Source organism: Williamsia sp. Y844 (genome assembly GCF_056786475.1).
The window spans coordinates 459,820-690,505 of the sequence record NZ_JBXCJB010000002.1 but is presented as its reverse complement, the minus strand read 5'-3'; the positions used below and the strand labels follow the sequence as shown (position 1 = coordinate 690,505).

General features: G+C 63.7%; 211 protein-coding genes, 2 tRNA genes and 4 pseudogenes (2 of these 217 running past the window's edge). 99 read left to right on the top strand and 118 right to left on the bottom strand.

Features of this window, described 5'->3' with window-relative positions; genetic code table 11:
* Positions 1–368: the end of a type VII secretion integral membrane protein EccD gene (gene eccD / locus AC1TQG_RS15520; protein WP_482138289.1), read on the top strand. 1,120 nt of this gene lie to the left of the window's left edge; the window shows 368 of its 1,488 coding nt (coding positions 1,121–1,488); its start codon lies beyond the left edge, outside the window; its stop codon occupies positions 366–368.
* Positions 365–1,810, top strand: a complete 1,446-nt coding sequence (gene mycP / locus AC1TQG_RS15515) for a type VII secretion-associated serine protease mycosin (protein ID WP_482138287.1) — start codon at positions 365–367, stop codon at positions 1,808–1,810. The genes eccD and mycP overlap by 4 nt, the downstream gene beginning before the upstream one ends.
* Positions 1,811–1,838: 28 nt before the next feature.
* Here the strand turns inward: mycP and AC1TQG_RS15510 are convergent, their stop codons facing one another.
* On the bottom strand, positions 1,839–2,255 hold the full coding sequence (locus tag AC1TQG_RS15510) for a TIGR03667 family PPOX class F420-dependent oxidoreductase (RefSeq protein WP_482138285.1): 417 nt from the start codon (positions 2,253–2,255) through the stop codon (positions 1,839–1,841).
* A gap of 64 nt (positions 2,256–2,319) precedes the next feature.
* Positions 2,320–3,288 carry a 4-hydroxy-3-methylbut-2-enyl diphosphate reductase gene (locus tag AC1TQG_RS15505; protein ID WP_482138283.1) on the bottom strand — a complete coding sequence of 323 codons (969 nt, stop codon included), beginning with the start codon at positions 3,286–3,288 and terminating at the stop codon, positions 2,320–2,322.
* A 69-nt stretch (positions 3,289–3,357) separates the two neighbouring features.
* On the opposite strand from AC1TQG_RS15505, the gene AC1TQG_RS15500 reads away from it, so the two are divergent.
* The 11 genes from AC1TQG_RS15500 (at position 3,358) to AC1TQG_RS15450 (ending at position 17,047) form a co-directional block, all read left to right on the top strand.
* Positions 3,358–3,987: a lipid droplet-associated protein gene (locus AC1TQG_RS15500; protein WP_482138281.1), complete on the top strand. Its 630-nt coding sequence runs from the start codon at positions 3,358–3,360 to the stop codon at positions 3,985–3,987.
* 10 nt (positions 3,988–3,997) lie between these two features.
* Positions 3,998–5,248: an exodeoxyribonuclease VII large subunit gene (gene xseA / locus AC1TQG_RS15495; RefSeq protein WP_482138280.1), complete on the top strand. Its 1,251-nt coding sequence runs from the start codon at positions 3,998–4,000 to the stop codon at positions 5,246–5,248.
* Positions 5,249–5,363: 115 nt separating this feature from the next.
* On the top strand, positions 5,364–5,642 hold the full coding sequence (locus AC1TQG_RS15490) for an exodeoxyribonuclease VII small subunit (protein WP_482138278.1): 279 nt from the start codon (positions 5,364–5,366) through the stop codon (positions 5,640–5,642).
* An 81-nt stretch (positions 5,643–5,723) separates the two neighbouring features.
* Positions 5,724–6,326: a DUF4245 domain-containing protein gene (locus AC1TQG_RS15485; protein WP_482138276.1), complete on the top strand. Its 603-nt coding sequence runs from the start codon at positions 5,724–5,726 to the stop codon at positions 6,324–6,326.
* Positions 6,327–6,418: 92 nt separating this feature from the next.
* Positions 6,419–8,662 carry an MMPL family transporter gene (locus AC1TQG_RS15480; protein ID WP_482138274.1) on the top strand — a complete coding sequence of 748 codons (2,244 nt, stop codon included), beginning with the start codon at positions 6,419–6,421 and terminating at the stop codon, positions 8,660–8,662.
* A gap of 201 nt (positions 8,663–8,863) precedes the next feature.
* Positions 8,864–10,048, top strand: coding sequence for a helix-turn-helix domain-containing protein (locus AC1TQG_RS15475; RefSeq protein ID WP_482138272.1), 1,185 nt, complete (start codon positions 8,864–8,866; stop codon positions 10,046–10,048).
* A gap of 112 nt (positions 10,049–10,160) precedes the next feature.
* Complete coding sequence (locus AC1TQG_RS15470) at positions 10,161–11,972, top strand: NAD(P)/FAD-dependent oxidoreductase (RefSeq protein ID WP_482138270.1); 1,812 nt, start codon at positions 10,161–10,163, stop codon at positions 11,970–11,972.
* A 56-nt stretch (positions 11,973–12,028) separates the two neighbouring features.
* The gene (glpX, locus tag AC1TQG_RS15465; RefSeq protein WP_482138269.1) at positions 12,029–13,036 is read left to right on the top strand and encodes a class II fructose-bisphosphatase; all 1,008 of its coding nucleotides are present in this window, start codon (positions 12,029–12,031) and stop codon (positions 13,034–13,036) included.
* Positions 13,037–13,176: 140 nt separating this feature from the next.
* Complete coding sequence (locus tag AC1TQG_RS15460; RefSeq protein WP_482138267.1) at positions 13,177–14,877, top strand: fumarate hydratase; 1,701 nt, start codon at positions 13,177–13,179, stop codon at positions 14,875–14,877.
* 3 nt (positions 14,878–14,880) lie between these two features.
* Positions 14,881–16,281, top strand: a complete 1,401-nt coding sequence (locus AC1TQG_RS15455) for a class II fumarate hydratase (RefSeq protein WP_482138265.1) — start codon at positions 14,881–14,883, stop codon at positions 16,279–16,281.
* An 85-nt stretch (positions 16,282–16,366) separates the two neighbouring features.
* Positions 16,367–17,047, top strand: a complete 681-nt coding sequence (locus AC1TQG_RS15450) for a PIG-L deacetylase family protein (protein WP_482138263.1) — start codon at positions 16,367–16,369, stop codon at positions 17,045–17,047.
* A 64-nt stretch (positions 17,048–17,111) separates the two neighbouring features.
* On the opposite strand, the gene AC1TQG_RS15445 is transcribed toward AC1TQG_RS15450, so the two are convergent.
* Complete coding sequence (locus AC1TQG_RS15445) at positions 17,112–17,792, bottom strand: L,D-transpeptidase family protein (protein ID WP_482138262.1); 681 nt, start codon at positions 17,790–17,792, stop codon at positions 17,112–17,114.
* 134 nt (positions 17,793–17,926) lie between these two features.
* On the opposite strand from AC1TQG_RS15445, the gene AC1TQG_RS15440 reads away from it, so the two are divergent.
* The gene (locus AC1TQG_RS15440) at positions 17,927–19,513 is read left to right on the top strand and encodes a serine/threonine-protein kinase (RefSeq protein WP_482138260.1); all 1,587 of its coding nucleotides are present in this window, start codon (positions 17,927–17,929) and stop codon (positions 19,511–19,513) included.
* Positions 19,514–19,601: 88 nt separating this feature from the next.
* Here AC1TQG_RS15440 and AC1TQG_RS15435 read toward each other — a convergent pair whose 3' ends face one another.
* From AC1TQG_RS15435 to AC1TQG_RS15420, 4 genes are all read right to left on the bottom strand, one after another.
* On the bottom strand, positions 19,602–20,909 hold the full coding sequence (locus AC1TQG_RS15435) for a PhoH family protein (RefSeq protein ID WP_482138258.1): 1,308 nt from the start codon (positions 20,907–20,909) through the stop codon (positions 19,602–19,604).
* Positions 20,910–21,292: 383 nt separating this feature from the next.
* Entirely contained in the window at positions 21,293–22,156 is an 864-nt protein-coding gene (locus AC1TQG_RS15430; protein ID WP_482138256.1) for an acyl-ACP desaturase, read from the bottom strand.
* Positions 22,157–22,282: 126 nt separating this feature from the next.
* Positions 22,283–23,581 (bottom strand): serine hydroxymethyltransferase, encoded by a 1,299-nt coding sequence (gene glyA / locus AC1TQG_RS15425; protein ID WP_482138254.1) that lies wholly within the window; start codon positions 23,579–23,581, stop codon positions 22,283–22,285.
* A gap of 122 nt (positions 23,582–23,703) precedes the next feature.
* A complete protein-coding gene (locus tag AC1TQG_RS15420) occupies positions 23,704–24,912 on the bottom strand; it encodes a DUF885 domain-containing protein (RefSeq protein ID WP_482138777.1) in 1,209 nt (402 codons plus the stop codon).
* Positions 24,913–25,010: 98 nt separating this feature from the next.
* On the opposite strand from AC1TQG_RS15420, the gene coaA reads away from it, so the two are divergent.
* Positions 25,011–25,943, top strand: a complete 933-nt coding sequence (coaA, locus tag AC1TQG_RS15415; protein ID WP_482138252.1) for a type I pantothenate kinase — start codon at positions 25,011–25,013, stop codon at positions 25,941–25,943.
* A 30-nt stretch (positions 25,944–25,973) separates the two neighbouring features.
* Here the strand turns inward: coaA and AC1TQG_RS15410 are convergent, their stop codons facing one another.
* Complete coding sequence (locus AC1TQG_RS15410; protein ID WP_482138251.1) at positions 25,974–26,756, bottom strand: isoprenyl transferase; 783 nt, start codon at positions 26,754–26,756, stop codon at positions 25,974–25,976.
* 103 nt (positions 26,757–26,859) lie between these two features.
* On the opposite strand from AC1TQG_RS15410, the gene trhA reads away from it, so the two are divergent.
* Positions 26,860–27,486, top strand: a complete 627-nt coding sequence (gene trhA / locus AC1TQG_RS15405) for a PAQR family membrane homeostasis protein TrhA (protein WP_482138776.1) — start codon at positions 26,860–26,862, stop codon at positions 27,484–27,486.
* On the opposite strand, the gene AC1TQG_RS15400 is transcribed toward trhA, so the two are convergent.
* Both AC1TQG_RS15400 and AC1TQG_RS15395 read right to left on the bottom strand, forming a co-directional pair.
* Positions 27,479–28,579 (bottom strand): 3-deoxy-7-phosphoheptulonate synthase, encoded by a 1,101-nt coding sequence (locus AC1TQG_RS15400; RefSeq protein ID WP_482138249.1) that lies wholly within the window; start codon positions 28,577–28,579, stop codon positions 27,479–27,481. The genes trhA and AC1TQG_RS15400 overlap by 8 nt on opposite strands.
* A 269-nt stretch (positions 28,580–28,848) precedes the next feature.
* Positions 28,849–29,295, bottom strand: a complete 447-nt coding sequence (locus AC1TQG_RS15395) for an Lrp/AsnC family transcriptional regulator (RefSeq protein ID WP_482138247.1) — start codon at positions 29,293–29,295, stop codon at positions 28,849–28,851.
* A gap of 124 nt (positions 29,296–29,419) precedes the next feature.
* Between AC1TQG_RS15395 and AC1TQG_RS15390 the strand changes: the two genes are divergently transcribed.
* A complete protein-coding gene (locus AC1TQG_RS15390; RefSeq protein WP_482138245.1) occupies positions 29,420–29,815 on the top strand; it encodes a hypothetical protein in 396 nt (131 codons plus the stop codon).
* Positions 29,812–31,047 carry an ornithine--oxo-acid transaminase gene (gene rocD / locus AC1TQG_RS15385; protein WP_482138243.1) on the top strand — a complete coding sequence of 412 codons (1,236 nt, stop codon included), beginning with the start codon at positions 29,812–29,814 and terminating at the stop codon, positions 31,045–31,047. The genes AC1TQG_RS15390 and rocD overlap by 4 nt, the downstream gene beginning before the upstream one ends.
* Positions 31,048–31,068: 21 nt before the next feature.
* Here the strand turns inward: rocD and AC1TQG_RS15380 are convergent, their stop codons facing one another.
* The 3 genes and pseudogenes from AC1TQG_RS15380 to mca all read right to left on the bottom strand — a co-directional run bounded on the left by AC1TQG_RS15380 (position 31,069) and on the right by mca (position 34,179).
* A complete protein-coding gene (locus AC1TQG_RS15380) occupies positions 31,069–33,108 on the bottom strand; it encodes a thioredoxin domain-containing protein (protein WP_482138241.1) in 2,040 nt (679 codons plus the stop codon).
* A pseudogene (locus AC1TQG_RS15375) lies at positions 33,095–33,316 on the bottom strand (hypothetical protein); the annotation flags it as partial. The gene AC1TQG_RS15380 and the pseudogene AC1TQG_RS15375, both read right to left, overlap by 14 nt.
* Positions 33,313–34,179: a mycothiol conjugate amidase Mca gene (mca, locus tag AC1TQG_RS15370; protein ID WP_482138775.1), complete on the bottom strand. Its 867-nt coding sequence runs from the start codon at positions 34,177–34,179 to the stop codon at positions 33,313–33,315. The pseudogene AC1TQG_RS15375 and the gene mca, both read right to left, overlap by 4 nt.
* Positions 34,180–34,308: 129 nt before the next feature.
* Between mca and AC1TQG_RS15365 the strand changes: the two genes are divergently transcribed.
* The 4 genes from AC1TQG_RS15365 (at position 34,309) to greA (ending at position 36,972) form a co-directional block, all read left to right on the top strand.
* Positions 34,309–34,737: a DUF4307 domain-containing protein gene (locus AC1TQG_RS15365; RefSeq protein WP_482138239.1), complete on the top strand. Its 429-nt coding sequence runs from the start codon at positions 34,309–34,311 to the stop codon at positions 34,735–34,737.
* 169 nt (positions 34,738–34,906) lie between these two features.
* On the top strand, positions 34,907–35,587 hold the full coding sequence (locus AC1TQG_RS15360) for an LppP/LprE family lipoprotein (RefSeq protein ID WP_482138237.1): 681 nt from the start codon (positions 34,907–34,909) through the stop codon (positions 35,585–35,587).
* A gap of 19 nt (positions 35,588–35,606) precedes the next feature.
* The gene (locus AC1TQG_RS15355; RefSeq protein WP_482138235.1) at positions 35,607–36,380 is read left to right on the top strand and encodes a queuosine precursor transporter; all 774 of its coding nucleotides are present in this window, start codon (positions 35,607–35,609) and stop codon (positions 36,378–36,380) included.
* 97 nt (positions 36,381–36,477) lie between these two features.
* The gene (greA, locus tag AC1TQG_RS15350) at positions 36,478–36,972 is read left to right on the top strand and encodes a transcription elongation factor GreA (RefSeq protein ID WP_482138233.1); all 495 of its coding nucleotides are present in this window, start codon (positions 36,478–36,480) and stop codon (positions 36,970–36,972) included.
* 66 nt (positions 36,973–37,038) lie between these two features.
* Here greA and AC1TQG_RS15345 read toward each other — a convergent pair whose 3' ends face one another.
* The 6 genes from AC1TQG_RS15345 to AC1TQG_RS15320 all read right to left on the bottom strand — a co-directional run bounded on the left by AC1TQG_RS15345 (position 37,039) and on the right by AC1TQG_RS15320 (position 44,409).
* Positions 37,039–38,574 (bottom strand): FAD-dependent oxidoreductase, encoded by a 1,536-nt coding sequence (locus AC1TQG_RS15345; RefSeq protein WP_482138231.1) that lies wholly within the window; start codon positions 38,572–38,574, stop codon positions 37,039–37,041.
* 4 nt (positions 38,575–38,578) lie between these two features.
* A complete protein-coding gene (locus AC1TQG_RS15340) occupies positions 38,579–39,580 on the bottom strand; it encodes an AurF N-oxygenase family protein (RefSeq protein ID WP_482138229.1) in 1,002 nt (333 codons plus the stop codon).
* 137 nt (positions 39,581–39,717) lie between these two features.
* On the bottom strand, positions 39,718–40,416 hold the full coding sequence (locus tag AC1TQG_RS15335) for a Tellurium resistance (RefSeq protein WP_482138227.1): 699 nt from the start codon (positions 40,414–40,416) through the stop codon (positions 39,718–39,720).
* Positions 40,417–40,466: 50 nt separating this feature from the next.
* Complete coding sequence (gene ilvA, locus AC1TQG_RS15330; protein ID WP_482138773.1) at positions 40,467–41,615, bottom strand: threonine ammonia-lyase; 1,149 nt, start codon at positions 41,613–41,615, stop codon at positions 40,467–40,469.
* A gap of 168 nt (positions 41,616–41,783) precedes the next feature.
* A complete protein-coding gene (locus tag AC1TQG_RS15325) occupies positions 41,784–42,956 on the bottom strand; it encodes a cystathionine gamma-synthase (protein WP_482138225.1) in 1,173 nt (390 codons plus the stop codon).
* A 49-nt stretch (positions 42,957–43,005) separates the two neighbouring features.
* Positions 43,006–44,409: a cystathionine beta-synthase gene (locus AC1TQG_RS15320; protein ID WP_482138223.1), complete on the bottom strand. Its 1,404-nt coding sequence runs from the start codon at positions 44,407–44,409 to the stop codon at positions 43,006–43,008.
* Between the two features lie 39 nt (positions 44,410–44,448).
* Here AC1TQG_RS15320 and AC1TQG_RS15315 point away from each other — a divergent pair, with 39 nt between their 5' ends.
* Both AC1TQG_RS15315 and AC1TQG_RS15310 read left to right on the top strand, forming a co-directional pair.
* Positions 44,449–45,387, top strand: a complete 939-nt coding sequence (locus AC1TQG_RS15315; RefSeq protein ID WP_482138221.1) for an SGNH/GDSL hydrolase family protein — start codon at positions 44,449–44,451, stop codon at positions 45,385–45,387.
* Positions 45,388–45,457: 70 nt separating this feature from the next.
* Positions 45,458–46,678 (top strand): acetyl-CoA C-acetyltransferase, encoded by a 1,221-nt coding sequence (locus AC1TQG_RS15310; RefSeq protein WP_482138219.1) that lies wholly within the window; start codon positions 45,458–45,460, stop codon positions 46,676–46,678.
* Positions 46,679–46,767: 89 nt separating this feature from the next.
* On the opposite strand, the gene AC1TQG_RS15305 is transcribed toward AC1TQG_RS15310, so the two are convergent.
* The 7 genes from AC1TQG_RS15305 to AC1TQG_RS15275 all read right to left on the bottom strand — a co-directional run bounded on the left by AC1TQG_RS15305 (position 46,768) and on the right by AC1TQG_RS15275 (position 54,887).
* On the bottom strand, positions 46,768–47,640 hold the full coding sequence (locus AC1TQG_RS15305) for a Bax inhibitor-1/YccA family protein (RefSeq protein WP_482138217.1): 873 nt from the start codon (positions 47,638–47,640) through the stop codon (positions 46,768–46,770).
* 150 nt (positions 47,641–47,790) lie between these two features.
* The gene (locus tag AC1TQG_RS15300) at positions 47,791–48,552 is read right to left on the bottom strand and encodes an SDR family NAD(P)-dependent oxidoreductase (protein WP_482138215.1); all 762 of its coding nucleotides are present in this window, start codon (positions 48,550–48,552) and stop codon (positions 47,791–47,793) included.
* 46 nt (positions 48,553–48,598) lie between these two features.
* Positions 48,599–49,849, bottom strand: coding sequence for an MFS transporter (locus AC1TQG_RS15295; RefSeq protein ID WP_482138213.1), 1,251 nt, complete (start codon positions 49,847–49,849; stop codon positions 48,599–48,601).
* 75 nt (positions 49,850–49,924) lie between these two features.
* Positions 49,925–50,620, bottom strand: coding sequence for a TetR/AcrR family transcriptional regulator (locus AC1TQG_RS15290; protein WP_482138211.1), 696 nt, complete (start codon positions 50,618–50,620; stop codon positions 49,925–49,927).
* Positions 50,535–52,859, bottom strand: coding sequence for an MMPL family transporter (locus tag AC1TQG_RS15285; RefSeq protein ID WP_482138210.1), 2,325 nt, complete (start codon positions 52,857–52,859; stop codon positions 50,535–50,537). The genes AC1TQG_RS15290 and AC1TQG_RS15285 overlap by 86 nt, the downstream gene beginning before the upstream one ends.
* Before the next feature lie 159 nt (positions 52,860–53,018).
* Positions 53,019–54,197, bottom strand: a complete 1,179-nt coding sequence (locus AC1TQG_RS15280) for an oxygenase MpaB family protein (RefSeq protein ID WP_482138208.1) — start codon at positions 54,195–54,197, stop codon at positions 53,019–53,021.
* Positions 54,198–54,230: 33 nt separating this feature from the next.
* Complete coding sequence (locus tag AC1TQG_RS15275) at positions 54,231–54,887, bottom strand: TetR/AcrR family transcriptional regulator (RefSeq protein ID WP_482138206.1); 657 nt, start codon at positions 54,885–54,887, stop codon at positions 54,231–54,233.
* A 150-nt stretch (positions 54,888–55,037) separates the two neighbouring features.
* Between AC1TQG_RS15275 and AC1TQG_RS15270 the strand changes: the two genes are divergently transcribed.
* Positions 55,038–55,114: transfer RNA gene (locus AC1TQG_RS15270), tRNA-Leu, on the top strand.
* 187 nt (positions 55,115–55,301) lie between these two features.
* Here AC1TQG_RS15270 and AC1TQG_RS15265 read toward each other — a convergent pair.
* Both AC1TQG_RS15265 and AC1TQG_RS15260 read right to left on the bottom strand, forming a co-directional pair.
* Complete coding sequence (locus AC1TQG_RS15265; protein ID WP_482138205.1) at positions 55,302–55,700, bottom strand: MmcQ/YjbR family DNA-binding protein; 399 nt, start codon at positions 55,698–55,700, stop codon at positions 55,302–55,304.
* Between the two features lie 200 nt (positions 55,701–55,900).
* Positions 55,901–56,962, bottom strand: coding sequence for a DUF2776 family protein (locus AC1TQG_RS15260; RefSeq protein ID WP_482138203.1), 1,062 nt, complete (start codon positions 56,960–56,962; stop codon positions 55,901–55,903).
* Positions 56,963–57,556: 594 nt separating this feature from the next.
* Here AC1TQG_RS15260 and AC1TQG_RS15255 point away from each other — a divergent pair.
* The 7 genes from AC1TQG_RS15255 (at position 57,557) to AC1TQG_RS15225 (ending at position 63,460) form a co-directional block, all read left to right on the top strand.
* On the top strand, positions 57,557–58,654 hold the full coding sequence (locus tag AC1TQG_RS15255) for an esterase/lipase family protein (protein WP_482138202.1): 1,098 nt from the start codon (positions 57,557–57,559) through the stop codon (positions 58,652–58,654).
* A 316-nt stretch (positions 58,655–58,970) separates the two neighbouring features.
* A complete protein-coding gene (locus AC1TQG_RS15250; RefSeq protein WP_482138200.1) occupies positions 58,971–59,483 on the top strand; it encodes a mycothiol transferase in 513 nt (170 codons plus the stop codon).
* An 82-nt stretch (positions 59,484–59,565) separates the two neighbouring features.
* Entirely contained in the window at positions 59,566–60,012 is a 447-nt protein-coding gene (locus AC1TQG_RS15245) for a MarR family winged helix-turn-helix transcriptional regulator (RefSeq protein WP_482138198.1), read from the top strand.
* A 25-nt stretch (positions 60,013–60,037) separates the two neighbouring features.
* Complete coding sequence (locus AC1TQG_RS15240; protein WP_482138196.1) at positions 60,038–60,460, top strand: organic hydroperoxide resistance protein; 423 nt, start codon at positions 60,038–60,040, stop codon at positions 60,458–60,460.
* Between the two features lie 141 nt (positions 60,461–60,601).
* Positions 60,602–61,171 (top strand): TetR/AcrR family transcriptional regulator, encoded by a 570-nt coding sequence (locus tag AC1TQG_RS15235; protein ID WP_482138195.1) that lies wholly within the window; start codon positions 60,602–60,604, stop codon positions 61,169–61,171.
* Positions 61,172–61,268: 97 nt separating this feature from the next.
* Positions 61,269–62,870 (top strand): GMC oxidoreductase, encoded by a 1,602-nt coding sequence (locus tag AC1TQG_RS15230; protein WP_482138771.1) that lies wholly within the window; start codon positions 61,269–61,271, stop codon positions 62,868–62,870.
* A gap of 386 nt (positions 62,871–63,256) precedes the next feature.
* Positions 63,257–63,460 (top strand): cold-shock protein, encoded by a 204-nt coding sequence (locus AC1TQG_RS15225; protein WP_020108824.1) that lies wholly within the window; start codon positions 63,257–63,259, stop codon positions 63,458–63,460.
* Between the two features lie 279 nt (positions 63,461–63,739).
* Here the strand turns inward: AC1TQG_RS15225 and AC1TQG_RS15220 are convergent, their stop codons facing one another.
* The gene (locus AC1TQG_RS15220) at positions 63,740–65,422 is read right to left on the bottom strand and encodes a DUF7800 domain-containing protein (RefSeq protein WP_482138193.1); all 1,683 of its coding nucleotides are present in this window, start codon (positions 65,420–65,422) and stop codon (positions 63,740–63,742) included.
* Between the two features lie 203 nt (positions 65,423–65,625).
* Here AC1TQG_RS15220 and AC1TQG_RS15215 point away from each other — a divergent pair, with 203 nt between their 5' ends.
* From AC1TQG_RS15215 to AC1TQG_RS15195, 5 genes are all read left to right on the top strand, one after another.
* Complete coding sequence (locus AC1TQG_RS15215) at positions 65,626–67,032, top strand: carotenoid oxygenase family protein (RefSeq protein ID WP_482138192.1); 1,407 nt, start codon at positions 65,626–65,628, stop codon at positions 67,030–67,032.
* A 461-nt stretch (positions 67,033–67,493) separates the two neighbouring features.
* Positions 67,494–68,054: an alternate-type signal peptide domain-containing protein gene (locus tag AC1TQG_RS15210; protein ID WP_482138190.1), complete on the top strand. Its 561-nt coding sequence runs from the start codon at positions 67,494–67,496 to the stop codon at positions 68,052–68,054.
* A 542-nt stretch (positions 68,055–68,596) separates the two neighbouring features.
* Positions 68,597–69,193, top strand: coding sequence for a signal peptidase I (locus AC1TQG_RS15205; RefSeq protein WP_482138188.1), 597 nt, complete (start codon positions 68,597–68,599; stop codon positions 69,191–69,193).
* Positions 69,177–69,827 (top strand): SipW-dependent-type signal peptide-containing protein, encoded by a 651-nt coding sequence (locus AC1TQG_RS15200; protein ID WP_482138186.1) that lies wholly within the window; start codon positions 69,177–69,179, stop codon positions 69,825–69,827. The genes AC1TQG_RS15205 and AC1TQG_RS15200 overlap by 17 nt, the downstream gene beginning before the upstream one ends.
* Positions 69,824–71,794, top strand: a complete 1,971-nt coding sequence (locus AC1TQG_RS15195; RefSeq protein ID WP_482138184.1) for a signal peptidase I — start codon at positions 69,824–69,826, stop codon at positions 71,792–71,794. The genes AC1TQG_RS15200 and AC1TQG_RS15195 overlap by 4 nt, the downstream gene beginning before the upstream one ends.
* Positions 71,795–71,822: 28 nt before the next feature.
* Here AC1TQG_RS15195 and AC1TQG_RS15190 read toward each other — a convergent pair whose 3' ends face one another.
* Together AC1TQG_RS15190 and AC1TQG_RS15185 are read right to left on the bottom strand one after the other, a co-directional pair.
* Complete coding sequence (locus AC1TQG_RS15190) at positions 71,823–72,596, bottom strand: SIMPL domain-containing protein (protein WP_482138182.1); 774 nt, start codon at positions 72,594–72,596, stop codon at positions 71,823–71,825.
* A gap of 165 nt (positions 72,597–72,761) precedes the next feature.
* Entirely contained in the window at positions 72,762–73,478 is a 717-nt protein-coding gene (locus AC1TQG_RS15185) for a TetR family transcriptional regulator (RefSeq protein ID WP_482138180.1), read from the bottom strand.
* Positions 73,479–73,627: 149 nt separating this feature from the next.
* On the opposite strand from AC1TQG_RS15185, the gene AC1TQG_RS15180 reads away from it, so the two are divergent.
* From AC1TQG_RS15180 to AC1TQG_RS15160, 5 genes are all read left to right on the top strand, one after another.
* A complete protein-coding gene (locus AC1TQG_RS15180) occupies positions 73,628–74,710 on the top strand; it encodes a ferredoxin reductase (RefSeq protein WP_482138179.1) in 1,083 nt (360 codons plus the stop codon).
* Between the two features lie 55 nt (positions 74,711–74,765).
* Complete coding sequence (locus tag AC1TQG_RS15175) at positions 74,766–75,881, top strand: fatty acid desaturase family protein (RefSeq protein ID WP_482138177.1); 1,116 nt, start codon at positions 74,766–74,768, stop codon at positions 75,879–75,881.
* A 54-nt stretch (positions 75,882–75,935) separates the two neighbouring features.
* Positions 75,936–76,151: a hypothetical protein gene (locus tag AC1TQG_RS15170; RefSeq protein WP_482138175.1), complete on the top strand. Its 216-nt coding sequence runs from the start codon at positions 75,936–75,938 to the stop codon at positions 76,149–76,151.
* Positions 76,152–77,612, top strand: a complete 1,461-nt coding sequence (locus tag AC1TQG_RS15165) for an MFS transporter (RefSeq protein WP_482138174.1) — start codon at positions 76,152–76,154, stop codon at positions 77,610–77,612.
* Positions 77,613–77,741: 129 nt separating this feature from the next.
* Positions 77,742–78,224, top strand: a complete 483-nt coding sequence (locus AC1TQG_RS15160; protein WP_482138172.1) for a DUF4395 domain-containing protein — start codon at positions 77,742–77,744, stop codon at positions 78,222–78,224.
* 5 nt (positions 78,225–78,229) lie between these two features.
* Here AC1TQG_RS15160 and AC1TQG_RS15155 read toward each other — a convergent pair whose 3' ends face one another.
* The gene (locus AC1TQG_RS15155; RefSeq protein WP_482138170.1) at positions 78,230–78,679 is read right to left on the bottom strand and encodes a MarR family winged helix-turn-helix transcriptional regulator; all 450 of its coding nucleotides are present in this window, start codon (positions 78,677–78,679) and stop codon (positions 78,230–78,232) included.
* Positions 78,680–78,740: 61 nt separating this feature from the next.
* On the opposite strand from AC1TQG_RS15155, the gene AC1TQG_RS15150 reads away from it, so the two are divergent.
* On the top strand, positions 78,741–79,340 hold the full coding sequence (locus AC1TQG_RS15150) for a TIGR03086 family metal-binding protein (RefSeq protein ID WP_482138169.1): 600 nt from the start codon (positions 78,741–78,743) through the stop codon (positions 79,338–79,340).
* Between the two features lie 63 nt (positions 79,341–79,403).
* Here the strand turns inward: AC1TQG_RS15150 and AC1TQG_RS15145 are convergent, their stop codons facing one another.
* The 5 genes from AC1TQG_RS15145 to AC1TQG_RS15125 form a co-directional block, all read right to left on the bottom strand.
* A complete protein-coding gene (locus tag AC1TQG_RS15145; protein ID WP_482138168.1) occupies positions 79,404–80,357 on the bottom strand; it encodes a Ppx/GppA phosphatase family protein in 954 nt (317 codons plus the stop codon).
* Positions 80,354–80,893 (bottom strand): DUF501 domain-containing protein, encoded by a 540-nt coding sequence (locus tag AC1TQG_RS15140; protein ID WP_482138166.1) that lies wholly within the window; start codon positions 80,891–80,893, stop codon positions 80,354–80,356. Before AC1TQG_RS15140 ends, AC1TQG_RS15145 begins: the two co-directional genes overlap by 4 nt.
* Positions 80,890–81,474 carry an FtsB family cell division protein gene (locus AC1TQG_RS15135; RefSeq protein WP_482138164.1) on the bottom strand — a complete coding sequence of 195 codons (585 nt, stop codon included), beginning with the start codon at positions 81,472–81,474 and terminating at the stop codon, positions 80,890–80,892. Before AC1TQG_RS15135 ends, AC1TQG_RS15140 begins: the two co-directional genes overlap by 4 nt.
* 31 nt (positions 81,475–81,505) lie before the next feature.
* Positions 81,506–82,792, bottom strand: a complete 1,287-nt coding sequence (eno, locus tag AC1TQG_RS15130; protein ID WP_482138162.1) for a phosphopyruvate hydratase — start codon at positions 82,790–82,792, stop codon at positions 81,506–81,508.
* A 169-nt stretch (positions 82,793–82,961) separates the two neighbouring features.
* Positions 82,962–83,672 carry a lytic transglycosylase domain-containing protein gene (locus tag AC1TQG_RS15125; protein WP_482138769.1) on the bottom strand — a complete coding sequence of 237 codons (711 nt, stop codon included), beginning with the start codon at positions 83,670–83,672 and terminating at the stop codon, positions 82,962–82,964.
* 354 nt (positions 83,673–84,026) lie between these two features.
* On the opposite strand from AC1TQG_RS15125, the gene efeU reads away from it, so the two are divergent.
* From efeU to efeB, 3 genes are read left to right on the top strand one after another with little or no spacing between them, the layout of a single operon-like run.
* A complete protein-coding gene (gene efeU, locus AC1TQG_RS15120) occupies positions 84,027–84,908 on the top strand; it encodes an iron uptake transporter permease EfeU (RefSeq protein ID WP_482138160.1) in 882 nt (293 codons plus the stop codon).
* A 31-nt stretch (positions 84,909–84,939) separates the two neighbouring features.
* Entirely contained in the window at positions 84,940–86,157 is a 1,218-nt protein-coding gene (gene efeO, locus AC1TQG_RS15115; RefSeq protein WP_482138158.1) for an iron uptake system protein EfeO, read from the top strand.
* Positions 86,157–87,482, top strand: a complete 1,326-nt coding sequence (efeB, locus tag AC1TQG_RS15110; protein ID WP_482138157.1) for an iron uptake transporter deferrochelatase/peroxidase subunit — start codon at positions 86,157–86,159, stop codon at positions 87,480–87,482. The genes efeO and efeB overlap by 1 nt, the downstream gene beginning before the upstream one ends.
* A 78-nt stretch (positions 87,483–87,560) precedes the next feature.
* Here efeB and AC1TQG_RS15105 read toward each other — a convergent pair.
* Positions 87,561–88,193 (bottom strand): annotated as a pseudogene (locus AC1TQG_RS15105) (nucleoside triphosphate pyrophosphohydrolase); the annotation flags it as partial.
* Positions 88,194–88,227: 34 nt separating this feature from the next.
* Positions 88,228–91,848 carry a transcription-repair coupling factor gene (gene mfd / locus AC1TQG_RS15100; protein ID WP_482138155.1) on the bottom strand — a complete coding sequence of 1,207 codons (3,621 nt, stop codon included), beginning with the start codon at positions 91,846–91,848 and terminating at the stop codon, positions 88,228–88,230.
* A 120-nt stretch (positions 91,849–91,968) separates the two neighbouring features.
* Here mfd and AC1TQG_RS15095 point away from each other — a divergent pair, with 120 nt between their 5' ends.
* From AC1TQG_RS15095 to AC1TQG_RS15080, 4 genes are all read left to right on the top strand, one after another.
* Positions 91,969–93,507, top strand: a complete 1,539-nt coding sequence (locus tag AC1TQG_RS15095; protein ID WP_482138153.1) for a phospholipase C — start codon at positions 91,969–91,971, stop codon at positions 93,505–93,507.
* A 57-nt stretch (positions 93,508–93,564) separates the two neighbouring features.
* Complete coding sequence (locus AC1TQG_RS15090; RefSeq protein WP_482138151.1) at positions 93,565–94,458, top strand: oxidoreductase; 894 nt, start codon at positions 93,565–93,567, stop codon at positions 94,456–94,458.
* A complete protein-coding gene (locus AC1TQG_RS15085) occupies positions 94,455–94,979 on the top strand; it encodes an N-acetyltransferase family protein (RefSeq protein WP_482138150.1) in 525 nt (174 codons plus the stop codon). The genes AC1TQG_RS15090 and AC1TQG_RS15085 overlap by 4 nt, the downstream gene beginning before the upstream one ends.
* Positions 94,980–95,048: 69 nt before the next feature.
* The gene (locus AC1TQG_RS15080; RefSeq protein ID WP_482138767.1) at positions 95,049–95,816 is read left to right on the top strand and encodes a dioxygenase family protein; all 768 of its coding nucleotides are present in this window, start codon (positions 95,049–95,051) and stop codon (positions 95,814–95,816) included.
* 11 nt (positions 95,817–95,827) lie between these two features.
* On the opposite strand, the gene AC1TQG_RS15075 is transcribed toward AC1TQG_RS15080, so the two are convergent.
* A complete protein-coding gene (locus AC1TQG_RS15075) occupies positions 95,828–96,499 on the bottom strand; it encodes a TetR/AcrR family transcriptional regulator (RefSeq protein WP_482138148.1) in 672 nt (223 codons plus the stop codon).
* A gap of 119 nt (positions 96,500–96,618) precedes the next feature.
* Between AC1TQG_RS15075 and AC1TQG_RS15070 the strand changes: the two genes are divergently transcribed.
* The gene (locus tag AC1TQG_RS15070) at positions 96,619–96,843 is read left to right on the top strand and encodes a hypothetical protein (protein ID WP_482138147.1); all 225 of its coding nucleotides are present in this window, start codon (positions 96,619–96,621) and stop codon (positions 96,841–96,843) included.
* A gap of 19 nt (positions 96,844–96,862) precedes the next feature.
* Here AC1TQG_RS15070 and AC1TQG_RS15065 read toward each other — a convergent pair.
* Both AC1TQG_RS15065 and fabG read right to left on the bottom strand, forming a co-directional pair.
* Positions 96,863–96,934, bottom strand: a tRNA-Gln gene (locus tag AC1TQG_RS15065).
* A gap of 156 nt (positions 96,935–97,090) precedes the next feature.
* Complete coding sequence (gene fabG / locus AC1TQG_RS15060; RefSeq protein ID WP_482138146.1) at positions 97,091–97,846, bottom strand: 3-oxoacyl-ACP reductase FabG; 756 nt, start codon at positions 97,844–97,846, stop codon at positions 97,091–97,093.
* A gap of 156 nt (positions 97,847–98,002) precedes the next feature.
* On the opposite strand from fabG, the gene glmU reads away from it, so the two are divergent.
* The 3 genes from glmU to arsC are packed head-to-tail and all read left to right on the top strand — an operon-like array spanning position 98,003 to position 100,837.
* The gene (glmU, locus tag AC1TQG_RS15055; RefSeq protein ID WP_482138144.1) at positions 98,003–99,505 is read left to right on the top strand and encodes a bifunctional UDP-N-acetylglucosamine diphosphorylase/glucosamine-1-phosphate N-acetyltransferase GlmU; all 1,503 of its coding nucleotides are present in this window, start codon (positions 98,003–98,005) and stop codon (positions 99,503–99,505) included.
* The gene (locus AC1TQG_RS15050; RefSeq protein WP_482138143.1) at positions 99,502–100,482 is read left to right on the top strand and encodes a ribose-phosphate diphosphokinase; all 981 of its coding nucleotides are present in this window, start codon (positions 99,502–99,504) and stop codon (positions 100,480–100,482) included. The genes glmU and AC1TQG_RS15050 overlap by 4 nt, the downstream gene beginning before the upstream one ends.
* Before the next feature lie 13 nt (positions 100,483–100,495).
* The gene (arsC, locus tag AC1TQG_RS15045; RefSeq protein ID WP_482138141.1) at positions 100,496–100,837 is read left to right on the top strand and encodes an arsenate reductase (glutaredoxin); all 342 of its coding nucleotides are present in this window, start codon (positions 100,496–100,498) and stop codon (positions 100,835–100,837) included.
* 83 nt (positions 100,838–100,920) lie between these two features.
* On the opposite strand, the gene AC1TQG_RS15040 is transcribed toward arsC, so the two are convergent.
* Positions 100,921–101,403, bottom strand: a complete 483-nt coding sequence (locus AC1TQG_RS15040) for a limonene-1,2-epoxide hydrolase family protein (RefSeq protein ID WP_482138140.1) — start codon at positions 101,401–101,403, stop codon at positions 100,921–100,923.
* Between the two features lie 228 nt (positions 101,404–101,631).
* On the opposite strand from AC1TQG_RS15040, the gene AC1TQG_RS15035 reads away from it, so the two are divergent.
* Positions 101,632–102,255, top strand: coding sequence for a 50S ribosomal protein L25/general stress protein Ctc (locus AC1TQG_RS15035; RefSeq protein ID WP_482138138.1), 624 nt, complete (start codon positions 101,632–101,634; stop codon positions 102,253–102,255).
* A gap of 3 nt (positions 102,256–102,258) precedes the next feature.
* On the opposite strand, the gene AC1TQG_RS15030 is transcribed toward AC1TQG_RS15035, so the two are convergent.
* A complete protein-coding gene (locus AC1TQG_RS15030; protein ID WP_482138137.1) occupies positions 102,259–103,356 on the bottom strand; it encodes a DMT family transporter in 1,098 nt (365 codons plus the stop codon).
* Between the two features lie 80 nt (positions 103,357–103,436).
* On the opposite strand from AC1TQG_RS15030, the gene AC1TQG_RS15025 reads away from it, so the two are divergent.
* The 5 genes from AC1TQG_RS15025 (at position 103,437) to AC1TQG_RS15005 (ending at position 108,124) form a co-directional block, all read left to right on the top strand.
* Entirely contained in the window at positions 103,437–104,042 is a 606-nt protein-coding gene (locus AC1TQG_RS15025) for a TetR/AcrR family transcriptional regulator (protein ID WP_482138135.1), read from the top strand.
* Positions 104,039–104,614 carry an aminoacyl-tRNA hydrolase gene (gene pth, locus AC1TQG_RS15020; protein WP_482138133.1) on the top strand — a complete coding sequence of 192 codons (576 nt, stop codon included), beginning with the start codon at positions 104,039–104,041 and terminating at the stop codon, positions 104,612–104,614. Before AC1TQG_RS15025 ends, pth begins: the two co-directional genes overlap by 4 nt.
* A 98-nt stretch (positions 104,615–104,712) precedes the next feature.
* On the top strand, positions 104,713–105,729 hold the full coding sequence (locus AC1TQG_RS15015; RefSeq protein WP_482138132.1) for a beta-ketoacyl-ACP synthase III: 1,017 nt from the start codon (positions 104,713–104,715) through the stop codon (positions 105,727–105,729).
* A gap of 161 nt (positions 105,730–105,890) precedes the next feature.
* A complete protein-coding gene (locus AC1TQG_RS15010) occupies positions 105,891–107,483 on the top strand; it encodes a peptide chain release factor 3 (protein WP_482138765.1) in 1,593 nt (530 codons plus the stop codon).
* Positions 107,483–108,124: a hypothetical protein gene (locus AC1TQG_RS15005; protein WP_482138130.1), complete on the top strand. Its 642-nt coding sequence runs from the start codon at positions 107,483–107,485 to the stop codon at positions 108,122–108,124. The genes AC1TQG_RS15010 and AC1TQG_RS15005 overlap by 1 nt, the downstream gene beginning before the upstream one ends.
* Positions 108,125–108,153: 29 nt before the next feature.
* On the opposite strand, the gene AC1TQG_RS15000 is transcribed toward AC1TQG_RS15005, so the two are convergent.
* The 12 genes from AC1TQG_RS15000 to AC1TQG_RS14945 all read right to left on the bottom strand — a co-directional run bounded on the left by AC1TQG_RS15000 (position 108,154) and on the right by AC1TQG_RS14945 (position 122,670).
* Positions 108,154–110,205 carry a neutral/alkaline ceramidase gene (locus tag AC1TQG_RS15000; RefSeq protein ID WP_482138129.1) on the bottom strand — a complete coding sequence of 684 codons (2,052 nt, stop codon included), beginning with the start codon at positions 110,203–110,205 and terminating at the stop codon, positions 108,154–108,156.
* Between the two features lie 10 nt (positions 110,206–110,215).
* Positions 110,216–111,538, bottom strand: a complete 1,323-nt coding sequence (locus tag AC1TQG_RS14995; protein ID WP_482138128.1) for a D-arabinono-1,4-lactone oxidase — start codon at positions 111,536–111,538, stop codon at positions 110,216–110,218.
* Entirely contained in the window at positions 111,535–112,779 is a 1,245-nt protein-coding gene (locus AC1TQG_RS14990) for an alanine racemase (RefSeq protein WP_482138763.1), read from the bottom strand. Before AC1TQG_RS14990 ends, AC1TQG_RS14995 begins: the two co-directional genes overlap by 4 nt.
* Positions 112,780–112,823: 44 nt before the next feature.
* On the bottom strand, positions 112,824–113,462 hold the full coding sequence (locus tag AC1TQG_RS14985) for a TetR/AcrR family transcriptional regulator (RefSeq protein ID WP_482138762.1): 639 nt from the start codon (positions 113,460–113,462) through the stop codon (positions 112,824–112,826).
* A 210-nt stretch (positions 113,463–113,672) separates the two neighbouring features.
* Complete coding sequence (locus AC1TQG_RS14980; RefSeq protein ID WP_482138127.1) at positions 113,673–114,311, bottom strand: transglycosylase SLT domain-containing protein; 639 nt, start codon at positions 114,309–114,311, stop codon at positions 113,673–113,675.
* A 730-nt stretch (positions 114,312–115,041) separates the two neighbouring features.
* Positions 115,042–116,043, bottom strand: coding sequence for an enoyl-CoA hydratase/isomerase family protein (locus tag AC1TQG_RS14975; RefSeq protein WP_482138125.1), 1,002 nt, complete (start codon positions 116,041–116,043; stop codon positions 115,042–115,044).
* 14 nt (positions 116,044–116,057) lie between these two features.
* Positions 116,058–117,875: an ABC-F family ATP-binding cassette domain-containing protein gene (locus AC1TQG_RS14970; RefSeq protein WP_482138123.1), complete on the bottom strand. Its 1,818-nt coding sequence runs from the start codon at positions 117,873–117,875 to the stop codon at positions 116,058–116,060.
* A complete protein-coding gene (locus tag AC1TQG_RS14965) occupies positions 117,872–118,810 on the bottom strand; it encodes a 4-(cytidine 5'-diphospho)-2-C-methyl-D-erythritol kinase (RefSeq protein WP_482138121.1) in 939 nt (312 codons plus the stop codon). Before AC1TQG_RS14965 ends, AC1TQG_RS14970 begins: the two co-directional genes overlap by 4 nt.
* A 24-nt stretch (positions 118,811–118,834) precedes the next feature.
* Positions 118,835–119,689, bottom strand: coding sequence for a 16S rRNA (adenine(1518)-N(6)/adenine(1519)-N(6))-dimethyltransferase RsmA (gene rsmA, locus AC1TQG_RS14960; RefSeq protein WP_482138119.1), 855 nt, complete (start codon positions 119,687–119,689; stop codon positions 118,835–118,837).
* 48 nt (positions 119,690–119,737) lie between these two features.
* The gene (locus tag AC1TQG_RS14955) at positions 119,738–120,859 is read right to left on the bottom strand and encodes a transglycosylase family protein (RefSeq protein WP_482138118.1); all 1,122 of its coding nucleotides are present in this window, start codon (positions 120,857–120,859) and stop codon (positions 119,738–119,740) included.
* A 46-nt stretch (positions 120,860–120,905) separates the two neighbouring features.
* Complete coding sequence (locus AC1TQG_RS14950; protein ID WP_482138116.1) at positions 120,906–121,823, bottom strand: TatD family hydrolase; 918 nt, start codon at positions 121,821–121,823, stop codon at positions 120,906–120,908.
* Position 121,824: 1 nt separating this feature from the next.
* Positions 121,825–122,670, bottom strand: a complete 846-nt coding sequence (locus AC1TQG_RS14945) for a PhzF family phenazine biosynthesis protein (protein WP_482138114.1) — start codon at positions 122,668–122,670, stop codon at positions 121,825–121,827.
* Positions 122,671–122,818: 148 nt separating this feature from the next.
* Between AC1TQG_RS14945 and AC1TQG_RS14940 the strand changes: the two genes are divergently transcribed.
* Positions 122,819–123,667, top strand: coding sequence for an alpha/beta fold hydrolase (locus AC1TQG_RS14940; RefSeq protein ID WP_482138760.1), 849 nt, complete (start codon positions 122,819–122,821; stop codon positions 123,665–123,667).
* Between the two features lie 60 nt (positions 123,668–123,727).
* On the opposite strand, the gene AC1TQG_RS14935 is transcribed toward AC1TQG_RS14940, so the two are convergent.
* The gene (locus tag AC1TQG_RS14935; RefSeq protein ID WP_482138112.1) at positions 123,728–124,159 is read right to left on the bottom strand and encodes a TIGR03668 family PPOX class F420-dependent oxidoreductase; all 432 of its coding nucleotides are present in this window, start codon (positions 124,157–124,159) and stop codon (positions 123,728–123,730) included.
* Between the two features lie 61 nt (positions 124,160–124,220).
* On the opposite strand from AC1TQG_RS14935, the gene metG reads away from it, so the two are divergent.
* From metG to AC1TQG_RS14920, 3 genes are read left to right on the top strand one after another with little or no spacing between them, the layout of a single operon-like run.
* A complete protein-coding gene (gene metG, locus AC1TQG_RS14930; protein ID WP_482138110.1) occupies positions 124,221–125,774 on the top strand; it encodes a methionine--tRNA ligase in 1,554 nt (517 codons plus the stop codon).
* A gap of 13 nt (positions 125,775–125,787) precedes the next feature.
* Positions 125,788–126,360, top strand: coding sequence for a class I SAM-dependent methyltransferase (locus AC1TQG_RS14925; protein WP_482138108.1), 573 nt, complete (start codon positions 125,788–125,790; stop codon positions 126,358–126,360).
* Positions 126,347–127,549: an aminodeoxychorismate synthase component I gene (locus AC1TQG_RS14920; RefSeq protein WP_482138107.1), complete on the top strand. Its 1,203-nt coding sequence runs from the start codon at positions 126,347–126,349 to the stop codon at positions 127,547–127,549. Before AC1TQG_RS14925 ends, AC1TQG_RS14920 begins: the two co-directional genes overlap by 14 nt.
* 21 nt (positions 127,550–127,570) lie before the next feature.
* Here AC1TQG_RS14920 and rsmI read toward each other — a convergent pair whose 3' ends face one another.
* On the bottom strand, positions 127,571–128,422 hold the full coding sequence (gene rsmI, locus AC1TQG_RS14915) for a 16S rRNA (cytidine(1402)-2'-O)-methyltransferase (RefSeq protein ID WP_482138105.1): 852 nt from the start codon (positions 128,420–128,422) through the stop codon (positions 127,571–127,573).
* A gap of 70 nt (positions 128,423–128,492) precedes the next feature.
* Between rsmI and AC1TQG_RS14910 the strand changes: the two genes are divergently transcribed.
* Entirely contained in the window at positions 128,493–130,070 is a 1,578-nt protein-coding gene (locus tag AC1TQG_RS14910) for a dolichyl-phosphate-mannose--protein mannosyltransferase (RefSeq protein WP_482138758.1), read from the top strand.
* 55 nt (positions 130,071–130,125) lie between these two features.
* On the opposite strand, the gene AC1TQG_RS14905 is transcribed toward AC1TQG_RS14910, so the two are convergent.
* The 4 genes from AC1TQG_RS14905 to AC1TQG_RS14890 form a co-directional block, all read right to left on the bottom strand.
* Entirely contained in the window at positions 130,126–131,808 is a 1,683-nt protein-coding gene (locus AC1TQG_RS14905; RefSeq protein WP_482138104.1) for a BCCT family transporter, read from the bottom strand.
* 109 nt (positions 131,809–131,917) lie between these two features.
* Positions 131,918–132,292 (bottom strand): GntR family transcriptional regulator, encoded by a 375-nt coding sequence (locus tag AC1TQG_RS14900; RefSeq protein WP_482138102.1) that lies wholly within the window; start codon positions 132,290–132,292, stop codon positions 131,918–131,920.
* Positions 132,293–132,294: 2 nt separating this feature from the next.
* Positions 132,295–133,524 carry an arginine deiminase gene (arcA, locus tag AC1TQG_RS14895; protein ID WP_482138100.1) on the bottom strand — a complete coding sequence of 410 codons (1,230 nt, stop codon included), beginning with the start codon at positions 133,522–133,524 and terminating at the stop codon, positions 132,295–132,297.
* 19 nt (positions 133,525–133,543) lie between these two features.
* The gene (locus AC1TQG_RS14890; RefSeq protein ID WP_482138098.1) at positions 133,544–134,746 is read right to left on the bottom strand and encodes an MFS transporter; all 1,203 of its coding nucleotides are present in this window, start codon (positions 134,744–134,746) and stop codon (positions 133,544–133,546) included.
* Between the two features lie 147 nt (positions 134,747–134,893).
* On the opposite strand from AC1TQG_RS14890, the gene AC1TQG_RS14885 reads away from it, so the two are divergent.
* Entirely contained in the window at positions 134,894–135,727 is an 834-nt protein-coding gene (locus AC1TQG_RS14885; RefSeq protein ID WP_482138096.1) for an oxygenase MpaB family protein, read from the top strand.
* Positions 135,728–135,756: 29 nt separating this feature from the next.
* Positions 135,757–137,907 carry a molybdopterin-dependent oxidoreductase gene (locus tag AC1TQG_RS14880; protein WP_482138095.1) on the top strand — a complete coding sequence of 717 codons (2,151 nt, stop codon included), beginning with the start codon at positions 135,757–135,759 and terminating at the stop codon, positions 137,905–137,907.
* Positions 137,908–137,925: 18 nt separating this feature from the next.
* Here AC1TQG_RS14880 and AC1TQG_RS14875 read toward each other — a convergent pair whose 3' ends face one another.
* Entirely contained in the window at positions 137,926–138,927 is a 1,002-nt protein-coding gene (locus AC1TQG_RS14875; RefSeq protein ID WP_482138093.1) for a TauD/TfdA family dioxygenase, read from the bottom strand.
* 233 nt (positions 138,928–139,160) lie between these two features.
* On the opposite strand from AC1TQG_RS14875, the gene AC1TQG_RS14870 reads away from it, so the two are divergent.
* Positions 139,161–139,643 (top strand): VOC family protein, encoded by a 483-nt coding sequence (locus AC1TQG_RS14870; protein WP_482138091.1) that lies wholly within the window; start codon positions 139,161–139,163, stop codon positions 139,641–139,643.
* Positions 139,644–139,757: 114 nt separating this feature from the next.
* Here AC1TQG_RS14870 and soxR read toward each other — a convergent pair.
* Positions 139,758–140,201 (bottom strand): annotated as a pseudogene (gene soxR, locus AC1TQG_RS14865) (redox-sensitive transcriptional activator SoxR); the annotation flags it as partial.
* A gap of 51 nt (positions 140,202–140,252) precedes the next feature.
* Between soxR and AC1TQG_RS14860 the strand changes: the two are divergent.
* Together AC1TQG_RS14860 and AC1TQG_RS14855 are read left to right on the top strand one after the other, a co-directional pair.
* Positions 140,253–140,786 (top strand): NADPH-dependent FMN reductase, encoded by a 534-nt coding sequence (locus AC1TQG_RS14860; protein WP_482138090.1) that lies wholly within the window; start codon positions 140,253–140,255, stop codon positions 140,784–140,786.
* A gap of 2 nt (positions 140,787–140,788) precedes the next feature.
* A complete protein-coding gene (locus AC1TQG_RS14855; protein WP_482138088.1) occupies positions 140,789–142,321 on the top strand; it encodes a DHA2 family efflux MFS transporter permease subunit in 1,533 nt (510 codons plus the stop codon).
* 8 nt (positions 142,322–142,329) lie between these two features.
* On the opposite strand, the gene AC1TQG_RS14850 is transcribed toward AC1TQG_RS14855, so the two are convergent.
* The gene (locus AC1TQG_RS14850; protein WP_482138086.1) at positions 142,330–143,202 is read right to left on the bottom strand and encodes a universal stress protein; all 873 of its coding nucleotides are present in this window, start codon (positions 143,200–143,202) and stop codon (positions 142,330–142,332) included.
* Between the two features lie 411 nt (positions 143,203–143,613).
* Here AC1TQG_RS14850 and AC1TQG_RS14845 point away from each other — a divergent pair, with 411 nt between their 5' ends.
* Positions 143,614–143,769: a hypothetical protein gene (locus tag AC1TQG_RS14845; RefSeq protein ID WP_482138084.1), complete on the top strand. Its 156-nt coding sequence runs from the start codon at positions 143,614–143,616 to the stop codon at positions 143,767–143,769.
* A gap of 120 nt (positions 143,770–143,889) precedes the next feature.
* Here the strand turns inward: AC1TQG_RS14845 and AC1TQG_RS14840 are convergent, their stop codons facing one another.
* Entirely contained in the window at positions 143,890–145,521 is a 1,632-nt protein-coding gene (locus AC1TQG_RS14840) for an AMP-binding protein (protein ID WP_482138083.1), read from the bottom strand.
* Between the two features lie 99 nt (positions 145,522–145,620).
* Here AC1TQG_RS14840 and AC1TQG_RS14835 point away from each other — a divergent pair, with 99 nt between their 5' ends.
* Positions 145,621–146,484 carry a helix-turn-helix transcriptional regulator gene (locus AC1TQG_RS14835; RefSeq protein WP_482138081.1) on the top strand — a complete coding sequence of 288 codons (864 nt, stop codon included), beginning with the start codon at positions 145,621–145,623 and terminating at the stop codon, positions 146,482–146,484.
* 72 nt (positions 146,485–146,556) lie between these two features.
* On the opposite strand, the gene AC1TQG_RS14830 is transcribed toward AC1TQG_RS14835, so the two are convergent.
* A complete protein-coding gene (locus tag AC1TQG_RS14830) occupies positions 146,557–147,486 on the bottom strand; it encodes an NAD-dependent epimerase/dehydratase family protein (RefSeq protein WP_482138080.1) in 930 nt (309 codons plus the stop codon).
* A gap of 165 nt (positions 147,487–147,651) precedes the next feature.
* On the opposite strand from AC1TQG_RS14830, the gene AC1TQG_RS14825 reads away from it, so the two are divergent.
* Positions 147,652–148,854 (top strand): trans-sulfuration enzyme family protein, encoded by a 1,203-nt coding sequence (locus tag AC1TQG_RS14825; protein WP_482138079.1) that lies wholly within the window; start codon positions 147,652–147,654, stop codon positions 148,852–148,854.
* Here the strand turns inward: AC1TQG_RS14825 and AC1TQG_RS14820 are convergent.
* The 7 genes from AC1TQG_RS14820 to AC1TQG_RS14790 all read right to left on the bottom strand — a co-directional run bounded on the left by AC1TQG_RS14820 (position 148,847) and on the right by AC1TQG_RS14790 (position 156,283).
* Positions 148,847–150,070: an MFS transporter gene (locus tag AC1TQG_RS14820; RefSeq protein ID WP_482138077.1), complete on the bottom strand. Its 1,224-nt coding sequence runs from the start codon at positions 150,068–150,070 to the stop codon at positions 148,847–148,849. The two genes, AC1TQG_RS14825 and AC1TQG_RS14820, sit on opposite strands and share 8 nt — an antisense overlap.
* A gap of 141 nt (positions 150,071–150,211) precedes the next feature.
* Positions 150,212–151,450, bottom strand: a complete 1,239-nt coding sequence (locus tag AC1TQG_RS14815) for an MFS transporter (protein ID WP_482138076.1) — start codon at positions 151,448–151,450, stop codon at positions 150,212–150,214.
* Positions 151,451–151,517: 67 nt separating this feature from the next.
* The gene (locus tag AC1TQG_RS14810; protein WP_482138074.1) at positions 151,518–152,810 is read right to left on the bottom strand and encodes an amidohydrolase family protein; all 1,293 of its coding nucleotides are present in this window, start codon (positions 152,808–152,810) and stop codon (positions 151,518–151,520) included.
* A 45-nt stretch (positions 152,811–152,855) separates the two neighbouring features.
* Positions 152,856–153,500 (bottom strand): GntR family transcriptional regulator, encoded by a 645-nt coding sequence (locus AC1TQG_RS14805; protein WP_482138073.1) that lies wholly within the window; start codon positions 153,498–153,500, stop codon positions 152,856–152,858.
* On the bottom strand, positions 153,497–154,570 hold the full coding sequence (locus AC1TQG_RS14800) for an isopenicillin N synthase family dioxygenase (protein ID WP_482138071.1): 1,074 nt from the start codon (positions 154,568–154,570) through the stop codon (positions 153,497–153,499). The genes AC1TQG_RS14805 and AC1TQG_RS14800 overlap by 4 nt, the downstream gene beginning before the upstream one ends.
* 49 nt (positions 154,571–154,619) lie before the next feature.
* Positions 154,620–155,504 (bottom strand): ABC transporter permease, encoded by an 885-nt coding sequence (locus AC1TQG_RS14795; RefSeq protein ID WP_482138069.1) that lies wholly within the window; start codon positions 155,502–155,504, stop codon positions 154,620–154,622.
* A complete protein-coding gene (locus AC1TQG_RS14790) occupies positions 155,501–156,283 on the bottom strand; it encodes an ABC transporter ATP-binding protein (RefSeq protein WP_482138067.1) in 783 nt (260 codons plus the stop codon). The genes AC1TQG_RS14795 and AC1TQG_RS14790 overlap by 4 nt, the downstream gene beginning before the upstream one ends.
* A gap of 355 nt (positions 156,284–156,638) precedes the next feature.
* Between AC1TQG_RS14790 and AC1TQG_RS14785 the strand changes: the two genes are divergently transcribed.
* Both AC1TQG_RS14785 and AC1TQG_RS14780 read left to right on the top strand, forming a co-directional pair.
* Complete coding sequence (locus tag AC1TQG_RS14785; RefSeq protein WP_482138065.1) at positions 156,639–157,808, top strand: nitrate ABC transporter substrate-binding protein; 1,170 nt, start codon at positions 156,639–156,641, stop codon at positions 157,806–157,808.
* 30 nt (positions 157,809–157,838) lie between these two features.
* The gene (locus AC1TQG_RS14780) at positions 157,839–158,807 is read left to right on the top strand and encodes an isopenicillin N synthase family dioxygenase (protein ID WP_482138064.1); all 969 of its coding nucleotides are present in this window, start codon (positions 157,839–157,841) and stop codon (positions 158,805–158,807) included.
* A 76-nt stretch (positions 158,808–158,883) separates the two neighbouring features.
* Here AC1TQG_RS14780 and AC1TQG_RS14775 read toward each other — a convergent pair whose 3' ends face one another.
* Genes AC1TQG_RS14775 through AC1TQG_RS14765 form a run of 3 tightly spaced genes read right to left on the bottom strand, consistent with a single transcriptional unit; the run spans position 158,884 to position 160,756 of the window.
* The gene (locus AC1TQG_RS14775) at positions 158,884–159,207 is read right to left on the bottom strand and encodes a DMT family transporter (protein ID WP_482138062.1); all 324 of its coding nucleotides are present in this window, start codon (positions 159,205–159,207) and stop codon (positions 158,884–158,886) included.
* Positions 159,208–159,212: 5 nt separating this feature from the next.
* Positions 159,213–159,563 carry a DMT family transporter gene (locus AC1TQG_RS14770; protein WP_482138756.1) on the bottom strand — a complete coding sequence of 117 codons (351 nt, stop codon included), beginning with the start codon at positions 159,561–159,563 and terminating at the stop codon, positions 159,213–159,215.
* Positions 159,564–159,574: 11 nt separating this feature from the next.
* Positions 159,575–160,756: a lipase family protein gene (locus AC1TQG_RS14765; protein ID WP_482138061.1), complete on the bottom strand. Its 1,182-nt coding sequence runs from the start codon at positions 160,754–160,756 to the stop codon at positions 159,575–159,577.
* A 153-nt stretch (positions 160,757–160,909) separates the two neighbouring features.
* Between AC1TQG_RS14765 and AC1TQG_RS14760 the strand changes: the two genes are divergently transcribed.
* The 6 genes from AC1TQG_RS14760 (at position 160,910) to AC1TQG_RS14735 (ending at position 166,479) form a co-directional block, all read left to right on the top strand.
* Positions 160,910–161,920 carry an EamA family transporter gene (locus AC1TQG_RS14760; protein WP_482138059.1) on the top strand — a complete coding sequence of 337 codons (1,011 nt, stop codon included), beginning with the start codon at positions 160,910–160,912 and terminating at the stop codon, positions 161,918–161,920.
* 38 nt (positions 161,921–161,958) lie between these two features.
* Positions 161,959–162,654: a type 1 glutamine amidotransferase domain-containing protein gene (locus AC1TQG_RS14755; RefSeq protein WP_482138057.1), complete on the top strand. Its 696-nt coding sequence runs from the start codon at positions 161,959–161,961 to the stop codon at positions 162,652–162,654.
* Positions 162,655–162,752: 98 nt separating this feature from the next.
* Positions 162,753–163,724 (top strand): TIGR00341 family protein, encoded by a 972-nt coding sequence (locus AC1TQG_RS14750; protein WP_482138056.1) that lies wholly within the window; start codon positions 162,753–162,755, stop codon positions 163,722–163,724.
* Between the two features lie 58 nt (positions 163,725–163,782).
* Complete coding sequence (locus AC1TQG_RS14745) at positions 163,783–164,184, top strand: nuclear transport factor 2 family protein (protein WP_482138054.1); 402 nt, start codon at positions 163,783–163,785, stop codon at positions 164,182–164,184.
* Positions 164,185–164,350: 166 nt separating this feature from the next.
* On the top strand, positions 164,351–165,568 hold the full coding sequence (locus AC1TQG_RS14740; protein WP_482138053.1) for an acetyl-CoA C-acetyltransferase: 1,218 nt from the start codon (positions 164,351–164,353) through the stop codon (positions 165,566–165,568).
* Positions 165,569–165,606: 38 nt separating this feature from the next.
* Complete coding sequence (locus AC1TQG_RS14735) at positions 165,607–166,479, top strand: LLM class F420-dependent oxidoreductase (protein ID WP_482138052.1); 873 nt, start codon at positions 165,607–165,609, stop codon at positions 166,477–166,479.
* Between the two features lie 45 nt (positions 166,480–166,524).
* Here the strand turns inward: AC1TQG_RS14735 and AC1TQG_RS14730 are convergent, their stop codons facing one another.
* A complete protein-coding gene (locus AC1TQG_RS14730; protein WP_482138050.1) occupies positions 166,525–167,643 on the bottom strand; it encodes an NDMA-dependent alcohol dehydrogenase in 1,119 nt (372 codons plus the stop codon).
* Positions 167,644–167,715: 72 nt separating this feature from the next.
* The gene (locus AC1TQG_RS14725; RefSeq protein ID WP_482138049.1) at positions 167,716–169,146 is read right to left on the bottom strand and encodes an aldehyde dehydrogenase family protein; all 1,431 of its coding nucleotides are present in this window, start codon (positions 169,144–169,146) and stop codon (positions 167,716–167,718) included.
* A 296-nt stretch (positions 169,147–169,442) separates the two neighbouring features.
* On the opposite strand from AC1TQG_RS14725, the gene AC1TQG_RS14720 reads away from it, so the two are divergent.
* The 3 genes from AC1TQG_RS14720 (at position 169,443) to AC1TQG_RS14710 (ending at position 172,854) form a co-directional block, all read left to right on the top strand.
* On the top strand, positions 169,443–170,186 hold the full coding sequence (locus tag AC1TQG_RS14720) for an SDR family NAD(P)-dependent oxidoreductase (protein WP_482138047.1): 744 nt from the start codon (positions 169,443–169,445) through the stop codon (positions 170,184–170,186).
* Positions 170,187–170,213: 27 nt separating this feature from the next.
* Positions 170,214–171,053: a mycofactocin-coupled SDR family oxidoreductase gene (locus tag AC1TQG_RS14715; RefSeq protein WP_482138045.1), complete on the top strand. Its 840-nt coding sequence runs from the start codon at positions 170,214–170,216 to the stop codon at positions 171,051–171,053.
* 349 nt (positions 171,054–171,402) lie between these two features.
* A complete protein-coding gene (locus tag AC1TQG_RS14710; protein WP_482138043.1) occupies positions 171,403–172,854 on the top strand; it encodes an MFS transporter in 1,452 nt (483 codons plus the stop codon).
* Positions 172,855–172,947: 93 nt separating this feature from the next.
* Here the strand turns inward: AC1TQG_RS14710 and AC1TQG_RS14705 are convergent, their stop codons facing one another.
* The 9 genes from AC1TQG_RS14705 to AC1TQG_RS14665 all read right to left on the bottom strand — a co-directional run bounded on the left by AC1TQG_RS14705 (position 172,948) and on the right by AC1TQG_RS14665 (position 181,504).
* Complete coding sequence (locus tag AC1TQG_RS14705) at positions 172,948–173,709, bottom strand: SDR family NAD(P)-dependent oxidoreductase (protein WP_482138041.1); 762 nt, start codon at positions 173,707–173,709, stop codon at positions 172,948–172,950.
* 85 nt (positions 173,710–173,794) lie between these two features.
* Complete coding sequence (locus tag AC1TQG_RS14700) at positions 173,795–174,610, bottom strand: mycofactocin-coupled SDR family oxidoreductase (protein ID WP_482138040.1); 816 nt, start codon at positions 174,608–174,610, stop codon at positions 173,795–173,797.
* A gap of 67 nt (positions 174,611–174,677) precedes the next feature.
* On the bottom strand, positions 174,678–175,733 hold the full coding sequence (locus tag AC1TQG_RS14695; RefSeq protein WP_482138038.1) for a 2Fe-2S iron-sulfur cluster-binding protein: 1,056 nt from the start codon (positions 175,731–175,733) through the stop codon (positions 174,678–174,680).
* A 109-nt stretch (positions 175,734–175,842) separates the two neighbouring features.
* The gene (locus tag AC1TQG_RS14690) at positions 175,843–176,673 is read right to left on the bottom strand and encodes a MaoC/PaaZ C-terminal domain-containing protein (protein WP_482138036.1); all 831 of its coding nucleotides are present in this window, start codon (positions 176,671–176,673) and stop codon (positions 175,843–175,845) included.
* Between the two features lie 16 nt (positions 176,674–176,689).
* Complete coding sequence (locus tag AC1TQG_RS14685; RefSeq protein WP_482138034.1) at positions 176,690–177,868, bottom strand: lipid-transfer protein; 1,179 nt, start codon at positions 177,866–177,868, stop codon at positions 176,690–176,692.
* Positions 177,869–178,303, bottom strand: coding sequence for a MaoC family dehydratase (locus AC1TQG_RS14680; protein ID WP_482138032.1), 435 nt, complete (start codon positions 178,301–178,303; stop codon positions 177,869–177,871).
* Complete coding sequence (locus AC1TQG_RS14675; protein WP_482138031.1) at positions 178,300–179,403, bottom strand: acyl-CoA dehydrogenase family protein; 1,104 nt, start codon at positions 179,401–179,403, stop codon at positions 178,300–178,302. The genes AC1TQG_RS14680 and AC1TQG_RS14675 overlap by 4 nt, the downstream gene beginning before the upstream one ends.
* Positions 179,403–180,341, bottom strand: a complete 939-nt coding sequence (locus tag AC1TQG_RS14670) for a bifunctional MaoC family dehydratase N-terminal/OB-fold nucleic acid binding domain-containing protein (protein WP_482138030.1) — start codon at positions 180,339–180,341, stop codon at positions 179,403–179,405. The genes AC1TQG_RS14675 and AC1TQG_RS14670 overlap by 1 nt, the downstream gene beginning before the upstream one ends.
* The gene (locus AC1TQG_RS14665) at positions 180,338–181,504 is read right to left on the bottom strand and encodes an acyl-CoA dehydrogenase family protein (RefSeq protein ID WP_482138028.1); all 1,167 of its coding nucleotides are present in this window, start codon (positions 181,502–181,504) and stop codon (positions 180,338–180,340) included. Before AC1TQG_RS14665 ends, AC1TQG_RS14670 begins: the two co-directional genes overlap by 4 nt.
* Positions 181,505–181,640: 136 nt before the next feature.
* Between AC1TQG_RS14665 and AC1TQG_RS14660 the strand changes: the two genes are divergently transcribed.
* Genes AC1TQG_RS14660 through AC1TQG_RS14645 form a run of 4 tightly spaced genes read left to right on the top strand, consistent with a single transcriptional unit; the run spans position 181,641 to position 184,340 of the window.
* Positions 181,641–182,096: a nuclear transport factor 2 family protein gene (locus tag AC1TQG_RS14660; RefSeq protein ID WP_482138027.1), complete on the top strand. Its 456-nt coding sequence runs from the start codon at positions 181,641–181,643 to the stop codon at positions 182,094–182,096.
* A 7-nt stretch (positions 182,097–182,103) separates the two neighbouring features.
* The gene (locus AC1TQG_RS14655; protein WP_482138754.1) at positions 182,104–183,003 is read left to right on the top strand and encodes a TIGR03619 family F420-dependent LLM class oxidoreductase; all 900 of its coding nucleotides are present in this window, start codon (positions 182,104–182,106) and stop codon (positions 183,001–183,003) included.
* 16 nt (positions 183,004–183,019) lie between these two features.
* The gene (locus AC1TQG_RS14650; RefSeq protein WP_482138025.1) at positions 183,020–183,529 is read left to right on the top strand and encodes a nuclear transport factor 2 family protein; all 510 of its coding nucleotides are present in this window, start codon (positions 183,020–183,022) and stop codon (positions 183,527–183,529) included.
* 43 nt (positions 183,530–183,572) lie between these two features.
* Positions 183,573–184,340, top strand: a complete 768-nt coding sequence (locus AC1TQG_RS14645) for an SDR family NAD(P)-dependent oxidoreductase (RefSeq protein ID WP_482138752.1) — start codon at positions 183,573–183,575, stop codon at positions 184,338–184,340.
* A 13-nt stretch (positions 184,341–184,353) separates the two neighbouring features.
* Here the strand turns inward: AC1TQG_RS14645 and AC1TQG_RS14640 are convergent.
* From AC1TQG_RS14640 to AC1TQG_RS14610, 7 genes and pseudogenes are all read right to left on the bottom strand, one after another.
* A pseudogene (locus AC1TQG_RS14640) lies at positions 184,354–185,052 on the bottom strand (IclR family transcriptional regulator); the annotation flags it as partial.
* Positions 185,053–185,090: 38 nt separating this feature from the next.
* Positions 185,091–185,897 (bottom strand): ATP-binding cassette domain-containing protein, encoded by an 807-nt coding sequence (locus AC1TQG_RS14635; RefSeq protein ID WP_482138023.1) that lies wholly within the window; start codon positions 185,895–185,897, stop codon positions 185,091–185,093.
* Positions 185,894–186,943: an ABC transporter ATP-binding protein gene (locus AC1TQG_RS14630; protein ID WP_482138021.1), complete on the bottom strand. Its 1,050-nt coding sequence runs from the start codon at positions 186,941–186,943 to the stop codon at positions 185,894–185,896. Before AC1TQG_RS14630 ends, AC1TQG_RS14635 begins: the two co-directional genes overlap by 4 nt.
* Positions 186,933–187,826, bottom strand: a complete 894-nt coding sequence (locus AC1TQG_RS14625; RefSeq protein WP_482138019.1) for an ABC transporter permease — start codon at positions 187,824–187,826, stop codon at positions 186,933–186,935. The genes AC1TQG_RS14630 and AC1TQG_RS14625 overlap by 11 nt, the downstream gene beginning before the upstream one ends.
* Positions 187,823–188,764 (bottom strand): ABC transporter permease, encoded by a 942-nt coding sequence (locus tag AC1TQG_RS14620; RefSeq protein ID WP_482138017.1) that lies wholly within the window; start codon positions 188,762–188,764, stop codon positions 187,823–187,825. The genes AC1TQG_RS14625 and AC1TQG_RS14620 overlap by 4 nt, the downstream gene beginning before the upstream one ends.
* Positions 188,765–188,788: 24 nt before the next feature.
* The gene (locus AC1TQG_RS14615) at positions 188,789–190,318 is read right to left on the bottom strand and encodes an ABC transporter substrate-binding protein (protein WP_482138015.1); all 1,530 of its coding nucleotides are present in this window, start codon (positions 190,316–190,318) and stop codon (positions 188,789–188,791) included.
* Positions 190,319–190,454: 136 nt separating this feature from the next.
* A complete protein-coding gene (locus AC1TQG_RS14610) occupies positions 190,455–191,372 on the bottom strand; it encodes an NAD-dependent epimerase/dehydratase family protein (RefSeq protein ID WP_482138014.1) in 918 nt (305 codons plus the stop codon).
* A 335-nt stretch (positions 191,373–191,707) separates the two neighbouring features.
* Between AC1TQG_RS14610 and AC1TQG_RS14605 the strand changes: the two genes are divergently transcribed.
* Both AC1TQG_RS14605 and AC1TQG_RS14600 read left to right on the top strand, forming a co-directional pair.
* Positions 191,708–192,532: an SDR family NAD(P)-dependent oxidoreductase gene (locus AC1TQG_RS14605; protein WP_482138012.1), complete on the top strand. Its 825-nt coding sequence runs from the start codon at positions 191,708–191,710 to the stop codon at positions 192,530–192,532.
* A 132-nt stretch (positions 192,533–192,664) separates the two neighbouring features.
* On the top strand, positions 192,665–193,405 hold the full coding sequence (locus AC1TQG_RS14600) for a TetR/AcrR family transcriptional regulator (RefSeq protein WP_482138011.1): 741 nt from the start codon (positions 192,665–192,667) through the stop codon (positions 193,403–193,405).
* Positions 193,406–193,535: 130 nt separating this feature from the next.
* Here AC1TQG_RS14600 and casI read toward each other — a convergent pair whose 3' ends face one another.
* A complete protein-coding gene (casI, locus tag AC1TQG_RS14595) occupies positions 193,536–195,188 on the bottom strand; it encodes a steroid-22-oyl-CoA synthetase (RefSeq protein WP_482138751.1) in 1,653 nt (550 codons plus the stop codon).
* A gap of 294 nt (positions 195,189–195,482) precedes the next feature.
* On the opposite strand from casI, the gene casG reads away from it, so the two are divergent.
* Positions 195,483–197,144, top strand: coding sequence for a steroid-24-oyl-CoA synthetase (gene casG / locus AC1TQG_RS14590; protein WP_482138010.1), 1,662 nt, complete (start codon positions 195,483–195,485; stop codon positions 197,142–197,144).
* Between the two features lie 156 nt (positions 197,145–197,300).
* Here the strand turns inward: casG and AC1TQG_RS14585 are convergent, their stop codons facing one another.
* From AC1TQG_RS14585 to AC1TQG_RS14555, 7 genes are all read right to left on the bottom strand, one after another.
* Positions 197,301–198,311 carry an HNH endonuclease gene (locus AC1TQG_RS14585; RefSeq protein WP_482138008.1) on the bottom strand — a complete coding sequence of 337 codons (1,011 nt, stop codon included), beginning with the start codon at positions 198,309–198,311 and terminating at the stop codon, positions 197,301–197,303.
* A gap of 749 nt (positions 198,312–199,060) precedes the next feature.
* Positions 199,061–199,849 (bottom strand): SDR family NAD(P)-dependent oxidoreductase, encoded by a 789-nt coding sequence (locus AC1TQG_RS14580; RefSeq protein WP_482138006.1) that lies wholly within the window; start codon positions 199,847–199,849, stop codon positions 199,061–199,063.
* A 24-nt stretch (positions 199,850–199,873) separates the two neighbouring features.
* Entirely contained in the window at positions 199,874–200,530 is a 657-nt protein-coding gene (locus AC1TQG_RS14575) for a PaaI family thioesterase (protein ID WP_482138004.1), read from the bottom strand.
* Positions 200,527–201,396 (bottom strand): MaoC/PaaZ C-terminal domain-containing protein, encoded by an 870-nt coding sequence (locus AC1TQG_RS14570; protein WP_482138002.1) that lies wholly within the window; start codon positions 201,394–201,396, stop codon positions 200,527–200,529. Before AC1TQG_RS14570 ends, AC1TQG_RS14575 begins: the two co-directional genes overlap by 4 nt.
* Positions 201,397–201,418: 22 nt before the next feature.
* Positions 201,419–203,620, bottom strand: coding sequence for an acyl-CoA dehydrogenase family protein (locus tag AC1TQG_RS14565; RefSeq protein WP_482138000.1), 2,202 nt, complete (start codon positions 203,618–203,620; stop codon positions 201,419–201,421).
* A gap of 83 nt (positions 203,621–203,703) precedes the next feature.
* Positions 203,704–204,867 (bottom strand): steroid 3-ketoacyl-CoA thiolase, encoded by a 1,164-nt coding sequence (locus tag AC1TQG_RS14560; RefSeq protein ID WP_482137998.1) that lies wholly within the window; start codon positions 204,865–204,867, stop codon positions 203,704–203,706.
* Between the two features lie 273 nt (positions 204,868–205,140).
* Complete coding sequence (locus tag AC1TQG_RS14555) at positions 205,141–205,782, bottom strand: TetR/AcrR family transcriptional regulator (RefSeq protein ID WP_482137996.1); 642 nt, start codon at positions 205,780–205,782, stop codon at positions 205,141–205,143.
* A 162-nt stretch (positions 205,783–205,944) separates the two neighbouring features.
* Between AC1TQG_RS14555 and AC1TQG_RS14550 the strand changes: the two genes are divergently transcribed.
* On the top strand, positions 205,945–207,483 hold the full coding sequence (locus AC1TQG_RS14550) for an FAD-dependent oxidoreductase (RefSeq protein WP_482137994.1): 1,539 nt from the start codon (positions 205,945–205,947) through the stop codon (positions 207,481–207,483).
* A gap of 9 nt (positions 207,484–207,492) precedes the next feature.
* On the opposite strand, the gene hsaA is transcribed toward AC1TQG_RS14550, so the two are convergent.
* The gene (gene hsaA, locus AC1TQG_RS14545; protein WP_482137992.1) at positions 207,493–208,659 is read right to left on the bottom strand and encodes a 3-hydroxy-9,10-secoandrosta-1,3,5(10)-triene-9,17-dione monooxygenase oxygenase subunit; all 1,167 of its coding nucleotides are present in this window, start codon (positions 208,657–208,659) and stop codon (positions 207,493–207,495) included.
* Between the two features lie 185 nt (positions 208,660–208,844).
* On the opposite strand from hsaA, the gene AC1TQG_RS14540 reads away from it, so the two are divergent.
* From AC1TQG_RS14540 to AC1TQG_RS14530, 3 genes are read left to right on the top strand one after another with little or no spacing between them, the layout of a single operon-like run.
* Entirely contained in the window at positions 208,845–210,008 is a 1,164-nt protein-coding gene (locus AC1TQG_RS14540; protein ID WP_482137990.1) for a 3-ketosteroid-9-alpha-monooxygenase, oxygenase component, read from the top strand.
* A complete protein-coding gene (locus AC1TQG_RS14535; RefSeq protein ID WP_482137988.1) occupies positions 209,986–210,249 on the top strand; it encodes a hypothetical protein in 264 nt (87 codons plus the stop codon). Before AC1TQG_RS14540 ends, AC1TQG_RS14535 begins: the two co-directional genes overlap by 23 nt.
* A gap of 56 nt (positions 210,250–210,305) precedes the next feature.
* On the top strand, positions 210,306–211,094 hold the full coding sequence (locus AC1TQG_RS14530; protein WP_482137986.1) for an SDR family NAD(P)-dependent oxidoreductase: 789 nt from the start codon (positions 210,306–210,308) through the stop codon (positions 211,092–211,094).
* Between the two features lie 194 nt (positions 211,095–211,288).
* On the opposite strand, the gene bphC is transcribed toward AC1TQG_RS14530, so the two are convergent.
* The 4 genes from bphC to AC1TQG_RS14510 all read right to left on the bottom strand — a co-directional run bounded on the left by bphC (position 211,289) and on the right by AC1TQG_RS14510 (position 216,112).
* The gene (gene bphC / locus AC1TQG_RS14525; protein ID WP_482137984.1) at positions 211,289–212,215 is read right to left on the bottom strand and encodes a biphenyl-2,3-diol 1,2-dioxygenase; all 927 of its coding nucleotides are present in this window, start codon (positions 212,213–212,215) and stop codon (positions 211,289–211,291) included.
* Positions 212,216–212,240: 25 nt separating this feature from the next.
* Positions 212,241–213,419 (bottom strand): acyl-CoA dehydrogenase family protein, encoded by a 1,179-nt coding sequence (locus AC1TQG_RS14520; protein ID WP_482137982.1) that lies wholly within the window; start codon positions 213,417–213,419, stop codon positions 212,241–212,243.
* Between the two features lie 90 nt (positions 213,420–213,509).
* A complete protein-coding gene (locus AC1TQG_RS14515; protein WP_482137981.1) occupies positions 213,510–215,225 on the bottom strand; it encodes an FAD-binding protein in 1,716 nt (571 codons plus the stop codon).
* A gap of 11 nt (positions 215,226–215,236) precedes the next feature.
* Positions 215,237–216,112 (bottom strand): alpha/beta fold hydrolase, encoded by an 876-nt coding sequence (locus AC1TQG_RS14510; RefSeq protein ID WP_482137979.1) that lies wholly within the window; start codon positions 216,110–216,112, stop codon positions 215,237–215,239.
* A gap of 202 nt (positions 216,113–216,314) precedes the next feature.
* Between AC1TQG_RS14510 and AC1TQG_RS14505 the strand changes: the two genes are divergently transcribed.
* Positions 216,315–216,818 carry a flavin reductase family protein gene (locus tag AC1TQG_RS14505; RefSeq protein ID WP_482137978.1) on the top strand — a complete coding sequence of 168 codons (504 nt, stop codon included), beginning with the start codon at positions 216,315–216,317 and terminating at the stop codon, positions 216,816–216,818.
* 61 nt (positions 216,819–216,879) lie between these two features.
* Here AC1TQG_RS14505 and AC1TQG_RS14500 read toward each other — a convergent pair whose 3' ends face one another.
* Both AC1TQG_RS14500 and AC1TQG_RS14495 read right to left on the bottom strand, forming a co-directional pair.
* The gene (locus AC1TQG_RS14500; RefSeq protein WP_482137976.1) at positions 216,880–217,770 is read right to left on the bottom strand and encodes an IclR family transcriptional regulator; all 891 of its coding nucleotides are present in this window, start codon (positions 217,768–217,770) and stop codon (positions 216,880–216,882) included.
* Positions 217,771–217,994: 224 nt separating this feature from the next.
* A complete protein-coding gene (locus AC1TQG_RS14495; RefSeq protein WP_482137974.1) occupies positions 217,995–219,464 on the bottom strand; it encodes an MFS transporter in 1,470 nt (489 codons plus the stop codon).
* Positions 219,465–219,820: 356 nt separating this feature from the next.
* Between AC1TQG_RS14495 and AC1TQG_RS14490 the strand changes: the two genes are divergently transcribed.
* The 3 genes from AC1TQG_RS14490 (at position 219,821) to AC1TQG_RS14480 (ending at position 222,524) form a co-directional block, all read left to right on the top strand.
* Positions 219,821–220,753: a 3-oxoacyl-ACP reductase gene (locus tag AC1TQG_RS14490; protein ID WP_482137972.1), complete on the top strand. Its 933-nt coding sequence runs from the start codon at positions 219,821–219,823 to the stop codon at positions 220,751–220,753.
* A gap of 96 nt (positions 220,754–220,849) precedes the next feature.
* Positions 220,850–221,377: a nuclear transport factor 2 family protein gene (locus tag AC1TQG_RS14485; RefSeq protein WP_482137970.1), complete on the top strand. Its 528-nt coding sequence runs from the start codon at positions 220,850–220,852 to the stop codon at positions 221,375–221,377.
* 4 nt (positions 221,378–221,381) lie between these two features.
* Complete coding sequence (locus AC1TQG_RS14480) at positions 221,382–222,524, top strand: NADH:flavin oxidoreductase (RefSeq protein ID WP_482137968.1); 1,143 nt, start codon at positions 221,382–221,384, stop codon at positions 222,522–222,524.
* A 57-nt stretch (positions 222,525–222,581) separates the two neighbouring features.
* Here AC1TQG_RS14480 and AC1TQG_RS14475 read toward each other — a convergent pair whose 3' ends face one another.
* From AC1TQG_RS14475 to cysD, 8 genes are all read right to left on the bottom strand, one after another.
* Positions 222,582–224,057, bottom strand: a complete 1,476-nt coding sequence (locus AC1TQG_RS14475) for an FAD-dependent oxidoreductase (protein WP_482137967.1) — start codon at positions 224,055–224,057, stop codon at positions 222,582–222,584.
* A 147-nt stretch (positions 224,058–224,204) separates the two neighbouring features.
* Positions 224,205–225,098, bottom strand: coding sequence for a TIGR03619 family F420-dependent LLM class oxidoreductase (locus tag AC1TQG_RS14470; RefSeq protein ID WP_482137965.1), 894 nt, complete (start codon positions 225,096–225,098; stop codon positions 224,205–224,207).
* A gap of 10 nt (positions 225,099–225,108) precedes the next feature.
* On the bottom strand, positions 225,109–226,170 hold the full coding sequence (locus AC1TQG_RS14465; protein WP_482137963.1) for a DUF1214 domain-containing protein: 1,062 nt from the start codon (positions 226,168–226,170) through the stop codon (positions 225,109–225,111).
* A gap of 39 nt (positions 226,171–226,209) precedes the next feature.
* On the bottom strand, positions 226,210–227,358 hold the full coding sequence (locus tag AC1TQG_RS14460) for a sulfotransferase family protein (protein ID WP_482137961.1): 1,149 nt from the start codon (positions 227,356–227,358) through the stop codon (positions 226,210–226,212).
* A gap of 23 nt (positions 227,359–227,381) precedes the next feature.
* Positions 227,382–228,191: an SDR family oxidoreductase gene (locus AC1TQG_RS14455; RefSeq protein WP_482137959.1), complete on the bottom strand. Its 810-nt coding sequence runs from the start codon at positions 228,189–228,191 to the stop codon at positions 227,382–227,384.
* Positions 228,188–228,565, bottom strand: a complete 378-nt coding sequence (locus tag AC1TQG_RS14450; RefSeq protein WP_482137957.1) for a nuclear transport factor 2 family protein — start codon at positions 228,563–228,565, stop codon at positions 228,188–228,190. The genes AC1TQG_RS14455 and AC1TQG_RS14450 overlap by 4 nt, the downstream gene beginning before the upstream one ends.
* A gap of 44 nt (positions 228,566–228,609) precedes the next feature.
* Positions 228,610–230,511, bottom strand: coding sequence for a sulfate adenylyltransferase subunit CysN (gene cysN, locus AC1TQG_RS14445; RefSeq protein ID WP_482137956.1), 1,902 nt, complete (start codon positions 230,509–230,511; stop codon positions 228,610–228,612).
* Positions 230,511–230,686: the 3' portion of a sulfate adenylyltransferase subunit CysD gene (gene cysD, locus AC1TQG_RS14440; protein ID WP_482137954.1), read on the bottom strand. The gene runs 742 nt beyond the window's last position; 176 of the gene's 918 nt are visible here — the last part of the coding sequence; its start codon lies beyond the right edge, outside the window; it ends in the stop codon at positions 230,511–230,513. Before cysD ends, cysN begins: the two co-directional genes overlap by 1 nt.

Below are 230,686 nucleotides of genomic sequence, written 5' to 3'. Positions count from 1 at the left end.
ACCCCGTCGATGACTTCAGTTGGCGTTGCACGGTGTACGCGTTGATCATCGCCACACTGCTGTGCCTGCGTGGACGTTCCTACGCCGACCTCGCGCAGGCGTCGATCCTCATCGCCGCCGGTGCCATCGGATTCGGCGTGACCGCGGTCCTGGTGGTCCTCGGCCCGGACGATCACGCCGCGGTGGCGATGGCCGCCATCGCCGCGGTCGCGGCTGCGGCCCTGCTCTGTGGGGTCGTGGCGCCTGCGTCGTCGTTCTCTCCGGTGATGCGCCGGATGGTCGAGATCGCCGAATACCTGTTGATCGCCATGATCGTGCCACTGATGTTCTGGATCATGAACCTCTATGCCGCGGTGCGCGACCTGTGATCGATCCGGTCCACACCCGGAATACGCACCCATCGAAGCCACGCGGCCGAACCGTTCGAGTTGCCGCAGTGGTGGGCGTCCTGGCAGTCCTGTCAGCGTTTCCGGCTCCCACCGCCTTGGCGATATCCCCGCCGGTCATCGAGCCCGGTGCGCTGGTACGGGGCGCCCCGGTGGCGCCTCCGGAAGCCACCGAACAGAAGATGTTGTGCGCCAAGCCCGTTCTGTCGCCCGGCACGGACACCGCCGTCCCATCGGCCGCGCAGACGATGATGCGACTGCCCGAGGCCTGGCGATTCAGCCGGGGTTCTGGACAGCGGGTGGCAGTGATCGACACCGGGGTCACCCGCCATCCGCGGTTGCCCCGAGTCCAGGCAGGCGGCGACTATGTCTCGCGCACCGACGGTACTGACGACTGCGACGGGCATGGCACCCTCGTCGCCGGAATCATTGCCGCACAACCCTCCTCGACCGACGCGTTCGCCGGGGTCGCACCCGAGGCCTCCATCATCGCGATCCGGCAGTCGAGTGGCGCCTTCGAGGCCAAGGAGCGGCGCCAGAACACATCCCCCGATCCGACGGTGGGGTCCGGATTCGGCACCGTGCAGACGTTGGCCAACGCAGTTGTCCGGGCCGTCGACCTCGGTGCCACGGTCATCAACATCTCCGAGGTGGCCTGTGGTTCGGCAGGCACCGACCTCCACGACAAACAACTGGGCGCGGCGGTGAAGTACGCCTTCGATCGCAACGTGGTCGTGGTGGCCGCCGCAGGCAATCTCACCCAGGGCTCGGCGTGCTCGACCCAGAATCCACCACCGAACCCCGCCAACCCCGAACTCGACGGCTGGGACACGGTCACCACCATCGCCAGTCCGGCCTGGTACGCGCCATATGTGCTCAGTGTGGCCGCCGTCGATTCGGCGTCCGGGTCACCGGCCGGATTCAGCCTGTCGGGCCCTTGGGTGGGTGTCGCCGCGCCGGGCACCGGCATTCTGAGCCTGGACAACGTCCGCGGCTCGAACAAACTGGTCAACGCCCACGACGGCGACAAAGGGCTCACCAGTATCGACGGCACCAGCTTCGCCGCACCGTATGTTGCAGGTGTGGTGGCGCTCGTCCGTGCCAGGTTTCCCGAACTCGAGGCCGCCGAAGTGATGGAGCGGATCACCCGGACCGCTCATGCGCCGGGAACCGGTCGCGACAACACCGTCGGCCATGGTGTGATCGACCCGGTTGCCGCCCTGACCTTCGAGATCCCGGATGTCGAGACGGATTGGGCTGTCCCGCAGGCGATCTCAACGCCGATTCAGGATCCCCCTGCCGATACCGCGGCTCGCACGGCAGCACTCATCGGAATCGGCGTGTGCGCGGTGATCCTGATCGCCGGCTGGGCGGTCTCGATGCCTGCGCGGCGATTGCGCAAACTGGAACCCGACGAGTACTGAAATACCCGCCGAATCGGTCCGACACCGATCACCAACCGCGGACCCGCTGCGGTCTGACGCGGATGAGTACCGAATAGTCGGCCCGGAACGAGTCCGGGGTCATCTCCAGGCCCTGGATCGCCGCGCCGTATTTGGCGACGTACGCATCCCATTCGGCGGCGGTCGGTCCGGTGTCATCCACGGATGCCTGCGCGGTGAACACCGCAACATCACCGCCCTCGGCGGAGCTGTTGAAGTTCAGTGCCACCGAGGAGTTCGTGGAGATGTTCGCCAGCTTGGGCTTGTCCGGTTCGCTGAATATCAAGAACTCGTCCGACGACCACAAGAACCACACCGGAGTCGGCACCGGCGTTCCGGAGGGTTTCACAGTGGTCAACCAGATGACGTGCTCGGCGTTCAAACGGTCACGTTGGCGCTCTGTCAGTTGCAATGTCGTAGCTGTCATGAACATCACAACAATGCCCGGGGCGCCGGTTCTTCCCGAACCGAGCGCACCGGGCGTTATGTCGCTATTTGGCGCGGGCGGGACGGAGCTCGCGCGGCAACGCGAAGGTCAAGGTCTCCTGCGCGGTCGTCACCGATTCCACATCGCCGAAGCCGTGCTCTTTGAGGAGATCCATGACGCCGGTGACCAGGATCTCGGGGACCGAAGCACCGGAGGTGATGCCCACGGTCTGCACACCTTCGAGCCATGCCGGATCGATGTCGCGGGCGTAGTCGACCAGGTACGACGCGCTCGCGCCGGCCTGCAGGGCCACCTCGACGAGGCGAACCGAGTTCGACGAGTTCTGCGAACCGACGACGATCACCAGCTCACAGCGCGGGGCCATGGCCTTGACTGCAACCTGCCGGTTCTGGGTGGCGTAACAGATGTCGTCGCTCGGCGGATCGTTCAGAAGTGGGAACTTCTCCCGCAGCCGCGACACGGTCTGCATGGTCTCGTCGACCGACAACGTGGTCTGTGACAGCCAGATCACCTTGGACTCGTCGCGGACGGTGACGCGGTCGACGCTGTCGGGCCCGTCGACGAGCTGCACATGATCGGGGGCCTCACCGGCCGTGCCCTCGACCTCTTCGTGACCTTCGTGACCGATCAGCAGGATGTCGTAGTCGTCGCGGGCGAAGCGCTTGGCTTCCTGGTGGACCTTGGTGACCAGCGGGCATGTGGCATCGATGGTGCGCAAGTTGCGGTCGGCAGCCGAGTCGTGGACGGCCGGGGAGACCCCGTGCGCCGAGAACACCACGAGCGCACCCTCGGGTACCTCATCGGTCTCGTCGACGAAGACCGCGCCGCGGTCTGTGAGTGTCTCCACCACATGCCGGTTGTGGACGATCTCCTTACGCACATACACCGGGGCGCCGTGCTTCTCGAGCGCTTTTTCCACTGTCTCGACAGCGCGATCGACGCCCGCGCAGTAGCCACGCGGCTCAGCGAGCAGGATTTTCTTGCCTGACGGGGTGTTTTCGGCCGAACTCATGACGTTCAGCGTACGGGCAATCCGACCCTACTAGTGGTCACGGCCTGCAGCATGAGGCAGAGTATGGACATGATCCGACCACCTTATGCCGCAAGGGTCGCTGCCGGGGTTGTTGTCACCGTGCTCGAAGAGACACGCAAATTGCCGACCACAGCGATCACTCTTCCGATGACCGCTATCAGCGAGACATTGCAGGCGGTGATGCGCCTTCAGCAGGGCATCGCCGAAATGGCAATCAAGGGCGACGAGGTCTTCGAGTCCTTGCTCGGTCACGCCGAAGAGGAGCCGGAATGGGCCGTCTTCGATGAAGACGAGGACGACTTCGTCCTGCCAACCACAACTCGTCCGGTGACTCCGGCCACAACCACCGAATCCGGCGATCCGACCCCGAGCGAAGCCGACAAAGACGACACGGAGTCCGCGGTGGCGCCGTCAGGGTCGGGCCGGTTCGCGCTCTACAGCTCGGCTCCCGACCTCGACGCCGAGGATCCGGCGCCGGCGACGAGCGCGAACGGTGACGCGCCCGAAATCGTCGAGGCACTCGACTACGACACGCTGACGCTGGCACAGCTGCGGGCAAAACTCCGCACCGTCGGCATCGACGAACTCAAGGAACTGGCCGCGTACGAGAAGTCCACGCGGGCCCGGGCACCGTTCATCACCATGCTCGACAACCGTGTGACCGCAGCGAGCAAGTAGCCTTCCCAACGTGAGCAATACGCCCGAATCGGCGTGGCCGGTACGGACGATCAACACCAAGATCGCCGACTGGCTACACAAACTGGGACAGGTCTGGGTCGAAGGTCAGCTGACCCAGATCAACCGCCGTCCCGGTACCCGCACCGCTTTCTTGACGCTGCGTGATCCCGCAGCGGACATCTCCATCCAGGTCACCTGTAGTCCCGATCTGCTGACCCGTGCGCCGGTCCCACTGACCGAGGGGGCCCGCGTTGTGGTCCTCGGCAAGCCAGTGTTCTACACCGGGCGGGGCACGGTGTCATTGCGGGTCACCGAGATCCGGCCGATCGGCATCGGCGAACTCCTCGCGCGAATCGAACGACTTCGCCGGCTGCTGGCCGCCGAAGGACTGTTCGACGACGCGCGCAAACGTCCATTGCCGTTTCTGCCCGGCACGATCGGACTCATCACCGGACGTGCGAGCGCCGCAGAACGCGACATCATCTCGGTCGCACAAAAACGTTGGCCTGCAGTACGTTTCGAGATCCGCAACGCCCCCGTGCAGGGTCCGACGGCAGTCCCTGCGATTCTGCGCCATCTGGCCGAACTGGACGCCGATCCCGAAGTCGACGTCATCATCCTGGCCCGCGGCGGCGGCAGCGTCGAGGATCTGCTGCCCTTCTCCGACGAGGCCCTGTGCCGCGCCGTCGCCCAGGTCACGACCGCGGTGGTCAGTGCGATCGGGCACGAGCCCGACTCCCCCGTTCTCGACCTGGTGGCAGACCTACGGGCGGCAACGCCCACCGACGCCGCAAAGCGCGTGGTCCCCGACGTCGCGGTCGAACTCGCGATCGTCCGCGATCTACGCGCGAGAAGTGCCGGGGCACTGCGAAATTGGGTTACCACCCAGGTTCGCGGACTCGACTCGTTGCGCGGCCGCCCGGTGCTGGCCCAGCCCTACCGCATCGTCGACGACCGCATCGACGAGATCGAACGCGCAGCCCGCGACATCCGCCGCGACGTCGCCAGGCTCGTGGCCCACGAGGAACAGCGCATCGAACATCTCACTGCGCGCCTGTCCACCCTCGGCCCCGCGCAGACGCTGGCCCGCGGATATGCCGTTGTGCAACGCGTACCCGGGGCCGCCAGCAGTTCGGACGAAGATCCCCACGTGGTCACATCGGTGGACGACATGCCGATCGGTACCCAACTCCGGGTGCGGGTCGCCGACGGCGCCACCCGCGCCGCAGTGATGGGCGTCGAAAAGCCACGACGGGGCTGAAAACCAACAACGGGCCGGACCGGACGCGAGTTCACCAGACCAACCCAACACCGGACGCACCAGCAATCGCCGGATACCCGACACCGGCGTCCCGGCACGGACAAGAAGGAAGACAGTGGAAGCGAAGAAAGACGCCGACAGCAATGAGCGGCCGATCAGCGAACTGGGCTACGAACAGGCCCGGGACGAGCTGATCGTGGTGGTCCGCACCCTGGAACAGGGCGGCCTCGACCTCGACGCATCGCTGGAGCTATGGGAACGCGGCGAGGCCTTGTCCCGGCGATGTGAGGAACATCTCGAAGGCGCCCGAAAGCGCATCGAAGCGGTTCTCGGGACCGACGACGACAGTGAATTCGAGGACGATACCGACGACGACCTCGACGACGAGGCCTGAGATCTGAATTCGAGGCACAGGCATCCGCCGGCGGCCCTCGCCCGTTTATGACCATCGCGGGCGCCCTGCAATACTCGGGTGGTGGCTGCAAAACCCCGGATTCTGACCAACAACAAAGACATGATCTGGTCTTTGATCCCTTTGTTGTTGCTCTGCATGTTCGTCGCGGCGGTCTCCGGGAATTGTTCCGTCGGTCTGACCGGCGGCGCGGGTGACGACAAGGTCCCCGCCTACGACGTGGACAGCGGATTGAAGGCAGACGCCCGCACTTCGACGTTCCCGATCCGGCTGCCGCAGACACCCGCGGACTGGAAACCCAACAGCGGCAGCACAGTCGCCCTCGAGAACACCACCGTCTCCAACGCCGGATACATCACGTCCAACGGCGTCTACATCCAGTTGAGCCAGACCGGCGCCACCAAAGACGCCCTGGTCGGGCAGCTGTCCGGCGACGAAACACTGCTCGGCGCGGGCACCCGCGACATCGGTGGATCGCAGTGGGCGGTCTACAGCCAGCCTGAGGGCGGACGTTCGGTATGGGTGACCGACCTCGGTGACGTGCGGATCGGTTTGATGGCGAACAAGGCCAAGGAACCCGATTTCACCACCCTCGCCGAAGCAGTTCTCGCGGTCTCACCACTGCAGGCCTCGAGCCCCGGCGCACAGGTTCTGCCCACGAAATAAAGCGGAAACCATTGTCGGATAACGTATGTTAGGGATCTTACATTCTTCTTACCGCTGAGAGCGATGTCACCCGCAGACTATAAGCTCTGCGCATGGCAATGTTCCTGTATCGACTCGGGCGGTTCTCTTTTCGGCACAAATGGTGGGTGATCGTCAGCTGGATCGTGCTCGCCGCGTTGGTTGTCACGCTGGTCAGCGCATTGAATCCGAAGTTCTCCAAAGATTTTGAGCTACCAGGCACCGACTCGGACAAAGCGATGTCGTTGATGGAAAAGAACTTCCCCGCGATCAACGCAGCGCAATCCGAGTCGTCGACCAGTGTGCTCGTCGCCGCGAACGACGGCCTGGCGCCACACACAGCCACCATCGATCAGCTGGTCGCCAAGCTCAAGACGCTGCCAGACATCACCACGCCCGATGAGGTGGCGAACCCGCTGACCGTCGCGGAACTGGAACCGGCGCTGGCGGCGTCCGTGCTGGGCGACAACAACACCATCGGTCTGATCCAGGTTGCCCAGACCATCAACCCGCAAGACCTGACTGCCGACAACATGAAGCAGTTCGAGGACATCCTCTCCGAATTCCGCGTCGGCGGCCTCGACGTCCAGGGCACCGGGTCTCTGATGCAGGTCCAGGAAGCGGGCGGCGCAGCCGAGATGCTCGGTTTTGTCATCGCCTTCTTTGTGATGATCGTGGCTTTCGGCGCGGTGGTTGCCGCGTTCATCCCCCTCATCACCGGCATCGTCAGCGTGATCATCACCATCATGTTGGTCACGCTGGGTGCCGAGTTCCTCAGCATCAACCAGAGCGCAACCGCCATCATCACGATGCTCGGAATCGCGGTGTCCATCGACTACGCGCTGTTCATCGTCTCCAGATATCGCAGTGAACTCAATCTCGGTGGTACGCGTGAGGCGGCGGTGGGCCGAGCGGTCGGGACGGCCGGATCTGCGGTTGTGTTCGCCGGCCTGACAGTTGTGATCGCGGTGGCGGCGCTCTCGGTGGTCGGAATCCCGTTCATCTCGCAGATGGGTCTGGCTGCGGCGTTGGCCGTGATCGTCGCGGTCCTCGGTGCCATCACACTGATTCCCGGCTTGTTGGGCGCCTTCGGCCGCTTTGCGTTCTCGCCACCCATTCCGAAACTGCGCCATGGCGACGAGCCCGAATCGCAGGAGACCAACGGGCTCCGTTTTGCCAAGTTCGTGACCAAGTACCCGTGGCCGATCGCGGTCATCTCGCTGCTGGCACTGGTTGTGGTGGCATTGCCGATGACCAAGCTGGAACTGGGTCTGTCGACCACCACCGACTCTGAGGTCGCGGCGACCACGTTGCTGCAACAAGGCTTCGGTGAGGGCATCAACGGCCCCCTCCTGGTGGTGCTGAATGACACCAAGGGCGGCGACGTCAGCCCTGCCGCCGAGCAGACGGTCGCGTACATCAAAACGTTGTCCAATGTCGCCACGCCCGACCAGCTCACCTGGCGCGGCAACGGTCCGGACACGACCAACGCCCAGACCGGCGCGACATCAGCGCTGATCTTCGTGACCCCACAACAGTCGCCCAGTGGCCCGCAGACGCACGAACTGATGGAACAGATTCGCGGCTATTCGAAAACCACTGACGCCGAAGGGGTCACGCTCAACGTCGGCGGCCAGACGGCGATCATGTCGGACATCTCGGCCAAGTTGGACTCAGCGTTGATCCCGTATCTGCTCCTGGTTGTCGGTTTGGCGTTCATCATCCTGATGATCGTGTTCCGGTCGATCCTGGTCCCACTGACCGCCACCATCGGATTCCTGTTCTCGGTGTGTGCCACGTTCGGCGCCACGGTGGCGATCTTCCAGCTCGGCCATTTCGGCATCATCACCCACACCCAACCGATCATCTCGTTCCTGCCGATCTTCATGATCGGCGTGGTCTTCGGTCTGGCCATGGACTATCAGGTGTTCCTCGTGACACGAATGCGCGAGGAATACGTGCACGGGCTGCCTGCCAAGGAGGCGGTGATCATCGGCTACAAGCACGGCGCGCGCGTGGTGTCGTCGGCCGCGGTGATCATGATCTCGGTGTTCGCGGCGTTCATGCTCGCACCCGACACCACCGCAAAGATGATGGGCTTCTCTCTGGCCGCCGCCGTGTTCTTCGACGCGTTTGTGGTGCGGATGCTGATCGTTCCGGCACTCATCACGATCATGGGCGACAAGGCCTGGTGGATGCCGGCATGGCTCGAGAAGATCCTTCCGAATGTCGATATCGAGGGCACCGCCATCCGCGAGATCCCGATCGAGGATGCGAATGCGAAGGCAGTGAGGCCGACCGTCGGCGCAGCCGAGTAGTGATTGCCCTCGGCGCAGCCGAATAGCTGTCCTTGCGCGGCTGGCTGATCGTCGAGACTCCACACCACCCCCGTCGACCATGGTTGACGGGGGTGACTGCGTCTGCTGGCGTGGGCAGCTCCGCCCTGTGACGCGGCTCACGTAGACTCATCGGCGACGCAGGATCCTCGCCGTACCAGGTTCTGCAAGCCGGAGGTCTGTGTGCCACAACCCGCGATACGAACACCGCGTCCGTCGAGCGCGCTGCGTATAGGTCAGGATCCGCGTGCCCACCTTCGGCATCTCGACTCCCTGTTCGAGCAGTGGTCTGCCACGGGTTCGGTACCCAGTGGTGTGCGCGAGCAGGTGGCCCGGTCGTGGCAGCGTCAGCCCGCCGAGTTCCGCGGTCCGCACTACCGGCCGACGGACGAGGTCGCCAACCGCCGCAACTCCGACCCCCTGCTCAACCACGCGGCAACCTCACTGCGCGAACGCTTGCTGGTCAGTTGCACCGACACCGCCACCGAATTGGTTCTCTGCGACCGGGACGGCGTTGTCCTGTGGGTGGCCGGACCACCGGAAGTCCGGCGCCGGTCGGAGAGCCTCGGCTTTGTCGAGGGCGCCTCCTGGACCGAGAAATCGGTGGGCACCAACGCCTTGGGCACGGCGATGGCCGATCGCGCGCCGGTCCAAATCTTCGGCTCCGAGCACTCCCATCCGAGCCACCACGGTTGGGTGTGCACGGGCGCGCCGATCATCGACCCCCGGGACGACTCCGTTCTCGGCGCCATCACACTGTCCGGCGGGCTCCGTACCGCGCACCCGCACACCCTGTCGCTGGTCTGTTCCACCCTCGACGCCGTCAACGCCGAACTGCGGATGCTGCATCGCGACGATCTGCGGACGCGCAGTGACGCCGCGGCCGGATTACTCGGGCCGACAGGAACCGAGTCCCTGGTTGTCGACCGCAACGGCTGGGTCATCGCCACGCGCGGGATCGCGGTCAGCGACCGCCTCTTCATCCCCGGCGGGCTTGATGCCGGCACAGTCTGGGTTCCCAGTCTGGGCCACTTCGAGGCCCGGCCGGTGGGCGACCTCTGGCAGCTGCAGCGATCGCACAATCGTGCCGTCGTGCTGGTTCTCTCCGCCGAACCACCCTGTGCACAAATCACTTTCGACGGTTCCGAGCCGGCAACACATCCATTGACAAAGAGGCAGTTCGACGTGCTGCGCATCTTGGTGCAGAACCCGGCCGGATTGAGCGCCCGCGAGTTGTCCACGGCGCTCTATGGCGACGGCGACCACACGGTGACCGTCCGGGCCGAGGTGTCGCGGATCCGCCGCACCCTCGGGTCCCTGCTGCTTCCGCGGCCGTACCGGCTGACGGTCACCGCGACCATCGCCTGAATCAGCCGCGCGGACCACATCCGCAGCTCACTGCAACCCCCTGCAACCCTCCCGAAAGTCGCCCACCACTCCTACAGTCAGGTGTGATCCACCTCACGCTAAGGAGTTGTACATGACGACCACTGTCTCCCCCACTCAGACGGCGCAGGCATTTCTCACCGATCTCGAACGGGCGATCGGCGAGGCCCAGCAGACCGGCGACGTCAGCGCCGTCACCGACCTCTTTGTCGATGACTGCTACTGGCGTGACCTGGTGGCCCTGAGCTGGAACCTGACCACCGCCGAGGGCAAAGACGATCTGGCGGCAATGTTGCGCGCGACCCTGCCGCATTCGGCGCCGGGTTCTTTCCAGCTCGATGGTGAAGCGAGCGAGGCTGACGGCATCACCGAGGCCTGGTACACCTTCACGACGCCGGTGTTGCGTGGCAAAGGTCTGATGCGCCTGCGCGACGGCAAGTGCTGGACCTTCCTCACCTCCGCGCAGGAACTGCTCGAGTTCCCCGAGAACAAGGGCAACCGACGCATCAAGGGCGCCGAGCACGGGGTTGTCCCCGGCCGCAAGAACTGGCTCGACCGCCGGACCGAGGCGCAGGACACCTTGGGCATCACCACCTCGCCCTACGCGCTGATCATCGGCGGTGGCCAGGGCGGAATCGGGCTGGCCGCACGGATGCGCCGCTTGGGTGTGTCGGCACTGGTCATCGACAAGCACCCGAAGCCCGGCGACCAGTGGCGGGGACGCTACTACTCACTGTCGCTCCACGATCCGGTCTGGTACGACCACATGCCGTACCTGCCGTTCCCCGACGACTGGCCGGTGTTCACCCCCAAGGACAAGATGGGTGACTGGCTCGAGAGCTACGTCAAGATCATGGAGCTCAACTACTGGTCGAACACCCTGTGCCACAGCGCCTCATTCGACGAAGCCGCCGGCACGTGGACGGTTGAGGTCGAGCGCGAAGGAAAAATGTTGACCCTGCACCCCACCCAACTGGTGATGGCCACCGGGATGTCGGGCGTCCCGAACATCCCCGAGATACCCGGCGCGGACACCTTCGACGGTGACCTGGTCCATTCGTCGCAGCACTCCGGAGGTGGCAAGTACGCGGGTCAGAAGGCGGTTGTGCTCGGCGCCAACAATTCCGCGCACGACATCTGCGCCGACCTCTGGGAGAACGGTGCCGACGTCACGATGATCCAGCGTTCGACCACACATATCGTGCGATCCGAATCGTTGATGCGAGAAGTGCTCGGCCCGCTGTATTCCGAAGAGGCCCTGGCCAATGGCATCGATCACGAAAAGGCCGACCTGATCTTCGGGTCGATCCCCTACGGCCTGCTCGCCGATTTCCAACTCCCCACCTGGGACACCATCCGCGAACAGGACAAGGAGTTCTACGACCGCCTCGAGGCCGCCGGATTCATGTTGGACTTCGGCGACGACGGCTCCGGGCTGTTCCTCAAGTACCTGCGCCGCGGATCCGGCTACTACATCGACGTCGGCGCGTCCGAGCTCATCGCCGACGGCAAGGTGAAGTTGAAGGCTCCCGCGCACATCACCGAGATCAAGCCCCGATCGGTTGTCCTGTCGGACGGCACCGAACTCGAGGCCGACCTCATCGTGCTGGCCACCGGCTTCGGTTCGATGAACGGCTGGGCTGCGCAGCTGATCTCTCAGGAGGTCGCCGACAAGGTGGGCAAATGCTGGGGGCTCGGCTCGGACACCATCAAGGATCCCGGCCCATGGGAGGGCGAGCTCCGCAATATGTGGAAACCCACCGCGCAGGAGAACCTCTGGTTCCACGGCGGCAACCTCCACCAGTCCCGTCACTATTCGCGATACCTCGCGCTGCAACTCAAGGCACGTGAGGCTGGGATGAATGTCACCGTCTACGGGCAGGCACCGGTGCACCACCTGCAGTAACGGGCATGAAAGGATGGCTTTCAACACCAATCGCCGCGATTCAGGAGGCCATCACCATGTCAGCCGCTACCCCCAATTTTGAGGCTCCCGACCGGAACCTGGCGATGGAACTCGTGCGCGTGACCGAGGCCGCCGCACTGGCGGCCGGACGCTGGGTTGGCAAGGGCGACAAGAACGGTGGCGACAAGGCTGCGGTCGACGCGATGCGTCAGCTGCTGTCCACCGTCTCGATGCGCGGCGTGGTTGTCATCGGCGAGGGCGAAAAAGACGAAGCACCGATGCTCTACAACGGCGAAGAGGTCGGCAACGGTGAAGGCCCCGAGGTCGACGTCGCAGTCGATCCCATCGACGGCACCACCCTGATGGCCGAGGGCAGGCCCAACTCGATCGCCGTGCTCGCGGTGTCCGAGCGCGGCACCATGTACGACCCGTCGGCCGTCTTCTACATGGAGAAGATCGCTGTCGGCCCGGAAGCTGCCGGTGTCATCGACATCACCGCATCGGTGGAGTTCAACGTGCAGGCCGTGGCCAAGGCCAAGGGCATCGAGATCGCCGACCTCACCGTCGTCGTGCTCGATCGTGAACGCCACGAAGGACTGATTGGTGAGATCCGCGCGGCAGGCGCCAAGGTGCGGCTGATCTCCGACGGCGACGTTGCCGGTGCCATCTCGGCCGCGCAGGCCGAGAGTTCTGTCGACATGCTCATGGGCATCGGCGGCACCCCCGAGGGCATCATCACCGCGGTTGCGATGAAGTGCATGGGCGGCGAGATCCAGGGCAAGCTGTGGCCGCGCAACGCCGCCGAGCGTCAGAAGGCACTCGATGCCGGGCACGACCTCGACCGGGTACTCAAGACAGAAGACCTCGTCAGCGGCGAGAACATGTTCTTCTGTGCCACCGGCGTCACCAACGGCGACATGCTCCGTGGCGTGAGCTACCGCGCCAACGGTGCCACCACCCGCTCGCTGGTGATGCGTTCGAAGTCGGGCACCATCCGCACCATCGAAGGCCGCCACACCCGCGCCAAGGTCGGCGAGATCTCCACCAACACCTCCAGGGCCTGACGCCTTCCGCTCCAATCGTGTCTGTCCGGCGACCACACCCGCGGTGTGGTCGCCGGATTTTTTTGTTCGAACAACTTCGGATCCTCAATCCGCACAACCTCTGACGAGGCGCGGTAGGCCGCAGCTATACGATGCTGAGCGTGAGTAAACCAGCTTCCGCCCCAGAGTTTCTCTACTCCGATCTGCTCCCGATCGACGGCGACGACACCCCGTACCGACGGATCACGACGGAGGGGGTGTCGACGCTCGAGGTCGACGGTCAGACCTTCCTCAAGGTCGACCCGGAAGCCATCCGGAAACTGACCGCAGAGGCAATGCATGACATCAGCCACTACCTGCGTCCGGCTCATCTTGCGCAGCTACGCAAGATCATCGACGACCCCGAGTCCTCGGGTAACGACCGCTTCGTCGCACTGGACCTGCTGAAAAACGTCAACATCTCCGCAGGCGGCGTGCTGCCGATGTGCCAGGACACCGGCACCGCGATCGTGATGGGCAAGAAGAGCGAAGGTGTGCTGACCGGCGCCGACGACGCCGCGTCCATCTCGCGCGGTGTGTACGACGCCTACACCCAGCTCAACCTGCGATATTCGCAGCTGGCACCGTTGACCACGTACGAAGAGAAGAACACCGGCTCGAATCTGCCTGCCCAGGTCGAGATCTACGCGACCGAGCAAGGCCCGAAGGGTCCCGAATACAAGTTCCTGTTCATGGCCAAAGGCGGTGGCAGCGCGAACAAGTCGTTCCTGTTCCAGGAAACCAAGGCCATCCTGAACCCCGAGGGAATGCTCAAGTTCCTCGACGAGAAGATCCGCTCGCTGGGCACCGCGGCCTGCCCGCCGTACCACTTGGCCGTCGTCATCGGCGGTACCTCGGGCGAGTTCGCGCTCAAGACCGCGAAATACGCCTCGGCCCACTACCTGGACAACCTCCCGACGTCGGGGTCGATGTCAGCGCACGGGTTCCGGGACCTCGAACTCGAGGAAGAGGTCTTCAAGCTGACCCAGTCCTTCGGGATCGGCGCACAGTTCGGTGGCAAGTACTTCTGCCACGACGTCCGCGTGGTCCGTCTCCCCCGGCACGGTGCGTCGTGTCCGGTCGCGATCGCGGTCTCATGCTCGGCCGACCGGCAGGCGCTCGGCAAGATCACCGCCGACGGCGTGTTCCTCGAGCAACTCGAGACCGACCCGGCGAAGTACATGCCGGCCGCCGGTGTCGCCGAAGACATCTCCAGCGGCGAGGTGGTCGAGGTCGACCTCAACCGCCCGATGGCCGAGATCCTCGCGCAGCTGTCGCAGTACCCGGTGAAGACCCGCCTGTCGCTGACCGGTCCGCTGGTCGTGGCCCGCGACATCGCCCACGCCAAGATCAAGGAACGCCTGGACGCCGGCGATCCGATGCCCGACTACCTGCGCAACCATCCGGTCTATTACGCCGGTCCGGCCAAAACCCCTGAGGGCATGGCGTCGGGCTCATTCGGACCGACCACGGCCGGCCGCATGGACAGCTACGTGGAGCAGTTCCAGGCTGCCGGAGGGTCAATGGTCATGCTGGCCAAGGGAAATCGTTCCAAACAGGTCACCAACGCGTGTGACACCCATGGTGGGTTCTACCTCGGTTCGATCGGCGGTCCGGCCGCACGTCTGGCACTCGACTGCATCAAGAGCCAGGAGGTCATCGAATACCCTGAACTCGGCATGGAAGCTGTATGGAAGATCGAGGTAGAGAACTTTCCGGCCTTCATCGTCGTCGACGACAAGGGCAACGACTTTTTCACCGATCCGGGCGGCGCGATCACCGTTCCACTGGGTGGCGTCAGGATCCGATCCAAGGAGCGCTGAACATTGAGTGAGCAGGCCTATCGCATCGAGCACGACACCATGGGTGAGGTCCGGGTTCCGGTCGACGCACTCTGGCGTGCGCAGACCCAGCGCGCGGTGGAGAACTTCCCGATCAGCCACCGTCCGTTGGAACGGACTCAGATCCGTGCGATGGGCCTGCTCAAGGCCGCCTGCGCACAGGTCAACAAAGATCTCGGTCTCCTCGACGCGGAGAAGGCCGACGCGATTGTGGCCGCCGCCAAGGAAATCGCCGATGGTGAGCACGACGACCAGTTCCCGATCGACGTGTTCCAGACCGGCTCGGGCACGAGCTCGAACATGAACGCCAACGAGGTCATCGCCTCGATCGCCAAGGCGGCCGGAGTCGATGTCCATCCGAACGACCACGTCAACATGTCGCAGTCGTCGAATGACACCTTCCCCACTGCGACACACGTCGCTGCCACCGAGGCTGCGGTCACCGACCTCATCCCGGCCCTGCAGCACTTGCAGAAGTCGTTGGCTGAGAAGGCAACCCAATGGCGCACCGTGGTCAAGTCCGGCCGCACCCATCTGATGGACGCGGTGCCGGTCACCCTCGGCCAGGAGTTCGGTGGCTATGCCCGCCAGATCGAGGCCGGTGTCGAGAGGGTCACCGCGACCCTGCCTCGCCTCGGTGAATTGCCCATCGGCGGTACCGCAGTGGGCACCGGCCTCAACGCGCCTGCCGGATTCGGGACCAAGGTCGTCGCCGAGCTGGTCAAACTCACCGGCGTGGACGAACTCGCCCTGGCCAAGGACAACTTCGAGGCGCAGGCCGCACGCGACGGACTCGTCGAACTGTCGGGCGCCTTGAAGACGGTGGCGGTCTCCCTGACCAAGATCGCCAACGATGTCCGGTGGATGGGTTCGGGCCCGCTGACCGGTCTCGGCGAACTCCGGCTCCCCGATCTGCAACCCGGCAGCTCGATCATGCCCGGCAAGGTCAATCCGGTGCTGCCCGAGGCAGTAACCCAGGTCGCCGCACAGGTCATCGGCAACGACGCCGCCGTCACCTGGGGCGGTGGTAACGGCGCGTTCGAGCTGAACGTCTACATCCCGATGATGGCTCGCAACGTCCTGGAGTCGCTCAAGCTGCTGGCCAACGTCTCGCGGCTGTTTGCCGATCGCTGCATCGCCGGACTGGTCGCCAACGAGGATCGTCTCAAGGAACTGGCCGAATCGTCCCCGTCGATCGTGACCCCGCTCAACAGCGCAATCGGTTACGAAGAGGCAGCCGCGGTTGCCAAGGCGGCACTCAAGGAGAAGAAGACGATCCGGCAGACCGTGATCGACCGCGGCCTGATCGGTGACAAACTCTCCGAGGCCGAGCTCGACAAACGTCTCGACGTCCTCAAGATGGCCAACCTGGATCGCGAACGCTGACCCCCACCCCGATAGTGTGCCCTTTTGGCGAGCCTGACCTGGGCTTTTACTCGCCAAAAGGGCACATCTTCGGTTACGGTCGGTTGTGCTGATTCCGTTTCCCACCGACTGGCTCACCGCGTTGGTACTGGTGCCGCATCCGGACGATCCCGAGTACGGGGTCGCGGCGGCGGTTGCCAAGTGGACCAGTGCGGGCAAGAGCGTTGTCTACGCCCTCGCTTCACGTGGCGAGGCCGGAATCGAGGGCATGCCACCGCAGCAGGCCGGCCCGGTCCGCGAGGCCGAGCAACGACAATCGGCCCAGATCGTCGGCGCCCAGGCGATCGAGTTCTGGGACTTCCCCGACTCCGCAATCACCAACGATCCCGATCTGCGCCTTCGGATCGCCGAAGTGATCACCCGCGTGAGGCCCGAGATAATCGTCTCGATATACGGCGGCCCGCAGTGGGGGCCGGGGATGCCCAACCAACGCGACCATCGGGAATTCGCTGCCGCTGTCGTGCAGACCTACGACAGTCTCGACGCCAAACCGCGTTGGCTGTTCGAGGCGAGCCCGGATGCCACCCACGCCGAAGAGGTCGACAGCGAGGCGATCGAGACCGCGGTGAGGTCACTGGCCGCACATGACGCCTACCTGGCGACCCTTGATCCGGTCACACCGGTGATCAACCAGGCGCGCGCCCAAACCGAAATGGTCACCGCCGCCCGCGAAGACTTCGACGAGCGCCACGCAGTCACCTTCGAACTCAAACGCAGAACCCGATGATGTGCCCTTTTGGCGGCGCCGACCTGCGGAAACGCTCGCCAGAACCCCACATCATCGGGGTGGGTCAGGCCAGGCCGATATCGATGATCGGCTGACGGGCCGGATCCAGCCACTGGACGATCTGCCTCATCACATCGCGATCGATCGCAACGCAGCCCCATGTGGGTTCTTCATTGGTGACGTGCAGGAAGATCCCTGACGCGAACCCGTCAACCCGCTGCGGATTGTGGGCGATGTTGACGACGTAGTCGTAGACCTCGCCGGTGGCGAGGATGTTCTCGCTGTCACCGCCGGGACTCTCGACCTGTCGAACGTGCGTGTTGTAGGTGGGTGACCCGGGAAGGGCGTCCCACCAATCCTGCTCATCCGCCTGGAAGTACGGCATCTTGGTGCCGGGACTGGGTTGGTTACCGAAGGCCTGGTCCAGGGCGAAAATACCCATCGGCGTCCGCCACACACTGTCACGAGGGATGCCGATGCCTTCGGCGCCGAGATCGGCCCTGGTCGGTTCGACGACCTGGATCCACGTACCGGCTTCGTCACGTTCCCAGGCGGTGAGCGTGGCGACGGTGTCGTAGATGGATTCCGAGGTCACCTTGATCATCTGGGTCGACAGCGGGAACGACTCCGGGGTGAGCACCTCCTCGGCCTGTGCCGACACGGGCACCACCATTGCAGAGACAACAACACACGCGGCGGCCAGTGACACCACTGGCCCCATCAACCTCTTTGACAACTTCAGCACCTGCTGATTATGCCAACTCGTAAGCCAAAGCACGTATCGGTGCGATCACGGGACTGCACTAATCTGGTCACTGCCGACCCGACGCGCACTCCGCTCCCGGGGCCGGCACCGATGAAGAGAGTTCGAGGGTTTTCATGCCGCTTGCCGTGGGCACCATTTTTGCCGGATACACAATCGAGCGTCTACTGGGCGCCGGTGGCATGGGTGAGGTGTATCTGGCCAAGCATCCCCGGCTGCCACGGTCGGATGCCCTCAAGATCCTGCCCGCCTCACTGCCCGGGTCCAGCGCCGCGTCCGACGAGAACTACCGGCGCAGGTTCGTGCGCGAGGCCGATCTGTCGGCAAAGCTCTGGCACCCGAACATCGTGGCAGTACACGACCGTGGCGAATACATGGGTCAACTCTGGATCAGCCAGGACTACGTTCCGGGCACCGACGGCGCCGAACTCCTGGCCATCTACCCGACCGGTGTCCGCCCGACGCTCTGCCTGCAGATCATCACCGAGGTGTCCGCGGCACTCGACTACGCCCACGGCCAGGGACTGCTGCACCGCGACGTCAAACCCGGCAACATCATGCTCACCGACGCAACACCGCACCGGGTCATGCTCACGGACTTCGGCATCGCCCGTCCACTCGCAGATGTCGGCGACCTGACCACCACGGGGGTGTCGGTCGGCACGGTCGCCTACTCCGCGCCCGAACAACTCCGTGGCCTACCGGTGGATGCACGCGCCGATGTCTACGCCCTCGGATGTACCGCGGTCGCGTTGCTCACCGGCGCTCCTCCCGGATCCGGCCGCGACCTCCCGGCCGGTGTCGCGCCGGTCATCGACCGGGCCCTGGCCCCTGCGCCCGCAGACCGCTATCCGACCTGCGGACAGTTCGCCCACGAACTGGCGGCCGCACTGAACCTGCCGGACGCGCCGCCCGCCGAGACGTCCGCACCCGACCCACACGCCGCACACCAGGCGCCTACGCTCCTCGGGTTGCCCTCGGTCGCACCGCGCACCCAGACCGGACCACCACAGGAACCCGAACAGCAGCCCTCCAGCGCTCTCACTCCCCCACCCACGCAGCAGTACACGGCCGCGCCGCCTGCCCCGCAACCACCGCACCATCCACCGCCGCCCAGTGGTCCCCGTTCCCGGACACCCTGGATCGTCGGCGGCATCGCGGCAGTCGTCGTGCTCGTCCTGGCAGCGATTGCCACAGCTGTGTTCTGGCCCGACGACAACACCGATGCGGCAGGCACCGCCGCAGTCACCGCGAACACCACAACCGAGACCGTCACGGCCACCGCGCAGGTCCCGCCGACACAGCAGACCCCGCCGACCGATGTCTCGGCGACCGCCGAGTCGGTGATCCCGACCACCAACTCCGCCGATCTCGGACTCTCGGTGCCGATCAGCACACCCGCCTGCGACGGCACCGCGATCATTGTGGTCGCCAACGCCACCAACCCCAGGACCTACCAAGACGAGATCACGCGAGCTCTCGAAAACCATCCCGGCGCGCAGTATCTGCGCACCGATCAGTCGTGCCCGTCCCTGCGCGCCAACGATGACAACGGCAAGCTCATCTATGCCGCCTATGTTGTTGTCGGACAAGGTAAATCGGCACTGTGCAACGCATTGCCCGACTACCCCGCCAACCGGTACGGCAAACTCCTCGACACAGTGAGCGACCCGGATACCAACATCAAACGAAACGATTGCTGAGCCACGCCGGCCTGTAAGGCCCTAGACCCCAACCGTTTTCGCCCGCTCGCTACGCTCCCGGCGCACAGTGCCCAACCTCGCCCGCTCGCTACGCTCCCGGCGCGAATTCCTCCAGCATTTCGGTAACCAGCGCCGCAATCGGCGACCGCTCGCTGCGGGTCAATGTGACGTGCGCGAAAAGCGGATGCCCCTTGAGCTTTTCGATCACCGCAGCTACACCGTCATGCCTGCCGACCCGGAGATTGTCGCGCTGTGCGACGTCGTGGGTCAGCACCACCCGCGAACCCGAGCCGAGGCGAGACAGCACAGTCAGCAACACATTGCGCTCCAGCGACTGCGCCTCGTCGACGATCACAAACGAATCATGGAGTGAACGACCCCGAATATGGGTCAGCGGAAGCACTTCGAGCATGCCGCGGCTGAGAACCTCTTCGATCACCTCGGTGGACGCCAGACCCTCGAGAGTGTCGAACACCGCCTGCGCCCAGGGCCCCATCTTCTCCGACTCACTGCCGGGCAGATAGCCGAGGTTTTGTCCGCCAACGGCATAGAGGGGCCGGAATACGACAACCTTGCGCTGGGTACGCCGTTCGAGCACCGCTTCGAGGCCGGCACACAAGGCCAACGCCGACTTACCGGTACCCGCCTTGCCGCCCATCGAGACGATGCCGACACTGTCGTCGAGGAGAAGATCCAGTGCCACCCGTTGTTCGGCGCTGCGCCCCCGCAACCCGAACACCTCGCGATCTCCGCGCACCAGCTGTACCTGCTTCTGCGGGTTCACCCGGCCCAGCGCACTGGAGTTGTTGCCCAGCAAGCGGATCCCGGTGTGGCACGGCAGATCCCGCGCAGTGTCGAGGTCGACCACACCGTCGGCGAACAACGTGTCGATCACTGTCGAGTCGACGTCGACCTCGGTCATCCCGTTCCAGCCAGAGGCCACCACGTCCTGAGCGTGGTATTCATCGGCGGCCAGGCCCACCGCACCCGCCTTCACACGCAGCGGAGTGTCCTTAGACACCAGGACAACGTCTTTACCTTCGGCTCGGAGGTTCAAGGCGCAGGCCAGGATTCGGGAATCGTTGCTGTCTGTGCGGAACCCGGCGGGCAGGACAGCCGGATCGGTGTGGTTGAGTTCGACCTGCATGGTGCCACCGACGGTTCCGATGGGGATCGGTTGATCGAGGCGCCCGAACTCCAGTCGCAGATCGTCGAGCATGCGCAATGCTTCGCGAGCGAACCAGCCCAGTTCGTGGTGGTGGCGTTTGCCTTCCAATTCACTGATGACAACCAGCGGAAGAATCACGTGGTTCTCAGCGAAACGTGTTGCCGCCCAAGGGTCGGACAACAGCACGGAAGTATCGATGACATACGTACGGGCGTCGCGTGCGGTCACGAAGGGCTCCTCGGTCTGGGTGGCACCACTCAGACGTGTGTTGCGGCCGGTCCGGTTCTGGTTTCAGCAGCTAGGTGCTGCTGTCACGAGGACCGGGGCCGGTCCCCTCGTACTCACGTAAGCAAGTCAACGATCGAACCTCCCGGACGAACCGCTTCCCCGCGGCCCGTCAAACGTCAAAGTACGCCCAACACGGCGTGTCGGCTCGGTGGAATCGGCTCGTGTCCGTGAATAATCGGTTAACTGTTCCGCTGGCGGATCAGTCGAGATTCTGCGCCTCGGCGACCCCGCGCACCACCGCCCGGGAACCCAAAAACCCCACTCCTCCGCAGCCGTGACTGCGTGTGGAGCGGGGTTGGGTGAAGCCAGATGAAACCGCGTACTTACCGGCCGGCGGCGGCCAGGACGCGCTGACGTGCCGCCTCGCTGGTCTCGTCGAGACCGTCGAGAGAGTGCAGCTTGAGGTCGTCCACCAGAGCGGTGGCGACGAACTTCACGACATCGGCGTTGAACGGTGAAATGACCTCGAGGTCACCGAAGTCGTTGATGTCGGCACCGATCGGTTCGAGCTCGGTCAGCGCACGGTCAACCGACTTGATCAGTTCGGTCACATTGGCATCGACGCCGGCGTTGAGGAAGTTGGTGAACGTCTTCGCCTGCACACGGTCGTCGTGCACGATCTTCTCGACGATCCCCTTCAGGACATCACTGTCTGACGCCTCGAGGAGCTTCTCGCCGAACGACACACACTGCAGCTCATGCACCGCGAGCAGCGCCAACACGTCGAGGATCTCGTAGTCGGTCACCGACTCGGGCGTCTGCAACTTGCCCTTGGTCATGTGGTGCAGCCGCAGTGTCTCGGCAGCTTCCGGATCCATCAGCCGCGACACCACGAGGTAGTCCCGCAGCGCGATCGCATGACGATTGTCTTCGGCGGTCCAGGTTCCGATGACCTGCTGCCACGCACCGAAGATGGACGCCTTCTGCGCCATCAGACGGTGGTAGGACGGCATGTTGTCCTTGGTGAGCAGCAACGCCAGCAACGCTTTGACCACATCGGCAGGCAGCGGGGACGGCTGGTTCGGATCGAAGTCCTCGCCACCCAAGAACGCGAAGTTCTTGCCCTCGGCCCACGGCACGAAATCGTGCGGGTTCCATGCCACTGCCGCGGCGTTGTGCTCTTCCATGATTTCCGGAATCGCCTTTTCCAAGGCGTAGAGCAGTTCGTCCTGGGTCAAATCATTCACCCAGACAGCCTAGAGGTCGACCCGCGATATGCGAAACCAATCGCCCGAATACCGAACCCACCTCTTTCGGTCGAAACCAACTGTGGTTCGACCGAAAGAGATGGGTTCGTCTGGTGTGCTCGGGGTTCAGCGCTGGGTGCTGAGCAGGCCCCAATCCTCGAGTCCCTCGTACAGCGGGAAGTCGAGGGCGAGCTGCGAGACGCGGGCCCGCAGCGCAGAGACATCCGCGCCCTGGCCGGCAGCCAGTGCGGTGCCGATGATGTCGGCAACCTCACGGAACTGCTCTTCACCGAAGCCGCGGGTGGCCAGCGCGGGTGTACCGATCCGGAGGCCGGAGGTCACCATCGGCGGACGCGGGTCGAACGGCACCGCGTTGCGGTTGACGGTGATACCGACCTGATGGAGCAGATCTTCGCCCTGCTGGCCGTCGAGGTTGCTGTTGCGCAGGTCGACCAACACCAGGTGCACGTCGGTGCCGCCGGTCAGGACCGACACACCGGCCTTGGCGACGTCCTCACCGTTCAGGCGCTCGGCCAGGATGCGAGAACCGTCGAGGGTGCGCTGCTGGCGCTCCTTGAACTCCTCGGTGCCTGCGATCTTGAGGGCCACGCCCTTGGCAGCGATGACGTGCATCAGCGGGCCACCCTGCTGGCCGGGGAACACTGCGGAGTTGAGCTTCTTGGCCCACTCCTTCTTGGCCAGGATGATGCCCGAACGCGGACCACCGAGGGTCTTGTGGACCGTCGACGACACGACATCGGCGTACGGGACCGGCGACGGATGCAGTCCGGCGGCGACGAGTCCGGCGAAGTGGGCCATATCGACCCACAGGTGCGCGCCGACCTCGTCGGCGATGGACCGGAAGGCCGCGAAATCCAGGATCCGCGGATAGGCCGACCAGCCGGCGACGATGACCTTCGGCTTGGTGTCGAGGGCGACCTTGCGCACCTCGTCCATGTCGATGCGGAAGTCTTCTTTGCTCACGCCGTAGAAGGCGTTCTCATAGAGCTTTCCGGAGAAGTTCAGGCGCATGCCGTGCGTGAGGTGGCCACCGTGGGCCAGGTCGAGGCCGAGCATGGTCTCGCCGGGCTCCATCAGCGCGGCCAGGACCGCAGCGTTGGCCTGCGCACCGGAATGGGGCTGCACGTTGGCGAATTCCGCGCCGAACAGCTCTTTCGCCCGGTTGCGGGCGATGTCCTCGACGACGTCGACGTATTCGCAGCCACCGTAGTAGCGGCGTCCGGGGTAGCCCTCGGCGTATTTGTTGGTCAGCACACTGCCCTGGGCCTGCAGCACCGCGCGCGGAACGAAGTTCTCCGACGCGATCATCTCCAGCGTGTCGCGCTGACGGGTCAGCTCGCCGTTCATCGCGGCCGCCATATCCGGGTCTAGCTCAGCCAGGGATGCGGTGTTGACGTCGGTCATTTGTCTCCTTCAGACGCTGCTGCGCGGGCGAATCCGCAGGTTCAGTGTAAGAGACCGGGCGAACACCGATTACATGCCCTATTATTCGTCGCCGCGATGCTGCTTTTCCGCGGCCAACCCGGCTACACACCGGCAGCCAACTCCGCCCGCAGGCGCCCCGGTGTCAGCGGCTCATCGAGCAGCCGGCCGAAGCGCACCAGCCGATCCGCCGCAGGCGCGACGTCCAACCACTCCTGCAGCAGGCGGAAGCCCTCGACGTAAGTGCTGATGTAGGCCCGCCACAACGGTGATGACAGGAACCGCAGCATCTGCCGGGCCCGCTCATCGGTGGCGAGCAGCCAGGTCTGCAGATAGGTCGCGACGGTGTCCTGGTCGGCGCCGCGGTCGTGCAGCAGCAGCGCCGCGTCCTGGCGCACGCCGAGCAAACCAGCGGTGGCCCTACCGATGGCATTGGCGCGCTCACCGTCGAATCGCAATCCGAGGTCCGCGTAGATGTCCTGCGCCCAGAGCCCCCACTCGGGCCCGATCGCGGCGTTCAGCGCATGGTCGGCGAGACCTTCCGCCATCAGGCATTGCGGGGTGTTCACCAGGAAAATCGACTGCTCGACCTGACCTGAACCAACCAGCAATTGCTCTTTTCGGCAGTGTTCGGTGTGGTGTCCCGGATAGGCCTCATGCGCGATGAGGTGCGGCAGCGACGACATGTGCTGGGTGAGATCACCGTTGATGGCCACCTTGGACCGGTAGTCGCCCAGGTAGTAGTTGAACCCGGACCATGGCTTGTCGCCGACCACCTCGAAGTCGACGATCTCCGACTCGGGCAGCGCGTAGGTGCCCCGCACCCGTTCCCGCAGTGCACCGCTGAACGCCGACACCACCTCGGCCACCCGGTCCTGCGGGATCTCCTCGGCACGTTTGTGCGCGGCGTAGCGCTGTGCGAGATCACCGGTGCCCGGCAGCAACTCATCGAGCTCGGTGTGGGCGCGGCGATAGGTGTCCGGATCACCCATCGTGATGTCGACGTCGAAATAGTTGCGGACTTCCTCGACGAACCCGATGTCATCGCCTGCGAACTTTCGCGCCGAACATTCGAGCGCCCGCAGCGCCGAATCGATGAACTCGGTGCGGATCTCACCCAATCCGGCGCCGGGGAGTTCGTCGCGCAACGAAGCCGCCTGATGGGCAAGGTCTCTCGGATCGGGCACCGGGGCGTTCTCGACCTCGCGTCGCAACGCCGGATCACCGGTGAACGCGTCGACGAAACCCTCTTCGAGACGGTCAAATGCCAGGCCCAGCCGCAGATACCGCGACGTGATCGCTTCGTTGTGCATGGGGTCAAACGCTACCGAAGTGACCCCGGAGTTGTTGCCCTCGGATGCGTTCGCAAGGATGATCTCCATGCCGCGGGTCCCACGGATCGAAAGTTGACATGTCACGGATAACCGAGCCGAGTCCGTATATCGAACTCGATCGCCGCCAGTGGCGGGATCTGCGCCAATCGATGCCGATGGTGCTGACCGAGAGTGAACTGCGCGAATTGCGCGGTCTCGGCGAACAGATCGACCTCACCGAAGTCGCGGATGTCTATCTACCGCTCTCCCGTCTGATCCACCTCCAGGTCGCTGCCCGGCAGCGCCTGTTCGCCGCGACGGCCACCTTCCTCGGCGAGCGCAAGCCTGAGCGACAGGTGCCGTTCATCATCGGTGTCGCAGGCAGCGTGGCGGTTGGCAAGTCGACCACCGCCCGCGTGTTGCAGGCGCTGCTCGCCCGCTGGGAATCTCACCCCACCGTCGACCTGATCACCACCGACGGATTCCTCTACCCCACCGCGGAGTTGGAACGTCGCGGAATCATGCACCGCAAGGGTTTCCCCGAGTCCTATGACCGTCGCGCGTTGCTGCGATTCGTGACCGAGGTGAAGTCGGGCGCCCGCGATGTGTCGGCTCCGGTGTATTCGCACGTGTCCTACGACATCGTCCGCGGGACCAAACACCATGTGCGGCAACCTGATATCCTCATCGTCGAGGGACTCAATGTGCTCCAGACCGGAGCCCGGCTGATGGTGTCGGACCTGTTCGATTTCTCAATCTATGTCGACGCCCGGATCGAGGACATCGAGGACTGGTACATCACCCGGTTCCTGGCCATGCGGACCACGGCCTTCGCCGATCCGAACTCGCACTTCCACCATTACTCGTCACTGACCGATGATCAGGCGACGCTGGCGGCCCGCGACATCTGGAACGGCATCAACCGGCCGAATCTGGTGGAGAACATCCTGCCGACCCGCCCCCGGGCGACGTTGGTGCTTCGCAAAGACGCCAATCACGCGATCAATCGGGTGCGTCTACGCAAGATCTGAGGACAACGGGTTCAGTCGGAACCCTGGCGCTCACTTACCGAATCGGCGGCTGCGGGCACCGTAGTCACGGAGCGCACGCAGGAAGTCGACGCGACGAAATGCCGGCCAGTAGGCGTCGGTGAACCAGATCTCGGAGTACGCGCTCTGCCAGAGTAGAAAGCCCGAAAGGCGTTGTTCGCCAGATGTTCTGATCACCAGGTCGGGATCGGGCTGGCCGCGGGTGTAGAGATTCTGGTCGATGGCGTCCACGGTGACCGCGTCAACCAACTCTTCAGGGGTATCGCCGGCCGCAATCCGGTCGGTGAGCAGCGAACGCACCGAGTCCACGATCTCCTGGCGACCCCCATAGCCCACCGCCACGTTCACGGTCGGGCCGACCCGGCTTGCGGTCTGCTGTTCGGCGGCCTTCAGCCGACTCGACACCTCGACCGGCAGTTGATCAAGCGCGCCAACCACTTTCACGCGCCACGGCTGTCCGGGCGCGGAGATCTCTTCTACGATGTCCGGGACGATCTGCATCAGCGCGCCGAGTTCTTCGGTGTCGCGGCTCAGGTTCTCGGTCGAGAGCAGATAGATGGTGACCGTCGAGATGTCGAGCTCACTGCACCAGGTGAGTACCTCGGCGATCTTCTGCGCACCGACCCGATGCCCATGATTGACGTTCTCGAACCCGGCCTCGCGGGCCCATCGACGATTGCCGTCACAGATGATCGCGATGTGACGAGGTATACGTTCTGGATCGAGGTAGTGGGTGAGCCGACGCTCGTAGACCCGGTACATGGGTCCACGCATGGCGTCGGGAATCAGCTTCACTGGGTACACCTTACGCGGCGTGGAGGTCGGTCGATGCTTACCTAAGCTACCGTGGATTGTGGTCTCCTCCGAACTCGCACGACTCGCCGAATTCCAGCCCCGCATGCGGGGTTGGATTCACCTATACGCCGGCTTCATCGCCATCGTCACCGGGATCGCGCTCGTCGCCGTCGCGTGGGCGATGGTCGGCCCGATGGCCGCCCTGGCCTGCGGTATCTACGCACTGACGGTCTGCGGCGTGTTCGGGGTCAGCGCCACTTACCACCGGGTGCACTGGACCACCGACGCCGCCAAGATGTGGATGAAGCGGGCCGATCATTCGATGATCTTCATCTTCATCGCGGGCAGCTACACACCGTTCTGCGTGATCGGGCTGGAGCCCCCCACTCAGACGGTGGTGCTGATCATCGTGTGGGCCGGCGCACTGGCCGGGGTCACCCTCAAAATGGTCTGGCCCACCTCACCGCGCTGGCTCGGCGTGATGCTCTACATCATCCTGGGCTGGACGATCGTCGCGGTCGCCCCGACACTCATCGACTCGGTGGGTGTCGCCGTGCTCGTACTGCTGGCCGTCGGCGGATTCTTCTACACCGTCGGTGGTGTGCTCTACGCGACGCAGTGGCCCAACCCGTGGCCGAACACATTCGGTCACCACGAGTTCTTCCACGCCTGCACCGTCATTGCGGCGCTGGTCCACTACGTCGCGGTGTGGCTGGTGCTGTTCAGATAGCGGCGGCCGGGGCCTTGGCTGCCGAAAGCGTCTGCACCACAGCAACCGTGGCATCCCAGTCCATGCACTTGTCGGTGACCGACTGGCCGTAGGTCAGCACCTGGGCGTCCGGCGACTGCGCACCCGCGACGAGGAAGCTCTCCAACATCACCCCGCTGATACCGTGCTGTCCGCCGACGATCATCTCTGCGATGTCAGTGGCGACCACGGCCTGCTGGATGTGGTCCTTGCCCGAGTTGGCGTGCGAGCAGTCGACCATGACCAGTTCCGGCAGTCCGGCCTTGGCCAGTGCAGCGAGCGTGGCATTGATCGAGTCAACGGCGAAGTTCGGTCCCGATGTGCCGCCTCGCAGGATGACGTGGCAGTCCTCGTTGCCGACGGTCTCGACGATCGCGCCCCGGCCGAAATCATCAACACCGAAGAAGACGTGCTGGGCTGCAGCAGCTTTCACACCATCAACCGCAACCTGGATGTTGCCGTCGGTTCCGTTCTTGAAGCCGATCGGCATCGACAGACCCGAGGCGAGCTGGCGGTGCACCTGCGATTCGGTGGTCCGGGCACCGATCGCGCCCCACGCGACAGCGTCGGCGATGTACTGCGGGCTCGTCGGTTCGAGGAACTCACAGCCCACGGGTAGACCGAGGTCGATGATGTCGAGGAGCAACGCGCGGGCGGTACGCAGGCCGCGCTCGACGTCGAACGAACCGTCCATACCCGGGTCGTTGATCAGGCCCTTCCATCCGACCGTGGTGCGAGGCTTTTCGAAGTACACCCGCATCACGATCTTGAGCCGGTCGGCATGCTCGACGGCAAGCAACGCCAGGCGTCGTGCGTAGTCCAGCGCGGCGACGGTGTCATGAACCGAACACGGTCCGACGATGACCAGCAGGCGGTCGTCGCGGCCGGCGAGGATGTCGGCGATCTCGTCGCGATCGCGCTGCACGACGGCGGCGCGGCGATCGGTCAACGGCAGTTCGGCGCGCACCGTGTTCGGTGACGGGATCTCGCGGAAGGCGCGGATGCGGCGGTCGGACGTCTCGGGTCCGACCAACGTCGCCTGCTCGGCCTGCGGGGTGGTGGTTTCGCTACTCATGATGCGTGCCTTCCTGATTTCGGCGAGCACCTGCACTCATGTAACCGGTGCCCTGACAAAGAAAAAAGCAGCGACCATGGTGGTCACTGCTCGGGGCTCCGGGTGTTGGCGCGCGTTAGTACAGCGCAGTATCGGCGGCTCCACCCGGAGCCTCGATAAAGCGCCAATAGGCACCAGCACAAATGTTCATGTCGGCCAAGGTAGCACGGCAGTCATCTGCCACCCAAAACAGATATCCACTGCAGGAATGCTCGGGCCCGACGACTCCCTCAGGGATGACCTCGATCGATCACCCTGGACAGCACGATGATGCTCTCGGAGTGGTCGACGGTCTCGGCGGCCCGGATCCGTTCGAGCGCCACCTCCAGATGCTGGACATCGCGCGCGACCACCCGCAGGATCGCATCGGCCGGACCGGTGACGGTGGCAGCGCTGACCACCTCGGAGATGTGCTCCCACGATTTGGCGAGGATGTCCGGGGCGATGGTGCCCCGGCAGAACACCTGGACGTATGCCTCCGTGGTCCATTGGAGCGCTGCCGGATCGGTGACGACGGTGAATCCGCGGATCACACCCGAGGACACCAGACGGTCGACCCGCCGCTTCACAGCCGGAGCCGAGAGCCGCACGCACTCCCCGATCTGCGCATAGGTTTGCCGTGCATCACGAGTCAGAGCGCCCAGAATCGCCTCGTCGATCTCGTCCAGCTCAGCCACCGGCCACCCTCTTTTCACCTCACGCAACAGATCGTTCCATTGTGCCAGATTGCACAATAGATAGCTGGCCTCAACACAAGGCACGTAGATTGATTGCGTCACAGGGGCTTCCTACGATCAATGAGTGACCATCACCGAGTTCGCGCATGCCACCAGGTCCGATCGAGTCTCCTCACCGCGGCGTTACGCGATGACCCCGCCTGCCCACTTTGCGGTCACCTACCAGATCAACCCGTGGATGGACCCGACCGTGGCCGTCGACACCGCACGCGCCTACCAGCAATGGAACACGCTCCGCGAGACGTATATCCAACTGGGACACTCGGTTTCAGAAATACCGCCGGTCCCGTTCTCCGACGGTCTCAATGTTGTGATGACCGACGCCGCACCACATCTGGCAGCACTTCTCACCGTCGCCGGGTTCAACCCGATCAGGGTGGATCTGTCCGAATTGCTCAAAGGTGGCGGCGGCGTCAAATGCTGCACACTCGAGCTACGAAAGGCCGGGGGCCCATCATGACCGTCGACATCACCCATTCCGTCGATCCGATCATCTCCTCGGCCGAACACATCGCGCTGGTCGACGACTTTGCCACCCACAACTATTCATCGCTCCCCGTTGTCGCGGCCACCGCCGAGGGCGCCTGGATCACCGACGTCGAAGGCCGCCGATACCTCGATTGCCTGGCCGGTTACTCGGCGATCAACTTCGGCCATCGCAATCGGGAGATCATCGCCGCCGCCATGGACCAACTCAGCCGGCTCACGTTGACCAGCAGGGCCTTTCACTCTGACCGCCTGGGCCCCTTCTGCCGGGATCTGGCCGCGCTCTGCGGCAAAGAGATGGTGCTGCCGATGAACACCGGCGCCGAAGCGGTGGAATCGGCCATCAAGGTGGCCCGCAAGTGGGGCACCGACGTCAAGGGTGTGCAGGCAGGTCGGGCGTCGATTGTGGTGGCGTCGGGCAATTTTCACGGCCGGACCACCACTATCGTGAGTTTCTCGGACGACGAGATCGCCCGCACCGGTTTCGGTCCGTTCACACCCGGATTCCGCATTGTTCCGTTCGGTGACGCCGCGGCGATGGCCGCCGCCGTCGACGACACCACCGTTGCGGTACTGATCGAACCGATCCAGGGTGAGGCCGGCATCATCGTCCCACCGGACGGCTACCTCGCCGATGTTCGTGAACTCTGCACCACCGCAAATATTTTGATGATCTGCGATGAGATCCAGTCCGGTCTCGGCAGAACCGGAACCACCTTCGCCTGTGACCATTGGGGCGTGGTGCCCGACCTCTACACGCTGGGCAAGGCCCTGGGCGGAGGTGTATTGCCGGTGTCGGCCGTGGTCGGTGACAGCAACATCCTCGGGGTACTTCATCCCGGCGAGCACGGTTCGACCTTCGGCGGCAATCCGCTTGCTGCCGCGGTCGGTTCGACGGTGGTGCACATGTTGGGTACCGGCTACTGGCAGGATCGCGCGGCCACGCTTGGCACACATCTCCACGACCGGCTGCGGGCGATGATCCCAGGCGGTGTCATCGCGGTTCGGGGGCTCGGACTGTGGGCGGGCGTCGATGTCGATCCAGCGCTGGGTACGGGCAAGGATCTCTGCAAAAAACTCGCCGAGCGCGGCGTGCTGGCGAAGGACACCCACGGCAGCACCCTGCGATTCGCCCCACCGATTGTCATCACGGTTGACGAAATCGATTGGGCGATGGATCAGTTCGCTGCGGCCTTACACGCCTGACCCCCGTCTGCCCGATTGAGGTCACGCCAGTTGCGCTGCGAGTCCTTCGGCAGTGGTGACCGGGAGCCCACACACCGATCCACGGCAGATATAGGCGGCTGATTCACCGTTCACCGGGGGCCGTCCGGCCAGTAGCGGCTGAGAATCGACGACACCACCGATCACGATGGCTCCGCCCGGCGCTCGCACTCGCGCCTGGGTGAGCAGTCCGGTGGAATCGATGTCGGGCTGCGACACCGCGATCTGAAGTGGTCCGGCCAGGCGAGCCGATGCGACCGCCAGCCAATGCCCCGCCGACCGCGGCAGCTTCTCCAGCAGCACGGACCCGCGGGCCAGGGTGTCGTCCGCTAGTGCCATGTAGGCGTCAGCACTGCGCGGGGCGCGATCGGTCGGTGCCAGCGGCGCAGCGGTCAGCAGCGCCTCGGCCACCAGTGAGGTACCCGCCGGTGTTGCCCCATCGATCGGATCCCGCGGTCGTGTCAGCAACGCGTCGGCGTCCGATCCGGCGTCGTACCACGACCCGGACACCTCGGGGTCGGCGAAAAGATCAATCGTGCGGTCGAGGAGATCGAGTCCGCGATCTCGCCAATGCTGTTCTCCGGTCACCTGATAGAGCGCCAACAGCGCGGTGACCAATGCGGCGTGATCGTCGAGCATCGCCAGTGGCGCACCGACCACACCATCGAGTGAGGACCGCCGCAGCCGTCCATCAGGCAGATGACGTGCGAGCAGCTCCCCGGCGCACCAGGTGGCCAGATCGATCCACTCCGGACGTTCTAGTCCGGCTCCGGCTTCGGCAAGTGCGGTGATGGCCATGGCGTTCCAGCCCGTCACCACCTTGCCGTCGATCCCCGGTTGCGGCCGCAGTGCCCGGGCGGCAGACAAGCGCGCCCGCACCGATTCGAACCGGCCGATGTTGTCGGGGTCCGCGCGCAGCTGCAGTGTCGACGCACCTTCTTCAAAGGTGCCCGCCGCGGTCACGGTGAACAGCTGCGCCGCCCACTCTCCGTCGTCGTCCCCGAGTACGTCGACCAATTCCTGTGGCGTCCACACATATGTCAGGCCCTCACGGCCGTCGGTGTCGGCATCGAGAGCCGAGGCGAACCCGCCGATCACCTTGAGGTCGCGTTCCAGAAACCCGATGGTTTCCTCGGTGACCTTCTGCGCCAACGGATCTGAGGTGATGCGCGCCAGGTGCGCATACACCCTCAGGAGTTGCGCGTTGTCGTAGAGCATCTTCTCGAAATGCGGGACCACCCAGTCCTTGTCGACCGCATACCGGGCGAAACCACCGGCGAGCTGATCGTAGATACCGCCTCGGGCCATCACCGACGCGGTCCGCCCAGCGGTCTCGAGACCTCTCGGGTCGCCGGTGCGCTCTGATTCGCGGATCAGTCCTTCGAGTAACGCCGACGGCGGAAACTTCGGGGCGCCACCGAATCCGCCGTAGTCGCGGTCCTCGTCCTCGAGGACCTGGGTCACCGCGTGCGCGAGGAGCGGGTCGTCGACGGCGAGTTCCGGATCCGGCAAGCCCGCAGCGTTTGCCGCGAGTTGCTCGGCGACCGCGGCGCCCACCCGGTGAACCTCATCGCGTTTGGAGTTCCACGTCTCGGTGATCGCATCGAGGAGTTGCACAAAAGACGGCAGACCGTGCCGCGGTACCGACGGAAAGTAGGTGCCGCAGTAGAAAGGTTCACCGTCCGGCGTCAGGAAACAGGTCATCGGCCAACCACCCTGGCCGGTCATCGCGACCGTGGCATTCATGTAGATGGCGTCGATGTCGGGCCGCTCTTCGCGGTCGACCTTGATGCACACGAAGTGGCGGTTCATCACCGTCGCGGTGATCGGGTCCTCGAACGACTCGTGCGCCATGACGTGGCACCAATGACAGGCCGCGTAGCCGACCGACAACAGGATCGGTACGTCCCGCTCGCGCGCCCAGTCCAGCGCGTCGGCGCCCCACTGCTGCCAGTGCACCGGATTGTCGGCGTGCTGGCGCAGATAGGGACTTGTCGCCTCAGCGAGACTGTTGCTGCCTCGGGTCACCATCGGTCCCGTCATCGGCGGCCTGATCGTCTTCAGGATGGTCCCAGTCGAACTTCTTCGGCAGCTTCTTGAGGTGCCGGTTCATCGACCAGATCAAGAAAACTGTTCCCACCAGCAGCAGTACGACGACCAGCAGTCCCAGCGGGGATGCCTTGCCGAACTCGGGGCCCTGGGGGGCGGCGAGCACGTCGGTCAACTGCGCTGCGGCGTAGGTCATGTTCATCGCACAACCTCCTCATCAGCGGTTATTCCAGCGAACAGATCGGTCTCGGGGATCGCGGTCTTGACGCGGGTCTTGGCCAGCTCGAATTCTTCGGTCGGCCAGAGTCGTTGCTGCCAGTCCATCGGGACCGCGAAGAAGATTCCGTTGGGATCGATCTGTGTGGCGTGCGCCAGCAGCGCCTCATCGCGCTTCGGGAAGTAGTCGCCACAGGTCACCTGTGTGGTGACCCGGCCCATCGTGTTCCCGCGCTCGGGATCCCAGTTCGACAACCACTCGGCGAAGGGGCTCTCTTTGCCGATCTTCTCGTACTCGTCGGAGAACAAGATCATCCGATCGCGGATGAATCCGTGGGTGTAATAGATCTTCGAGACCGCCCAGGGCTCTCCGGCATCGGGGAACTGCTCGGGATCGGCAGCGGCCTCGTAGGCGGCCATCGACACCTCATGGTCGCGGATGTGGTCGGGATGCGGATAGCCGCCGTGTTCGTCGTAGGTGATCATCACGTGCGGCTTGAACTCGCGGATCACCTTGACCAGTGCCTCGGTCGGGATCTCCAGCGGGATGGCCGCGAACGAACCCTCGGGAAGCGGCGGTTTCGGATCGCCCTCGGGCAGACCCGAATCGACAAAGCCCAACCACTGCTGGCGGACACCGAGCGCGGCCGCAGCCTTGGCCATCTCTTCTCGACGAACTTCCGGTAGGCGCTCGACGATGCCCGGCAGATCCATCGCCGGATTGAGGATGTCGCCGCGCTCACCGCCGGTCAGGGTGACCACCAGAACGTCGTGTCCTTCAGCGGCGTATTTGGCCATCGTGGCCGCGCCTTTACTGGACTCGTCGTCGGGGTGCGCATGCACCGCCATCAGTCGTAGTCCAACCACGCGATTTCCTCACCTTCACAACAGCCCGATATTCGGGTTCAATACTCCCACCGTCGGCACCGGCCATGGCGCACCGGGACCCGGTTCTGCCTCCATGGTAGGTATGAACACATGACAAGCCCTCGCACACTACCGCCGGGGCGCTACCCCACCGACCGCTCACCACGCTCTCGCCGCGTGTGGTCGATAGGCCTGACCACGCTGGTCATCGCCCTGGGCGTGCTCGTCGCGTGGGTCGGCTACAACAACTTTTCCGACCCCGACATCTCCGGAGAAGCCACCGGCTACGAGATCCTGAACGACACAAGTGTTGAGGTGAAGTTCACAGTTACCCGCAAGGATCCCGGCGTTCCGGCCACCTGCATCCTGCGTGCCCGATCCTTGGACGGCAGTGAGACCGGCCGCCGCGAGGTCTACATCCCGGCGTCGAACGAATCCCCCTACGCGATGTCCGAGATCGTCAACACCTCGGCCGCCCCGGTGGTCGGCGAGGTCTACGGATGCAGCAAGACGGTTCCGGAGTATCTGGTCGCACCGTGACCTGAACCACCCGCCACGGGTCGTTCAGTCGACCGACATCACCGATGGCCCCTCGGACCGGTTCACCTGCACACACTCTCGACGTCGGAATTTCGATGCCTTTCTGTGACTAACTTTCTCGCCGCCCGTTACGACGGAGCAAGTGGGTCGGCAACCAAAGGATCAATCGATGAAAAAGACTGTGGACAACCATTTTTCGGCAACCAGGTCGGCGGCCCGCACATGGATGGCCGTGTGTGCGGCGGCGGTATTGATTGCCGGCATCTCCGGGTGCTCGGACTCTGACAACTCGAACTCTGACAACAAGGCCGTCGACGGCAGCTCGGCGTCGTCGGCGTCACCGGCATCGACCGTCACGCAGGCGCCCAGAACGACGCAGCCGGCCGGTCAGAGCGCAACCATCACCGCGCCGCCTGCCGACACGAACGATCCGGGCGGCAACCCCGATCCGGACGACAACTCCTCGTGCGATCCCGCCGCAATCATCGACTCGGCGATCGGCCAGATCGACCCGCCGGTACCCGGTGGCCGCTGGGTGAGCGCGGAGTCCGACTTCAGCTGCTCGGGATTCACATACGTGGCCCTGGCCACCGAGGGTGGCACCGTATCGTCGCCCTACCAGCTGGCCTTCTTCCACGACGGCGTTTCCGTCGGCTCCGCCTGCAACCTCTCCTACCAAACCGTCACCGGCGCCGACGACAGCGAGGTGTACGTCACTTACCGCTACATAGTCGGCGACGAGCCCAACGCCGACCCCCAGGGACAGGTCGCCGTCAGCTACCGCTGGACCGGTTCCGGAGTGGAGAGGATCGGCGAACTCCCCGGGGCATTGCAACCGAATGGATGCTGATCGCCCATAATCGGCACCCATGACATCCACTGATAGGTCTGGGCAGCCGGACTCGCTCACCGCCAAGGGAACGAGTCCGGCGTTTGCCACCATTGCAAGTCCGTATTACCCGATGCTCGTCGCCCTCTTCGTCGGCGTGATGATGATCAGCAACATCACCGGCACCAAGGCTGTGGTGCTGTTCCCCGATCTCCACTTCGACCTCGGCCCGCTGTCCATGAACGGCCTGGTGACCGACGGTGCCTTCTACCTCTTTCCCCTCGCCTACGTCCTCGGCGACGTGATCAGCGAGGTCTACGGCTTCCGCGCGATGCGACGCACCATCCTGGCCGGATTCTTCGTCCTGCTGATCGCATCCTTCTGCTTCTGGCTGACCATCAAGCTGCCTGCCGCCGATTTCTACGACGGTCAGGAGTCCTTCGAGACGGTCGCCGGCGTGATCCCCCAGTTCCTGGCGGCCGGTCTGGCCGGTTATGTCGTCGGCGAGTTCCTCAACTCCTGGGTCCTGGTGAAGATGAAAGAGCGGTCCGGCGAGAAACACCTGTGGGCCCGGCTCCTCGGCTCCACCGTTGTGGGCGAGTTCTTCGACACGCTGGTTTTTTGTGCGATCGCGGCCAGCGCACTGGGCATCTCGACCTGGTCCGATTTCTTGAATTACGCACTCATCGGCTTCATTTGGAAGACCCTCGTCGAGATGGCGATCATGCCGCTGACGTACGCGGCCATCCGCTGGCTCAAAAACCGCGAACCAACCTACCGATCCAACCTCGCCCAAGGGGGCATAATTTCCTAGGAGTTCGAGATCCGTACATGTGACCTGCTACTCTTGGCTGATACACGGTTCCGAGAGGGGCCGTGTTGCTGCATTTAACGAGAGGGAGTGATCGAGCATGACCGACACCGAGGTGACCTGGCTTACCCAGGAGTCCCATGATCGGCTCAAAGAGGAGCTCGACGCGCTGATCGCGAACCGTCCGGTGATTGCCGCCGAGATCAACGAGCGTCGCGAAGAGGGAGACCTCAAAGAGAACGGTGGTTACCACGCTGCCCGTGACGAGCAGGGCCAGCAAGAAGCCCGCATCCGGCAGCTCCAGGAGCTACTCAACACCGCCAAGGTCGGCGAGACACCCACGCAGTCCGGTGTGGCTCTGCCGGGTTCTGTCGTGAAGGTGTACTACAACGGCGATGAGTCCGACACCGAGACCTTCCTGATCGCCACGCGCGAGCAGGGATCGTCTGAGGACAAGCTCGAGGTGTACTCACCGAAGTCCCCACTGGGTGGCTCGCTCATCGACGCCAAGGTCGGCGACACCCGCAAGTACACCGTGCCCAGCGGCGCCACCGTCTCGGTGACGCTTCTCAGCGCGGAGCCGTACCACAACTGAGCAACCAAAATGAGCCCTCACGGCGAGCTTCACGCTCGCCGTCGAGGGCTCATTTTTGTGTGCGTATCAGCGTGACAGAAGTCGCCGACGCTTCGGCGTGACCGGCACCGACAACAGTCCGGCCTCGAGATCGGCGCGAAGCTGCGCGACCGTCTGCGCCGAATCAGACTTGTTGGTGCCGATGAAGCCCGACGGGCCACGTTTGATCCATCCGGTGACGTAGACGCCGGTCATCGGCGTCCCGTTCTCGACCACTCGGCCCTGATCGTTGGGGATGACACCGCGTTCGCTGTCGAAGGGCAACCCGGGCACCTCGACGCCCTTGTAGCCGATAGAGGTCAGCACCAGCCCGGCCTCGACCGTCTCGCACTCCCCCGTCGACTCGATCCCACCCCTCAATGGATCAAGCCGATTGATCCCGAACCTGACGCCCGCGGCCGAACCGTCCGCGTCTACGACGATCTCCTGCGGCGACCGTAGGAAACCAAGCCTGATCACAGGTCCCGATCGTGGTGTGCGCTGCGATAATTCGGCCAGGACGTCGAGTTTAGCTGCGACGGCGTGATCATCGGGTGAACCGTAGGACGTCAGCAGTTCCGGATCGACCGTCACGTTGACTCCGCGGTCGGCCAGCCCGACCAATTCTGGCAACGTGAATGCGGCGTCGGCCGCGCCGCGGCGCGCGACGACAAGCACTTCTTCGACCTTCGAGTTCCGCAACGCGGACAATGCCGTCGACGAAATCGAGGTTGATGCAAGGGCTTCCGGATCAGTGGTCAGAATACGCGCGACATCGAGCGCGACGTTGCCGTTGCCGATGACGACCACCCGCCGATGCGAGAGATCGAAAACACGATCGGTGAAGTCCGGGTGCCCGTTGTACCAACCGACGAATTCGGTTGCGCTGGACACGTTCTCCAGATCGACGCCAGGAATGTCCAGTCGTCGGTCGGTTTTCGCACCACCCGCGTAGATCACGCCATGGAAATCGCGGCGCAGATCGTCGAGCGCGACGTCGCGGCCGACTTCACAGTTGAGCATGATGTCGAGACGATCGCTGCGCGCCATCTCGTCGAACAGCGCCATCACCTTGCGGGTCGAAAGATGATCGGGCGCAACGCCATAGCGGGCCAGACCGAAAGGCTTGTCGAGGCGTTCGTACATGGTGACGTGTACGCCCGGATAACGCAGCAGCTCGTCGGCCGCGTACATCGCCGACGGCCCGGACCCCACGATCGCCACGCGGATGTCACCGCCGCCCGGCACCTCGATCGGCTTGGGCTTGCTGATGGGCGCCAACGGCAGCCGCAGCTTTTCGTCGACCGGGAATCGAACCGGCAACGGTGACACGGCTTCGTAGTGTGCGGCGTTGATCTCGAGGTAACGCTCGTCCTGGGGTTCGATGCGATGGCCGGGGACGATCGCGCCGACCGGGCAGGCACTGACGCAGGCACCACAATCGACACAGGTCGCCGGGTCGATGTAGAGCATCTCCGAGGTCAGGAAGTCGGGCTCATCCGGTGTCGGATGGATGCAATTGACCGGACAGGCGTAGACGCAGGAGGCGTCGGCACAACACGCCTGGGTGACAACGTGCGGCACGGACTTATGCTGCCGCGTAGGCGGGTTCGCTGCGGAACCGCGAAGGACGTCCGCCGATGCCGAGGATCTTCCACAGGAACCGCGAGAACGGATTCATCAGACCACACTGCTGCCCCAACATGCGGACGTCGCCGAAGACGTTGTGCAGGAACTCCTTCGAGTTGTCCGACTTCCAGAACAGTTCCTTCATGACCTCATCGGGAACATCGAAGTCCTTCTGGAAAGACTTGGGCGGCACCACGATCGCGCCACAGAGGACACGCATGATGATCGGGAACATCAGCGACAGCAGGAACCGCTGGAAGAGACTCTTCTTCGGGACGGTCTCGCGCAGCAGGTGATGGGCAAAGGAGATGTGCCGCGCCTCTTCGGCCACATGCAGCTGCATCACGGCCATCATGGTCGGGTGCATCTCATCGCGGTTGCGCAGGAAGTCCTTCTGGATGTGGTCGATCGGCTCTTCGCCGCCGAGCACACCGAAGAAGAACAGGCTCGGGAAGATCGTCGACGCGAGCGGCACCAGCGGCGAGATCATCCGATAGCCGAGCTTTGCGCCGGGTACATCGACACCCGTGCGGTTCACGAACTCCTGAAACATCAGGGTGTGATTGCACTCTTCCTTCGACTCATGGGTGGTGTACCGGAATTCGCGTGCGCCATTCGGGAGTTTGAAGCTGTACTGCATCAGTCCGCGGATGAGGATCGACTCGAACTGCAGACCGACTTTGGCGACGTTGGCCTGCCGCCACATGCCGATCTTGATCTGCTTGTCGAGCGGGAGATTCTGGTACCAGGGATGCCGACCGATCGGGTCGACGTCCTTGGACAGGACCCACCGGGGATCGTTGTCGACGACCGCCATGTGCGGCGCGTCCCAGTCGATGTCGATGTACGGGTCGAAGTTGCGGTGCACCGAGGCGCTCGACAGATCGTCGAGAACCTGCTCGTAGTTGTCGCCGGTGGCGGCTTTGGCGTGCTCCGGGACATACTTCAACGCTTCAATCATCTGCGACTCCTCGCTGCAACATGTTCACATGACGCTAGAAGGCCGACGCGAACTTGTCAACGCACGTTGTTAAATCAATGAGCGTTGTCATGCCAGATACCGGCGGCGCAACGAGGAGATCAGGCTTCGACCGGGTGTTATTTGCTGCCGCGCCCCCAGTTGAGACCCCACCGAAAGTGCTTGTCCATCTTGTCGCCGCCGGAGAAATACTCGACCGCACGGGTCACACTCACACCACTGCTGCCGACCTCGATGAGAACGATGGATGCCGTCCGCAGACTATTCTTGGCCGAGTCCATGCGCACCTCGATCGGCGGACCGAACTGCGATTCGACCGTGACGACACCGTCGACCGCCGCCCAGTTCGGGCTGCCCTCGTAGATGTCGGCGAAGATCAGGATGCGCCGGAAGACCGACGGGTCGGCCAGGTTCACAAACATGTTCTCGCCGCCTGCAGAACTGCCGGAGCGGTCGTCCTGGTCGAGTTTGATGTACGGCGGCTTCTCCAGCGTGCCGAAGTTGCGGTCGAGCGCCCCGATGCCGCCGCGGGTCCCGTCGGCCAGCTCGTATAGACAGCGAAGGTCGAGGTCGACGGAGCTCTTGCGTTTGAAGAACCCGCCGGTGGGTGCCGACTGCGCCCAGTTCAGGTTCACGCGGATGGTACCGCCGGAAGCGCCTGACTTCGCGAGGTTCACGGTCGGCTGCGCCTTGGTCAAGGTGATCTTGCTCAGCTGGACCCCGGGGGCGGCGGGCGGTGGAACCGACGGCGCGGCCGGAGGTGGCGACGCCGGTGCGGGTTGCGTCGGTTTCGGGCGCTTGCTGTAGTCGATTCCCATACCGGGAAGCCTAGTGCGACGAGGGGAAGAATCGGACAGAGAGTGTTAGATCAAGCCACCGAATAGCCGGCTTCGGCGAGCGCGGCCCGCACCTTCGTCTGGTGATCGGGCCCCTTCGTCTCCAGACTGACCGTCACCGAGACCTCCCCGAGGCTGAGTTCACCGCTGACCCGCGAGTGGATCACGTCGACCACACTGACGTTCAGGTCGCGCAACAATTCGAGCAACGCCACCAGACCGCCCGGGCGGTCCGACACTGTCACGGTGATCGTCAGATACCGTCCTGCGGCGTGTAGGCCATGGGTGGTCACCTGGGTCAACAGCAACGGGTCGATGTTGCCGCCGGACAGCACCACGCAGACCTGTCCGTCGAGTTCGAGACCGGGCAGGCTCATCAAAGCCGCGACCGCCGTCGCACCGGCCGGTTCGACAACCAACTTGGCCCGCTCCAGCACCAGTAGCAAGGCCTGGGAGATCGATTCCTCGCTGACCGTGACAACCTCGTCCACCAGGTCCTTCACATGCGCGAATGGCACCGCACCCGGCATGGCCACCGAGATGCCGTCGGCCATGGTGTTCATCGACTGAGCCTTGACCGGTTTGCCTGCGGCAAGCGAATCGGGCCAGGCCGCCGCGGACGTCGCTTGGACACCGATCACGCGCACGTCTGGCCGATGCAGTTTGACCGCGGCGGCCACACCGGCGAGCAGTCCGCCGCCGCCGAGGGGCACCAACACGGTCCCCACGTCGGGCAACTGCTCGAGGATCTCGACCCCCACCGTCGCCTGCCCGGCCACGATGTCGGGATGGTCGAACGGGTGGATCATGATGGCGCCGGTCTCTGCGGCGTAGCGGGCCGCCGCCTCCAGACTCTCGTCGACGGTCTCGCCTTCGAGGATCACCTCGGCGCCGTAGGAACGGGTCGCGGCGATCTTGGGCAGAGACGCACTGGTGGGCATGTATACCCGCGACGCGATGCCCAGCGTCCCGGCCGACCAGGCCACACCCTGCGCGTGGTTGCCCGCACTGGCCGCGACCACACCGCGCGCTCGCTCCTCAGCACTCAGCCCGGCGATGCGCAGATACGCTCCCCGCGGTTTGAAAGACCCTGTGCGCTGCAGGTTTTCGCACTTGAGCCACACGTCGTGGCCACAGCGCTCCGACAACGCCCGCGACGCCACCACCGGCGTCCGGCGCATCACCGGTGGTGCCAGCAGCTGCACCGCTCGATCGATGGACGCCTGATCAATGCTCACAGGGTTACCTTGCCACCCACAACGCAAAATTCGCGCCGCTTACCTGCGTGTGCGCCGGTTGCAACCGGTGCGAACGCAGGTAAGCGGCGCGAATTCGAACGGTGATCGGTATCAGCCCAGGGCGTTTTCGATATCCCCGAGCAGGTCGCCGATGTCTTCGATGCCGACGGACAGCCGGACCAGGTCATCGGGGACCTCCAGCAGCGACCCTGCGGTCGACGCGTGGGTCATCGCGGCGGGATGTTCGATCAGCGATTCGATACCGCCGAGCGACTCGGCCAGGGTGAACACCTCGGTGCGGTCGCAGAACTGTTGAGCGGCTTCGAGTCCGCCGGACACACGCACAGAGATCATGCCGCCGAAGCGACTCATCTGCTTCGCCGCTGCGGCGTGGCCCGGGTGGTTCGCCAGTCCCGGGTAGAGCACCGAGTCGATCTTCGGGTGCGAGAGCAGGAAGTCGACGATCCGCTCGGCGTTGTCGCTGTGCCGGTCCATCCGGACGGCGAGCGTCTTGATGCCGCGCATGGTCAGGTAGGCGTCGAACGGTCCGGGCACTGCACCGGCACCGTTCTGCAGGAACGCCAGATCGGTGTCGAGCTGCTCATTGTCGGTGATCAGTGCGCCACCGACGACATCCGAGTGACCACCGAGGTACTTGGTGGTCGAATGCAGCACCACATCGGCACCGAGGGTCAGTGGGCGCTGCAGGTACGGCGAGGCAAAGGTGTTGTCCACCACAAGCTTTGTGCCGGCCTCGTGCGCAACACCGGCAAGTGCCTCGATGTCGCCGATGTTGAGCAACGGGTTGGTCGGGGTCTCGATCCAGACCAGCTTCGTGTTGGGGCGAATGGCCGCCCGCACCGCGTCGACGTCGGTGACAGGTGCCACCGAGTACTCGATCCCCCACTGCGAGAAGACCTTGTCGATCAACCGGAACGTTCCGCCGTAGGCGTCGTTGGGGATCACCAGGTGGTCGCCCGGCCGCAGGGTGGCCCGCAGCAGCGCATCGGTGGCAGCCATGCCGGATGCGAAAGCCCGACCGAAACTTCCGTCTTCGAGGGCCGCGAGGTTGGCCTCGAGCGCCTGACGGGTCGGGTTTCCGGTACGGGCGTACTCGAATCCGCCGCGCATTCCGCCGACGCCGTCCTGGGCGAAGGTGGAACTCGCGTAGATCGGCACGTTGACCGCACCGGTCAGCGGATCCGGTTCGTATCCGGCATGAATCGCCTTGGTGGCAAATCCCTGCCACTTGTGCGAGTCGGACTTACTGCGCTGCTCACTCATGGCAACCAGCCTAGTGCCCCGAAAATCGTCGCCCCGATCGCCCTGACGGTCAGCCGATGGCCGGTGCACCGACCGCGCTGACAAATGCCAGCAGATCGTGGCGGGTGATGACGCCGATCGGTTTGCCGTCCTCGACCACCATCAGCGCGTCGGTGTCGCCGAGTGCCTTGGTCGCCGTCGATACCGGCTCGCCGGAGCCGATCAACGGGAAGGGCTTTCCCATGTGCGCACTGACCGGGTCGGCCAGGCTGGCCCGGCCCTCGAACACCGCGCTGAGCAGTTCACGTTCGCTCACGGCACCGGCGACCTCACCGGCCATGATGGGCGGCTCGGCGCCGACCACGGGCATCTGCGACACCTCGTACTCACGCAGGATCTCGATCGCATCGCGCAGGGTTTCCTGCGGATGGGTGTGCACCAGATCGGGCAGCGCGCCCGACTTGCCGCGCAGTACGTCGCCGACCAGCGGCTCGGACTGGCCCTTGCCGTCGAGCGGGGTGCGCAGGAATCCGTAGCTGCTCATCCACTTGTCGTTGAAGATCTTGCCCATGTAGCCGCGGCCACCGTCGGGCAGCAGCACGACAACCAACGCGTCCGGGCCCTCACGCTCGGCCACTCTCAGTGCCGCCACGACGGCCATACCGCAAGAGCCACCGACCAGCAGACCCTCTTCTCGGGCCAGGCGGCGGGTCATCTCGAACGAATCGGCATCCGAGACCGCGATGATCTCGTCCGGGATGGACGGGTCGTACGCGCTGGGCCAGAAGTCTTCGCCCACACCTTCGACCAGGTAGGGGCGCCCGGTGCCGCCGGAGTACACCGAACCCTCTGGATCGGCGCCCACGACCTTCACCTTGCCGCCTGAGACCTCCTTGAGGTAGCGGCCGGTGCCGGTGATGGTGCCGCCGGTGCCGACACCCGCGACGAAGTGGGTGATCTTGCCGTCGGTGTCGTTCCAGATCTCGGGTCCGGTGGTCTCGTAGTGGGACTCGGGGCCGGCCGGGTTCGCGTACTGGTTGGGCTTCCAGGCGCCCTCGATCTCGCGGGTCAACCGATCAGAGACGTTGTAATAGCTGTCGGGATGCTCCGGTGCCACTGCCGTGGGGCACACCACAACCTCGGCGCCGTAGGCCTTCAGGACGTTCCGCTTGTCCTCGCCGACCTTGTCGGGGACCACAAAAACACACTTGTAACCGCGCTGCTGGGCGACCAGTGCCAGACCGATGCCGGTGTTACCCGATGTCGGTTCGACGATCGTGCCGCCGGGCTTGAGTTCGCCGGATGCCTCGGCCGCATCGATCATCTTGATGGCGATGCGGTCCTTGGAGCTACCGCCGGGATTGAGGTATTCCACCTTCGCCGCCACCAGGCCCGACCCTGCCGGGACAACCGAGTTGAGCTGGACTAGCGGGGTGTTGCCGATGAGGTCGGTGACGTGACTTGCGATGCGCATGTCTCTATCGTCCCAGACCGCTTCGATTATGTTGGAGCTGTGTCCGCATCCAGGCGCCGAGTGGCCCGTGATCTCGCTGCTGCCACCGTCGCCACCGCAGGTACAGCAGGTGCCGGATGGTGGGCAATCACCTTCCTCAACGGACAGGCCGCGCACGCCCGCACCGTCATCCCCCATCGCACCGACAACCCGCCCGACGGCGACGGGATCTACGGGCCGGACGACCTCGGGCCGGTCCGGTATCGCCGCGGCGACGACTTCGATCTGCATCTGATGGTGTTCGGTGACTCCACCGCTGCCGGTCTGGGCGCCGAGACCGCCGACGAAACACCCGGCGTGCAGCTCACCCGGAAACTGGCGAACGAGACCGGCCACCGAATCCGCTTGAGTACCAAGGCGATCGTCGGTGCGACGTCTCGAAGCCTGACCGGTCAGGTGGACGCGATGCTGATCGCCGGTCCCCCACCCGACGTCGCGATCATCTTCATCGGCGCCAACGACGTGACGAGTTCCAGCGGGATCCGCGCGTCGGCCAAGCGACTGGGCGCTGCCGTCCGGCGGTTGGAGGATTCCGGGGCTCGTGTGGTGGTCGGTACCTGCCCGGACCTCGGCGTTGTCGCCGCCATCCCGCAGCCGCTGCGGATGGTCATCCGGCAGTGGGGTCTGCGACTGGCGGCAGCTCAGGCGGCGGAGACCCGCTCCGCCGGTGGCACCGCAGTGCCGTTGGCAGACCTGTTGGTCCGTGAGTTCCTGGCGGCACCGGAACGAATGCTCTCGGCCGACAACTATCACCCGTCTGCGGCCGGCTACGAACTTGCCGCCAATATCCTGTTGCCTGAGGTCCTGGCCCGATTGGGCGAATGGGGCACCGGCCCGTTGCCCGATCCACCCGCTGTGTCGGCCGTCGCGGAAGACATCAAATGGTCGACCCGCGCCCGCGCTGTGATGCACCGGACCGCCCAGCGATGGTCTGGTTGACCACGCGTAACGTCAGCACTTGATCAGCATCACACTGACCTGCGAAACACATGCATCATAGGGAGTTCTCATGCCAGAAGCAGTTATCGTCGCCACCGCCCGTTCACCGATCGGCCGGGCCGTCAAAGGTTCACTCAAAGACGTCCGCCCCGACGAACTGGCCCGCCAGATGGTCGAAACCGTCCTGAACAAGGTCCCCGAACTCGACCGCGCCGACATCGACGACCTGCACCTGGGATCCGGACAACCTGCGGGCAAAGCCGGCTTCAACATGGCCCGCGTCGTGGCCGTCCTGGCCGGAATGGACCACGTCCCCGGCGTCACCGTCAACCGCTACTGCTCCTCGTCCTTGCAGACCACCCGCATGGCCCTGCACGCGATCCGTGCAGGCGAAGGCGATGTCTTCATCTCCGGCGGCGTCGAGAGCGTCTCGAGCTTCGGCACGGGCAACGCCGATGGCTGGCCTGACACCAAGAACCCCGAGTTCGCCGTGGCGATGGAGCGCACCGCCAAGGCAGCGCAGGGCGGTGGGCCGGCTTGGAGCGATCCTCGCTCCCAGGGCCTTCTCCCCGACATCTACATCCCCATGGGTGAGACCGCTGAAAATGTCGCCTCGTTCACCGGCATTTCTCGCGAGGATCAAGACCATTGGGGTGTGCGCAGCCAGAACCGCGCCGAAGAAGCCATCAACTCCGGGTTCTTCGCCCGCGAGATCGACCCGATCACCCTGGCCGACGGCACACTCGTCACCACCGACGACGGCCCTCGTGCGGGTACGACTTACGAGAAGATCAGCCAGCTCAAGCCGGTCTTCCGCCCTGACGGCACCGTCACCGCAGGCAACGCCTGCCCCCTCAACGACGGCGCCGCCGCACTGGTCATCATGAGTGACACCAAGGCCAAGGCTCTCGGACTGACGCCGTTGGCCCGGATCGTCGCGACCGCGGCCACCGGCCTGTCCCCCGAGATCATGGGCCTGGGCCCGATCGAAGCTGTCCGCAAGGCACTGCGCTTCGCCGGTATGGGCATCGGCGACATCGACCTGTTCGAGATCAATGAAGCCTTCGCGGTGCAGGTCCTGGGATCAGCCAAGGAACTCGGCATCGATCACGACAAGCTCAACGTCTCCGGCGGCGCGATCGCGCTGGGCCACCCGTTCGGTATGACCGGTGCCCGGATCACCACCACGCTGATCAACAACCTCAAGACCTACGACAAGAGCTTCGGCGTCGAGACCATGTGTGTCGGCGGCGGACAAGGCATGGCGATGGTGCTCGAGCGCCTCAGCTGAGCCGCTCCGACCACCCCTGAAGGCAAAGCAAAGCCCGCGACCGGATTCGGTCGCGGGCTTCGCTTGTTGGAACAGACTTGTTCGAAAAACTAATCCGAGTTGAAGTAACTCAGCAGTCGCAGGATCTCGACGTACAGCCAGACCAGGGTGACGGTCAGACCCAGTGCGATGCCCCAGGCGGCCTTCGATGGAGCACCCGAACGGATCAGCTGATCGGCGGCGTCGAAGTCGATCAGGAAGCTGAACGCTGCGAGCGCGATGCAGACGAGCGAGAAGATGATGGCGATCGGTCCGCCGTCACGCAGGCCCAGGCCCGAACCACCGTTGAAGAATCCGATGATCAGGTTGCCCAGGATCAGCACCAGCACACCGACGAGGCCGGCGAAGATCATGCGGGTGAAACGCGGGGTGACGCGGATGGCACCCGTCTTGTAGACGATGAGCATGCCGGCGAACACACCGAATGTACCGAGTACGGCTTGTCCGATCAGTGCGCCCGCGCTCACATCGTCAGCGACGACCCAATTGGCGAAGACGTACGAGATCGTGCCGACGAACAGGCCTTCGAGCACCGCATAGGCGAGCACGATGGCCGGGTTGTCCTGCTTGCGCCCAAAGGTCGCGACGAGCACCAGCGCCAGGCCACCCAGCGCGCCGACCAGCATCAGCGGTGTCGCGAGGGCTTCGTTCTGGCTGGTGAAGAAATACGAGAGGGCGGCCGACAGGATCAGCACGCCCAACGTGGCGGCCGTCTTGGTCACCACATCGTCGATGGTCAGGTTCCGGGCACCGACCTGCTGTCCCGGCCGCGCATACGGGTCGGCCGATGGCGCTCCCCCTTGCTGATTCCAAGTTGCGGCCTGGCCGGCGCCGGGCGCACCAGCGCCAAAGCCGGCATATCCGCCTGGGCCTTGGTTGCTGCGCACGACTCCGCGCATCACCGGATTGCTGCTTTCACGCACCGTTATGGTCCCTTCTCATTGCAAAGCTGATGTCCACTCAACGAGCAAAGTGACGTTCGAGTTCCGACTTTACCTTCTCTTGAACTTGCGCGCAGGCAGCTGTCTTCTCAAACGGGGTGCGTGTCTGACCGACCGGTAAATGTCAGGCGTTCAGCCCCAACGACTGTGTCCACCATCGGCCGGGATCGTGACCCCGCTGAGGTAACGCGCATCTTGACTGGCGAGGAACACCGCGATCCGGCCGATGTCGGCCTCGGCATCGCCGATCCGTCCAAGCGGAATGCTCTTCACAAACGCGTCGGCCTCTTCGGGATACGTTTCCGTCCACCACTGCAGCGACGGTGTCATCGCATGCGGCGCAATCGCATTGACGCGGATGTTGTCCTTGCCCCATTCACACCCGGCCGCACGGGTCAGCGACCGCGTCGCTTCCTTCACCGCGGCATACGGACCGTACGTCGCCATATCCCAGCGCACGGCCGCCGAGGTCACGAGATTGATCACCGATCCTCCGCCCCGCGCTGTCATCAGCGGATGGCATGCCTTCATCAGTCGCAGCACGGCCAGCGGGCCGGTCTGAAAGAAGCGGGTGAAGTCCTCATCTGTCACATCGAGCAATGGGATCGGCATCGCGTCGTTGGCGTTGTTGACCAGGATGTCGACACCGCCGAGCCGATCGGCACAGGCTTCGACGATCGCGGCGCAGTCGGCCGCTTCGCTGACATTCCCGACCAGGTACTCCGCGCGCACACCATTGCCTGCGAGCTTTTCGGTCGCCTCGGCCAACGGCCGCCGATGCCGCCCGCAGATGAAGATGTCGGCACCTTCCTTACTAAGAGCTGACGCGATACCCAGCCCCACGCCCTTGCCGCCACCGGTGATCAATGCCACTTTGCCGTCCAGAACTCCCATGCCGCGACACTAGCGAAACTAGAACACGTTCACCCGGGATTGATCGTCATTCGGCAACGCGGGTCCGGCGCGACCTGTCTTTCGGTTCGGAGCGCCGGTAGAGGAGAAGTCCGAAGGCAACCGCCACCACCAATGCTCCCGTCGAGAACACCAACAGGGAGTCATATCCGAGTGCGTTTGCCAAGAGCGATGGAATCAGTGCGCCGACGATCGCGCCGGCAGCGACACCGGCGTTGAACAGACCCATTGCCGATCCCTCGCTCTCGATCGTCAGGTCCGCGGCGAGGATGGTCGCCCCGATGTACTGAAGTGGGTACGCGCTGGCGATGATCACCAGGCCCACGCCGCCGACGATGGCACCGAACGAAGGCTTGGTCAGAGCCGCGACCGACATGACGACGAATACGATGAGGGTGACCGCGATTCCGATGGCCAAGACCATCCCCGGCCCCCACCAATCGGCGAGCTTTCCAGACACCGGATAGAGAACCGCCCCGATCGCCGAGCCGGCCATGAACACCGCTGACGTCGTGGACGGTTCGATCCCGAAGGCATCGCGCAGCACCAACGGGACGACGTTGTAGAACGTCATCAGGCCGATCATGGCGAAGAGCCAGCACCCGAGGAAGATCCCGAATCGGCTTCTGAGAATCGCTGCGACTTCGGCTACTTTTCCTTTCGCCCGGGCACCGTCGGCAGCGGCGGCAGCGGCGGTATCGGCGGTATCGGCGGTATCGGGTGGGTGCGGCGCAATATGCGGCAGGCGCAGGGCCCCGAGCGCGGTTCCGGCCAAGACGACCGCACCGGTCACGATCCAGCCGGTGTCGATGCGATGGGTGAACCAAGTGGCGACTCCGAGTCCGAGAACTTGACCCGAGCCGAAAGCCAGACGCATCCAACCGATTCGATCGTTCCACTCCGATCTCGGACGGCCTTCGACGATGAACACGCTTGCCATGGTCTGCGCAGCGCCGGCGGCACCCCCGGCGACCAGCATGCACACCGACCACACCGCGACGTTGTCGACGAGACCGAATGTGATGGCGCTGATCGCCATCAGCGGGAAGCTCGCGAGGAAAACCACGCGCTCGGTGTTCGTCCGGTCGGCGACGGACCCCGAGATCGGGGCGGTCAGCATTCCCAGATAGAACGAGGCGACGACGAGTCCGACCACAAAAGGCCCGTGGGGGTCGGCACTGAGCGGAAGCAGGATGGGGACGATACCGCTCACGACGACGCCGACCAGCGCATAACCGAGAAACCACGGCCGGAGCATCTCGAAGGCGCGCACGGTCACGGCGCGCAGACACTCGGTGCGGGACCGGCCGTGATCACGGCCGCCACGCTGACGTCCAGCAGCAGTATGTGGTTGTCATCTGTCGGTCCTCATCGCGCGTTGTTCGGTAACGAATTTTCGGATTGCCTCCGGTCCGACGTCGTCACCGATCAGGTCCTTGGTGACGCGCCCGAGGGACACCGCGGTCAGTACCCGCTCGGCCAGGTCGAAGTTGTCGTCGACGAACAGATACGGCTTGGCGATCATCAACGCGGCGACACCGTGTGCGGCGGTCCAGAATTCGAGCACCACCGGTGTCGGATCACCTTTGTCGATGATCCCTTCGTCCATCAACCGCTCGACGGTCTCGGAGAAGTGCACAAATGCCGAGTCGCCCAGCACGGTGTCCGTATCGGTTCCCTCGGGACACTGCTTCATCGTTGCGACGCGGTAGAGCTCGGCGTTCTCCACCGCAAAGCGCACGTACGCCAGCCCCTGCGCGTGCGCGGCCTGCCAGCTGTCCTCGTAGTGGGCACCGGCCAGGCGCATGACCTCGTCGAGCCTGGTGAAGTAGTGCGCCACCACCTCGCTGATCAACGCGTCTTTATCTGCGAAGTGGATGTAGATCGACGGCGGTGAGACCCCCACCCGATTGGACACCGCCCTGATGGATACCGCCGATTCATCACCGGTCTCCAACAGCAGGTCAGTTGCCGCTGCGAGAATCTCCGCTCGCAACTGTTCCCCCGAGCCGCGCGGAGACCTCTGCCTCCGAAGTCGCTCGGTTGTCATGGCCACCTTCCTCACTCAGACCGAATCGGTCATGGAACTTGCGTAGGGGTGCAGGCGCCCACCAGTTTGCCCGACCGGCGACCTTCATGAAGGCAGGAACCAAGAACATCCGGATCAACGTGGCATCCATCAGCACCGCCAAGGCCAGCCCGACACCGAACATCCGCATGAACGAGACCTGCGAGAACGCGATGCCGGCGAAGACCACGGCCATCAGCAATGCCGCGGCCGTCACCACGCGGCCGGTGCGGGCGATTCCGAGCGCAACTGCACGATCGCTGTCGGCCCGCGTTTTGCCCGACTTGAGCCATTCCTCCCGTATCCGCGACAGCAGGAAGACCTCGTAGTCCATCGACAACCCGAAGGCGATGCAGAACATCAACACCGGCATGTTGGCGATCAGGGTTCCGGTGGTGGTGGTTCCCAGGCCGCCGAGATTGCCCTCCTGGAAGATCCAGACCATGGCACCGAATGTGGCGGTCAGCGAGAACACGTTGAGCACCAACGCCTTCAGCGGGAGAAGCACTGATCCGGTCAGCATGAACAGCAGCACAAACGTGGTGACGACGATGACGGCGAACACTTCTGGCAGGTGATCGATGATGCTGTCGACGTTGTCGCGGTTCGACTGGGCCAGTCCGCTGAACAGCGGGTCAATCCCCTCGGGCGTCGGCACCGCTCTCAGTGCGTCGAGCTGATCGGCTCCCTGGGTCGAGAACGGATCGACCGTCGACGAGACGGTGACAAAAGCATCATCTCCGGCCGCCATATCCGTGTTCCCTGGACCCGCACGTTGCCCGTCGACAAACGTGCCGACCGGGGTGAGCACCGCGGTGACATCAGTAACCCGGGAGAGCTCTTGGCCGTAGTCGGCCACTTCTTCATCACCCATCTGGGCTGCATCCGGGATGACGATGTTCACCGCTGCAGATGCATTCTGCGAGTAGTCGTTTCGGAGTTCATCGCCCAGCATCCGGGACGATGCCGAGCTCGGCAGCACCCGATCGTCGGGGTATCCGAACTTGATACCGAGGAACGGTGCACCCAGGACCAACAGCAGCGCGACCACCGCCAGCCCCACCGGAATCGCATGGCGCAGCACGAATTGTGTACTGCGATACCACATCGATTCCTCGGGTTCGAGAACCCGGGGCTCGGGCCTGCGGAGCATTCGGCGGATCGGTTTACGCACATCGAGAGAGTCAATTCGGTCGCCAAGCAACGCAATCAGCGCCGGTGCCACGATGAGTGCGGCTGCAGCCGCAAGAGCGACAACGGCCAGACCCGCATAGGCGAACGATCTCAGGAAGTACATCGGGAAGATGCCCATCGCGGCCAATGACAGGGCAACGGTCACCGCTGAGAACAGCACGGTACGCCCGGCCGTCTTCACCGTGATCGCCAACGCCTCATCGCGTTCGCGGCCGGCATGCACTTCTTCGCGATACCGATTGATGATCAGCAAGGTGTAGTCGATGGCCAGCGCCAGTCCCAGCGCGGTGGTGAGGTTGAGCGCAAAGACCGACACATCGGCGAACAGCGTGAACCCGCGGAGTACCGAGGTCGTTCCGATGATCGCGAAAAGGCCGATGGCCAAGGGCAATACCGCCGCGACGAGTCCACCGAACACCCAGATGAGCAGGACGAAGCTGATCGGGATCGCCACGGCTTCAGCAATGAACAGGTCGCGACTGGTCTGCTCGTTGACCTGCGAATACACCAGCGCCTGACCACCGACGAGTACGTCGATACCCGGGAACTGTTCGGCGAACGCGGTGCCGGCGAATCGGTCGTCGATCTTCTGCCCGTTGGCCGCAGCATCGCGGTCGCCACCGGACACCGTGCTGACGATGAGTCCCGAGGTCCGGTCGGCTGAAATCAGTGCCGTGGCCGCCTCCGGGTTCGTCCAGGCCGAAATGATCGGGCGCTGAACGAAGTCCATTTCCTCCATCTCGGCGATGATCGCGGCGGCTGCTGCCCTCGCGTCCTCACTGTCCGCGATGTTCGTGGTGTCAGAGTCGTGTAGACGTACCACCATCTGCAGTCCGCCGCGGCCGAACTCCTCCTCCAGTACCGAAATCGCCTTGGCGGATTCCGAACTCGGATCCTGAAATCCACCGGCCGCGAGTTCCCCGGCAACGGACGATCCGAGGACCCCGCAGATGATCAAGATGAGCAGCGCGCCACCCAGGACACGTTTCGGGGCGCCAATAACGCCGCGAGCGAGTGACGACAACACCGGGACATCCTTTCGGGGATTCTCAAGTGATCGTCGTTAAGTTAACAGCCCTATCTTAAAGAGGTCAATGGTTTCTAGCCTTGCAAACCATCTGGCAGAACTCGCTGCCGCGTTGCATACCCATCACGTCGAGCCAGGTCTGCGATTCCAGCGGACGGCTCAGGCCGCTGATCCGATCATCCGAATCTCGTCGGCGCTCATACCCAGACTTCGCATGACAGTGCGCATCTCGCGATTCACCACCTGCTCTTCATTGCCCAGGAATCCGATCACCCGGATGACTTCGCGTAGGCGGACGGCAGGACGGACCAGCTCGACAAGATGATGTAGCGGCGTGCGCCGCAATCCCATCTTGCCGGCCACTGGCTTATCCACCCACCGAGTCGAGATGGACGAGAACGACATCGACAACATGGGCCGCAGCATCACGGTCATCATCGTAGTGACCATCCCAGGAACAAACGGGAGATCGAGGCGATATCCCTCGCGCAGCAAAGCCCGGGTCAAGGTCTTCGACCATTCGTCGGGTTCGAGATCAAACTCGGCACCGACCGCAAACATGTCTTGGGCTGCAGCGAAATTCGTGGGCAACAGCGCCTCGTCCACGCCGATGATGTGGCCGATCCACCGCCACAGGTGCGTTATCGCCTCATGCTCGGCGGCCGAATACTGGATACCGAAGTCGCCGGCGATCGTCATCGGCAGCGCGAGAAAGCCCGCACCGATCGTCAACGCGGTGTACGTCTGATTGATCGGCACGCCCCAACTGATCTCATCCCACTCCCCCGATGATGCGATGCGGTCCCGCACCATCGCGTGAATCAGACGGATGCGCAATGTCTTCGACCAGCCTTCGTTGCCCGGCACCATCTGCCCGGGCGCAGTCGCCAGCGCGACCCACCGACCGGTGCTGAGCACCCGGTCGTAGGTGTTCTCGGCCAGCTGCCCGGTGGCGACCAATGGGCGGACAAAGCCGGGAGCCTGATAGCCGTAAATCAGGGACTGGTAGAGCGTGCTCGACTGCAGGGTTCCGAACTTCCACCAGGCGCGCGCACCGGCGTGCGCGAGCGCCGGGTCGAACCACGGCGGCAGTTCCGAAGCCGTATCGAGCAAAGCACGCAAGTGCGGTGGGGCATCCGCCCGCCGGACGACGGGATCGTCGAGGATGGCCTGGATCTCCGCCCAGCCGTAGTCGGTCAGCTCGTGCATCTCACCGATGACCGCCTGCGCGAGTGGATCTCCTTCACGCAGGCCGTGGTCGAGTTGGTCAACCAGTTCGGGGTGGCGAGACCGGACAGAATCCCAGTTGGCCGCACCGGTGATCTCTGATGCCCTCATAAAGAACATCGTGATCTTTGTATGTGGAGGTCGTCAAGAACCCGCTTGGTCACGTTTCGGGGCATGTACGTCAGGCAGCGATACCGCCGCGCCGCCGATGCCCGAGAAGCCCTCCCAGATCAGGTCCGTCACGTGATCGACGAGTTCGGTGCGATCCATCGTGCGCGTTTCACTCCACCACTGCACTGCCGTCCAGATGGCGCCGATGACGGCGCGTGCCCACGGGGCGGCCGCTCGGCGGTTCCCGTCGATCTGGGTGAATCCGATGTCGAGGACATGCTCCAGGAATCCGGCGACCTGCGAATCCCCTACGCCGGCCTGCATCCTCGGGGCAAGTACGGCAGACAACTCCGGGTTGTCTTCCATCCAACGCGCGAGCACGTCGACCGTCGCCCGGGTCTGCACCCGCGGTTCCTTGACCTCGTTGAGCACCGCGGCCATGTCGGCGGTGATCCGACCTGCGTGACGGCGAGTGAGCGCAGTCAACAGGTCATCCCGATCGGCAAATGCCGCATACACCGCTGATCGGGTCAATCCCGCCCGCTTTGCCACACCGGCCAGTCCGAAGTCCGAGCCTTGCCCAGCAATCTCCAACTCGGCAGCGTCGAGCAGTTCTTCACGACGGGAGTCGAGGTCAACACCGGGTCCCGGTGGTCGCCCGCGGCTGCGGCGCGCGGAAAGTTCAGACATAGCTCGCATTTTGCCACCTGGGTACAAAGTCCCTAGGTCTCGGCATCGACCTTCTCAACTTGCGCCACTCCTACCGAACTCGCCCCAACGGGGAGCCCTTGTCACATGGGCCCCGGCCGTCCATGAGATTCTGATCAGGCTTCACAGCACGCCCCTATAGCCCAACTGGCAGAGGCAACGGACTTAAAATCCGTCAAGTGTGGGTTCGAATCCCACTGGGGGCACCACTGACCAGCACATTAGGGGTCAAGGTTGTCCACCGCAAAGCCCCGAGGGGCACGCCGTGGGACATGAGGGTGCACCCGATTTCAGGTGTGGAATCAGATCGCCGAGCTAACCCCGGCAGCTGAACTCCGGACCATGGATTCACTGCTGAAACCGAAACTGCTGCATCCCAAACAACTTGACAGTGCCTCATTGTCTGCCGTTGCCATTTCCGCGCAACCGGTCTCGCTGATGGGCGGGGAGGCGATCGACAACCAAGTCGTAGGAGTCTTCGACAAGGTCTTCGATCACAGGTGCTGTCAACGAGGGGCCTGGTCCGACCGAGATCCAGTGGCGTTTGTCGAAATAGCGGCCCTGCCGAATGCTCTCGTGCTCGCGGATCAAAGCGCTAGCACGCAGCGGCTCGACCTTGACGGTGACGATCTGCTCGCTCGGGTCTTTGGTGACAACAAGAAATACACGCCCACCCACCTTGAACACACGCAGGGTATCGGTGAACGGGTATCCGTCGGTAACTCCCGCCAACGAAAATGCCCTGTCCACCGCGAGCTTCTGGATCTCTCTGCCGCTGAGAGTCACTTGCGCCATCGGCAAGCCATGAGCTCGATCATTGTCTTCGTTCTCGTTCGACTGTTTCTCCCATGATCGGCATGCGCAAACAGTGTGTCCGGAATGTGTTCACCGATGACGGTTGATCTTGCGCCGAGGGTCAAGGATCTCTACCTCAATGGGATGGGGGTTCGAATCCCACTGGGGCACAGGTAGGGCGATCTCTGAGCAGTTCGGGGCTATTCGTCGTCGGACGAGGTGCCGCTCTCCAGGATGCTCACGATGGAGTAGAGCGAAAAGCAGATCGCACCCAATCCGGTAAGCACACGAGGGGCGATGAACAGGTTCGAGTTGCCCACCGCTCCTTGGAAGACGAAGGAGGCGAGGAACAAGCAGCACAGGGCGGTGAGGACGGGAATGAGGGGAACGCGGTTGGCGAGGCTGAACGTCCGTCGCCACACCAGGGCCAACAGGGCGACCTTGCTGAGGATGCTGAAGCAGACGAGTCCCAGCCCGATCAGCAAGAAACCGGGCGTCAGGTAGTACTCCTTGCTGTTCATGCCGAGGACAACAATTCCCCAGACAACACCCAGCGACCCCATGGCGATCACCAGCCACGGCCAGACGATCCGTTCCTTTGGCTGATAGGTGTTCTGTACCTGCCGAATGATGCTGAGTACCAAGCCGATCAGGCTCGTGCAGATCATCGCCAGGCCGGAGACGACGTGACCGACCGTGAACCGTCCCGGGGTGACGGTCTGCGACAGGGCGATGATCGCAAACACCCACGCGGTGATGGCCAACGCCACCGGGATCACCGACAACACCAGCACCGACCCCCCTCCAAACGCAGCGGCGGGCGGGTGCTTGTCATTCTCCGGTTGACTCGAATTCTGCGGGATGAGCGAGAATTTGGTGGATGCGGTCGCGACAGTCGCGACACATCCACTGATCAGCCCGAGGCCGAAGACGACGTGTCCGGCGATATACTCCTTGCCCTGCCCTTCCGCCCCGGCGAAGAGGATGATGCCGTAGACGGACGTCCCGATCGCCACAAGGAATCCGAGCGTCGGATAGAAGATCTTGTCGACGATGGTGAAACGGCCGATCAGCTGCCTGATGATCGTCCCGGCGGTACAAAAGAGGCAGATGCAGATCGCAGCGAGGAAAGTGACCACGCGGCCGGCGACGAAGTTCCCCGGCGCGTCCCCGTCCATCCAGATAAAGATGCCGTAGCCAATACACACCCCCGCCATGGCCAACGGGATCGCACGGAAGACGACACTCATCCAGTAATTCATGCCAATCACAACCTCTTAGCGTTGCCGGTCGATCACACCTGGGCAGTGATCGTCGATACTTCTGAGGTGGGCACCTGGGTGAAGCGGTGATCCAGGGTCCGTAATTGCAGTAAACCACGGCAGTACAGGGCTCCGAGTCGTTTAGCTCCAAACGGGTGCGAACGAGCCGACGCAGCGGCCGTGGGAGAAATACTCCCATCTGCCCAGTTCCTCCACGTCTTTGTCGTCTACGCGATCGAAACCTACTGCACCCCAACATATGTCATGAGATCCGCAATAGCAGACGACCGTTGCCACCCGACATCACCAACCCCGACCAGTTGGGGATCCAGATACCCGGATCCTCCCGGCTTTCACGACATAACGGACACGTAGTGCTGCCGCTGGGAGTTCAATAAGGTTGTCACCGTTGACTTCACGTGCTTGCAGTAACCGGACGCCGAAACGTCGAGCAAGGTGGCCATCGAGCCTTTTCACCTGACCGACCCCCCGCGACCAACGCTTGAATTTGGTTTTTTGTGGTGCGCGTTCGAAATTTCGTCCTAGCCTTGCATGTGATCGAAGCACTGTCGACGGCCAGTTGGGGGAACGAGCATGGAGACTTCATCGAACTCACGAATCGCCCGGATCGGAATGACCGCAGCCGCCCTTGCGGCGACCCTCACCATCGGAGTCTGTGGCGCCGGTACCTCAACGGCGGCAACGACTCAGGATCTTGCCAACGTCATCGAGTCCGGGCTCAAACAACCGGCGAGCGACGTCATCCTCAACGGGACCAGCACGTGGTCGACACCTGTTGGCAACGGTCCGAGCAGTAACTCTTTCTTGCCTGCGTTCGCGTACGGACTGTTCAATCCGGACGTGGCACCTCCCGGCGCGAACGACTGGAATTGCGCACCCAAGGACGGTCAAGAGCCCGTTGTCCTCGTCCACGGCACGTGGGAAAACGCCTATGACAATTGGGCTTTCATGTCCCCGGCACTGAAGGCGGCGGGATTGTGCGTGTACGCGTTGAACTACGGCAAGTTGCCGATTCAGGAGGGCGGTGGACTCGGGACCTTCGTTCCCGGCGCCAACGGCAACGGCGATATCAGCCAGTCGGCCGGTCAACTCGCCACCTTCGTCGATCGCGTGCTCACCTCGACCGGCGCGGAAAAGGTCAACATCGTCGGCCATTCACAGGGCGGCCTGATGGCGCGGCAGTACCTCAAGTTCAACGGTGGCGCGGACAAGGTCGATAGCCTTGTCACACTCGGTGCCACCCACCATGGGACCAGCCTGCTCGGTATCGGCACGTTGGGTCGGACCATCAACAACCTCGGGATCGACGTCCTCGGCCCGGTTGCGCTCGTGGTCGGTGTTGCCGGAATCCAGCAGGTCTACGACTCGGAATTCCTCAAGACCCTCAATGCCGACGGTGACACCGTCCCCGGCGTCAAATACACCGTGATCGGTACCAGGTATGACGAGGTCACCACACCGTATGAGTCGACATTCCTCACTCCCGGCCCGGGCGCGACCGTCGACAACATCACGCTGCAAGACGGCTGCGAGGTCGACACATCCGATCACCTATCGATGAACTATTCACCTCGTGCGGCGTCCATCGCTGCGCGGGCGGTTGGCGGGACGAACGATGACGGGCTGCCGGTACCGATCGTGTGCGAACCGAACGCCTGGCTCTTCGGCTAGGTGACTCGACCTGGCCAGGGTGACGGCACGCCGTCACACATAGGTGAGCGTGGTCGTTCCGAAGAGGTAATGGCAGGTTTGCACGGAGACGGCAGCACCGTGAACCGCGACGGCGGAACAGTGATCGCTCCGTCCGGACCTGCCGCCACTCGATACCGCATCCAAACCCTTTGGCACACAGACGATCCCCTGCCGACGTAGAACCGGACAGCCTTCGCCTGCCGCCGAAGTCGCGCGATCGCCCGCCGATGTCACCGCGCCGGAGTAGAGAGGTAGAGAGGATCGGCGTGTCCCCTGACAGCGAAAGGACTTGATCATGAATGAGGCCGAATTGATCCGCGACGCATTCAGCCGGGTTTCCGAGGAGGTCCACGCAACCGTCTCCGATCTTCCCGATGCCGCGCTCAACTACCGGATCGACCCTGACGCCAACACGATCGCATGGCTGATCTGGCATCTGACCCGTGTGCAGGACGACCACGTGGCGGGAGTCGCGAATTCCGAGCAGATCTGGACTGCACAGGATTGGTACGGGCGATTCGCACTGCCATTCAAAGTCGGCGAGATCGGCTTCGGACAGTCAAGTGACGAAGTCGGACAGGTTCAGACCACCATCGACCTCCTTCTCGGATACCACGACGCCGTCCAGGAAAGAACCGCCGCGTTTGTCGAAAACCTGACGTCAGAAGACCTCGACGCCGTGGTCGACCGGAACTGGGATCCGCCCGTCACCCTCGGCGTCCGCCTGGTCAGCGTCATCGCCGACGATCTCCAGCACGTCGGCCAAGCCGCGTTCATCGCCGGCGTATTCGCCCGCGCAGCATCCTGATCCTGATTGCAGAATCAGCAGGTCACTGAGAAGTCGCGAAGAATGGTTGTGCACAACTGAATTGTGCACTACGTTCAGACATGTGACCGCACTTCGTTTGGACAGCCAACTCTGCTTCGCCCTGTATTCGGCATCGCGGGCGACCACCGCCGCGTATCGGCCGATGCTCGACGAATTCGGGCTGACCTACCCGCAATACCTGGTCTTACTGGTGTTGTGGGAGGAGAAGTCGATCACCGTCCGCCGACTTGGGCAACGGCTACAACTGGATTCGGGCACGCTCTCGCCACTGCTGAAGCGGGTGGAGGCAGCCGGATACATCCGGCGTGATCGCTCCCCGACCGACGAGCGATCGGTCGAGGTCACGCTGACCGACGCCGGACGTGCGCTCGAATCGAAAGCCCAGTGCGTGCCCGAACAGCTCTTTGCTGCAACGGGTTTGGACGTAGACAAAGTCGAAGAGCTACGCGAAGCGGTCCAACGACTGACCGTCGCACTACGCGAATCCGGCAATCCAGTCGGTTCGTGAACACCCAACTCCGAAAGGCACCATCATGAAAGCTCTCTACACTGCAGAAGCACTCGCCACCGGTGACGGCCGGAACGGTCATGCCCGCACCACCGATGGCAAGGTCGACGTCGATCTGTCGATTCCAAAAGAGATGGGCGGCAATGGCATCGGAACCAATCCCGAGCAGCTCTTCGCCGCCGGGTACGCCGCCTGCTTCCATTCGGCACTGCGTTTGGTCGCCGGCCAGGAGAAGGCCGACGACACAGACTCCACCGTGGGCGCCCGCGTCTCGATCGGAAGCCTCGACAACGGCGGCTTCGGCCTGGCCGTCGAGTTGGAGGTAACGCTCCCGAACCTCGATCACAACACCGCGACCGCACTCGCCGAAAAGGCGCACCAGGTCTGCCCCTACTCCAACGCAACCCGCGGGAACATCGACGTCAAGCTCGTGGTGACCGACGACTGAGCGGGCTCACTCACTCAACCAAACAGACGACGGCAGCCGTCGGGTCATATGGCCCGCCTGCTGCCGTTTGTCCGTCAGCACCCCTCCTCGCAGCGGCGCCGGTAATGCAAAAGCACCGACCATGTGGTTGATAATGCCGGGATGAGATCGCGGAACAAGATCCTGGAAGCCACACTCGGGTTGATCGCAACCGACGGTTTCGACGGGGTCAACATCGCCGCTGTCGCCAGCGCTGCCGGCGTCTCCCGCCAGACCGTCTACTCGATCTTCGGCTCTCGAGAAGACCTCGTCTCTCAGGCCGTCGCAGGGCTGACCATCGATATCCTCGGAGACATCCGCAGCCACCTGGAAGCCGTCGAGACACCGGTCGGATACATCGTCGAACTCATCGTCGCCGGCCGGGCAACGGTCAGAAGCCACCCGGCGCTCGCGGCACTGCTCCATGCGGAAGTCGGCAATCCGATCTTCGATACCGACATGATCTCCCGCGCAAAACCGATTGCCCATGAACTGCTCGCGCCGCTCGCCGAACGACATGCCGAGGTCAAAGAACACATCGACGACATCGTCGCGATGGGCCTGCGGTTGGGGCTGTCGACCGTTCTCTTCGAAGACGTCGATGTCACCGAGGACGATGATCTACGAAACTTCCTGACCCGGTGGCTGGCACCAGCGATGCAGTCCTGGATCGAACCACCCAACATCTCTTGACACTTCTGAGTGCGACTGTCTAACTTTACCGGGCGACCAACCCGCGTCCGCGGCGCTTCTTCGGTCGACGATGAACAGCAAACCGGGGGGGGCAATGTTGTCTGAAATAAAACGCCGTGCATTTTTGGCCGGAGCAGCAGCAGTCGGAGTGGCCGCAGCGAGTTCGACGGTTGCACAAGCCAAATCGACACCGATCGCGCGCACTCCTGCCGCCCGGATACCGGTCACTCGCGAAGACCACCGGGCCATAGTGATCGGCTCCGGCTTCGGTGGTGGCGTGGCCGCCCTGCGTTTGACCGAAGCCGGCGTGCCGGTGACGATCCTCGAACGTGGCCGCCGGTGGGCGACCGGGCCGAACTCCAACACATTTCCCCTTGCCACGGCCCCGGACAAGCGGATCCTCTGGCACAAGGGCGCCCCACAGCTGTTCGGCAGGCCTGCAGTCTTCGAGCCGTACACCGGACTGATCGAAGCGATCATCGGCCAAAACATGACCGCCCTGTGCGCGGCCGGGGTCGGCGGCGGATCCCTTGTCTACCAAGGAATGACGTTGCAGCCCGATGAGGCTGTCTTCAATGCCAACTTCCCGGAGGCGCTCGACTGGAAGACCATGGACCGGGTGCATTACCCGCGCGTGGCTCAGATGCTGAAGCTCCAGGTCGCACCCGATGAGCTGATCGCAACCCCCAACTACCAAGCCCCCAGAATGTTCGCCGAGAGCGCCAAACGCGCCGGCTTCCCGGTGTCGAAGATCCCGATGCCCATCGACTGGAACTACGCACTCGACGAGCTGCGCGGCAAGATGAAGCCTTCGTACACCAACGGCGCCGGCGCCCTCGGTGTCAACAACGGTGGCAAGCACTCGGTCGACGTCACGTACGTCGCCGCTGCCGAGGCCACCGGCCTCGCCACCGTCCACACCCTGCACGAGGTCACCGATGTCGAAAGGACAGGCGACGGCCGGTGGCGGGTATACGTCGAGCGGACCGACACCAGCGGCACCGTCCTGGAGAACAAGATCCTCACCACCAACGCACTGGTGATGGCGGCGGGCAGCATGAACACCACCAACCTGCTGATGCGGGCGGCCGGTAAGGGTGCCATCGGAGACATGCCTGACGGACTGGGCGGCAACTGGGGTACCAACGCCGACCGCATCTACCTGTGGACCAACCCGGCGACCGGGTTCGGCACGCCACAGGGCGGTCCCGTGGTCTACGGCAGTCGCAACTGGAACGACCCGAAGTCCGCGTTCACGATCATCCAGGCGTCCATCCCGAGCCTGGGTGTCGACGCCCGCAGCACGATGATGGTCGGATTCGGGGTCAGCGCCGACCGCGGACGTTTCGGCTACGACTCGACAACCGACAACGCGACGCTGCACTGGCCCATCGACGGCGACTCCGACATCCAGAATGGCCACATCGGTCCCGCCGTCCAGAAGATCGCCGGATCCACGACCCTGACCACCGACACGAACCTGACGTTTCCGTCCACCTGGCATCCACTCGGTGGCGCGAGCATGGGTGCGGTCTGCGATCTCCAGGGACGCGTCCAGGGACAGAAGGGCCTCTACGTCCTCGACGGCGCGCTGATGCCGGGCAACTCGGCGGCCTGCAACCCGTCGATGACCATCGCCGCGATCGCCGAACGCGCGATGGACCACCTCGTCCGAGAGGACGTCGGAACCATCATCTGAGCCGTCCGCCAGACCGGGTGGACCGGCCTATCTCGACCAGATCCCAAGAACCGTTGCTGTGCAACAGAAATACCGCTACCGAAAGCAATGACGCCGGCCGCCACGGGCAGATTCCCGTGGCGGCCACCACAGGCCGGAACAGACCTGCAAGGGCGTGAATCTCGTAGATGAAACCCGCTCCCGTCGCCCCTTTGCAGCAGATCTGCACAGTCGTGCCAGTCTCCACTCATGGCGCGCCGCGACATAACCGCAGGTCAACGGCCTGCAGCAAATCCCTTCGCACCCAACTTGCTCGTAGCACTTCCGGTTTCGGGGAATCCATGCCACACTATGTACCAGGGACGTGTTAATGCGTTCTGCAGGAAAAAAGAGAGAAGTACTTTAATATGGCACAGGGAACTGTGAAATGGTTCAACGGCGAAAAAGGCTTCGGCTTCATCGCCCCCGACGGCGGTTCAGATGACGTCTTCGTTCATTACTCCGAGATCCAGGGCGGCGGCTTCCGCACCCTCGAGGAGAACCAGCGAGTCGAGTTCGAAATCGGCCAGGGTGCTAAAGGCCCCCAGGCTACCGGAGTGACCGCGATCTAAGATCGCTAGACTTCAAAAAAGTGGGTTGACCAGCGAGAAATCGCGGGTCGCCCACTTTTTTGCGTCCGGTCCGTTCGGTAGGAACACTACCGATCAACCGTGGTCAACTATCTTTTATTGACCACACCTGTTCACCACCCCGACTCACATGTCGTCGGTGTCGATTCCGTGTACGCTCCGGCTCGACCTGACTCTTCACAAGGGTTCACTCTGACCGGGTTGAACTTCTGCAGTGGAGCTCGACCCCATGCGCCGACCGTCGAATGTGTCGCCGGCCAGTCAGTGGGTGAGGACCATCTCGTGTGTCTGCACGAGATCTTGCGAACCGCCTGGGCCCGTCGTCGCATGCTCGATGAGCACCGACGCGGTCTCGCCCTTCAGCCTGAGCACCATCACCCCGTTGTCAAACCATGGTCCGGCGTCGACCTGCCAGGTGATCGCATGATCGCCGAGGCCCGCCCGGCGGGCGAGGAAGTGTAGGAACTTGACCACGGGCCGCCGGATCGCGAGCCGATTCACCACCCGGATCGGCAAGTCGAGCGGGTTGCGGAACGGGGACATGGTCAGCTGGTACAGCATCGTGTTGTTCGGCGGGGTATCGGTCAGTTCCGCCTGCGCAACGTAGGAACAGTGCACGTCGCCGGACAACCACAGAATGCTCGCAGGCGATTGCGGCCGGCTCACCAGTTCGCTGACGAGAGTCACCATCTGCTCGAAGGAATTGCCGAACGCAGCCCAATGCTCGAGATCGAGTGCCAGGCGCAGCTTCTCCCCTACCTTCGCCCACCGGCGACCCCAAGCACCTTGCGCGACAGCTTCATTCCATTGTTCGAGCTGGTGAAGCGCAGGCAGCATCAGATACGGCAGCGACGTACCGAACACGATATGCCGGGCGTCGGTGGTCAATGCCTGCTCGCAGAGCCATTTCCATTCGAGTTCGTCGAGCATTGCTCGCCCGTCCGGCGTGAGGTCGCGTGAGCACCGCGAGTCGATCATGATGATTCGGGTGTTGCCCAGATCCCGGACATAACTCCAGCGGGCCGACGCCGGATCGCTGTCGGCCCGAAGCGCGAAGTCCGACAGCAGCTTTTCTCGTTCCTCGGCACCACCCGCCGACCGCACCGCGAGGTAGAGCTCGTCCTTCGCCAATTCGTTCGGCGACAGGTTGCCCAGATGCTGGTAGATCCAGTACGAGGAGAACGCCCCCACCACCCGTCGGTGCCACCAGGGCTTCTGCTCCATTTCCTTCCGCCAGTCCGACGACGAGTTCCAGTCGTCGCGCAGGTCGTGGTCGTCGAGGATCATGCAGCTCGGAATGGTTGCCATCAACCCGGTCACCTGCGGCGCTCCCCAGGATTCCCGGTAGAGCCACGTGTACTCCTCGAAGTCACAGATCTCTTCGAAGACCTCGTCACCCAGTTCGGGATCGTTCCGCGTTTCGCGACGCTCACGGAGCAGTGCCTTGATCTCGGGCGACGGGTCATCGGCATACACCTGGTCTCCGAGCAACAGCAGCAGTTGCGGCCACAACTCGGCGTCCTGGTCTTTCACCTGAGCTGCCAACCCGGCAAGTCCATCGGCACCGATCGCCTTGAGCCGATCGTCGTCGTAGGTATCGCCTCGACGACACGAACCGAACGCGACGGTCAGTGCGTCGTCGTGCGCCGCCGTCCTCAACTGTCCTTCGGCACAGATCACCGGAGTCACCTCCGATCCCGGATCGCCCGACGGCGTCAGCGTCACCGTGTAGTCGATGACGCTGCCGGAGGGAAGACCGACCAGCTGCACGATCGCAAAGTGATGACCGTGCACGGACCACGTGTTCTCGGCGCCGATCTGGCCGGTGGACGTCCGGACCTCGGCGTTGCACTCGTCCTCGGTTTCCACCCAGACCGTGGCTCGCGTGGTGTCGACGTAGCGAAGGATCGGTCCGAGGACGAGTCCCGGCGTTCTCATGCTCATCCGTCCCACAGTTTCACCGATCCGCCGATTCCGCACGTTTCCTGGTCATCGCCGTTCGTGACCACGCGCGGCGCGCAGCCGATAGGTGGTCTGCTCTCGCAGCTGCGGGCGACCCGATCCGTGGGTACTATCCACGGGGACAGCGCTGCGGCGTTCAGTCACCGTAGGTCCAACGATTCCGTAGTGGGATAGGGGCGTTGACGATGACCACTCCGCATGTTCCACGACCAGCAGTGGTCGACATGGCCGGTCACCCGTACCTGTCCGGGGTCTTTGCGCCGCAGCGCAGCGAAGTCGATGTGCCCGCGCTGACCGTGGTCGGCGACCTGCCGACAGATCTTGTCGGCAGCTACCTACGCAACGGTCCCAACCCACGATTCGATCCGATCGGCAGCTACACATATCCGATCGATGGCGACGCCATGGTCCATCAGATCGACTTCGACGGGACATCGGTGTCGTACCGAAACCGTTTCGTCCGGACGCCGGCCGTCGTTTCGGAAGAGGAGGTCGGTCGCGCTCTGTGGTCCGGACTCTTTGATCCGTACTTCCCCAACGAAGACGATCTGGACGGGGACGAGAACACCGGACGCGATCTGCCCGACATCAACGTCGTCAAGCACGGCGGCCGACTGCTGGCAATGGCCGAGGCGGCACAGCCATATTCCCTTGATCCGGCCGACCTGTCGACCATCCGACGCGAATCGTGCGACGGCGCAATGCTCGGCGGCAGTACCGCGCACCCGAAGATCGACCCGGCAACCGGCGAGATGCTGCTCTTCAACTACGCGTTCGAGGCACCCTTTCTGACGTGGTCCGTTGTCGGCCCAGACGGAAACTGTACGCGCCCACCCACTCCCATCAACGGCGTCAATACACCGATGATGATTCACGACATGGCCCTGACCCAGCGTTACGCCGTGATCTTTGTCTGCCCACTGAAGTTCGACATCATCGCATCATTCACCACCGGCGCATCGCCCCTGGAATGGCTTCCCGAGCGGGGCACCCGCATCGCCCTGGTGCCCCGCGACGGCTCACCCGTGAAGTGGTTCGACACCGATCCGTTCTGGGTGTGGCACTTCGCCAATGCCTTCGACACCGAAAACGGTGAGGTGGCAGTCGATTACGTGCGGTGGAACGAGCCGACGAATCTGGGCGTGGCAACCGGGCCGGGAGTCGCCGACATCACCCGCACGCTGCTCGACCCCATCAGCGGCCGAGTCACCCACACAACGCTCAGCGACTCGATGGTCGAGTTCCCCCGTGTCGACGACCGGTCACTCACTCGGCCGCACACCGCCATCGCCTCAGCCGGGCAGCTACCCGGAGGCCGGCCCGGCATCGACACCCTGTTTTTCGACGATCTGACCACCGGCAGCCAAACCTTTTGGGATTCGGGCACAGTGGTCGTCGGCGAGCCCATATTCATGTCGGGTGCCACCAACGACTACTGGGGCACCATCGGCACCGACCGAGAGACCATGACGTCGTCGTTCTACGTCTTCCCCACCGACGATCCCGCCGCCGGACCTCTGTGCACGGTACAACTTCCGATCAGGGTCCCCGCCGGTCTGCACGGCGCATGGATGCCCGCGACGCCGCGGTAGACGCGGAGTTTCCCGCTGACATCTGCGGCCCATCGCAAAGAGGTCTCCACACTCAGTTCGTGTTCATCGCGCCTCACCCGTTATCGATCCTTCGCGAATCATCTACCAATAATCATTTACGATTCGCGATCAGAACCTATATAACGCAATATGCGCTAATTATTCCCACAAAGGTGCGTACCATCCACTGGGGGGAGTTTTTCGGACGAAAGTCCATCGCGATTCGATGATCCTGACCGATTCCACACAGGTCTCGAGAATGGAATTCGGCAACCTCACCGAGAGTCACTTTCATGTGAAAGTGAAACACCGTGTCACAGCTATCGCGAAATTCAGTCTTTCGCCGCAGAAAACCGGTCAATCGCAGATAATTTGGACGCAAATAATTTGGATCTGTAACGATCTGGTGGTATTTCGGGATACCAATCGTGAGTCCAACCATCAAAGCGAAATGAGTCAGAATGAAGAAACAGACCAAAGCAGCGATTGCAGCCGGAGCAGGGGCAATCATCCTCCTCGGCGGCGCCGGTAGCCTAGCCTACTGGAACGACTCCGGAAGCACTCCAGGCGGTATTGTCAGTTCGGGTGAGCTTTCGCTCGACGATTGCACAGGCGGCGGAACATGGACCGACGTGAACAAAGGCACCCAAATAACGAACATCACGGCGTTTCGAATTGTCCCGGGCGATGCAGTGTCGTACACCTGCAACACCAACGTGAACGCCAAGGGTGACAATCTGACAGCTACTCTCACTGCGAATATCGGCGCTGTGACCGGAGACGCCGAGTTGCTGGCCGCCCTGGGGACCCCCCAGGTGTCCGTGACCGCCAACGGCGCAGCGCTACCCACCGGACCCACCGGCGTGGAGATCTCACCCACACCAGGTAAACAGCCCATTGTTGTGACGGTGGCGTTTGAGTTCGACCCGACCACCACCGGCCAGGTCGGCCAGAATCAAGCCGTCAACCTCACCGCGACCACGCTGAACCTGGAGCAGAACACCAATCCAGCCACCCCTTGATCCGTGAAGAGGTATCGATGGTGGGCACTTGCCGCTGCAGCTGTTATTACGTTGGCGCTGTGGTCGACAAATCAGACGGGGGCATTTTGGCGGGACCAGACTGCCACGACTGGCAGCGGTATTCGTTCGGGTGAGCTGAAGATCCTTGCAGGCGGCGCAAACAACTATCCGTGGGCAGATTTCGGCGGCGAAAATCTGTCCTCTGGGTCGGTGGTACAACGACCACTGACGATTTCCGTCGGGGGTGATACGAATTCCGGAATTAAATCCGAATATCGCCTCCAATCGATGGTAGCGAATTCGATGGAGGTCCCACTGACGTTCACTGCATGGATCGTCAGCGGTGCGGCTGACTGCCCGGCATCGGGTAACCCCAATAGAATTGTCGGCGGTCCGTGGACGAGTTTCCCGGCCCCCACAGCCGCCCGTTCACTCGCTGTCGGCAAATCGGAGGTGTGGTGCCTGCGCGCTACTGTCGGAGCCGGCGCACAGCAAAACAAAAAGACGACGGTTACTCTCCGCTACCGGGTGGACCAAGCGATATGACGACCAGGATTCCTGAACGAAAAGACGACGGCCCGCTGTGGTGGGTCCGCACAATTGCGAGTTGGACCCTACTGTTGGCGATGTTTGCGATATTGACGGTGACCATCTTGATTCCGATGGTTGCGGGTGCCGAGAGGTTCACTGTGCTGACGGGATCAATGAATCCGACATATCCACCGGGGACATTGATCGTCGTCAAACCCGTCGACGCCGACGACCTCCAGATCGGCACACCCGTCACCTACCAGCTGGAAACCGGTAAGTCCGCGGTCGTGACCCACAGAATAGTTGCGTCCTCGCAGAACGCCCGCGGGGACCGTACGTTCACCACACAGGGCGATGCGAACGATGCTCCAGACGCGAAACCCGTTATCGCGGAACAGATCAGGGGTAAAGTTTGGTACTCCATCCCGTACCTGGGGTACGTCAACAACTGGCTCACGGGCCAGCACCGCGCGTGGATCGTCGGATCACTCGCGCTCGGACTGTTTACGTACGCGGGCGTCATGCTACTCGGGGGTGTGCGAGACGGCCGGAGGAGTCGGCGCGAGGAGTCGGTGACGGAGGAAGCAGACCATGCCACTCCACATTGACCCGGCTCTGATCGCAGAGAAACTCACCGGCCCGCTCGGTGTAAGAATACGTGCGCTACTGGCCCTGTGCATGGTTCTCGGTCTCGGCGCGGTCGGCACAATGGCCCTGTGGAGCAACTCGGCGAGTGCGACGTCGGGTGAGTTCAAAACCGGTGTGGTGGATCTGAGGGTCCTCGGAGTCAAGGCATACGTCTTCACCGGCTCACCAGGTTTCAGCATGGCAAATATGCTGCCCGGCGAAAGCAAGGCGGCAACGCTGAAAGTGCAGAACACGTTGTCATCGCTCCCGATCACCTACACGATGGCCGCGAGCACACCGGCGGGTGGTCCCGCGCTCGCCAACCACCTACGAATGACTGTTTTCGACGGCTCGTCACCCACGAATGGGACCTCGGGCGGTCTGGCAACCGGTAGTTGTAGCGGCACGCAGCTCGGCAGCTCGGTACTGAGCGCCAGTGGCTCAGTACCAGTGATGACCACTGCCCAACCGCTCGGTGCGGCCACCGGTACTGCGCAGGCCCCCAGCACACAAGACCTGTGCATCGTGGTTGCATTGGCTCCCGCCGCTCCGATGACCGTGCAGGCCCAATCGGTACCGTCGATCACCCTGAACTTCAACGCGACGTCCACATGAGTGAACCAACGGTCTTGCGCCCCGCGCGACCACGGCGGGTCCGTCTCATGCGGGAAATTGCGCTGACCTCCTCAGCCCTCGTCGGCCTGTGCTGCTTGATCGCAATGATCGCGGCGGTCTTCTTCGGTATCACGCCCCTGGTGTTTCAGTCGGGCTCGATGGAACCGACCATCCCCACTGGCGCCCTGGCATTCGCACAGAACGTATCCGCCACGGACATCAAACCCGGTGACGTCCTCAGCGTTGAGAACCAGCAGGGCATTCGCATCACGCACCGTGTCGTGTCAGTCGACTCATCCGCGGGTGGTGCCGTCGCGATGACACTTCGAGGCGATGCCAACGGTGCGTCCGATAACGAGAAATATGTGGTCGATGCGGCGAAACGCGTCATGTTCCACGTCGATGGGCTCGGTTATCTCGTGGCCTGGTTCAACACTCTCGCTGCCAAAATCCTCTGTGGGTTGATCGTCGTCGCCCTCGTCTGGCTCGTGATCTTCCCCAACGGTCGTCGATCGTCATCCGGCGCGGCAAAAAATTCGGTCATCACCGGGCGTGCCGCTGGGGGTGTTTCCCTGCTCGTTCTCGGGCTCGCAACAGTGGTCGTGATCGGTGCCGCCCACTTTCAAGGGACCGCCGCAGCATACTCCGATTCAGCCACTGCCACAACGGGTTCCTTCGCATCGAGAACCGCATTCGTCCCACGAATCAACGACCGAATCAATACTACCAACTATGTAACGTGCGAAAATGGTGGCAGCGCTTCGCAAGGTACGCCCACTCTGAAATGGCGACACATCGGCCCTCCCTACCAGTACCGAGTGATTACCCGCGAAACCAATGGCACCGTCCGGCGAACGGTCGACGTGGCTCCGCCGGTCACCGCAGCAGTTGGCTCGACAGTCTCCGTGACGTTGAACGCCATCGGATTCCCCGCGAGTTCTTCGATTACCTCGTACGACGCTGAAATCCACACAATGCTCCCGGGTGGAGCTGTCTCGTCCGAATGGCGTGGCTACCGGGTCTATACCGATGCCTCAGCCGCTCTGGCCGCGAACATGCATTGTGGTCTGAGTGAACAGGATTCGACCGCGGGGTACGTCCCACCGCCGGCATCGATCAACTGCGCCACAAACACTCCCGCCAAAACAGCAACAATCTCATGGCCTCATATCTCCGGATACACCTACCAGGTAACGGTTCGAGACCCTGGGACAGGCAACGTCGCTTATGTGGCGAGCATCAATACCCCAGCGGGTACTGCTGCGGGACAATCGATTCCCAGCACCATCGCCTTCGGCAACCTCACTACCGGTGCCCTCACCGGAACCGCGGCGAGAGCAGAGGTACGCACCCGGGCAACCAACGGAACCTACTCCACGGGGTACGTCTCGTATAACATCACGGCCAGCTCAGCGCCAGGTGTCGCCTGCGTTGCGGCCGGGCCGACCGCATCCCGAGTTGCTCCCACCCTGCCCGCCAGTACGACGCCCCGGGGTTCGACAACGACCCCGGCCACAACCGGCACCGAACCAATACCATCTGACACACCGCCCGGCGACACGAACACGACAGCGCCGCCGATCACAACCACGCCAACTGCTGAAGTCCCTGTGGAGCAGCCACTTTCACCGGTTTTGCGTTCACACTCCGGAAGCTATTCAGCCCAACTGATGCAGACCACTTCCGGGCCGGTCGTGGTCATCCGCGACGCGTCGAATGTGGAGGAATTTCGCACATCGGCGTCGGAACACACTGTCGCAGACTGGATGGATGGCTCAGACGAGTTGCGGGTTACCGATTCGGCCGGAGATCGGACCATCAGCCGCACATCTGGGATATGGACAATATCTCCATACGCACCGCCGCCGACTGAGGCACCTCCCACCGATGAGGGTCCGGCGGGATCGATACCGCCGCAGCCGCAGGAGCTCCCGCCGGCAACCGAGAATGTCCCCGCCGGGAGCTGATCACGCACCCGTAGCAGTTGTACCGGCGCTATTTCAGCTGCCACTTCACGGTGACCGAAAATCCGACGGTCTGCTGGCCCGGTTCCAGTGGCACCGAACTGTCGAGCATCGTGCGCTGTTGTTCAGACGCCGAAACAGCCTGCCCGGACGTGGTCTCGTCGATCGTCAACACGGCGCCGAGATCGTCGCCCGACAGATCTGCGTACTGCTGAGCGCGGCTTCGCGCGTCGTTGAAGGCTTCTTCCCGCGCATTGGCCACCAGCTCGGAATCGTCGTCGATGACAAACGACACGTTGCTGATCCGGACCGAGTTGCCGCCGGCTTCGGCTGCCGCCTTGAGCACGTCAGAACCCTTGGCAAGATCGCGGACGTTCACCCGGATCGAGTTGGTCGCCCGGTAGCCCGAGATCTGACTCGAACCGCCGGGGCCCGGATTGGTCATGTCAGGTGAGACCGTCACCTGCTGGGTCTGTACATCTTCGCGGGGCACACCGGCATTGACCACCGCATCGGTCACCGCGGTGATCTGTGCGTTGGCCGCATTGATCGCCGTCGACACGTCGTCGCCGGTTGTCTCGACACCGATATCGACCCGCAACGTGTCGGGCGCCCCCAGGACCTCACCGTTGCCGACCACCGTCACCGATCGTTGGTTCACCGGATCCGATGGGTTGTCGTCGCCACATGCCGCAAGGCCGAATACCAATACGGCGGAGCCGGCTATGGCGATGGCGGCCCGGCGCGGGCTCGGTGCATTCAGCACTCGCCTGCGGGCAATTGATCGAGGTTCTCTGTTATCCACGTGGCGACTGTATCGAGAATCGCTGTGCCATCACCGAAATCGCCGACACCGACACCGGCGGTGGCGCGGCAGCGGGGTTCACGGCGTCCGGACCACCGGCAGTGGCCACCAACCCCGCTTCACATTTATTACACCGTGACCGGGGCGCGCTGACCTGTGGCACCGTCAGTGCTCAGATGGCCGCCACGCGCCCATTCCCAGGAATGTGATGACGATCTGTTTTTCGGTCCGCCGGATCAACTCTTCTTCTTCACGGGTGTTCCGCGGATCCAGCTCGACCAGTTCGGCAACCGCATGGAGCATCACGGTGACGATCAGATCTCCGGCGACCTCGAGATCATCGGCGGGCCAGTGTGCCAATTCGGGTATGCGGGAGAGGTCGATGGCCAGCTCCCGCGACAGCAGTTTGAGCTCGGTGTCGATGGCCCGGCGGACCTCGGTACTCCCGCCGTACTGCTCTCGTACGAGAAACCGGAACTGCGATTCGTTGGCGCGGGCCTGCCGGACCACCACGGCCAGGGAGTCCTTTGCGGTGGGCATGGCCGTGCGGGCGGCGAGATCTCGACGACCATCCCGCAACATGCGACGCAGGGTCCGCATCGCATCCTCGACCAGGGTGACACCCACCTCTTCCATCGAGGCGAAGTGCCGGTAGAACGCGGTCGGCACGATTCCGGCCCGCTTGGTCACCTCACGCAGACTGATCGACGAGAAGCTGCGTTCCCCCACCAATTCGAGAGTCTCGTCGAGCAGAGCCTGGCGGGTACGGCTCTTCTGCTCGGCCCTGGTCCGCGACACCTCGGCAACACGCTCCGAGGACGCAGAATCACGCCGAGAACCACTGTGGGTGCTCGAGCTGTGATGTTTGGAACTCCGTGACACGCAGCTGAGTGTACGTCCGTACACCAGAGATTTCTGCAACCCCGTAGTCAAAACGTGGTGGCCGTTACACAAAGAACCCTTGACGGCAGGGGGTGCGGTGATGCGACACTGCTAGTGAACAGTCGTGCACTGAACGAAAGGACTCGACCATGTCGAGAACCATTTCCAGATTCCTCGGCCCAGTACTCGAAGCTGCCCTCACTCCCCATGCTGTCGACCGCTACCTGGAGCTGATCGATCCCCGCATCACCTGGACCGAGCTACGCGCCGAGATCGTCGACGTACAACGCCGCTCGGCGCGCTCGGTGACGTTGCTACTGCGTCCGACCCGCCAGTGGACCGGATTCGAAGCCGGTCAGTTTGTCCAGGTCAGCGCCGTTGTCAAAGGTGTGCGGCATACACGTTGCTACTCGCCGGCCAACAGCGCCACCACGCGTGACCACATCGAGCTGACACTGACCGCGCACGACGACGGAGTCGTCTCCCGGCACCTGCGCGACCATGCCGCACCTGGACAAGTCCTGGGACTCTCGCCCGCGGCCGGAACGTTCACGCTGCCCGCCGAGCGGCCCGACCGGATGATCTTCATCAGCGGTGGCAGCGGCGTTACACCTGTGCTCTCAATGTTGCGAACACTTGTAGCCGAGAACTACCGCGGACACGTCGACTTCATCCACTACGCGCGCAGCGCCGACGATCACCCGTACGCACGTGAACTCGGCGCCATCGCCGCCGACCACCCCGAGTGGAACATCGACACGCACTTCACCCGCCCGACCGGCGACAGATCGTTGGCGGAGCACTTTCGCCCCGAACACCTGCCCAGCGCCTACGCAGCCGACGCCCCGGTCTTTCTCTGCGGCCCGTCCGCGCTGCACAACAGCGTGCGTGACCACCTGACCGACATCGGCGCGATCGACAATCTGCACATCGAGCAATTTGTGCTCGTCGCACCGGCCGATGATGACGATGCCCCCGCACACGGGCAGCTCAGCTTCGCGGCCAGCGGCAAGAACGCACCCAACAACGGTGCGTCCATCCTCGAACAGGCCGAGAGCGCGGGCCTGCAACCAGAATTCGGCTGCCGGATGGGCATCTGCTTCTCGTGCAGCGCGATCAAGCGCTCCGGGCTGACCAAGAACATCCTCACCGGCGACACCGACACCGAATCCGATCAGCACATCCAACTCTGCATCAGCAAACCGGTCGGCGACTGCGTCATCGACATCTGACAGCCCCCCGCTAACCCCGACACCCCAATTTCCCGACAACTCTGTAGGAGTCACCATGACCACCAACGAACTTGTCCTCACCCACGAAAAGGTCGAAGAACTCGGCCGCGAACTCGATGCACTGCGCGCCCGGGTCGTCGCCGACCTCGGCGACGCCGATCGTGAGTACATCTACTCCATCATCAAGACGCAGCGCGCTCTTGAAGTTGCCGGACGCGCCCTGATGTATTTCCCGTTCATCCCACCGGCCTGGCTTGCCGGCGTCGGGGCATTGAGTGTCTCGAAGATCCTCGACAACATGGAGATCGGGCACAACGTCATGCACGGCCAGTACGACTGGATGCGTGAACCCGGCTTGAACTCACGCGAGTTCGAATGGGACACAGTCTGTCCGGCAGATCAGTGGCGACACAGCCACAACTACATGCACCACACCTTCACCAACATCGTGGGCCAGGACCGCGACATCGGCTACGGCATCCTCCGCATGGACCGCGACCAGAAGTGGAACCCCTACTACCTGGGCAACCTCGCCTGGGCGAGCGCACTGATGGTGCTGTTCCAATGGGGTGTGATGCTGCACGACCTCGAGACCGAGAACATCCTGGCCGGCAAACGTAAGTGGACCGATGTCAAGGGTCTGGTGAAGGGCATGTGGCGCAAGGCCAGCCGACAGGTCCTCAAGGACTACGTCATCTACCCCGCACTCACCGGACCGTTCTTCGTCAGCACGCTGGTGGGTAACGCCGGCGCCAACCTGGCGCGCAACGTGTGGACGTTCTCCATCATCTTCTGCGGCCACTTCCCTTCCGGTGTGCAGACTTTCAGTCAGGAAGAGACCAAAGACGAAACCCGTGGCCAGTGGTACCTGCGACAGATGCTCGGATCAGCCAACATCAGCGGCACACCGTTGTTCCACATCATGAGCGGCAACCTCTCGCACCAGATCGAGCACCACATCTTCCCCGACATCCCGGCCAACCGCTACCCGCAGATCGCAGGCGAGGTCCGCGAACTCTGCGAGCGCTACGGATTGCCTTACAACACCGGTAGTTTCAGTCATCAGATCGGATCGACCTGGCGGAAGATCGCCCGGTTGTCATTGCCCAACTCGTGGCTGGCCGATGATGCCCAGTTCAGTGTTAAGGTCGAGTCCAAAGTTGCTGCCTAACGCCGAATCCTCTGACGAAATGGGACGATTCCGGCATCGACACGGAAGGCCCTCATGGTCTCGCAATTCGAACGCAACAAGGACATCGCCCAGGAACTGATCGAACAGACCACTCACCGGGTCGGGCGGATCGCGTCGATCATCACCGGAGCGGTCGTCGACGTCACCAGGGAGATCGGTGATCTGGTCACCGACGGCATCGAGATGCGTGAGGCATCCAAACGTGCCCGCCTCGACGAGCCCGAACGCACAGACGGTCCGAGTATCTAGATGACCGCGCCGATCTACGAGCGGCGCAATCTCGCGATGGCGATCCTCGCCTTCGCAATGTTCATGGATCTCATGGACGTGACGATCGTCAACGTGGCGATCCCTTCCATCCGCGGCGATCTCGATGCCACACCGGCACAGATCGAATGGCTGGTCGGCGGCTATGTGTTGGCGTTCGCAGGCGTCCTCATCACGGCCGGACGTCTTGGTGACCGCTATGGCCGCCAAAAGGTCTTCCTCGTCGGCATTGTCGGGTTCACCCTCGCCTCGGTCCTGGCGTCCACCGCGCAGACCGGCGACATCCTGGTGGCCTCGCGGGTGCTGCAGGGCTTCTTTGCCGGGCTGATGGTTCCGCAGGTTCTGGCCAACGTGCAAGTCCTCTACCGCCCCAAGGAGCGCGCGCCGGTCTTTGCGATCCTCGGCACCATCACCGCGATGGCGGCGGTGATCGGTCCAGTACTCGGCGGCTGGCTGGTCACCGACAACCCGTTGGGCGGCGAGTGGCGGGCGATCTTCATCATCAACGTCCCGATCGGCATCATCATCGCGGTGGCCGGCTGGTTCCTGATCCCCAACACCAAGTCCGAGAAGGTCACCAACCTCGACCTCCTCGGCGTGGTGCTCGCCGTCGGCGGCGTGCTGTTGCTCGTTTATCCCCTGGTGGAGGGGCGGCAGCTGGGCTGGCCCACATGGTCGTTCGTGATGATGGCGCTGTCACCGGTGGCATTGACCGCATTCGTGTTCCAACAACGGCGACGCACGACCGAGGGCAGCGCGCTGATCCCACTGCGGCTGTTCAGCAATCGCGGGTTCGTCGGTGGTTCGGCCATCCAGTTCCTGTTCCAGGGTTCGATCACGTCGTTCTTCTTGATCCTGGCGCTCTATGTACAGGTCGGGCTCGGCTTCGAGGCCATCACTGCCGGCGCGATGACGCTGCCGTTCAGTATCGGTGCCACGATCGCCGCCGGTATCGGAGCCGCGTTGACCACCCGACTCGGACGCAATCTGCCCTTGATCGGCGGCCTCATGATGAGCGCGGGCACCGCCTGGACCATCGTCGTCATCCGAGACGCCGACGCGGCCTTCTCGAGCTGGGACACCGTCTTCCCGATGGCCCTGGCCGGCCTCGGCCTGACCATCATGTTGGTGCCACTGCTCGACATCGCACTATCCACGGTGGACGTGTCCGATTCCGGTGCGGCGTCGGGCACATTGAACACGTTTGCCCAGATCGGCGGCGCCGTCGGGGTGGCCGTCACCGGCGTGCTCTTCTTCGGCGAGGCCGGTCGCTACACCCAGCCAGAATTGCTTCACGCGTTCACGATCGCCGCCTGGGTGCCGATCTGCGGATACGCCCTGTGCGCCGCGGCAAGCTTCCTGTTGCCCGGGCTCAGTGCCGTCAAGAAACACGCCGAAGAACAAGAACGCCTCGCCGAACTCGAAGAACCCAGCCCCGCCTGACCCCGATGATGTGGTGTTTTGGCGAACAAAACCGCAGGTGAGCTGCGCCAAAACAGCACATCATCGGGGGTTGGGGGCAGGGTGGGCGCAATTGTTGGGACGGGCCAGATCGGCCGGTAGCCTGGGCCGGTGCTGACTTTTCCGAATCCCGTCAACGACTACGCCGCGCGATCGACCGCCGGGCTGGTGGTGTTGCTCGCCGTGGCGGCGATCGTGATCAACAATCCGATCGTGTACGCGGTGCTGGCGATCGGGTTTGCATTGCGGGTGGCATCGGGGCCCACGCTCTCACCGTTCGGACAATTCTCCGTCCGCGTCATCGTTCCGCACCTCATCAAGAAGACAAAGCTGGTTCCCGGTCCGCCGAAACGGTTTGCTCAGACGATCGGACTCGTCTTCAGTGGTTCTGCGCTGATCCTGTCGCTGCTCGGCCTCGGACTGGCCGCCCAGATCGTGACCGGACTGCTGGTGGTGGCCGCACTTTTGGAGTCGGTCCTCGGGTTTTGCCTGGGCTGCACCATCTTTGGCTTTTTACAGCGCGCCGGTGTGATCCCGGAGAGCGTCTGCGAGGCCTGCAACAACATCTCACTGCGCGCACCCGTCACACCCTGACCTGGTTACTTCGGGATCGGGTCCGCGGCGGCCAGAACGGAGTCGTGCAGAACGCGTACCAACCGGATGAAGTCGTGCTGTTCCGCCGGAGTCAGAGGCCCGAGTATTTTTCCTTCTGCGCGTTGAATCGCGTCCTGGGTCCGGTCGCGGATCTGCTGCCCCTCCGACGTCAACGCCACCAAACGGACGCGACGGTCGGACGGATCGGGTCGGCGCGTGATCATCCCCCGCCCTTGCAGGTTGTCCAGAATCGGGATCAGACGCGATTTGTCTGCACCGATTGCCGACGCCAACGCCTGTTGGGTCCGGACCGGCCCTTCTCCGAGTTCCAGCAGCACGGAATACGCCCACATGGTCAGGTCGTTCTCGGCCAAGATCGGCTCTTCGATCTCGATCAGGGCACGGGCCAGAGGCAACAACATCGCTGCCAGATCTGGTCGCGGTTGCTCACTCATGTCATCAAACTATCGCGTTCGGGCTATCCGTAAGCAAGGTGCATACGATATGCTTGCGCTTATGAATAATTCCTTGCAGACATCTCACACCCAAGCCGTACAACTCACCGTCGATGCAGTGCGGTTGATCTCGCCCGACCAGCTGACGAGGCAGACCCCGTGCGCCGAGTGGAATCTGGCCGAACTCCTGGACCACATGACCGTGCAGAACAACGGCTTCGCCGCAGCGGCCGCAGGCAACGGTAGCGACGACGCACTGTGGACCACCGGAACGCAGCGCGACGATCCGGTCAGCGACTACTTGGAATCAGCCACCGCGGTGAGCGCGGCATTCGCGCAGCCCGGCGTCGCCGATCGGCACTTCGCACTGCCGGAACTGTCCCGCGATCAGACATTCATCGGCTCCCAAGCGATCGCCATGCACCTGGTCGACTCCCTCGTCCACGCCTGGGACGTCGCGCGTGCCATCGGTCGTCACATCGACCCCGACCAGAAGCTGACGGATCTGGCGCTACAAATCGCCCAGCAGGTTCCCGATGGCGAAACCCGCCGCCTGCCCGGTTCCCCTTTCGGGCCACGGACCGAACATCCAGCCAACTCGACCGGACTGGACCGGACGCTCGCGCTGCTCGGGCGCTCACCGCATTGGCCATCGATCTGAGCCCGCTTCTCACCTGCAGGCAGAGCCGCCACCGGCCGAAGGCACCGGTCCAAAAACCCCGGTTCAGTCCGCTTTGATCAGCGAAAGCGCGATTCCGTCAAGGATGTCGTGTTCGGAGACAACAAGATCGGTGATACCGGTCCGCTCCCCGATCATCTCTGCGAGTTCCAGGGTCACCAGCGATCCGCCACCGATGACGTCGACGCGGCCCGGATGCATCGGCCCGAGTGCAGCCCGCTCCGTCCGCGGCATCCGAACCAGGTCCCAGCACACCTGCGACAGCCTCTCGAAGCCGATGCGCGAGAGATGAATCCGCTCGGAGTCGTATTCCGGTAGGTCTGCGGCCAGGGCCGCGAGGGTGGTCATCGTTCCGGCCACGCCCACAAATGTCTTTGCCCCGTCGATGTCGACGTGCGAAAAAGCCTCACCCAGAAGCGCTTTGATCACCGAGATGGCATCGCCGATCTCGGCGTCGGTGGGAGGATCGCTGTGCAGGCAGCGTTCGGTCAGCCGGACACAGCCGATGTTGGCCGAATACGCGGCATGGACGCCGTCGCCGTCGCCCATCACCACCTCGGTGGACCCGCCACCGAGATCGACAACCACAAACGGCCCCTGCGCAGGATCGAGGTCGCCCACCGCACCGGCAAAGCTCAACCGCGCTTCCTCGTCGCCGGAGATCACCTCGGCGACCGCGCCCGGTGACACCGCACCAAGCAGTTCCCGGGTCATCGCAAAGAACTCGTCACGATTGGCTGCGTCCCGGGTGGCCGAAGTGGCCACCATCCGGACCTCGCTGACACCGTGGGACTTCATGGTCGTCACGTAGTCGGCCAGTGCGACACGGGTGCGTTCGATCGCCTCATCGGCAAACGCACCGGTGGCATCAACACCCTGCCCGAGCCGGACAACTCGCATCTCGCGATGCAGGTCGATCAGTCCGTCGTCCCCAGCGACGGCCACCAGCAGTCGGATCGAATTGGTGCCACAGTCAACCGCCGCGACGATGTCGCTCATGAATCCTCTTCGCGCGCAGGCAGTTCCGGCCAATCGGCGGGTATCGCGCTGCCGCGCAGTCCGGCTGCGGCGGCCAACGACACGGCCTCGTCACCAAATGGATTCAGGCCGGGACCCTTTGCCAGGGAATGCGCGATCAAGACGTGCAGGCACTTGACCCGGTCCGGCATCCCGCCGCCGGTGAAGTCGGTCCCCAACGATTCGATGGCGTCGCGTTCGGCCAGATACGACTCGTGGGCCCGACGATACTGCGCGGCCAGCTCTGGATCTTCGGCCAGGCGGGCCGTCATCTCCCGCATCACCCCTGCCGATTCCTGTCGACTCGCCTCGGCGGTCAGACGCGGATCGGTCAGGTAGTAAAGCGTGGGGAACGGTGTGCCGTCGGGTAGCCGCGGTGCGGTCTTGACGACCGCAGGTCGACCGTCGGGCGTGCGGTAGCTGACCTCGAGAACTCCGCGGGGCAAGCGTCCCAGCTGCTTTGCGATGAGGTCGAGATCATCTTGGGAGACTGATTGATTGGATTCTGAATTACTCATTTTTTCTCGGGCACAGATACCGATTCCCACAGGTTGGTGTACCAGGGGTTCTGGGCCTGCTTCTCCGCCTCACGCTCTTCGTCCGTCTTGCCCGGCGGTTCCGGGTACTGCATCACCAGGGGCTTCTCCCCCGGCATCACAAACTGCAATCTTTCGCGCGCCTGCGCCTCGATATAGGCCGGGTCGCCCTGCTCGGCGACCTTCTCTTCGTAGTCGCGAACCTCTTGCTCGAGTTGCGAATTGCCGGCTCGCAGTTCGTCGAACTCGGTCTGCTGCGAGAAGTACGTCCGCATCGGCACCGCCAGCGACAACGCCAGCAGACTGAGCACCGCGGCGAGCACCACGGCCCGCTTCGGATTGATCGCCTCCCATCGCGACGACAACGCCGCCGCGGTCCGCGGCAACGTCATCGTCGGCGAGAGGGCGGTCCGCGATGTCGCCCGGGCCCGGGTAGGGCCGGGGCCGCCGCGACTGCGCGACCCCGACCGTGCCGGCCGGGCTCCGCCGTCAGCCTGCCCACGGCCCCGCTCACGCCGGGATGCGTCTTGCGATCCCGTTCGGCGACTTCGTCTTTCGGCCATGGCCTACGCGTCCATCAACTTTCGGTGCTTCTCAGCCCTCGAAGGAAAACCGCGGGAAGGCAAGATCGCCTGCGTACCGGGCTGCGTCGCCCAGACCCTCTTCGATGCGGAGCAGCTGGTTGTATTTGGCAACGCGCTCGCTACGAGCCGGTGCACCGGTCTTGATCTGTCCACAACCACATGCCACTGCCAGGTCGGCGATGGTGGTGTCTTCGGTTTCACCCGAACGGTGGCTCATCATCGTCTTGTAGCCGCTGTTGTGTGCCAGCGCCACGGCGTCGAGGGTTTCGGTGAGGGTGCCGATCTGGTTGACCTTCACCAGGAGTGCATTGGCCGCGCCGCGGTTGATGCCGTCTTCGAGACGCTCGGGGTTGGTGACGAACAGGTCGTCGCCGACGATTTGGACCTTGTCGCCGATGGCCTCGGTGAGCGCGATCCAGCCGTCCCAGTCATCCTCGGACAGTGGATCCTCGATCGAGACCAGCGGGAACTCGGTGAGCAGCTCGGCGTAGAACTCGGCCATCTGCGCAGCGGTGCGGATGCTGCCCTCGAAGGCGTAACCCTTGCCCTCGGTGTGGAACTCGGTGGCGGCAACGTCGAGCGCGAGCGCGACATCGGTGCCCAGCTTCAGGCCGGTGTTACCGATGGCCTCGCTGATCAGCTCCAGCGCTGCGCGGGTGCCTGCGATGTCCGGAGCGAAGCCGCCCTCGTCACCGAGACCGGTCGACAGACCCTTGGCCTTGAGGACGGACCGCAGCGAGTGGTACACCTCGGCGCCCCAGCGCAGGGACTCCTTGAACGTCGGCGCTCCGATGGGCGCGACCATGAACTCCTGGACGTCGACACCGGTGTCGGCGTGCGCGCCGCCGTTGACGATGTTCATCATCGGGACGGGCAGGATGTGTGCGTTGGGTCCGCCCACGTAACGGAACAGCGGGAGTCCGGCCGACTCGGCAGCGCCCTTGGCCACGGCCAGGGAGACACCCAGTAGTGCGTTGGCACCGAGGCGGGACTTGTCGGGGGTTCCGTCGAGGTCGAGAAGCGCCTGATCGACCAGTCGCTGATCGTCGGCTTCGATGCCGATCACGGCCGGTGCGATCTCTCCGAGTACGGCCTCCACGGCCTTCAGAACGCCCTTGCCGCCGTAGCGATCGCCACCGTCGCGGAGTTCCACTGCTTCGTGCTCACCGGTCGAGGCGCCCGAGGGCACCGCCGCGCGGGTAAATGTTCCGTCGTCCAGAACAACTTCGACCTCGACTGTCGGGTTACCCCGCGAGTCCAGAATTTCGCGGGCTCCGACCTGATCGATGCTGGCCACGGCTCATCTCCTTCAGATGTTGATCACTGCACGTTCACGCCCGCACCGAGGAGGTGGCGCGTATCGCCTTAGAGCCTAATGCCCAAAGCAGCCAGATAACGATTGACGCACCGACGTCGATGCAGATGCGATCTGCCCAGATATCCGCAGACGCCGAACCGCCCAGAAATCAGTACGCAACGTTCACCGAGTAGGCGTTGGCATGATCGCGGACATCGAGGACGTATTGCATCGAGTTGTTGTAGACCTTGACCGCTTTCTCCCAGCCTTCGGGCGTGGTCAGGTCGCCGCCGGAGACACAGAGGTAGCGCGCCGCGGAGAGCGCTGCATCGTCGATGTTGTCCACATCGACCACACCGTCGCCGTTGGCGTCGACGCCGAAGCGTTCCCAGGTTGCCGGGATGAACTGGAACGGGCCCATCGCCCGGTCGAGCCGATTGTCACCGTCGAGCACACCGCCATCGGTGTCGGCGATCTTGGCGTTGCCTGCCGTCCCGTCGAGCGGTACCCCGCGGATCTCCGGCGAGACGTCGCCACTGGCGGCGATCTGCGCACCGCGATATTGACCGTGTTTGCTCTCCACGCCGGCGATCCCGGCGAGTGTTGTCCAGGTGATACCGCATTCGGGGTGTTGCTGACGTTGGATCTCCGCTGCGTTGCCGTAGGCCTCCAGCGCGACCAGCGGGATCCGGCTCTGCTCGGAGATCGGGGTCGCCCACTCACGCACCAGTTCAGCGGTGCGGCCGGGCGCGTTGATGTCGAAGTAGGGCACCGGCGCACCGGGGTTGGGTGGGATGCCCTCCGGGACCACCACCTCTGGCTTGGACGGTAGATCGAGGCATCCGGCACTCGCCGCCATCACGCCGACGATGGCGCCCATGACCGCCACCCGTCGGGCAATCGTTCGCCGAGCACTTCCCGGCTCTCGCCGACGCCCACACACCACCGTCATCCTCACTTCGTCTTCATCGACCCGCCGCCTCAGTTGCGGGGTCACCATTCCACTGTGCCCGACCGGGCCGGGCTTGCCCGGCACCGAATCGCCGAACGACACGCCGAACTTCGATGAGCTTTGTCCGATTTGCCCGAATGCGCAGGTCGCAGAGGGGTGGGGCACAAAGTCCCCATCATGTCCCAACTCCAGAATTACCCCTCGGAGTTCCCCGGATTCCGTTGTACAGTCGCGTCTTAGGCAATCCGACCCTAACCAGGCCGAAATACAGAGGGAGCACAGTTGTACGTCGCTGACGGTAGTTCGGCACCCTCGGTGGCGACCCAATTGTTCGGGAGCGGACTGATCGGTCTCCGCGAGGGACTCGAGGCCGGGATCGTTGTCATGATCCTGGTCGCGTTCTTGGTGAAGTCGGACCGGCGGGACGCCCTCAAGTGGGTGTGGCTCGGTGTGGGTGCCGCGATCGTGATGGTGCTGACCATCTTCGTCGTCATCCACTACGGCACGTCGACGGTGACCGGCCTGACCGCAGAAGCCATCGCAGGCGTCACCTCGTTGGCAGCAGTGGCCATCGTGACCTTCATGGTGCTGTGGATGCGCACCGCCGCCGCGTCCATCTCCGGCGAACTCAAGGACTCGATGGCGCGCGCTCTCGAGGTCGGTGCGGGTGCGGTGGTGCTGTTGTCGTTCCTGGCCGTGGGACGCGAAGGTGTCGAGACCGCGTTGTTGATGGTCGGGTACGCCGAGAACACATCGGGCAGCAACTGGCCGCTCGTGGGGTTGGTCCTCGGAGTGATTGTCGCCATCGGTGTCACCGTGTTGTTGTACCAGGGCACCGTCCGGATCAACTTCCAGAAATTCTTCACCTACACCGGCGCATTTCTGGTCGTTGTCGCCGCGGGCATGCTGGCGTACGCGATCCGGGCACTGCAGACCGTCGGCTGGCTCCCCGGATTGTCGAACACAGCCTTCGACATCACCGCGCAATACGACCAGTCATCTTGGTATGGAACGGTTCTCGCCGGAATCTTCAACTTTCGACCCGACCCGACGGTGCTCCAGGTCATCGGCTGGGCCATCTACCTGCTGGTCGTGATGACCTACTTCCTCTGGCCCCGTAAAGCGGCGGCGACCAGACCGCAACAGGCTCCTGTCACCGTCTGATTCACCACCTTTGAGAAAGGCTCCACCCCATATGAACCCAACCCGATCCGCGAAGGCCGTGGCGTTGCTGTGCGCGGCAGTCGTCGGCCCGCTCGTCTTGGCGGCCTGTACCGAGAAGGCCGAGGCCTCTGAAGGCGATATCGCCGTCACCTCGACCGATTCGAGTTGCGATCTCGCGACCTCGGACGCCGAGACGGGGAACGTGTCGTTCAACGTCACGAACAACGGCAACAAGATCACCGAGTTCTACGTGTACGGCAACAACAATCGCGTGCTCGGTGAGGTCGAGAACATCGGACCCGGATTGACCGGCAAATTGACGGTCGAGATCGTGGAGCCGGGCACCTACGAGACCGCTTGCAAGCCCGGGATGGTCGGAACCGGTATCCGTGAAGCGCTGAACGTGACCGGCGAAACCAAGGAGAAGGCGAAGGTTCCGGCCGATGTCGAGCAGGCCAAGGCCTCCTATCTCGACTACGTCCGCGGGCAGGTCAACGGGTTTGCCGATCAAACCGCCGTGTTCGTCGCGGCGATCAAGTCCGGTGACCTCGACGCCGCGAGGGCGCAGTTCGGTCAAACGCGTACCTTCTACGAACGCATCGAGCCGGTTGCCGAGTCGTTCCCCGATCTCGATCCCGCGATCGACATGCGCTGGGACGACACCGAAGACGGCGCCGCGCCGTTCACGGGATTCCACCGCATCGAGCGCTTCCTGTGGGCACCGCAGACAAGCGACATCGGCGAGAACCCGGGCGATGTGACCCAGGCCGACTACGACAACGCCCTGGCGACCGACAACAAGGCCGAAGCCGACAAGGCGGCCGATGAGTTGCTGGCCAACGTCAACGCGCTCAAGGCCGAGGTCGACAAACCCGACTTCGTCTTCGAGACCGGTTCGTTCGTGAAGGGCCCGCAGGCATTGATCGATGAGGTTGCGGCCACCAAGGTCGGCGGCGAGGAAGACCGCTACAGCCACACCGACCTGTGGGATTTTGCGGCCAACGTCGATGGATCCGAAACCCTCATCGCGGCAATGCAACCCATCATCGCAGCCAAGAACCCCGAGTTGATGGACAAGATCACCGCGCAGTTCGCGGCAGTGCGCGCATCCATCGAGGAGTATCAGACGGCGGACGGTTATCAGTCGTACGATCAGGTTCCGGAAGAGGCCCGCAAGGCGTTCTCCGATCAGATCGATGCACTCTCGCAGTCGCTGTCGCTGGTTCCCGGGTTGGTGATGACGCAATAGTGACCGAAGCAGACGACACCGCAGCCACCCCGGATCAGCCGACCGAGCGCACCGGCGTCAGCCGCCGCGCGGTGCTCGGCGCTGCCGGGGTGGGTGCGGCTGCCATAGCAGCGGTCGGCGGTGTCGCCGTCGGCCGCGCCACAGCGTCCGAACCGAGTGGCGATCCGGCCGATCACGTCGTCCCGTTCTACGGACCACGCCAGGCGGGCATCGTCACCGAGGCCCAGGACCGACTGCATTTCGCGTCGTTCGACGTCATCACCGACAACCGCGACGAGCTGATCGACATGCTCAAACGGTGGACCGCGGCCGCAGAGCGTATGACGCGGGGTCTGGACACCGTCGAGGGCGGTGCGCTCGGCATGGGCGACTACACACCGCCTGCCGATACCGGTGAGGCCCTGGGCTTGTCGGCGTCGTCACTGACGATCACCATCGGATTCGGACCGGGACTGTTCGGCCCCAGTGCCGCAAACCCCACCGGCCCGGACAGGTTCGGTATCGCCGACCGCAAGCCGGCCGCGCTCACCGATCTCCCGGCGTTTGTGGCCGACGCCATCGAGCGTTCTCGCAGCTTCGGTGACATCGGTGTGCAGGCCTGCTCCGACGACCCCCAGGTCGCCGTCCACGCCATCAGAAACCTGGCCCGGATGGGGTTCGGGGTGGTCAGCGTGCGCTGGTCCCAGTTGGGGTTCGGACGTACGTCGTCCACCACCACGGCACAGGCCACGCCGCGAAACATGTTCGGGTTCAAAGACGGAACCGCGAATATCAAATCCGATGACACCGAGGCGCTCGACGCGCACGTCTGGGTTGCCGAGAGCGACAACCCGCCGACCGCCCAGTGGATGACCGGCGGTTCGTACCTGGTGGCCCGGCGGATCCGGATGGACATCGAACCCTGGGACCGGGCGATGCTGCTCGAACAAGAACAAATCGTCGGACGTTTCAAGGGCAACGGGGCCCCACTGGGCAAGGTCGACGAGTTCGATGCGATGGACTTCAACATCAGCGACGGTGCCGGCCCACTCGTGCCCCGCAATGCCCATGTGCGCCTTGCCCATCCGGATAATCTCGGGGGTGTACGAATCCTGCGTCGCGGCTACAACTTCACCGATGGTTCCGACGGATTCGGGCACCTCGACGCGGGTCTGTTCTTCATCGCCTACTGCCGCGACGCCCACACCCAATTCGTCCCGATGCAACGAGCGCTGGCGTCCAAGGACGCGATGATGGAATATCTCATGCACACCGGAACAGCCTTGTTCGCCTGTCCCCCAGGACTATCCGAAGGCGAATACTGGGGCCAACACCTGTTCGAATAACGCCCCCGAACCCCGATAGTGTGCCCTTTTGGCGAGCGTTTCCCCAGGTGAGCGCCGCCAAAAGGGCACACTATTGGGTCAGCGGGGGAAGTGGGTGCGCCAGTCGTCAGCGGTCTTGGGGGTGGTGGTTTCGGCGATGCGGATGTCGGCCATGAATGCCAGGACATTGCGGCGCAGCTGATCTTCGACGCTGGGTCCGTCGGCGGTGATTCGCACCTCGGTGACCTCGGTCGGGATCAGATCTGCCGGGAAGCCCGCCGCGGCAAGCCTTTCGAGCACTTTCTGGGTCAAGGCGAGTGACGGCTGATTGGTGGCGATACCGTCGAGCACCGATCCGCGCGCCTTCTCGGCGGCCTTCCGCGACTCCCACTCGTCGAGCTGGGTCTGCAGATCGATGCGCTCACCGCTGAGCACCCCTTGGGTGCGCGCCGACACCTTGTTGGTGAAAGCCCGTGCCACATCGTCGATGTCAAAAGGGTCTTCGGCGCGGTCAGCGGCGATCCGCGCGTGGAACAGCACCTGCAACAAGATGTCGCCGAGTTCTTCGAGCAGATGATCACGGTCGCCGGAGTCGATCGCATCGAGGAGTTCGTAGGTCTCCTCCACCAGATAGCGACGCAGCGACTCGTGGGTTTGATCACGCTCCCACGGACCGTCGAGGCGAAGCCGGTCCATCAACTCGACCGACGCCAACAACTCCCAACCGCTCGGTTGCCGACCCGACGCGTCGACGTCTTTGGCCTGATCAGACATCGGCACCCTGCCCGGCCGCCACACGCATGTTGACGCTGCCCGGATTGCGGCCGTCGATGACCAGCAGCAGATCCGCGACCACCTGGACGAGTTCGACGTCGCGCACCCGGTCGCTGCCGACTCCACCGGTGCGCGGAATCGGGATCCCGACCACCCCGGTGGTGCCGCGGTAAGTTGCCGACGGATACAGCCGCTTGAGCCGAACCTGTTGTGAATCGAGCAGTTTCAGCGGCGACACCTTGAACTGGTTGCCTGCGATCCCGACCTCGGTGACACCGAGCTGACGGGCCAGCAAACGCAATTTGGCAACCGACACCAGGCGCAGGACCTCTTCGGGCAGCGGGCCGTAGCGGTCGAGCAGTTCCTCGACGATTCCGGTGAGCTCTTCGTCGGTGTTCGCCGACGCGAACTTTCGATACGCCTCGAGCCGCAGACGATCGGAATCGACGTAGTCGGGTGGGATGTGCGCATCGACCGGCAGGTCGACCCGCACCTCCTTCTCTTCCTCCATGGCGATCGGCCTGCCGTCGGCCGCCGCGCGGTAGGCCTCGACGGCCTCGCCGACCAACCGCACGTAGAGGTCGAAGCCGACCCCGGCGACGTGTCCGGACTGTTCGGCACCGAGCACGTTGCCTGCACCACGCAACTCGAGGTCCTTGAGCGCCACGGCCATACCCGCACCGAGGTCGTTGTTCTGTGCGATGGTCGCCAGCCGCTCGTGTGCCGTTTCGGTGAGTGTCTTTTCGCCGTTGTAGAGGAAGTAGGCGTAGCCACGTTCCCGGCTTCGACCGACGCGTCCGCGCAGCTGATGTAGCTGCGACAGGCCCAGGACCTCGGACCGGTCGACGATCAGGGTGTTGGCGTTGGAGATGTCGAGACCGGTTTCAATGATGGTGGTACACACCAGAACGTCGTACTCACGGTCCCAGAATCCGGTGACGGTGCGTTCGAGGAGGTCCTCCCCCATCTGTCCGTGGGCGACGACAACCCGGGCCTCTGGGACCATCTCCCGGATCGCGGCCGCCGTCTTGTCGATGGTGCTGACCCGGTTGTGAACGAAGAAGACCTGTCCGTCCCGCAGCAGCTCACGCCGGATCGACGCCGCGACCTGCTTGTCCTGGTAGGCACCCACATAGGTGAGCACCGGATGCCGCTCCTCCGGAGGCGTCAAGATGGTCGACATCTCGCGGATGCCTGCCATCGACATCTCGAGGGTTCGCGGGATCGGCGTCGCCGACATGGTGAGGACGTCGACGTGCGTCCGCAACGATTTGATGTGCTCCTTGTGCTCGACACCAAAGCGTTGCTCTTCGTCGACCACCACCAGTCCGAGATCTTTCCATCGGATTCCGGTGGCCAGCAGGCGATGGGTTCCGATGACGATGTCGACCGTGCCATCGGCCATGCCCTCGATGACCTTGCGGGAATCACCCGGGTCGGTGAACCGGGACAGGCCGGCGATCGTCACCGGGAACTCCCGCATACGATCGGTGAAGGTCTGCAGATGTTGTTGCGCCAGAATGGTTGTGGGCACCAGAACAGCGACCTGCTTACCGCTCTGCACGGCCTTGAACGCCGCTCGGACCGCGATCTCGGTCTTGCCGTAGCCGACGTCGCCGACTACAACACGATCCATCGGGACGGGGCGTTCCATATCCGCCTTGACCTCACCGATGACGGTGAGCTGGTCCATCGTCTCGGTGAACCCGAACGCGTCTTCCATCTCCCGCTGCCACGGGGTGTCGGGCTCGAACGCATAACCCGGTGCAGCGTGCCTGGCCGCGTACAGCTGCACGAGCTCGCCGGCGATCTCGCGAACAGCCTTGCGCGCCTTACGTTTTGTATTCTGCCAATCAGAGCCGCCGAGCTTCGACAGCGACGGCGTCTCGCCACCGACATACCGGGACAGCTGATCGAGCGAATCCATCGGGACGAACAGCCGGTCGCCGGGGTGACCACGCTTGCTCGGCGCGTATTCGATGACCAGGTATTCACGCCGCGCACCGCCGATGGTGCGCTCGATCATCTCGACGAACTTGCCGATGCCGTGCTGATCGTGGACCACCATGTCGCCGGCACTCAGTGCCAGTGGGTCGACCTGGTTGCGACGTTTCGCCGGGAGCCGGCGACCGTCCTGGGCCCCGGTGATCCTGGCACCGGTGAGGTCGGATTCGGTGATGATCACCAGTTCCGCGTCGGGCAGCACCAAACCCGCCGACAGCGAGCCCCGCAGGACCGTGACGATGCCCGGTTCCGGAGTCGCACCCGAATCAGCATGGCGCACCGGAACTTCGGCCTCTCCGAGCCGTTCGACGATGCGGTCGGCGGTACCGGCACCGGGCGAGACCACCGCTGCCCGACCGCCGGAGGCGACGTGCGCCCGCAGCCCGGCGAAGGTCTTGGCGATTTCTTTCTCGTCGCCGCGGGGCGCCGGACCAGGCGTCAATGTCAGCTCGTTACCGATTCCGATCGAGCTGTACGTCCACCAGGTGCGCTGCGCGGCAAGGGTTTGTTCGTGTACCTCGTCCAGCGAGCGGTAGGAGCTGTCCTCGAGGTGCAACAAACCGAGGTCGACCGGCGCCAGCCCGCCGCCACCGGCCGCAGTCCAGGATGCCTCGAGGAACTCTGCTCCGGTCCGGGCGAGATCGGATGCCCGCGTCCGGACTTTCTCGGGATCGAGGACGACCACGTGGGTACCCACCGGCATCACCTCGGTGAGCAGTTGCATCTGACCGGGGACCAGCGCGGGGATGAGCGCTTCCATCCCCTCGGTGGAGACACCTTCGGAGAGTTTTGTCAGCATCTCGACCACCGACGAATCCGCGGCCATGTCGACCGCGAGGTCGGCCGCCCGAGCGCGCACACCGTCGGTCAACAACAGTTCGCGGCAGGGATGGATGTGGACGAGCTTCATGTCGACTTCGGGCTGACTCCGCTGATCGGCCACCGAGAAGGCCCGTTGTTCGGTGATCTCGTCGCCCCAGAACTCCACACGAACCGGGTAGTCGGTGGTGGTCGGGAAGACGTCCAGGATGCCGCCGCGGACCGCGAACTCACCCCGTTTTCCGACCATGTCGACGCGGGCGTAAGCCAACTCGACCAGCTTCGCGATCACGGCGTCGAAGTCGGTCTCGGCACCCTCGCGCAAGGTGATGGAATCCAGATCACCCAACCCGGGTGCCAATGGCTGCACCAGTGAACGAACAGTCGTCACCACCACTTTCAACGGCGGACCGAAACTCTCCTCGTCGGGGTGACGCAGCCGGTGCAGCACCCGCAACCGCTGACCGACGGTGTCCACCGACGGCGACAACCGCTCGTGCGGCAACGTCTCCCATGACGGGAACTGCGTCACCCGCTTGCCGATGATGTCGCGCAGCTGTGCGGTCAGTTCGTCCGACTCGCGTCCGGTCGCGGTGACCACGAGCAGCGGCTTCGACGCGGCGGCTGCCAGCGCGGAGACGAGGAACGGTCGCGCCGCAGGCGGTCCCACCAGTTCGAGTTCAGGGGTTCCGAGTTGCCCGGTCACCCCCGTCAGCGCGGCGTCCGAGGCCGCAATCTGGGCCAAACCAGATAGCTGTCCGGTGAAAATTGCAGCAGAAGGCCCAGTCACACGAACAGTTTACGGGTGCGCGGAACCAACGATGACCACGAGCACCCGATGTTCAGCTGAACGTCGCACACAACCGGTCGATCGCCCTTAGAGTGAGCGGGTTCCCAGAAGGAGATTCCGATGTCTACCAGCCCGTTCGCCGGCATGAACCGACGTGATTTCTTCGCCCGCGTCGCCGCGGTGGGCGGCGCCACCTTTCTCGCATCATGGGCCAACCCGATCATCGACCGCGCCTACGCGGCCGATCCCGGTGGAACCGGATCGCTGGACGACATCGAACACTTTGTCTTCTTCATGCAGGAGAACCGTTCGTTCGACCACTATTTCGGAACACTGCAGGGTGTCCGCGGCTTCGACGATCCGTCGGATGCCTGGAAGCAGCGTGGCTGGGCCCCCGGCGTCGGACCGACAAATACCGGCTACACGATGCCGTTCCGACTCGACACCAACAGCGGCGCGAGCCTGGACGGCGAGTGCATCAACGACCCGGACCATTCCTGGGCGGGCCTGCACGCGGCCTGGAACGGTGGACGCAACGACGGCTGGCTGCCCATGTCCATCAACTCGGTGGGCCCGGGAAACGCCCCCGCGTTGATGGGTCACTATTTGCGCGAAGACATCCCGGTCCATTTTCAGATGGCAGACGCCTTCACCATCTGCGACAACTATCACGCCTCGGTGATCGGCCCGACCGACCCGAACAGGCTCTATTGGTTGAGCGCGTCGATCGATCCGGACGGTACCCACGGCGGCCCGCTCCTGGAGACACCCACGCTGCTCCCGAAGTTCGTCTACTCGTGGCGGACGATGCCGGAGAACCTCGGTGAGGCCGGTGTCAGCTGGAAGATCTACAACAGCAAAGACTTCGGCCCCATCTCCTCGGTGTTGCTCGACGGCATGATGGGTTGTTTCACCCAGGCGGCCGATGTCGATTCCGAGCTCAACCGTCGCGGTATCCAGCCGTCCTATCCCGCAGACTTCGCCGCTGACGTCGCGGCGAACAGGCTGCCCTCCGTGTCGTGGGTGGTCCCCAACCTGCTCGAGTGCGAACATCCCGCGCTACCCGCCGCACTCGGTGCCGTGGGAATCGTGCAGGTACTCGACATCCTGACGTCCAACCCCGCGGTCTGGGAAAAGACCGCCCTGATCATCAGCTACGACGAGAACGGCGGCTTCTTCGATCACGTCACACCGCCGACCGCGCCCCCGGGCACTCCCGGCGAGTACGTCACCGTCCCCGACATCAATGCGGTCTCGTCGTCCGAGGGCATCCGCGGTCCGATCGGGCTCGGGTATCGCGTTCCGGGACTTGTCATCTCGCCGTACAGCCGTGGTGGCCTGGTGGCGTCGGAGACCTTTGACCACACCTCGCAACTACGCCTGCTCGAAACCCGGTTCGGTGTCGAGGTTCCCAACCTGACGCCGTGGCGCCGCAGCGTCACCGGCGACATGACCTCGGCATTCAACTTCGGTGCCAGGCCCGATCCGACCAAGCCCGCCTTGATGGACCCGATACCGCGGGTCCAGTTGGCGGCGGCACAGTGCGGCCCCAACGTGGCCGCCGGATTCATCAACCTGGGCGCGCCCTACCCGGTGCCGCCCAATCGCATGCCCACACAGGAACCGGGGTCGCGCCCGGCCCCGAGCGGGTTGGTGTGACCGGTTGATCATCGGAACGTTCGAACCGGCGCCCGGTCGGCCCATTATTGTGGCTGCATGAAGTCACGCTGGTCGGCAGCCAAACTACCGCACTTGGACGGCAAGCGAATCGTGGTCACCGGTGCGACAAACGGTCTGGGCTGGGAGACCGCACGGGGTCTGGCGCGTGTCGGCGCCCACGTGGTCCTTGCCGTTCGGGACATCGATCGCGGTAAGGAACGTGCCGCCGAGATCGCCGCCGACACCGCCGGTGCGCACGCCGAGGTCATCGAACTCGATGTGGCCGACCTGTCGTCGGTTCGGCGTTGTGCAGACGGTCTCGGTGACATCGACATCCTCGTCAACAACGCCGGCGTCATGGCGCGGGAACACGGTTTCACGGTCGACGGCTTCGAAACATCGTTCGGCACAAACTTTCTCGGCCCGTTTGCGTTGACCAACCTGCTCCTGCCACAGATCCGCGACCGGGTGGTGATCGTCGGCTCGAGCTCACACAAAACCGGGCAGATCCATCTCGACGATCCTCATTTCGAGCGACGCGCCTGGAGTCGTCCGGCGGCGTACGCGCAATCCAAACTCGCGGACATGCTCTGGGGACTCGAACTCGACCGCCGCCTGCGCAAGTCCGGGTCGCTGACGAGCACCGCCATCTCGCACCCGGGGTGGGCCACCACCGGGATCCTCGGCGTCACCGGATTGCGGGCGGTCGACAGTGTGATCGCAGGCGCGGGCAGGCTCCTGGCCAACACCCCGGCCGAAGGCGCCGCGATCACGCTGCGGGCGCTGACCCCGGACATCCCGTCGGGGTCATACGTCGGGCCGGATGGACCGTTCGGATTGCGCGGCGCCCCGGTGCTGGTCGGTCGATCCGCGGCGGCCTGCGACACCCGTACGGCGGGATTGCTCTGGGAACTTGCCGAGTTCGCAACCGACACGAGGTATCCCCTATGACGGTCACCCTGCGGCAGGCCACCGCACCCGACTGTGTCGACGTCGCTGCCATCTACAAGCACTACGTCGACCACACGGTCGTCACCTTCGATTACGTCGCACCGACCGCCGCCGAGTGGAAGATCAAGCGCGCCAACCTGATCTCCGAGCGCTTTCCTTTTCTGGTGGCCGAGAACGAGAACAACGTGGTGGTCGGGTTCGCGTACGTAGCCCACTACCGGCCCAAGCAGGCATACGCGTGGACCGTCGAGAACACCATCTACCTGAGCCCGGCGTATACCGGCAAGGGGTACGGGGCAACGTTGCTGACCGGACTTCTCGACGCGGTGAAAGACTCACCGGCCCATCGGATCGTGTCGGTGATCGCGGACATCCCAGGTTCGGGTTCGGTACCGCTGCACGCCAAAGCCGGGTTCTACGAAACCGGCCGCCTACTGCGGATCGGCTTCAAACACGGTTCCTGGGTGGACTGCATCGTGATGCAGTACGACGTCGTCGATTCGGATCAGCCTCCCGTCTGAACTGCCCGATCCCAGCCGGGGAACAAAACGGACCGTGGTCCGGTTGGTAGAATCATGTCCGTGACGCGTATGCCTTCCCTGTTCCTGAGCCATGGCGCTCCCCCGCTGGTGGACGATGCCCGCTGGGTCGGCGAGCTCGAACAGTGGTCGGCGGACCTGCCCACCCCCACCGCGATCCTGATGGTGTCGGCCCACTGGGAGTCTGCGCCACTGACCATCGGCGCCACCGATTCCACCGTGCCGCTGACCTACGACTTCGGCGGCTTCCCCGAGCACTACTACCGCGTGCGCTACGACGCCCCGGGCGCCGTCGACCTGGCCGCCCGGATCGAGGCGTTGATGCCCGACAAGCAGGCCGTCCGCCACGATCGGGGTCGACGCCTCGACCACGGCGCCTATGTTCCGCTGACTGTGATGTACCCGGAAGCGCAGATCCCGGTCTTGCAGATCTCCCTGCCGACCCTCGACCCCGAACAACTTCTCGACCTCGGACGCCGGCTCAAGCCGCTGCGCGACGAGGGCGTGCTGATCATCGGTTCCGGTTTCACCACCCACGGTCTGCAGTTTCTGCGCGACATGCGGCCGAACGCCACGCCGCCGACGTGGTCCAAAGAGTTCGATGCCTGGGCGGGTGAGCGTTTTGCCGCGGGCGATGTGGAGTCTTTGGTTCGATTCCGTGAGGTGGCACCGGGCATGCCGTATGCGCATCCGACCGTCGAACACTGGTCACCGTTGTTCGTCGCCCTCGGCGCCAGCGACAATCCCGAGCAGAAGGGCGAACAGGCCGTCGACGGGTTCTGGATGGGCCTGAGCAAGCGGAGCCTACAGCTGGCCTGAGGCGACAACGGTCACTTCGAGGGCGGGTCGTTCGGTGTGACCAGGTGCGGCTCGGCCTCCAGATTGACCAGGCCGTTCCAGCAGAGATTGACCAGATGCGCGGCAACGACCTCCTTGGAGGGCTCCCGCACACCGAGCCACCATTGAGCAGTGGACGTGACCATCCCGACCAGCGCCTGCGCATACAGGGGCGCCAGCGCCGGATCGCGGCCACCACGCTCGAAATCCTCACCCAGAATGTGCTCGACCTGGCTGATGGCGTCGTTCAGCAGACTCGAATACTTGCCGGAGTCGCCTGCCGTCGAAGGACCGCGCATCAGGATCTGAAAGCCGTCGGTGCGGTCTTCCATGTAGGTCAGCAGAGCCAGCGCCACCTGTTGCACGCGGTACCGCGACCGGTTCTTGCTGAGCGACGACGTGATCATCTCGAGGAGGGTCTCCATCTCGCGGTCGACAATCACCGCATACAGACCCTCTTTACCGCCGAAGTGTTCATACACAACAGGTTTGGAGACACCTGCGCGCTGCGCGATCTCCTCGACAGCTGTTGCCTCGAAGCCCCGTTCGGCGAACAGTCCCCTGGCGACCTCGATCAGCTGATGACGCCGTTGTGGACCCGTCATCCGCGCACGCGGTACCCGCTGGACCTGATCTGCCTTGCTGGTCGGGCGATCGACTGTCATCGTCGCCTTTCCCTCAAAAAAATGGACATCGAGTCCAACTATATGCGGACCCGTTTCAAATCAGTTAGATCCCGGCGCGGTCGGGCCTGCCTCGCCGACCGGACGGATAGATTCGTGCGATGGCATTTGGGCAGAACAAGAACGACAAGATTCGTACCGCTGCACGCGAAGCACGGCACAACAACGAAGTGGTCTTCACGCCAGAACTCGGCGGGAACGCGAAGAAGTGGGCCGAGCTGATCACAGCAATCGAGTCCGAGGGCTGGAAACTCGAACACTGGGCGGTGGGACCAACCGGAACGATCGCCTCGATCGAGGCCTACCCGCTGTTCCGCGCGCGGTAGTCGCCCGGTCAATACGTTGCTCCGCCACCAGGACTCGAACCTGGAATACCTGAACCAAAATCAGGAGTGTTGCCGATTACACCATGGCGGATTGCGCTCACGATTGTGCCATGAGACTCATCGGAACCCACAACCGGCTCGCGGCGCCCGACAAGTCCTCCCGCAAACGAGCCGGTAATACGAAGACGCTCCACATATTTGTGGAGCGTCTTCGCAAAGGTGGATCGTTTGCGGGAAGCAGGGTCGATCAGTCGCGGGGGCCGCCTGCGACGTAGATGACCTGGCCGGTGACAAAGCCGGCGCCTTCGCTCGCCAGGAACGACACGGTGTGCGCGATGTCCTCGGGCTGGCCGACCCGGGCAACCGGGATCTGGGATGCCGCTGCAGCCTTGTAGTCCTCGAACGGCACGCCGACACGCTCGGCGGTCGCCGCGGTCATCTCGGTCTCGATGAAACCCGGTCCGATGGCGTTGGCCGTCACACCGAACTTGCCGAGCTCGATCGAGAGGGTCTTGGTGAATCCCTGCATGCCCGCCTTGGCCGCGGAGTAGTTCGCCTGACCACGGTTACCGAGGGCCGACACACTCGACAGGTTGACGATCCGGCCGAACTTGGCCGCGACCATGTGCTGCTGCACGGCCCGGGACATCAGGAACGCGCCACGCAGGTGGACGTTCATCACCGAATCCCAGTCGTCGACCGACATCTTGAACAACATGTTGTCGCGGGTGATACCGGCGTTGTTGACGAGGATGGTCGGGGCGCCCAGCTCGCCGGCCACCTTCTCGACGGCAGCGGCAACGGCAGCCTCGTCGGCAACGTTGGCGCCGACGGCGATCGCTTTGCCACCGGCATCGGTGATCGCCTTGACGGTGTCACCGCAACTCGACTCGTCGAGATCCAGGACCGCCACGGCATATCCGTCGGCCGACAGACGTTTCGCAACCGCTGCACCGATCCCACGTGCCGCGCCGGTGACGATCGCTGTTCTCTGCTCGCTCACAACAACTCCCTTGTCGAAGAACTTCGGATAACGATCGCCAGGTGACCGGTCTACAACGGTCCAACGCCCTGCCGATGGTCCACCAGTTGTATCAAGCGCCCCCGAAAGGTGCGTAGGATCGGGCCGTTCCCCGCCTCCAACCGCCAAGGGAGTCCCATGTCCGTGGCACCTGAATCCGCGCGCTCGGCCCCCGGGCCAACCGCCGTCCTGGTCCTTGCCGCAGGCGCAGGCACCCGCATGAAGTCGGCAACCCCGAAGGTCCTGCACGCCATCGGTGGGCGCTCGCTGCTGTCCCACGCGCTGCACGCCGCATCCGGCATCGAACCTGATCACCTTGTTGTCGTGGTCGGCCACGATCGAGAGAAAGTCAGCGCCGCCTGCGATGAGATCGCCGCCACCCTCGGCCGCGACATCCCTACCGCGGTTCAAGAGCAGCAGAACGGCACCGGCGACGCCGTCCGGGCCGGTCTCGCGGCACTGCCCGCCGACTTCGACGGCACCGTGCTCGTCACCGCTGCCGACGTCCCACTCCTCGACGGCCCGACGCTGAGCGATCTCATCGAAGACCACACCAGCACCCCCGCCGCGTCAGTGACAGTTCTCACGTCGACCGCGCCCGATCCGACCGGATATGGGCGCGTTTTGCGTACCCAGGACGGAGCCGTCACGGCGATCGTCGAGCAGAAGGACGCAACCGAGCAGCAGCTCCGCATCACCGAGGTCAACTCCGGCGTCTATGCGTTCGACGCCACCACGTTGCGGAGCGCACTCGCTGAACTGTCCCCCGACAACGCGCAGCACGAGCTGTACCTGACCGACGTCATAGAGATCGCCAACCGGCATTCAAAGGTGGTGCGCGCCAAGCACATCGACGATGCCGCCCTCGTTGCCGGCTGCAACGACCGACTGCAGTTGGCAACACTCGGAGCCGAGCTGAACCGGCGAATCCTGGCGGGCCACATGCTCGGCGGTGTCACGATCATCGATCCGGCCACCACCTGGGTTGATGTCGACGTCACGATCGACGCCGACGTCACCATCGCACCCGGGACCCAGCTACTGGGGCAGACCACTGTTGCCACCGGCGCCGAGATCGGTCCCGACACCACCCTGGCCGACGTCACCGTGGGCGCGGGTGCGTCGATCATCCGGACCCACGGATCCGAGTCGACCATCGGCGCAAACACGCAGGTCGGACCTTTCGCATTCTTGCGTCCGGGTTCAGTTCTCGGTGAGGCAGGCAAGATCGGGACGTTCGTCGAGACGAAGAACGCGAAGATCGGTAAGGGCGCCAAGGTGCCGCATCTGACGTACGTCGGCGACGCGACCATCGGTGAGGGCACCAACATCGGCGCTTCGAGCGTTTTCGTGAACTACGACGGGGTGAACAAGAGCCATACCACAATTGGGGCACATTGCCGAACCGGTTCGGACACCATGTTTGTTGCACCCCTCAATGTCGGTGATGGCGTCTACACCGGAGCAGGTACCGTCTTGACGCAGGATGTGCCCCCCGGAGCCCTCGCGGTCTCCGGTGGGAAACAGAGGAATATCGACGGTTGGGTGCAGGCCAAGCGGCCTGGTACGCCATCGGCACAAGCTGCTGCCGATGCACTCTCCGCCACCGAGAACGTGCAACAAGAAAGTGACTCGCTGTGACCTGGACCACCACCCACAATCAGAAGAACCTCATGCTGTTCTCTGGTCGTGCACATCCCGAGCTGGCCCAAGCGGTCGCAAAAGAGCTCGACATCGAGGTGACCCCCCAAACCGCCCGCGATTTCGCCAATGGTGAGATCTTCGTGCGCTTCGAGGAGTCGGTGCGTGGCTCGGACGCTTTCGTGCTGCAGAGCTGCCCGTTCCCGCTCAACCAGCACCTGATGGAACAGCTGATCATGATCGACGCGCTCAAGCGCGGATCGGCCAAGCGCATCACCGCTGTCCTGCCGTTCTACCCCTACGCCCGCCAGGACAAGAAGCACCGTGGACGCGAGCCCATCTCCGCCCGACTGGTGGCCGACCTCCTGAAGACCGCAGGCGCCGACCGCATCATCACGGTCGATCTGCACACCGACCAGATCCAGGGCTTCTTCGACGGACCCGTCGACCACATGCACGCCCAGGGCCAGCTGTCCGAGTACGTCAAGGGCAAGTACGGCACCGCCAACATCACCATCGTCTCGCCGGACTCCGGCCGCGTGCGCGTTGCCGAGAAGTGGGCCGACTCGTTTGACGGCGCACCGTTGGCGTTCATCCACAAGACCCGCGATCCGCTGGTGCCGAACCAGGTGAAGTCGAATCGGGTTGTCGGTGACGTCGCCGGCCGCACCTGCGTGCTGATTGACGACATGATCGACACCGGCGGCACCATCGCAGGCGCGGTGCAGGTCCTGCGGGATGCCGGCGCAGGCGACGTCGTCATCGCCACCACCCACGGCGTCTTCTCGGATCCGGCAGCCGAGCGGCTGGCCAACTGTGGCGCCCGCGAGGTCATCGCCACCGACACCCTGCCGATCGGGCCGGAGAAGCGGTTCGACAACCTCACCGTGCTCTCCATCGCACCGCTGCTTGGCCGTACAATCCGCGAGGTCTTCGAAAACGGATCGGTGACAAGTCTTTTCAACGGAAGCGCATAGGAGTACAGACGCGATGGCGGCTACGATCTATCACAATCCCAAATGTTCGACGTCACGAAAGACGTTGCAGCACTTGCGTGATGCCGGGGTTGAACCAACCATCGTGAAGTACCTCGAGGAGCCGCCGACGCGGGCCGAACTTGAGAAGATGATCTCCGACGCCGGTATCGAGGTCTCCGCAGCGGTGCGCAAGCGCGAGTCGCTGTACAAAGAACTCGACCTCGCCGACGCCACCGACGATCAGCTTCTCGATGCCATGGCCGCCAACCCGATCCTGATCGAGCGGCCGTTTGTGGTGACCGACAAGGGCACCCGGTTGGCCCGCCCGGTCGAATCGGTCGACGAGATTCTCTAGTCGCACAAAAGCACACCGTCCAGTCATAAGCACACGTTGCAACGTGTGTTTTTGACTGGACGGTGTGCTTTTATCTGTGCAGCCTAGGGCTGCACCGGCTTCGGCAGCGGCTTCTGGATCCGCGGAAACGCGATCGCCACCAGCCCGCGCACTGATGCCTTGATGAAGTCGACAAGGTCGAAGTAGTCACGCCACACCGTGATCAGACCGTCTTCGACCTCAAATCGGCCGCAGACCCAGAACTGCATCCGGAGTTTGCCCAACGCGATTTCGTCGACCCGCTCGGTGATCACAACCGGTCCGTTGGCCGTGATGTTGACCCACTTCACGCTGAAACCCATGCGCGTTTTGTTCATCGCCTGAAAAAGTTTGGCCAGTCGCTTCTTGCCGCGCATGAAGCTGTAACCGACATTCGCGTATTCGATGTCCGGATCGACCAATGCCAACGCCGCCACGTGGTCGCCCAGCGCGAGCGCGTCGAGAAAATTCCGGGCCGTGTCGGACGGCGTCGTTGCCACCGGAACGCTCCCCGCCTGCGTGATCTCTGATTCTGTGTTCCCCGTCATGCCGCCCGAGACTACGCCAACGGCCTCGTTGGCGCCGGGAAACCGCAGGTAGATCACGCGAAGTGGGATTCCGGGGCAGCTACCGGTATAGTTTGCGCCGTTGTCTCGGCGAGGGTGATCCATGGTCACCGTAATCGGCGCGGCGTAGTTCTCCCTCCAGGGTGCACTGTGGCTGTCATCGATTTTCTTGTCGGGCCCGAATCCACCACCCGATCGAGGAGTCATCTCATGGCAACCGCCAATACCGCCAGCAAGCTCTCTGTCACCCTCCGCACCGAAAAGGGCAAGGGCGCCGCTCGTCGCGCACGTCGCGCCGGCAACGTCCCCGCCGTTCTGTACGGCCACGGCACCGACCCCAAGCACCTGACCGTCCCGGCCCGCGACTTCGCAGCCATCCTGCGTAACAACGGCCTCAACGCCATCATCGAACTCGACATCGAGGGCGAGCTGCAGTTGGCTCTGCCCAAGCAGGTCGACGTTCACCCGATCCGCAACTACATCGAGCACACCGACTTCGTCGTCATCCGCAAGGGCGAGAAGGTCACGGTCGAGGTCTCCATCCTGGTCGAGGGCGACCCCACCCCCGGCAGCCTGGTCACCAACGATGCCAGCAGCATCGAGATCGAGGCCGACGCACTGTCGATCCCCGAGCACCTCGTCATCTCGGTCGAGGGCCTGAGCGGCGGCAGCACCATCACCGCCGGTGACATCGAACTGCCCGAGGGTGTCACCCTGGTCTCCGATCCCGAGACGCTGATCGTTGCCGTCAACGAGGCACAGACCGCCGACACCACGACGGATGCCGAGGATGCCGCTGAAGCAGCCGCCGACGCAGCCCCCGCCGCCGAGTAGGGATCACTCCCGCCAGGTCTGCGACAGCTCCGGCTCCGTCTGCAACTTCTCCGGCCCGCACACTTCGGTGTTGCGGGCCGGAGTTTTTTCTCCTGCCTGCTTCTTGCCGGATGCCTTCTCGCCCGATGTGAGAAGCAGTTTGATCGCCACCCCGACCGCGCTGACCACCACTCCGACGATCTCCCATCGCCCGAGCGCCTCACCGAACATCGGCCAGGCGATCAACATCGTCGCGGGCGGAACCAGCAAGAGCAGGGTGCTCGAGAGCACCGGGCCTGCCTCGCGGTTCACCCAGAAGTAGGCACCCCAACCGCCGAACGTCGACAATGCAACAACCCAGACCACCGACCCGGCGAACTCGATGGTGACAGGCGGAATCATGTCGCCCACAACCACATTCACGGACCAGAACAAAACCGCGCCAACCGTGCACTGAACGGCCAGCGCCACCGCCATCGGCTCCGGCGCGTTCAGTATTCGTTGCGCCAGAGTGCCACCGGTCAACGCCAACATCCCCAAAGCGCAAAGCAGAAATGCCCACCACGGCGCGCCGCCGGTGTTCAGCTTTCCGCCGACGACCAAGCCGACACCGACTATGCCGAGCGCAAGACCGCACCATTCCCGCCGCCCGATCCGCACCCCGAGAAGCGGGAAGGCACAGGCCGCGACCACCAGCGGTTGCAGCGAACAGATCAGGGCGGTGATCCCGGCACTGAGCCCGGCCTGGACGGCGGCGCCGATCGCACTGAGATACATCCCCTGCATCACCACACCCAGCGCAGCCTGCCGGGCCAACCCCCGTCGAGTCACCGTCCATTGGTCGAGCTCCGCTGCGCTACGTCTCCGCGAAAGGTCGAGCTCCGCTGCGCTACGTCTCCGCACGGGGTCGAGCTCCGCTGCGCTACGTCTCCGCACGCAGTCGAGCTCCGCTGCGCTACGTCTCCGCCACTCTCGGAACACGCAGAACCCGATCAGCAGCACCGCGGCGAGTACGAAACGGCAGGCGAGCAACATATGCCACGACGAATACCTGGCGCCGAGTTCGGCGCCGAGGTATCCAGAGCTCCACATGAGCACCAGCAGGATGGATGCTTTGACCATGCGGTCAGGTAAACACACCGGTCGGTATACTTGCAGTGGATATGTGAGCTACATCTCTGCCCGACGTTCGGAGGAACCCGATGACCACTGTCGCCGCACTGCAACTGCCGAGCGAGGCGCCGATGACACCGGCCGCCGACCGCATCCTGACCGCCGCCGGGACCCTGTTCTACAGCCGCGGAATCCACGCGGTGGGCGTCGAATCGATCGCGGAGGCAGCCGGGACCACCAAGAAGACGATCTACGACCGGTTCGGGTCCAAAGACGGACTGATCGTGGCGTATCTGCGTCGCCGGAGCCTGCGCTGGCGGTCCCTGGTGCTCGATGTCATCGCCGAACATTCCCCCGGGCGCGACCAGGCACTCGCGGTGTTCGACGCCACCGACCAATGGATGGGCACCTGGACCCGCGGCTGCGGTTTCATCAACGCATACGCCGAACTCGGCGGCACCGAGCATCCCGGCGTCGCGGTGATCGTCGAGGAGAAGACCTGGGTGCGTGATCTATTCGAATACATCTGCACTGCAGGCGGATACGCCGAGCCATATGTCCTCGCCGGACAACTCACACTGCTCCATGAGGGCAGCATCGTCTCCCGGACCGCTGGGGCCCAGAGTGATGCCTGCGCGCTCGCACGCCGGACCGCCGAGGTCCTTCTGACACCGGATGACAGAATGGCCCGGTGACAGATCCCATCGTGATTGTCGGTCTGGGCAATCCCGGCAGCCGCTATGAGAAGACGCGCCACAATGTGGGCGCGATGGCCATCGACCATCTGGCGGGCAAGCTCGGCGAGAAGTTCAAGGTCCACAAGAAGTCCGGTACCGCCGTGGCCGTGGGCCGTCTGGCCGGAAAACAGGTCGTCCTGGCCAAGCCCACCTGCTTTATGAACGAGTCCGGTCGCCAGGTCGGGCCGCTGGCAGCCTTCTATTCGGCCCCACCACAATCGCTGATCGTGGTGCACGACGAACTCGACATCGACTTCGGTGCGGTCCGCCTCAAACGTGGTGGCGGCGAGGGTGGCCACAACGGTCTGCGGTCGATCTCGCAGGTCCTGGGAACCAAGGATTACCTGCGGGTGCGTCTGGGTGTCGGTCGTCCGCCGGGCAGGCAGGATCCCGCCGACTTTGTTCTCAAACCCTTCTCCAGCACCGAACGGGCCGAAGTGCCCCTCCTGCTGGAAAATGCCGCCGACGCGATCGAGTTGCTGATTGAGTACAGCCTGGAAGACGCACAGAACCGCGTCCATGCCTGGTGAGGCGACCTCCGTCGTCGCCCTGAAATTGAACTAGCCTGTTACGAGCACCACCTGCAGGCCGATACACAGATCAAGCCCGCACTGAGAAGAGGAATCGAATGCCAGTCATCGCTGACCAAACCGGAATCAACAACGTCGGGATTCTCGGTATCGGCGCCTATCGACCTGATCGTGTGGTCACCAACGAGGAGATCTGCGAGCACATCGATTCCAGCGATGAGTGGATCTACACCCGCACCGGTATCAAGTCCCGGCGGTTCTGCGCGCCCGGCGAGTCAGCCACCACGATGGCCATCGACTCTGGCCGCAAGGCCATCGCCAACGCGTTGCTCAGCGGGTCGGACATCGACGCGGTGATCGTGGCCACCAACACGCACCTGCTGCTGACCCCGGGCGCGGCCACCGCCGTCGCCACCGCTCTGGGCGCCAACGGCGTCCCGGCCTTCGACGTGACCGTCGGTTGTGCGGGCTTCGGGTACGCCATGGGCATCGGCGCCGACATGATCCGTGCCGGTAGTGCCACGAGTGTTCTCGTCATCGGGTCGGAACAACTCTCGGTCGCCCTCGACATGACCGACCGCGGCAACTGCTTCATCTTCGGCGATGGTGCCGGTGCCGTTGTCCTCGGTGCCACCAAAGAACAGGGCGTCGGCCCGGTGATCTGGGGCAGCGACGGTTCGCAGTACGACGCCATCCGCCAGGACATCGACTGGCTGACCTTCCTCGAAGGCGACCGCGTGCAGCGCCCGTACCTGCGCATGGAGGGCACCAGCGTCTTCCGCTGGGCCGCATTCGAAATGGGCAAGGTCGCTCAGCGCGCCCTCGAGGCCGCGAAAGTCGACGCGCAGGAACTCGACGTGTTCGTCCCGCACCAGGCCAACTCCCGGATCAACGACCTGCTCGCCCGCGGCCTCAAACTGCGCGAAGGCGCTGTGGTCGCCAACGACATCGAGCACACCGGTAACACCTCGGCCGCCTCGATTCCGCTGGCGATGGAAGATCTGCTGTCCACCGGCAAGGCGAAGCCCGGCGACACCGCACTGCTCCTCGGTTACGGCGCAGGCCTGAGCTACGCCGCCCAGGTGGTCAAACTCCCGCCCGTCCCCTTCGAATAACCGCGAATGCCTCGTCGACCGCGGAGTCTTTCAGCGCGGTCGACGAGGGGTTTGCCGGATGTGGCGATTGGTCCTGCATAGGGCGAGGTCTGTAGCCTTTCCTCGTGAGTTCTGAAGTCAGCACGTCGTCCGGTACCGGTTCTGCACCCAGTCGCGCCGCAGTGACCCGCGAGGTGGCGCGGCGCCGCACTTTCGCGATCATCTCCCACCCCGACGCCGGTAAGTCGACGATGACCGAGGCGTTGGCGCTGCATGCCCGGATGATCAGCGAGGCCGGTGCCATACATGGCAAGGCCGGCCGCCGTTCCACCGTCTCCGACTGGATGGAGATGGAAAAGCAGCGTGGCATCTCGGTCAGTTCGACGGCACTGCAATTCAACTATCGCCTCGAAGGTGCCGACGTCGACGAGGTCAACGTCATCAACCTGGTCGACACCCCCGGTCACGCCGACTTCTCCGAGGACACCTACCGCGTACTGACCGCCGTCGACGCCGCGGTCATGTTGATCGACGCCGCCAAGGGCCTCGAGCCGCAGACCCTCAAACTGTTCCAGGTCTGTCGCCACCGTGGCATCCCCATCATCACGATCATCAACAAGTGGGACCGCCCGGGCCAGACGCCACTCGAACTCATCGACGAGATCACCGAGCGCATCGGCCTGACTCCCACACCCCTGTATTTCCCGGTGGGTATCGCCGGAGATTTCCGCGGCCTGCTCGATCGGCGCACCGGCGAGTACATCCATTTCACCCGGACCGCAGGCGGCGCCACCATCGCCCCCGAGGAGCTTCTGGATGCCGACGCCGCGCTGGCCAAAGAGGGCGACGAATGGACCACCGCCGTCGAGGAGAGCGAACTGCTCACCGCGATGGGTCAGGACCATGACCAGGAACTGTTCCTGGCCGGACAGACCTCACCGATGATCTTTGCCTCCGCGATGCTCAACTTCGGTGTGCGACAGCTACTTCAGACCCTGGTCGAGCTCGCTCCCCCACCCGAGGGCCGGGCCGCGATCGACGGCACCGTCCGCGAGGTCACCGATCCGTTCAGTTCCGTCGTCTTCAAAGTGCAGGCCGGCATGGACTCGTCGCACCGAGATCGCCTGGCCTACATGCGAATTGTGTCCGGCGTGTTCGAACGCGGGATGGTTGTCACCCACGCGCAGACCGGCAAACCCTTTGCCACCAAGTACGCCCAGGCCGTGTTCGGCCGCGACCGCTCGACGGTCGACACCGCATACCCGGGTGATGTGGTCGGATTGGTCAACGCGATGGCGCTGGCACCCGGCGACACGCTGTACACCGACGTCAAGGTGCAGTTCCCGCCGATCCCGTCGTTCGCTCCCGAACATTTCTCGGTGTGCCGGGCCGAGTCGGCAGGCAAGTACAAGCAGTTCCGCAAGGCGATCGACCAGCTCGACTCCGAAGGTGTGGTCCAGGTGCTGCGCAACGAGATTCGTGGCGACGCGGCTCCGGTACTCGCGGCCGTCGGACCCATGCAGTTCGAGGTCGTCGCTGCCCGGATGAAGACCGAGTTCGGTATCGAGGCACGCTTCGAGCCACTGCCGTACACGCTGGCCCGCCGCACCGACGAGACCAGCGTCGACGAACTGAACCGCCAGCGCGGCCTCGAGGTGTTCACCCGTAGCGATGGTGCCCTGCTCGCTCTGGTCAGCGACAAGTGGCGTTTGCAGTACATCGAGAAAGAGCACGCCAACCTCACCCTGGAACCGTTGGTGGCGGCGGCAGACTGATGCGACGGTCGGCTTCCATCCTGGCCGCCTGCATCGTCACCGCCGCGACGATCCTGGCCGGCTGCAGCGACGGGTCCAAACCCTCCGACGCCACCGCGACGTCGTCATCGACCACCTCGGTGATCGCGTCGTCACCTGCCAACGCCGAAGTGGCGCCTGCCCGATGTCAGGAGACGTCTCCAAGCGGGGCTGTCGATCACACGCTGGAGGGCTTTGCCTTCGATTCGGGCTCGGCCACGGTGTCACTGACGGTGCCGGGGCACAGCGCCCGCTGCTACGGCTTCCCGCGGTGGGGCAACGCTGATCCGGCTGTCCCCATCGACAGTCTGCTGTTCCTTTTCAAGGGCCCGGGTTCGGACGGCGTGACCATCGACATGCTCGTCGGCAACCTCACCCAGCGCACCAAGGTCGTCGCCAAGGTGGCGGTGGCGATCGACGGAACCACCTACCAGAGCGACAACTGTTCGATGGACCTCACCGCGCTGTCTAGTGCCGGTGTCGCAGGCTCGTTCTCCTGCCCCACCGTCACCGCGGTGTTCGGCAATCCCCTTGCCCCACTCGATGACCCAGAACCCGAACCGTCTTCGTCGGCACCCCTGCCCACCGCCGCGGTCTCGGGATGGTTCTCCGTCGAACCGTAGAGTTACCGAACCCGGAAAGCCGTTACGACTCAGGCTCTGACGTCGAACGCGGTGGATGTACCCGTGAAGCCATGGGTCTTTCCGGCGCCGGTGCGATGATCGCCGTAGTACCGGATCCGGTACCGCCCCGACGTTCCCGCATCGGTGTTCCACAAGATGGTGATCACCGAGGCATCCAGACTTCCCGGTGGCCGCGACCAACGTAGTTCCGTCGACCACGCGTTGTCGTCAAGTGTTCGTTGCCACTGACCCTCGCCCCACTCTTCCACCGCCAGATAGGTGTCGGTCCGGCGCAGGTTGTTGTTCGGATGCGCTCCGACAAACTCGACCGAGACCGTCTCACCCGCGCGGTATCCCGACTTCGGCGCTTTGAGCACGTCCCCGTATCTGTGGCCGGCCACGGGTGCATCCGGTGGAGGCGGCGGGACCAGGTCCGGCTGGAATCCCGACTTGTTCAGCGGCGCCGGTCCACTCGGCGGTCGCGTACCGGCGGCCAGCGCACCGGCCAGCTTGTCGAAACTCTGCATGTATGCCGACAACGTCCACCGGCCGAACTGTGTTTCACCACCTTCATACTGTTGCGCCACATACTCTTCGGGTGTTGTCACGTATTGGCTGTAACCGTTGGCATAGCCCTGCAGCAGAACATTGTCGATCGAGACCCGCAGCGCACCGGCAACGATCTGCCGGACCCGCAGCCCCGAGACGATCGTGAACTCCGCGGGCGCCGCGGCCAGCACCAGATCACCGATTCGCATGATCTGGATCGGCATCACCTGCGGGATCCACGGCGAGGGCGGGAGCAACCCAAGGGGTGCAACGATCAGCTTGGGCGCCTGTACATCTCGAATCCACGGCGAGATCGGGGCGTCGAGGCCACCGACTGCCGCGACCAACGGATTGACCTGCCCCTCATAGAAGAACGGCAACGGTTGTTCGTAGTTGTCCTCGGTGCTCGTGGCCACCGCACCGGCACCCATCATCGCCGGCGAGGTACGGGCGGACTTGCCGTCCGGTGTGTACGAACCGTCGATGGCGACATCGGAGAAGTCGACGTACTGGATCACCGAATCGACACCCGTCCTGGTCATTCCGGATGCGGCCGCAGACGCCTGCCGTCCGGCTTGATACTGGCGTTCGCCGATGATCGCGCAGTTGGCCCGATTATCCTTGGTCGGACCCGACGGCGAAAACGGCACCAGATTCAGGTTGGGTGTCATGTCGCCGGCGTTGGTCTGGGGAAATGCTGCCACCACACCCGGATCAGCCAACTCCCATCGATGGCTGGCGTACCCCTTGTTGTCGACGGTGATCAACTTGTTGTGATCGGCCATCGACGTGCCATGGGTGGAGAACCACGTGATGACGCCGATGTCGTTGCCGCCCTGGGTGAGTCGGAGCACGGTGACTGCCGGGTCGATGGCACCGGGGAACAGCCGCTTGTCAGGGTCGGGGTTGAGGTCGAAAGCGGACCGGGAGCGCTGTGCGCTCGCGTTGTGGAGTTCGGCGCGACCCAGGCTGATCGTCCCCGGCGCCAACGAATCATGGGCTCGGCAGATCGAATCGTAGATACCGTCGACCTCGGCCTGGTACGAGTTCTTCTTGAATCCGAAAGCCGCGAGGGAGTAGGCATAGTCCCACGCCGTGCCGCCACACGAGTTGTGATTGTGGGTGGCATTGAGGTTGACGTTCGACGCGGTGTAGAGCGAACCGAACCGCGACTTCAGCTTCGCCAGTACACCGAAGTGGATCGATTCGAACAGGCACGCCGAATCCGCGGTGACAAAAACGACCCGGTTACCCGTCGCGTTGTCGACGATGATGTAAGCCCGTGCCCAGTACCGCATGTGCAGGCCTTCGGCGACCTGCGCCGGTTGCGAATAGCCCATCATCCCTTGCCCGGCCACGGCACCGGTCATGTCGGCGCGACCGGCACCCACCAGATATCCTCCTGCCGGATCGGCTCCGGCCACACCCCCACCGATCGCGCCGAACGTACCGCTCGCCCCCGCGACAACTGTGCCCGCGGCCATCGTGCCGAGCATCTGACGCCTCGACAGTTGTGGTCCAACACCGTTCATACATCCGCCCCTATTCGCTGTTGATCACCGTTCCGAACACCGACTCCAGATACGGGTTCACAAAGACTCCACCTGGGTCGAGTTCTTGTCGCACCGCCTGGAATTCATCAAATCTCGGATATACCGACCGGAGATATGCACTGCTCTGCGTGTGCATCTTTCCCCAATGCGGCCGACCGTCATGGGCGACCATGATCCGTTCGACGTCGTCGAAGTATTCGTCCTGCGGGTCACCGTGATAGCGGTGGACGGCGATGTAGCCGCTCTTGCGCCCGGACGCGCCGGACAGCATCAGATCGTCCGCGGCTGCCGCTCGGACCTCGACCGGGAAGCTGACCCGATAGCGGCGGGCGTCGATCAGCCGGCGAATCTCGCACAGTGCCTGCGGAACCCGTTCGAGCGGTATCGCGTATTCCATCTCCCGGAACCGGACGGTACGCGCTGAGACGAACACCTTTGTCGAGGTGTCGGTGTACGTGCGCGACGACAGGACGTTGCCTGCCAGTGAATTGAGTTTCGGCACCACCGCCGGGTACCTGGCGCCGAGCGCACACATGACCCGGAACAGCTGATTGCTGACCAGGTCGTCATCGATGTGGCGCCGCAGCTTTCCCGGACCTGATCGCGGGATATCGATCGGGACCCGGGTGTTGGCCTTGGTCAGGGCAAAGCCGGTATGCGGAAACCAGAAGAACTCATAGTGGTCATGTGTTTCGACGTTGCCGAGGAACGAATCGATGACCTTGTCCACCGACTCGGGTCGTTCGGTCGCCCGCAATGCAAACGCCGGAACGCACTGCAGCGTGATCTCGGTGATCACACCCAGCGCGCCGAGGCCCAGTGCTGCCGCCTGGAGTAGCCGGGGCTCATCGGAGCCCAGCGTGCGTACTTCGCCGGTGCCGGTCACCAGCGTCAACCCGACGATCTGGGTGCTGATCCCGCCGAATCCCAGTCCGGTTCCGTGCGTTCCGGTGGAGGTGGCCCCAGAGAGCGTCTGGGCGTCGACATCTCCGAGATTGGGCATGGCCAACCCGTGCGGCGCAAGCAGAGCCGGGATCTGCGCCAGTGTTGTCCCGGCCCGCAGCGTCACCTGCATCGCGTCGGCGTCCACGGCGACCAGGCCACGCATCGCCGACATGTCCACCTGAATGCCCGGTGCCATCGCGACCGCGCTGAAGCTGTGACCCGACCCGACCGGTTTGACCGTCGACCCGCTCGCGCGGGCCTGCGCAATCACCGCGACGATCTCCTCAGGACTGCAGGGCCGGACGACCCGTTCGGGAATCACCGATTCCGTACCGCCCCAATTGCGCCAGACCCGGGGGCCGCTCACAGAAACGCTTTCCCTTCGCCGCGATAACTCGGCAGTTCGCCGATGACCGCACCGTGGTCGACCACCAGAATCGTGTTCACGCGGTCACAGAGTTCACCGGATTTCGCGTGCCGCAACCACACCCGATCCCCTACTGACAACGCCTGCGCAGATTTGCCGCGTAGTGGCGTCTGAACCTCGCCTGCTGCCTCCTGGCTGAGGTAGCTCAGTCCCGGTGGCCATGTCGGCAGCGGAAGCCGATCGCCACCCGGCGGTCCCGACGCGATCCATCCGCCGCCGAGGCAGGTCACCACGCTGCGGGCCGGTATCCGGACCACTGCCAGACCGAACGCCATTGCCGGTGCCGGTTTGAAATGCGAATAGTTGTCGAAGAGGTGCCCACCGAAGAAACCGCTACCGGCGGCGATATCCGTCACCGAGGGATCGGCAGCGGTGGCTTCGATCGAGCCTGTGCCCCCGGCGTTCACGAACTCGAGATCGGCGATCTGACCGACCGCAGCGACCACTTCGCAGCGGCGGCCGATGAGCTCTTCCATCGAACGACGCTGGATATCGCTGATGAGGTTGTTGCGCAGTCGCCTTCCGTCGATCTCGTTGCCGACCCCGGCGACCTGCGCCTCATAGGACATCAACCCGACCAGTGTCATCCCGGCGCGGTTGACGATCTCGGTGGCCAGGCCGACCGCCTCGGCGACGGTTCGGACCGGGGATCTGCGCACGCCGATGTGACCGAGCAGCGGCGCTCTGTACGAGGCGTCGAGGTCGACGGCAATCCGAAGTGGCCCAGCAGTTCCGGGCACCCCCGACAGAGTTCGCGCCGATTCGATGAGGTCGAGCTGCGGGACCGAATCGACCAACAATGTGACCCGCTGCGCGGCAACCGGATCGGCTGCCAGGCGCGAGATCGCACGCCGGCTGCTACTGGGATATCCGACGAGAACATCACCGACATCACCGGCCGTTGCCAGCCAATGAGCTTCTGCCACATCGTAGGCCAGCACACCGGCAAATCCGTCCACTGCCAGGACCTGCTCGATGACCGATCTGATCCGCAACGATTTGGAGGCCACCCGGATCGGCACACCCCCGGCCCGGGACCGCAGATCGGCCAGGTTGTGCCGCAGTGCCGTCAGCTCCAGCACCGCAGTCGGGCCATCCGGGTCGCCGTAGTCCCGAACCGCCGCATCGATTGCACCCCAATATGATTCAGGGTCGGCCGCCCAGGGCCAATCGGGTCGCATCGTCGACGCGGCCAGATCCAGATCCGGCACACCCAGGTCGATACTCATGACGCAGGCGAATCTGCGAGGTGCCCAAGGAGTGAGGCCACGGTGGCATCGATGATGCGCTCGGCGACCTCACGGTCACCGGTGTTGAGATAGGCCAACGTCAAACCGTCGGTCGCCGCCACCACCAGCGGTGCCAGATACTCCGGATCGGTGGTCCAGGTGGCACCCATCGCGGCAGCCGCCGCCTCCAGCGACACCTGAGCGATTTCGTAGTACCGGGTGTACAGGCGGGTGGCGAAGTGCTCGAGGCCTTCGGTGCGGCGCGCGTACTGGGCGAGCGTGATCATCGCCGCCTCCCGACCCGGGTCGGAGACGACACTCTCCAGATACGACATCAAACCGGCCTTGATCAGCGCGCCGATATCGTCCGGGAGCTTCCATTCACCCGTGTCGAGCGCCGCCGATGTTTCCGGTGGCGCCAGCGGTGCGGTGACCGATGCCAGTTCGTCGGAGGTACCCCTGGCGACCAGCTCGGCCAGCAGTTCGTCCCGGGACTCGAAGGCGTAGTGGAAACTGGCCAGCGACATGCCCGCCTCAGCACTGATCCGGCGGGTGGTCGCCGCCTCCACACCATGATCGGCGATGACCCGGAACGCAGCGCGCACCAGCAGGTCCCGCCGCACCTCCACAGACATCCGTGCCACGCAGTCCCCCGCCTGCCTCATGTGGGTCAAACGACCCACTGTTTCGTGCGAGGGTAGGCGAATACGACCGAGCCCGCTACTGCGGAACCACAAACGCTCCACCTGTTCGAAGCCGCTCCACGTGCATGCGGAGCGTATTCGTACAGGCGGAGCGTTTGTGGTCGTCCACTGCTCAGACGGTCAGCCGACCGCCGGTCGGTCTCAGTAAGCGGAGTTGACGTTGTCCATCGAGCCGTACTTATGCGCTGCGTAGTTGCAGGCGGCGACGATGTTGGAGACCGGATCCCAGATGTCGTACGAGGTGCCTTCGACGTGGTAGGCCGCGTAGGTCGGGTCGATCACCTGAAGCAGGCCCTTGGACGGGATACCGGCTGCGGCATTCGAGTCGTACAGGTTGATGGCGGCCGGATTACCGGTCGACTCCCGCATGATGTTGCGCATGATCCCGTCATAGCTCGCCGGGATGTTGTTCGCGGCCAGGATGTCGAGTGACTGACGAATCCAGCCGTCGAGGTTGTTTTCGTAGACCGGGGCAGGCGGCGGCGGAGCCACTACCGGCTCGGGCGCGACTTCCTCGACGGCGGGCGCGGGTGCGGGTTCGGTTTCCACCGGCGCCGCGGGAGCCGGAGCTTCGGTCTCGGTCGACGGCTCGACTACAGCCGAGTGGGTGGCAGACTTCGTGACCGCGGCCGTATCGGCGTTGGCAGGCTCCTCCGTGATGAATGCCCCCGCAGTGAGCGTGGCGGCAATCGCCAGTGTGGCGGCGCCCCCGACGTAACGGGCGTGCGTATGCGATGCGCTGCTCCGGGCGTCCTGGAGCAACTTCGAGAAAACGGACATGTAACTGATTCCTAGATGTGATTCGGCCGACTGACGGCAGGCAGCAGACAACCTCGCCGGGCGCAGTGGTACTCCCGGCGATGTGGGGTCATCGCTGTCGATGGATTTGTGAAACTAGGGACGCTGCCGCCCCGGCGCATGCCACAACCGACCCGTTTGGCTCAGGGTCACGGCGAGAATCGCTTCGGCGGCCCGGGTGGCGGTATCAGCCCCCGATAACCGCAGCGAGACCGCAGATTGTGCATGCGGAAAGAATCTGCATGACTACCAACCTTCTCGTGCTGCAGACGTTGCATCTGCGTTACTGGTTGATAACAGATTGATATACAAACCCGAGAATGTCCACCACAAACTGACCTCGTGAGGCGCGCAAAGTACCTTTTGTTGGCGTCCAACTATTCAAAAATGCGGTGTGCGCTGCGAATTTGCCGCTCTACCCTACCGTGATCGGTTTCACAAGGTTCGTTGACGAAAACCCGCCCGAAGACGCCAAACCGTTACGAACCGGCTCGTTCGATTACACCGTCAGCTCGAAGCCGGGCACCGTCGAGAGCACCGTTCGGACGATGCTTGCCGCGGCGAGCGCTGGTGCAGGACACGATGAGAGTGGCGCCGATGGACCGGGGACCGAGGTCCTCACCACTCACGACCGCGTTGAGGAATGACAAAACTCACGATTCTACGTGCACATTCCGCCCGGTCAGAATTTATCGCGCGTGGTCGGCGCCCCTCACCCGATGATGCGGGTGATGAGCTCCAGATCCACGTCGGCCAATGCGGCAGGACTGAACGTGGGATTGCGGTCCTTGTCCACCAATACCGCCCGAACGCCCTCGGCGAAGTCGGGGGTCCGCGTGATCTGCTCGGCCGCATGCAACTCGCGCTCGAAGCACTCGTCGAGCGTCGAACGCGCACCGAGTTCGATCAGTGCAGCGGTCACCACCAGGCTCGTCGGCGATGCCGCATCGAGCGCAGCGACCGTCTCGGCCGCCCAATCGTCACCGACCGCGCCCCGCAGCCCGCCGACGATGGCCGCCACCGGATCGTCACTGAAGTATTCGGCAATCTTCGCCAACGGCAGGTCCGTCGACGAAACCTTCTCGGTCCGTCCCGACAACGCCTGTGCGAGCGGCATTCCCGACCGGATGTCATCGGCGAGCCCGCCGAACTTGGCGCTGGGTACGTAGTGGGTCGCGAGACCGACAGCCACCGCATCCGCGCCACGCACGCGGGCGCCGGTCAACCCCATCCACAGGCCGACACCTGACGGCAACCGCGGAAGAAAATATGTCGAGCCGACATCCGGCATGAATCCGATTGCCGTTTCCGGCATCGCGATCATCGCCTTTTCGCTGACCACCCGGACCTCGCCGTGCACGCTGATGCCCAGACCACCGCCGAACGCGGGTCCGTCGATCAATGCCACGTACGGCTTCGGAAAGTCCGCAACCAGCTGATCGAGTTCGTACTCCGCACTGAAATACCGTGTCACGGTGGCGAAGTCGCCGGCCAGCACCGCATCACGGATGGCCTTGATGTCGCCGCCCGCACAGAACGCGCGATCACTCGACGAGGTGACCAGCACCGTCTCGACCTCGGGATCGTCAGCCCAGCCCGAAAGGACCACGAACATGTCGTCGACCATCGTCTGGTCGAGCGCGTTGAGGGCCTGCCGGCGATCCAAGACGATCTCGCCGACACCGTTGCCGACCTGTGTGCGGATGAACGACACCGATATCCTCCTCGTCAGCCGATTGCTTCGGCGAGTTCCATCCACGACTCTTCAGCCGCTTCACGTTGCGCCACCACGGATTTCAGTTCAGTACCCAGTGCGATGAGCTGATCCGGTGTGGTGGCCGCGTCGGCGAGCTTGTTGTGCAACTCGGTCTCCTGTTTGACCAGACGCTGCACCTGCCTTTCGACCTTCTTCAGTGCCTTTTCCATGTCACGTTCGGCACCAGAGCCTTTGGCGGGTGCGCCGCCTGCCGCGCCGGCAGCCTTCGCCGATCCCGACGACTGGACGGCCGACGCCGCAGCCGGTCCGTTGGCCAGCTTCGTCAGATACTGCTCGATGCCACCGGGCAGGTTCGTGAGTTTGCCGTCCCCGAACAGCGCCCAGGTGCTCTCACAGATCCGCTCGATCAGGAACCTGTCGTGACTGATCACCACCAGGGTGCCCGCCCAGTTGTCGAGAAGATCCTCGAGTTGTTGCAGCGTGTCGATGTCGAGGTCGTTGGTCGGCTCGTCGAGCAACAGCACGTTCGGTTGCGCCATCAGCACCCGCGTCAGCTGCAATCGGCGACGCTCACCACCGGAGAGATCACCGACGGGTGTGCGCTGCCGGGCCGGGCTGAATCCCAGACGCTCGGCCAGCTGTCCGGCCGATACGTCCTTACCACCCAATTCGATATGTCCGGCAATGTCTTCGACGGCCTCGATCACCCGCATGTCGACCGGCAGGTCGTCGAGTTCCTGACGCAGCCAGCCGATCGAGACCGTCTTCCCTTCGATGCGACGGCCCGCGGCAGGCGGCAATTCACCGGCCAGGGTACGCAGCAACGTCGACTTACCCGAGCCGTTGACACCCACGAGACCGATGCGCTCGCCCGGAGCCAGGCGCCAGGTCAGATCGTCGATCAGCACGCGGCCGTCAGGGGTGGTGAGCTTGGCGTCCTCGAGTTCGATGACCACCTTGCCCAGGCGTCGTTTGGCAAAACTGGCCAGTGCCACCGAGTCTCGTGGCGGCGGCACGTCGGCGATCAGCTTTTCCGCAGCCTGGATTCGATACTTCGGCTTGGATGTGCGGGCCGGCGGGCCACGGCGCAGCCAGGCAAGTTCTTTGCGCGCCAGGTTCTGTCGGCGCTCCTCGGCGACATCGGAGAGCCGCGTGCGTTCCGCGCGTGCGTAGACCCAGTCGTTGTAGCCACCTTCGTAGCTCTCGACCTTGCCGTTCTGCACTTCCCAGGTGGTGGTCGCGACCGTGTCGAGGAACCAGCGGTCGTGTGTGACCACGACCAGCGCGCTGCGCCGGTTGACCAGGTGCTGGCCGAGCCAGGCGATGCCCTCGAGGTCGAGATGGTTGGTCGGCTCGTCGAGGATCAGCAGATCCAGGTCCTGCACCAGCGCGGCCGCCAATGCCACCCGACGTCGCTGCCCACCCGACAACGCGATCACCGGGGTGTCCAGGCCGAGCTCTCCGATACCGATGCCCGCGAGCACCGACCGGATCCTGGCGTCGCCCGCCCATTCGTGTTCGGCAACACCGAGCGGTCCGAGGACGATCTGACCGATGGTCTGCTCGGGTGGCAGATGACCGCGCTGGGTCACCACTGCCATCCGCAGCCCGGTGGCGCGGGCCACGCGGCCTTCATCAGGCGGTTCGATCCCGGCCAGGATCTCGAGCATCGTCGTCTTACCGCCGCCGTTGAGCCCGACCACTCCGATGCGGTCACCCTCTTGGACACCGAGACTGACCGATTCGAGAAGCGGCTTGATGCCGAACGACTTGCTGATCTTCTCGACGGAGATGAGGTTGTTGCCCTGACGCTTTCCCGGCGCGGTCACAGCGCTGCCTCGATCACGCGTGCGCCGCCCACCGGACCGGAAGCGGTCCGGACCGAGCGGCACACACCGGCGCCCGACAACTCGGCAGCGGTGGCCACCGCGGCGGCCTCGTCGGCGCACAAGAATGCGCACGTCGGCCCCGACCCGGAAATGATCCCGGACAGGGCTCCGGCGTCCACTCCGGCGCGCAGTGTTCGGCGCAGAGCCGGGCGCATGGACAGCGCTGCCGGTTGCATGTCGTTGTGTAGCAAAGTTGCAACTCTCTGTGGGTCACCCGATGCGAGCGCCTGCAGGAGCTCGTCGGGGGATTCGGTATAGGTGCCGGTGTCGTCCGACGACGCGTTCGTCTCGCGCAACCGGTCCAGTTCGCGGTACACCTGCGCGGTACTGAGGCCTTCTTTGGCAACGGCCAGCACCCAGTGGTACTCGCCGCGGGACAGGACTGTGTTGAGCTTCTCACCGCGACCGGTGCCGAGCGCGGTGCCACCGCGCAGCGAAAACGGTACGTCGCTTCCCAATTCGGCGGCGAGGGTGAGCATGGTGGCGCGGTCGATCTCGAGGCGCCACAGTCGGGACATCGCCAGCAAGGTACCGGCGGCATCGGCCGAACCGCCCGCCATACCGCCGGCAACCGGGATGCCTTTGTTGATGGTGATCGCCACCTCGGGTGGCCTGCCCGCCGCCCGCGACATCAACTCGGCTGCTCGCCACGCCAGGTTGGTGGAGTCGAGCGGGACCTCGCCTGCGCTGTCTCCGGTGACAACGATCGTGAGGTTGTCGGCCGGGGCCACCGAGACGGTGTCGGACAGGGACAGCGCCTGGAACACGGTCGTCAATTCGTGATAGCCGTCACGACGGGGCAGACCGACGCCAAGGTGCAGGTTCACCTTGGCGGGTACCCGAACCGTGACAGGACGTGGAACAACAGACAGCACGATCGCCAATTCTATGCGGACCGGCTAATCGAGCTGCGCGGCCAGCGCCACGTAGTCCTCGATGGCCAGGCGCTCACCCCGGAGTTTGGGATCGATGCCGGCGGCGGTGAGCAGTTCCTCGGCCGCCGGAGCCGAACCGGCCAGGCCGGACAGAGCTGCTCGTAACGTCTTGCGTCGCTGGGCAAAAGCCGCATCGATCACCGAGAAGACGCGGCGACGATGGGTTTCGTCGATCGGCCAGCGCGGCTGCTCGTACCGAGTGATCCGGACGAGCCCGGATTCGACCTTGGGTTCGGGCCAGAACACATGACGTCCCACCGAGCCTGCCTGGGAAACCTCGCCGAAGAACCGCGCCTTGACACTGGGAACCCCGTAGATGCGCCCGCCGGGTCCGGCAGCGAGCCGCTGGGCGACCTCGAGCTGCACCATCACCAACGCCGTGCGAATACTGGGGAACTCCGACATCAGGTGCAGCAACACCGGCACCGCGACGTTGTACGGCAGGTTTGCCACCAACGCGGTCGGCGCTGCAGGCAGATCGTCCGCAGTGACGCGCAACGCGTCCTTGGTGACCACGGTCAATGCATCGGCCTGATCGGGAGCACGCTCCGCGACGGTCGTTGGCAGCCGCCCGGCAAGTCTGGGATCGATCTCGACGGCGATCACCTCTTTGGCCACCGCGAGCAGTCCCAGGGTCAGTGAGCCGAGTCCGGGGCCGACCTCGACCACCACGTCGTCTTCGCCGATACCGGAGGCCGTGACGATGCGCCGCACCGTGTTGGCGTCGTGCACGAAGTTCTGGCCGAGTGTCTTGGTGGGACGGAGGTCGAGTTCGGCGGCGAGCTCGCGGATCTCCGCCGGACCGAGCAGTGCGGGCACGTTACTCAGCGCAGCGTCCGCCCATGAGTGCAGACGTGCTGCGGTCGATCAACGAAGTCCGAGTTTGGACGAGCAAGAAGGCCATGCGCCCCATCCTTGCGCGGCCTGGGTCTTGGTTGCAATTGCGATCTGTTCCTCGCGGGTCGCGAGATCGGCGCGAGGCGCGTATTCCTGGCCGCCCCAGCGGTTCCAGGTGTTCTCATCGAACTGCACGCCGCCGTAGAAACCGTTGCCGTTGTTGATGGCCCAGTTGCCTGTTGCCTCACACTGCGCCAGCTGGTCCCAGACCGAGCCCGGCGCCACATACGGCGCACCCGCCTTGGTACCGACCGACACGGTCGCCGGTTTCGGTTCGACCTTCACCAGGGAATCGAGTTTCTTCTTCTCGGTTTCCTTGCCGTTGACCGTTGTCACCTCATAGGTGACCTCGGCGGAACCTGGCTGCCCGGGGTTCTTGACCTCGGTGCGACCGGTGGTCAGTGCGGGGTCGTCGACCCTGTTCTCCGGTGGTGCGACCGGTTCGGTCAACGTCACGGTCTCGGTACGGATCCGGGTGACGGTGATGTCCATGTCGTTGGTCACCTTGGCGTCGGCGGCAGGCGTGACCTGATCGGTCGGCGCCAGCGGGTTACCTGTCTCATCGAGCAGTTCGGAGACCGTCTTCGCGGCGATCTGCGGCGTCGACGTGTTCGGACCGTCGGTGAGTTTGACCTTCTTCGGGAGCACCACGTTCACGGTGCCGCCGGAAACCGGCAGCGCTTCGGTGGTTGGACCCTCGATGTCGTTGGCCGCCGAGTCGAGATCGATCTGCGCCAGCGCCTCCTGAACGGTGGTCGCGGTGGTCTTGACCTCACGGGGTTCTCCGTCGACATTGACGGTCAGGGTCTTGAGCCGATGCAGCGTGATGGTCTCGCCATCGCCCACCCGATCGTCGGGTGATGGCGACACCAGGTCGCCGTCGGCCGGGTCGTAACCCTGTTCGTCGAGGATGGCGTCGACCGAGCTACGCATGGTGGCGACGCTGACCACCTCGCCATCGACGTCGATGGTGACGTTTTTGTGGGCGACGATCCCCATCACACCGCCGGCGACGAGTACTGCGAGCAGTAGCGCGATTGCGATGCGTGGGGCGCGAGAGGTCGATTCGTTGATACGAGCAAGCACAGACATGATCACAACAAGATAACGACATGGTGTGGTTTGTGCAAAGCTATCGCTATATGCGCAGGTCCAAGCCGTATGCGCGAATCGCGTTTTGGGTAACAACTCGGGCGAGGCGCGCCGGGTCCTGTCCCCGTACCTCGGCCAGTGCCCGGGCGGTGTACGGCAGGACGTACGACTGGTTCGGCTGGCCGCGATACGGGTGCGGTGTCAGGAACGGCGCATCCGTCTCGATCAAGAGCTGATCGTCGGGCACCAGAGCGGCCGCGGCCTGCAAGGTGGTGGAGTTCTTGAAGCTCACCGTTCCGGCAAAACTGAGCAGATACCCGCGCTCGACACACTCCGCGGCGACGCGTTCGTCGCCGGAGAAGCAGTGCATGATCACCGTCTGCGGCGCACCTTCGCGTTCGAGGACGTCGAGGAGATCACGGTCAGCCTCCCGGTTGTGGATCATCAACGGTTTACCGACCCGCTTGGCGAGATCGATATGCCAGGCAAACGCCTCATGCTGCTGTGGCACGGTCGCGCAGTCGTCCGATTTGCCGGGCCAGTAGTAGTCCAGGCCGGTCTCCCCGACCGACACCACGCGAGGGTCGGTCAGCATCTCTTCGAGTTCGGCCTTGGTGGCATCGTCGAGTTGATGCGCGTGCGTCGGGTGCAGCGCCACGGCGGCGTAGGCCCGCGAGTCCCATCGCGCCGCGTCCACGGCCCAGCGCGCGTCGACGATGTCGTCGGCGACCGTCACCACCGCGAGGACGCCAACCGACTCGGCATGGTCGAGGATCTGCCGCACCGACTCGGGATCGCGCCCACCGCAGGCGGCCAGGTGGGTGTGGGAGTCGATCAGCGGCGGCAACGGCTGCGGATCCGGTGGCGGAGTCCGCCGCCGCTCCTTCTTGAGCTCCTTGTTGCTCTTGTCCTGGCCGGTGCTCTTGTCCTGGCCCACGGGTCCCTGTGTCACCTGATCGGTCATGTCAGAGATCGACCTCGCCGACGATGACCGACACACTGCGGCCCCCGACCCAGATATCGGTGTCGTGGTCGTTGATCAGTACCCGTCCGGACCGGCCAAGCGCGCTCCCCTGCGCCGCGACGTAAGTTGCGGGCGCGATCTCCAGCTCGCGCAGCCAGCACGCGAGACCGGCGTTGAGGCTGCCGGTCACCGGGTCTTCCGGCACGCCGCTCCCGGGGGCAAAGGCCCGAACCTCGTAATCAGGTCGATCATGCGGTCCCGTATCGCCGAGGTAGGGGCCGATGAGGCCGACGTCGTATGTCCCGAGCGCGGCAAAATCCGGCTCGACCTCGAGTACCTGCTGGGCCGACGTCAGCAACAGGCCGATCCAGCCCGGTCCGTTGTCGACCCAGTTCGCGGCCACGACATCTGAGGGACGCAGGCCCAGAGCCTGCCGGATCGCATCGAGGTCGGCGGCGTCGACAGCACCGGAGCGGATCAGCGGCGGGGCCGCAAAAGCGAGGGCATCGCCGACGGGGCGAATCCTGACCAGCCCGACACCACACTCTTGAATGATCTTCTCGCCCTTGGGTTCACCACCGGCCTGCAGCCAGGCATGCGCCGAGCCGAGTGTCGGATGGCCGGCAAACGGCAATTCCCCGGCCGGTGTGAAGATCCGGAGGAGATAGTCCGCAACCGGATCCCCCGGGGTGCACACGAACGTCGTCTCGGACAGATTCGTCCATCGCGCGAAGGTGCGCATCTGGTCGTCGGTGAGGTCGTCGGCGCCGAACACAACGGCAACGGGGTTACCGGTCAGCGGCCCGGACACGAACACATCGACTTGCTGGAACCGGCGCAGTGGCATGTGTGGATTGTGCCTGCCCGCCCCTGCGGTTGGCGAATGGAAATCGCTGAGCGTCGCCGGCCGGTGCACTACAGTGCGCGATGTGACCGAGACCAATCATCGGGTGGGTACCAAGCAGGTCGGCGACATCACGATCGCCTACGAAGACATGGGCAAACCCGACGACCCGGCCGTGCTGCTGATCATGGGCCTGAGCGCCCAGTTGACGTTCTGGCAGACCGAGTTCTGCATGAAGATCGCCGATCAGGGTTACCGCGTCATCCGCTTCGACAACCGCGACATCGGCCTCTCAACCCATCTCGACGGCGTCCGGGTCGGCGGTTCACTGCTCAAACGGCTCGCCAACTACGAACTCGGCAAACCCAGCGACGTTCCGTACACCCTGGTCGACATGGCCGCGGACGCGATCGGTCTCCTCGACGCCCTCGAGATCCGGCAGGCGCACGTCGTCGGCGGCTCGATGGGCGGCATGATCACGCAGATCGTGGCGGGCAAATACGCCGACCGCGTGTTGTCGGTGGGCATTATGTTCTCCAGCACCAACCAGGCGTTCCTGCCGCCGCCGGATCCCCGCAAACTCAAGGCGTTGCTGGCGGGGCCGGGCAAAGATGCCACCCGCGAGCAGTACATCGAGAACGCCGCGCAGGCCACCCGCACCATCGGCAGTGCGAAATATGCACTGCCGTGGGAGGAGTCCCTGCGCCGTGCGACCCTCGCCTATGACCGCGCCCACGACCCCGCAGGCATCGTGCGACAGTCCGCCGCGGTGATGGGCAGCGGCAGTCTGCTCCCCTATACCCGCGCGATCTCCGCACCGACCGTCGTCATCCACGGCACCGCGGACGGCCTGATGCGCCCCTCGGGTGGCAAGGCGATCGCCAAGGCGGTCAAGGGGTCGAAGTTCGTGCTGCTCAAGGACATGGCCCACGACATCCCCGAACCCCTGTGGCCGCGGATCGTCTTGGAACTGACCCAGAATTTCGCTCGCGCCACCTAGTCTCGCGCTGCCTGGTCTCGCGCTGCCTGGTCTCGCGCTGCCTGGTCTCGCGCTGCCTGGTCAGGCCCGGTCCGATGCGCTCCAGCCCGACCATCGGGTCACGTCCACCGCGATGACCGGGCCGTCGAGTGGCACGGTCGCGTACTGAGGATATTTGGCACGCAAGAGCGCATACGCCCGGTCCACCTCGGCGCCTTCGGTGTGGATCGAGGCGTGACCGTCGGCCCGTACCCACCACAGCTGCTCCCAGGTCTCGGAGTACTCGTCGACCAGGAGGCAGACCTGGGGATTGCGCTCGATGTTCGCCAGCCGCCGCAGCCGCTGAGTCGATTTCGGTTTGCCGTCGACGGCCATGTGGATCGTCTGGTCGTTGACCGCGAAGACGACCGGGACCAGGTGCGGACCACCGGTGGCCGAGACGGTCGCCAGCCGCGCCGACCGGGCGGCGGCAAATCGCTCGACATGCACTCGTGTGCCGGTGGGGTGACCCATACCGGGCAACTGTAGTGGCCGGATCCGCGCAGGCTCGGCCTGCCGATAAGCTGTCGGCACCATGGCTTCTGCAACAAAACCGCCGTTCTACCTGACAACGGCCATCGCATACCCCAACGGGGCACCGCATATCGGGCACGCCTACGAGTACATCGCCGCCGACACGCTGGCACGATTCAAGCGGCTCGACGGCCACGAGGTGCTGTTTGTCACCGGCACCGACGAGCACGGCCAGAAGATGCAGCAGACCGCCGAGAACGAGGGCGTGCAGACCCGTGCGCTGGCCGATCGCAACTCGGCGGCGTTCCGTGAGCTCCAGGAGATGCTGGGCAGCAGCTTCGACCGGTTCATCCGCACCACCGACGCCGACCACCACGTGGCATCGCGCGCCATCTGGGAGCGGATGAACGCCAACGGCGACATCTACCTGGACAAGTTCTCCGGCTGGTACTCCGTCCGCGACGAAGCCTTCTACGGCGATTCCGAACTGACCGTGCTCGAGGACGGCAGCCGCATCGCCACCGAGTCGGGCACGCCGGTCGAGTGGACCGAAGAGGCCTCGTACTTCTTCCGGCTCTCGACATACCAGGACAAGCTCCTCGCGCTCTACGACGAGCATCCCGAGTTCGTCGGACCCACCACGCGCCGCAACGAGGTGGTCAGCTTTGTCCGCGGCGGCCTCCGGGATCTGTCGATCTCGCGCACCACGTTCGACTGGGGTGTGAAGGTACCGGGCGACGACGACCACGTCATGTACGTGTGGGTCGACGCGCTGACGAACTACATCACCGCCGCGGGCTTCCCCGACACCGAGTCGGAAACCTGGAAGAAGTTCTGGCCCGCCGATCTGCACATCATCGGCAAAGACATCATCCGGTTCCACTGCGTGTACTGGCCCGCGTTCCTCATGAGCGCCGGGATCGAACTGCCGAAACGGGTGTTCGCACACGGCTTCCTGCTCAACAGCGGCGAGAAGATGAGCAAGTCGGTCGGCAACGTTGTCGACCCCGCCACGCTGATCGGCGAGTTCGGCCTCGATCCGATCCGGTTCTTCTGCCTGCGCGAGGTCCCGTTCGGTCAGGACGGCTCGTACAGCCACGACGCGATCATCGCGCGGGTCAATGCCGACCTGTCCAACGAACTCGGCAACCTCGCCCAGCGGACACTGTCGATGGTGGGCAAATACTTCGACGGTGTGCTCCCGGCCCCGGTGAACCTCACCGACGCCGACAATGCGTTGCTGGCCAAGGCCGATGGACTACTGGACCGCGTTCGCATCGAATTCGACCAGCAGGCAATCCATTCCGCGCTCGAGGCGATCTGGGAAGTTCTCGGCGACACCAACAAATACATCACGGTCGCGGAGCCGTGGAAGCTGGCGAAGACCGATCTCGAACGCACCGGCACCGTGCTCTACATCTGTGCCGAGGTGGTCCGGATCGCGGCATTGCTCACGCAGCCGGCGATGCCTGACTCGTCGTCGCGTCTGCTGGATCAACTTGAGGTCAAGCCTGATTCACGCGAGTTCGATGCCATCGCACAGCGGCTCACCGCCGGGACCTCTCTTCCCAAGCCGACACCGATCTTCCCACGCTACGAAGCACCGAAGGGCTGACCTCGTGCCGGCCATGTCGCGCATCGAGCGGATCTTCTGCCAGAGCGCGATATGGCGGCCGATGGCATCGGCCATGGTGGGCTGGAGCAGTTCTGATCAGCCCTTGGGTGATGAAGTCTTGGAAATCGGTTCGGGCAGCGGCGTAATGGCCGCCCGGCTACTGAACGAACATCCGGACATCACTGTGACCGCGACCGACATCGATCCGGTCATGGTCGACGACGCCCGAACCCGGCTCTCCGAGTTCGGCGAACGCGCCCACACGCAGATCGCCGACGTCACGGCACTACCCTTCGACGACAACAGTTTCGACACCGTGCTGAGTTTCCTGATGCTGCATCATGTCATCGAATGGCCGGCGGCCCTGAGCGAAATCGCACGTGTATTGCGTCCCGGCGGCAGCCTCCTGGGCTACGACTTGGTTCGCGCACCGGTCACCTCGTTCATCCACCGCTATGACGGATCTCCCCACCGATTGATCACCGTTGACGAACTCCGAGACGGATTCACCGACGCCGGCCTGAGCCAGGTGACGATCTCGCAGGCAATCCTCGGGCAAGGCATGCGATTCATTGCGCAGCGTTGAACTCGTCGCGGCCGCTGCCCCGGATGTGGTGCGCGCGCTCGACTTTCACACCCGCCGGTTGGGCCTGCCCGGTCCGGCGGCCTTGATCGGCGATTGGCTGGGGTCCGATGCCGTCATCGCACCGTCGATCACGCTGACCGAGGGCACCACGGTCCCGGACCACCCGGATCAATTCTGGTTCGGCTATCTGGGCTTTCCGGATCGCGCCGACGACGGCCCCCTGCCTGCAACGGCGGGTGGGTCGACGGACGCGATTCTGACTCAGGACCGGCTGGGCACCTGGTGGTGGACATCGGTCACCGATCAGCCATGTCCCGATTGGGTTCTCGCCGCCCTCGGCGAGCAACACCGGGACAACTGGTCTGTGCGATGGTCGCCGCCCCCGAAGCAGCCGCATGTGGCGGCGATCGAGCACTGCCTCGACGCCATCGCAGCCGGCGAGGTGTATCAGGCCTGCATCTGCACGCGGTTCACCGGACAGGTCGACGGGTCGGTGGCGAATTACTTCTCCGATGGCGTCGATGTCACCCACCCCAGGAAATCAGCTTTCCTGCAAGGTGATTGGGGTTCGGTGGTGTCGTTCTCCCCCGAGACCTATCTGCGACGCCACGGTTCGGTGGTCAGTTCGAGTCCCATCAAGGGAACACTTCCCATCGACCTCGACCCGCAACAACTGCTCGACTCCGCCAAGGACGTGGCAGAGAACATCATGATCGTCGACCTGGTCCGCAACGACCTGGGCCGCGTCGCCGTCCCGGGTACGGTCACGGTCACCGAGTTGCTGCAGGTCCATCCCGCCCCCGGTGTCTGGCATCTGGTGTCGACGGTGCAGGCCACGCTCGGCCAATCGGTCACCAATGGCGACCTCCTCGACGCGACATTTCCGCCCGCCTCGGTCACCGGAACCCCCAAAATCCGTGCGCGCGAATTACTCACGGACTGGGAGCAGCATCCCCGCGGGCTCTACTGCGGCGCAATCGGGGTGGCCTCCCCCGGTGGCGACCTCGACCTCAACGTCGCGATCCGGACGGTAGAGGTCTCACCCGACGGTTCGGCCCACCTCGGTGTCGGCGGTGGCATCACCATCGACTCCGACCCCGCAAGCGAGTGGCAGGAGTGCCTGGACAAGGCTGCCGCGATCATCGGCCTCAGACACGGACCCGAACAGCTGACCGACGCCGGCGACTGACCGGGGTCGAGTTCGGGGCCACTACTCCTCTGCGCGGGCAGCGAGTACCGCTTCGTAGAGCTCACGCTTCGATGCACCCGACGACATCGCCAATTGCGTGCAGGCTTCTTTCAGACGGGTACCCGACGCCACGAGCTCTTCGGCCTGCACCACCAACTCATCGATGTCGGGTTCCCCGGCGACAGCGCCCTCGAGCACCACCGTGATCTCACCGCGCACACCGTCGGCGGCCCACAACGACAACTCTGCAAGTGTCCCGCGGCGCACCTCCTCGTACGTCTTCGTGAGTTCGCGGCACACCGCTGCCCGACGGTCGGGTCCGAGCACCTCCACGGCATCGCGGAGACATTCGGCAAGACGATGTGGCGCCTCGAAGAACACCGCGGTACGCGGCTCCACCGCATACGCCGACAACCACTTCTTGCGCTGGCCCGGCTTACGCGGAGCGAATCCGTCGAAGCAGAATCTCTCGACCGGTAGCCCAGAGACCGCGAGCGCCGTGGTGACCGCGGACGGACCCGGCAGGCAGGTGATCGGCAACTGGGCCTCCACGCAGGCCACCACGAGTCGGTAACCGGGGTCGGACACCGACGGCATCCCCGCGTCGGTGATCACCAGCACGGTCGCACCGGACCGCACCTCCTCGACCAGAGCCGGCGTCCGCTGCGCCTCCACCTGGTCGTAGTAGCTCACGACCCGCCCGGTGATGGTCACACCCAGCCCCGCGGCCAGGGCCCGCGCGCGGCGGGTGTCTTCGGCCGCGACCACATCGGCGCTGGCCATCGCCTGCCGCAGTCGGGGTGAAGCGTCGTCGAGGTGACCCATCGGGGTCGCTGCGAGTACGAGTTGGCCGTGCGGTTCCGGAGAGTTCATCACTGCACAGCCTACGATTGGCCCCGTGACGTTCTCCCCGCCGCTCGAGATCTCCACGCCGGAGGACTCGATCAACACCCGCCGGCTCCCGGGAGAGCTACCGGGCACGCATGCCGAAGACCTCGGCAACACCCCGAATGGTGCCCGCGATGTACCCGCACCGATCTTCGGTGCCACCGACCGCAGGCGTGGCTGGATCGTCACTCTGATCCTGACCGCGATCGGGGCTGCGACCCGCTTCATCAACCTCGGCACACCCACCGACAAGGGCACGCCGGTCTTCGACGAGAAGCACTACGTCCCCCAGGCCTGGCAGGTCCTCACCGGCGACAACTGGCTAGAGGACAACCCCGCCTACGGCCTCGTGGTGCATCCCCCGGTCGGCAAATGGATGATCGCCATCGGCGAGTGGATCTTCGGCTACGACGCGTGGGGCTGGCGTTTCATGTCCGCGGTCTGCGGGACGCTGATGATCCTCATCGTGATCCGGCTGGTCCGGCGGCTCACCCGGTCGACCCTGGTCGGCGCGATCGCCGGGGTGTTGCTGATCTGCGACGGGGTGAGTTTTGTCGCGTCCCGCACCGGCCTGCTCGACATCTTCCAGATCTTCTTTGTCGTCGCCGCGCTCTCCTGCATCGTGTGTGACCGCGATCAGATGCGCGCCCGCATGCACAAGGTCCACCTCGAAGGACGGATGGCCGATTCCGTCTACGGTCCCCGGCTGGGCTTCCGGTGGTGGCGATTCGGCGCGGCCATCCTCCTGGGACTGGCCTGCGGCACCAAGTGGTCCGGCATCTACTTCGTCATCTTCTTCGTCGTGCTGTCGCTCGGTTTCGACGTCGCCACCCGGCGCGCATACAAGGTGCAGCGGCCGTGTCGCGGAGTCCTGGTTCGCGATCTGATCCCCAGCGGATTCTCACTGGGCGTCACCCCGATCCTGGTGTACCTCGCCACGTTTGCGCCCTGGTTCGCATCCGAAACGGCGGTGTACAGATACGAGGTCGGCAAGCAGATCGGCACCGATGGGCCGTTCGCCTGGGTGCCCGATGCCCTGCGCTCGCTCTGGTACTACGAGTCCGGTGTACTCGATTTCCACTCGACCCTGACCAACTCCGCAGGCAACCATCACCCGTGGGAATCCAAACCCTGGACGTGGCCGATGAGTCTGCGCCCAATGCTGTACTACATCGAGTACGGGCCCGATAAGTGCGGCGAGTCCGAATGCGTGCGCGCCATGATGTTCATCGGCACGCCGATCCTGTGGTGGCTGGCACTACCCATGCTCGCGTGGGCCCTGTGGCGGATGTTCATCCGGCGCGACTGGCGATACGCGGTGGTCCTGGCCGGCTACGGAGCGGCATACCTGCCCTGGTTCGCCAACCTCGACCGGCAGATGTACTTCTTCTACGGAACCGCGATGGCACCGTTCCTGATCATGGGGTTGGCGCTCTGTGTCGGCGACATCCTCTCGGCCAGCCGAAAGAAACGTAAGAACGCCTACGAGTGGCGGCTCGTCGGTGCGGTCGGGGTCAGCGTCTACATCGGACTCGTGGTCCTCAACTTCATGTGGATGTGGCCGATCCTCACCGGATCCCCGATCAGCCGTGAGCTGTGGAACCTGCAGATCTGGCTACCGAGCTGGGCCTGACCCGGCCCCGCCGCCCCCGTCGACCGGGCCGAAATCACGATCGACGGGAGTTGGGTCAGTCGTCGAACCTGTCCGGAGTGATCGCGGGAAACTTGTCCGACGGCATGACATCGCTGGAATCATCTTCGGCCGCAATGATGTTCGCCTTGACGCGCAGTTTCTGATCGATTTCGCCCTTGTAGGTACGCTGCGCCACGATCAACGGGTCTCGTCGCAGATCCAGATAGAGCGACAGACACATCCCGAGCATCACGATCACAAACGGCAGCGCTGCGATGATGGCCATCGTCTTGATGCCTTCGAGTGCATCGTCGCCACTGAGCCACAACAGCAGGGCAGCGACCGCACCGGTCAGTGTTCCCCAGAAGATCGTGACGGCTTTGCTCGGGTTCTGCGCGCCCTTCTCCGACAACGTCCCCATCACCAGCGACGCGGCATCGGCTCCCGACACAAAGAAGATCGCCACCAGGACCATCACCAGCACCGACGCGATGCCGGTCAGCGGCAGGTTCCCGAGCATGTCGAAGAGCAGACTCTCCTCCGAACCGGCCCCGTCGAGGTTCTTGCCCTCCATCTGCTGCCGGATCGCGGTACCGCCGAAGATCGCGAACCACACCAGCGACACGATCGTGGGTACCAGCATCACACCGACGACGAACTCCCGAATTGTCCTGCCCCGGCTGATCTTGGCCAGGAACATGCCGACAAACGGTGTCCACGAGACCCACCACGCCCAATAGAAGATCGTCCAGCCGGCGAGCCATTCTTCACCGGCACCGTCCACCGTGGCACCCGATCGCGCCGAGAACGCGGTGAGGTCGTTGAGATATGTACCGATCGTTGTCGGCAGCACGTTGAGGATGAACACGGTCGGACCGACAACGAACAAGAACACCGCGAGGATCAGGGCGAGCACCATATTCGTGTTCGACAGCCATTGGATCCCCTTGGCCACACCTGAAACCGCCGAGGCGACAAACGCGGCGGTCAACACCGCGATGATCGCCACCAGCAACAGCTTTGACGGCTCGTTGAGCCATCCGATCTCGACCATGCCCGAGCCGATCTGTGCCGCGCCGAGCCCAAGTGAGGCGACGGTGCCGAACAGTGTGGCGAAGATGGCCAGGATGTCGATGAGCTTTCCGCCCCAGCCGTTGGCCCGATGCCCGAGGATCGGAGCGAACACTGCGCTCACCAACTGGCCGCGACCGCAACGATAGGTGCTGTAGGCAATCGCCAGTCCCACAACGGCATACATCGCCCACGGGTGAAATCCCCAATGGAACATCGTGGTTGCCATCGCAATGCCGACGTCTTGACTGTCGGTCCCGGGCGGGGCATCGACGTAGTGGGCCAACGGTTCCGCGGCGCCGAAGAACATCAGGCCGATACCCATACCGGCGCTGAACATCATCGCGATCCAGCTGATCGTCCGATACTCCGGCTTCTCACCGTCGCGCCCGAGTGGGATCTTGCCGTACTTGCTGATCGCCAGATACAGCGCAAAAAGCACAAAGAACGTGGCGGACAGGAGGTAAATCCATCCCAGGTTGTCGGTTATCCAGGCGAGCATGTCGTCGGTGATCGACCGCAGCTGCGATCCGTCGACGAGGCCCCACACCACGAACGCGATCACAGCCGCCGCGGTCACACCGAAAACCACCAGATCGAGTCGAGGCTTTCCGTATCCGGAGTCTGGTGGCAGAACTGCGTCAGATCGTTCAGTCGTCAGTGCCATGTACTCCACCAAAGCAGCATCAACCCTGATAGATCAACTTACGCGATCTATTTGCTATCTGCCGGTAAGCATGCAGTTGAACCCGGTCGGACGCGTCGACTCACGCCATTCACCTGCGCAAAGCCTTGTCCAGCAGCAGTTTGATCCGGTCATCGTCGATGCCGAGTTGACGCAGGGCCGAAACGTGCTCCACGGTCAGTTCTCCCGCGCGCTGCAGTGTGGAATCTGCATGCGCCTTCACAAAAGAGCCCTTGCGGCCGCGGGTTTCGATGATGTCTTCGGCCTCGAGCTCGCGATACGAACGGGCAACGGTGTTCGGTGCGAGATCGAGTTCCGATGCCAGTGCCCGAACGGTCGGGATCCGGCTACCGGCCAGGAGCTCACCGGAGGTGACCAGTTCGATGACACCGCGGCGCACCTGCTCGTACGGCGCCACGTCGGAATCCTGGTCGATCGCAATGCCCAAGCTGATGTCGAAGGACATGGCTACAACCGATCCCGTGAGACCGGGCACGACATGCAGCGAGGTCCACCGCGACCCGATCCCAGCTCGTTCCCGGCGATCCTGAGCACTTCGATACCCGAATCCTCAAGCCGCCGATTGGTTTCGACGTTACGGTCGTACGCGACCACGACTCCGGGCGACAAGGCCAGGGTGTTGTTCCCGTCGTCCCATTGCTCGCGTTCGGCGGTCACCGCATCGAGTCCGGTGTCGATCACCCGGAGCTTCTCGATGCCCATGGCCGTGGCAGCCGCCTCGACGAACGGCTCCGGCCCACTGATCGACACAGTCTCGCCGCTGCGAATGGTGAACGCGGACAGCGAATCCTGGATGGCCGCGTACATCACCACCGCGTCGGTGTCGACCATGGTGCAGACGGTATCGAGGTGCATCGAGGCCCGGCGTTGCTCGATCGGCACCGCCAGGACCGTATGCGCGAGATCGTCATCGAACAGGCTGCGCGCCAATGCTTCCGCACCCGCCGGAGTGGTGCGCTCCCCCACCCCGACCGCCACCACGCCCGGCGCGAGCAGCAGCACGTCGCCGCCCTCGACCGGGGCCGTGTGCGATTCGTACGCCCGACGGACCCCGAGGAACCGCGGATGGTGCGCGTAGATGAGATCTGTCAGGGACGTCTCGCGGACCCGGGCAGGTAATGCGAGCGACGTGATCGCAAACCTGTCACCGATCCAGAACGAACTGTCACGGGTGAACAACAGGTTCGGCAACGGCTCGATTGCGAACTCGGAACCGTGGTGCATCCGCCACACCAGCGAGGACCGCACTGTCGCCGCCGATTCGGGCAATTCGTCGAATGTCATTCCGGCCATCAGGACCCGCGCCAGGTCGCCTGCAGGCAGACGCCGCAGTTCGGCGGACAAATCCTGAGCCAGGTGGTGTCCGAGTCGACGCGGACTGACCGCCGCCGCGATCCCCTGCATCCGCGCCGCACCGCTGGTCTGAACGGTTTCGGTCAGCAGATCGCCGAGCAGCAGCACCTCGACCCCACGGTCACGCAGCACGTCCGCAAAAGCGTCGTGTTCTTCCTGTGCCCGGTCCACCCAGGGCAGGCCGTCGAACAACAACTGGTCACTGTTCCGTGGCGTGAGCCGGCGCAGTTCATCACCCGGCCGATGCAGCATCACCGTGCGCAATCGGCCGACCTCGGAGTCCGAACCCAGAACCGGTTGCTCAGAACTTGCCGTTTGTGACATGCAGTCAACGGTAATGCGGTCAGGCCTCGTTCGCCTGCAGGTTGTCGGCGATGCGCTTGGGCAAGGTCTCCCGCGCAGCGATCCAGAAGATCGTCGCAACAAACGCCACCCCGGCCGTGACCAGGAAGGCCGGTCCGAAACCCCACTGCTGTGCGATGAAGCCGGCGATGATCGGCCCACTGATCGCTCCGACGTCCGCGGTCATCTGATAGGTCGCCAGAGCCGGGCCACCTTGCCCCCTGCCGGAGAGGACGTCGGCAAGTGCAGCCTGATGTGTCGGGGCGAACAGTCCCGAACCGATCCCCGCCGCGAAGGTCAACGTGGCCGCGATCCAGATGTTGCCGCTGTACCCGAGAAACGCGGTCGACGTCCCCATCAGCAACAGCCCGGGGAGCATGATCGGGCGTCGCCCGAGAGAGTCCGACAGCCGGCCCGCGACAATGATCGCGAGTACGTTGCCAGCGGCGTACACCGCGAGCACCACGCCGGTCATGGCGTCCGACTGGTCGAGGTCCTCCACGATGAACAGCGGGACCAGTGCGACGCGAACACCCATCGACGCCCAGCCCTGCGTGAAACTCGATGCCAGGATTGCGCGGTAAGCACTGTCACGCAGGGCTTCCTTCATGGGCATCGCGACGTGGTCGTCGCCGCCCGGCAACGGCCGCCCGCCCACCGATCGAAGTTGGGTGGCAACAACGATGGAGGCCACGATCAGCGCGATGGAATACACCACGAACGGCATCCGCAGCCCGAAACCGATCAGTGCACTGCCGAGCAACGGGCCGGTGATGTTGCCGACGAGGAATCCGGCGCTGAAGAAGCCCGAGACCCGTCCGCGCAGATCGGGCGGCGCCAACCGGATCATCAACGCTGTCGCGGAGATCGAGAACATCGTCGAACCGATGCCACCGAGTCCGCGGAAGATCAACAGCTGCCAATAGTTCTGCGCAAAGGCGCATGCCAGGGTCGAGGCCGCCACGATCAGCAGACCGGTCAGGTAGATACGGCGTTCGCCCAGCAATCGCACGAGCCGTCCGCCGACGGGCGCGAACAGCAGCCGCATCACCGAGAAGGCCGAGATCACCACGGCTGCCGCGGTGATGCCGACGTTGAAACTGCGCGCGAACATCGGCAGCGCCGGGGCGATCAAGCCGAAACCGAGTGCGATCACGACGTTGGCCACGAGCAGAACCCATATCTCGCGGGGTATCTGCTTCACGGGATAAAACTACCGTCGCGTCCGAAGACCGGTCACATCGGACCCGCGGACCACTCACCGCCACGGATTCCACCGCCTGACGCTGAATGGAGTTATCATCTGGAAACCGATGTGTGCACATTGTGGTGCACCGGCCCAGGAGTGCTGATGCCGAGAAACCCCCGTAGAACCCTGGATCTCATCACCTCACTGGGCAGCACGATGGCCGCGGCCAACGTGATCATGCAACTCGCCTCGCCCGGTGTCGGCCATGGCGTCCTCGAGAGTCCGGTCGAACGCGGCAATACGTTCAAACACCCGATCAAGCGAGCGCGCACCACCGGCCAATATCTGGCCGTGGCGATCAGTGGCACCGATGACGACGTCGCCTACGTCCGAGAGCAGCTACGACATGTCCATGCTCAGGTCGCGTCGAAACCTGGTGCCGAGGTCGCCTACAGCGCCAACAACCCCGAACTGCAGTTGTGGGTGGCCGCCTGCCTGTATCGCTTCTACGTCGACCAGTACGAGTTCCTGTACGGGTCACTGGACCCCGATACCGCCGACGCCATCTACGCCGACGCCGCCCGGCTCGGCACCACGCTGAACGTCCGCCCCACGATGTGGCCGGTCGATCGCGCCGCCTTCGAGATCTACTGGGACAAACAGGTCGCGGACATCCACATCGATCCCCCGGTTCGGGCGATGCTGACCTCGCTCGCCGACCTCAGCTTCCTCACCGAGCCGCTGGGGGTCGGCGGAAAAGTCCTGCACAAGATATTCGGCGAATCACAGCTGTTCATGACCAAAGGTGCGCTGCCCGAGCCGTTCCGTGAGGCGATGGGCTGGACATGGACTGCTGCGGACGACCAGCGTTACCACCGGGTGCTCAAGGCGTACCGCCAGACCGACTGGGCGGTGGCCCGCCTGATCAAGGGTCTCAACGACGTCATGCTCGCCGACCTGAGAATCCGTCGCAGGTTCGGAATTGCCGTCTTCTGACACCGCGACCGGGCCTACACTCACCACGTATGCCGCCCAGCCACAGCGTCTGCAATCTATGTGAGGCCATCTGCGGTCTGCAGGTGACCCTCGAGGACAACCGCGTCGTCGATATCCGCGGTGACCGCAACGATCCCCTGTCTCGGGGTCACATCTGCCCCAAAGGTACGGCCCTGGCCGACCTGCACGCCGATCCGGACCGGTTGCGGACACCGCTACGCAAGACGCCCGGAGGTGAATGGGAGTCCATCAGCTGGCAGGCGGCGATCGAATTGGTCACCGGCAAGATCATCGAAACGCAAAAACGGCACGGCCGCAACGCAGTTGGACTCTATCTGGGTAATCCCAACGCGCACAGTCTCGGATTCTTCACACACGGACTGCCATTTGTGAAGGCGATCGGTACCCGCAATATCTTCTCGGCAACCTCGGCGGACCAACTCCCGATCCAACTCGCGGCTCACCTGATGTACGGGCACCAGCTACAGATCCCGATACCCGACCTCGACCACACCGACCACCTGCTGGTCATCGGCGCCAACCCGGTGGTGTCCAACGGTTCGATGATGACCGCCCCGGACTTTCGCAACCGCATGCGCGAACTACGCCGTCGCGGTGGACAACTCGTGGTGATCGACCCCCGCCGCACCGAGACCGCCGCAATAGCCGACAAACACCATTTCATCCGGCCCGGTACCGATGCGGCACTACTGATGGCCATGCTGCACGTACTCGTCCACGAGCGTGGGATCTCGCCGGAGCGCATCGACCATCTCCCGATGTCCGGGCTCGACGAGGTCCGGGCGCTCTGCACGACGACGACCCCGGAATGGGCAGCGCCGATCACCGGTATGGACATCACCGATATCCGGTCGATCGCCACCTATTTCGGAGCTTCCCCGCGCGCGGTGATCTATGGACGCACAGGTGTGTCGACCCAACGTTTCGGGACGTTGTGCCAGTGGGCGATCCAGGTGATCAATGCGGTCACCGGCAACCTCGACCGGGTCGGTGGCGCGCTCCTGCCAGATCCCGAGATCGACCTGGTGCGCCGGAAACTCAGTGGTCGAGGCCATTTCGACAAATGGCGCAGCCGGGTCCGGGAGCTGCCGGAATTCGCGGGCGAACTCCCCGTCGCCACAATCATCGACGAGATCGTCACCGAGGGTGCCGGCCAGATCCGGACCCTCATCACGGTCGCAGGCAATCCGGTCTCCTCAGCGCCCGGGGGTGGTCACCTGGGGCCGGCCCTCGACGGTCTCCACTTCATGGTCTCGGTCGACTTCTACGTCAACGAGACCACCCGCCACGCCGATGTGATCCTGCCGCCGACGATGGTCTTCGAACGCGACCACTACGATCTCATCTTCCACCAGCTCGCAGTCCGCAACACCGCCCGGTTCTCACCGGCGATCGTCGCCAAATCACCTGATGCAAAGCATGATTGGGAGATCTTCGGAGATCTCACCCGGGCCCTCTCACGTGCCCGATCCGCCGACCGGGGAGCCTTCGATCGCCTCCGCCGGTTACCGAAACAACTGGTTCCGACCGTACGCACGATGGCCAGTCCGCGAGTGTTGCTGAATCTGTTGCTGCACACCGGTCCGGGCTCTCTGACGGTACGCAAACTCCTCGCCACCCCGTCCGGTCGTGATCTCGGGCCACTGCGTCCCGGGCTGAGCCGCAAACTCGTCGCCGCATCGGGTGTGGTCGACCTGGCACCGCCGCTGATCACCGCAGACCTGACCCGAATGCACACAGACCTCGTGCCCACCGCCGAGAACGAGCTGTTGCTGATCGGTCGACGACACCTGCGGTCGAACAATTCGTGGATGAACAATTCAGCCCGCTTGTCCAAGGGTCACCCGCGCCATCATCTGTTGATGCATCCGCAGGACCTGGCCTCCGGCGGGCTGTGTTCCGGAGACCGGGCGTTGCTGCGTTCAGCGGCAGGCTGCGTGGAGGTGACCGTTGCCGAAAGCGACGGTGTCATGCCGGGTGTGGTGAGTTTGCCCCATGGTTTCGGTCAGAATCAGGATGGCGTCCGACTGTCGGTTGCTGCGCTCATCGATGCCCCGAGTGCCAACGACGTCACCGATCCCCTTCGCCTCGACGAGATCTCCGGGAATGCGGCGCTGAACGGCGTGCCGGTGACAGTCAGTGCGACCGTTCCCGGCTGAACCCCGGACTTCGAGTCCTCAGCAGCCCTCGATCTCGATGATCGGCGAACGGTCTTCGCGGGCAAACCGCGACACCGCCAGGTTGCACAGACCCTGCAGCCGGCACAACCATCGGTCGGCTCCGTCCCACCGCGGCGCGAATGAACTACGCCCGTGGATGGCGCGGCTGTTGTCGATGATGAACAAATCGCCTGGGCGCAGGACGATTTCGTCATGCTGCGCCTGCCACACGGACTTCACCGCGGCCAGGGCGGCGGCATGTTCGTCGTCATCTGCGGACATCAGGTCTTCGTCGTAGGTGATCACCGGGTCATCCCACGAACCGCTGAGCACCGGGATGGGCCCACGTGTCTCGTCGGGAACTCCACCGTCGACAAACGATCCATCCACCCGCGTGTAGAACACCGGATCACGAAGCAGCGCGGTGGTCTCGGCCGGGAGCAGGTTCTGCAATTGCCGGGCCGACAGCAGATAGGTCGCCGCGGTCGGGTCACCTCGCAGACATCCAAGCGCGATGAAATCGGGGCGGGTCCGGAAGTTGTGGCACTGCTCGGTATGGCTTTCGAGGTTCACCGCGCTGCCCGTCGACATCTGCCGCCGCTGATGGCTGCGAATCGGCACCAGTGTCTGAACGAGTTCGCCGCGGCATTCCGGGCGGTAGCCGACCAGGTGCACGATGCTCGAGAGCAGTAGCGCCGATTGTCTGGCGATGCCGGTGTGACGAGTGGGCGCACCGACCGCGGCGGCCGGGGTTTCACCGATCTCACCGACATCGAGTCCCCGCAGCAGCAATCCACCGTCACCCTCGACGAGGAAGTCGAGCAGCAGCTCCCGAATCGGCGCGGGCAGCAGCGCAGCAGCGAGTCGGGCCTGCCTGCTGAAATCTTGCGGATCCGTCAACGAATCTGCTGACACATTCTGCGCGAGCATGCTGATGACCTGCGCATACTCACCGATATCTGCCGTCTGCACTGTCGGCCAGTACGGCCCATGCGGTCCGGGAAGCGATTGTGCACTCATCTTGCTCACCCTCCGATCCATGCCGAGGCGGTATCAACAGGGTAATCCGCGCCATCGGATCTCACAGTGCGAGAATGCCGCGAAACGGTGGCAGCGGGATCACGATTCGGATGGCATCGCACCCCTGCCCGACAGTGCGAACGGCAGACATCGGTGAGTTTTCGGCCGCAGCGCAGTCGATATCTGTGAAGCAGTCACGTCTGCTCGCCTGTCGAAACCGAAAGGATCTCCACATGCCCGCCATAGTCCCCTCGCTCTGGTTCAACCAGAACATCGAGGAAGCCATGAAGCTCTACACCGCGACATTTCCCGACTCGACCATCGACCAGATCTTGTACACCGGCGAAGACGGGCCGGGACCGGAAGGGAGCATCCTCGCCGCCATGTTCACCCTGTCCGGCAACAGGTTCGAAGGAATCAACGCCGGCCCGGAATTCCATTTCAGCGAGGCGGTGTCGTTTGTGGTCCGCTGCGACTCACAGGAGGAGATCGACCACTACTGGAATGCGCTGACGGCCAACGGTGGCACCGAATCGGAATGTGGCTGGCTGAAGGATCCGTTCGGCCTCAGTTGGCAGATCGTGCCGACACGATTGTATGAACTACTGACCGATCCGAATCGGGCCCGCGCCAGGGGTGCCTCCGAGGCGATGATGAAAACCCACGGCAAGCTGGTGATCGCCGATCTGGAGGCCGGCGCCGACTCAGCCGGCTGAGCCGATTGGGTCGATTGAGCCGACGGGTTCGGCCGGGCCGCCTCGACCGGCTGGGCTCCGTGTCGGTTTGGCGCACCCGGCGGACTCGTGACCTTCGAGTTTTTCCTCGCACTCCTGCGTGAGCAACCGGTTGGTTCCGACGCCCTGCTGCGCGAACACGTCGCCGGGATTGAGGAGCTGGCAGGCCTTCATCGACAAACAGCCGCAGCCGACGCAGCCGTCCATCAGGTCCCTCATCCGTTGCAGTAGCGCGATCCGTTCATCCAGATCCTCCATCCACTGCACCGACGCCTTGTGCCACATCGCCTTGGTTGGTGACTCGTGTTCGCCGAGGACCTCCAGCACCGACCCGATGGTCGCCAGTGGGATCCCGACGGCCTGCGAGGCCCGGATGAACGCCACCCGCCGCAACATCGCCCGGTGATAGCGCCGCTGGTTGCCGGAGGTTCGGCGGCTGAAGATCAGTCCGCGATCTTCGTAATATCGCACAGCCGACGGCGCGACGCCGGCCCGGATGGCCAACTCCCCGACCGTCAATTCCAACTTTTTCACTGCCATTTTCGCATCGTACCTTGACTTCAAGCGCGCTTGAACTTGAAGACTGGGCGCATGCAACCAACACACCTCGAGTTCGCCCTGATCATCGCGAGTGTCCGCCCCGGTCGTATCGGCCCCACCGTGGCCGATTGGTTTGTCGAGCAAGTCAATCCGTATGGGCTCGACGTCGAGGTCATCGACCTCGCCGAGCCGACCGGACCTCACACCACAGATCTGCTGGCGGCTGCCGACGGATTCATCGTCGTGACACCGGAATACAACCACTCCTACCCCGGTGAGTTGAAAATCCTCATCGATGCCCACCGCTGGGAGTGGAAACACAAGCCGGTGACATTTGTGTCCTATGGCGGCATGTCGGGAGGACTACGCGCAGTGGAACATCTGCGCGCCGTGTTCGCCGAGCTGTATTCGGTCGGCACCCGGAACGGAGTGGTCGTCCACGCACCCTGGGACCACGTCACCGACGGCCGGCTCACACTTGACGAGACCGCCATCGTCTCGGCCCGCAGCGCCATGGACGAACTGGTGTGGTGGGCCGAATTACTCAAACCCGAACGCAAACACAGAGATCGAGGCGCAGCCTGACCATGGACCTGCGTACGAAGAAAGTCGCAGCCGTCCTGGCGCTTGGCACGCTGATGGTGATGCTCGACGTCACCGTCACCGTGGTCGCGATCCCACGACTGGCCGAATCATTTGACACCAATCTCGCCACGGTCCAGTGGGTCACCACCGCCTATGCCCTCGCATTGGTCGCGGTGATGCCAACCGCGGCGTGGGCAATACGCCGGTTCGGCGCCAAGCGGGTCTATCTCACTGCTCTCGTCTTGTTCGTCGCCGGCTCAGCACTGGCCGGGCTGGCCTGGAACATCGAGAGTCTCATCGCGTTTCGAGCAGTCCAAGGTCTCGGCGGCGGGTATCTGCAGCCTGTCGGGATGACCATCGCGTTGCAGATGGTCGACGAACGTCATCGCGGCAAATTGATAGGGTGGCTCGGACTTCCCCTGTTGATCGGGCCCGTCCTCGGCCCGGTTGCCGGCGGACTACTGGTCGATGGCATCGGATGGCGATCACTGTTCCTGATCAACGTCCCGATCGGCATCGCGGCCATCATGTTGGCCGCCAGGATCTTTCCACAGCAGCCGGGCACCGATCGCGGGCGTCTCGACTGGATCGCCCTGGCCACACTGGCTCCCGGCGGTGCCTTGCTCGTCTTCGGATTGGCACAGGCCGGAGACAGCGGTGACCCGATGGCGGCCCAGGTTCTGATCCCGGCGGTCTGCGGTGTCACACTACTGGCGCTGTTCATCACTCGGACCCTCCGATCATCGCACCCACTTCTCGATCTGCGACTGCTCAAACAACGATCGCTGGCAGTCGGATCTGGCAGCCTGTTCCTGGTCGCGGGCGCCTATTTCGGGTCGATGATGCTCGGGCCCATCTACATTCAGGCCGTCCGCGGCGACAGCGCCACCACGGCCGGACTGATCGTGATCGGACAGGCCGTCACCACCGGCGTGGTGGTCCAGATCGCCAGCCGTCTGACCGACCGTGTCGATCCGCGCCGGGTGGTCTGGTTCGGCATCAGTGCCACCGTGGTCGCAATGATCCTGATGACAACGATTCTCGATGAGAACACCTCGTACCCAACGCTCGTGGGCATCGGCGTGGTCATGGGTATGGGCATCGGCTCCACGCTGATGCCGCTGATGGCAGCATCGCTGCGCGGCATACAGGGTCCGGCGATTTCATCGGGCACAACCATTCTCACCACGGGCAACCAGTTTGCAGCCGCCGTCGGCGCCGCGCTCAGTGCCACCGTGCTGACCACGCTGTTCAACAACCGGGCAGAGTTGCTCGACGATACCGGCATGGCCGGGGCACTTCGGCTCAGCGCCGATGAACAGTCTGCGGCGGCACCGGATCTCGCGAGCGCCGTGGCCGACACCTACCTGCTGACACTCGGCCTGCTGGTCACCGCTCTGGTGATCTCCGCGTTCCTGCCGAAGCTGCCGCCACCGTCGCGAACGGCAGCGCCGGCACCCGCTGAACGGGCACCGGCGCGCATTGTGCACGAAAAAGAAGTGCAGGAACAAGAACTTTCAGCTGAGCCCAGCTGAAAGTGGTGTCAGCTCTCGGCTGACGGCTTCACCACCAGGACCGGGCACTGCGCTCTGCGCAGGACCGCCTGGCTGGTGGAGCCGAGAAGTAGACCCCGGAAACCACCACGACCACGGCTACCGACCACCAGAAGCTGGGCATCTTTGGCATGCTCGAGAAGTTGATGCGCCGGACCGTCGGGAACGATCACACGCTTGACCTCGACGTCGGGATAGTCGGCGCCGAAACCGGCGATCCGCTCGGCGACGACCTCGCGGGCTTCATCGGACAGTTGCTGCAGCTGATCGGGCTCGAGTCCGTAGCCGTACAACGCATCGGAGGCCAGGTCGGTCCAGGTGTGGACCACCAGCAACTCGGTCTTCAGCAGTGACGCCTGTTCAAATGCAGCAGTAACCGCGCCCTCGCTCAACGCTGAACCGTCGAGGCCGACAACAACCGGCCCTGTACCGCCCGGACCCGCGTACACCAGCACCGGGCATGAGGCATGTGCGGCGACGTCCACGCCAACCGAGCCGAGGAACACCCCCTTCACACCACCGAGTCCACGGCTACCGACCACGACCAGCGACGCATGGTGTGATTCTTCGATCAGCAGGGAACCGGCGCGCCCTTCGGCGACTTTGGTTTTCACCTCGACCCCCGGAGTGATTGCCCGGACCCGTGCGGCGGCCTTGTCGACGTTGTCATGTGCTTCTTGCCGAATGATGTCGATGACATCCTGCGGAATGACCAGCGCCGGCGCGTACAGCGCCCCCTGGGTCTCGTACGCACCCAGTATCGACAGAGACTTGCCTTGCCGCTCAGCGGCTTTCGCCGCCCACTCCACCGCCTCGAGGGCTGAGTCCGAACCGTCGACTCCAACAACAATCGTGGTGCTCATCTGTGAACCTCTTTGCTATTCGTCGTGTTCGATACAATCGCGCCAGGCCTGCTCAGTCAACGCGCCGACCCCGTCTACTGCACCACAATTCACCGCGCCGATGTAGGGCACTTGGGCCCAATACAACCGGTTCGGCCGAATTGCCCGTACACTAGGTGTTGTCGGATACATCCACCACCGGCAACCTTCGTCGAACTTCCTCGAATCCGATATCCCGGAACCTTGCGAATCGCCGATAGCCGGTTGACGTTTGATCACCAATTTTCCTGGCACCGCGGGAGATCTTGAAGAGGTTCTCGAGAGAGTCCTTTCCAGACCGCGGTCGCTTGCGACACCCGGCAGCTCTTGCGCAGATCCCGTGCACTGCACGACAACACAAGAGCCGCACCACAACGACGAAAGTAGTCACACATGCCCGAAACCGAACTCTTCTCGCACCGCGAGTCGATCCGTTCAGAACCCGCCGCGCAGAGCTCCAAGGACGCGCCGCGTATCCCGCAGCCGGTCTTTTCCGACCAGGTGGTCGATCCCGCGGTGCAACGCGCACAAGAACGCACACCGCGCTGAGCGACTCAGCTCACCGCAGGTAAATCTCCGGATACAACAATGGCCCGCCGACTATCGGCGGGCCATTGTTGTGTGTAATCGGTCACAGTTGCGCGCAACGTGGACGGTTACCCGGTTCGCTCAGCGCTTACGGAGCAGGAAGCGTTGAACCTTGCCGCTGGGCGTCTTGGGCAGCGACTCGATGAAGTGAACCGTGCGAGGGTAGGCGTGAGCCGCGAACTTGTTCTTGACCAGCTGCTGGAGTTCGGTTTCGAGTTCGGCCGACGCGGCCGACGGATCCCGGAGCACCACATACGCCTCGAGCACCTCACCACGCAGCTCATCGGCCTTGCCCACCACCGCGGCCTCGACCACGGCCTCGTGCATGACGAGCACACTTTCGACGTCGAAGGGGCCGATGCGGTAGCCGGCCATGATGATCACATCGTCGTCGCGGGAGGAGAAGGTGAAGAAACCATTCTCGTCGACCGACCCGGAGTCTCCCGTGACGTACCAGCGGCCGTCTTCGGTGTACCGGCCTGCCGTTTTCTCCGGCGCGTTCACGTAGCCGGTGAACCAGAGCATGTCGCTGGCCGTGGTGTCGATCGCAACCCGGCCGACAGTGCCAACCGGAGCCGGCGAATCGGAGTCCTCTTCGAGTACGGCGCAAGACCAGCCAGGTAACGGCCGTCCCATCGAGCCCGCGGGCACGTCGGCGCGCAGATCGTCGTGCCAGGCGTTGACGATGAACATGCCGTGCTCGGTCTGTCCGTACTGGTCGCGCACAGACACCCCGAGGACGTCATTCGACCAGCCGACCACGTCGGGCGTCAGCGGTTCACCCGCGGACGACGCGCGCCGCAGATTGATCGACTCCGGAACCGGACCGTCGTCGGCCCGCAGTGCGCGGTACACGGTCGGTGCGGCGGCGAAGTTGGTCACGCCGAACTGCTCGAGCACCTTCCACGTCAACGCCGGCGAGAATCCGGCGTGCAGCAGCAGGCTCCGCGTGCCGGTCGCCAGCGGTCCGAGCAGCGAATAGTAGAGCCCATAGGCCCAGCCGGGATCGGCAGCATTCCAGAACACGTCGTCGGGGCGCACGTCGAGACCGAACTCCTGATACCCGTGGAACGATGCCAGCGCCCGAACCGGAACCGGAACACCCTTGGGCCTGCCTGTCGTTCCGCTGGTGAACAACTCGACGAGCAATCCGTCGCCTCCGACCGCGACAGCCTGTCCGCCGGGCTCGTCGGCGTCGTGGGCCTCGATCAGATTCGCCAGTTGCAGTTCGTGATCCGCGGATTCACCGGCAGCGATGACCTGCCACGGCGCATCGGCCGGGATGTCCTCGCCGGGGGCCAGTTTGTGTAGCTGATCGAGGTCGGAGATCACGAACTTGGCGCCGCTGTTGGTCAGGCGGAACGCGATGGCCGGGGAGGCGAACGCCGTGAACAGTGGAACGTAGACAGCTCCGCGCCGCCAGACGCCCAGCGCCGCGACCACCAGTTCGGCCGATTTGCTCATCAGGCTCGCGACACGGTCGCCCGGCTCGACGCCGAGCGCGGCAAGTGCCGCCGCAAACTTCGACGACTTCTCCCGCAGCTCTCCGTAGGTCAGATCGACGGAAACCAGTTTCCCGGTGTCGTCGGTCTCGACCACCGTGAACGCCACGGCATCGGCTGCATGTCGATCACACAGCAGGTCGGCGGCACACGCATCGGGACGGTCGTACTGTGCCAGCATCTCGCTGACCCGCTCAGTTGTGGCAAACATATTCCCTTTGAATCCTCACTGCTCAGCACACTTCTACCCGGGAGTAGGATCCACGTCACAGTAACTCACCCGCTACCCCCGAAAAGGGCTGACTCACCGATGACAGGACGGCATCCACTGCTGCGACCACGCGATTCCGACGCTCTCCGAGACGAGATGCGGGCACTGGCCGGCGAGCCACAGACCCCCGTCCTGTTCGGCGGCGAAGTTCATGCCGGCACGTTGCTACTCACCGAGTTCATGGGTGTGCGCACCAACGGCCTGCGTGGACTGAATGTGAACCCCGCGGCCGGTCTGGGTGGCCGCGTGGTGCAGCGACGGCAACCGGCGTCGGTGTCCGACTACCGCACTGCGTCCGCGATCACCCACGACTACGACGGGCCGGTCCTGGGCGAAGGCTTGCGGTCGGTCCTGGCGGTACCTGTCGTCGTCGACTCGAGCACCCGGGCGGTGATCTACGCGGCTCGCCGCGATGCGGTTCCGATCGGCAGCCGTACCTCCGAGTCGGTGATCGCGGCGTGCCGGAGGTTGGCGACGGAGATCGCGATACGCGATGAGGTGGACCGCCGAACCCGGATGCTTGCCTCTGCGACCGGGAACACCGCAGAGAGCCCCGACTCGGCGAGGCTCGAGGAGTTGCGCAGCATTCACGCCGGGCTCCGGGATCTTGCCGGACGGATCAGCCAGGCCGAGAGTCGACGGGCCCGTGAACTGTCCGACCGGCTTGCCCGCGTCGTCGGTGGCGAGATGGCCGAACCGGCGCCCGAGGTCGATCTGTCCCGACGGGAAGTAGACGTCCTCGCTGTTGTGGCGCTCGGTTGCTCCAATGCCGAAGCCGCCAAGACACTCTCACTGAAGCCAGAGACCGTGAAGAGCTATCTGCGCAGTGCGATGCACAAGCTGGGCGTACACAACCGGCACGAGGCCGTGGTCACGGCTCGGCGGATGAACCTGCTTCCCTAGCCCGATGATGTGGCCTTCTGGCGGTGCCCACCTGGGCTTTTAATCGCCAAAGGCGCACATCATCGGAACGGTCTAACGACCAGCTCGAATCATGATGTCCCAGTGAGCATGTAGAGCATTGGTGTCGAGGACATCGCAGCTGAGCAACACCGGATCGATGCGTCCTTGCGCGGCTTCGATGGCGGCAACAGTCATCGTGGCCGTGATCTCGGACTGGTTGCGGCCCTCGGTGAACAGCCATCGACCGGTGTTCCGGTTACGGACCAGCACCGACCACTCTTCGCTTCCGGGCATGTGGATCTTCCTCAGCATGGGCCGGCCCAGAACCGGCATCAGCGCCGCAGCCCGCAGTGCCAACGTCGCGGTGACCGAACTCAGGGTGAGGTAGTTCGCCACGTGTGGTCCATCCGACCCGATGGCCAGGTAGTCGGGAAAGTCTGCTCGCACATACCGCTTTCGGGTGTTGTGGGGGCCTTCGAGAATCCGTGACCTGACCATGTTGCGAATCGCCTCCCCCGAGACATAGTCGTTGAACGATGTACCGAGAAGATCGACCGTCCACTCGACAGCGGCCCTGCCATGGCGTTCACCCGCCCCGAGCATCAAACCGATGTCGACGCCGTCGGATGAATCGGCGGCGAGCGCGGTGGCCATGATGGTCGTCAGACCGGGCGCCAAACCCACGCAGGTGAGCACACCACCTGCGGCCGGGGCGGCCATGATCGCCTCGAGATACATCGGGGTGGCGCTGATATCGACAAATCTCGCTGCCCCGGCCTCTTTCGCGAGAGCGGGATCCTCGATGCCGGAGGCATTGACAACCACATCCATGCCATCAATCGCCGCGCGATACGCTTCGCCACCGGACCCGGCAAGATCGACCACCACGTCGTTTACTTCTGGTCTGCGTCCGACCCGGACCACGTCGTGTCCGTCGTCGTGCAATTTACGGACGACCCTCGTCCCGACCTCGCCATTGGCACCGAGCACCGCGACATTCATATGACATCTCCGCCCCGTTTCAGTTCGTGACAGTTCACAAACATTCTCGCACCCAATTTTCGGCTACAACATGGCTTCGATCGTCATCTGTTCCGGGTTAATTCGGCGGGCGGCGTGGGCGCGTCGCGACTGCGAGTGCGGTTGCAGTCCTCCTACGCTGATGACATGTCCCGCCCCGACAATCACGATCCAGCCACCCTCGCCTTCGATAGCCGCGCGGTTCATGCCGGCAACAGCATCGACAAGGGCTCCGGAGCAATCCGAACGCCGATCGTGATGGCCAATTCGTATGCGCTACCCGATGATCCGTCACAGGTCAGCTGGTCGGGCACGGAGATTCCGCTCTACACCCGCAACTCCGGGGCCAATCAGATTGCGTTGCAGCACAAATTGGCCTCACTCGAAGGTGCCGAGGACGCGGTCGTCCTGGCTTCGGGGGTCGCAGCGCTGCATGCGGTGTTCTTCACCCATCTCGAGTCCGGGGATCATGTGCTGATCGCCGACGTCACCTACGAGGCGACGTTTCGGTTGTTCACCGAACTCCTGCCGCGCAAATACGGTATCGAGGCAACGTTCGTCGATGCATCGGACCTCGATTCCATCCGGGCGGCACTGCGGCCCAACACCCGCCTGGTTCACATCGAGGCGATCGCCAACCCGACCACCAAGGTCACCGATATCGGCGCGGTCGCCGAGGTCGCGCACGCGGCAGGCGCGCTGGTGGTGGTCGACTCGACCTTCACGCCGCCGCCGTTGTACCGGCCGCTCGCCGACGGTGCAGATCTGGTGGTGCACTCACTGACGAAGTACTACAACGGCCACGGCGACGCCATGGGCGGCGCGGTCCTCGGCGCCAAGGCACTGATCGATCCCATCAAGACCGACGCCATGGTTGATGTCGGTGGCGTGATCTCGCCGTTCAACGCCTGGCTCATCAGTCGTGGGTCCGTCACTCTGCCGCTGCGAATGGCGCGCCACCTCGAGTCGGCCGCGCAGGTCGCCGAGTTCCTCGAAAGCGATGGGCGCGTGGCCTATGTCGCCTACCCGGGCCTGCAGTCACATCCTCAGCACGCGCTGGCGACCACCCAATTCGGCGGACGCGGCTACGGTGCGATGATGGCGTTCGCGGTCAGAGGTGATCCCGACACCCAGAACCGGTTCGTCTCGAATCTGCGGATGATCACCTCGGCCGTATCGCTCGGTCACGACGAAACACTCATCGTCCACGTCGGCACGAGTGGGCCACGGGTGCAGCACTATCCGGAGGAGTTCCGTACCTGGGGGCATCTCCGGTTCTCCATCGGACTCGAAGACCCCTCCGACATCATCGCCGATCTCACAGCGGCGCTGGACGCCACGTTCAGCTGATCGACTCGCGGGGCCGCAGCAGCAAACTGATGAACCCGCCTACTGCCAGAACAATGATCACGATGGAGAACACCACACTCGCGGTCCTCAGGCCCCAGGCCTGTTCGGCAAACCCCGTGGCGATGATCGGCACCGAGATCGCCACATAGGCGACCACAAAGTATGCCGACGTCGCGTCCGCCTTACGGTCGGGTTCGATGCGTGCCGCAATCGCCGCGATGCCCTTGGCGAACAAAACACCCTGGCTCGCACCCGAGATCACTGCCGCAACGATCAACGCGATCAGCGATTCCATGAGCAGGCTGACGATCAGCACACCCATGCTCACCGTCAATGCCACATATCCGTACAGCAAGGACGGCCGAATGGGCGCTTTGGACAACACGATCTGGGTGATCGCCGACGAAGCGAACAACACAAACACCACCACACCGGAAACCATCGGCGACTTCTCATTCAGAACATCAGCAAGGAAGTCCGGCGCCACCGCGCTGAAGAGACCAAAGACCGCAAATCCGGCAATCGCCCCCACGGCAGCCTGCGTGAAAACGCCACGCACAGAAGGTGGGACACTGACCCGCTGCAATTTCGGGCGAGCGCCCTTGCGTACGTCGACCGTTTCCGGAACCGTGAGCAGACCCAAGCCCGCAATCGCCACCAGCACCGCTTGAACCACAAAAACCGTGTGGGTCGGGTCGGAGGCCAGATCGGCGACAACACCAGCCAACAGAGTTCCGAGGCCGAGGCCACCGATGTTTGCACCCGTGGCGACCGACTGCGCGATCCCCCGGCGACTCTTCGGCGCCGCTTCGATCACCGCAACCGTGGCCGTGCTGGTGAAGATACCTGCCGAGAACCCCGAGATCACCCGGCCTATGAAGAGCATCTCCAAGCTGCCGCCGATGATGAAGAACACGGCGCTCAGCAACGACAGTGCGACGCCCGCATAGAGCATCGGCCGGCGCCCGATGGTGTCGGAGAACCTGCCGACGCCGATGAGCGCGGCGAGCACGCCAAGTGCGTAGACGGCAAAGATCACCGTGGTCATCAAGGTGCCGAACCCGAACTCTTTGGCGAACTCGGGATAGAGCGGAGTCGGCAGTGTGGTCCCCATCATCACCACCGTGAACGCGTAGACCACCGCCGCGAACGCGATCATCTGCGTTCGGTTCCGCGCTGGGGCGGTTGCTTCCTCCGACGATTCGGAGGGGTTCACGGAAGTCACATCCTCGATCCAGTCCCGATAGAGAAACGGCGGTTACAGGTCGATCAGCATCCAATACGTCACGATAGCTCTACCGAGAACCCGCATTCGTGCGTTCGGCGATGATGCTCAGCGGATGCATCGCTTGCCTGATCAGGTGGCGCTACGCGGCCGCAGGAGCAAGCCGATCAGCGTGGCCACCGCGATCACTCCGATCACCGCGGAGAAAATGACGCTGGCGGCGGTCAGGCCCCAGGCCGAAGATGCGATCCCAACGGCGATGATTGGAACCGAGATCGCCAGGTAGGCGACGATGAAGTACGCCGATGTCGCTTCCGCCTTGCGGTCGGGCTCCACCTTGGCGGCGATCGCCGCAATGCCCTTGGCGAACAACACACCCTGACTGGCACCTGAGATGGCCGAAGCGAGAAGCAAGCCCGGCAGCGACTCGGTAACCAGGCTCACGATCAGGATCGCCATGCTGACCGCCAACGCGAGGTATCCATACAGCAGTGCGGGGCGCACGGACACCTTCATGAAGACGATCTGGGCCACGGCTGAGGCTCCGAAGGTCACGAACACAACGAGCCCGGCAATCGCGGGCGATGATTCGTCGAGGACGTGGGCCAGGAAGTTGGGTCCGACGGCGCTGAACAGACCCGACACCGCAAAGCCGGCCATGGCCCCGACTGCAGCCAACGCGAAAACACCACGGACCGACGCCGGGACGTCGACGCGTTGCAACCTTGGCCGGGCACCGGCGAGTACCTTCACCGTTTCCGGAACGGTGAGAAGTCCAAGTCCGGCGATCACCAGGAGCACCGCGTGGACCACGAACACCGTGCGTGTCGGATCCGGCGCGAACTCGGCGACAAGCCCCGCCATGAGCGTTCCGAGTCCGAGACCGCCGATGTTGGCCGCGGTGGCGACCGCCGTTGCCATCGTCCGGCGACCTTTGGGCGCGGCCTCGATGACCGCGGCCGTGGCGGTACTGGTGAAGATGCCCGCCGAGAATCCCGAGATCACCCTGCCGACGAAGAGGATCGCCAGGCTGCCACCGAAGATGAACAAGACCGCGCTCAGTAACGACAATGCGAGCCCGGCATAGAGCATCGGACGACGACCGATGGTGTCCGAGAACCGGCCGACACCTACCAGTGCCGCGATCACACCCAGCGCGTACGTCGCGAAGATGACCGTGGTCATCGCACTGCCGAACCCCAGTTCCTGCGCGTACTCGGGGTACAGCGGGGTTGGCAGGGTGGTCCCCATCATCACAACCGTGAATGCGAACACCACCGCGGGAAATGCGATCACCTGCAGCGGCCGGCGGCGCTTCCCGTCGATCTCGGTGGCATCGTCGCCCGATCGGGCGCAGTTCACGGCAGTCACAAATCCTCGATCCGGGTTCACCTTGACGCAGCGGCAGCTGCATGAATCAGTCAACACCGCGGCACTGTCACAACTTCCGTGTGCCCGCGAGGTCTGTTCGCCAACCAGTGTGCTGCCCGGGCGGCGCCATCCAGGTCTTGGTTTCGCTGATCGACACCACGCGCCCGTCGTGGATGACCACGCGGTCGGCGGGTGCGTTGGCGATGACGTCGAGCATCCCGGTTCCGCGAACTGCCAGGAACTCTGCACGGGCACCGACCCGCGCGCCGGCTGCCGGCAGACCCATCACCCGACGGGCGTCATCGGTGACCATCGCAAGCGCGACGTCCGGGTGAACGTGTGCGGCAGTGACGGTGAGAGCGGCCGTTTCCAATGCGTCGCTGCGGCCGAGTGGGTTGAACGGGTCGCGCACGTTGTCCGCGCCTGCGGCAACACAGACGCCGGCCGCCCGTAGCGGGCCGATCGCGGTGATCCCGCGGGGTGTGGCGACGGGGTGGTCGCGGCCCTGCAGATAGAGGTTGGTGATCGGGTTCGCGACCACACCTATCCCGCTCGATGCGATCAGCGGTAGTAGTTCGCGCAGTTCGTCGATCTCCATCGTCCCCAGTCGCGAGCAGTGCCCGGCAGTACGGATCCGATCCGCCGGCCAGCTGCTCACCCGGTCGGCAAACGCTGCGATTGTGTGGTGGTCACCCTCCAGGAACTCATCGGTGTGCAGATCGACCCCGACACCGCGGCGTTCGGCAATGTCGAGTAGACGATGCAGGTCAACCATCGGGTCCGGCGCACTGTGTGGTGAACCGCCGACCAGATCAGCACCCGCATCGAGGGCAGCATGTACGAGATCGTCGCTCGCGTAAACCTTGGCCAGCGCGACGATCTCGATGTCGATGAGACCCTGGAGCTCGCGACGTACCTCATCGACCGCGCGAATACCGCGCAACGGGTCACCGCCGGCGAGGATGTCGACGTGGGAACGAACGGCGGTGGTTCCGTTGCTCAACAGTGCAAGCGCCGCACTCCGGGCACGGGTGCGGAACGACGCCTGGTCGAACTCCGCACTGCCGATCATCCAGTTCGCGATGGCGTCGTGCAGATTGCCGAGAGGGGGCTGCAGCGCATCCCAGGACAGCGCCTTGTCCAGATGGGCGTGCGGCTCGGCAGGCGCGGTCATCAGCATGTATCCGCGAAGGTCGAGCACATTCGGTGATTCGATGCTGGTATCGGGAAGATCGGCGGCACGAACCGCCGCGACCACCCCGTGATCACCCTCGCGCACCACGTCGATATCGACTACATGGCCATCAGGGAGCATGGCTCCGCGAATAGACGACACCATCTGAGGCAGTACATGTTTCACAGTTCCTCTTTCACGTCTGATGATCCAGAGCAGGCTTGCGGTCGGTCAGAGCCGTTGCGCTCGGACATAAATGCCTGCGACGTGAGCGCTTGCGGCCTCACGTGCGGCAGCGGCGTTGCCGGCTTCGATGGCGGCGACGATCCGCTCGTGTTCGTCGACCGCGAGTCGGCGGTTCAGGTCGGTGACCCACATGTCCGATCGAAACAGATGCGACTGTCCGTCCAGGCGCGAAAGTGCCTCGCTCAACGGACGATTGGCCGCATTGTCCCGAATCAGGGTGTGAAATTGTAGATCCAGCACGGCATCTCGATGCTGATCAGGGGCTTCGTCCAACAGCTCTCGCTGCACCTGCACCATCTTCCGCATCTGCTCGACGGCCGCATGATCTGAGCCGAGTGCGGCATTGAACGCCGCGAGTCCGTCCAGCACCTCACGCACCTCGAACACCGACTTGAGGGTGTTGGCATCGAGAGAGGCCACGCGGGCACCGGCGTTGCGGGTGTGGGATGCGAGTCCTTCGTAGATCAACTGTTGCACGGCCTCGCGTACCGGCGTGCGACTCACGTTCAAACGCGTTGCCAGCGCCGGAACACTCAGCGGGCTATTCGGTTCGAGTTCGCCGCTGAAGATCATCTCCCGCAGTGCGTCGTGCACCGAGTCGGTGAGAAGTGCACGGTCAGAAGCGGTCATCGTGGGTTGTCCCTCTCAGCTCCGGCGGCCACGACGCGCGCGGTCTCCCTCAGATCGGTGATCGGCGCCACACCCGTCCGCAGACCCGCCACCTTCATCGCAATGTTCTCGGCGATCGTGATGGGAGCGTATCCCTTTTCACCGTCGGCAAGCGTCCCCGGCAGCGCCTCGATGACCGCGTCGTGGTTCCCGTCGAAGAAGAAGGCAGCCGAGCGCCGGCGAAGGATCTGCCCGTCGACCACCGGCGGGTCCACCCGATGAATGGTCGAGCTCCAGCGGTCGTTTGTCCACCGGGACATCGCGTCGCCGAGGTTGATCAAGAGCGCACCATCAGCGGGCTGCACGTCGTGCCAGCGGCCGCCGCGGTCGAGTACCTGCAAGCCCGGCACCTGATCGGCCCACAGGATCGTGAGGATGCCGAAATCGGTGTGCGCGCCCATGCCGGTGAGTTCACCGGCGAACTCGTCATCGGCTTCCGGCAGTGCATAGTTGTTCATCTTCAAGGCCTCGATCGAATGGTCGACGAAATTGTCGAAGTAGCCTGACTCCAGGCCCAATGCATCGGTGAATGCGGCCATCAGCGTTCGGGCCAGCACCTGCGCCTGCGCGAAATACCGCCGGACCCGAGGTTCGAAACCGGGCGCGGCATCGGGCCAGTTGTTCGACGCATAGCTGGTCTCGGGCAGCTCGAGGCCAGTGAACTCCGAGCCCTCGACACCGACCGTGAACGCCTCGTAGAAGTCGTTCATCTGGTTGGCGGAGGAAATCCCGAGACTCATGCTCAGTGATTCCGACTTCGGTGCCGAGTAGCCGCGGTTCGTCCACGGTTCGCGAAGATATGCCTTCTTGGTCTCCAGCGGCAAAGCGAAGAACTCGTCGAGGCCTTCGGCCAGGTCAGCGATGACGTCATCGTCGATGCCGTGGCCGACCACTCGGACAAAACCGACCTCCGAGCACACCCGGTCCAGATCGGCCGCCACCTTCGCACACGTGGGATCGGAGAGGGCACCGGCACCGTTTCGATAGCAGCTGATGTCGATGGTGGGAACGTGGAATATATTGTCAGTCATCGCTTGTCACTTTCAGATCAGATTCATCGAGCTCGGCCGGTTCGGCGTCTCAGCTCTCACCGGACTCGTGCCAGCGACCGACGGCGAGCTTTGACAACAGCCCGGTGAGTGCGAAGACCGCGACCCCGAATAGTGAGGCCAGCACGATGGCCGCGATCAGATCATCTGACTGCAGACGTCCGCGATACACATCGAGCAACGTACCGATCCCCGGCTCGCCTTTGGCGAAGAACATGTCACCGATGATGGCGCCGACGACCACCATGCCTGATGCCGTACGGATGCCGGTCATGATGGCCGGCATCGCTGCCCGCAGTTCGAGTTTGACCAGACGATCCCACCGAGAAGCCCGCGAGAGTGTGAAGACTTCGTGCAAGCCCCGGTCGATAGACCTGATACCGAAGTGGGTGTTGGTGATGATCGGGAAGGCGGCGATCAGGACACAGACGAGCGTTCTCGACGTCATGCCGTATCCGAACCACAACCCGATCAGCGGGACGATGGCCAGTATGGGAATCACTTGCAGCACAACGGCATAAGGGTAGACAATCCGCTCAATCCACTTTGCCTGACTCATCAGTACCCCGGTCCCGACACCAACGATCACGGCCACGACGAAACCGACCAGCGCAACCTGGGCGGTGACCGAGAGAGCTTCGATCATCGGCTGCAGGTGGGACCACTGCATCAGCGAATCCCGCAGGACGTCGACCGGTGGCGGCAACAAGAAACGCCGCTCCGGCGCCAACATCCAATAGCTGACGGCCGACCAAGCCGCGAGCGCCCCAAGCAACGAGAGCAGCGGATAGACCACCAGCCCGGTCAGTCGCCGAAGAAGGTGACGGCTTTCGCCGCCCGCCATAGCGTTGGCAGGCACCGCCCGGCCAACCCGTTGACGTCGCGAAAACCCCAGTGTGGCATTGATTTCAGTCATCGATTGCTCCTGTGCAGCATCGCCGAGATCTCCGCGACGTGGTCAGTGAACGTGGGTTCGTAACGCAGTTCGGGTTCCCGCGGGTACGGCATGTCGATGTCGAAGACCGCCGCGATACGCCCCGGCCGCTGGGTCATCACAACAACCCGGTTTGCGAGGTAGACAGCCTCCGAGACCGAGTGCGTGATGAACATCGCTGTGAATGCCCGCTGGGTATAGAGCCGCTGGAGTTCAACCTGCATCTCGAGGCGGGTCATCTCGTCGAGCGCCCCGAAGGGTTCGTCCAACAACATCACATCCGGGGACAGCGTCAGCGCACGCGCCAGCGACACCCGCATCTTCATACCTCCGGACAGCGCCTTCGGAAGCTGATCGGCGAACTGCTCGAGCCCGACAGCCCGAATACTCTCGGCCGCACGGGATTTGTACTCCGCCGAGTCCTCATGGCCGAGTTCGGCACAGAGCTCAACGTTCGCCCGCACGCTCCGCCATGGAAGCAGTGTCGGATCCTGAAAGATGAATCCCACGGAATCACCGACCACGGCAACAGATCCCGATGTCGGTGATTCCAGTCCAGCAGCCATCCGCAACAGCGTCGACTTGCCACATCCGGACGGACCGACCACCGCGACGAAGTCGCCTCGGCGCACCTCGAGGTCAGCCTTCTCGATGGCCGTCGTCCCGGTGTCGAACTTCTTCACGACATTGTCAAAAACCATCTGCATGCCTTTGGTGAGCCGGCGCGCATCTGCGCCCTGCATCGTATCGGCGAGTCTCATTGTGTTACCCCAACCTTCCAATCAACATGCAACTATTGGCTTGTTTCGGTAATTGCATCATTTATTACATGCATGACCATGGGATTGCGTTGCGTTACGAACTGATGACATATCGATCCACCACAGCCATATCGCCAGGTAATTCGAAATCTAGCCGTTCATTGAAGCGAAATGCCAGGAACGGTAACACCTACGAAACATTGTCTTGATTACATGCAATCAAGCTTCGGAAGTGGAACCGAAGTCATACCCCCTGTGACCGTGGGATCACACATCGCGCAACAGTTCTCGCCCGCTATCTCGACATCGTCTGTTGCGCAGACATCCCGGTTGATCTGGCCGGATTAGGAGAATCATGAAGCGATCACCCGTTGGGCGAAAGGTTGGCGTTGCCGTCCTCGCCCTGACCACCCTGGGCCTGTCATCGTGCGCCTTCGGTTCCGATGAGCTCGCCGAGTCGGTGGCGATCGAACCCGCGGCCTTGGCGCAGAACCTTGCCGATGTCTGTCCTGCGAACGTCGGCATCCAGCTGCAGTGGCAGCCGCAGTCCGACATGGGCGCACTGTTCGAGATGCTCGGGCCCGGTTATGTCGTCGACACCGACGACAAGTCGGTAACCGGCCCAATGGTGGCCGGCGGTAAGGACACCGGCGTCGACATCACCCTCAAATCGGGCGGCCCGGCGATCGGATTCCAATCGGTGACCTCGCAGCTCTACGTCGATGACTCCGTCATGCTCGGCGTTGTACACGGCGACCAATTGATCTCGGCCGCAGCCGAACAGCCGGTTGTCGGGGTGACACCACTACTGAAGTACAGTCCCGCGATCCTGATGTGGGATTCCGCGACACACCCGGAGTGGACGTCCGTCGGCGACGTCGGCACGACCGATGCCACGGTTGTGGTGTCCAAAGATCAGATATTCCCGCAGTGGATGGTGGCCAAGGGTTTGCTCAAGCAGTCGCAGATCGACACCAGCTACGACGGCGCACCGGCCCGATTCGTCGGTGACCCCGCCATCGTGCAACAGGGCTTCGCGAGCTCGGAGCCGTACACCTACGCCGAAGAGACGCCTGCCTGGGACAAACCAGTCGCATACGGCCTGATCAAGGATGCAGGTTACGACATCTACGCATCGAACGTATCGGTGCGCACCGACAAGCTCGAAGAGTTCTCACCCTGCTTGGAGAAGCTCACGCCGATCATCCAGCAGTCCGGTGTCGACTACATCAGCTCGCCGGAGGCCACCAACAAGATGATCGTGGATATCGTCTCGCAGGACCAGACAAATTCGCCTTACAGTGCGGGCGAAGCGGCATACAGCGCCGAACTGCTCCGCAACAAAGGCCTGCTCGCAGGGGAGGAAAACGGCTCCTTCGGGGTTTACGACGAAGAACGCATCAGCCGGAACGTCGCGGACCTCATCCCGGTGCTGGCCTCCGGTGGAAATCAGGTGCCTGCGGACATGACCGCGTCGCAGATGTTCACCAACCGGTTCACCGATCCCGCGATCACGCTTTCCTGACATGCCGCGCACAACGAGAGGAGGACAGCAATGACGAACGATATGACCGAGTTGGACCGCGAAAGGCGTATGGGTGCGCTGGGTACCGAAAGCGATCGGGAGGTCCGGCGGATCTCGATGGCAGATCCCGGCGGTCGCCGTGCCGAGATCGCGGACGAGTTGTGGTCCGCGGCCACGGATATCGGATTCTTCCAGGTCGTCGATCACGGGATCGATCTGGTGGAGGTCCGCCGGGCATTTACGATGGCAGAAGCATTTTTTGCACTTCCGGACCAGACAAAGGCCCGCTACCCCAAACGGTTCAACTCGGGCTGGGAAAGCCTGACCCAGGTACGGCCCTCCGTGGGCACCCCGGACCAGAAGGAGTCGTACCAGGTCACCTTGTCGAACATGGATGGTCTCTGGCCAACCGACGAGGTACTCGCGGGATTCACGTCGACGATTCTGGCGTTCGAGCACAAATGTTGGATGCTGGCGATGGAGCTGTTGTCGATGTTCGCCGACAAGCTCGGGTTCGACCGCGAGTTCTTCACGCGCGCCCACGAACCCACATCATCGGGCTACCAGTGCACCTTGCGGTTGTTGCACTACTTCGCTATCGGGGCGGATGCCGATCTCGATGGCATGTGGAGGGCCGGTGCCCACACCGATTTCGATTGCCTGACTTTGCTTTTCCAACGAGAGGGGCAGGGGGGATTGCAGGTGTGCCCGGGCAAGGAGATGGAAAGCCAGGTGTGGACGTCGGTGCAGCCCTCGGACGATGCGATCACGTGCAACATCGGTGACATGCTGATGCGCTGGAGCGATGACGTCCTGCCGTCGAACTTCCATCGTGTCCGTAGCCCCGGCCCGGACGACCACCGAGGGTCGCGCCACTCCATCGCATTCTTCGCGCAGGCCAACAAGGACGTCCTGATCGAGAGTCCGCGGGCCAAGTATCCGCCGATCAGCGCCGCGGACTACCTCCAGCAACGCATCGCGGCCAACTTCGGGAAGTAGCTCCACCCAATCCGGAAGTGGTGGGTTCGGGTGAGGCCGACCAGCGCCAGGACCCACCAACTTCGGTCACTCGGAGTCAGTGCGCGGCACCGATTTCGATGATCAGCACTCCCCCGGCGATCAAGGCGATGCCGGCACCCATCAACCACGTGAGTGGGTCGTTGAACAGGATCCAGGCCACCACCGCAGTCAGTGCCACCCCGACCGCAGCCCAGATCCCGTAGGCGATTCCCACCGGCATGCCCTCGGCAAGGGCCAACGCCAGCGCACCGAATGCGGTGAGGTATCCGAGCACGGTCGGGATGAGCCACAGAATCTTTCGAAACCCGTCCGAGGCGCGCAGCGACATCGTCCCGATCAGTTCGGCTCCGATGGCGATGGCCAGGTAAACCCATTGCATCCGCGCTACTCCGAACCGGGTTGGTGCGGCTGCTCGGCAGGATGAGAACCGAGTTCCACCAGCAGAACACCCGCGATCACAATCGCGATGCCCAGGCCGATCACCCAGGTGAACGGCTCGTCGAACAGCACGGCGGCCAAGACCGCGGTCAACGCCACACCGCAGGCAGCCCAAACCCCGTATGCCACGCCAATCGACATGCCCTCACGCAGAACCAGTGCCAGGCACGTGAATGCCACGACGTATCCGACCACGACCAGCGTCACCCAGGCCGCATGATCCACTGCCGCCCGCAACGCCAGCGTCGCACTGACCTCGGCAACGATGGCACCGGCCAACAGCGCCCACTGCTTCATCGGTGATTTGCTCACCTGCGGCAATCATTTCTGACCGGGAGCCCGGCGATCCGATCTTTGAGGTATCGCCCGACATCGCCGGTGTTCACGTCGACGTGACCGGCAGTGGGCTGAAAGTTGACGGTGATCGGTCCACCGAGCTCGCAGGCTCGGGCGATGGCGTCGCCGGTCCACCTCGGATCGTTGAATCGGTCCCTGCCGCCGTAGAGCACGTAGAGCGGTGCGCTCAGACCTGCTCTCGGCAAAGCCATCTCCTGCAGCAGCGACCGCAGCGTGTCGGTGGCCGCCGGAGTTGTCGGCCGGAAATCCTGGGCCGAGACGCGGCTGAGCGCCTGGCCGCGTCCCGGTGACCGCCCGCAGTCGCTCAGCGCATTCCATTGCGCTGCCAGTGCCGGGCTGCGCAATTCATTCAGGTTCAGGGCGGGATGACGGCGCGCCAGCGACTCCTCCAGCCACTGGAGAACTCCCTGCTGCTCGACGGTCAGGGTCCCGGCGACCGCGAGGTCGACCAGCGGAACCTTGGTTGTCGACGGCACGTGGGCAACTGCTCCGACCAGGTCGAGCTCCGGTGCGTACTGCCCGGCGATCTCGTCGGCGGCCCACGTCACGCCGCCGCCCTGCGAGACCCCGTACGAGACCCAGGTTTCCGATATGTCGGGATAGACCTCGCCGATTGCTCGCACCGAATCGATCATCGTCCGCGCTGCCGCATAGGAGTCGAGGTAGGGATGCGGGCCGCTGTTGGTGCCCAGCCCCGAGAAGTCCGGAAAGGTCACCGCGAATCCGGCATCCAGATAGCGCCTCACCAGCCCGGACAGACCGTACAGATTGTCGGTCAGTGACGGTGCGCAGTTGGTGTTGATCCCTGTCGAACCGTGTCCGACCGCCAGGACCGGCCACCCGCCGGCGGGAGCAACGCCCTCCGGTTTGAACACCGTCCCCGAGACGATCACTGCCTGATCGTCCACATCGGTTGAGCGGTAGAGGATCTTGCTGCCCGAGACCTGCCAGCCGACGTCGGCCGACGAAGCCCAGTCCGCGGTCTGGACCACCTCACCGGGCATGGGGAGCTTCACCTGCGAATGGGGCACCGATAATGCCTGATCGACCATCGATGCCGAAGACGCATCGCCACAGCCGGCCAGAACAACTGCAGCGCAGATGGCAGCCACACCTCGCCTCGGAAATCCCACTGCCGCAATTTACCAGCGATCGCCACCGGCGACGCCCAGGTTGGTTCCGATCGGCGAGTGTTCCCCGATACACCTGCCGCAGACTGATTCTGGCCCTGCACACCGCACCGGATCCGCCCGATCCAGAGTCGACGCGTGGGCTTTACTACTGACATGACCGGTCGAGGAAAAGCGATACCTGCGGACAGCAAGACCCGTCCGACGTATGGCGTGCTGGTCGCACTGACGTCGGCGATCTGCTTCGGGACGTCGGGTCCATTGGCCAAGTCACTCATCGACAGCGGTTGGTCGTCGGCCGCAGTCACGGTTGTACGCCTTGGACTCGGCTCGTTGCTCCTGGCCATTCCGCTGATTGTGTTGCGTCGCCGACTGTTCGCGAATCTGCGCCGCGCCCCGGTCCTGGTGGTCGCCTACGGGATTCTTGGTGTGGCCATCGTGCAACTGAGCTTCTTCAATGCCGTCCGATATCTCGATGTCCCGATCGCCCTGCTCTGCGAATACTCGGGCATCATCCTGGTCGTCGTCTACGACTGGCTCATCCGCAGGCGGCGGCAGACCTTGCTCACCGGGCTCGGCTGCGTGGTGGCGCTCGGTGGCCTGTTCCTGGTGATCCTGGGCGGTGAAGGCATCGGAGACGTCGACCCCGTCGGTCTGCTGTGGGCAATCGGTGCGGCGGTCGGACTTGCCGCCTACTTCATCCTGGCGACCGACGACTTCACGAAGTCCGGCAACAGCGTCGATCCGCTGGCGTTGGCAGCCGGTGGGCTGATGGTGGGAACCGTCGTGATCGCGATCTCCGGCGCGATCGGTGTGCTTCCGATGTCCGCGGCCACAGACTCCCCGATCCTGGCCCACACCGAGATTCCCTGGTGGCTGGTGGCGCTGGCGGTGGCAGGCATCTCGACGAGCCTGGCGTACGTCACGGGTGTGCAGGCGGTTCGCCTGCTCGGCGCCACCCCGGCGTCGTTCATCGCATTGGTCGAGGTCGTCGCCTCGGCTCTGTTCTCCTGGTGGCTGCTCGGGCAGACGATGGCGTTCGCCCAGCTCATCGGGGCGGGCGTATTGTTGACCGGACTGGTGGCTGTCAACGCCGGCGGTCGTCGAGGAATACCAAGCGGCCCTAAAGACCTTGAACAAGGAAGTGCCCTGCAGACACCGGGGTGAAATACCGACGCCGCAATCTACGCGCGAAGGAGCACACCGTGGCAGACATTCTGTTCGTCCTGACCGGAGCCGATCACTGGACACTCGCCGACGGGACCAAACATCCGACCGGCTTCTGGGCCGAAGAGTTCGTGGCGCCCTATGAGGAGTTCACCAACGCCGGCCACCATGTGGTTGTCGCCACGCCCGGCGGTGTGGTTCCGGTTGTCGATGAAGCCAGCCTGAGCCCTGATATGAATGGCGGCCAAGAAGGCGCCGACACCGTCGCAGCCAAGGTGCGATCGAACCCCGCGCTGCAACAACCGATCCCGCTCGACACAGTGAAGCTGGACGACTACGCGGCCGTGTTCTACCCAGGTGGACACGGACCGATGGAAGACCTCGCGGTCGACAAGGTGTCAGGCCAACTCCTAACGGATGCAATAGATTCGGGTCGTCCGCTCGGCGTTGTCTGTCACGCTCCGGCCGCATTCCTGGCCGCACATCGGCCTGACGGCACCGCCACCTTCGCCGGCTATCGTGCCACCGGATTCTCCAACACCGAAGAAGAACAGGTCGGTCTGGCGCCCAAGGCCAAATGGCTACTGCAGGACCGCCTGATCGAGCTCGGCATCGACTACGAGCACGGGTCGGCCTGGGAGCCGAAGGTGGTCGTCGACCGAAATCTCTACACCGGCCAGAACCCGGCCTCATCGCGGCCGCTGGCGAAGGAGATCCTCGCCGCTCTCTCCTGACTGCCCGCAAACGAGCCATCTATACGAAGACGAGCCACTAACATGTGGCTCGTCTTCGCATTTCCGGCTCGTTTGCGAGGTCAGAGAGAGGACAAACGATGTCGGTGCTGATTCCGGACAACCAACGACGCAGCACCGACGAACTCGACGAACGCCTGGACCTTGCCGTCGGTGACAGCCGCGCCAAGCAATCAGCGTTCTGGGTGATGCTGGTGCTGTCCGGCGTGATCGCAACCGCAGGTGTCGCCTCGGACTCCACCGCGACCGTCATCGGCGCGATGATCGTCGCTCCGCTGTCCACCCCGATCCTGGGTGTCGGGTTGGGAATCGTCACCGGCAGAGGCGGTCTGGTGACCCGCAGTCTGCTCTACATACTCGCCGGAATATGTCTGGTGGTCGCAATAGGGTTTCTCGTCGCCCAGCTACTGCCCAATCCGACAAACGTACTGACCAACTCCCAGGTCCTCGGCCGCACGTCACCGACATTGATGGACCTGCTCGCCGCCCTGGCCACCGGATTGGTCGGCGCAATCGCGATCACCCGTCGCGACGTGGGCGATGTGCTGCCGGGTGTTGCGATCGCCATCTCGCTGGTACCCCCGCTCGCGGTCACCGGGGTCTGCCTGGGCTCACACGCGCCCGCACTTGCCGGCGGGGCATTCATCCTCTTTGCCTCCAACGTCATCGCGATGATCATCACGGCCTCGGTCGTCTTCGTCGTTGCCGGATACAACACGGTCATCGACGAACGTCGGCGCCGGCACAGACGCGTCTACGTCCTCTTGACGGCGGCACTGATCGTCGTGGCGGTGCCCATGGTCGTCAACTCGCTGTCGGCGTTGTGGGCCCGCCAGATCTTCACCGCCACCGAAGACTGGCTCGAAGGGAGCCCCGGGGCGCAGGTGTCGAGCGTGACCTGGCACGGAAAGACCGCCACCATCACCGTTTTGGCGCCGCCACCGCTCCCACCGGTATCCGAATTACAACGGTCGGTGTCGGACCTGATGCCCTGGAATCCGACCGTGAAGGTGGTCCACGATTTCGGCTCGACGGTCAGCGCCGGCGGGTGATCTCCCACCCAGCGGGACCCTGGTGGCAGAACTCGACAGAACCTGATGATCTCTCCCGGTGACGACAACGAACAGCGGTCCCGCTGACCTGCGAAAGAAGATCCTTCACACTGTCTCCCAGTATGTTTCGCTCTTGGGAACAGGGACAGCGGACGCGATCGCAGGTCTGTACGCAACGGATGCAACGCTCGAAGACCCGGTGGGTTCCGAACCTCGCCGCGGACGCGACAACATCCGGGCGTTCTACTCGAGGATGGACAGTACGAGCAGTACGGCAGAGCTGATCACCGTGCGGGTTGCAGGCAATTCGGCGGCGTTTCACTTTCGGGTTGCCACCACTACGGCAGATGCGGTGATCACCATCGAACCGATCGACGTCATGACATTCGACGACGAGGGACTCATCACCAGCATGCGTGCTTTCTGGTCACCGAACGACGTCCACACGGTTCCACTGTGACCACCGCCGGATCCGGCCCGATCGCTTTTCGCTGACCAGCCTCACTTCACGTGCCCAACCAAGCACTTGCTAGGTTGGTCTGAGCAGAAGTCTGGCGGCCATGTCAGCAAGTGACCACCGGCATCCCACGATGCTCTACGCGCTTAAGTTTCCGAAGGGACTCCCCATGCCAGAAGCAGTTATCGTCGCCACCGCCCGTTCACCGATCGGCCGGGCCGTCAAAGGTTCACTCAAAGACGTCCGCCCCGACGAACTGGCCCGCCAGATGGTCGAAACCGTCCTGAACAAGGTCCCCGAACTCGACCGCGCCGACATCGACGACCTGCACCTGGGATCCGGACAACCCGCGGGCAAGGCCGGCTTCAACATGGCCCGCGTCGTGGCCGTCCTGGCCGGACTCGACCAGGTCCCCGGCGTCACCGTCAACCGCTACTGCTCCTCCTCGCTGCAGACCACCCGCATGGCCCTGCACGCGATCCGTGCAGGCGAAGGCGATGTCTTCATCTCCGGCGGCGTCGAGAGCGTCTCCAACTTTGCTTTCGGTAGTGCAGACCGGTGGCCCGACACCAAGAACCCCGAGTTCGCCGTGGCCATGGAGCGCACCGCCAAAGCTGCCGAGGGCGGCTGCACCTGGAGCGATCCTCGTGAGCAGGGACTGCTGCCCGACATCTACATCCCCATGGGCGAGACCGCCGAAAACGTCGCCTCCTTCTCGAAGGTCTCCCGCGAAGACCAGGACCGTTGGGCCGTGCTCAGCCAGAACCGCGCCGAAGAAGCCATCAACTCCGGTTTCTTCGCCCGCGAGATCGACCCGATCACCCTGGCCGACGGCACCCTCGTCACCACCGACGACGGCCCCCGCGCCGGCACCACCTACGAGAAGCTCAGCGGGCTCAAGCCGGTCTTCCGCCCCGACGGCACCGTCACCGCAGGCAACGCCTGCCCCCTCAACGACGGCGCCGCCGCACTGGTCATCATGAGCGACACCAAGGCCAAGGCCCTCGGCCTCACCCCGCTGGCCCGGATCGTCGCCACCGCGGCCACCGGCCTGTCCCCCGAGATCATGGGCCTGGGCCCCATCGAAGCCGTCCGCAAAGCCCTGCGCTTCGCCGGCATGGGCATCGACGACATCGACCTATTCGAGATCAACGAAGCCTTCGCCGCGCAGGTCCTCGGATCAGCCAACGAACTCGGCATCGATCACGACAAGCTCAACGTCTCCGGCGGCGCGATCGCACTGGGCCACCCATTCGGCATGACCGGTGCCCGGATCACCACCACGCTGATCAACAACCTCAAGACCTACGACAAGAGCTTCGGCGTCGAGACCATGTGTGTCGGCGGCGGACAAGGCATGGCGATGGTTCTCGAACGCCTGAGCTGAACCGTCGGTCGACACCACCACAGGGAAGCTGCAGCGATATGCGCCTTGGCATTTCAACACCGGTCCTGGTCCAGCACCCGAGCACCCGTTCGGCGTGGGAAGCCACCGCAACCATCGATGACGTTGCGGAGATAGCGCAATGCGCTGATCGTCTGGGATTCCACCACCTCACCTGCAGTGAACATGTTGCGGTGCCGGTCGATGTGGCAACCGAGCGTGGTGGGACGTACTGGGATCCGTTGGCCACGTTCGGTTTCCTGGCGGCCCGCACCCGGCAAATACGGCTGGCCACACAGGTTTTGGTGCTGGGCTACCATCATCCACTCGAAATCGCGAAGCGTTACGGAACTCTCGATCGCATCAGCGGTGGCCGCCTGATCCTGGGCCTTGGCGTGGGGACCCTCAAAGAGGAGTTCGAGCTGATCGGAGCGCCGTTCGATGACCGCGGGGCTCGTGCCGATGACGCGCTTGCCGCAATTCGGACGTCTCTGTCGACATCGCAACCGGAGTATCACGGCCAGTTCTACGACTACGAGGGTTTTGTGGTCGAGCCACACGCCGCGGCGCAGCGGGTCCCGATCTGGATCGGCGGCCGCACAAAGCGGTCGCTGCGCCGGGCGTGTGAGCACGGTGATGGCTGGGTTCCGTTCGGGCTCAGTACATCCGAACTGAAGGCGATGCTTGCGGCAGCGGCCCTCCCGCCGTCCTTCGAAGTGATCCTGTCTGCGGGATTTCCACTCGATCCGCTGAGTGATCCTGACAAGACCGTCCGGACATTGGCGCGCCTGGGCGATGCAGGGGCGACAATCGCCAGTACCTCACTCGCGGCACGAACCGCCGAACACTACTGCGAACAGGTCGAAGAGCTTCATCGACTCGCGACCGCCGAGGGTGTCGAGTTCACCATCTGACCTGATGAACTCGACACCCTCGTCGTGTCTGAATTGCCGCGAGAGTCAGAAGTGGACAACTCCGCGCAGGTTCTTGCCTGCGTGCATATCCGTGAAACCCTGGGCGATGTCGTCGAGCTTGTAGGTGTTGGTCACCAGCTTGTCGAGTTCGAGTTTGCCCGAGGTGTAGAGATCGATCATCCACGGAATATCAGCCGTGGGTGCGCAGGAACCGAACAACGAACCCTGCAAACGCTTTTGGTACAGGGTCAGTTCCATCGGGCTGATCGGAATCCCGACGTCCGTCATCTTTCCGAGCCCGGTGACCACACAGATTCCGGCCTTCCGGATCGCCGAGAACGCGGCCGCGATGTGCTCGCCGGTGGTGACGCCGACGGTGACGATCGCCGCGTCTGCACCCTGTCCATTGGTGAACGACCGGGCGATCTCGGTGGCCTCTTCCATACCCGAAACAGCATGGGTGGCACCGAACTCCAACGCACTCTGGCGTTTGAACTCGACGGGATCCACCGCGATGATGTGCGCGGCGCCGGCATGGGCGGCACCCTGGACGGCGTTGATGCCGATACCGCCGATGCCCTCGATGATGACCGTCTGCCCGGGGTAGACCTCCGCGGAATTGACCGCGGCACCCCATCCGGTCACCACGCCACAGCCGAGCAGGCACAGCACTTCCAACGGCAGGTCCTTGTCGACGATCTTGACAGCTGAGTCCGTACTGACTGTGGTGTATTCACTGAACGTGGAGAGCCCGCAGGTCTGCGCCACCGGCGCCCCGTCGAGACTGAGCCGGAAGCTGGTCGGATCGTCCGGACGGGTGCCTGCCATGATCGCCGCGCCACGGTCGCAGAGATTCTGCAAACCTTTTGCACACCAACGGCATCGGCCACAGGCGGCGACGAAAGAGAACACGACGTGGTCACCTTCGGCCCAGCCTTGGGTCTCCGGACCCACCGCCACAACGACCCCGGCACCCTCGTGGCCACCACAGATCGGATATGAAGCCACCGCGTGGTCACCGCAGGCGATGTGGTCGTCGGAGTGGCACAAGCCCGAGGCGACCATGCGCACGGTGATCTCGCCCTGCCGTGGTTCGTCGAGATCGAGTTCGGCGACCTCGTAGATGCCGGGCGCCTGGCGGATGATCGCGCCGCGTGTCTTCATTCGGTTGTTTCCCTTCGGGGGTGCTGCGGCGACGTTCGAAAGTCGGCCGCGGGGGGTAGGTGGTGTGAACGATCAGGGCGTGATCTGAGCGGTCATCGCGGCGACGAAGTGGTCGCCGTAGGGCGGCAACATCCCCCACTCACGACGGGGATCGGCGGCCGGTGCGATGAATACCGTTCGGCTGTGGCTGAATTCGAGGAAGCCCTCCCGGCCGTTGTAGTGGCCGATACCCGAGGCACCGACCCCGCCGAACGGGGCATCCATCATGGCCGGGTGCATCATGACGTTGTCGACGGTGACCCCACCGGAGCTGGTGCGATCGAGGACCGTCCGACGCTCGTCGGAATCTGAGCCAAAGTAGTAGAGCGCCAGCGGTTTCGGTCCGTCATTGATCGATTCGATGACGTTGTCGACATCGTCGTAGGGCAACACCACCATCGCCGACCCGAAGATCTCTTCGGTATGGATACGTGATTGCGCCGGTGGGTCGACCACGATGCGAAGTGGCCGGCGCCGATCCACCCCGGACGGTTCCTCGTCGGGTGTGGTGACGACGCGGGCACCGAGCTCGACGGCCTCCCGCACGTACCCGTCGACCCGTTCGAGGTGGCGTTCGTTCACCGCAGCCACAACATCCGCGTTTCCGGAAATTGTCGGGTGTAGTTCCGCGAAAGCGGAGGCAACAGCATCGACGAACACGTCCACGTTCTCGCGCGGGACATAGACGGTGTCGGGGCTGACACAGATCTGTCCGCCATTGGTGGCCTTGGCAATTGCGATTTTCGTCGCCGCGTCCTTCAGGTCCGCCGACCGGCCCACGACGACCGGCGACTTTCCACCGAGTTCGAGTGTGACCGGAACCAGATTGCGCGCCGCGTTGGCCATCACGGCCCGACCGACTACACCGCTACCGGTGACCACGATGTGATCGAAGGGAAGTGACGTCAGCGCCTCGGCGACATCGACTCCCCCGGTGAACACAGTGACCACCGCGGGGTCCAGCTCTGCTTCGACCGCCCGCGCGAACACCTCGGCGGTGCGCCCGGTGATCTCCGACGGCTTGAGGACCGCACGGTTGCCTGCGGCGAGCACACCGGCCAACGGACTCAACAGCGTGAACAGGGGCGCGTTCCACGTGCCGATGATCAGAATCGATCCTTTGGCCTGGAACTGCACCTCCGCGCGGGCGCCAAGCGCGTCGTATGGCGCGAACGCCGGGCGCTCCTCGGGCCGCATCCACTGTTCGAGCTGATCACGGGCATGTTTGAGCGCTCCGAGCGAACCGACGACGTCGTTCATCAGGGAGAACCCGGGGTGGCGGCCACCGAAGTCGGCATCCATCGCCTCTGCGAATTCCTCGTGGTGCCGAACCACGAGGTCGATGACGGCTTGAAGGTTGTCCCGGCGCTCGGCAGCCGTAGCGGGTCCACTTGCGCGATGCGCCCGTCGCTGGAGGTGAAGGGCTTCGTCAAAAGCGATCGTGGCTGTGCTGTTCGCGGTCATGGGACGAGACTAAGATCACTCCCAGTGACCGAACCCTACAGTCTCGGTGAGCGGGACCATGCTGATCAGACCAGCCGGCCCGCGCCCAATGGCGCATCAGGGGCCGCCCCCAGCGGCCCGGCCCCGCACCGACGCAGTCCCGCTCATCGGGATTGATTGCAAAATTGGCGTTGTGCCGCATACGAATAGAATTGATTCTATTCTGGAGACCAGGTAGCCACACGTCTCCGACGCGGTCACCGAGGTTGCACCGATCCGACGGGCTCAGCGCGGAGGCATCGAGCACGAGGAGTGCAATGAGACTGCAAGGTAAGACAGCAATCATCACCGGCGGAGCCGGTGGAATCGGCGGGGCGATCACCCGCGTCTTCGTCCAGCAGGGGGCCAACGTCCTGTTCGTCGACATCGACGACGAACGCGGTGTCGCGCTGGCGAGCGAACTCGGCAGCGCATCAAAGTTTCTCAACATCAACATCTCGGAATCCGGTGCGGCGGAGAAGATACGTGACGCCGCCGTCGCGGCATTCGGATCCGTGGACATCCTGGTCAACAACGCCCACGCATCTCGCCAAGCCCTACTCGTCGATCACACGCCCGAAATGTTCGAATTGTCCTTCAACACCGGCTTCTATCCGACCGTGCATCTCATGCAGGCCTGTTACGAACAGCTGAAGGCATCGTCGGGTTCGGTGATCAACTTCGCTTCAGGTTCAGGTCTCGAGGGTATGCCGACCCAGACCTCCTATGCAGCTGCCAAAGAAGCCATCCGGGGAATGAGCAGGGTGGCCGCCAACGAATGGGCCGCCGATGGCATCCGGGTGAACATCATCTGCCCGTTTGCTGCCACCGAAGGTGTTCTCGCATGGCAGAAGGCTTTTCCCGAACGTGCGGCCGAGTCCGTGGCGAAGGTTCCCCTGCAGCGGATCGGAGATCCGGTGACCGATATCGCGCCCGTCGTGGTCTTCCTCGCGTCCGAGGACTCCAAGTACATGACCGGTCAGACGGTGATGGCCGACGGCGGCATCATCAAACTACGTTAGACCCGAACAGAATCCAGGAGTAGACCAATGACAGATGGTTTTGACGGACAGGTCGCACTGATCACCGGAGCTGCCCGCGGACAGGGTCGCAGCCATGCCCTCGCATTCGCGAAGCGTGGCGCCGATGTGGTCATCTGCGACAGATGCGAGGACAGCCCGGCGGTGGGCTATCCACTCGCGACAGAAGCCGATCTCGCCGAGACCGTGCGACTGGTCACGGAAACCGGACGCAGGTGCATTGCCGTCAAGGCCAACACCGCAGACCGGTCCGCGATGGATGCGCTTGTCGCACAGGCAGAATCCGAGTTCGGGCGGATTGACATAGCCGTTGCCAATGCCGGCGTATCCGTCGCCGCGCCGGTGCAGGTGATGACGGAGGCGCAGTGGTCCGAGGTCATCGCATCGAATCTGACCGGGGTCTTCAACACCGTCGGCGCGGTTTCACCAGGCATGATCAAGCGCGGATTCGGTCGCATCGTCACCATCTCGTCCATGCTCGGCCGGGCAGGCAGCACCAACATGGTCGGCTATGCGGCGGCCAAGTGGGGCGTGATCGGACTGACCAAGAGCGCAGCGCTCGACCTTGCCGGCCATGGCATCACCGTCAATGCGATTGCACCGGGCAACATCTCAACCCCCATGATCCACAACGCCCAGCTCTACGCGATGATGCGGCCCGACCTCGAATCGCCGACGATCGATGATGTGGCACCCATCTTCACCTCGCTGCACGCCCAGCCGGTGCCGTGGCTCGACGCCGAGGAGATCACCCGGGTGGTGCTGTTCCTCGCCGACCAGGCCAGCGCACACATCAGCGGAACGGTCATCCCCGTCGACGCGGGCAACGCCGCACGCGTCACCGGCTGACACCCTCATCCCCTTCATCCCGCTGTGGCCTCTGGTGATCCGATCACCGTTGGCCACAGCGGGTTCGTTGTCCCAGCGCCATGATGCCTCCATCAAGATGTTGCGCACTAACTGCCCACCGCGACAATCGGTCTGGGGCTCGCATCTAGTTTCCACTCACCGGGACTGAACCCCGTATGTGCTGTGCGTCACTGTATCTATTTATTCACTCGGCGGTCACTTTCCGCTTCCGATACAGGTAAGGACACACAATGCTGAACGGCACAGCAATGGCCCAAGGGCTTCTGCTCCCACGGTGTTGCAGCGCGACGACCACGCCCATCACACGGCGCCTTCTTGGAGGAATTCGATGACCACCATCCCCGATCCGATTGCTCCCCCCAGGCCTCCGCTACCCACCAGCGGGCGCTACAACCGGCGCCGCTCAGCCGGGGTCATCATCACCATCCTGGTGCTGGTCGAGATCATCAGCGCCTTCGAGACCTCGATGGTGTTCGCCGCGATCCCGACCATCATCGCCGACTTCGGCAGTGACGCAGCCACAGTCGGATGGGCAGTGACGGCCTTCCTTCTGGTCGCCGCGGCCTCGGCTGCGGTCTGTGGCCGCCTCGGTGACATGTTCGGACGTGAACGGGTCCTGGTGGTCATCCTCGCCATGGCCACGATCGGTTCGCTGGTCAGCGCACTCGGCGACAGCATCACCGCGATCATCGTCGGACGGGCGATCCAGGGCGTGGCGGGAGCGATCCTCCCGTTGTGCATCGGCCTGGCACGTGAACACCTCGCCAAAGAGAAGGTTCCCGTTGCGATCGCGATCATCTCGGGCTCGGCAGTGGCCGCAGGCGCTGCCTCCGCGTACATCGCGGGCCTGATGATCGACAACTACAGCTGGCACATGATCTTCATCGTCGCGGCTGTCTACGCAGCGTTCGCACTGTTGCTGGTCCTGTTCGCACTTCCGTGGCGCCCACCGGTCGGGACCACCCAAAAGGTCGACTACATCGGCACCATCGTATTCGCGCCTGCGATTGCAGCAATCTTGTTGGGTATCAATAAATCCAGCACCTGGGGTTGGTCCGATCCGAAGACCAGCGGCCTGATCATCGCCGGTGTGGTGGCACTGGCACTGTGGGTGGTCTGGGAACTTCGGGTAACCGACCCGATCGCCAACGTGCGGCTGTTCACCAACCGCAAGGTGGCGCTGACGATGCTCGCGACTCTGGCCGCAGCTATCGGCCCCTTCGGAGTCGGTAACATGGTCACGCCCTTGGTGCTTCAGTCCCCCACCTCCGCGCCGTATGGCCTCGGAATGTCGCCAACCGATGCCGGCTTGATGGCCCTGATCGGCGCGTTGATCGGTTTCGCATTCACGCCGCTCAGCGGCCGCCTGACGCGCACCGTGGGTTCACGAGCATCGTTGATCGTCGGTGGTCTGCTCTACGTCGGGGTGGCGATCCTGCTGGTCACGGCGCATGATTCCAAGGGTGGGATGTTCGCCATGATCACCACGGCATCGATTGCGACCGCATTCGCGTACACCGCCCTTCCGAACCTCATCGTGGAGGCCGTCCCCGTCCACAACACCAGCGAGGCAACCGGATTGCAGACGGTTCTGCGCACGGCAGGACAGGGTATCGGCACCTCGGTCGCCACGACCGTGCTGGCCGCTTCGGCCGTGGCAGGCAGTGTTGCTCCCACCGTATCGGGACTCAACGCCATCGCCGGCATCATCCTTGCCGGCGCCGTACTCACCGTCGGACTGGCGCTGATGCTCCGTCGTGGCAGCGTGTACGCGCACTGACCTTCGGAAAACTCTGTAACGCAAAACAATCGAGGTTGCATCGCTGCGGCGATGCAACCTCGATTGTTTGTTGTCAGGGAACGCTGTGGAACCTCACCCCCAGCGCGACTGCCCACCATCGAGGGGAATCGTCGCACCGGTGAGATACCCGGCGTCGTCGCCGACCAGGAAGACAACCGCACGACCGATGTCGGTCTCGGGATCGCCGACTCGGCCAAGTGGGATACCGGCAACGAATGCGGCCGACTCCTCCGGGTTCCGCTCCATCCAGCCTTCGAGGGCCGGCGTCGCGGCATGCGGCGCAACCGACAGCACGCGGATCTTGTCTGCGCCCCACTCACACGCGGCCGCTCGCGTCAGCGATCGCATACCTTCTTTGATCGACCCGTAGGCGCCATAGTTGCTCGCGTCCCAACGCACCGCGGCCGAAGTCACCAGATTGATGATCACCCCGCCACCACGGGCTTTCATGTGTGGATGGCAGAGCTGCATCAAGCGCAACGTTGCCAACGGGCCGGTGGCGAACGACTTCATGTACTCGTCGTCGTCGATCGACAGGATCGGTCCGGGCTTGCAGTCATTCGCGTTGTTGACCAGGATGTCCACCGAGCCCAGCACCGACACCGTCTTGTCCACGGCGGCTGCGACATTGGCGCGATCACTGACATCGCACACGACGGGCTCGGCGACCGCACCCAGGTCCGACAGAATCGCGCAGGTGTCGAGCAGCTTGGACTCGGTTCGTCCCGCGACCGCGATCGCCGCACCCTCCTTCGCCAGCGCCACCGAAATACCGCGACCGATTCCTTGACCCGCGCCGGTCACCAGGGCGACCTTGCCATCAAGTGTTCCCATAATTGCGTCCTCTCACTGGGGATTGCCAACATCTCTGCGCCGCAGCGCATCTGGCCGGTGAGTACCGGGCCTATGCACGGGCATTTCACGCCATCGTCTGGCCCATGTCGATGACGATCTTCGATCCGGTCACCGCGCGCGACAGATCGGACGCGAGGTACACCACGGCGTCCGAGATGTCGTCGACGCTGGTGCGCTTCACCCCGGTCAGCGGCCACCGGTAAGAATCCATGTAGGCCGGGAACTTTGAGAGTATGCGCGCAACATTGGGGTCATTGCCCATTTCCGTGTCCACAGCGCCCGGATGAATACTGTTGACGCGAATGTTGTGAGCGCCCAACTCGGTTGCCGCGGTCCGGGCCAAACCGACCAGTCCGTGCTTGGCAGCCGAATAGTGTGCGCAGCCGGGCGCGGCGGCAACACCGGCAGCACTGCTGACGAGCACGATCGAACCCCCGCGACCACCGTCGATCATGGCCGGAACCGCCGCGGCCAAGGTGCGCCACACACCGTTGAGGTTGATGTCCACCACTGTCGTCCACTGTTCTTCCGACATCTCCCAGAATCGGTTCCAGGTCGCGATCCCCGCGTTGGCAATCACGACGTCGAGACGTCCGAATCGCTCGACTCCGGTGACAACGGCAGCGCGTATCGCCTCGAGGTCCCGGACGTCGGCGACCACGTTCACGATGTCGCGACCTTCGGCCCGAACCAGTCGAGCTGTTTCGTCGAGGTCGGTGGCGGTGGCCGCCGCGTACCCGACATCGTCAGAAATCGGTGCACACACATCGATTGCGATCACGTCTGCGCCTTCACGCGCCAGACGCAGCGCGTGGTTACGGCCCTGACCCCGCGCCGCACCTGTGATCAATACAACTTTCCCTGCCAACAGATCTGTCATCTTCGGCACGGTACCCAGGTGTAGTAGAGATCACAAAAAGCGTTCCCGTTCAACGAGATCCGAGCCTTTAGAACTCCACGTTCAGGTGGTCACTGAGCGGGCGCGCCTGGCAGGCCAGGATGTAGCCGTCCGCGATGTCGTCGTCGTCGAGGATGGATGCGTTGCCCATGTCGACTTTCCCATCGACCAATGTGCATGCGCACGAACCACATTCGCCTTCGCGACAGGAGAACGGCACGTCGATGCCCTTGGAGAGCAGTACATCGACCAGCGTGGCCGAGCGCGGCCAGCTGTACTCGTGCGCTTCTCCATCGAGTGTGACCGAGACTGTTGCCGCGTCTCCGGCTTCTTCCTCGGAGATGTCGGGCAGGACCACGTCGGCGAACGGATCACCGGATAGTGAGGTGAACACTTCTGCGTGCACGCGGTTGCGTGGGATGCCAGCACGGGCCGCTGCATCATGCACTGTGTCCATGAACGGCTTCGGTCCACACATGAACACCCGGTGGCCATTGAACGCGGAGGCGAGGCCGGCGAGTTGATCCGCAGACGGCAGACCCTGGACGCTCTCGAGCCAGTGGATCACCGACAACCGGTCACCGTGCAATGCGGTGATCTCCATCAACTCGCGCGCGAAGATCACCGACTTCTCGTCTCGATTCGCGTACACCAGAACGACCTTGCCGGTGCCCTGACTCAGCGCCGACTTCAGAATCGAGATCACCGGGGTCACGCCGCTACCTGCGGCGAACAACAACAGATCGTCGTCGAAGTTTGCGGGAGTGAAAACACCCGCGGGTGGCAACACCTCGATCACGTCGCCGACCACGACGTTGTCGCACAGCCAGTTGGAGGCATAGCCGGCCGCGGTCCGCTTGACGGTCACCTTCGGCAGATCGTCGGTGAACGGCGAACTGGCCAGCGAGTAGCACCGAGCGACCGAACCGGTCTGATCACTCGGCACACGCAGAGTCAGAAACTGTCCGGGCTTGTAGATGAACTCGTCCACGCGGTCGCTGGGTACCTCGAAGACCAGCGACTTTGCATCGCTGGTCTCTTCGACGACCGCCGCGACGGTCACCTTTGCAGAACGCGAGCTGTTCGACATTTCAGCAGTTGTCATCGCGGGCGCTGCCTCTCCATACGTGAACCGGACTCGACGACACTAGGGCACCGAATGTGTCCGGGCACACTGACTTCTCGCTGAACGGGATTGGCAGGTCGTGCCATGGTCATCGCGCGTAGCCGGCACGGCCCCCGGAGATCGTCGGACTGCCATCCTTGACGAGTTCGAATGCCAGATCCGAGCTGTCGCCCCACACGCGTAGACCTGCCGTCTCACCGGGGTGGATCGCCGCTGCGAACCGGCCCTCGAGGGTCGTCAGGTCTGCCGGATGCTCGCAGGTCAGTCGTGCCAGTTCGACTGCCGCGACGCCCAGCGTGCACAGTCCGTGCATGATCGGGCGCGGCTGGTTGATCTTGGCCGCGGCCTCGGGGTCGATGTGGATGTGATGGCGATCACCGGTCAGGCGGTATAGCGCCGCCTGATTTTCCGTGGTGTGGACCACGCCTTCGAGAGCCGGATCGCCCTGCGGTCCGGCGGGGCGTGCCGGTCCGCGGTCGCCCCCGAATCCGCCTGCGCCCGGAGCGAAGATCGACCATGTCGCCACGAAGTAGTCGCTACGGACCACCACCTCGAACACTGCGGCGGCGCCCTTGTCCCAGACCTCGCCGACCGAGGCGGCCAAGGTCACCTCGCCACTACGCGGCAGCGGCGCCAAGACGGTCAGCTGCTGCGAACCGTGCAGTGCCGTGGTCATGTCGAATGCGCCACGTGCGCCCAGTTCGTCAGGTGCCCACTGCGCCAACGTCAATGCGAACGTCGGCAACACACGCAACCTGTCCTCGAACACGAGGTCGAGTTCGGTCGCCTTGGCGCCCACGGCCAATGCGTAGAGGATCGCGTCACGCTCATCGTAGGAAACGGTGCGGGTGCCCAGATCCTCACCGCGCCACTGCCCCGCGGTCTTGGTGGTTGTTCCGGCAATGCTGTCAGAGGTCACAGAGAAGTTCCTTTTCTCACGCGGCACCGAGGATGAGGCCACTGGTGGGCACCGCGGTTCCTGCAGTGACGAGCACATTCTCCACGCCATCGACTTGATTCGTCGACGTGCCCCGCAACAGGCGGACCGCTTCGGCAATGCCGTTCACGCCGTGCAGGTATGCCTCGCCGATCTGACCACCATGGGTGTTCGACGGAAGCCGTCCACCGATTTCCAGGTTGCCGTCGCGGATGAAGTCTTTGGCCTCACCCGTGCCGCAGAAGCCGAGTTCTTCGAGCTGCGGCAACACAAGTGGGGTGAAGTGGTCATACAGAATCGCGGCGTTGATGTCGGCGGGCGACAGCCCACTCTGACCGTAGAGCTGACGGCCGACCAACCCCATCTCCGGGATACCGGCGATGTCGGGGCGGTAGTAGCTGGTCATCATGTGCTGGTCTTTTCCGCTACCCTGCGCGGCACCCTTGATCAATGCCGCTGTGCCGGTCAGGGTCTTGGCGCGCTCGGCAGAGACGATCACCAGTGCCTGGCCACCATCGGTCTCCTGACAGCAGTCGAGCAGGTGCAGGGGTTCGGCGATCCACCGCGAGTTCTGATGGTCTTCCAGCGTGATCGGCCGCTCGTAGAACCAGGCGGCGGGATTGTTCGCGGCGTGCTTACGGGCCACCACGGCCACCCGGCCGAAATCCTCACTCGTGGCGCCATATTGGTGCATGTACCGCCTGGCGAACATCGCCACCCACTGTGCGGGCGTCGACAAACCCTGCGGCGTCATCCAGGCGTATGCCGCCCGGTCGGCGGTGCTGTCCATCGGCCGGTCGTGCTGACCGAGGCCGTAACGCACACCCGAGCGCTCGTTGAACGCTCGGTAACAGACCACAACGTCGGCGACACCGGTGGCCACCGCCATCGCGGCCTGCTGCACGGTCCCGCAGGCGGCGCCTCCCCCGTATCCGATGCGGGAGAAAAACTTCAGTTCGCCGAGCCCACAGTTGCGAGCCACCAGCACCTCGCCGTTGGTCTCGGCGGTGTAGGTCGAGAGGCCATCGACCTCGGACGGATCGATGCCGGCATCGGCCAGCGCGGCGATGATCGCTTCACATGCCAATTGGAGTTCGGTGCGTCCGGAGTTCTTGGAGAACTCGGTGGCACCGATGCCGACGATGGCGGCCGCGCCGGACAGTGGGCTGATCGCCATCTACAGACTTCCTTCCAGGTATGTGAACGTGACGGTTCCCTTGACGTGGTCACCGAGGCTGTTGCTGCCTCGAACCTGCACGGACACAAGTCCATCCTCGACACCTGTCACGGTGCCGGTCAGCGTCATGGTGTCCCCGGGATAGTTGGGCGCCCCGAGCCGGATCGCGACCTTGCGAAGCGATGCGCGTGGTCCGGCCCAGTCGGTGACAAAACGGCCCACGAGCCCGTTGGTGGTCAGGATGTTCATGAACACGTCTTTGGAGCCGCGTTGTACCGCGAGATCGGGATCGTGGTGCACATCCTGATAGTCCCGGCTCGCGATGGCCGTGGCCACGATCATGGTGCGGGTCAACGGGATCGCGAGTTCGGGCAGGACCTGCCCCACTGCGATCTGATCCAGTGCATCCTGCGTCACTGCGTCACCTCCGGTCATGACGCGACCCCGGAGGCGAGCTGCGCGCCGAGGCGGGTGAGGTCGGCACTCGCACCGCCGAGGGTCGCCGCGATCTGCTTGCCCCACAACAGGTGCCGGTGCACCGGGTAGTCGGTATCCACGCCGATACCGCCGTGCACGTGCTGGGTGCGGTGCACCACGCGCTGACCGCCGTCGGTGGCCCACCACTTGGCCACCAGTACTGCGGATTTCGGATCATGGCCGTTGGCGAGCAGCCAGGCTGCCTGCCACAGGGTCACCCGCATGGCCTCGAGATCGATGTAGCAGTCGGCCAACTGGTGGCTGACCGCCTGGAACGTCGACAGCGGGCGCCCGAATTGCTGACGACCGTTGAGGTAGGTCACGGCTTGCGTGACCGCACCGGTGCCAACACCGACCTGCAGGGCGGCCATGGCAACCTCCACGCGGTCGACGAGCCACTGCACCGACTGTCCTTCGGCGAGCAACTCGGCCGGTGCCGCGTCGAAGGTCAGATTCGACGCGATCGCGCGGGTCGTCGTCTCGTTGTTCTCCGAGACCACGCCGGCACCTGCCGGGTCGACCAGGAAAAGTCCGGTGCCCGAGGGTGTCGCGGCCGACACCACGACGCGCGTGGCGACGTGTGCGGCCGGGACCACGGCCTTGGCACCGGTCAGAGTCCAGGTTCCGTCGGCTCCGGCGTGCGCAGCCGTTGTCGGTGCGGTGGGGTCGGCGGGACCGAACTCTTCGAGACCGACGGTCAGGAACATCTCACCGGCAGCGACGGGAGGCACGTAGGCCTGCTTCTGTTCCGGCGAACCGAATTCCGCGATCGCCATCGCGGCGAGGGCGGTCTCCCACAGTGGCACCGGGGCGACATTGCGGCCCTGCTGTTCGAGCAGCACACACAGCTCGGTCAAACCCATTGCGCCGCCGTCGAACTCCTCGGGCAGTGCGATCCCGACGAGTCCGGCCTGGGCGAGCTCGCGCCACAGCTCCCGGTCGATACGTTCTTCGGTGGACTCGACGACCTTGACTCGGTCGATGCCCGACTTACCGGCGAAGATATCCGCGGCCAGGTCACCGATCGCGGTCTGCTCTTCGTTGAAGGTGAAATCCATCAGTTCTCCTCGGGTGCGGCCGGCCGGAACGCGGGAAGCGTCAGATCCGGGTCGGCGTCGATCCAGTCCAAGACCACCGGCATGTCGACCTTCACCTGATCCGGTTCGACACCGATCATGTTGGCGATCAGTCGGGTGCCCTCTTCGAGTTCGATGACGGCGACGATCAGCGGGTAGTCGAATGCGTCGATCTTGGGATGGTGGTTGACGACAAAGCTGTAGACGAACCCCTTGCCCGAGGCGTCCACGGTGTCCCAGTCCAGCGACCGGCAGTGTCCACACATCGGTCCCGTCGGATGCCGCAGCGTTCCGCACGCGGTGCACCGTTGGATGACCAGGCGGTGTTCCTTGGCCGCGTCGAACCAGAAGGCGTTGTCCTGGTTGAGTGCCGGCCGGGGCCGCAGGGCCCGGGGTGCCGGCTTCTCCGCGGGACGGAAACGCAATGTGCGCCACCGTTGTGTGGCGACAACATCACCGCCGACATTGCGGTAGGTCTTGAGCGTCGTCACAAAATGCCCGGTACCCAGGCCGGTCTTCTTCTCGGGGGAAATCGATTCGATGACCTCGGTGACGTTGATCAGGTCCCCGGCGCGCAGCTCGGTGAAGTATTCCTGTTCTGAGTCGGTGGCGACCACCGACGTGAATCCGGCGTCGGCCAACAGCCCGAAGAGTTCGACCGCGACGTCGGAACCCTTGCTGCCCGCGGCGGTTGCCGCGTAGCCCCGCATGGTCCAGGCCTGCACCATCGTCGGAGGGGCAATCGCACCCTCGCGTCCGGCACTGCGGGCCGCATCGTCGTCGAGGTAGATGGGGTTCTCATCAGCCATGGCCTCCACCCAGTGCCGGATCATCGGTGTGTTCACCGGATCCTGCGCCCATGTGGTGGGCACCAGCTCCTGGCCGACCAGGTTACTCAGCGCCGCATCGATCCCGCTCATTTTCCGCGTCCCATGCGGGCGGTACCCAGTCCGATGGTCGCGACCATGTCCCGCAGCACCTCGTTGACGCCACCACCGAAGGTGTTGACCACGCCCTGGCGGGAGATCTGCTCGATCTGACCGGCCAGGATCGCACCCGGGTTGTCAGGCCGGATACGTCCTGCGGCACCGAGGATTCCGAGCAAGGTCCGGTATACGTCGACATGGGTCTCGGTGCCGAACACCTTGGTGGCGCCGGCGTCTGCGCCCGAGAGCGTATCGGCGGCGACCGCCGCCGTCATCTTCCAGTTCATCAATCGCATGGCGACCAACTTCGCGTGCGTACGCGCGAAATCCTGCTGCACCCATGGGATGTCGATGGCACCGTTCTCCTTGGCCCACTCCAGCACCTGATTCCACAGGCCCTCGGTGCGGCCGCCGAGTGCGGCCAGGCCGATGCGCTCGTGATTGAGCTGCGCGGTGATCAGGCGCCAGCCACCATTGGCCTCACCGACAAGGGCTTCTGCCCCGACCCGGATGTCGGTGTAGTAGGTGGAGGTGACCATCAGTCCGCCCACGGTGGGGATCGGTGACCACGAGAAGCCGGGATCGTCGGTGGGGACGATCAGGATTGAAATGCCCTTGTGCTTGGGCGCTTCCGGATCGGTACGGCAGGCCAGCCAGACGTAGTCGGCGGTGTTGGCACCCGAGGTGAAGATCTTGTTGCCGTCGACCACCCACTCGTCGCCGTCGCGTACCGCCCGGGTCTTGAGCGACGCCAGATCGGTACCGGCATCGGGTTCGGTGTATCCGATCGCGAAAACGATGTCGCCGGAGAGGATTCCGGGCAGGAACCTCGCCTTCTGCTCCTCGGTCCCGTACTTCTGCAGCGTCGGCCCGACGGTGTTCACCGTGACGAACGGAAATGGCAGACCGGCCCGCTGAACCTCGTCGAAGAAGACGAACTGATCCTCGATCGAGCGTCCCTGACCACCGAACTCCACCGGCCAGCCGATGCCCAGCCAACCGTCTTTGCCGAGCATCTTGACGATCTCGCGGAAGCGGGGGCCACCTACGCCCTGCTCGCCGGCGGCGCGGCGCTCGTCCTCGGGCAGCAGCGTGGAGAAATACGTACGCAGTTCCCTCCTGAGCTCCTGCTGCTCGGGCGATTCAGTCAAATCCATCGTGGTTCTCCTATGACGTTTATGGCTATCGCTGCAATGTTCTGGACGCTAACTGCGCGCCACCGAGCGCGGTACCGAAGTCCCACCCAGCGGGAGGCCTGCACTGACGCGGTCTCGACCACGCTGGAATGCGATCATGGAACCCTCTGATCGCCTTGCCATCGCCGCCCTTGCGGCGCGGTATGCGCAAGCTGTCGACCGTCGAAACATGCAGGTACTGGCCTCGCTGTTCACTCCCCAGATGACACTTGTGCTGCCGGCCCAGATGAACGGAACTGACGCGCCCAGCGAATTGAAGGGCAGGCAGGCGGTGGCCCAGTCGGTGATCGATTCGCTATCACACCTGGTTGCCACCCGGCACGTCGTCGACCAACAGGTCCTCGAGACCGGCTCGTCCGACATCGTCCACGGTGAAACCTATTGCACCGCGCACCATATCTATTCGCGCGCAAAGGGATACCGGGACAATCGGTTCGCCATCCGGTACCAGGACACGTTTGCGCGCGCCGAAGGCCACTGGTTGTTCGCACGTCGCGAACTCGTTGTCGACTTCACCGAGGACGTCGAGGTGAGACGTGCAACAACAGCCTGATCAGCGCATGAAAGTCGGAATCAACCTACTCGGAGCCGAAGCCCTTTTCGACGGCGACGTACGTATGGTCCTCGACCTTGCGGCTCGGGCGGACCGTGCCGGTGTCGATCTGATCTCGACCGGTGATCATCTCGGCTTCACCGGAGATGCCCACGCACAGCGAGTGCGGGATCACAACTTTCTGTTTCCCCTTGAACACCCCTGGTACGAGCCGATCTCGCTGCTTTCGGGTATTGCGGCCGTCACCGCTCGCGCGCAACTGGGGGTATCGGTACTGATCGCCAATATTCGGCCGGCGGCTCTGCTTGCCAAACAGCTTGCGACTCTCGATGCCCTGTCGCAGGGACGCGTCGTGATGGGATTCGGTGTGGGATGGCAAGAGGCGGAGTACACCGCGACCGGTATGCCGTTCGACGCCCGCTTCGGCCGGATGGAAGAGGCTGTGCAGGCCTGTCGAGAGCTGTGGACGAATGCTCCGGCCAGTTTCACCGGGCGGGACTTCTCCTTCACGGACTTCCATAGCCTTCCGTTTCCGGTTCAGGATCGTGTCCCGATCATGCTGGGGTTCGGCCCGAGTCAACGCAACTTCGACCGGATCGCCCGCGTCGCAGATGGCTGGACCGTCAATCCGACCGACCTGTCGTTGTTCGCAGACAGCGTCGCTCTTCTCCGCAAGACATTTGCCGCGCACGGTCGTGATCCCCACTCTGTCCGCATCCAGGTTTCCGTCTCACCGGAGATGGGCCCCGACGGTAGCGTCGATCTCGATGCCACCGCCCGGTCGGCGCAGGAATGGTACCGACAGGGTGCAACCGTGGTCGTCTTCCGTCCCGCCGCATTCGGCATCGGCGCGACACAGCTTCCCGGGCTGCTCGATTGGATGACCGATCTTGCAGACCGAACGTAGAGAATGGAACGCGAAAATGGATGAAGCAATGCAGGAACTTCTACACAAACAGGCCATCTACGAAGTGGTGATGCGGTACTGCCGTGGCATCGACCGGCTCGACTTCGACCTGGTGCGCGGTACCTACCACAGCGACGGGATCGATCACCACACCGGATTCGATGGCACCGTCGAGGAGTTCATTGATTGGGTCCGCCCGAAGCTATCCCTCATCGGAGGCACCCAGCATCACGTCGGCAACCACCTCGTGGAGTTGTACGGTCATCAGGCGATCAGCGAATCCTATTTGATGGCAATGCATTGGGGCGGACCAGAGTCGGCCGGGATGATCAACTTCACCAGTGGCACCCGCTACATCGATCTCATGGAGCTCCGCGAAGGACGATGGGCCATCACCGAGCGTTGGGCGGTGCGAGAGTGGACGCGTTCCGAAGCCGGTCGGCTCGCCGAGCCCAGCGGGGCCGGCCCACGTGGTCAGCGCGATGCCTCGGACCCACTGGTTCAACTACGGTCCCGGATCGTCTGAGTCACTCTCCCAGGAAAGGATTGGGGTGCCTGATTTTTCAGCCATGTCGGGGGCCACGATAGTCACCGGTGGAACCGGAGGAATAGGTCGAGCGGTTTGTCTCGCACTGGCTCAGGCGGGTTCACCGGTCGCATTCACCTACCGGTCGAACTTCGCCGCGGCCGAGCAGCTCACCGGCGAACTCTCCGAGCACCATAAACCCGCAATCCAACAACCCTGTACGGCAACCCGTCTCGATCTCGTCGATGCCGCCGCAACCGCCGAGTTCGTGGAACGCGTCGTCGATACCTATGGTTCGATTCACACCGTGGTCCATGCCGCGGGCCCGCACGTCCCCATGACATACCTGTCGAATGTGACGCCGGCGATGATGGCCGAACAGGTCGACCAAGAGGTCACCGGGTTCTTCAATCTCGTTCATCCGGCGTTACCCCACCTGAGACGGTCCCAGGGATCGGTCGTGGCCGTCACAACCGCAGCCACCGCCAGATTCCCGAAACGCGATGGGCTGTCCTCTGGACCGAAGGCCGCCGTGGAGTCCCTGGTCAGAGCGCTCGCCGGCGAGGAGGGGCGCTTCGGGGTGCGCCTGAACTGCGTAGGTCCCGGCATGCTCAGAGACGGAATGGCGAGTCGCCTGATCGCAGACGGACAGCTCGATCAGGCCGCTCTCGACATCACCCGCGCAAACATTCCCTTGGGACGCTTCGGAACAGCGGCCGACATCGCAGAGGCGGTGCTCTTCCTCGCCTCCCCCAGGGCCGGGTATATCAGCGGTCAGAAACTCGACGTCGACGGTGGTTACGGCGTCTGACTGCGGCTCACTACAGCGCCATCGCGACTTGCCTGGCGGCAGAGGCCACCAGCGGTGCGGCGCGTTCGAGTTGCGCAGTACTTGCATCTGCGCACACCGAGATACCGGCGATCGGCCCACCCTTACCCCGGATGGCCGCTCCCACACATCCGACACCCCGGAAGGATTCGCCGCTTTCGAAGGCGAGCCCGCGACGCCTGCGGATGGTATTCAGTTCCCTGTGCAAGATGGAGACATCGCCGATCGTGCGGTCGGTGCACCGACGCAGCCGTTGTTCATACAGACTGTCCACCCGCTCCGGGTCGAGCCAGGCGAGGATGGACTTCCCACAGGCCGTCGAATACGCCGGCCCACGTCCACCGACCCGAGATGGCAGTTCCGACGCGTATCGCCCGCCCACCTTGTCGAGATAGATCGACTCACCCAGGTCGAGGACCGCCAGATGAACGACCATCCCGGTCTGCGCATGCAACTCCTGCAGAAACGGCGCTGCCGCAAAACGGACCGCGCTGTGATCTCCACCGAAGCCGCCCAGCGCGAGAGCGCGTTGCCCGACACCGTATCCGGACGAGTTGTGGTCCACCCAGTTCAACCTGAGCAGCTGGGTCAGGATTCGATGAACTGTCGAGCGCGGCAACCGCGTACGGGCGGTCAACTCCTCGAGGGTCAAGCGTGAGGTTCCACCATCGAATGCGTCGAGAATCAGGGTCATTCGGTCAATCAGGCCCGGAGCTGTTGCGCTACCCACCGTCACCGAATCCGCGAACCGCGTGGGATGGGAACAGGTATGGAATCGAGGAGCTTTCGCGTGTATTCCTCCTGGGGATCACGGTAGATCGCCTCCACCGTTCCCGTCTCGACAACCTTTCCGCCCGCCATGACCATCACCCGGTCGGCGATCACCTCGATCAAAGCGAGGTCGTGACAAACGAAAAGGTAGGCCAGACCCAATTCTTCCTGCAGGTCACGGAGCAGGTTGAGGACCTGCGAACGCACCGATACATCAAGGGCTGCAACGGGTTCGTCGCAGACAATCATCTTCGGTTCCAGAGTGAGCGCTCGTGCGATCGCCACTCGCTGCAACTGGCCTCCGGACAATTCGCCTGGATATCGGGATAGGTGACGCGGGCCGATACCAACCTTGTCGAGCAACGTGCGGACCCGTTCATCACGCGCCTTACGATCGAGGTCCGTATGCACGATCAGCGGTTCGGCGACCGCGTCGAGGATGTTCATCCGTGGATCCAAGGAGCTGTGGGGATCCTGGAAGATCATCTGCATCCCCCGGCGCATCGCGCGTAGCCGGGTAGGTTTGGCGGCCCGGACGTCCTGGCCGTCGAACACGATGTCACCAGAATCGGGTTCGATCAACCGCAACACGATTCGGCCCACCGTGGACTTTCCTGCCCCGGATTCGCCCACCACGGCGAGACATTCGCCGGCCTCGAGCGTGAATGAGACATCGTGCACGGCATGCGTCCACCCCGAACGTTGCCCGATGAGATTCCGTCTTGTCGAGAAAGACTTCGAAATGTTCGACACCTCTAGCAGACTCATCGGCCGCTCACCCCCTGTAGTTCGAGATCGGCGACACGCAGACACCGGGCACTGCCGCCTTCCCCGGTCGAGATCATCGCCGGATGCGTGGCATCGCACAGCCCTTCTCGAGCGTGCGGACACCGCTGCCGGAACCGGCACCCGGCCGGCCACTCGCCTGCCGCGGGCACCCGGCCCTCGATCGCGGTCAGGCGCCGGTTCTCGCTACGACCCGGTTGGGGTATCGACGCGAGAAGCCCTGCCGTATAGGGATGTTCCGGCGTGTAGAAGAGCTTCTCCGCACTGCCCTGTTCGATCACCTCGCCCGCGTACATGACCACCACGCGCTGACACAACTCCGCAACAACAGCGAGGTCGTGGGTGATGAACAGTAGCCCGATACCGGTCTGCTCCTGCAGATCCCGCAGCAGTTGAAGAATCGTCTCCTGCACCGTGACATCCAGCGCGGTGGTCGGTTCGTCTGCGATCAACAGCCTGGGATTGCACGCCATGACCATCGCGATCATCACTCGCTGGCACATTCCACCGCTGAAAGCATGTGGATATTCTCGGACCCGCTCGGCAGCACGGGGTACCTGGACCAACTCGAGCATCTCGATCGCGCGCGCCATCGCCGCGCGCCGATCGAGTCCGAGGTGTTTGCGGACCGTTTCGGCGATCTGATCCCCGACCGTGTACGCCGGGTTCAGGCTACGGATGGGCTGCTGGAAGATCATGCCCATCCCTGTCCCGCGGAGTTTCCGCCATTCTCGCGGATGCAGCGACGTCAGGTCACGGCCCTCGAACTCGACCGAACCACCGGAGATCCGTCCGCCGGTGTTCGGTGTCAGACCCATCACCGCGAGTGAGGACACAGTCTTCCCCGAACCGGATTCGCCTACCAAGGCGACGGATTCGCCTGCGCCTACATCGAACGAGGCGCCGTCGACGACGGTCACCCAATCACGTCGGCCCGCACGAAACTGGACAGTGAGATCCCGCACCCGCAACAGCTGCGAGGCATCGGCTTCTGCGGTCGCCTGCGACCGCAGTGGTTCAGTTGTCACTACCATTGCGACTCCTGGTCAGAGCTCGGCGAACACCGTCGCCGAGGTAGGTGAAGGCGAGCACGGTCAGGAAGATCATCACGCCGGGTGGCCAGACGAGATGCGGCGCGAGTTCCATGTTCGAGGCGGCCGTGCTGAGCATCGAGCCCCAACTCGCCGTGGGCGCCTCGGCACCGAGTCCCAAGAAGCTCAAACTCGCCTCAGCCGCCACCGCGGTACCCAGAGACACCGAGATCACCAGGATGATTGGGGGCATCACGTTCGGCAGGATGTGCCGGACGATCGTCCGAGACGTCTTACAGCCCAACGCGACCGACGCCTCGATATACGTGTCGCCTCTGACATCCATGGTCGAGGCCCGCGCCACCCTGAAGAACCGCGGTGCCATCACCAGTCCCACAGCCAACATCGCATTGGTGATACCGGAACCGAGTACGGCGACGATCGTGATCGCCAGCACCAGTGACGGCGCGCTCATCAGTGCGTCCATGGTTCGGGTGAGCAACGTATCGGTCCAGCCGCCTCGGTAGCCGGCGATCACACCCAGCGGCAGGCCGAGCGCCAGGGCCAGCGCCACCGCCTGCAACGAGGCCGTCAACGATATGCGGGAGCCGAAGATCAACCGGCTCAGCACATCCCGTCCGTAGTCATCGGTGCCCAGCAAGTGCTGAGCACTCGGTGGCTGCAGTCGATTCAAGAGGTCCTGGGTATATGGATCGTAGGGGGCGATCCAGGAGGCGAACACCGCCATCAGCACGAGCAGGACAACGAACAGTCCGGCGATCGCGGTGACCGGCCTTCGGCGTATGAACCCCAGCACCTTGCGGCCCACACCGATGTGATTGCCGATCTCGCTCGTTCCGGCATTCTTGGTCGAGATCATGAGCGCACCTTCGGGTTGAAGTAACCGTACGAGATGTCGACGAGCAGATTGACTATGACAACGACCACCGTGGTGAACAGAACGAATCCGAGAAGCACTGGCACATCGTGATTTTGGACGCTGTCGACTGCGAGACTCCCCAATCCCGGCATGTTGTAGATGATCTCAATGGTGACGGCGCCACCGAGAACCTCAGAGACCCGGAACCCGAGCACTGTCACCACCGGGATACATGCGTTCTTGAGCCCATGTTTCAAGGTGACCCGGGCCGGAGACAACCCCCGCGCATTGGCGTTGAGTATGTAGTCACTGCCCATGACGTTCCCGAGCGAGGTCCGCAGCTGCAATGTCACCTCGGCCGCGGGCAGCAACGCCAAGGCCACACCGGGTAACACCAAGTGCTGGAACCACGGAACAACTCCCTCGGATATCGGCACGTAGCCGAACGCCGGAAAGATCTGGTTCGACACTGCGAAGAGCGACACCAGTACCAACCCGAACCAGAAAGCAGGTATGGCAATCGCCACCGACGCCAGAACGTTGATGCCCCGGTCGATCACGCCACCCGGTCGAAATGAACCCAGCACACCGAGGACAACACCGACCACGACTGCCAACACCATCGCGAACGCCACCAGGGACAGGGTCGTCGCCATGCGCCGTAGCAGAAGTTCAGCCACGGATTGATCGGACAGCAGCGACATGCCGAGATCTCCGCGCACGGCCGAGCTCACCCAGTCGAGGTATCGCAGGAAGACATTCTGGTCCAGGTTCAAGCTCGCACGTAGCTCGCTCAGACGCTCGGGCGTCGAGTTCTCCCCCGCGAGAACGACTGCAGGGTCACCCGGAGCCAGATCCATCAACAGAAATATCATCAACGGAACGATCAACAGCAACGGAATCGCTGCCAATAGGCGCTGGCCACCGTAACGCAGCATAAGAGTTCCTCTCCTTCGAGCGAGCTACTTGGTCATACCGATGTGTCGAAGGTCGAAGATTCCGAGATCGGTCCAGGGGACCTCGTCCGCGCCGACGACCTTGTCGGTGAACACGGCAGCGTTGGTCTGGTTGCAGATCGGGACAAACATGGCTTCCTCGAGGGTGAGCTTCCAGATCTGCTGGTACAACTCGGCCCGCTCCTCCTGCGGCAGCGTCGGATCAGCGGCGACCTTCGCGAGGTCCTTGATCTGCTGATCACCGTTCGCGAGATCGTATGAACCGAGCAGGAACGTATTCACCGTCTCCGCGGGATCGACCTTCGGGCTGAAGCTGTTGGCCACCATCGATTGGAAATCGCCCGCGGCATAACGTGGTTCGTTCTGGGCATTCGGCACCGGATTGAGATCTGCGTCGATACCCGCATCCGACAGCGACGACTGAATGACGTTCGCGGACTTTTCCGTGTTGGTACCTGCCCCGAATGTCAAGGCGATCTTGGCGCCACCGACCAATTGCACGAGGCTCCGCGCCTTGTCTACATCGTATGGATAGGGGTACTCATATGTTTCGTCCACAGACCAGCTGCCTGCCGGGTAGATCGACCGGCTCGGGGTGCATGTTCCGGAAAACAGCGCGCTGACGGCATCTGGGTCGATCGCCGATGCCACCGCCTGGCGGACCTCCGGCTTCGCGAGGTCTCCTTCGGGCCGCATGTACAGGCCGAGCACATTGCGGAAGATCACTTCGTCGACACCCAGGGCACGTTTTTGCGCGAGTGACTGCGCCTCCATCACCTCGTTTGCCGAACTCACCCAACTCAGGTCGGTCATACCCGTCTTCAAGCCGTTCAGTCGGGTACTGGCGTCAGGAATCGCCTCGAAGTCGATGCCTGCCAACCGGCCGGCGTCCGGATCCCAGTTGACAGCGTCCGACCGCACGAGCGACAGGCGTTCCTGCGGCACGTATGCACTGACCTCGTAGGCTCCCGAGCCGCTCGCGCCCGGTTGATTGCGAATGTCCGTACCTGCCGCAATGGTCTTCGGACTGATCATCATTCCGGCGTTGGTACTGAACACCCCGGGAAGGTCCACGCCGGTACCCGGCACCAACTGCAGGCGAACGGTGAAGTCGTCGATCACGTCGACTGCCGCCACGTTCTGCAGGGCGGCCTTGACCGTGCTGCCCTCCAATGTCTGACCTCTACCGATGTTCGCAACCACTGTGGCGGCGTCGAACCTCGTACCGTCGTGGAATGCGACGTCGTCGCGCAGCTCCAATTCCAGGTAAGAACCGTCGGGCGCGAACTCCCACGATGTCGCCAGTGCCGGAACGAGATTCCCCTCGGTGTCGACGGTGGTGAGGCGATCGAACACGGTGGTCAGGTAGCCCCAGCCCCCGTAGCTCGTCTGCAGGTATGGATCCAGATTTCTGGTCGGCGAGCTCGTGGTGACCCGAAGCACCGCGTCGCGGTCCAGGTCACCGCCCGCGCCACCGAATCCGCCACCCATGGATCCCCCGCCACAGCCCGTCATACCCAGAGCCACTGCAGCCATCACCACAAAAATTTTCGGAACACGAAAACCAGTGCGCTTCAACAAATTTCCTTTCGCGCGAGCAAAAACCATCGGCCTGGCCTGCGATCAGCCCGAGGTCGATCAGCTACGAGGTCGATCAGCTACGGGGTCGAACTCAGGCAGAGGCGTGCTCTCTGGTCAGCGCCACCACGTCGCGGATCGCAGCCTCGGCGACACCACGGGAGTACCCGAGTGCTGCAGTCTCCGCGGCATCGGGTTCGTACGAGATGACGTTTCCGCGCCCCTGCACGATGAACGGGTCCGGAAGGAACGGGTGCTCTTCGTCGCGCTCTTCGAGCTGGATCGAACTTCCGGCAGCGTCGAAGATCGTCTGAAAGTACTGGCGATAAGTGAGATTGGCGTCTCCGACCAAGTACGCCTTGCCTGATTCCGCATTCTGCAATGCCCCCCAGACCGCCTCGGACAGCGACTGGACGGACATGTAGTTGGTGCCACCGGCCGGTGCGAAGTTCGGGATCTTCGGCATTTCGCCGTCAGCCCAGGCAAGCAGTTTCGTGAACGTCCGCGCGGGCGCACCCAACTTGACCCCCACGATCGACGGAGGATTCAAGGTTGAGACGTTGAAATCGGCATCGGCCAGCGCACGTGCCCCTTCGTCCGCAAGGTGGCGCGCGCGAACGTACTCGTTTGTCTCGATCAGATCGGGCATCAACTGGTGGTAGTAACTGCCGATCTGCACCACACGGGCGACACCGGCCTCTTTTGCGCGGGCGACGAACCCGGGCACTCCGCCACTCTGGTTCTTGTCCCAGAACTCGGCCATGTCGGCGCCCTTGGGAACGTGGCGGATGTCGTTACCGGCCGAGAAGACGATGGCTTCGAAAGGGGCCAAGTCGGCAGCGGAGAACTCATCGTTGCTGTAGTCGCGAAGAATGGTCGGGAACTCGCTTGCGAAAGTGCCAGCAGCCGGCGCTGTACGTGCCGCGAGAGAAACATCGCTGCCCTGCTCGCGCAAATGGTTTGCGATGTGCGTGCCGATCATGCCGGTTCCACCAACAATTAGCGTCTTCATTCTTCTCCTCTTATGGGAAATGCCAGATACAGGGCGCCGTCGAGATGCCGTATTCGCAACGAACCAAATGCCGTTTGGTTTACTCAAGCAACTGCTTGCTTGGTACGTTAGATGGATCACAACCAAGCTGTCAACCAAGCGCCTGACATGCCACAATGGCGCAGCCCCGGAGCCGAACGGCAATCTAACGCTGGTTGGGTCGGACCCTTCGATGGAGAAAGTCCACTCGCGCCGACACCGAAATAGCCACCATGAGGCAAAACACTTTGCTCGTCACTTCAGTCCTGATGGCCCTTGACATCCGGATTCACTCCACTTTCACCGAAAGGACATTCATGTCCGCGCAAACGCATCCAAGTCCATCCGTGCCGGGCCCCTTACTCACCGGCAAAACCGCCGTGGTGACCGGCGCGGCAAAAGGTATCGGTGCCGCCATCACCCGACTGTTCGCAACGCACGGTGCCGACGTTGTCGCGGTCGACATCGACGGCGAAGCCTGCACCCGCCTGGCAGACGAACTGACCGGGGTCAGATCCGTGATGGCCGATGTCACCGATCCTGTTGTGGCCCAGCAATTGTCCGAGTTCTGTCCGGATGTCCTGGTGAACAACGTTGGCGACTTCATCCGCCCGCCGACATCATTCGTCGACGCGGACACCAGTGAGTGGGCTGCAATGGCCGACATCAACCTCCATCACGCCATGCTGGTCACCCACGCGGTATTGCCGGGAATGATCGAGCGCGGCCGCGGCGGATCGATCATCAACCTGACCACTGTCGAAGCACACCGCGGAATACCCGGGCACGTCGCATATTCGACGTACAAGGCCGCTTTACGCCATTTCACCCGCAGCCTCGCGCTCGAAGTGGGGCGCCACAGTATTCGGGTGAACGCGGTCGCCCCCGACCTCATCGAGACGCCCCAGGTGCCCTACGAACGCCTCGTAGCCGACGCCGACCGCCATCGTTGGCCGCAGTGGGCACCACTGGGAGGTCCCGGTCGCGCCGACGACGTTGCCGGCCCCGCACTGTTTCTCGCTTCGGAGATGTCGCGCTACGTGACCGGGACGACAATTCACGTCGACGGGGGCTCTCACGCGGCCGGCGGCTGGTTCGCCCGCGCCGACGGTTCGTGGACCAACCGCCCTGCCAACGCTTGACCCCACCGGCCGGCAGCGGCGAATTGTGCTGCCGGTCGTCGAGGTCGATACATCGTCGGGTCGTGTAGCATCCGTTTTCGAGCAGCGCTTGATCACCCAGGACAAACGCGGTACCTCGGGGGGCGACGTCAGGTGTCATCAACTCGGCGAGCGAACATCCTGTTTCATTCGGCCCGGTTGTTCAGCAAACGCGGTGTAGCGCGCACAACTGTCCGGGACATCGCCGAAGAAGTCGGGATCCTCCCCGGCAGCCTCTACCATTACTTCGAGTCCAAGGAAGCGATCGTTTGCGAAATCGTCGTCGCATTCGTCGACGACTTGAACGAGAGATACAAAAACGCGGTCGTCCCGGGCGAGACGAGTCGCGAACGACTGGACCGAATGGTCGCCGTCTCTTTCGAAGCCGCGAAGGATCATCCGTTCGCGACAGAGATCTACCACAACGAGCGTGCCCTGTCGTCGGCGCCTGCAGATAGTCGTATCGCCACCACGGTGCGCGTGGCGAACAGTTACTGGGCGGACGCGATCGCCCGGGGCGTCGAGGCCGGTGAGTTCCGAACCGACGTGGATCCTTTCCACTTCCACCAGCTGCTGCGTGAATCCGTTTGGTTCACAGTGCGTTTCCATCGCGCAACCCTCACGGAGAAGTCCGCACAGTACCAACAGAACCTGATCGCGATATTCCTTGATGGCTTCACGCTCGGCCCGGCACAGCCATCGCAGGCCGACCCGGCCCAGCCATCGGAAGCCGACCCGGCCCAGGCTGCACCTGCAGACCTTCGCACGGTGAACCATGTGGTGCTCACCGACCTGCAGCGCGACGTGCGAGAACTCAAAGAGATGGTCCGCGAACTCCGTTCGTCGCACGACTGATCGCTGCGGACAGACTCAACGGGCGCCCGCGCCCATGATGCAAAACGGCCCCGGGGCCAAAAGCCCCGAGGCCGTTCGTAGGTGATCGTCAGTCAAATGGCCATCGCGTCGAATACGAAAGCCGCAACGCTCACACGGGTTCTGGAAGGAACCTCGCGCGACCGTGGGTGTGGAAGGACTGTTCTAGAGCCACTTTTTCGGCCTCGGTCAGCAGTGCGTAGTTCGGTGCCCCACGACCAACCCAGTGATACACCGGCTCATCGGTACGCCACAGCTGCGCCTGCAGATCACGTTTGAGTACCTTGTTCGATCCGGTGACCGGCAGATCGGTCGAGACACGCACGTACCTCGGAGCCGACTTGGTACCCAGATCATCTTGGGCCCCAAGGAATTCTGCAAACTCGACCGGATCGAAGTCGGCCAGGTCCGCGACCTCGATTGCAGCCATGACCTGATCGCCCGAGCGCGGATCGGGCACCGCGTACACGCCGGTCGCGATGACCTTCGGGTGCCGGCGCACGATCCGTTCGATCATCAACGCCGACGTGTTCTCACCGTCCACCCGAATCCAGTCGCCCTTGCGGCCGGCGAAATAGATGAAGCCGTCCTCGTCGATGTATCCCAGATCGCCGGTCCAATACCAGCCATCGCGGATCTTCTCGGCCACTGCGGACTCGTTTTTGTAGTAGCCCTCGAAACGCTTCGCGCCACCCATGTCGACCATCTCACCGATCGCCTCGTCCGGGTTGAGAACCCGGCCGTGCCGGTCGAGTTTCGCCGGAAGACAAACATCTTTCGTCTCCGGATTGACGACCGCGATCTCGTTGTGCGCGGGCCGTCCCAGTGCACCCTCGGGTGTGTTCGGATCGATCGCCACCGACCCGGCGCCCTCGGACGAGCCGTAGCCCTCACGTAGGTCGGCTCCGAATCGGCGGACGAACTCCGTCCTGTCCTCCGGCGATGCCTCCGTGCCGAATCCGCGGACGAGTGTGTTGTCGATGTCGTCCGGTTGCTCCGGGGTCGCCATCAGGTAGCTCAGCGCCTTGCCGACATACGTGAAGAATGTTGCTCCGAAGAACCTCACGTCCGGCATGAACCCGGAGGCCGAGAACTTACGGGGCAAGCAAACCGTGGCCCCGTTGACCAGGGCCGGCGCCCACAGCGCCATCAGTGCATTGCCGTGGAACAGTGGCATACAGCAGTAGTCGACATCCTCGCGAACGTGACCGTACTTTTTTGAGTTCGTGTAGGCGAGTCTGACCAGTCGACCTTGGCTGCAGCGCACTGCCTTCGACATCCCGGTGGTACCCGATGTGAACAGCAGCAGGAACAGAGTCGATTCGTCCACCCCCGGCGCTGCGACAGGGTTTTCAACCCGGTGCGCCTGCACCCGGTCGGGATAGGACGGTTCGTCGACCAGGATGAAACGATCTTCATCCAACCCGAGGTCGAGGTCACGCAATTTGTCCATGCCTGCAGCGTCGGTGACGATCAACTGGCAGTCGACATAACGGATCTCTGCTTCGAGTTCGGAGCCACGACGCGTCGGATTGATTCCTACGATCGTTGCGCCGTCCAATGCCGCGCCGCCGAGCCAGAACAGGAACTCTGGGGTGTTCTCGAGCAATACGCCGATATGGTACGGACCATCGACCCTCAGCGAGGCGGCCAGAGACCCGCGGGCCGCGCTCTCGCGCACCGTCTCGTCCCATGTCCAATCCCGTTCACGGGTGCGCACACCCAAGTGTGTGTCTCCTAGGCGATCGAGCAATGCCTCCGCCATGGTTGCGCGTTCCAACTCAACTCCTGTCCTCGTAGAGAAATCACATCTGGTCACGACCATCTCAAGGTCTCGCAGCAAGCTCTGGCGACCGCGACGAACCGGCCGACGGAAGTCGCGGCCTGCCGAGATCTGGCGTCATGTTGATATGTTCTCCAACTGCAATTCTTGGCCGAACGGTATCGTCGCCAACGTCTGCAGAATGGCCCAGTCTCGCTGAGTGGTAACCGTCACCATGGATACCCCGTGCCGTGAGATTTTGTGGTGTACATCGCAGTACGTAACGAAAGGCTTTTGATGTCTGCCTCCACCGATCCGCAGCTACACATCGCTGCGGTGATGACACGTCTGACCGGTCCCGGCGGACCGTTCGAGTTGGTCGAAGAAGATGTGCTCGGTGCGTCCATGCAGGTGATGAAGAATCGCCGGCGCGCTGTGGCCGAGCACCTTCCTGACTCCCTGAACTGGGGCGATGCCGACTATCTCGTCACAACCGACCGCCGCATCTCGTACGCCGAGCACGCTCGGTCCGTCGCTGCGCTGGCCACGGCTCTGCGCGACAAATACGGGGTCGGCAAGGGTGATCGCGTCGGCATCCTCGCCGCCAACACCCCCGAATGGGTCATGACGTTCTGGGCCACCCAGGCCCTGGGTGCCATCACCGTCGGCCTCAACGGCTGGTGGGTGCCACGTGAGGTCACCTACGGCCTAGAGCACAGTCGGCCCACAGTCCTCGTGGTCGACGCGAAGCGCGCCGCCTCACTCCCCGAGGTCCCCGGCACGGTCACCGTGTTGACCATGGAAGAAGACCTTCCCGCGCTCATCGCCGAATACGACGGCGCCGATCTGCCACTCCCGGATGTCGACGAAGACGACCCGTCGGTGATCCTCTACACAAGTGGCACCAGTGGTCGCCCCAAGGGTGCATTGCACTCACAGCGCAATCTCCTGGCGGTAGTCGACTACCAGCGTTACGGTGACGCGTTCATGGCCGAACTCAGCGGCGAAACATACGATCCCACCGCGCCCAGCCCGGCACGCCATCTGCTGACCTCGCCGTTGTTCCACATCGCGAGTCTGCACAATCTGGTGGTTCCGCGTCTGGCAACCGGTGGCGCGGTGATCATGAACCAGGGCGCGTTCGACGCCGACACCATCCTGGGTCTCATAGAGCGGGAACGGGTCACCAACTGGGGCGCGGTGCCGACCATGGCCACCCGGCTCCTCGAGCACGACAACGTCGAGAAGTACGACTTGTCGTCCCTGAAGTCCTTCGCGCTCGCCTCTGCACCCTCCTCCGTTGCGTTCAAGGAGAAACTGCAGGCCAAGTTCGCGTTCGCGCGCAACGCACTGGTCGACAGTTACGGTCTCACCGAATGCAGCACCGCCATCGCCCTCGCGACGCCTGCCGACATCGAGGAGTTCCCCGGCACCCTGGGCCGTCCCGTCGTCACCGTCAGCCTGGAGATCCGCGATCCGTTCGGTGAACCGCTCCCCGAAGGCACCGAGGGTGAGATCTGCGTGCGCAGCCCGTTTGTGATGCTCGGCTACTGGGAGGACGAAGCGGCCACCGCCGCCGCAATCGCGCCCGGACGATGGTTGCGAACCGGCGACTTCGGCCGCGTGGACGGCGGACGGTTGCAGCTCACCGGACGACGCTCCGATCTGATCCTGCGCGGCGGCGAGAACGTCTACCCCACCGAGATCGAGCAGTGTCTCGACGAGCATCCGGATGTGGCCGAATGTGCCGTGGTCGGCGTGCCGCACCCCGACCTCGGTCAGGAAGTCGCCGCCGTGATCGTGACCAGGCCGGGAGCATCGACGACCGAAGACGACCTCCGCGCCTTCGCGACCGAGCGACTCTCGTACTACAAGGTCCCGACGCAGTGGCGAATCACCGAACATCCGTTGCCCCGCAACGCGACCGGCAAGATGATGCGCCGCTCGATCACGGTCTGACGAACCAAGACCGGCCACCGTTGTGTCGGCGCCTGGCATGTCCGGGCGCCGACACAACGGTCGATCACACTGTGTAGTTGTCAAAGATGCGTGCGCGGTCCCGACACAATCTCGGGTGCGCTGGTGGTGGCGCGTGGTGACGGTAGTGAAGTTGGTTCAGGCGGCGAGGGCGAGGGTTCGCCTGTTGTAGGCCGGTAAGGGTTTTCGCTGCGGATCGATACCCGCGGGCGGGATCAGCCACGGGTGCCCGTCGGAGCCCATGATCACGTCCCAATCAGTGTTGTGAACCGCCATATGGCAGGTGCGACACAACAGGCAGCCGTTCTCCAACGTGGTCGGGCCGCCGTCGACGAAGTGCACGATGTGGTGGCAGTCCGACCAACTGGCATGTCCGCCGCATTTCACACAGCAGGTGTCGCGGATGATGATCGCTTTTCGCACCAGCCCGGCGAACAAACGCTTCGGCGGACTCAAATCGACCGGAACCTGCTGCCCATCAAGGGTGATCGAGGTGATCGACGAATCACACGCCAACATCGCGGCAGTCGCCTCGGTGACCGGACCCATCCACGGCAAAGTGGCAGCCTCGGGATGATCGGCGGGCACGGTGACCATCACCTCGGTCCGCGGCGCCGACACCAATATTTGCCCACCACCACCACAATCCAATAGTTGATGCAACGCATCAGCGCGACGCTGGGTCGGAGAACGCGGATCATCGGAGCCGTCAGGTTCAGGACGCGCCCTGGACCACAGGTCCAACGCCGAGTGCAACTTCTCCCCGATCACCGCATCAAGATCGAATGTGCCGACACAACGGCCCTCGTGAACTTTGTATTCGAGACTGTTCAGCGACCGATCCTCCGCAGGCGGCGGACCACCCGTGTCCTTCGCCACCTCATTCCCCAGCGCTCGGGCCGCCGCGCTGATCTCTGCCGGTGGTGCTCCGGAGATGGCGTGGTTCAACAGTTTCCGTTCGAACTCGATCTGCTGCTCAGCGGTGATCGGATCGTCGGACCGCCCGAGGACATGCGCGACACCTTTGACCACCGCATCGACATGCTCGGACGACAGAAACCCGTCCCTCGAATACCCGGCAGTACGATCCAGACCGGCGAGGCCCGGTCCGACGCGCAACCACCGACGCCGATACCGGTGCCGCACCATTGGCCTGCAACAACTTAGACGTGGTCGACCCCTCCTTACGGGCGATACCCGACCCGTCGATCACCGCGGCGCACACCGCTAGTTGATGCTCGGCGACGTTACGTAGGGTAATCAGATCCTTCGCCGTGCCTAGAACGCCGCCGGGACCATCGGGTAGCACCAGATCAATCAGGGAATCGACCAGTTCGAGAACTCGCATAGCACAGCACCTTCCAAAGCAGGGTCAAGCCGGAAGGTCGACCGGAGTGTCTCTGCGGGGAAGGCGTCAGATACGTGATGCTTGTGGTCGACTGGCTCCAGACTACCTTCTCGAACAGATGTTCGCAATGAATTGCTGAATGAATCCTGTTCTGCCACATGCTATTTCGATAGCATGACGAAACATCTCACATCTTCCCGATGAAGGGCCGAACCGTCGAGGGTGCACAAACTGTAGTAACCGATGTCGATTCGCCCCTGCCCTGCGCCAACTGGTTGGGTGCTTCCAAGTGGTGGCCGGCAACACCTGAATCGCGTCACCCCGGACAGTCGCATAGGCATCCATTCGCATGCAGTCACGTGTGTCCCAGCGGGCACCCACCCGGGGCACTCCGCGAGGATCACCGAGCATCCGTTGCCCCGCAACGCGACCGGCAAAATGATGCGCCGCTCGATCACGGTCTGACGACAAAAGCACACGCTCCAGTCATCTGCACACGTTGCAACGTGTGCTTATGACTGGAGCGTGTGCTTTTGTTCGATTTGTACGACTAGTCGACAGCAGGCGCCCATTGGACGCCGTTGATGTGGGCACCACCGTCGACGAAGAGGGTGTTGCCGGTCAGATACCGGCTGTCATCGCTCGCCAGGAAGACAGCAACGGGACCGATGTCGTCGAGCGGATCACCGATGCGGCCCATGGGGTTCTCCGCAGCCATGCCGGCGGCCATCTGGGGGTTGGCCTCGACCACCCGCTTGTAGGCCTCGCTCTGTGCACCTGGACAGATCACGTTGCAGCACACCTGATGTGGCGCCCACTCCCGGGCCGCGGTCCGGGTCAGGCTACGCAGGGCTTCCTTGGCCGCGTTGTACTGCACCGAGTACATATGCGCGTTGACACCGTTGAGCGAGCACAGGTTGATGACGCGCCCGGTGCCGTGCTTTTGCAATTCCGGCAAGGCCTTTTGCATCGCCCAGAACGCCGCCATCACCGCCATGTCGAAACCGCCACGCAGCTGCTCATCGGTCATGTTCTCCAAGCGCGCGTAGCCGGAGCCACGCCAGGCGTTGTTGACCAAGATGTCGAGCCTGCCGAAACGCTCCACCGCCACGTCCACCATGGCCAGGACCTGAGCCTTGTCGGTGACGTCGGTGCGGACGAACTCCGCGGCAACACCCCACTCGTCGCGCAACCACGCGGCAGTCTGTTCGCCTGCAGCAGTGTCGATCTCGGCGACGACAACCGAGGCGCCCTCGCGGGCAAACGCCCCGGCCATACCTCGACCGATACCCATACCGGCTCCGGTGACCACAGCCACCCTGCCGTCCAACTTGGCCATGAAGTCTCCTTCGCCGGTTCCCGCCTAGCGCGGGCGGGGAACCGTCTTGTCGATGAACAATGCCTCAACCGAGACACAGACCGTGCCGTCCGCGGTGCGGATGTCGCCAACGGTCGTGATCTTCTTGCCGTCCTCCGTCATCAACCGGCCACGTATCGTCAGTGGCTCGAACAGCGGCGTCGGCGCGTGATACCGCACATTGAGTTGTGCGGTGGCACCACTACGACCGGCCCAGGCGTTGGCCACACCGAGCGTGTGATCGAGCAACATCGCCGCCACGCCACCGTGGACATGGCCGGGTGGGCCTTGATAGGGGAACGTCAAACTCACCACACCTTCGACATGGCCTTCATCTCGGCCGACCAGCGTCAGCGGTGGTGCGATGGCGTTCTTGGGACCGGTGACCGGGTCGTGGCCGGTGACACCTTCTCCACGCCACATGTCGATCAGCCGGACGGCGACCTCGGGTGCGTGTTCTTCGAGGTGCTCGGCAATGCTGTTCAACTCCTCGGTGACGCGGTCGAGGTTGGCGTTTGCCCGATCGGTACGGAGCAGCGCGTCCACCACGCGGCGCGCCGCAGCGGTGGCCCGATCCACAGGCTCCTCGCCCGGCATGGATGTGAGGACGATGCCGTCCGGCGCGTTCCCGACAGTCGGATGCTCGTTTGAATCCTGGCTCATCGGATCTCCATCGTGGCGTGGGTGAGGATCGGCTGCTGGTCGCGTTCGACGCAGACGGCCTGCAAGATCAACTGGTTGTCTTCGCGCCAGACGGAGGTCTCGATGGTCTCCCCCGGGTACAGCGATCCGGCGAATCGCACCGAATAGGACTGCACCACTGCGGGATCACCGTCGAGGACACCATCGATCACGGCCTTGCAGACGACGCCGTACGACGCCAGTCCGTGCAGGATCGGCTGGTCGAAACCGGCCATCTTGGCAAACGCCGGATCGGCATGCAACGGATTCATGTCGCCACTGAGCCGGTATACCAACGCCTGTTGCGCGGTGGTCGGGGAAACGAGGACCTTGTCCGGCTCCCGATCCGGGATCGCTGTCACCGCATCTGGGCCGGCCGGTCCCCCGAATCCGCCTTCGCCGCGGGCCCAGATCTGCATCGAACTGGTCCACAGCGGGTTTCCGTCGGGGCCGGTGGCCGCCTGTTCGAGCACGATCACCGCCGCCTTGCCCTTGTCCCACACATCGGAAACGCGCGATGCGATCTGTGCGGTGCCGGACACCGGGATGGGTGCGTGCAGTTGCAGCGACTGTCCGCCGTGCAGGATCTTGCGCAGGTCGATGTCGATGCCCGGCAGATTCATCCCCGGCGCTGCGATCGTGCCGGCCGAAATACCCTGTCCGGCAACCATTGCGAAGGTCGGGACCACACGCAGCTTCTTTTCGTACGCCCAGGCCAACTCGGCCGGATCCAGATTGTTCACACCCGCACCGAGGCCCAGGTGATAGAGCAGGACGTCTCGCTCGGTCCAGGACACGTCGCGGACGGTCGGCTCGGCGGACAATGCCACGTTCAGGTCGATACCCACGGCTAGGACTCCTTCGTAGTGGTCATGCCCGCACTGGTTTCACCGGTTCCGGATCGCGGGGCAGGCCCAGGATCCGCTCACCGATGATGTTCAGCTGAACGTTGGTGGTACCACCGGCAATCGAGAGGTTTTGAGAGTTGAGGAACTGCTGGGTGTGGGACCACCGATCCTGCCCGGTCAGGAGCGAGGACGGGCCGGCCCACTCCATCGCAACCTCCCACACCTGCTGGATGTGCTCGACACCGAGTAGCTTCGCGATCGACGACTCTGCTCCCGGCTGACCGCCGGCGAGCGACCGCAGCGTGGTCCGTAGACCCATCAAGCCGCCGGTCTGCGCGTCGCACAACACCTTTCCCAGGACTGTCATCTGCTCGGCGTCCAGGCCACCGGGCACCGTTGCCGCCAGATCGAGCAGCGCTTCGCCGCCGGAGCCCAGTGACGAGTCGTTGGACAGTGAGACACGTTCGTTGGCCAGTGTGGTGCGGGCCAGCTTCCACCCGTCACCGGGCTGTCCGACCAGGAACTCGTCGGGCACGAACACGTCGTCGAAAAAGACTTCGTTGAACAGTGATTCGCCGGTGATCTCCCGCAACGGCCGGATATCGAGGCCTTCACTGTTCCTGATGTCGATGAGGAAGTACGAGAGACCCTTGTGTTTTGCGACGTCACCGTCGGTGCGCGCCAGGCAGATGCCCCAGTGGGCAACGCGCGCCATCGAGGTCCACACCTTCTGGCCCTGCAGCTTCCAGCCGCCGTCGACCTTGGTGGCCTTGGTGCTCAGTCCGGCCAGGTCCGAACCCGCACCGGGCTCGGAGAACAACTGGCACCAGACGATGTCACCGCGCAGTGACGGCGGAAGGAACCGCTGCAGCTGCTCGTCACTGCCGTGGGCGATCAAGGTGGGAACCACCCAGTTGCCGATGATCATGTCGTGCGGCTCGAGATCGGCGGCCCGCAGTTCGTCGGCGATGACCAACTGGGTGATGGCATCGGCACCCTTGCCCCAAGGGGCGGCCAGATGTGGTGCCGTATAACCCTTGTCAGCCAGAAACACCTTACGTTCGGCATCGTCGAGCGCCACCGCACCGGCAATTTCGGCCCGGATCTCAGCGCGAATTTGTTCGGCCTCCGGCGGAAGGTCGACGCCAAGGACACGGCGCGCACCGTCGATGGTGAGGGCGGCGACCCGACGACGCCAGGTGGCGGTCGAACCCAACATGATTCGAAGCGTTTGCGCGCGACGCATATACAGATGCGCGTCGTGTTCCCACGTGTAGCCGATACCACCGAGAATCTGAATGCAGTCCTTGGTGACCGTGAACGCGGCCTCGGGCGCAACCGCGCCGGCAACAGCCGCGGCCAGGGAGGCCTCGACGCGATCGGTGTTCGGTCCCATCGCACGCGCGGCGTCCCACGCCGTCACCCGCGCCTGTTCGGTCAGCCCGAGCATGCGCGCGGCCTTGTGCTTGACGCCCTGGAACTGACCGATGACCCGGCCGAATTGCTGCCGGACACGGGCATAGTCGGCCGCGGTCGTGGTGGCCCAGTCGGCCAGACCCGCGGCTTCGGCCGACAGCAGGGTCGCCGCGATGTCGAGGACACGCTGCGGATTGAGACCGAGTACATCTGCGTCAGACAACTCGAGGCCGTCGACCGTGGCCTCGGCGTTGCGACGAACGAGATCGTGGCTCGGCAGGTCGGTGAGGTCGAGGCGGTCGCGGGGCACCACAACATAGGCCAGGGAACCGTCGTCGTCGACTGCCAGCAGGAAGAGGTCACCAACCTGTCCCCCGAGAATGTGGCTGGAGGTCCCGGACAACCTCACCGTGCCGTTGTCACGGATCAACCGCAGCGAACCGGGTTGCAACGCAACGGCTCCGAACAGCGAGCCGTCGGCCAACCGCGCGAGTTCGGTGGTCCGGCCGGCCTCGTGCAGAACCGTCGAGACAACAGCGGTCGGCAGGAACGGTCCGGGCACCATCGAGCGCCCGAGTTCCTCGGTGACGATGGCGAGTTCGACCAGTCCGACACCGGCACCACCGAATTCCTCCGGCAGGTGAAGTCCGAGCATGCCGAGTTCGGCCAACGACGACCAATAGCTGGGGCGCAGTTCGGTTTTGGCTTCCACCGCATTCCGGATCACGGTCGGGGTCGCGTGACGCGCGGCCCATCCCCGTACCGAATCACGCAGTTCGCGGTCGTCGTCAGTGAGTTCAATTCCCATGTTGTTCAATTCCCATGTTGTTCATGCCGCTGTTCTTCATGCCGCTGTTGTTCATGCCGCTGTCGGACTCGTGGTTTCGGGTGTCAGATGCGTTCGATGATGGTCGCGGTCGACAACGCACCGCCTGCGCACATCGTGATCAGCGCGGTCGACTTGTCGCTGCGTTCCAGTTCGTGCAGCGCGCTGGTGATCAGCCGCGAGCCGGTCGAACCGACCGGGTGGCCGAGCGCGATGGCTCCACCGTTGACGTTGACCTTCGACATGTCGGCCTCGTGGACCTGCGCCCACGACAGGACAACAGAGGCGAAGGCCTCGTTGATCTCGACGATGTCGATGTCGCCCAACGACATTCCGCTGCGCTCGAGCACCATCCGGGTGGAGTCGATTGGTCCGTCGAGGTGGTAGTACGGGTCGGAGCCGACCATCGCCGAGGAGACGATGCGCGCACGGGGACGCAGGCCTTCCTGGGCCGCCTTCTCCTCGCTCATCAGCAACACCGCCGCCGCACCGTCGCTGACCTGCGAGGAGTTGCCTGCCGTGTGCATGCCGTTTTCGATGACCGGCTTCAGCGCGGCCAGTCCTTCGGCGGTGGTGTCGCGCAGTCCGCCGTCGCGGGTCACCGTGGCGATTTCACCACTGGGCGTGCCCTCTTTGTCGACAACGGGTGCCTGCACGGGCACGATCTCGCGGTCGAAACGACCCTCGGCCCAGGCCGCAGCCGCGCGGAGCTGCGACTGCAGACCGAACGCGTCGACGTCACCGCGCTTGATGCCGCGGCGCTCGGCGATGCGTTCGGCCGACGTGAACTGATCACCCATGTCGATGGTCCAGTCAGCCGGATACGGATTCCCGGTACCGGGGGCGTTGGCCTGACCGAGGAACACCCGGCTCATCACCTCGACACCACAACCGATGCCGGCGTCGATCTGACCGGACGCGATCAGGCCGGCAACCATGTGCACGGCCTGCTGCGAGGAGCCACATGCGCAGTCGATCGTGGTCGCGGCCGTGGTGTAGGGCAGTCCGGCATGCAGCCAGGCCTGCCGCGTGACGTTGTTGGACTGCTCGCCTGCCTGGGTGACACAGCCACCGACCAGTTGTCCGACATCGGATGCCGGCAGGCCCGTCCGGTCGAGCACGGCCTGTTGGGCTGCGCCCAGCAAGACGGCCGGATGCAGGCCGGACAATGCTCCGCGGCGACGGCCGATCGGTGTGCGCGCTGCTTCCACGATGACGACATTGCTCATGTTCGCTCCTTCGAATGGCGCGAGAAGTTCAGGCGCCCGGGGGGTATTTCTAGAATGTATTCTATTTATTGACGCCGAGCAATGTTCCACGGCGGGTTTCGGTGTATCAAAAAAACTTAGACTGGACGGTCGACGACTTCGGCACGCTCAACGGCAATTTGGGCACGCTCAACCGAATTTGAGCACTCGCAACCGCGATTTCGACAAGGACGACGACCGATCACGGCACGCTCGACAGAAGTCGAAGGAGCCTCGGAACGGAACGTATTCCAGTCAGAAATCGTTGTGCGAGGTCCGGGCGTGATCGCTGGGTGACATCCGCGCCAGCAGGAGGTCACACGCGGAGCGGATATCTGATTCCGCGTCGGGGATGGAGATGCGTCCGTTCAGGCACGACTGGATCACTCCCAGCCACAGCTGCATCAACAGCCGGACGGCGGTGTGGTCGTCCTCGGTGGGATCCTCGATCCCGGCCGCCGACATCACGATCTCGTGGAACAGACGGTCGACTTTGCCCGCGTCGGGCACGGTCGCCGCGTTGGCGGTGCTGCTCGACTGGATGATCGCCGTCGACAGCGCCGGCCTGCGAAGAAGACCCCGCGTCGCCCGGACGAGTACCTCGTAGATGGCGTCCTTGCCGCCGTTCGCCGCCGGGGGCCGCTGCTCCAGATTCTCGTTGATCTGCTCGATCTGCTCGACCATGACGGCAACGAATAGGTGCGTTTTCGAGGGGAAATACCGGTATAACGTACCGATCGCCACGCCCGCGCGTCTGGCCACTTCCTGCATCTGGACCCGCGCGAACTCTTTCTCGTTCGCCAACTCCGCTGCGGCTTCGAGTATCCGGAGATGGCGGGCCCGCTGATGGTCGGAACTGGGTTCCGCAGCGTCTCGCGCCTCGGCGATTCTGGGCACCGTCCAACCTCCTGTTCGTGCGCTGTCGTGCGATCTGGATATCCGACTGTCTCACCAGCCTAGGAAACGATCGTATTCTGCCCACTCAGTGGGATATCCGGCGTGTCCAAAGCCGGAATGCGCTTGCGTGGGACACCGACTCGACCACATGGAGGAATGACGATGCAGGACTGGACCATTCAATGCGACGTGCTCGTTGTGGGATCCGGCGGTGGAGCCCTGACCGGCGCATATACCGCGGCAGCCAACGGCTTGGACACGATCGTGTTGGAAAAGACCGGTCTGTTCGGCGGTACGTCGTCGTATTCGGGCGCATCGGTCTGGTTGCCCGGGACCGTTGTCCAAGAGCGCGCCGGACTCGATGACTCGACGGACAAGGCACGAACGTATCTGCGAGCCGTCGTCGGCGACAACGAAATCGAGCGCCAGGAGGCATACGTGACGACTGCCCCGGCAGTGGTCGATTTCCTCGAACGCGATCCGAACATCGAGTTCGTGTACCAGGCGTTCCCCGACTACTACAAGGCGCCGGGGCGGATGGATACGGGCCGCTCGATCAATCCCGTCGCCCTGCGCAGCGACCAGATCGGCGACCTCCGGGAGCTGGTCCGGCCCGAACCGCACATCGACCGCGCCGGACAGAAGCATCCGGACACGACCCTCATCGCCGGACGCGCCCTCATCGGCCGCCTATTGCTGGCGTTGCAGGGCACCGGCCACGCGGATCTGCGCACCAATACGTCCGCTCGGTGGATCCTGACCGAGGGTGACCGGGTCGTGGGTGTCGAGGCCGTGACAGCCGACGGCGAGATCCTGCGCATCCACGCCAAGCGTGGTGTTCTGCTGGCCGCGGGCGGTATCGAGGGCAGCACCGAACTGCGCTCGGTGAACCACACTCCAGGCCGCGCGGAATGGAGCATGGGCCCTCAGGGCGCCAACACCGGCGACCTGATCCGCGCCGCGGTCGAGATCGGCGCGGACACCGCGCTGCTCGACGAGGCCTGGTGGTGCCCGGGCGTCGAGCTGCCCGATGGCTCCGGCGCGTTCATGGTCGGTGTCCGCGGCGGCCTCGTGGTCGACTCGTCCGGCCACCGGTACCTCAACGAGTCCCTGCCCTACGACCAGTTCGGCCGGGCCATGATCGCTCGTGGTGCCGACTCCGCTATTCCGTCGTACCTGGTCTTCGACTCGATCGAAGGCGGCCCGGTCCTGCCCGCGATCGTGATCCCCGAGGTCTCGGCCGACGAGCATCTCGACGCCGGAACGTGGGTGCGTGCGGACACCATCGAGGAGCTCGCCGAGAAGATCGGCGTGCCGGCCGAGACGCTGCGCCACACCGTCGACGGATTCAACGACGCAGCCAAGCGCGGCATCGACGACGATTTCCACCGCGGCGAAGACCCCTACGACGCGTTCTTCTGCCGACCGAGCGACGACCGGCCGAACGCCGCGCTGCGACCGCTCGCAACCGGTCCGTACTACGCGGCCCGCATCATCCTGAGCGATCTGGGCACCAAGGGCGGTGTCCGCACCGACGCCGACGCCCGGGTGCTGCGCAAGGACGACACCGCGATCGATGGTCTCTACGCCGCAGGCAACACCAGTGCGTCGCTCAGTGGCCGGTTCTACCCCGGCCCCGGTGTCCCGCTCGGTACCGCAATGACGTTCGCGTATCGCGCCGTCTTGGACATGATCGGCTAGCGGCGTGCGCTAGACGAGATTGTCTTCGACCGTCAACCCGAACGCTCCCCGGCCGTACAAGGCCAGGGCGCGTTCGGGTTCGTTCGCGACATGGACACTGCCCGCGTGGGCATCACGCCACGCCCGTTCGATCGGATTTCCCCGGGTCAGAGAGTTGCCGCCTGCCGTCTTGAACAACAGGTCGACGGCTTCGACTGAGCGTTCGGTGGCCCGGACCTGGTCCCGGCGGGCCCGCAACCGCATCCACATCGGCAGATCTTCGCCGGCCCGGGCCAGATTCCACATATCCCGGACGTTGCGATCCATCTGCAGGATCGCCGCATCGATCTCCGAAGCCGCCCGGGCTACGGCCACCTGTGCGGACTGATCCTCGGCGAACCGGCCACCGCCGAGGCTGAGCCGCACCCGCTCGCGCATCGTCGTCAGATATGACTCATGACATCCGGCCACCACACCCACGATCGGTGCTGCGACGGCAGAGGTGAAGATCGTCGCAAAAGGCAGCCGGTACAGCGGCCCGGTGTTGACCTTCTGTCCACGACCGCGAAGTTGCGCGGTCTCATAGTTCCTGATCGTGCGGTGTTCGGGCACAAACGCCTTCGTGACGGTGATTTCGTTGCTGGCCGTACCGCGCATCCCGACCACGTCCCACACATCCTGGATGCTGTAGTCGCTCCGCGGCACGAGCACGGTCATGAAATCGACCGGCCTTCCCTCGGCGCCGAACACCAACGCACCGAGCAACGCCCACGATGCATGTTCACAGCCCGAGGAGAACCTCCAATTCCCGGCGAGTTCGAATCCGCCGTCGACCGGCGTGAGTTTGCCAACCGGTGCATAGGCCGACGACAGCAGCTCCGACTGATTCTCGCCCCATACGTCGTCCTGGGCCTGCTGATCGAACAGCGCCAGGTGCCACGGATGAACCCCAAGCACCGACGCCACCCATCCGGTGGATCCACAGGCCCCCGCAATGGCTCGGACGACCTCGTAGAACTCGACGGGATCGCCTTCTGTCCCGCCATAACGTTTGGGCTGCAACATCTTCAACACTCCGGCCTGCTGCAGGTCGGCGATGGCCTCGGCCGGCACATGTCGCGATTCGTCGACTTCACGCGCCCGATCGGCGATCGTGGGCAGCAAGTTACGAACTTTGTGCAGGACCTCGTTGGTCATCGTCAAAAAACTCCATCGGTGCGTTGCGGGCCGTCCTCGTGATGGTAGGCCGGTGCCATCCACCGAATGGTCGGGGCGGTAAGTCTCGGTTAGTGGGACATGGGCTCTGGATGTGTGCGCGATCACCTAGCGTTTGTTCGCAGCAGCTCTGCAGCCACACTCTCCATGGAAAGGACGGACGCATCGTGACCACACCGCAGTCCGAATCAGTCGAGATCCGCGAAATCGAGACCGGGACCCCGCCCGCGCGTTTCGCCCGAGGCTGGCATTGCCTCGGCCTCTCCGATTCCTTCCGGGACGGCAAGCCGCATCCGGTCCAGGCTTTCGACACCAAGCTGGTGGTGTTCGCCAACAGCGACGGCGAGCTGGCCATCCTCGACGCGTTCTGCCGTCATATGGGCGGTGACCTGAGCCAGGGCACCATCAAGGGTGACGAGGTGGCCTGCCCGTTCCACGATTGGCGTTGGGGCGCCAACGGCCGCTGCAAGAACATCCCGTACGCGCGCCGGGTCCCTCCCGTGGCGAAGACACGGTCGTGGAAGGTGCTCGACCAGGACGGCATGCTGTTCGTCTGGCACGATCCCGAGGGCAATCCCCCGCCGGCCGATGTCACCATCCCCCGCATCGAGGGCGCGCTCAGCGACGAGTGGTCGGACTGGGTCTGGTACCGGATCGAGGTCGACACCAACTGCCGCGAGGTGGTCGACAACATTGTCGACATGGCACACTTCTTCTACGTGCACTACTCGTTCCCGACGTTCTTCAAGAACGTCTTCGAGGGTCACGTCGCCAGCCAGTTCATGCGCGGCCAGGCCCGTGAAGACATGCGCCCGCACGCCGCCGGTCAGCCCCGCATGCTGGGGAGCCGTTCGGAAGCAACATATTTCGGCCCCTCCTTCATGGTCGACGACCTGGTGTACCAGTACGAGGACCATGACGTCGAGTCGGTCCTGATCAACTGCCACTACCCGGTCAGCGCCGACAAGTTCGTGTTGCAGTACGGCATGATCGTCAAGAAGTCGAGCCACCTCGAGGGCGACGCCGCCGACGAGATGGCCAAGAACTTCGGCGTCTTCATCGCCAAGGGTTTCGAGCAGGACATCGAGATCTGGAAGAACAAGACGCGCATCGAGAACCCGTTGCTCTGTGAAGAAGATGGACCCGTCTACCAGCTCCGCCGGTGGTACGACCAGTTCTACGTCGATATCGCCGACGTGACACCGGAGATGACCGAACGCTTCGAGTTCGAACTCGACACGACCCGTGCGGTCGAGTCGTGGAAGAAGGAAGTGGCAGCAAATCTCGAACGAAACGCCGCAGGCACCGATGCAGCCGTTGCAGTGCACTGAGTGCGCAGCCGAGGTCCTGGTCGAGAAGAACAGTTGGGAACACACCTCGGTGCAGTGGAACCCCGCCGCCCGCAGTGCATGCCGGGATTTCTCCGGTGACCAGACCGGCGCAGCCCGCCGGTCCGGCGCTCCGCGCGAACGGTGCCACTTCCTGACCGAGGCGATCGAAGCCGGCGCGCGCGCAGGTTCGGTTGCGATACTCGACACCACACCGGTTCGGCCGCTCGGTTCGTTGCACTGAATAGTCCGCCGGCACGCGAGAATTGCCCGGCAACGCAGATTTTGAAGGAGCATGTCTTGATCGACAAGAGTTACTACGGTCCGTGGGCGGTGATCGCCGGCGGTTCCGAAGGTGTCGGCGCGTCGTTCGCCGACGAACTGAGCAAGGCGGGTATCAACCTGGTGCTGATCGCCCGGAAGCCCGGCCCCCTCGAGGAAACCGCTCAGCACGCGCGTTCCAATGGGGTCGAGGTCCGTACCCTGGAACTCGATCTTCTGGCCACCGACGCCTTCGACCAGATCCGTCAGGCAACCGATGACGTCGAGGTCGGGCTGTTGATCTTCAACGCCGGAGCCAACAGCTACGGCCACGAGTTCGTCACCGGCGATCTGGCCGGCTTCCAGGGCGTGATCGACCTGAACGTCACCTCGCAGCTGACCCTCTCGCACCATTTCGGCGCAAAGATGAAAGACCGTGGGCGCGGCGGCATCATGCTGCTGGGTTCACTGTCGGGCTACATGGGTGCCGAACATCAGAGCATCTACGCTGCGTCAAAGGCCTTCGGCCGCATCTTCGCCGAGAGTCTGTGGCTCGAACTCGAGCCGTTCGGTGTGCACGTGGTCGAACTCGTACTGGGTGTCACCCGGACCCCTGCCATGGCTCGGGCCGGGTTGAACTTCGACATCCCCGGCATGAACGTCGCCGAGCCCGAAGATGTTGCGCGCGAGGGACTCGAACACCTCGCTGACGGTCCCCTGTGGGTTGCGGGCGGCAACTACGAGGCCGCTCAGAAACGCAACGGTTTCCCTCGCGCCAAGCTTGTCAAGGGCGCCGCCGAAAGTATGCGCAAGCTACTCGGTCGCTGACTTCGACGCCGTACCTCCCGCGGTTCTGCCCGGCTCGTCTGACGACGAGTCGGGCAGACCTGTTTCTGGAGCATGGTGGATCCATGCGAATCCAACACCCGAGGGGCTGATTGCCCTGACACGCAAAAGTGGCCGGAGACCGCAAGGTTGTTCACCCGCGATCTCCGGCCACCTGTGTCTGTCTGTGCCGCCGATCAGCCCTTCGCCGGTGGCATGAATGCTGCCAGCGGTTCTGATCCGGACCAGTCGTGGCCCCAGTAGCTGTCGGCAGTGATTTCTTCTGCCGTGTAATAGCTTTCGTCGACCAGCATGCCCTCGGTGCCGAACTCGATGTCCCAGCCACCGGGTGCGCGCACGTAGAACGAGACCATCTTGTCGTTCGTGTGGCGGCCGAGCGTCGAGGACAGGCTGAAGCCGAGCTTGTTGATCCGATCGAGGGCCTGACCGACCGCGTCGAGGGTGTCGACCTCGACCATCAGGTGCACCATGCCGGGATCCTGGCTCGCCGGCGCCGGGCACAGCGCGAGGCTGTGGTGACGCTGGTTGACGCCAAGGAACCGCACGCGACGGGCCGGGCCGGGTGCGTCGGGACCACCGAGTCGGATGGCACCACGCGGCAGGAATCCGAGAACCTCGGTGTAGAAGGCGTAGGTCTCGTCGAACGCCGATGTGGGAAGCACCGCGTGGCCGAGACCTTCTGTACCCGTGACGAATCGGCCGCCGTGCGGCGTGACCACCGGGCTATGGTCGAGCACGGCGCCGAAGAAGATCTCCGTCCGCGTTCCGCTCGGGTCGTCGAATGCGATGACCTGCTCGGCGTCACGGTAACGCGACTCCTCCTCCGAGAGGGTCTCGACCGCGATCCCGGACTTCTCGACCGCTTCGCGCACACGCTGCAGCGCAAACTGGTCACGCACCTCCCAGCCGATGGCCAGCGCCTTGTCGCTCTCGCCTGGCAACACGATGATGCGGGCGCGCCGTTCATCGAGCCGCAGGTAGAGACCGTCGGGTTCGGGACCCGAGCCGATCGACATGCCAAGGCCATCGACGGTGAGTTCGCGCCAGCGGTCGATATCGCAGGTCTGAACCCGGAGGTATCCGAGTGCTCGGATGTCAGTCATGGAAGAACCTTTCGGTGGTGCGGCACTAGATCATCGAACGTTGGGCGCCCTGTGGTTCGCCGCCCATCTGGGTCAGCGCCGAGGCGTGGTAGATCGAACCCGGCACGTGGATGGCGTGCGCCAGACCGGCGTGGGCATCGCGCCAGAACCGCTGCATCGGGGTCCCGAGCTGCAGGGCTCCGCCGCCGGAGCGCGCAAAGATCTCGTCGACGGCCCGCACCGCACGCCAGGCCGCGCTGACCTGACTGCGACGGCCGATGGCCCGCAGTTCGAACGAGATCTCCTGACCCTTTTCGGTCATGTCCCAGAACCGGTCGACGGTGTCGAGGACCGCCGCCCGAGATGCCGCGATCTCCGCCGCTGCCTCACCGATGGCGAAGAGCACGTAGGGATCTTCTTTGATCGCTGTGCCCGACACCGTGACCCGCTCACGCTGAGCGTTGATGTGGCAGGCCAGCGCACCTTCGGCGATACCGATCAGCGACGAGGTGATGCCGAGCGGGAAAATGCACGAGAACGGGAAGTTGTACAGCGACTGGGTGCGCCCGAACTCCTTTGGCGCCGAACCGTCGAAGACCTTCTTGGCCGAAAGGGTGCGGTAGGTCGGGATGTACGCGTCCTTGACGATCAGGTCCTTGCTGCCGGTGCCGCGCAACCCGACCACGTTCCAGCTGTCCTGATCGATGTCATAGTCCGCCCGCGGCAGCAGCACATGCAGATGCTGCGGCGGCATCAACGGCTTGCCGTCCTGGTCGCCGACGGTGGCACCGATCATGACCCAGCCGCAGTGATCGGTACCCGACGAGAACGACCAGCGACCATTGAGGATGTAGCCACCGTCGACCGGCTTCGCCACACCCATCGGCGCGTACGGCGAGGCCATCCACATGTCGGGATCCTCGCCCCAGACCTCGTCTTGCGCCTTGCGATCGAAAAAGGCCAGTTCCCAGGGATGTACCCCGACGATGCCGCTCACCCAGCCGGTTGCGCCATCCATGGCGCCGATACCCATTGCGGTCTCGGCGAACTCACGCGGATGCGACTCGAAGCCGCCGTACTCTTTCGGCTGCAGCATGCGGATCACACCGGAGTCACGCAAGCGCTTCGCCGCGGTATCCGACAGCTGCATCAGCCTGTCGCCCTCGGCGCCCTCGGCGCGGATCTCCTCGGCGAACTGCTGAATGTTGTCCAGAACCTGGCCCATGGTCTTCTCGGCTTTCTTGTTCAGTACCCCGGCTAACGCCTGGGCAATGGTTGTGTCAGTGGGGACTTCGTCGGTACGCGAACTCGCGTATCAGCCGGCCGCCACGTCTACGGCGCTGTTGCGCTCTGCCTCGGCCACGTGCTGGGCCGCGATGTATCCGAACACCATCGACGGACCGATGGTTGCTCCGGCACCTGCGTACTCGTTGCCCATCACCGAGGCGGACGTGTTGCCGGTGGCGTACAGACCGTTGATGACGCTGCCGTCTTCCCGAAGCACCCGGCTGTCCGCGTCACACACCAGACCACCCTTGGTCCCCAGATCGCCCGCTTCGCAACGGATCGCGTAGAACGGTCCCTTGACGATCTCGTCGAGGTTCGGGTTCTTCATGGTCGGGTCACCGTAGTACCGGTCGTAGGCGCTATCGCCGCGGGCGAAGTCCTCGTCCTTACCGGTACGGGCAAATCCGTTGAACCGCTCGATGGTCTTCGTCAGTTCCTCGGCCGGAATCCCCACTGCCTTGGCGAGTTCGGTCAGCGTATCGGCCTTGTGGATGACACCGGAGTCATAGAAACCCTGCGGGAAAGGCACATTCGGCAGCACCTGGGCGAACGGGTACCGATTCTTGGCCTTGGTGTCCATGATGAACCAGGCAGGTACGTGGCCGCCGTCGAGCTGATCGTGAACGAAGTTGACGTACGGTCCCGATTCGTTGGTGAACCGACGGCCGGTGCTGTTGACGATGACCGAGGCGGGAATGCAGCGCTCGGACACCAGTGGGATGACCGCACCCATAGGGTGGAACACCGACGGCATCCACCAGGCGTCGTCCATCAGGTCGACGGCGGCACCGAGGCGCTGGCCGGCGATGATGCCGTCGCCCGTGTTCTCCCTGGCTCCCGCACTGATGTCGGGTGCACCGTTCTCCGGCAAGTACTTGGCGCGCATTTCCTCGTTGTGGTCGAATCCGCCGGTCGCCAGCAGCACACCCTTACGGGCCCCGATGCGGACTGTCTGGCCATCACGATCGACGACCACGCCGATGACGGTGCCGCGGTCGTCGGTGATGAGCTCCGTCATGGACGTCTTGAGCCACAACGGAACACCGGCGTCCTTGAGCACCATTCGCATCCGCGCGACCAGCGCGCGGCCACCGGTTGCCATGTGCCGACGCCGGATGACGTTGGACGACACGCGCCAAGCCGCGACAAGCGATGCCCTACGCCCTGCCCATGTCCGCTTGACCATGGCCAGATCGTGGTAATCCTTCGAGGTCACCCACAGACCCATTGGGCCCTTCATGCTGTTCGGACGCTGGAACTTCTCGTCTTCTTTCAGCGCCCGGGTGTCGAACGGCTTGCACTCGATGGTGCGTCCCAGTGCGCTACCCCCTTCGAGCTCGGGATGGTAGTCGGAATAGCCCTTGACCCAGTACAGCTTCATGTGAGGGCTCGCCTCGAGCAGTTCCATCAGCTCCGGACCCTTGTCTACGAAGGCGTCGAGACGATCCGCGGGAACCTTCCCCTCGGTGATCACGTCGAGGTAGCGACGGATCGAACTACGGCTGTCCACCGCACCTTTGGCGCGCAACGTAGGGGCGTTGGGGATCCAGATCCCGCCACCGGAGATCGCGGTTGAACCACCGTACTTGCGGCCCTTGTCGATGATGAGGGTGTCGAGACCGCGGTGGGCAGCAGTGATGCCGGCGGCCATGCCACCGCCGCCGCTGCCGACGATGAGGAAGTCCACCAGATGGTCGAAGTCCTCGTGTGCGTTGAGGTTGTCCGCCATCGGGTTGTCCGTCATCCGGTTATCCGTCATCGTGGTGTCCTGTCTGTACGGGTGAGGAATGCCAGCACTGCGCTGAGCCAGGCCTCGCGGGCCTCGATCATCGTCCAGTGCCCACACTTGGGGAATACGTGGAGTTCGGCGTTGGGGATGTCGCGCATCGGCAGCATGGCCATGTCGACGGGGCTGACCCGGTCGTCGCGACCCCAGGTGAGCAGCGTCGGCGCGGTGATCTTGGCCAGCCGCGCCCAGTACGGCGTCGCATCAGAGGCGGCGGCAGCGGCCATACTCGCGCCGAATGCCTTGCTGCTGTACATCCGTCGCGCGATCTCGAGGGTGGTCGGTTCGGTCGCGAGGGCCCACCGTTCCTCGATCAGTTCCGGAGTCACCAGTGCCGGGTCGTGGACCATCGACAGCAACCAGCGGACGAGACCGTCGCGGGTGGGGTTGTCGGTGAACTCCATCAGCAGTTTGATGCCTTCACTGGGACCCGACGAAAAGACGTTCTTCCCCATGCCGCCGATCGTGACAAGCTTGCTGACCCGCTGCGGCTCATCGAGCGCGACCTTGGTCGCGATGATGCCACCCATCGAGTTGCCGATCATGTCGACCGCGCCGAGTCCGAGACCATCGAGAAAATGGCCAACGGCCGCTTGCGCCATCACCATCGGATGCCCGTCGCCCGGGTCACTCACGCCGAAGCCCGGGAATTCCAGTACGAGACAACGGAAGTGCTCAGCCAGATCGGCGAGCACACCACGATAGTTGCGCCATCCTGTGACACCTGGGCCGGATCCATGGAGCAGCAACAGCGGAGGACCGTCTCCGGCCTCGTGATACCGCAGCACCCCGAGACTCGACTGGAGCTCCCTCCGAGTGCCCTCGTAACTCACGTCTGTGGTCATGAAAGAGACGTTGCCAGAACGTAACGCCGCTCACAGAAATCGTCCCGTTGAGCGAGATCGGTCATCGGCGGCGAACTGACCATCTTCGCCTTCTTCCACTCAGCGAGACGAAGCCACGGGGTGCCAAGAGACCGGCCATACGCTCGGAGTCGTCAGCTGGAGTCGAATCCTCGACCACACAACGGAATCGGAGGTGGATCAGATGTCGATCGAAACGATGTCACAGGCCGAGATGCGAAGCGCACTTGGCCAGTTCGCAAGTGGCGTGACCGTCGTGACGGGCATGGACGACGAGGGCCCGATCGGGTTCGCGTGTCAGTCGTTCGCGTCGGTGTCGCTCGACCCGCCACTGATCCTGTTCTGCGCCGACCACCGCGGACGGTCCTGGCCCCGAATCCGCAACTCCGGACGGTTCAGCATCAACGTGCTGCACGAGGAGCAGACCGACCTCTGTGCGCGGTTCGGCGGTAGCGCCGGCCGCAAATACGAAGAGCTCGAGTGGGAGATGTCGAAGTGGACAACCCCATCCCTGCCGAACGTGCTGATGCGGGTGCACGCCGAGATTCATGACGTCCACACCGCAGGCGATCATGACGTGGTCATCGGCCGCGTGCTCGAGTTCGAGTCGGTGACCGAGGAACGTCCCTTGATCTTCTTCCGGGGCAAGTTCGGGATCGAGGCCCCCTCGACGCTGCTACGCGCCTAGCCTGCCTGCGCTGGATCGGTTGCCGCACCAGAGCCGTTGCTGTACCAGAGTCGTAACTGCACTAGAGCCATTGCTCCGACTCGACCGTCAGAAGCCGGTCGAGCGCCTCAGACGACCAGGTCTTTTCAGGCGCGGCCACGGTCTTGCGAGTGCGTCGCGGACTATCTGCTTCCGGGTACAGGATTTTCGACACCTCTCGGGCAGCGTGCACAACCAGCGGCGCAACCCTTTTGAGCTGTGACGTGCGCGCATCACCGCAGAGCGAGATCGCGGCGACCGGACCGTCGTAGCTGCGGATCGCGACACCGACACACGCCACGTCGCGCACCGACTCCCCGCGTTCGAACGCGAGACCGCTGCCTTGCCTGATGCGGTTGAGTTCTTGATGCAACGTCGGGAGATCGGTGATGGTCCGTTCGGTGCACCGCTTCAGCAGATGCGGGTACAGGGCATCGACTCTCTCCGGGTCCATCCAGGCCAGCATCGCTTTACCGCCGGCCGTGGAATATGCCGGTGCACGGCCTCCGACTCGGGAAGGCAGCATGGCGGCAAATCGTCCGCCGACCTTGTCCAGGTAGACACTCTCGCTGCCGTCGAGCACAGAGAGGTGCACCACCATTCCGGTCTGCATGTGCAGGTCGTGCAACAGCGGTGCTGCCGCTTCACGAAGTTGGGCATGTCCCCCGTCGCCACCACCGAGTCCGATGGCCCGGCGCCCCAGGCTGTAGCCGAACGAGGCATGTTCCACCCAGTTCAAACGGACCAACTGATCCAGGATCCGATGCACCGTGGAGCGTGGCAGCTGCGTGCGGCAGGCGACTTCCTCGAGTGTCAGTCGAGTTGTCGGACCGTCGAACGCGTCGAGGATGAGTGTCATGCGCTCGACCATCGACGGCGGCAGATCGCGCCGTGGGTTTCCTGCAGGGGCGGTTGTAGCCGTGTCAACTGTCATCGGGCCTCCAAACAAACCTGGCCAGTGCTAGGCCTAGGCGACAAAACTGAAATGAATTCTCATTATCGTAGCAGCAGTCCCGGTGACCGGGAGGAAATTGCCGCTCGGGGGTAGTTCGCGATCCTAAGAAAGCATCTTACGGTCACTGCCGGGGACATTGCGCGACGCACAAAGGGCCCGCTCCTCTCGGGAGCGGGCCCTTTATACACAGCAGATATCAGGGGTCAGGCGAGTGCGCCCGAAGCCTTCACCGGCGGCTGCAACTTCGCGCCGGCGTTGCGCAGGAGCAACACACCCATGACGCCGGCGAGAGCTCCGGCCACCGCCAGTGCCAGGAAGGCGTAAACGAAGCCCTTTTCCGGGTACAGCCCGTACGAACCCATGAGGATCAGGCCGGGGATCGCCAGGATGCTGAGCATCACCTGACTGCCTACCGCGCTGCCCATCGAACCGGCGAGGTTGAGCATGCCGCCGCCGATCCCCTGGTCCTCGGCAGGCACCGTGCGCATGATCAGGTTGGGCAACGATGCCGACGCAGAACCGAGGCCCAGGCCCATCACGAACTGGCCGACGAGCAACTGCGGCGTCGTATCGTGCATCACCGCAATGAGTATCGAACCCACCGCGAGGAAGAGCCCGCCGAAGGCCAGCATCGGCGCCGGCCCGAAACGCTTACTGAGGTGCCCACTGACCGGACCGGCGATCATCGATGCGACACCGGTCGGCACGGTGTAGAACGCCACACCCAGAGCGGTCGCGCCGAACCCGTAACCGAGCCCGAGGTCGGCCTTGGTCATGACCATCATCGGGATGAGCATCGAGTGGCTGATCAGAACGAACTGTACAAATGCACTGCCCGCCAACGCCTTTGCAACCGGCGCGTGCAACAGCAGATCCAGATCGATCAGCGGTTCCTCCGGCTTGCGCTCGTAATACAGCCAGCCGGCGAGGATCAGGATGCCGACACCGATGCACAGCAGGGTCTTCGGGGAGGTGTATCCCCAGGCGTTCATCTTGCCAAGGCCGAACAACACCACGAATGCGCCGACGGCGAGGATGGCAGCACCGACCACGTCCAGTCGCGACTTCGTGCGCAGCGTGGATTCAGGCACCAGGATTGCAAACGCGATGCCGGCCACGGCAACGTGGATCAGCTGCGCCCAGAACACCCCGGTGTAACCGAAGTGGTCGATCAGATAGCCACCGATGACCGGGCCAAGAATCGTGCTGGCGCCCATTCCGGTGGCAACAAAACCCACTGCGACCGGAATCATGCTGCGGGGCATGATGTCCCGGATCAATCCGTACGCAAGTACCAGGATCGCCATGCCGACACCCTGCATGCCGCGACCGACGAGGAACAGCGTGAAGTTCGGTGCCACGGCGGCCACCAGCGCGCCGGCACCGAAGATGACGGAACAAACCAGCATCACCCGCTTTTTGCCATAGATATCGCCGAGCTTGCCGACAATCGGCGTGGCAGCACCCAAGAGCAGGGTCACGATCGTGATGACCCAGCCCACCTCCGTCGTGGCGAAGTGTTTGCCGATTTCCGGCAATGCCGGGGTGACGAAGTTGTAGGCGAGCGGGATGACCTCGACAAGCAGGATGATGACCGCCAGCAGTGCCAGCGATTTCTGGCGCGTGAGGGGCGCGCGCTCGGCCTCTCCAGACGAGAGGGGCAGCAGGTTCATATGTGTTCGACTCCGAGTTAGATGGGCAGACAAGCTAGGGAAATGTGACACCCCTCACGTGATGCCGGACACATGATCTCGCTCAGCGAGATACCGTCCCCACCGAGGTTCGGCAGGCAGCCGCCGCGCCCCGCCGCACCGGCTCGCGCCGTCGGCCGACCGGCTCCGCCCGCGACCAAAACGCCAGGTGAGCGGGTCTGCGCATCTTGGGTCGCGGCGATCGCACCGGCAGCAGGTCCGAGCAGTCGAATTCCCTCAGTCCTGCTCAGTGAGACCCCGAAACCCCCTCTCCCGCTTGGCAGAAACTAGAATGAATACTAGTTTTGGCGTGACACGCAATCTATGAGGAGCTCAACATGGTGGAAACACTCGATCTGTCCGGCCGCACAGCCGTCGTCACCGGCGCGGGGGCCGGCCTCGGGCGTGCAGAGGCGCTCGCCCTCGCCGAGGCGGGTGCTGCTGTTGTCGTCAACGACATGGGCGAGAACGCACACGTCGTTGCCGAGGAGATCAAGGCCGCGGGCGGACAGGCAGTGGCTCTGACCGGCGATGTCTCCGACTGGTCGCTCGGTGAGCGTCTCGTCGACACGGCAGTTTCCACATTCGGATCGTTCGACATCCTGGTCAACAACGCGGGGATCGTGCGCGACAAGATGATCTTCAACCTGTCCGAATCCGACTGGGACGACGTGATCCGCGTCCACCTCAAAGGCCACGCCGCCACCTCCCGTGCGGCGGCCGTCCACTGGCGCGCTGCCAGCAAGGCCGCGGGCGCTCCGGTTTTCGGTCGGGTCATCAACACCTCCTCGGAGGCATTCCTGTTCGGAGCGGCCGGTCAGCCCAACTACTCGGCGGCCAAGGCCGGGATCACCGCGCTGACACTCTCGACGGCGCAGGGGCTGTCCCGCTACGGAATCCGCGCGAATGCCATCTGCCCGCGGGCGCGCACCGCGATGACCGCCCAGGCCTTCGGCGAGAACACCGGTACCGCCGAGCTCGATCCGCTCGCACCCGAACGCGTGGCAACGCTGGTCTGCTACCTCGCCTCTCCCGCGTCCGATGAGATCAACGGACAGGTATTCGTGGTCTACGGCAAGATGGTCGCGTTGATGGAAGCGCCCAAGGTGGAGAACCGTTTCGACGCCGCAGGCTCGGCGTTCTCCGTGGAAGAACTCAACGATCAGCTCACCCCGTACTTCTCGGGACGCGGACCGTACGAGACGTACGCCGCCTACAGCGTCGCCGCACTCGAGGAGGTCGCGCTGGCGACCGAGCCGGCAAGCGTCTGAGCCGAGGAACCGTAGTACTTGCGGCCGGTATGCGGCGTTGCCACTGAGCGGGACGGCGATTGACCCTCGCCCGCCACCGGCCGCAAGCTCTAGTTCATGTCGCAGGCTTCTCCCCCACCGCACTCGTTATCGGCTGCCGAAGCTGTTCTGGCCATAGAGGAGATCAAGCGTGTCTTCGCCGCGCGACTCCGATGCATGGACACCAAACAGTGGCACGAGTACGCACCGCTACACACCGACGACGTCGTGAGCGAGACGTGGGGCGGGCTGCCCGAAGACAAGCAACCCCGCACCGGCGACACCGCGAACCGCATTGTCGGCAAGGAGAAGTTGGCCGAGGCGATCCGCAACCTGCTCGACGGACCCGTCAGCGTCACGACCGCCCATCACGGCCACACCCCCGAGATCGAATTGACCTCCGACACCACCGCCCGGGGAATCTGGGCGATGGAAGACATGCTGTGGTGGCACGACGGTGACGAAGAACTCCACCTTCACGGTTACGGCCACTACCACGAGGAATACCGAAAAGTGGACGGACGGTGGCTGATCAGCTACCGAAAACTGACTCGCCTGAGGGTCGACGCGTCACCTCGCTTCTTCCGCTTTATTAAGGGACTCTGAATCCATGACTGACAATCACTCCGCACTTTTCGAGCCGCTGAAGATTCGGTCCCTCGAATTGGCCAACCGGATCGCGATGTCGCCGATGACCCGGTCGTCCTCGCCGGACGGCATTCCCGGACCCGACGTCGCCCGTTACTACACACGTCGCGCGGAGGGTGGCACCGGTCTGATCGTGACCGAGGGCGTTGCCATCGAACACCCCTCTTCGGTGGACAATGCCGATGTGCCGCACATGTACGGCGACGCTGCCCTGGCCGGCTGGAAGACCGTTGTCGACGACGTGCACGCCGCCGGCGGCAAGATCATTCCGCAGCTCTGGCACGTTGGTCCGCTCTGGGGAGCCATGCGCCCCGTCGACCCCGCGATCAAGCAGATGCGTCCCTCCGGGCTGTGGGGCCCTGTCGGCACGACGTCCTACTCAGACGAGTACGTCGCGCGCGCCACGCAAACGACCACGCCGATGACCGAGGAAGACATCGCCGACGTCATCGAGGCCTTTGTGCAAGCCGCGATCAACGCGGCCGAAGCCGGATTCGACGGTATCGCGCTGCACGGCGGACACGGCTACCTGCTCGACTCGTTCGTCTGGCACGGAACCAACACCCGCGACGACGCCTGGGGTGGAGATCTACTCGCCCGCACCCGATTCCCGGTTGAGGTTGTCACGAAGATCCGCGCCGCGATCGGTGACGAGCTTCCCATCTTCTATCGGTTTTCCCAGCACAAACAACAGGACTACACCGCACGGATAGCCGAGACCCCCGACGAGCTCGGAACCGTTCTCGGGGCCCTCGCCGATGCCGGCGTCGATGTGTTCGATGCCAGCAACCGCCGTTTCAATACACCTGCTTTCGACGGCAGTGATCTATCGCTGGCCGGATGGGCCAAGAAGCTCACCGGCGCGCACGCGATGGCCGTCGGCAGCGTCGGTCTCGGAAGTACCCTGCGTGACAGTCGCGAAGACGGAGCTGCCTCCGTCGTCGACAACATCGACGAGGTGGAGAAGCGGATCATCGCCGGCGAGTTCGACCTCATCGCGGTCGGACGCATACAGCTCGCCAACCCGGCGTTGGCGGAGACCCTGCGCTCAGGCGCTCCCCTGACGGCCTTCGACTGGACCGCCCACGGAGGCACTCTGCACTGACGGATCACCGGGATTCACCGACGGTCTTCACAGATCGCCGGTGAATCCCCGGGGCCGTCAGTTGGCCGCGGCAGCGATCCCCGCGCGTCGTCCGAAGAAGCTGCCATCGCCGAGTGAGGCGCCGCTGGCGTAACCACCGGCGCAGACGCCCGCAGTCGAACGACCCGCTGCGTACAGGCCCGGGATCGGCTCACCCGAGACGTGCAGCACCTCGGAGTCGACGCTGGTGCGCAGACCACCCAACGTGAATCCACCTGTCATGCCGCGCAGATCGATCGCCGCGATCGGCGATCCGATCGGCTTGACCCATTCGGCTTTCTTGCCGAACAACGGATCCTCGCCACCGGCCGCATGCCGGTTGTAGAGCTCGACAGTCGACTGCAAAGCGCCTGCGGGCAAACCCATCTCGGCCTCGAGCTCTTCGACCGTCTCCGCGACCCACGTCGGTTGGCGACGCAGCTGCGGGCTCGACGTCGGCCGTGTCAGCGCCTCCTCATATGCAGCCTCGTCGAGGACCAGGTATGCCAGGTTCTGGTTCTCGATGAGTACGGCCTGCCCGACGCGTCCGGGGTAGGTGTCTTCGTTGATGAATCGCTGACCACGTCCGTTGACCAGGATGCCCCGGATGAACAGTTGCGGGTCGCAGAAGAAGGCGACCTCGGTGGCATCCATGTGCGCCAGGTCGGCACCGATCGACTGCGACATGCGGATCGCCCGGCCGTCGTGTTCCTCGATCGAGGCGGCCGGTCGATTGATCAGTCGAGGCGCGAACGACTCGACCATCGTGGTGTTGTAGGCAAAGCTGCCGGTGGCGAGCACCACGCCTTTGCGCGCCCGAACCGCAACGCTGTGGCCGTACTGCTTGGCCTGCACACCGACAACACGTCCCGTCTCGTCGACGATCAAAGCCTGTACGCGCATGTCGTATTCGGCTTTCACACCCAAGTCGGTGGCCTTGTCGGTGAGCGGCTTCATCAACATGTAGCCGCCACCCTTCTCGGCGCTGACGTGTTTGTCTTTCATCTGTGGCACATGGCCGCGGGGCGCCGGTGGGATCGTCGCGTTGAACGGCGCTGCATTCTCACCGCCGGTGTACTGCAGGCCGTCGTCTCCCGGTGGCTCCCAACCGGGTTCGCCCCAGAAGCTCTCCTTGAACGGAACGCCACACTCGTCGACGAGCCAGTGGTAATGATCCACACTGCCTTCGCAGTAGATGTCGATTTTCGCTTCATCGACACCGGGTCCCAACGCGGCTTTCATGAAGGCCTTCATGGCCTCGACGGTGTCGTCGAACCCGCAGGCCTTCTGCAGCGGAGTGCCGCCACCCATGTAGATGAACCCGCCTGCCATGGCCGCGGCACCGCCCCATCCCCCGGTGCGTTCGAGCACCAGAACATCGGCTCCGGCCTGCGCCGCACCCACCGCCGCCGCCGCGCCGGCAACGCCGAAACCGGCGATCACCACATCGGCTTCAAAGGCCCACTGGCTGATGTCTTTTTCGGCGATGGGCTTGATAGACGTGCTGTCGGTCATGTGATGTCTCCTCGTGAAGAATGTTGCAACACCTACGTGTTACTCACTTCTGGGGATTCAGACACGGACGATCCCAGCCAACGGGAGCGATGACCGTCTGACCCGACCCAACCGTCCGATGTGACTGCGCCCGTCCGGCCACCGATTTCACTGGTGGTCTGCAGATGTGGTCTTGTCCATACAGTCGTCGGCAAATCGGCGAACCGCGTCGAGTTTTGCCTGGCGATCGGTCGGGTCGGCATCATAAAGCCGCCACGGCATCACCCGACACCGGGTGACGCCGATGTCGGCGAGAGCCCGGTATCCGTCGATATCGTGGACATCAGTCGGTGAGGCATCGATTTCGAAAGTCACCTCTTCACGACCATATTCGGTACGCAATTCTGTCAGTCGATCGATGGCGACCCGCAGTTTTGCAACGTCGGTGTTGACCGAGATCCATCCATCTGCAAGCCGTGCGGCGCGACGCAGAGCCGGCTCACTGTGCCCACCGACATAGATCGGAACCGGTTGGTCCGGAGCCGGACTCATCATCAAACGATCGAAATCGTAGTGCTTGCCGTGGTACTCGACCCACTCGGGGCCGCGGCCCCCACAGACGGCCTTCAGGATCTCGAGTGCCTCATCGGTGCGGGCTCCACGAGTCCGCATCTCGGTGCCGGTAAACCGGAACTCCTCGGGAATCCACGACAACCCAACACCGAGACCGATCCTGTTGTTCGACATGACCGCCATGGTTGCGACCTGCTTCGCAACCAGCAGTGGCTCCCGCAACGGCAGCTTGAGCACGTTGGTGTAGAAACGCAGCCGCTCGGTGACGGTGGCCATCACCGTCATCGCGATCAAGGGATCAGGCATCGGGGTCTGGCCGGTCCACATGCGTTTGCCGTCCGCGGAATACGGATAGCCAGCCGAGATCGTCTCCGGGTAGAACACCGAGTCCGGCATCGCGATCGCGTCGTAACCGCACTCGTCGGCGACGCGTGCCAACGCCGGGAGATCTTCGGCCGCCATCATCGCCGCGGGTAGTGCCCATCTCACAAGTGTGACCTCACAGCTTCACTACCTTCGATGTCGGGATCGGATGCGAATCGGCCTTGATCCAACGCATGGCCCACGTCCCCTCCGCATGAGAATCGGTGTTGATCCAGTTGCCATAACCGGGGTCTTTCGCCGCCACCACGATGGTCAGCGTGCCGTCGTCGTTCAGTTTTGCGGTGTGGTTGTTGATATAGATGTTCGTCCGGTTGTAGTCGAGGGATTCGACCCAGAAGTTCTGCAGCACAAAGTTGAAGTACTCACAGTTCGGAACCTCGGTCTCGATGACCCACGCCTCGTCCTCGGCGAGCTTCCAGTAACCGTGCAAGTAGAAGATCGTCGGATCGCCACCGGCGTTCTGAAAGGTCTCCTGCCCTCGGTCGAAAATCTCGTTGGGCTCCGGCTGGAACGTACGGGCCCATTCGAGGAAGGTACCCGCCGTGCCCCGGACCATGGCGACCGCCTTGTCGAGGCGCTGCCCCATTTCTACGGTGCTCAGCGGCTCGAAAACGCCGTCGGGGTCCAGGCATTCGATGGCCAGCTCCGCGGGGAATTCGCTACGACGATCCCGATAAGTCTGCCGGACCGAGATGAGGTTGCTGTCCGGTGCCATCGGTAGCCATGCGCCCTCGGCAGGCTTGTCGACGCTGGCAATGAACGAGAACCGGCCGCTCTCATCGACTTCCAGGTCGTGCACATGTAGATCACCGGTTTGCATCATGGTGCCGTCGATATGGTAGCGGTTGACGCGCGATCCGAACGTCACCAGCGGAACCGTGCCGCGGGTGCCGGTGATCCGGTAGCGGTACTTCCCGGATATGTTGGCCCGCATATAGATGTTGTCGGGGTTGTCGGCGCCGATCTTGGTCATCATGTTCGGGTTGGGCGCCGATGTGAACTGAGGCCACCGCGGATCCGTGTACTCAACGCAATTGATTGTCGCGTAGCGCAGCAGCCGGGTCAGGTAGCGTGCGCCCTCGGCCTGCGTGAGCGAATCCTGCGGGACGATCTCGTCGTCGAACATTTTGCCGAGATCGAGCAGGTCTGCGCAGTATTTTTCCCAAACGTCATTCATGAAAGTCCTTTTGTTGTCGAAATGGTCACGGCAGGTGCGTCATACGGTGGTGACCGCAAACTTGGCCTCGACGTCGGCGACGGTCACGCCGAAGTCTTCGAGGGAATACTGATGCATCGGGCGCCGATGATCGGCGAGACTGGCTTGATGCGAGGCGGCGACGGCGGTGCGCGCTTCATCTGTGAACGGCAACGAAAATTGCGTGTAAATGGTCTCGACCGTGCCAATCGGGTCGGCCACGAAGTCCTTGAAGTCCACGTCTATGAACTGTTCCGGGTTGAAGCGAGCTCGAGCACGGTTGAAGTCTGCATTGCCGCGGGCCCACAGATCGAGCTGGGTACGGCCGATTGTCGCCCGGTCGAACGCATCCGACATGTCGTGTTTACCCTGCTCGGCGAGACTGAACGTCGACGCCATCGACGTCTGCGGGTCGCGGAAAGTTCGCACTATCAACGCATCCGGATAGACCTTCATGATCTCATCGATCGCGAAGACGTGACTCGGACTCTTGAGCACCCACCGACGATCGGTGTCGTTCAAGCCGATCAACTGCAGATTCTTCTTGTGCCGTTCATAGGTCGCGGTCCAGTCCTGTTCCGCCAGCCACCGCGAGTAGGACGGCACGTAGGCGACACATTCAAATGAGATCGACAACATCGTCTGTTGTAGCAGTCGCCAGCATTCTTCGACTTCTTCGGCTCCCATGAAGTGCACCTTCATCAGGTCGGCTTCGTTTGCCTGGCGTGCGCGATAGAGGGCGTCTGATCGCATGAAGTCTTTGTTCTGTGCCCACCGGCCATGGGCAGGTCTGGGTTGCGGAGACTCGGCCAACCACATCTCGACGCCTTGATGTGATGGGTCGGCGCTGAGCAGGCGATGAAGCGCTGTGCTACCGGTTCGCGTAATGCCGGAAACGAAGATGGGTCGTTCAACTGCAACATCGGCGTGCTCGGGGTGACGGGCGAATCCCGCCTCACTGATCAGTCGGCCCGAAAGTGCACTGATGATCATCTTGCGTGCAATCAACCGGCCGTGCGGGGTGAGATCGGCCTCGGTCGCGAATGAACCCAGAAGCACCTCCAGACCGGCGCGGTACTCGCCGCCACCGAAGTCGTCGTAGCCGGTGGCGGCGACTGCGCTCTGATGTAGGTCCTCCATCGAACCAATACCGTCGTAATCGTTTGTCATCTGTACTTTCTTGTCTGAGTTGATCAGTGGTGGGTTTGTCCGCAGTTGACGTCCAGGCACTGGCCCGTGATGGCTCGCGCAGACTCAGAGGCCAGGAACACCACTGCGTTCGCGATGTCGCCGGGCTCAGGCAGGCGCCGCAGATCGGTACCCGAGGCCGTTTCGTCGTAGATCTGCTGCGGCGTGACGCCCCGCTTCTGCGCCTGATCCTCGAACATTGCCTGGACCGAGTCCGCCCAGATATATCCCGGAGCAACAGAATTGACACGGACACCCTGCGGCCCCAACTCGACGGACAGACTGCGGGCCAGAGCCAGTAGTCCGGTCTTCATGACCCGGTATGCCCCGAGATCGGGGAATTGGTTTCGGATCACCATCGAGTTGATCATCACCACCGAACCTGTCGACGCGATCAGCGCGGGCGCGAAGGCTTTGGCGAGTTCGAGCGCCGCAAGTAGGTTGATGTCCATACCTGCGCGTAGCGCGCCCATCTCCGCATCAAGCAGTCGCCCGTGCGCAGGCATCACAAACCCGTTGTGTATCAGCACATCAACTCGGCCGTACCTCGACTGGGCCCGCGCGGCCAGCTCGATGATCGACGCGGAGTCGGTCAGGTCGGTCGGTACCGCTTCGGCGTCACCACCGGCGCTGCGAATCTCCTCGGCGATCTCCTCGATCCGTCCAGCGGTCCGTGCGGCGAGCACCACCGCAGCGCCGACTTCGGCACTGCGGAGTGCGATCGCACGGCCCAGACCAGGCCCCACACCCGAAATCACCACGACCTTGTCCTCGAGCAGTTGCGTCGAGCCGGGCAGCGGTGGCGCCACAGTCATGGTTGTCCTGGCGCAGTGACGTGCGCCTGCGGGTCCAGAACGACGCTCAGCGAGGCGATCTTGCCGTGCTCGTCGAACTCGAAGAGATCGGTGGCCAAGAAGTCGGACATGCCCTTACGCTGCACGCAGATCTGCATCGCCGCGTAGCGGCCGGTGACAGTGATCGGCGAGTAGCGGCTCACCGTGAAGTCGACCTTCGCATTCTCGGTGCCAAATCCCCGGATCTCCTCCACGCCGCGGTAGGTCTGCACGCCGAGCGGCTCGTGCTGCACCGCGTCGTCCGCGAAGAGCGACACCAATTGATCCACGTCATGGTTGCCCAGATACTTTACGTACGCCTCGAGTGTCGAACAGATTTCGTCTCTTGTTGGCAAGAAACACTCCTTCCGTGATGGGTGGGTGTACTCGGGAAGCGCATTCAGGCGATCGCGCCGCGGCTGCGCAGATGTTCGATGATCAGCCTGACCGCTTCTTTCGAAGACGTTGTGGTGGTATCGATGTGAAGATCTGGGTTCTCGGGTGCCTCGTACGGCGAGTCGATTCCGGTGAAGTTTTTCAGCTCGCCTCGACGTGCCTTCTTGTAGAGCCCCTTCGGGTCTCGACTCTCGGCGAGTTCCATCGGAGTGTCGATAAAGACTTCGCAGAACTTCTCGGACCCGATGACCTCGCGGGCAGCTTGTCGCTCGGCTCCGAACGGTGAGATGAACGACGCCAATACGATCAGGCCGGCGTCCACCATCAGCCTGGCAACCTCGGTCACCCGCCGGATGTTCTCCACCCTGTCGGCTTCGGTGAACCCGAGGTCACGACCCAGGCCGTGCCGTACGTTGTCGCCATCGAGCAGGTAGGTGTGGCAGCCCAGACCGTACAGCTGCCTTTCGAGTTCGTTGGCGATGGTCGACTTACCCGAGCCGGAGAGCCCGGTAAACCACACCACTTGGGGCTCATGGTTTTTGAGCTTTGATCGTGCCTGTTCGTCGACATCCACGGCTTGCCAGTGAATGTTGTCCGATCGGCGCAGCGAGTGCGCGATCATTCCGGCGCCAACGGTGGTGTTGGTCAGCCGGTCGATCAGGATGAAACCGCCTGTGTCCCGGTTCGCGGTATAGACATCGAACGGAACCGGCCGGTCGAAGCTGATGTTGCACACGCCGATCTCGTTGAGCGCCAAAGTGTTTGTCGCCGTCTGTTCGAGCGTGTTGACGTTCACCTTGTATTTCGGCTTGGTGATGCGCGCCTGCACCGTCATCGTCCCGATCTGGCACAGGTACGGACGTTCGGGCAACATCGCGTCTTCGCCCATCCACACCACGTGCGCCTCGAACTGGTCTGCCAGACCCGGCAGCGCGTCCACCGCCGCCAGCACATCGCCGCGGCTGATGTCGATCTCATCGTCGAGTGTGATCGTCACGGACTCCCCCGCGATTGCTTCGTCGAGGTCGGCTCCCATCGTGACGATGCGTGCCACAGCCGATTCCTTCCCGCTCGGAAGAACTCTGAGGCGATCGCCGGGGCGTACCGTGCCCCCGACGATCAGCCCCGAGAATCCCCGAAAGTCCAAGTCGGGTCGATTGACCCACTGGACGGGCATACGAAATGGGCTCTGGTGGAGCTTGTTGGAGATCTCCACGGTCTCGAGGTGTTCGATCAGTGTGGGCCCCTGATACCACGGTGTGTTTGCGCTGCGTTCGGTGAGATTGTCGCCGTGGTAGGCCGACAGCGGGATCGCGACGACGTCCTCGAGACCTATCTCCGCGGCAAACGCCCGGTAGTCTTTGGTGATCTTGTCGAAGACGTCCTGCGAATAGTCCACGAGATCAAGCTTGTTGACAGCGAGCACCACGTGGCGGATGCCGAGCAACGACACCAGATAAGAGTGCCGACGTGTCTGGGTGAGCACGCCTTTGCGGGCATCGATGAGAATCACAGCAAGATCTGCGGTCGAGGCACCGGTGACCATGTTCCGGGTGTACTGCTCGTGGCCGGGGGTATCGGCGACGACGAACTTGCGGCGCTCGGTGTTGAAATACCGGTAGGCGACGTCAATCGTGATGCCTTGCTCGCGTTCGGCGGCCAAGCCGTCGACCAGGAGCGCGAAGTCGAGTCCCTCACCCTGGGTGCCGACCTTTTTGGAATCGGCCTCCAATGCCGAAAGCTGGTCTTCGAAAACCAGTTTGGACTCGTAGAGCAACCGGCCAATCAGCGTGCTCTTGCCGTCGTCGACACTGCCGCAGGTGATGAACCGAAGCATCGACTTGTTGGCGTGACGCTCGAGATACTGCTCGATGTCGTCGGCGATCAGTGCAGATGGGTGGGTCATCAGAAGTAACCTTCCTGCTTCTTCTTCTCCATTGAGGCGCTGCTGTCGTGATCGATCACGCGGCCCTGGCGCTCGGAGGTGGTGGTCAGGAGCATCTCCTGGATGATGTCTGTCAGCGACGTGGCAGTCGACTCGACCGCACCGGTGAGCGGGTAGCAACCGAGGGTCCGGAAAC

What these genes read in the sequence shown, in the direction of transcription:
- AC1TQG_RS14535 (WP_482137988.1), top strand. Translation starts at nt 209,986, where the DNA reads ATGCAGCCGTTGCAGTGCACTGAGTGCGCAGCCGAGGTCCTGGTCGAG.
- AC1TQG_RS15265 (WP_482138205.1), bottom strand. Translation starts at nt 55,700, where the DNA reads ATGGCGCAAGTGACTCTCAGCGGCAGAGAGATCCAGAAGCTCGCGGTG.
- AC1TQG_RS14860 (WP_482138090.1), top strand. Translation starts at nt 140,253, where the DNA reads ATGCAACCAACACACCTCGAGTTCGCCCTGATCATCGCGAGTGTCCGC.
- AC1TQG_RS14715 (WP_482138045.1), top strand. Translation starts at nt 170,214, where the DNA reads ATGACAGATGGTTTTGACGGACAGGTCGCACTGATCACCGGAGCTGCC.
- AC1TQG_RS14835 (WP_482138081.1), top strand. Translation starts at nt 145,621, where the DNA reads ATGACAGGACGGCATCCACTGCTGCGACCACGCGATTCCGACGCTCTC.
- AC1TQG_RS15195 (WP_482138184.1), top strand. Translation starts at nt 69,824, where the DNA reads ATGAGTGAACCAACGGTCTTGCGCCCCGCGCGACCACGGCGGGTCCGT.
- AC1TQG_RS14580 (WP_482138006.1), bottom strand. Translation starts at nt 199,849, where the DNA reads ATGGCCAAGTTGGACGGCAGGGTGGCTGTGGTCACCGGAGCCGGTATG.
- AC1TQG_RS14645 (WP_482138752.1), top strand. Translation starts at nt 183,573, where the DNA reads ATGTCGGGGGCCACGATAGTCACCGGTGGAACCGGAGGAATAGGTCGA.
- AC1TQG_RS14625 (WP_482138019.1), bottom strand. Translation starts at nt 187,826, where the DNA reads ATGATCTCGACCAAGAATGCCGGAACGAGCGAGATCGGCAATCACATC.
- AC1TQG_RS14605 (WP_482138012.1), top strand. Translation starts at nt 191,708, where the DNA reads ATGTCCGCGCAAACGCATCCAAGTCCATCCGTGCCGGGCCCCTTACTC.
- glmU (WP_482138144.1), top strand. Translation starts at nt 98,003, where the DNA reads ATGTCCGTGGCACCTGAATCCGCGCGCTCGGCCCCCGGGCCAACCGCC.
- AC1TQG_RS14710 (WP_482138043.1), top strand. Translation starts at nt 171,403, where the DNA reads ATGACCACCATCCCCGATCCGATTGCTCCCCCCAGGCCTCCGCTACCC.
- AC1TQG_RS14750 (WP_482138056.1), top strand. Translation starts at nt 162,753, where the DNA reads ATGTCGGTGCTGATTCCGGACAACCAACGACGCAGCACCGACGAACTC.
- AC1TQG_RS14880 (WP_482138095.1), top strand. Translation starts at nt 135,757, where the DNA reads ATGCCGCCCAGCCACAGCGTCTGCAATCTATGTGAGGCCATCTGCGGT.
- AC1TQG_RS14780 (WP_482138064.1), top strand. Translation starts at nt 157,839, where the DNA reads ATGACGAACGATATGACCGAGTTGGACCGCGAAAGGCGTATGGGTGCG.
- AC1TQG_RS14495 (WP_482137974.1), bottom strand. Translation starts at nt 219,464, where the DNA reads ATGAACCTGCTGCCCCTCTCGTCTGGAGAGGCCGAGCGCGCGCCCCTC.
- AC1TQG_RS15235 (WP_482138195.1), top strand. Translation starts at nt 60,602, where the DNA reads ATGAGATCGCGGAACAAGATCCTGGAAGCCACACTCGGGTTGATCGCA.
- AC1TQG_RS15220 (WP_482138193.1), bottom strand. Translation starts at nt 65,422, where the DNA reads ATGAGCATGAGAACGCCGGGACTCGTCCTCGGACCGATCCTTCGCTAC.
- trhA (WP_482138776.1), top strand. Translation starts at nt 26,860, where the DNA reads ATGCGGGGTTGGATTCACCTATACGCCGGCTTCATCGCCATCGTCACC.
- AC1TQG_RS15205 (WP_482138188.1), top strand. Translation starts at nt 68,597, where the DNA reads ATGACGACCAGGATTCCTGAACGAAAAGACGACGGCCCGCTGTGGTGG.
- AC1TQG_RS15500 (WP_482138281.1), top strand. Translation starts at nt 3,358, where the DNA reads ATGATCCGACCACCTTATGCCGCAAGGGTCGCTGCCGGGGTTGTTGTC.
- AC1TQG_RS14480 (WP_482137968.1), top strand. Translation starts at nt 221,382, where the DNA reads ATGACTGACAATCACTCCGCACTTTTCGAGCCGCTGAAGATTCGGTCC.
- AC1TQG_RS14660 (WP_482138027.1), top strand. Translation starts at nt 181,641, where the DNA reads ATGGAACCCTCTGATCGCCTTGCCATCGCCGCCCTTGCGGCGCGGTAT.
- AC1TQG_RS14905 (WP_482138104.1), bottom strand. Translation starts at nt 131,808, where the DNA reads ATGGCACTGACGACTGAACGATCTGACGCAGTTCTGCCACCAGACTCC.
- AC1TQG_RS14730 (WP_482138050.1), bottom strand. Translation starts at nt 167,643, where the DNA reads ATGAAGACACGCGGCGCGATCATCCGCCAGGCGCCCGGCATCTACGAG.
- AC1TQG_RS15180 (WP_482138179.1), top strand. Translation starts at nt 73,628, where the DNA reads ATGTCGAGAACCATTTCCAGATTCCTCGGCCCAGTACTCGAAGCTGCC.
- casG (WP_482138010.1), top strand. Translation starts at nt 195,483, where the DNA reads ATGTCTGCCTCCACCGATCCGCAGCTACACATCGCTGCGGTGATGACA.
- AC1TQG_RS15005 (WP_482138130.1), top strand. Translation starts at nt 107,483, where the DNA reads ATGCGACGGTCGGCTTCCATCCTGGCCGCCTGCATCGTCACCGCCGCG.
- AC1TQG_RS14465 (WP_482137963.1), bottom strand. Translation starts at nt 226,170, where the DNA reads ATGAATGACGTTTGGGAAAAATACTGCGCAGACCTGCTCGATCTCGGC.
- AC1TQG_RS15090 (WP_482138151.1), top strand. Translation starts at nt 93,565, where the DNA reads ATGAAGTCACGCTGGTCGGCAGCCAAACTACCGCACTTGGACGGCAAG.
- AC1TQG_RS15135 (WP_482138164.1), bottom strand. Translation starts at nt 81,474, where the DNA reads ATGGCCGAAAGACGAAGTCGCCGAACGGGATCGCAAGACGCATCCCGG.
- AC1TQG_RS15355 (WP_482138235.1), top strand. Translation starts at nt 35,607, where the DNA reads ATGACATCCACTGATAGGTCTGGGCAGCCGGACTCGCTCACCGCCAAG.
- AC1TQG_RS15095 (WP_482138153.1), top strand. Translation starts at nt 91,969, where the DNA reads ATGTCTACCAGCCCGTTCGCCGGCATGAACCGACGTGATTTCTTCGCC.
- AC1TQG_RS14510 (WP_482137979.1), bottom strand. Translation starts at nt 216,112, where the DNA reads ATGACCACAGACGTGAGTTACGAGGGCACTCGGAGGGAGCTCCAGTCG.
- AC1TQG_RS15070 (WP_482138147.1), top strand. Translation starts at nt 96,619, where the DNA reads ATGGCATTTGGGCAGAACAAGAACGACAAGATTCGTACCGCTGCACGC.
- AC1TQG_RS14650 (WP_482138025.1), top strand. Translation starts at nt 183,020, where the DNA reads ATGGATGAAGCAATGCAGGAACTTCTACACAAACAGGCCATCTACGAA.
- AC1TQG_RS14735 (WP_482138052.1), top strand. Translation starts at nt 165,607, where the DNA reads ATGCGCCTTGGCATTTCAACACCGGTCCTGGTCCAGCACCCGAGCACC.
- AC1TQG_RS14695 (WP_482138038.1), bottom strand. Translation starts at nt 175,733, where the DNA reads ATGACAACTGCTGAAATGTCGAACAGCTCGCGTTCTGCAAAGGTGACC.
- AC1TQG_RS15025 (WP_482138135.1), top strand. Translation starts at nt 103,437, where the DNA reads ATGACCACTGTCGCCGCACTGCAACTGCCGAGCGAGGCGCCGATGACA.
- AC1TQG_RS14985 (WP_482138762.1), bottom strand. Translation starts at nt 113,462, where the DNA reads ATGTCTGTGGAGGTGCGGCGGGACCTGCTGGTGCGCGCTGCGTTCCGG.
- AC1TQG_RS14610 (WP_482138014.1), bottom strand. Translation starts at nt 191,372, where the DNA reads ATGAAGACGCTAATTGTTGGTGGAACCGGCATGATCGGCACGCACATC.
- AC1TQG_RS15470 (WP_482138270.1), top strand. Translation starts at nt 10,161, where the DNA reads ATGACGACCACTGTCTCCCCCACTCAGACGGCGCAGGCATTTCTCACC.
- AC1TQG_RS15170 (WP_482138175.1), top strand. Translation starts at nt 75,936, where the DNA reads ATGGTCTCGCAATTCGAACGCAACAAGGACATCGCCCAGGAACTGATC.
- AC1TQG_RS15365 (WP_482138239.1), top strand. Translation starts at nt 34,309, where the DNA reads ATGACAAGCCCTCGCACACTACCGCCGGGGCGCTACCCCACCGACCGC.
- AC1TQG_RS15000 (WP_482138129.1), bottom strand. Translation starts at nt 110,205, where the DNA reads ATGAACGGTGTTGGACCACAACTGTCGAGGCGTCAGATGCTCGGCACG.
- AC1TQG_RS15250 (WP_482138200.1), top strand. Translation starts at nt 58,971, where the DNA reads ATGAATGAGGCCGAATTGATCCGCGACGCATTCAGCCGGGTTTCCGAG.
- AC1TQG_RS15030 (WP_482138137.1), bottom strand. Translation starts at nt 103,356, where the DNA reads ATGGTCAAAGCATCCATCCTGCTGGTGCTCATGTGGAGCTCTGGATAC.
- AC1TQG_RS14795 (WP_482138069.1), bottom strand. Translation starts at nt 155,504, where the DNA reads ATGACTGAAATCAATGCCACACTGGGGTTTTCGCGACGTCAACGGGTT.
- AC1TQG_RS15380 (WP_482138241.1), bottom strand. Translation starts at nt 33,108, where the DNA reads ATGACGGGACCGATGGTGACCCGAGGCAGCAACAGTCTCGCTGAGGCG.
- AC1TQG_RS14675 (WP_482138031.1), bottom strand. Translation starts at nt 179,403, where the DNA reads ATGGATTTCACCTTCAACGAAGAGCAGACCGCGATCGGTGACCTGGCC.
- AC1TQG_RS15310 (WP_482138219.1), top strand. Translation starts at nt 45,458, where the DNA reads ATGCCAGAAGCAGTTATCGTCGCCACCGCCCGTTCACCGATCGGCCGG.
- AC1TQG_RS14855 (WP_482138088.1), top strand. Translation starts at nt 140,789, where the DNA reads ATGGACCTGCGTACGAAGAAAGTCGCAGCCGTCCTGGCGCTTGGCACG.
- cysN (WP_482137956.1), bottom strand. Translation starts at nt 230,511, where the DNA reads ATGACCCACCCATCTGCACTGATCGCCGACGACATCGAGCAGTATCTC.
- AC1TQG_RS14925 (WP_482138108.1), top strand. Translation starts at nt 125,788, where the DNA reads ATGTCGCGCATCGAGCGGATCTTCTGCCAGAGCGCGATATGGCGGCCG.
- arcA (WP_482138100.1), bottom strand. Translation starts at nt 133,524, where the DNA reads ATGTCACAAACGGCAAGTTCTGAGCAACCGGTTCTGGGTTCGGACTCC.
- AC1TQG_RS15200 (WP_482138186.1), top strand. Translation starts at nt 69,177, where the DNA reads ATGCCACTCCACATTGACCCGGCTCTGATCGCAGAGAAACTCACCGGC.
- AC1TQG_RS15325 (WP_482138225.1), bottom strand. Translation starts at nt 42,956, where the DNA reads ATGAGTGAGCAGCGCAGTAAGTCCGACTCGCACAAGTGGCAGGGATTT.
- hsaA (WP_482137992.1), bottom strand. Translation starts at nt 208,659, where the DNA reads ATGACCAACGAGGTCCTGCACAAAGTTCGTAACTTGCTGCCCACGATC.
- AC1TQG_RS14775 (WP_482138062.1), bottom strand. Translation starts at nt 159,207, where the DNA reads ATGCAATGGGTTTACCTGGCCATCGCCATCGGAGCCGAACTGATCGGG.
- AC1TQG_RS14740 (WP_482138053.1), top strand. Translation starts at nt 164,351, where the DNA reads ATGCCAGAAGCAGTTATCGTCGCCACCGCCCGTTCACCGATCGGCCGG.
- AC1TQG_RS14585 (WP_482138008.1), bottom strand. Translation starts at nt 198,311, where the DNA reads ATGGTGCGGCACCGGTATCGGCGTCGGTGGTTGCGCGTCGGACCGGGC.
- AC1TQG_RS14550 (WP_482137994.1), top strand. Translation starts at nt 205,945, where the DNA reads ATGCAGGACTGGACCATTCAATGCGACGTGCTCGTTGTGGGATCCGGC.
- AC1TQG_RS14575 (WP_482138004.1), bottom strand. Translation starts at nt 200,530, where the DNA reads ATGAGCCAGGATTCAAACGAGCATCCGACTGTCGGGAACGCGCCGGAC.
- AC1TQG_RS14725 (WP_482138049.1), bottom strand. Translation starts at nt 169,146, where the DNA reads ATGACCGCGAACAGCACAGCCACGATCGCTTTTGACGAAGCCCTTCAC.
- AC1TQG_RS14980 (WP_482138127.1), bottom strand. Translation starts at nt 114,311, where the DNA reads ATGTCCGTTTTCTCGAAGTTGCTCCAGGACGCCCGGAGCAGCGCATCG.
- AC1TQG_RS14700 (WP_482138040.1), bottom strand. Translation starts at nt 174,610, where the DNA reads ATGACAGATCTGTTGGCAGGGAAAGTTGTATTGATCACAGGTGCGGCG.
- AC1TQG_RS14500 (WP_482137976.1), bottom strand. Translation starts at nt 217,770, where the DNA reads ATGACAGTTGACACGGCTACAACCGCCCCTGCAGGAAACCCACGGCGC.
- AC1TQG_RS14680 (WP_482138032.1), bottom strand. Translation starts at nt 178,303, where the DNA reads ATGACCGGAGGTGACGCAGTGACGCAGGATGCACTGGATCAGATCGCA.
- AC1TQG_RS14460 (WP_482137961.1), bottom strand. Translation starts at nt 227,358, where the DNA reads ATGACAAACGATTACGACGGTATTGGTTCGATGGAGGACCTACATCAG.
- AC1TQG_RS14770 (WP_482138756.1), bottom strand. Translation starts at nt 159,563, where the DNA reads ATGAAGCAGTGGGCGCTGTTGGCCGGTGCCATCGTTGCCGAGGTCAGT.
- AC1TQG_RS15085 (WP_482138150.1), top strand. Translation starts at nt 94,455, where the DNA reads ATGACGGTCACCCTGCGGCAGGCCACCGCACCCGACTGTGTCGACGTC.
- AC1TQG_RS15335 (WP_482138227.1), bottom strand. Translation starts at nt 40,416, where the DNA reads ATGGGAATCGACTACAGCAAGCGCCCGAAACCGACGCAACCCGCACCG.
- AC1TQG_RS15440 (WP_482138260.1), top strand. Translation starts at nt 17,927, where the DNA reads ATGCCGCTTGCCGTGGGCACCATTTTTGCCGGATACACAATCGAGCGT.
- AC1TQG_RS15255 (WP_482138202.1), top strand. Translation starts at nt 57,557, where the DNA reads ATGGAGACTTCATCGAACTCACGAATCGCCCGGATCGGAATGACCGCA.
- metG (WP_482138110.1), top strand. Translation starts at nt 124,221, where the DNA reads ATGGCTTCTGCAACAAAACCGCCGTTCTACCTGACAACGGCCATCGCA.
- AC1TQG_RS15400 (WP_482138249.1), bottom strand. Translation starts at nt 28,579, where the DNA reads ATGAGTAGCGAAACCACCACCCCGCAGGCCGAGCAGGCGACGTTGGTC.
- ilvA (WP_482138773.1), bottom strand. Translation starts at nt 41,615, where the DNA reads ATGCGCCGGACGCCGGTGGTGGCGTCGCGGGCGTTGTCGGAGCGCTGT.
- AC1TQG_RS15510 (WP_482138285.1), bottom strand. Translation starts at nt 2,255, where the DNA reads ATGACAGCTACGACATTGCAACTGACAGAGCGCCAACGTGACCGTTTG.
- AC1TQG_RS14840 (WP_482138083.1), bottom strand. Translation starts at nt 145,521, where the DNA reads ATGTTTGCCACAACTGAGCGGGTCAGCGAGATGCTGGCACAGTACGAC.
- AC1TQG_RS15210 (WP_482138190.1), top strand. Translation starts at nt 67,494, where the DNA reads ATGAAGAAACAGACCAAAGCAGCGATTGCAGCCGGAGCAGGGGCAATC.
- AC1TQG_RS14505 (WP_482137978.1), top strand. Translation starts at nt 216,315, where the DNA reads ATGTCGATCGAAACGATGTCACAGGCCGAGATGCGAAGCGCACTTGGC.
- AC1TQG_RS14705 (WP_482138041.1), bottom strand. Translation starts at nt 173,709, where the DNA reads ATGGGAACACTTGATGGCAAGGTCGCCCTGGTGACCGGCGCGGGTCAA.
- AC1TQG_RS15175 (WP_482138177.1), top strand. Translation starts at nt 74,766, where the DNA reads ATGACCACCAACGAACTTGTCCTCACCCACGAAAAGGTCGAAGAACTC.
- AC1TQG_RS14620 (WP_482138017.1), bottom strand. Translation starts at nt 188,764, where the DNA reads ATGCTGCGTTACGGTGGCCAGCGCCTATTGGCAGCGATTCCGTTGCTG.
- AC1TQG_RS14560 (WP_482137998.1), bottom strand. Translation starts at nt 204,867, where the DNA reads ATGAGCAATGTCGTCATCGTGGAAGCAGCGCGCACACCGATCGGCCGT.
- AC1TQG_RS14790 (WP_482138067.1), bottom strand. Translation starts at nt 156,283, where the DNA reads ATGAGACTCGCCGATACGATGCAGGGCGCAGATGCGCGCCGGCTCACC.
- AC1TQG_RS15125 (WP_482138769.1), bottom strand. Translation starts at nt 83,672, where the DNA reads ATGGGCGCCATCGTCGGCGTGATGGCGGCGAGTGCCGGATGCCTCGAT.
- bphC (WP_482137984.1), bottom strand. Translation starts at nt 212,215, where the DNA reads ATGACTGACATCCGAGCACTCGGATACCTCCGGGTTCAGACCTGCGAT.
- rocD (WP_482138243.1), top strand. Translation starts at nt 29,812, where the DNA reads ATGACCGTCGACATCACCCATTCCGTCGATCCGATCATCTCCTCGGCC.
- AC1TQG_RS15240 (WP_482138196.1), top strand. Translation starts at nt 60,038, where the DNA reads ATGAAAGCTCTCTACACTGCAGAAGCACTCGCCACCGGTGACGGCCGG.
- glpX (WP_482138269.1), top strand. Translation starts at nt 12,029, where the DNA reads ATGTCAGCCGCTACCCCCAATTTTGAGGCTCCCGACCGGAACCTGGCG.
- AC1TQG_RS15225 (WP_020108824.1), top strand. Translation starts at nt 63,257, where the DNA reads ATGGCACAGGGAACTGTGAAATGGTTCAACGGCGAAAAAGGCTTCGGC.
- AC1TQG_RS15290 (WP_482138211.1), bottom strand. Translation starts at nt 50,620, where the DNA reads ATGACAACCGAGCGACTTCGGAGGCAGAGGTCTCCGCGCGGCTCGGGG.
- AC1TQG_RS14520 (WP_482137982.1), bottom strand. Translation starts at nt 213,419, where the DNA reads ATGGGCCAGGTTCTGGACAACATTCAGCAGTTCGCCGAGGAGATCCGC.
- AC1TQG_RS14785 (WP_482138065.1), top strand. Translation starts at nt 156,639, where the DNA reads ATGAAGCGATCACCCGTTGGGCGAAAGGTTGGCGTTGCCGTCCTCGCC.
- efeO (WP_482138158.1), top strand. Translation starts at nt 84,940, where the DNA reads ATGAACCCAACCCGATCCGCGAAGGCCGTGGCGTTGCTGTGCGCGGCA.
- AC1TQG_RS15360 (WP_482138237.1), top strand. Translation starts at nt 34,907, where the DNA reads ATGAAAAAGACTGTGGACAACCATTTTTCGGCAACCAGGTCGGCGGCC.
- glyA (WP_482138254.1), bottom strand. Translation starts at nt 23,581, where the DNA reads ATGACCGACGTCAACACCGCATCCCTGGCTGAGCTAGACCCGGATATG.
- AC1TQG_RS15215 (WP_482138192.1), top strand. Translation starts at nt 65,626, where the DNA reads ATGACCACTCCGCATGTTCCACGACCAGCAGTGGTCGACATGGCCGGT.
- AC1TQG_RS15420 (WP_482138777.1), bottom strand. Translation starts at nt 24,912, where the DNA reads ATGCACAACGAAGCGATCACGTCGCGGTATCTGCGGCTGGGCCTGGCA.
- AC1TQG_RS14455 (WP_482137959.1), bottom strand. Translation starts at nt 228,191, where the DNA reads ATGACTGTGGCGCCACCGCTGCCCGGCTCGACGCAACTGCTCGAGGAC.
- AC1TQG_RS15480 (WP_482138274.1), top strand. Translation starts at nt 6,419, where the DNA reads ATGGCAATGTTCCTGTATCGACTCGGGCGGTTCTCTTTTCGGCACAAA.
- AC1TQG_RS14825 (WP_482138079.1), top strand. Translation starts at nt 147,652, where the DNA reads ATGTCCCGCCCCGACAATCACGATCCAGCCACCCTCGCCTTCGATAGC.
- AC1TQG_RS15320 (WP_482138223.1), bottom strand. Translation starts at nt 44,409, where the DNA reads ATGCGCATCGCAAGTCACGTCACCGACCTCATCGGCAACACCCCGCTA.
- AC1TQG_RS14870 (WP_482138091.1), top strand. Translation starts at nt 139,161, where the DNA reads ATGCCCGCCATAGTCCCCTCGCTCTGGTTCAACCAGAACATCGAGGAA.
- AC1TQG_RS14565 (WP_482138000.1), bottom strand. Translation starts at nt 203,620, where the DNA reads ATGGGAATTGAACTCACTGACGACGACCGCGAACTGCGTGATTCGGTA.
- rsmI (WP_482138105.1), bottom strand. Translation starts at nt 128,422, where the DNA reads ATGAACTCTCCGGAACCGCACGGCCAACTCGTACTCGCAGCGACCCCG.
- casI (WP_482138751.1), bottom strand. Translation starts at nt 195,188, where the DNA reads ATGGCGGAGGCATTGCTCGATCGCCTAGGAGACACACACTTGGGTGTG.
- AC1TQG_RS14475 (WP_482137967.1), bottom strand. Translation starts at nt 224,057, where the DNA reads ATGACCGACAGCACGTCTATCAAGCCCATCGCCGAAAAAGACATCAGC.
- AC1TQG_RS14485 (WP_482137970.1), top strand. Translation starts at nt 220,850, where the DNA reads ATGTCGCAGGCTTCTCCCCCACCGCACTCGTTATCGGCTGCCGAAGCT.
- AC1TQG_RS15080 (WP_482138767.1), top strand. Translation starts at nt 95,049, where the DNA reads ATGCCTTCCCTGTTCCTGAGCCATGGCGCTCCCCCGCTGGTGGACGAT.
- AC1TQG_RS14720 (WP_482138047.1), top strand. Translation starts at nt 169,443, where the DNA reads ATGAGACTGCAAGGTAAGACAGCAATCATCACCGGCGGAGCCGGTGGA.
- AC1TQG_RS14845 (WP_482138084.1), top strand. Translation starts at nt 143,614, where the DNA reads ATGCCCGAAACCGAACTCTTCTCGCACCGCGAGTCGATCCGTTCAGAA.
- AC1TQG_RS15015 (WP_482138132.1), top strand. Translation starts at nt 104,713, where the DNA reads ATGCCAGTCATCGCTGACCAAACCGGAATCAACAACGTCGGGATTCTC.
- AC1TQG_RS15340 (WP_482138229.1), bottom strand. Translation starts at nt 39,580, where the DNA reads ATGATTGAAGCGTTGAAGTATGTCCCGGAGCACGCCAAAGCCGCCACC.
- coaA (WP_482138252.1), top strand. Translation starts at nt 25,011, where the DNA reads ATGTCACGGATAACCGAGCCGAGTCCGTATATCGAACTCGATCGCCGC.
- AC1TQG_RS14945 (WP_482138114.1), bottom strand. Translation starts at nt 122,670, where the DNA reads ATGCCACTGCGCCGGTTCCAGCAAGTCGATGTGTTCGTGTCCGGGCCG.
- AC1TQG_RS14515 (WP_482137981.1), bottom strand. Translation starts at nt 215,225, where the DNA reads ATGACGGACAACCCGATGGCGGACAACCTCAACGCACACGAGGACTTC.
- AC1TQG_RS15165 (WP_482138174.1), top strand. Translation starts at nt 76,152, where the DNA reads ATGACCGCGCCGATCTACGAGCGGCGCAATCTCGCGATGGCGATCCTC.
- AC1TQG_RS14665 (WP_482138028.1), bottom strand. Translation starts at nt 181,504, where the DNA reads ATGGATTTGACTGAATCGCCCGAGCAGCAGGAGCTCAGGAGGGAACTG.
- AC1TQG_RS14685 (WP_482138034.1), bottom strand. Translation starts at nt 177,868, where the DNA reads ATGGCGATCAGCCCACTGTCCGGCGCGGCCGCCATCGTCGGCATCGGT.
- arsC (WP_482138141.1), top strand. Translation starts at nt 100,496, where the DNA reads ATGGCGGCTACGATCTATCACAATCCCAAATGTTCGACGTCACGAAAG.
- AC1TQG_RS14950 (WP_482138116.1), bottom strand. Translation starts at nt 121,823, where the DNA reads ATGACCGATCAGGTGACACAGGGACCCGTGGGCCAGGACAAGAGCACC.
- AC1TQG_RS14800 (WP_482138071.1), bottom strand. Translation starts at nt 154,570, where the DNA reads ATGACTGACAATATATTCCACGTTCCCACCATCGACATCAGCTGCTAT.
- AC1TQG_RS14940 (WP_482138760.1), top strand. Translation starts at nt 122,819, where the DNA reads ATGGGCAAACCCGACGACCCGGCCGTGCTGCTGATCATGGGCCTGAGC.
- AC1TQG_RS15035 (WP_482138138.1), top strand. Translation starts at nt 101,632, where the DNA reads ATGGCAACCGCCAATACCGCCAGCAAGCTCTCTGTCACCCTCCGCACC.
- AC1TQG_RS14935 (WP_482138112.1), bottom strand. Translation starts at nt 124,159, where the DNA reads ATGGGTCACCCCACCGGCACACGAGTGCATGTCGAGCGATTTGCCGCC.
- AC1TQG_RS15280 (WP_482138208.1), bottom strand. Translation starts at nt 54,197, where the DNA reads ATGAGGGCATCAGAGATCACCGGTGCGGCCAACTGGGATTCTGTCCGG.
- AC1TQG_RS14830 (WP_482138080.1), bottom strand. Translation starts at nt 147,486, where the DNA reads ATGAATGTCGCGGTGCTCGGTGCCAATGGCGAGGTCGGGACGAGGGTC.
- AC1TQG_RS14670 (WP_482138030.1), bottom strand. Translation starts at nt 180,341, where the DNA reads ATGAGCGGGATCGATGCGGCGCTGAGTAACCTGGTCGGCCAGGAGCTG.
- AC1TQG_RS14850 (WP_482138086.1), bottom strand. Translation starts at nt 143,202, where the DNA reads ATGAGCACCACGATTGTTGTTGGAGTCGACGGTTCGGACTCAGCCCTC.
- AC1TQG_RS15505 (WP_482138283.1), bottom strand. Translation starts at nt 3,288, where the DNA reads ATGAGTTCGGCCGAAAACACCCCGTCAGGCAAGAAAATCCTGCTCGCT.
- AC1TQG_RS15145 (WP_482138168.1), bottom strand. Translation starts at nt 80,357, where the DNA reads ATGAGCGACATCGTCGCGGCGGTTGACTGTGGCACCAATTCGATCCGA.
- AC1TQG_RS14805 (WP_482138073.1), bottom strand. Translation starts at nt 153,500, where the DNA reads ATGACCGCTTCTGACCGTGCACTTCTCACCGACTCGGTGCACGACGCA.
- AC1TQG_RS15140 (WP_482138166.1), bottom strand. Translation starts at nt 80,893, where the DNA reads ATGAGTAATTCAGAATCCAATCAATCAGTCTCCCAAGATGATCTCGAC.
- AC1TQG_RS14615 (WP_482138015.1), bottom strand. Translation starts at nt 190,318, where the DNA reads ATGGCTGCAGTGGCTCTGGGTATGACGGGCTGTGGCGGGGGATCCATG.
- AC1TQG_RS14490 (WP_482137972.1), top strand. Translation starts at nt 219,821, where the DNA reads ATGGTGGAAACACTCGATCTGTCCGGCCGCACAGCCGTCGTCACCGGC.
- greA (WP_482138233.1), top strand. Translation starts at nt 36,478, where the DNA reads ATGACCGACACCGAGGTGACCTGGCTTACCCAGGAGTCCCATGATCGG.
- AC1TQG_RS14635 (WP_482138023.1), bottom strand. Translation starts at nt 185,897, where the DNA reads ATGAGTCTGCTAGAGGTGTCGAACATTTCGAAGTCTTTCTCGACAAGA.
- AC1TQG_RS15275 (WP_482138206.1), bottom strand. Translation starts at nt 54,887, where the DNA reads ATGTCTGAACTTTCCGCGCGCCGCAGCCGCGGGCGACCACCGGGACCC.
- AC1TQG_RS14885 (WP_482138096.1), top strand. Translation starts at nt 134,894, where the DNA reads ATGCCGAGAAACCCCCGTAGAACCCTGGATCTCATCACCTCACTGGGC.
- AC1TQG_RS14875 (WP_482138093.1), bottom strand. Translation starts at nt 138,927, where the DNA reads ATGAGTGCACAATCGCTTCCCGGACCGCATGGGCCGTACTGGCCGACA.
- AC1TQG_RS14900 (WP_482138102.1), bottom strand. Translation starts at nt 132,292, where the DNA reads ATGTCCTTCGACATCAGCTTGGGCATTGCGATCGACCAGGATTCCGAC.
- AC1TQG_RS14655 (WP_482138754.1), top strand. Translation starts at nt 182,104, where the DNA reads ATGAAAGTCGGAATCAACCTACTCGGAGCCGAAGCCCTTTTCGACGGC.
- mca (WP_482138775.1), bottom strand. Translation starts at nt 34,179, where the DNA reads ATGGCGGTGCATGCGCACCCCGACGACGAGTCCAGTAAAGGCGCGGCC.
- AC1TQG_RS15150 (WP_482138169.1), top strand. Translation starts at nt 78,741, where the DNA reads ATGAATAATTCCTTGCAGACATCTCACACCCAAGCCGTACAACTCACC.
- AC1TQG_RS14990 (WP_482138763.1), bottom strand. Translation starts at nt 112,779, where the DNA reads ATGCGACCCGATTGGCCCTGGGCGGCCGACCCTGAATCATATTGGGGT.
- AC1TQG_RS15040 (WP_482138140.1), bottom strand. Translation starts at nt 101,403, where the DNA reads ATGACGGGGAACACAGAATCAGAGATCACGCAGGCGGGGAGCGTTCCG.
- AC1TQG_RS15075 (WP_482138148.1), bottom strand. Translation starts at nt 96,499, where the DNA reads ATGACAGTCGATCGCCCGACCAGCAAGGCAGATCAGGTCCAGCGGGTA.
- AC1TQG_RS14955 (WP_482138118.1), bottom strand. Translation starts at nt 120,859, where the DNA reads ATGTCTGTGCTTGCTCGTATCAACGAATCGACCTCTCGCGCCCCACGC.
- AC1TQG_RS15300 (WP_482138215.1), bottom strand. Translation starts at nt 48,552, where the DNA reads ATGGGAGTTCTGGACGGCAAAGTGGCATTGATCACCGGTGGCGGCAAG.
- AC1TQG_RS15155 (WP_482138170.1), bottom strand. Translation starts at nt 78,679, where the DNA reads ATGAGTGAGCAACCGCGACCAGATCTGGCAGCGATGTTGTTGCCTCTG.
- AC1TQG_RS15260 (WP_482138203.1), bottom strand. Translation starts at nt 56,962, where the DNA reads ATGAATTACTGGATGAGTGTCGTCTTCCGTGCGATCCCGTTGGCCATG.
- AC1TQG_RS14760 (WP_482138059.1), top strand. Translation starts at nt 160,910, where the DNA reads ATGACCGGTCGAGGAAAAGCGATACCTGCGGACAGCAAGACCCGTCCG.